The sequence below is a fragment of the Microbispora sp. KK1-11 genome, from assembly GCF_006874435.1.
Taxonomy (GTDB): Bacteria; Actinomycetota; Actinomycetes; order Streptosporangiales; family Streptosporangiaceae; genus Microbispora; species Microbispora catharanthi.
Window position 1 is genome coordinate 57,672 of record NZ_VIRJ01000012.1, and the last position, 174,393, is coordinate 232,064.

The 174,393-nt window shown below is 71.6% G+C and carries 152 protein-coding genes, 2 tRNA genes and 1 pseudogene (1 of these 155 cut by a window edge); 82 read left to right on the forward strand and 73 right to left on the reverse strand.

Annotation, left to right across the window (positions count from 1 at the left end):
• Both araA and FLW16_RS18815 read left to right on the forward strand, forming a co-directional pair.
• Positions 1-864: the 3' portion of an L-arabinose isomerase gene (gene araA, locus FLW16_RS18810; RefSeq protein ID WP_142561407.1), read on the forward strand. It extends 618 nt beyond the left edge of the window; 864 of the gene's 1,482 nt are visible here — the last part of the coding sequence; its start codon lies off the left edge, out of view; its stop codon occupies positions 862-864.
• Positions 864-3,059 carry an immunoglobulin-like domain-containing protein gene (locus FLW16_RS18815; protein ID WP_142561408.1) on the forward strand — a complete coding sequence of 732 codons (2,196 nt, stop codon included), beginning with the start codon at positions 864-866 and terminating at the stop codon, positions 3,057-3,059. The genes araA and FLW16_RS18815 overlap by 1 nt, the downstream gene beginning before the upstream one ends.
• A gap of 63 nt (positions 3,060-3,122) precedes the next feature.
• On the opposite strand, the gene FLW16_RS18820 is transcribed toward FLW16_RS18815, so the two are convergent.
• Both FLW16_RS18820 and FLW16_RS18825 read right to left on the reverse strand, forming a co-directional pair.
• The gene (locus FLW16_RS18820) at positions 3,123-4,286 is read right to left on the reverse strand and encodes an NAD(P)-binding protein (protein ID WP_142561409.1); all 1,164 of its coding nucleotides are present in this window, start codon (positions 4,284-4,286) and stop codon (positions 3,123-3,125) included.
• Positions 4,283-5,197, reverse strand: coding sequence for an RNA polymerase sigma-70 factor (locus FLW16_RS18825; protein ID WP_142561410.1), 915 nt, complete (start codon positions 5,195-5,197; stop codon positions 4,283-4,285). The genes FLW16_RS18820 and FLW16_RS18825 overlap by 4 nt, the downstream gene beginning before the upstream one ends.
• Positions 5,198-5,290: 93 nt before the next feature.
• Between FLW16_RS18825 and FLW16_RS18830 the strand changes: the two genes are divergently transcribed.
• A tRNA-Ala gene (locus FLW16_RS18830) sits at positions 5,291-5,363 on the forward strand.
• 625 nt (positions 5,364-5,988) lie between these two features.
• Here the strand turns inward: FLW16_RS18830 and FLW16_RS18835 are convergent.
• On the reverse strand, positions 5,989-6,297 hold the full coding sequence (locus FLW16_RS18835) for an AzlD domain-containing protein (RefSeq protein ID WP_142561411.1): 309 nt from the start codon (positions 6,295-6,297) through the stop codon (positions 5,989-5,991).
• Positions 6,297-7,007 carry an AzlC family ABC transporter permease gene (locus FLW16_RS18840; RefSeq protein ID WP_142561412.1) on the reverse strand — a complete coding sequence of 237 codons (711 nt, stop codon included), beginning with the start codon at positions 7,005-7,007 and terminating at the stop codon, positions 6,297-6,299. Before FLW16_RS18840 ends, FLW16_RS18835 begins: the two co-directional genes overlap by 1 nt.
• 67 nt (positions 7,008-7,074) lie before the next feature.
• On the opposite strand from FLW16_RS18840, the gene FLW16_RS18845 reads away from it, so the two are divergent.
• On the forward strand, positions 7,075-7,638 hold the full coding sequence (locus tag FLW16_RS18845) for a helix-turn-helix domain-containing protein (protein WP_221891150.1): 564 nt from the start codon (positions 7,075-7,077) through the stop codon (positions 7,636-7,638).
• Here FLW16_RS18845 and FLW16_RS18850 read toward each other — a convergent pair.
• Positions 7,635-8,789, reverse strand: a complete 1,155-nt coding sequence (locus FLW16_RS18850) for a low temperature requirement protein A (RefSeq protein ID WP_142561534.1) — start codon at positions 8,787-8,789, stop codon at positions 7,635-7,637. The genes FLW16_RS18845 and FLW16_RS18850 overlap by 4 nt on opposite strands.
• Positions 8,790-8,878: 89 nt before the next feature.
• On the opposite strand from FLW16_RS18850, the gene FLW16_RS18855 reads away from it, so the two are divergent.
• Both FLW16_RS18855 and FLW16_RS18860 read left to right on the forward strand, forming a co-directional pair.
• Complete coding sequence (locus FLW16_RS18855; protein ID WP_142561414.1) at positions 8,879-9,343, forward strand: dihydroxy-acid dehydratase; 465 nt, start codon at positions 8,879-8,881, stop codon at positions 9,341-9,343.
• A 23-nt stretch (positions 9,344-9,366) separates the two neighbouring features.
• A complete protein-coding gene (locus FLW16_RS18860; RefSeq protein ID WP_142561415.1) occupies positions 9,367-10,020 on the forward strand; it encodes a GntR family transcriptional regulator in 654 nt (217 codons plus the stop codon).
• Here FLW16_RS18860 and FLW16_RS18865 read toward each other — a convergent pair.
• Positions 10,017-10,904 carry a dihydrodipicolinate synthase family protein gene (locus FLW16_RS18865; protein WP_142561416.1) on the reverse strand — a complete coding sequence of 296 codons (888 nt, stop codon included), beginning with the start codon at positions 10,902-10,904 and terminating at the stop codon, positions 10,017-10,019. The two genes, FLW16_RS18860 and FLW16_RS18865, sit on opposite strands and share 4 nt — an antisense overlap.
• A 180-nt stretch (positions 10,905-11,084) precedes the next feature.
• Between FLW16_RS18865 and FLW16_RS18870 the strand changes: the two genes are divergently transcribed.
• Together FLW16_RS18870 and FLW16_RS18875 are read left to right on the forward strand one after the other, a co-directional pair.
• The gene (locus FLW16_RS18870) at positions 11,085-11,750 is read left to right on the forward strand and encodes a class I SAM-dependent methyltransferase (protein ID WP_142561417.1); all 666 of its coding nucleotides are present in this window, start codon (positions 11,085-11,087) and stop codon (positions 11,748-11,750) included.
• Positions 11,751-11,789: 39 nt separating this feature from the next.
• On the forward strand, positions 11,790-13,229 hold the full coding sequence (locus tag FLW16_RS18875) for an ATP-binding SpoIIE family protein phosphatase (RefSeq protein WP_142561418.1): 1,440 nt from the start codon (positions 11,790-11,792) through the stop codon (positions 13,227-13,229).
• Here FLW16_RS18875 and ftrA read toward each other — a convergent pair.
• Positions 13,226-14,194: a transcriptional regulator FtrA gene (gene ftrA, locus FLW16_RS18880; RefSeq protein ID WP_142561419.1), complete on the reverse strand. Its 969-nt coding sequence runs from the start codon at positions 14,192-14,194 to the stop codon at positions 13,226-13,228. The two genes, FLW16_RS18875 and ftrA, sit on opposite strands and share 4 nt — an antisense overlap.
• 72 nt (positions 14,195-14,266) lie before the next feature.
• Here ftrA and FLW16_RS18885 point away from each other — a divergent pair, with 72 nt between their 5' ends.
• From FLW16_RS18885 to FLW16_RS18900, 4 genes are all read left to right on the forward strand, one after another.
• Entirely contained in the window at positions 14,267-14,722 is a 456-nt protein-coding gene (locus FLW16_RS18885; protein ID WP_142561420.1) for a rhodanese-like domain-containing protein, read from the forward strand.
• A gap of 71 nt (positions 14,723-14,793) precedes the next feature.
• Positions 14,794-14,869 (forward strand) — tRNA-Ala (locus FLW16_RS18890).
• The gene (locus tag FLW16_RS18895; protein ID WP_221891151.1) at positions 14,869-15,414 is read left to right on the forward strand and encodes a nucleotidyltransferase domain-containing protein; all 546 of its coding nucleotides are present in this window, start codon (positions 14,869-14,871) and stop codon (positions 15,412-15,414) included. The genes FLW16_RS18890 and FLW16_RS18895 overlap by 1 nt, the downstream gene beginning before the upstream one ends.
• A gap of 43 nt (positions 15,415-15,457) precedes the next feature.
• Entirely contained in the window at positions 15,458-15,667 is a 210-nt protein-coding gene (locus tag FLW16_RS18900; RefSeq protein ID WP_142561421.1) for a DUF6203 family protein, read from the forward strand.
• Positions 15,668-15,697: 30 nt separating this feature from the next.
• Here FLW16_RS18900 and FLW16_RS18905 read toward each other — a convergent pair whose 3' ends face one another.
• Positions 15,698-16,660, reverse strand: coding sequence for a GlxA family transcriptional regulator (locus FLW16_RS18905; protein WP_142561422.1), 963 nt, complete (start codon positions 16,658-16,660; stop codon positions 15,698-15,700).
• A 71-nt stretch (positions 16,661-16,731) separates the two neighbouring features.
• On the opposite strand from FLW16_RS18905, the gene FLW16_RS18910 reads away from it, so the two are divergent.
• Genes FLW16_RS18910 through FLW16_RS43765 form a run of 3 tightly spaced genes read left to right on the forward strand, consistent with a single transcriptional unit; the run spans position 16,732 to position 19,713 of the window.
• On the forward strand, positions 16,732-17,991 hold the full coding sequence (locus FLW16_RS18910; protein ID WP_221891152.1) for an MFS transporter: 1,260 nt from the start codon (positions 16,732-16,734) through the stop codon (positions 17,989-17,991).
• A complete protein-coding gene (locus tag FLW16_RS18915) occupies positions 17,988-18,665 on the forward strand; it encodes a peptidyl-tRNA hydrolase (protein WP_221891153.1) in 678 nt (225 codons plus the stop codon). The genes FLW16_RS18910 and FLW16_RS18915 overlap by 4 nt, the downstream gene beginning before the upstream one ends.
• A 46-nt stretch (positions 18,666-18,711) precedes the next feature.
• On the forward strand, positions 18,712-19,713 hold the full coding sequence (locus FLW16_RS43765; protein WP_185949489.1) for a hypothetical protein: 1,002 nt from the start codon (positions 18,712-18,714) through the stop codon (positions 19,711-19,713).
• Here the strand turns inward: FLW16_RS43765 and FLW16_RS18925 are convergent.
• Positions 19,710-20,606, reverse strand: a complete 897-nt coding sequence (locus FLW16_RS18925) for a CPBP family intramembrane glutamic endopeptidase (RefSeq protein WP_142561425.1) — start codon at positions 20,604-20,606, stop codon at positions 19,710-19,712. The two genes, FLW16_RS43765 and FLW16_RS18925, sit on opposite strands and share 4 nt — an antisense overlap.
• Positions 20,607-20,786: 180 nt before the next feature.
• Here FLW16_RS18925 and FLW16_RS18930 point away from each other — a divergent pair, with 180 nt between their 5' ends.
• Entirely contained in the window at positions 20,787-22,760 is a 1,974-nt protein-coding gene (locus FLW16_RS18930) for a sensor histidine kinase (protein WP_142561426.1), read from the forward strand.
• A gap of 95 nt (positions 22,761-22,855) precedes the next feature.
• Entirely contained in the window at positions 22,856-23,485 is a 630-nt protein-coding gene (locus FLW16_RS18935) for a response regulator transcription factor (RefSeq protein ID WP_142561536.1), read from the forward strand.
• 19 nt (positions 23,486-23,504) lie between these two features.
• On the opposite strand, the gene FLW16_RS18940 is transcribed toward FLW16_RS18935, so the two are convergent.
• Entirely contained in the window at positions 23,505-25,370 is a 1,866-nt protein-coding gene (locus tag FLW16_RS18940; RefSeq protein ID WP_142561427.1) for a CASTOR/POLLUX-related putative ion channel, read from the reverse strand.
• 62 nt (positions 25,371-25,432) lie between these two features.
• Here FLW16_RS18940 and FLW16_RS18945 point away from each other — a divergent pair, with 62 nt between their 5' ends.
• Both FLW16_RS18945 and FLW16_RS18950 read left to right on the forward strand, forming a co-directional pair.
• A complete protein-coding gene (locus FLW16_RS18945) occupies positions 25,433-26,020 on the forward strand; it encodes a nucleoside triphosphate pyrophosphatase (protein ID WP_142561428.1) in 588 nt (195 codons plus the stop codon).
• 10 nt (positions 26,021-26,030) lie between these two features.
• On the forward strand, positions 26,031-26,855 hold the full coding sequence (locus tag FLW16_RS18950) for an EI24 domain-containing protein (protein ID WP_142561429.1): 825 nt from the start codon (positions 26,031-26,033) through the stop codon (positions 26,853-26,855).
• Here the strand turns inward: FLW16_RS18950 and FLW16_RS18955 are convergent.
• Entirely contained in the window at positions 26,828-28,420 is a 1,593-nt protein-coding gene (locus tag FLW16_RS18955; RefSeq protein WP_142561430.1) for an ABC-F family ATP-binding cassette domain-containing protein, read from the reverse strand. The two genes, FLW16_RS18950 and FLW16_RS18955, sit on opposite strands and share 28 nt — an antisense overlap.
• Positions 28,421-28,639: 219 nt before the next feature.
• Between FLW16_RS18955 and FLW16_RS18960 the strand changes: the two genes are divergently transcribed.
• Positions 28,640-29,722 (forward strand): DUF4192 domain-containing protein, encoded by a 1,083-nt coding sequence (locus tag FLW16_RS18960; protein WP_142561431.1) that lies wholly within the window; start codon positions 28,640-28,642, stop codon positions 29,720-29,722.
• 7 nt (positions 29,723-29,729) lie between these two features.
• Here FLW16_RS18960 and FLW16_RS18965 read toward each other — a convergent pair whose 3' ends face one another.
• Positions 29,730-30,080: a hypothetical protein gene (locus FLW16_RS18965; RefSeq protein WP_142561432.1), complete on the reverse strand. Its 351-nt coding sequence runs from the start codon at positions 30,078-30,080 to the stop codon at positions 29,730-29,732.
• A 215-nt stretch (positions 30,081-30,295) separates the two neighbouring features.
• Between FLW16_RS18965 and FLW16_RS18970 the strand changes: the two genes are divergently transcribed.
• Positions 30,296-30,820 (forward strand): DUF1707 and DUF4870 domain-containing protein, encoded by a 525-nt coding sequence (locus FLW16_RS18970; RefSeq protein ID WP_260615381.1) that lies wholly within the window; start codon positions 30,296-30,298, stop codon positions 30,818-30,820.
• A gap of 20 nt (positions 30,821-30,840) precedes the next feature.
• Here the strand turns inward: FLW16_RS18970 and FLW16_RS18975 are convergent, their stop codons facing one another.
• From FLW16_RS18975 to FLW16_RS18995, 5 genes are all read right to left on the reverse strand, one after another.
• On the reverse strand, positions 30,841-32,367 hold the full coding sequence (locus tag FLW16_RS18975) for an ATP-dependent DNA ligase (protein ID WP_142561434.1): 1,527 nt from the start codon (positions 32,365-32,367) through the stop codon (positions 30,841-30,843).
• A 76-nt stretch (positions 32,368-32,443) separates the two neighbouring features.
• Complete coding sequence (locus FLW16_RS18980; protein WP_142561435.1) at positions 32,444-33,973, reverse strand: glycosyltransferase family 39 protein; 1,530 nt, start codon at positions 33,971-33,973, stop codon at positions 32,444-32,446.
• A gap of 188 nt (positions 33,974-34,161) precedes the next feature.
• Positions 34,162-34,536, reverse strand: coding sequence for an FKBP-type peptidyl-prolyl cis-trans isomerase (locus tag FLW16_RS18985; protein ID WP_142561436.1), 375 nt, complete (start codon positions 34,534-34,536; stop codon positions 34,162-34,164).
• 145 nt (positions 34,537-34,681) lie between these two features.
• Positions 34,682-35,407 carry a YrzE family protein gene (locus FLW16_RS44535; RefSeq protein ID WP_221891154.1) on the reverse strand — a complete coding sequence of 242 codons (726 nt, stop codon included), beginning with the start codon at positions 35,405-35,407 and terminating at the stop codon, positions 34,682-34,684.
• An 83-nt stretch (positions 35,408-35,490) separates the two neighbouring features.
• Positions 35,491-36,930 (reverse strand): GuaB1 family IMP dehydrogenase-related protein, encoded by a 1,440-nt coding sequence (locus tag FLW16_RS18995; protein ID WP_142561437.1) that lies wholly within the window; start codon positions 36,928-36,930, stop codon positions 35,491-35,493.
• A 104-nt stretch (positions 36,931-37,034) separates the two neighbouring features.
• Here FLW16_RS18995 and FLW16_RS19000 point away from each other — a divergent pair, with 104 nt between their 5' ends.
• Positions 37,035-37,544: a GyrI-like domain-containing protein gene (locus tag FLW16_RS19000; RefSeq protein ID WP_142561438.1), complete on the forward strand. Its 510-nt coding sequence runs from the start codon at positions 37,035-37,037 to the stop codon at positions 37,542-37,544.
• Here the strand turns inward: FLW16_RS19000 and FLW16_RS19005 are convergent.
• The 6 genes from FLW16_RS19005 to FLW16_RS19030 all read right to left on the reverse strand — a co-directional run bounded on the left by FLW16_RS19005 (position 37,526) and on the right by FLW16_RS19030 (position 41,938).
• Positions 37,526-38,119 (reverse strand): hypothetical protein, encoded by a 594-nt coding sequence (locus FLW16_RS19005; protein WP_142561439.1) that lies wholly within the window; start codon positions 38,117-38,119, stop codon positions 37,526-37,528. The genes FLW16_RS19000 and FLW16_RS19005 overlap by 19 nt on opposite strands.
• Entirely contained in the window at positions 38,116-38,349 is a 234-nt protein-coding gene (locus FLW16_RS19010) for a helix-turn-helix transcriptional regulator (RefSeq protein WP_079316115.1), read from the reverse strand. The genes FLW16_RS19005 and FLW16_RS19010 overlap by 4 nt, the downstream gene beginning before the upstream one ends.
• 30 nt (positions 38,350-38,379) lie before the next feature.
• The gene (locus FLW16_RS19015; RefSeq protein ID WP_142561440.1) at positions 38,380-39,171 is read right to left on the reverse strand and encodes an ABC transporter permease; all 792 of its coding nucleotides are present in this window, start codon (positions 39,169-39,171) and stop codon (positions 38,380-38,382) included.
• Positions 39,168-40,031, reverse strand: a complete 864-nt coding sequence (locus FLW16_RS19020) for an ABC transporter ATP-binding protein (protein ID WP_142561441.1) — start codon at positions 40,029-40,031, stop codon at positions 39,168-39,170. The genes FLW16_RS19015 and FLW16_RS19020 overlap by 4 nt, the downstream gene beginning before the upstream one ends.
• Before the next feature lie 94 nt (positions 40,032-40,125).
• Positions 40,126-40,773, reverse strand: a complete 648-nt coding sequence (locus tag FLW16_RS19025) for a nitroreductase family protein (RefSeq protein WP_142561442.1) — start codon at positions 40,771-40,773, stop codon at positions 40,126-40,128.
• 46 nt (positions 40,774-40,819) lie between these two features.
• Entirely contained in the window at positions 40,820-41,938 is a 1,119-nt protein-coding gene (locus FLW16_RS19030; protein ID WP_142561443.1) for a CaiB/BaiF CoA-transferase family protein, read from the reverse strand.
• A 75-nt stretch (positions 41,939-42,013) separates the two neighbouring features.
• Here FLW16_RS19030 and FLW16_RS19035 point away from each other — a divergent pair, with 75 nt between their 5' ends.
• From FLW16_RS19035 to FLW16_RS19045, 3 genes are all read left to right on the forward strand, one after another.
• Positions 42,014-43,003 carry an NAD(P)-dependent oxidoreductase gene (locus tag FLW16_RS19035; protein ID WP_142561444.1) on the forward strand — a complete coding sequence of 330 codons (990 nt, stop codon included), beginning with the start codon at positions 42,014-42,016 and terminating at the stop codon, positions 43,001-43,003.
• 185 nt (positions 43,004-43,188) lie between these two features.
• Complete coding sequence (locus FLW16_RS19040) at positions 43,189-44,559, forward strand: FAD-binding oxidoreductase (protein WP_142561445.1); 1,371 nt, start codon at positions 43,189-43,191, stop codon at positions 44,557-44,559.
• Between the two features lie 25 nt (positions 44,560-44,584).
• The gene (locus FLW16_RS19045) at positions 44,585-45,841 is read left to right on the forward strand and encodes a class I SAM-dependent methyltransferase (protein ID WP_142561446.1); all 1,257 of its coding nucleotides are present in this window, start codon (positions 44,585-44,587) and stop codon (positions 45,839-45,841) included.
• Between the two features lie 6 nt (positions 45,842-45,847).
• Here FLW16_RS19045 and FLW16_RS19050 read toward each other — a convergent pair whose 3' ends face one another.
• On the reverse strand, positions 45,848-47,374 hold the full coding sequence (locus tag FLW16_RS19050) for a long-chain fatty acid--CoA ligase (RefSeq protein ID WP_142561447.1): 1,527 nt from the start codon (positions 47,372-47,374) through the stop codon (positions 45,848-45,850).
• A 148-nt stretch (positions 47,375-47,522) separates the two neighbouring features.
• Here FLW16_RS19050 and FLW16_RS19055 point away from each other — a divergent pair, with 148 nt between their 5' ends.
• Positions 47,523-48,791: a cytochrome P450 gene (locus FLW16_RS19055; RefSeq protein ID WP_142561448.1), complete on the forward strand. Its 1,269-nt coding sequence runs from the start codon at positions 47,523-47,525 to the stop codon at positions 48,789-48,791.
• Between the two features lie 10 nt (positions 48,792-48,801).
• Here FLW16_RS19055 and FLW16_RS19060 read toward each other — a convergent pair whose 3' ends face one another.
• Complete coding sequence (locus FLW16_RS19060) at positions 48,802-49,221, reverse strand: hypothetical protein (protein WP_221891155.1); 420 nt, start codon at positions 49,219-49,221, stop codon at positions 48,802-48,804.
• A gap of 99 nt (positions 49,222-49,320) precedes the next feature.
• Between FLW16_RS19060 and FLW16_RS19065 the strand changes: the two genes are divergently transcribed.
• From FLW16_RS19065 to FLW16_RS19080, 4 genes are all read left to right on the forward strand, one after another.
• On the forward strand, positions 49,321-50,310 hold the full coding sequence (locus FLW16_RS19065) for a GlxA family transcriptional regulator (RefSeq protein ID WP_142561449.1): 990 nt from the start codon (positions 49,321-49,323) through the stop codon (positions 50,308-50,310).
• Between the two features lie 34 nt (positions 50,311-50,344).
• Positions 50,345-51,358 carry a hypothetical protein gene (locus FLW16_RS43770; RefSeq protein WP_185949490.1) on the forward strand — a complete coding sequence of 338 codons (1,014 nt, stop codon included), beginning with the start codon at positions 50,345-50,347 and terminating at the stop codon, positions 51,356-51,358.
• Between the two features lie 66 nt (positions 51,359-51,424).
• Positions 51,425-52,708, forward strand: coding sequence for a cytochrome P450 (locus FLW16_RS19075; RefSeq protein ID WP_142561450.1), 1,284 nt, complete (start codon positions 51,425-51,427; stop codon positions 52,706-52,708).
• Between the two features lie 76 nt (positions 52,709-52,784).
• The gene (locus FLW16_RS19080) at positions 52,785-53,735 is read left to right on the forward strand and encodes a hypothetical protein (protein ID WP_142561451.1); all 951 of its coding nucleotides are present in this window, start codon (positions 52,785-52,787) and stop codon (positions 53,733-53,735) included.
• Positions 53,736-53,808: 73 nt separating this feature from the next.
• Here the strand turns inward: FLW16_RS19080 and FLW16_RS43775 are convergent, their stop codons facing one another.
• Positions 53,809-55,200: a hypothetical protein gene (locus FLW16_RS43775; RefSeq protein ID WP_185949491.1), complete on the reverse strand. Its 1,392-nt coding sequence runs from the start codon at positions 55,198-55,200 to the stop codon at positions 53,809-53,811.
• A gap of 439 nt (positions 55,201-55,639) precedes the next feature.
• Here FLW16_RS43775 and leuS point away from each other — a divergent pair, with 439 nt between their 5' ends.
• From leuS to FLW16_RS45250, 3 genes are all read left to right on the forward strand, one after another.
• The gene (gene leuS, locus FLW16_RS19090; RefSeq protein WP_142561452.1) at positions 55,640-58,102 is read left to right on the forward strand and encodes a leucine--tRNA ligase; all 2,463 of its coding nucleotides are present in this window, start codon (positions 55,640-55,642) and stop codon (positions 58,100-58,102) included.
• 81 nt (positions 58,103-58,183) lie between these two features.
• On the forward strand, positions 58,184-61,357 hold the full coding sequence (locus FLW16_RS19095) for a S41 family peptidase (protein ID WP_142561453.1): 3,174 nt from the start codon (positions 58,184-58,186) through the stop codon (positions 61,355-61,357).
• Between the two features lie 213 nt (positions 61,358-61,570).
• Positions 61,571-63,226, forward strand: a complete 1,656-nt coding sequence (locus FLW16_RS45250; protein ID WP_260615382.1) for a cellulase family glycosylhydrolase — start codon at positions 61,571-61,573, stop codon at positions 63,224-63,226.
• A 90-nt stretch (positions 63,227-63,316) separates the two neighbouring features.
• On the opposite strand, the gene lexA is transcribed toward FLW16_RS45250, so the two are convergent.
• On the reverse strand, positions 63,317-64,033 hold the full coding sequence (gene lexA / locus FLW16_RS19105; RefSeq protein ID WP_239108415.1) for a transcriptional repressor LexA: 717 nt from the start codon (positions 64,031-64,033) through the stop codon (positions 63,317-63,319).
• Between the two features lie 432 nt (positions 64,034-64,465).
• On the opposite strand from lexA, the gene nrdR reads away from it, so the two are divergent.
• The 3 genes from nrdR (at position 64,466) to FLW16_RS19120 (ending at position 69,065) form a co-directional block, all read left to right on the forward strand.
• A complete protein-coding gene (gene nrdR, locus FLW16_RS19110) occupies positions 64,466-64,930 on the forward strand; it encodes a transcriptional regulator NrdR (protein WP_142561454.1) in 465 nt (154 codons plus the stop codon).
• A 117-nt stretch (positions 64,931-65,047) separates the two neighbouring features.
• A complete protein-coding gene (locus FLW16_RS19115; RefSeq protein ID WP_142561455.1) occupies positions 65,048-67,963 on the forward strand; it encodes a vitamin B12-dependent ribonucleotide reductase in 2,916 nt (971 codons plus the stop codon).
• A 331-nt stretch (positions 67,964-68,294) separates the two neighbouring features.
• On the forward strand, positions 68,295-69,065 hold the full coding sequence (locus FLW16_RS19120; RefSeq protein WP_142561456.1) for an SDR family NAD(P)-dependent oxidoreductase: 771 nt from the start codon (positions 68,295-68,297) through the stop codon (positions 69,063-69,065).
• Between the two features lie 112 nt (positions 69,066-69,177).
• Here FLW16_RS19120 and FLW16_RS19125 read toward each other — a convergent pair whose 3' ends face one another.
• Together FLW16_RS19125 and FLW16_RS19130 are read right to left on the reverse strand one after the other, a co-directional pair.
• Complete coding sequence (locus FLW16_RS19125; RefSeq protein ID WP_142561457.1) at positions 69,178-69,984, reverse strand: alpha/beta fold hydrolase; 807 nt, start codon at positions 69,982-69,984, stop codon at positions 69,178-69,180.
• An 11-nt stretch (positions 69,985-69,995) separates the two neighbouring features.
• Complete coding sequence (locus FLW16_RS19130; protein ID WP_142561458.1) at positions 69,996-71,507, reverse strand: MFS transporter; 1,512 nt, start codon at positions 71,505-71,507, stop codon at positions 69,996-69,998.
• Positions 71,508-71,633: 126 nt separating this feature from the next.
• On the opposite strand from FLW16_RS19130, the gene FLW16_RS19135 reads away from it, so the two are divergent.
• Positions 71,634-72,101, forward strand: a complete 468-nt coding sequence (locus tag FLW16_RS19135; protein ID WP_260615383.1) for a MarR family winged helix-turn-helix transcriptional regulator — start codon at positions 71,634-71,636, stop codon at positions 72,099-72,101.
• Positions 72,102-72,129: 28 nt separating this feature from the next.
• Positions 72,130-72,756 carry an NADPH-dependent F420 reductase gene (locus FLW16_RS19140; protein WP_142561459.1) on the forward strand — a complete coding sequence of 209 codons (627 nt, stop codon included), beginning with the start codon at positions 72,130-72,132 and terminating at the stop codon, positions 72,754-72,756.
• A gap of 228 nt (positions 72,757-72,984) precedes the next feature.
• Here FLW16_RS19140 and FLW16_RS19145 read toward each other — a convergent pair whose 3' ends face one another.
• Positions 72,985-73,419 (reverse strand): YbjN domain-containing protein, encoded by a 435-nt coding sequence (locus FLW16_RS19145; RefSeq protein WP_185949492.1) that lies wholly within the window; start codon positions 73,417-73,419, stop codon positions 72,985-72,987.
• Positions 73,420-73,461: 42 nt separating this feature from the next.
• Here FLW16_RS19145 and FLW16_RS19150 point away from each other — a divergent pair.
• Positions 73,462-73,587 (forward strand): annotated as a pseudogene (locus tag FLW16_RS19150) (sigma factor); the annotation flags it as partial.
• Between the two features lie 68 nt (positions 73,588-73,655).
• Here the strand turns inward: FLW16_RS19150 and FLW16_RS19155 are convergent.
• Entirely contained in the window at positions 73,656-74,222 is a 567-nt protein-coding gene (locus FLW16_RS19155) for a TetR/AcrR family transcriptional regulator (protein WP_142561461.1), read from the reverse strand.
• 74 nt (positions 74,223-74,296) lie between these two features.
• Here FLW16_RS19155 and FLW16_RS19160 point away from each other — a divergent pair, with 74 nt between their 5' ends.
• Positions 74,297-75,016 carry an SDR family oxidoreductase gene (locus FLW16_RS19160; protein WP_142561462.1) on the forward strand — a complete coding sequence of 240 codons (720 nt, stop codon included), beginning with the start codon at positions 74,297-74,299 and terminating at the stop codon, positions 75,014-75,016.
• 117 nt (positions 75,017-75,133) lie between these two features.
• Here FLW16_RS19160 and FLW16_RS19165 read toward each other — a convergent pair whose 3' ends face one another.
• From FLW16_RS19165 to FLW16_RS19185, 6 genes are all read right to left on the reverse strand, one after another.
• A complete protein-coding gene (locus FLW16_RS19165) occupies positions 75,134-75,682 on the reverse strand; it encodes a dihydrofolate reductase family protein (protein WP_142561463.1) in 549 nt (182 codons plus the stop codon).
• Positions 75,683-75,798: 116 nt separating this feature from the next.
• A complete protein-coding gene (locus FLW16_RS19170; protein WP_142561464.1) occupies positions 75,799-76,434 on the reverse strand; it encodes a pyridoxamine 5'-phosphate oxidase family protein in 636 nt (211 codons plus the stop codon).
• A gap of 86 nt (positions 76,435-76,520) precedes the next feature.
• Positions 76,521-76,688, reverse strand: coding sequence for a hypothetical protein (locus tag FLW16_RS43780; protein ID WP_185949497.1), 168 nt, complete (start codon positions 76,686-76,688; stop codon positions 76,521-76,523).
• 308 nt (positions 76,689-76,996) lie between these two features.
• On the reverse strand, positions 76,997-77,446 hold the full coding sequence (locus tag FLW16_RS19175) for a carboxymuconolactone decarboxylase family protein (RefSeq protein WP_142561465.1): 450 nt from the start codon (positions 77,444-77,446) through the stop codon (positions 76,997-76,999).
• Between the two features lie 2 nt (positions 77,447-77,448).
• Positions 77,449-78,435, reverse strand: a complete 987-nt coding sequence (locus tag FLW16_RS19180) for a sigma-70 family RNA polymerase sigma factor (protein ID WP_260615384.1) — start codon at positions 78,433-78,435, stop codon at positions 77,449-77,451.
• Positions 78,436-78,457: 22 nt separating this feature from the next.
• Positions 78,458-79,912 (reverse strand): MFS transporter, encoded by a 1,455-nt coding sequence (locus FLW16_RS19185; protein WP_260615385.1) that lies wholly within the window; start codon positions 79,910-79,912, stop codon positions 78,458-78,460.
• A 106-nt stretch (positions 79,913-80,018) separates the two neighbouring features.
• On the opposite strand from FLW16_RS19185, the gene FLW16_RS19190 reads away from it, so the two are divergent.
• Positions 80,019-80,513, forward strand: a complete 495-nt coding sequence (locus FLW16_RS19190; RefSeq protein ID WP_142561467.1) for a helix-turn-helix domain-containing protein — start codon at positions 80,019-80,021, stop codon at positions 80,511-80,513.
• Between the two features lie 47 nt (positions 80,514-80,560).
• Here the strand turns inward: FLW16_RS19190 and FLW16_RS19195 are convergent, their stop codons facing one another.
• From FLW16_RS19195 to FLW16_RS19210, 4 genes are read right to left on the reverse strand one after another with little or no spacing between them, the layout of a single operon-like run.
• The gene (locus FLW16_RS19195; RefSeq protein WP_142561468.1) at positions 80,561-81,562 is read right to left on the reverse strand and encodes a LacI family DNA-binding transcriptional regulator; all 1,002 of its coding nucleotides are present in this window, start codon (positions 81,560-81,562) and stop codon (positions 80,561-80,563) included.
• A gap of 44 nt (positions 81,563-81,606) precedes the next feature.
• The gene (locus FLW16_RS19200) at positions 81,607-82,488 is read right to left on the reverse strand and encodes a carbohydrate ABC transporter permease (RefSeq protein ID WP_142561469.1); all 882 of its coding nucleotides are present in this window, start codon (positions 82,486-82,488) and stop codon (positions 81,607-81,609) included.
• Positions 82,488-83,384 carry a carbohydrate ABC transporter permease gene (locus FLW16_RS19205; protein ID WP_142561541.1) on the reverse strand — a complete coding sequence of 299 codons (897 nt, stop codon included), beginning with the start codon at positions 83,382-83,384 and terminating at the stop codon, positions 82,488-82,490. Before FLW16_RS19205 ends, FLW16_RS19200 begins: the two co-directional genes overlap by 1 nt.
• Positions 83,385-83,386: 2 nt before the next feature.
• Positions 83,387-84,703 carry an ABC transporter substrate-binding protein gene (locus FLW16_RS19210; protein WP_142561470.1) on the reverse strand — a complete coding sequence of 439 codons (1,317 nt, stop codon included), beginning with the start codon at positions 84,701-84,703 and terminating at the stop codon, positions 83,387-83,389.
• 206 nt (positions 84,704-84,909) lie between these two features.
• Between FLW16_RS19210 and FLW16_RS19215 the strand changes: the two genes are divergently transcribed.
• From FLW16_RS19215 to FLW16_RS19225, 3 genes are all read left to right on the forward strand, one after another.
• Entirely contained in the window at positions 84,910-86,922 is a 2,013-nt protein-coding gene (locus FLW16_RS19215) for a beta-galactosidase (RefSeq protein WP_260615386.1), read from the forward strand.
• A 91-nt stretch (positions 86,923-87,013) separates the two neighbouring features.
• Complete coding sequence (locus FLW16_RS19220; RefSeq protein ID WP_142561471.1) at positions 87,014-88,156, forward strand: arabinogalactan endo-1,4-beta-galactosidase; 1,143 nt, start codon at positions 87,014-87,016, stop codon at positions 88,154-88,156.
• Positions 88,157-88,273: 117 nt separating this feature from the next.
• Positions 88,274-89,365: a glycosyl hydrolase 53 family protein gene (locus FLW16_RS19225; protein WP_142561472.1), complete on the forward strand. Its 1,092-nt coding sequence runs from the start codon at positions 88,274-88,276 to the stop codon at positions 89,363-89,365.
• Here FLW16_RS19225 and FLW16_RS19230 read toward each other — a convergent pair.
• Both FLW16_RS19230 and FLW16_RS43785 read right to left on the reverse strand, forming a co-directional pair.
• A complete protein-coding gene (locus tag FLW16_RS19230; protein ID WP_142561473.1) occupies positions 89,349-89,840 on the reverse strand; it encodes a hypothetical protein in 492 nt (163 codons plus the stop codon). The two genes, FLW16_RS19225 and FLW16_RS19230, sit on opposite strands and share 17 nt — an antisense overlap.
• 343 nt (positions 89,841-90,183) lie before the next feature.
• Positions 90,184-90,420 carry a hypothetical protein gene (locus FLW16_RS43785; protein WP_185949493.1) on the reverse strand — a complete coding sequence of 79 codons (237 nt, stop codon included), beginning with the start codon at positions 90,418-90,420 and terminating at the stop codon, positions 90,184-90,186.
• Between the two features lie 176 nt (positions 90,421-90,596).
• Between FLW16_RS43785 and FLW16_RS19235 the strand changes: the two genes are divergently transcribed.
• The 5 genes from FLW16_RS19235 to FLW16_RS19255 all read left to right on the forward strand — a co-directional run bounded on the left by FLW16_RS19235 (position 90,597) and on the right by FLW16_RS19255 (position 99,018).
• Positions 90,597-92,861, forward strand: a complete 2,265-nt coding sequence (locus tag FLW16_RS19235) for a TIM-barrel domain-containing protein (RefSeq protein ID WP_260615387.1) — start codon at positions 90,597-90,599, stop codon at positions 92,859-92,861.
• 22 nt (positions 92,862-92,883) lie between these two features.
• Complete coding sequence (locus FLW16_RS19240; protein WP_142561475.1) at positions 92,884-94,200, forward strand: sugar ABC transporter substrate-binding protein; 1,317 nt, start codon at positions 92,884-92,886, stop codon at positions 94,198-94,200.
• Between the two features lie 107 nt (positions 94,201-94,307).
• Positions 94,308-95,210, forward strand: coding sequence for a carbohydrate ABC transporter permease (locus FLW16_RS19245; protein ID WP_142561476.1), 903 nt, complete (start codon positions 94,308-94,310; stop codon positions 95,208-95,210).
• The gene (locus FLW16_RS19250; protein WP_260615388.1) at positions 95,207-96,046 is read left to right on the forward strand and encodes a carbohydrate ABC transporter permease; all 840 of its coding nucleotides are present in this window, start codon (positions 95,207-95,209) and stop codon (positions 96,044-96,046) included. The genes FLW16_RS19245 and FLW16_RS19250 overlap by 4 nt, the downstream gene beginning before the upstream one ends.
• A gap of 41 nt (positions 96,047-96,087) precedes the next feature.
• A complete protein-coding gene (locus tag FLW16_RS19255; RefSeq protein WP_142561477.1) occupies positions 96,088-99,018 on the forward strand; it encodes a glycoside hydrolase family 3 protein in 2,931 nt (976 codons plus the stop codon).
• A 67-nt stretch (positions 99,019-99,085) separates the two neighbouring features.
• Here FLW16_RS19255 and FLW16_RS19260 read toward each other — a convergent pair whose 3' ends face one another.
• Positions 99,086-99,412 carry a DUF1330 domain-containing protein gene (locus tag FLW16_RS19260; RefSeq protein WP_142561478.1) on the reverse strand — a complete coding sequence of 109 codons (327 nt, stop codon included), beginning with the start codon at positions 99,410-99,412 and terminating at the stop codon, positions 99,086-99,088.
• A gap of 357 nt (positions 99,413-99,769) precedes the next feature.
• On the opposite strand from FLW16_RS19260, the gene FLW16_RS19265 reads away from it, so the two are divergent.
• The 4 genes from FLW16_RS19265 (at position 99,770) to FLW16_RS19280 (ending at position 104,954) form a co-directional block, all read left to right on the forward strand.
• Positions 99,770-101,284: a serine/threonine-protein kinase gene (locus tag FLW16_RS19265; RefSeq protein ID WP_142561479.1), complete on the forward strand. Its 1,515-nt coding sequence runs from the start codon at positions 99,770-99,772 to the stop codon at positions 101,282-101,284.
• Positions 101,285-101,286: 2 nt separating this feature from the next.
• A complete protein-coding gene (locus FLW16_RS43790) occupies positions 101,287-102,663 on the forward strand; it encodes a serine/threonine-protein kinase (RefSeq protein WP_185949494.1) in 1,377 nt (458 codons plus the stop codon).
• A gap of 588 nt (positions 102,664-103,251) precedes the next feature.
• The gene (locus FLW16_RS19275; RefSeq protein WP_142561481.1) at positions 103,252-104,634 is read left to right on the forward strand and encodes a hypothetical protein; all 1,383 of its coding nucleotides are present in this window, start codon (positions 103,252-103,254) and stop codon (positions 104,632-104,634) included.
• A gap of 65 nt (positions 104,635-104,699) precedes the next feature.
• A complete protein-coding gene (locus FLW16_RS19280; RefSeq protein WP_139576357.1) occupies positions 104,700-104,954 on the forward strand; it encodes a hypothetical protein in 255 nt (84 codons plus the stop codon).
• A gap of 71 nt (positions 104,955-105,025) precedes the next feature.
• Here FLW16_RS19280 and FLW16_RS19285 read toward each other — a convergent pair whose 3' ends face one another.
• Entirely contained in the window at positions 105,026-105,361 is a 336-nt protein-coding gene (locus FLW16_RS19285) for a hypothetical protein (protein ID WP_139576358.1), read from the reverse strand.
• A gap of 393 nt (positions 105,362-105,754) precedes the next feature.
• On the opposite strand from FLW16_RS19285, the gene FLW16_RS19290 reads away from it, so the two are divergent.
• From FLW16_RS19290 to FLW16_RS19310, 5 genes are all read left to right on the forward strand, one after another.
• Positions 105,755-106,966, forward strand: a complete 1,212-nt coding sequence (locus FLW16_RS19290; protein WP_142561482.1) for an ROK family transcriptional regulator — start codon at positions 105,755-105,757, stop codon at positions 106,964-106,966.
• A gap of 148 nt (positions 106,967-107,114) precedes the next feature.
• Positions 107,115-108,029: a hypothetical protein gene (locus FLW16_RS19295; RefSeq protein ID WP_142561483.1), complete on the forward strand. Its 915-nt coding sequence runs from the start codon at positions 107,115-107,117 to the stop codon at positions 108,027-108,029.
• 320 nt (positions 108,030-108,349) lie between these two features.
• Positions 108,350-111,190 (forward strand): glycoside hydrolase family 3 protein, encoded by a 2,841-nt coding sequence (locus tag FLW16_RS19300; protein ID WP_142561484.1) that lies wholly within the window; start codon positions 108,350-108,352, stop codon positions 111,188-111,190.
• Positions 111,181-112,188: a LacI family DNA-binding transcriptional regulator gene (locus tag FLW16_RS19305; RefSeq protein ID WP_142561543.1), complete on the forward strand. Its 1,008-nt coding sequence runs from the start codon at positions 111,181-111,183 to the stop codon at positions 112,186-112,188. The genes FLW16_RS19300 and FLW16_RS19305 overlap by 10 nt, the downstream gene beginning before the upstream one ends.
• A complete protein-coding gene (locus FLW16_RS19310; protein ID WP_142561485.1) occupies positions 112,185-113,468 on the forward strand; it encodes a GH1 family beta-glucosidase in 1,284 nt (427 codons plus the stop codon). The genes FLW16_RS19305 and FLW16_RS19310 overlap by 4 nt, the downstream gene beginning before the upstream one ends.
• Before the next feature lie 12 nt (positions 113,469-113,480).
• Here the strand turns inward: FLW16_RS19310 and FLW16_RS19315 are convergent, their stop codons facing one another.
• Complete coding sequence (locus FLW16_RS19315; RefSeq protein ID WP_142561486.1) at positions 113,481-114,611, reverse strand: low temperature requirement protein A; 1,131 nt, start codon at positions 114,609-114,611, stop codon at positions 113,481-113,483.
• Positions 114,612-114,645: 34 nt separating this feature from the next.
• Positions 114,646-115,671 (reverse strand): isopenicillin N synthase family oxygenase, encoded by a 1,026-nt coding sequence (locus FLW16_RS19320; protein WP_142561487.1) that lies wholly within the window; start codon positions 115,669-115,671, stop codon positions 114,646-114,648.
• Between the two features lie 180 nt (positions 115,672-115,851).
• Between FLW16_RS19320 and FLW16_RS19325 the strand changes: the two genes are divergently transcribed.
• A complete protein-coding gene (locus tag FLW16_RS19325; RefSeq protein WP_260615389.1) occupies positions 115,852-117,246 on the forward strand; it encodes a cell wall metabolism sensor histidine kinase WalK in 1,395 nt (464 codons plus the stop codon).
• Between the two features lie 83 nt (positions 117,247-117,329).
• Positions 117,330-118,268, forward strand: a complete 939-nt coding sequence (locus FLW16_RS19330) for a DMT family transporter (protein ID WP_142561488.1) — start codon at positions 117,330-117,332, stop codon at positions 118,266-118,268.
• Between the two features lie 56 nt (positions 118,269-118,324).
• Here the strand turns inward: FLW16_RS19330 and FLW16_RS19335 are convergent, their stop codons facing one another.
• Both FLW16_RS19335 and FLW16_RS19340 read right to left on the reverse strand, forming a co-directional pair.
• Positions 118,325-119,098 (reverse strand): DoxX family protein, encoded by a 774-nt coding sequence (locus FLW16_RS19335; protein ID WP_142561489.1) that lies wholly within the window; start codon positions 119,096-119,098, stop codon positions 118,325-118,327.
• 75 nt (positions 119,099-119,173) lie between these two features.
• Positions 119,174-120,763, reverse strand: coding sequence for an MFS transporter (locus FLW16_RS19340; protein ID WP_142561490.1), 1,590 nt, complete (start codon positions 120,761-120,763; stop codon positions 119,174-119,176).
• A 220-nt stretch (positions 120,764-120,983) separates the two neighbouring features.
• On the opposite strand from FLW16_RS19340, the gene FLW16_RS19345 reads away from it, so the two are divergent.
• The 3 genes from FLW16_RS19345 (at position 120,984) to FLW16_RS19355 (ending at position 127,148) form a co-directional block, all read left to right on the forward strand.
• The gene (locus FLW16_RS19345) at positions 120,984-122,870 is read left to right on the forward strand and encodes a hypothetical protein (protein WP_260615390.1); all 1,887 of its coding nucleotides are present in this window, start codon (positions 120,984-120,986) and stop codon (positions 122,868-122,870) included.
• Positions 122,871-122,995: 125 nt separating this feature from the next.
• Positions 122,996-125,344 (forward strand): AAA family ATPase, encoded by a 2,349-nt coding sequence (locus FLW16_RS19350; RefSeq protein ID WP_142561491.1) that lies wholly within the window; start codon positions 122,996-122,998, stop codon positions 125,342-125,344.
• Positions 125,345-125,444: 100 nt separating this feature from the next.
• The gene (locus FLW16_RS19355; protein ID WP_142561492.1) at positions 125,445-127,148 is read left to right on the forward strand and encodes an ABC transporter family substrate-binding protein; all 1,704 of its coding nucleotides are present in this window, start codon (positions 125,445-125,447) and stop codon (positions 127,146-127,148) included.
• A gap of 116 nt (positions 127,149-127,264) precedes the next feature.
• Here FLW16_RS19355 and FLW16_RS19360 read toward each other — a convergent pair whose 3' ends face one another.
• Both FLW16_RS19360 and FLW16_RS19365 read right to left on the reverse strand, forming a co-directional pair.
• The gene (locus FLW16_RS19360) at positions 127,265-128,767 is read right to left on the reverse strand and encodes a hypothetical protein (protein ID WP_142561546.1); all 1,503 of its coding nucleotides are present in this window, start codon (positions 128,765-128,767) and stop codon (positions 127,265-127,267) included.
• A 225-nt stretch (positions 128,768-128,992) separates the two neighbouring features.
• The gene (locus tag FLW16_RS19365; protein WP_142561493.1) at positions 128,993-129,184 is read right to left on the reverse strand and encodes a hypothetical protein; all 192 of its coding nucleotides are present in this window, start codon (positions 129,182-129,184) and stop codon (positions 128,993-128,995) included.
• Positions 129,185-129,348: 164 nt separating this feature from the next.
• On the opposite strand from FLW16_RS19365, the gene FLW16_RS19370 reads away from it, so the two are divergent.
• The 4 genes from FLW16_RS19370 (at position 129,349) to FLW16_RS19385 (ending at position 135,166) form a co-directional block, all read left to right on the forward strand.
• Entirely contained in the window at positions 129,349-129,915 is a 567-nt protein-coding gene (locus tag FLW16_RS19370) for an HhH-GPD-type base excision DNA repair protein (RefSeq protein WP_142561494.1), read from the forward strand.
• Positions 129,916-130,092: 177 nt separating this feature from the next.
• Positions 130,093-132,174 carry a SpoIIE family protein phosphatase gene (locus FLW16_RS19375; protein ID WP_142561495.1) on the forward strand — a complete coding sequence of 694 codons (2,082 nt, stop codon included), beginning with the start codon at positions 130,093-130,095 and terminating at the stop codon, positions 132,172-132,174.
• 218 nt (positions 132,175-132,392) lie between these two features.
• The gene (locus tag FLW16_RS19380; RefSeq protein ID WP_142561496.1) at positions 132,393-134,084 is read left to right on the forward strand and encodes an RNA polymerase sigma factor; all 1,692 of its coding nucleotides are present in this window, start codon (positions 132,393-132,395) and stop codon (positions 134,082-134,084) included.
• Between the two features lie 116 nt (positions 134,085-134,200).
• On the forward strand, positions 134,201-135,166 hold the full coding sequence (locus FLW16_RS19385; protein ID WP_142561497.1) for a hypothetical protein: 966 nt from the start codon (positions 134,201-134,203) through the stop codon (positions 135,164-135,166).
• 1 nt (position 135,167) lies between these two features.
• Here the strand turns inward: FLW16_RS19385 and FLW16_RS19390 are convergent, their stop codons facing one another.
• The gene (locus tag FLW16_RS19390; protein WP_142561498.1) at positions 135,168-135,917 is read right to left on the reverse strand and encodes a YaaA family protein; all 750 of its coding nucleotides are present in this window, start codon (positions 135,915-135,917) and stop codon (positions 135,168-135,170) included.
• A 95-nt stretch (positions 135,918-136,012) separates the two neighbouring features.
• On the reverse strand, positions 136,013-138,469 hold the full coding sequence (aceE, locus tag FLW16_RS19395) for a pyruvate dehydrogenase (acetyl-transferring), homodimeric type (protein ID WP_142561499.1): 2,457 nt from the start codon (positions 138,467-138,469) through the stop codon (positions 136,013-136,015).
• A gap of 63 nt (positions 138,470-138,532) precedes the next feature.
• Between aceE and FLW16_RS19400 the strand changes: the two genes are divergently transcribed.
• The gene (locus tag FLW16_RS19400) at positions 138,533-139,174 is read left to right on the forward strand and encodes a GntR family transcriptional regulator (protein WP_260615391.1); all 642 of its coding nucleotides are present in this window, start codon (positions 138,533-138,535) and stop codon (positions 139,172-139,174) included.
• Here the strand turns inward: FLW16_RS19400 and FLW16_RS19405 are convergent.
• Genes FLW16_RS19405 through FLW16_RS45955 form a run of 3 tightly spaced genes read right to left on the reverse strand, consistent with a single transcriptional unit; the run spans position 139,171 to position 142,383 of the window.
• Positions 139,171-140,091: a carbohydrate ABC transporter permease gene (locus FLW16_RS19405; protein ID WP_221891157.1), complete on the reverse strand. Its 921-nt coding sequence runs from the start codon at positions 140,089-140,091 to the stop codon at positions 139,171-139,173. The two genes, FLW16_RS19400 and FLW16_RS19405, sit on opposite strands and share 4 nt — an antisense overlap.
• Positions 140,088-141,020: a carbohydrate ABC transporter permease gene (locus FLW16_RS19410; protein ID WP_221891158.1), complete on the reverse strand. Its 933-nt coding sequence runs from the start codon at positions 141,018-141,020 to the stop codon at positions 140,088-140,090. Before FLW16_RS19410 ends, FLW16_RS19405 begins: the two co-directional genes overlap by 4 nt.
• 1 nt (position 141,021) lies before the next feature.
• Positions 141,022-142,383 (reverse strand): ABC transporter substrate-binding protein, encoded by a 1,362-nt coding sequence (locus FLW16_RS45955; RefSeq protein ID WP_221891159.1) that lies wholly within the window; start codon positions 142,381-142,383, stop codon positions 141,022-141,024.
• A gap of 99 nt (positions 142,384-142,482) precedes the next feature.
• Between FLW16_RS45955 and FLW16_RS19420 the strand changes: the two genes are divergently transcribed.
• Positions 142,483-143,214: an N-acetyltransferase gene (locus tag FLW16_RS19420; RefSeq protein WP_142561500.1), complete on the forward strand. Its 732-nt coding sequence runs from the start codon at positions 142,483-142,485 to the stop codon at positions 143,212-143,214.
• A gap of 170 nt (positions 143,215-143,384) precedes the next feature.
• Here FLW16_RS19420 and FLW16_RS19425 read toward each other — a convergent pair whose 3' ends face one another.
• The gene (locus FLW16_RS19425; RefSeq protein WP_142561501.1) at positions 143,385-143,615 is read right to left on the reverse strand and encodes a hypothetical protein; all 231 of its coding nucleotides are present in this window, start codon (positions 143,613-143,615) and stop codon (positions 143,385-143,387) included.
• 246 nt (positions 143,616-143,861) lie between these two features.
• Between FLW16_RS19425 and FLW16_RS19430 the strand changes: the two genes are divergently transcribed.
• Positions 143,862-145,934: a type IIA DNA topoisomerase subunit B gene (locus tag FLW16_RS19430; protein ID WP_142561502.1), complete on the forward strand. Its 2,073-nt coding sequence runs from the start codon at positions 143,862-143,864 to the stop codon at positions 145,932-145,934.
• A gap of 237 nt (positions 145,935-146,171) precedes the next feature.
• Here FLW16_RS19430 and FLW16_RS19435 read toward each other — a convergent pair whose 3' ends face one another.
• Positions 146,172-146,666, reverse strand: a complete 495-nt coding sequence (locus tag FLW16_RS19435) for a carbonic anhydrase (RefSeq protein WP_142561503.1) — start codon at positions 146,664-146,666, stop codon at positions 146,172-146,174.
• Between the two features lie 125 nt (positions 146,667-146,791).
• Here FLW16_RS19435 and FLW16_RS19440 point away from each other — a divergent pair, with 125 nt between their 5' ends.
• On the forward strand, positions 146,792-147,337 hold the full coding sequence (locus FLW16_RS19440; protein WP_221891160.1) for a GNAT family N-acetyltransferase: 546 nt from the start codon (positions 146,792-146,794) through the stop codon (positions 147,335-147,337).
• On the opposite strand, the gene FLW16_RS19445 is transcribed toward FLW16_RS19440, so the two are convergent.
• From FLW16_RS19445 to FLW16_RS19455, 3 genes are all read right to left on the reverse strand, one after another.
• Entirely contained in the window at positions 147,309-147,632 is a 324-nt protein-coding gene (locus FLW16_RS19445) for a hypothetical protein (protein ID WP_142561504.1), read from the reverse strand. The genes FLW16_RS19440 and FLW16_RS19445 overlap by 29 nt on opposite strands.
• A 15-nt stretch (positions 147,633-147,647) precedes the next feature.
• A complete protein-coding gene (locus FLW16_RS19450) occupies positions 147,648-148,658 on the reverse strand; it encodes an SPFH domain-containing protein (protein ID WP_142561505.1) in 1,011 nt (336 codons plus the stop codon).
• A gap of 179 nt (positions 148,659-148,837) precedes the next feature.
• A complete protein-coding gene (locus tag FLW16_RS19455) occupies positions 148,838-149,338 on the reverse strand; it encodes a carbonic anhydrase (protein WP_142561506.1) in 501 nt (166 codons plus the stop codon).
• Positions 149,339-149,475: 137 nt separating this feature from the next.
• On the opposite strand from FLW16_RS19455, the gene FLW16_RS19460 reads away from it, so the two are divergent.
• Positions 149,476-149,844 (forward strand): VOC family protein, encoded by a 369-nt coding sequence (locus FLW16_RS19460; RefSeq protein ID WP_142561507.1) that lies wholly within the window; start codon positions 149,476-149,478, stop codon positions 149,842-149,844.
• Positions 149,845-149,853: 9 nt separating this feature from the next.
• Here the strand turns inward: FLW16_RS19460 and FLW16_RS19465 are convergent, their stop codons facing one another.
• The 3 genes from FLW16_RS19465 to FLW16_RS19475 are packed head-to-tail and all read right to left on the reverse strand — an operon-like array spanning position 149,854 to position 151,320.
• Positions 149,854-150,141 (reverse strand): DUF3817 domain-containing protein, encoded by a 288-nt coding sequence (locus FLW16_RS19465; protein ID WP_142561508.1) that lies wholly within the window; start codon positions 150,139-150,141, stop codon positions 149,854-149,856.
• Positions 150,142-150,143: 2 nt separating this feature from the next.
• Positions 150,144-150,632 carry a hypothetical protein gene (locus FLW16_RS19470; RefSeq protein ID WP_142561509.1) on the reverse strand — a complete coding sequence of 163 codons (489 nt, stop codon included), beginning with the start codon at positions 150,630-150,632 and terminating at the stop codon, positions 150,144-150,146.
• A 16-nt stretch (positions 150,633-150,648) separates the two neighbouring features.
• Positions 150,649-151,320, reverse strand: a complete 672-nt coding sequence (locus FLW16_RS19475) for a DJ-1/PfpI family protein (protein WP_142561510.1) — start codon at positions 151,318-151,320, stop codon at positions 150,649-150,651.
• Between the two features lie 175 nt (positions 151,321-151,495).
• On the opposite strand from FLW16_RS19475, the gene FLW16_RS19480 reads away from it, so the two are divergent.
• A complete protein-coding gene (locus tag FLW16_RS19480; RefSeq protein WP_221891161.1) occupies positions 151,496-152,464 on the forward strand; it encodes a GlxA family transcriptional regulator in 969 nt (322 codons plus the stop codon).
• 74 nt (positions 152,465-152,538) lie between these two features.
• Here the strand turns inward: FLW16_RS19480 and FLW16_RS19485 are convergent, their stop codons facing one another.
• Both FLW16_RS19485 and FLW16_RS19490 read right to left on the reverse strand, forming a co-directional pair.
• Complete coding sequence (locus tag FLW16_RS19485; protein WP_142561512.1) at positions 152,539-155,064, reverse strand: DNA topoisomerase (ATP-hydrolyzing) subunit A; 2,526 nt, start codon at positions 155,062-155,064, stop codon at positions 152,539-152,541.
• A gap of 210 nt (positions 155,065-155,274) precedes the next feature.
• The gene (locus FLW16_RS19490) at positions 155,275-155,850 is read right to left on the reverse strand and encodes a GNAT family N-acetyltransferase (RefSeq protein ID WP_142561513.1); all 576 of its coding nucleotides are present in this window, start codon (positions 155,848-155,850) and stop codon (positions 155,275-155,277) included.
• A gap of 114 nt (positions 155,851-155,964) precedes the next feature.
• Between FLW16_RS19490 and FLW16_RS19495 the strand changes: the two genes are divergently transcribed.
• On the forward strand, positions 155,965-158,058 hold the full coding sequence (locus FLW16_RS19495; protein ID WP_142561552.1) for a RecQ family ATP-dependent DNA helicase: 2,094 nt from the start codon (positions 155,965-155,967) through the stop codon (positions 158,056-158,058).
• A 197-nt stretch (positions 158,059-158,255) separates the two neighbouring features.
• Positions 158,256-158,849: a hypothetical protein gene (locus tag FLW16_RS19500; protein WP_142561514.1), complete on the forward strand. Its 594-nt coding sequence runs from the start codon at positions 158,256-158,258 to the stop codon at positions 158,847-158,849.
• Between the two features lie 51 nt (positions 158,850-158,900).
• Here FLW16_RS19500 and FLW16_RS19505 read toward each other — a convergent pair whose 3' ends face one another.
• Positions 158,901-159,794 (reverse strand): carbohydrate kinase family protein, encoded by an 894-nt coding sequence (locus FLW16_RS19505; RefSeq protein ID WP_142561515.1) that lies wholly within the window; start codon positions 159,792-159,794, stop codon positions 158,901-158,903.
• A 277-nt stretch (positions 159,795-160,071) separates the two neighbouring features.
• On the opposite strand from FLW16_RS19505, the gene FLW16_RS19510 reads away from it, so the two are divergent.
• The 7 genes from FLW16_RS19510 (at position 160,072) to FLW16_RS19540 (ending at position 168,108) form a co-directional block, all read left to right on the forward strand.
• Positions 160,072-162,738: a bifunctional GNAT family N-acetyltransferase/acetate--CoA ligase family protein gene (locus FLW16_RS19510; protein WP_142561516.1), complete on the forward strand. Its 2,667-nt coding sequence runs from the start codon at positions 160,072-160,074 to the stop codon at positions 162,736-162,738.
• A 101-nt stretch (positions 162,739-162,839) separates the two neighbouring features.
• The gene (locus FLW16_RS19515) at positions 162,840-163,433 is read left to right on the forward strand and encodes a DUF5998 family protein (RefSeq protein WP_142561517.1); all 594 of its coding nucleotides are present in this window, start codon (positions 162,840-162,842) and stop codon (positions 163,431-163,433) included.
• A gap of 30 nt (positions 163,434-163,463) precedes the next feature.
• Positions 163,464-164,636: an alkaline phosphatase family protein gene (locus FLW16_RS19520; RefSeq protein ID WP_312847146.1), complete on the forward strand. Its 1,173-nt coding sequence runs from the start codon at positions 163,464-163,466 to the stop codon at positions 164,634-164,636.
• A 114-nt stretch (positions 164,637-164,750) separates the two neighbouring features.
• A complete protein-coding gene (locus tag FLW16_RS19525) occupies positions 164,751-165,191 on the forward strand; it encodes a MarR family winged helix-turn-helix transcriptional regulator (RefSeq protein WP_142561518.1) in 441 nt (146 codons plus the stop codon).
• A gap of 13 nt (positions 165,192-165,204) precedes the next feature.
• Positions 165,205-166,605, forward strand: a complete 1,401-nt coding sequence (locus FLW16_RS19530) for an MFS transporter (protein WP_221891162.1) — start codon at positions 165,205-165,207, stop codon at positions 166,603-166,605.
• Between the two features lie 37 nt (positions 166,606-166,642).
• Positions 166,643-167,227, forward strand: a complete 585-nt coding sequence (locus FLW16_RS19535) for a hydrolase (RefSeq protein ID WP_142561519.1) — start codon at positions 166,643-166,645, stop codon at positions 167,225-167,227.
• A gap of 65 nt (positions 167,228-167,292) precedes the next feature.
• Entirely contained in the window at positions 167,293-168,108 is an 816-nt protein-coding gene (locus FLW16_RS19540; RefSeq protein WP_142561520.1) for a sulfurtransferase, read from the forward strand.
• A 56-nt stretch (positions 168,109-168,164) separates the two neighbouring features.
• Here FLW16_RS19540 and FLW16_RS19545 read toward each other — a convergent pair whose 3' ends face one another.
• From FLW16_RS19545 to FLW16_RS19570, 6 genes are read right to left on the reverse strand one after another with little or no spacing between them, the layout of a single operon-like run.
• Positions 168,165-170,729 (reverse strand): CHAT domain-containing protein, encoded by a 2,565-nt coding sequence (locus FLW16_RS19545; RefSeq protein ID WP_142561521.1) that lies wholly within the window; start codon positions 170,727-170,729, stop codon positions 168,165-168,167.
• Positions 170,726-171,184 carry a hypothetical protein gene (locus FLW16_RS19550; RefSeq protein WP_142561522.1) on the reverse strand — a complete coding sequence of 153 codons (459 nt, stop codon included), beginning with the start codon at positions 171,182-171,184 and terminating at the stop codon, positions 170,726-170,728. Before FLW16_RS19550 ends, FLW16_RS19545 begins: the two co-directional genes overlap by 4 nt.
• Entirely contained in the window at positions 171,181-171,705 is a 525-nt protein-coding gene (locus tag FLW16_RS19555; RefSeq protein ID WP_142561523.1) for an RNA polymerase sigma factor, read from the reverse strand. Before FLW16_RS19555 ends, FLW16_RS19550 begins: the two co-directional genes overlap by 4 nt.
• A 45-nt stretch (positions 171,706-171,750) precedes the next feature.
• Positions 171,751-172,248: a S8 family serine peptidase gene (locus FLW16_RS45260; protein ID WP_260615393.1), complete on the reverse strand. Its 498-nt coding sequence runs from the start codon at positions 172,246-172,248 to the stop codon at positions 171,751-171,753.
• On the reverse strand, positions 172,209-173,789 hold the full coding sequence (locus tag FLW16_RS19565; RefSeq protein WP_142561525.1) for a recombinase family protein: 1,581 nt from the start codon (positions 173,787-173,789) through the stop codon (positions 172,209-172,211). Before FLW16_RS19565 ends, FLW16_RS45260 begins: the two co-directional genes overlap by 40 nt.
• A 28-nt stretch (positions 173,790-173,817) precedes the next feature.
• Positions 173,818-174,111 carry a hypothetical protein gene (locus FLW16_RS19570; RefSeq protein ID WP_142561526.1) on the reverse strand — a complete coding sequence of 98 codons (294 nt, stop codon included), beginning with the start codon at positions 174,109-174,111 and terminating at the stop codon, positions 173,818-173,820.
• Between the last annotated feature and the right edge of the window lie 282 nt (positions 174,112-174,393).

Sequence of the window (174,393 nt, forward strand, 5' to 3'; positions counted from 1 at the left end):
GTCGAGGCCGTGGACGCCGCCGCGGACGCCGACGTTTCCGCCCTCGTCAAGGAGTACGAGGACCTCTACCGGATGGCTCCCGAGCTGCGCGCGGGCGGGGAGCGGCACGAGTCGCTGCGTTACGCGGCCCGCATCGAGCTGGGCCTGCGGCACTTCCTGGAGGGCGGCGGCTTCAAGGCGTTCACCACGAACTTCGAGGACCTCGGCGGGCTGCGCCAGCTTCCCGGCCTGGCCGTGCAGCGGCTCATGGGCGAGGGCTACGGCTTCGGCGGCGAGGGCGACTGGAAGACCTCGGTGCTGCTGCGCACGCTCAAGGTCATGTCAGCGGGCCTGCCCGGCGGCACCTCGTTCATGGAGGACTACACCTACCACCTCACCCCGGGCGAGGAGCTCATCCTCGGCGCGCACATGCTGGAGGTCTGCCCGACGATCGCGGCCGACACCCCCGCCTGCGAGATCCACCCGCTGAGCATCGGCGGCCGCGAGGACCCGGTGCGGCTCGTGTTCGACGCCGCCCCCGGCCCCGCCGTGGTGGTGGGCCTGTCCGACATGGGCGAGCGGTTCCGGCTGGTGGCCAACGAGATCGACGTGGTCGCCCCGCCCGAGCCGTTGCCCGCCCTGCCGGTCGCCCGCGCCGTGTGGCGGCCCCGGCCCGACATGCGCACCTCCGCCGAGTCGTGGATCACGGCGGGCGCCCCGCACCACACGGTGCTCTCCTCGGCCGTCGGGTCCGAGGAACTGACCGACTTCGCCGACATGCTCGGCGTCGAGTTGCTCGTCATCGACGAGGCGACCACCTCCCGCCAGTTCACCAAGGAACTGCGGTGGAACCAGGCCTACTATCGGCTCGCGCAAGGATTTTGATGGGAAAGAAGTGGGTGGTGGGCGGCCTGGCCGCCCTCACACTCGGAGCCGGGGCACTCGTCCCGTCCGCCGCCTCGGCGGCGGACGAGGGCCTCGCTCTCTGGTACAAGCTCGACGAGACTTCCGGCACCGTGGCCGCCGACTCCTCCGGCAACGGCAGGAACGGCACGCTCAACGGTGACGCGAGCTGGGGCGACGGCCTCCGGCTCGGCGGCACGAACGGGTACGTGAAGGTGCCCGACAACCTCATGCGCGGCATGACCTCGATCACGGTCGCGCTCGACGTCTGGATCGACCCCGCGCAGGCCACGCCGTACTTCGTCTACGGCTTCGGCAACTCGAGCGGGTCGAGCGGCAACGGCTATCTGTTCACCACCGGCAACACCTTCCGCACGTCGATCGCCTCGGGCAACTGGTCGACCGAGCAGAACGCCAACGCCGGCGTCAACCTGCCGCGCGGCGGCTGGCAGCACATCGCGTACACGCTCGGCGGCGGCGTCGGGGTGTTGTACCAGAACGGCGACGAGGTCGCCCGCAACACCGCCGTCACGCTCACCCCGGGCTCGATCGGCGGCGGCACGACCACGGCCAACTACATCGGCCGCTCGCTCTACTCGGGCGACAAATACCTCAAGGGCAGGGTCAAGGACTTCCGCGTCTACGGCCGGGCCCTCGGCGCGTCCGAGGTCGCCCAGCTCGCGGGGCCGGTCAACGCCGAGATCGTCAAGCAGGACGCCGCGGCGCTCGACCTCGGCGACACCGGCGCGGTCCGGTCCGACCTGACGCTGCCGGCCAAGGGCGCGTCCGGATCCACGATCACCTGGGCCTCCAGCGACCCGTCCGTCGTCAGCACGACCGGCGCGGTCACCCGGCCGCCGGCGGGTGCGGCGGACGCCCACGTCACCCTCACCGCCACGCTCACCAAGGGCACGGCGACCGAGACGAAGACGTTCGACGTCACCGTCGAGGCGATCTACACCGACAAGCGGGCCGTCGAGACCGACGCCGGCACGCTCGTCGTGCACAACATCGACGACGTCCGCGGCAACCTCACGCTGCCGACGAAGGGCGGCAACGGCACCACCATCACCTGGCGGTCCAGCAAGCCGGACACGCTCAGTGAGACCGGCGAGGTGAACCGTCCCACGCCGGGCGCCAGGGCCGTGAAGGTGAACCTCAAGGCCACGATCTCGCGCGGCGGCCACCGGGCCGTGCGCATCTTCAAGCCCGAGGTGCCGGCGCTGCCCGCCAAGGAGCCGTACAAGGGCTACCTGTTCGCCTACTTCACCGGCGAGGGCTACTCGAACGGCGAGCAGATCTACAACGCGCTGAGCAAGGGCGACGACCCGCTGCACTGGCAGGAGCTCAACGGCGGCCGGCCGGTCGTCACCTCCGACGTCGGTGAGAAGGGCCTGCGCGACCCGTTCGTCATCCGCTCGCCCGAGGGCGACAGGTTCTACATGATCGCCACGGATCTCAAGATCTACGGCAACGGCGACTGGGACCGCGCGCAGCGCGGCGGCAGCCGCTCGATCATGGTGGCCGAGTCGACCGACCTGGTGCACTGGACGAACCAGCGGCTCGTCCAGGTCTCCCCGCCGGAGGCCGGCAACACCTGGGCGCCGGAGGCGTACTACGACAAGACCCTCGGCGCGTACGTGGTGTTCTGGGCGTCCAAGCTGTACGACAACCCGCAGCACACGGGGGACACGTACAACAAGATGGTGTACGCGACGACCCGAGACTTCTACACCTTCTCCGAGCCGAAGATCTGGAAGGACCCGGGCTACTCGGTCATCGACTCGACCGTGATCGAGCACAACGGCACCTACTACCGCTTCACGAAGGACGAGAGGAACAACACCTCCTCCAGCCCGTGCAGCAAGTACATCATCGAGGAGAAGTCCACCTCGCTGACCGACACGAACTGGGACTTCCTGAAGGAGTGCATCGGCTCCGGCGCGCTGTCGCGCGGTGAGGGTCCGACGATCTTCAAGTCCAACACCGAGGACAAGTGGTACCTGTTCATCGACGAGTACGGCGGCCGCGGCTACGTGCCGTTCGAGTCGACCGACCTCGAGAAGGGCGACTGGACCGTCCCGGCCGACTACCAGCTCCCGAGCCGTCCGCGTCACGGCACGGTGCTGGGCGTCACACAGGCCGAGTACGACCGGCTGCTCGCCACCCTCGGCTGATCCGGTCTCGCTGACCGCTCGCGGGCCCTTCCCTTCCGAGGGAAGGGCCCGTTTTCCTGCGCGTCAGGCCGCCCGCCGGGACAGCGACCGAGAGGCGAGAGCGGCCCGGGCCGCCGCGAGGGCGCTGTTGATCGACACCTCGCCGAGCAGGCCGGGCGCCGCCACCTGGTCGCCGGCCAGCCAGACGCCGTCGCCGCGCTCGACCGCCGGCCGGTCGCGCCACGACGTGCCGGGCAGGTCGAGCGCGCCGCTGCGCCCGGCGGCCACGGCGTCGCGGCGCCAGGTGACGCGTTCGCGCCAGCCCGGGAGGGCGAGGTCGGCGATCCGCTCCAGCCGCCCGAGCGCGACGGCCTTCGGCTCGCCGGGACGCGTCGGCATCTCCAGTTGGACGAGGCTTTCCCCGGCAGGGGCCAGGGACGGGTCGGGCAGCGAGTAACGCTCCAGGAAGCCGCCCTCGTCCAGGTCGCTGACGAGGAACAGGTCCCGCGGATCGGCGCGTACCGCGAGGTCGAGCAGGACCGCCCGGCCGCTCTCCCAGTGCAGCGAGTCGTCGCCCAGCAGGCCGCGGGCGGCGTCGAGGGAGGTGGCGACGATCACCCGTCCCTCCGGCAGCCGGTCCGCCCTCGACCCGGTCTCGACGCGTACGCCGAGGTCGCGCGCCCGCGCGGCCATCCGGTCGATCACCTGTCCCCAGCCGCCGACCACGTAGCGCACCGACGGGTATCGCGGGCCGAACGCCCGCTGGAGCCGCTCCCAGGCGAAGGCCGCCGACAGCCGGCCGGGGTCGGCGTCGTAGGTGACGACTCCCAGCAGCCCGGCGGCGGCCCGTGCGGCCTCGGCGCCGAAGCGGCGGGTGGCCCAGGAGCCGAAGTCCTCGTCCACCGGCGCCTTCAGACCACGCCGGAGGATCATCCGCAGCAGCCCCGCCGGGGGTCGCCCGGTCAGCCTCCCGTCCCGGCGGAACCTCGCCCGGGCCAGGTGCCCCGGGCGCAGCGGAGCGTACGGCCGGACCAGTCCCCGCTCGTCCAGCCACCGCCAGGGCAGGCCGTCGGAGTAGAAGACGTGGGTGCCGTCGTTGGCGACGTACGGCGTGGAGGTGGAGCGGGCGCGCCCGCCGAGGGTGTGGTGCGCCTCGTGCAGGACGACGGCCGCGCCGCCCTCGGCGCAGGCGATGGCGGCGGTCAGCCCGGCGAGCCCGCCGCCCACGATCGTGATGGTTTCTCTCATGCACTCCCGGACGCGTCCCGGGCCCCGATCCGTGACATCTTGTCCGGGTTGACGATGAGATAGACCGTGTCCACCAGACCATCGGTGATCACCAGCGAGATGACCGTGACGGGACGGCCCTCCAGACGGGCGACGATCGCGGGGCCGCCGTTGACCTCGGTGATCTCCATGTCCATCTCCATGCCCGGGGGAGCGCCGATGGAGGCCAGGAAGCGCCGGCGGCCCTCACTGCTCGCGATCGCGACGAGGAAGCGGGCGACCGGCACGGCGCCGGCCAGCTCCCGCAGCGGCGCCCGCGCCTTGCCGCCGCCGTCGCCGACCATGCGGACGTCCGCGGCGAGCAGCGCCGTCAGGCCCTCGATGTCTCCTTCTGCGCAGGCCGCGACGAAGCGCTCGGTGATCGTGCGCCGCTCGCGCCGGTCCACGTCGAAGCGCGGCCTGCGCTCGCGCACGTGGTCGCGGGCGCGCCTGGCGAGTTGGCGTACGGCAGGCTCGCCCCGGCCGAGGATCTCGGCGATCTCGGCATGGGAGAAGCCGAACGCCTCCCGCAGGACGAACACGGCCCGTTCCAGCGGGGACAGCGTCTCCAGCACGACGAGGAGGGCCAGCTCGACGCTGTCGGCGCGTTCCGCGGACTCCCCGGAGTCCGGCGCGGTGACGACCGGCTCGGGCAGCCAGGGCCCGACGTACGCCTCCCGCCTGGCCCGCACCCGGCGCAGCCGGTCGATGGCGAGGTTGGTGGTGACACGCACGAGGTAGGCCTTCGGGTCGGCCACCGACGCGGAGTCCACCTCCGCCCAGCGCAACCACGCCTCCTGGACCACGTCCTCCGCGTCCGCTGCGCTGCCGAGGATGCGGTAGGCCACACCGACGAGCAGGCTCCGGTGCGCGGTGAAGACTTCGATGGTCATGTCATGCCAGACGTATCATGCCCGCCGTGGTGTGACATCGGCTCGTCCGGTTACCGTCCCCGCGCGGACTCCTATACACTGACTGCGTCGCAAGGGGCTATAGCGCAGCTGGTAGCGCACTTCCATGGCATGGAAGGGGTCTGGGGTTCGAGTCCCCATAGCTCCACAACACCTCAAGGGCGGTCGATCGACCGCCCTTTTGTCGTTTCTGGCGACCGGATCAGGCGGAAGCTCCACTTAGACGGGTGATAACTTGCACCTATGCGTAGTGACGCTCCGCCATTGTTGCCGATCTTCCGATCGAGACACCAGGCGGAGTTGCTCGCTCTTCTGTACCTCCAGCCGGAGCGGGAGTTCACTCTGACCGAACTCGCGGCTCGCCTCGATGCTCCGCTGTCGACGATCCAACGCGAAGCGAGCCGCCTGGTGCAGGGGTGCAGGCAGGGCTCCTCCTCGATCGCCGGGTAGGCAGAGCGCATCCGGTTCCCTGGTAGAGCAAATAAAGTCGTCCCCCGTGGTACGGGTGAGGGAACTATCCGAGGGGGCTGGTTGATGCGCTGGTCTCGCGGTGAGGCGGAGGTTCAACGGCTGCTCGCGGAGGGCCGTCTCCAGAGGGTCGGCGGATCCGCCGCCGTCGCAACGAGATCGAGTATCCGCTACGGCCGGGGGACGATGTGAGCGAAGAGGAAGCCGCCGAGGCGATCACCGTCGCTGAAGGACTGATCGAGGCGGTGGGAAAGCTGCTGCCCAACCTGTCTCTTTTCTGATGCCGTAGAGCGCCCTTTCTCGTCTCAGGGCACGCCGAGGAGGCGGAGGACCGCCGTGGTGGCGGCGGCGAGAACGACGATCAGAGGGAACGGCGCTTTCCGCAGCGTGAGGATCCCGGCGACGAGCACCCCGGCGGGCCTGGCCCACCCGGCGAAGCCGTGCCCCTCGGTGAGGGCCGAGGTGGCCACCAGGGCGATGAGCAGCACGGTCGCGGCGACGGACAGCAGGTGGCGCAGGCGGCCGGGCAACCGGAGCCGGTGGCGCAGCGCCGGCCCGGCCAGGCGGAACGCGTAGGTGCCGGCGGCCAGCGCGACGACGGCGAGCAGGGGCATCAGCGGACCTCCCCATCGGGCAGCGGCGCCGGTGCGCGCACGGCGAGGACCAGGCCGGTCAGGGCGAGCAGCACCGGCAGGCCCGCGGGCAGGAACGGCGTGGCCGCCACCGCGACGGCCGCGCCGAACACGGAGGCCCGGCGCAGGGCGGCGTTCGGGACGTTCCGTTCGGCAAGCGAGGGCAGCACGAGGGCGAGCAGCACCGCGGGGAAGGCCGCGTCCAGCCCCAGGGCGGCGGTGTCGCCGATGCCGCGCCCGGCCAGCGCGCCGAGCACGACGGCCGCGTTCCAGCTGACGAACAGACCGAGCCCGCAGGCCCAGAACGCGGCGTGACGCCGGCGGGGATCGCCGTCGCGCAGCACGAAGGCCACCGCCTCGTCCGTCATGAGGTGCGCGCCGGTGAGGCGTGTCCACCACCGGCCGCCGAGGACGTCGCCGATCGCGAAGCCGAACGGCAGCAGGCGCGCGTTCAGCACCAGACCGGCCGCGACGGCGGCGATCGGGGCGCCGCCGGACAGCACCACGCCGACCGCGGCGAACTGCGCTCCTCCGGCGAACACCAGCAGGGACATGACGACCGGCACCCACGGAGGCAGGCCGCCGGACACGGCGATCGCGCCGAACGCGGCGCCCACCATGGCGTCGGCGAGGCATACCAGGGCGATGTCGCGGAGTGTGCCGCGATCGAGTGTTCGCCAGAGCGAATGCATGTCCAGTAGAGTGAACAACAACGATGGAGTTCGTCAAGTCGAACAAACGGAAGTGTGGAGCGAACACGTGGCTGAGAGGCCGTCCTTCGACCTGATCACGCTCATCGCGGCGTCGATCCGCAGGGAGCGCGAGCGTGCCGGCCTGTCGCTGACCGAGCTGGCCAAGCGCGCGGGCATCGCCAAGTCCACGCTCTCCCAGCTGGAGTCGGGCGTCGGCAACCCGAGCGTGGAGACGCTGTGGGCGCTCGGGGTCGCGCTCGGCGTGCCGTTCAGCCGCCTGGTGGACCCGCCCCGGCCGGCCGTACGGGTGATCCGGGCGGGGGAGGGGCCCGCGACGTACTCCGAGCAGGCCAGCTACTCGGCCACCCTGCTGGCCTCGTGCCCGCCGCACGCGCGGCGCGACCTGTACCGGATCTCGGCCCAGCCGGGCCGGCCGCGCACCTCCGACCCGCACATGCCCGGCACCGTCGAGCATCTTCTGATCGGCACCGGGCGCGCGCTGGCCGGGCCCGCGGAGGAGCCGGTCGAGCTCGGGCCGGGCGACTACATCGCCTACCCCGGCGACGCCCCCCACGTCTTCGAGGCTCTCGAGCCCGACACGACCGCGGTGATCGTCATGGAACACGTCTAGCGCGCCCGCGGCTCCCCGCGGCGGGCGACGGCCGTGCGGGCGGCGACGCCCGCCACGGTCGCGGTGGCGCAGGCCGCGAGCGCGAGGGGCGGCACCAGCGGCGTGAGCGCCCCGAGGGCGGCGAGGACGAGCACCCCCGCGAGATGCGACCTCGGGGCGCGCCCCCAGACGGCCCGCTTGAACAGCGCGTGCCCGGTGAGGAAGAGCGCCGGGCCGCCCAGCACGGCGATCGCCGTGCCGGGCGCGGTGTGGCCGCCCGGGTGGTGGATCACGAGTTCGTCGGCCACGGCCGACACGACGACGCCGGCGACCATCGGCAGGTGGAGGAAGGTGTAGGCCGAGCGGGCGAGCCGCCCAGGGTCGTCCGCCGCGGCGATCACCCGGCTGCCCGCCTCGGCGCTGCTGCCGAAGTAGGTCCACCACAGGCCGACGCTCGCGCCGAACGCGGTGAGCAGGGCCGCGCCGGCCGCGAGCGACGGGTGCGCGGCGAAGGTCGCGCCGGTGACCAGGATCGACTCGCCGAACGCGATGATCAGGAAGAGCTGGCAGCGCTCGGCCAGGTGGGCGCCGTCGATCGACCAGTCCGTGGTCGCCGACCTGCCGAGGCCCGGCGTGACGAACCCGACCCAGGGCGCCAGCAGGTCGGCCCCCACCGCCGCCGCCCAGAGCAGTTCCCTGGACAGACCGTGCGCGAGACCGCCCGCGATCCAGAACGCCCCCGACAGCACCGCCCAGGCGAGCACGCGCGCCAGATTGCGCCGCAGCGGGCCCCGCGGCGCGGCGGCCACCGAGCACGCCGTACGGACCACCTGGACGGCCACGTACGCCGCGGCGAACATCAGACCGTGCTCGCCGAAGGCCCGGGGGAGCGCAGCCGACATGACCAGGCTCGCCAGCATGACGGCGACCAGCACGATCCGCACCGAGGGGCGGTCGGGGTCGAACCAGTTCGTGTGCCAGGCGGTGTAGATCCAGGCCCACCAGACGGCGAGCAGCAGCAACAGGGTCTGCGCCGCGCCGCGCCACGACAGATGGCCGAGCAGCAGATGGGAGAGCTGAGTGACCGCGAACACGTACACGAGGTCGAAGAACAGCTCGGTGAACGTGACCCGCTGCTCCCCGCCGCGTGGGCGGAGCGTGCCCGTGTGCATCGTCACGGCGGCCCACGCTAGGGATCTTTCCCCCGAAAGGGAAGAAGATATCTTGATATACCAGGATCGGCTGGCGTACGTTCGAGCGAATGAGGGCGGAAGAGCTGCGCAGCCATCGCTGGTACGGCACCGACAGCCTCAGGTCGTTCAGCCACCGGGCGCGGACCCGGCAGCTCGGTATCGCGGCGGAGGAGCACCTCGGCAAGCCCGTCGTCGGCATCCTCAACACGTGGAGCCAGCTCAACCCCTGTCACATGCATCTGCGTGAGCGGGCCGAGGACGTCCGGCGCGGCGTCTGGCAAACCGGGGGCTACCCCGTGGCGCTGGTGCGGGACGGCGATCCGATCACGCTGGACGTCGAGGCGCGGCGGCTCACGCTGGGGGTTCCGGACGAGGAGCTCGACCGCAGGCGGCGCGCCTGGACGCCGCCGCCCCCGCGCTACACCCGCGGGTACGGCGCGCTGCACGAGGCGCACATCCTCCAGGCCGACGAGGGATGCGACCTCGACTTCATGCGGGGGTCCGGCGGGGCGCCCGAGCCGGACGTCGACTGATCGGGATTGGTATACCGGTACGCATGACCGCTGAGCACGTGCTGAGTCCGGTGGCCAAATCGACCACCCGCACCGACCTGGTCGCCGACGCGATCCGCACCGCGATCCTGTCCGGGCGCCTCGCGCAGGGGGAGACGCTGGTCGAGCGCCGCCTGGCCGAGCGGCTCGGGGTCTCCAAGACGCCCGTCAGGGAGGCGCTCATCGGACTGGCCGCCACCGGGCTGGTCGTGATCGGCGCCAACCGGGGGGTGACGGTGCGCGTGGTGGGCCGCGCCGACCTCCGGAAGGCGTACGAGGTCAGGCTGCTGCTCGAACCGTGGGCGATCGGCCGGACGGCGGCCTCCGGACACGCGGCGGACGGCGCGCGGGCGGCCCTCGCCGAGGCGCGGGCGCTGCTCGCGGGCACCGACACGGCGGCCCTCAGCCTGGCCAACCGGCGTTTCCACCGTGAGCTCTACGCCCGGTGCGGCAACGAACTGGTGGTCGCCCAACTCGACACCTTGCAGGACCTCGCCGCGCTCGGCAGCGTCACCGTGCTGTGGCGGGACCGGCCCACGTGGCCCGAGGAGCACGAGGAGCACGAGGCGGTCCTCGCCGCCGTCGAGGCGGGCGACGCCGCGCTCGCCGAGCGGCTGACCCGCCGCCACATCGAGCGTTCGGTCGCCCGCCTCTCTTAGACGACGGACTTCAGGATGTCCGAAACCCTCTGCCGGTCGGGGCCGGTCGGTCCGGTCATCGGCGGGCGTACGGCCCTGCCGCACACGCCGAGTTGCGCGAGCGCCTCCTTGACCACCGAGACGTTGTGCTCGCCGCCGTTCCTGGCACGCAGATCCTCGACGGGCTTGAGCAGCCGCCACACCTTCGCGGCCCCCGTCCGGTCGCCCGCCCGGAGCAGGGCGTGCAGTTCGAGCGACAGCTCGGGGGCGACGGCCGCCAGTCCGGAGGTGAAGCCCTCCGCGCCGCCCGGCCAGAAGAACGGCGCCCAGGTCTCGGCGAGCCCGCACAGCCAGACCGGCCCCTCCACCGCACCGGCGAGGACGGCCATGGCCACCGGGTCGGGCACCGCGTACTTGATCCCCACGACGTTGGGACACTCGCGCAGCAGGTCACGCAGGGCGCGCTCGGTCACGGCCGGGGAGCGCACGTAGCAGACCACTCCGAGGCCGGGCACCGCCTGGGCGATCTCCCTGTGGTAGGCCGTCCAGCCCGCCTCCGACTGGTAGGGGTGCACCGGCTGGTGGACCATGACGGCCTGGCAGCCCTGCCGGGCGGCGTCCCCGGCCAGCCGTACGGCCCGGCGCACCTCGTGGCCCACGCCCGCGATCACGACGGCGTCCGGCGCGGCCCTCCGGGTGACGGCGACGACCCGGGACAGCTCGTCGTCGTCCAGCGAGTAGAACTCCCCGGTGTTGCCGTTGGGGGTGAGCGCGCGCACCCCGCCCCTCGTCAGCCGCTCGACGACGGCCGCGAGCGCCGGCTCGTCGATCCGGTCACCGTCGTCGAACGGGGTGACCGTGACGGCGACCACACCGCGCAGCGCCTCGCGGACCTCGTCGATCATGTGAACCTCCCGAGTCTGGCATTTGGTATATCAGTATGCCGAACGACTGAAGTTGACAACGATCTTTGACACAATTGATGGCCGAAATGCCTATTTAACGACGCAATGTCTTGACTTGTTCGGGTGTGGTCCCCTATCTAGAAGAAGGCAAAAGACGGCTGATCATTAACGGCGGCGACCATGACAATCGAATCAGGACCGGACAATCCGCGTCAGGAGTACCGCGCCATCCAGGCCGAGGCGTTCAACCGCATCGGCGGCCGGTACGACGAGGCGTTTCCGCACAAGGAAGGCCAGGTGGCCGCCGGAGAGTGGATGATCAAGCAGCTCAAGCCGGGGGCGCGCGTCCTCGACGTCGGCTGCGGCACGGGCGCGCCCACGGCACAGCAGTTCGCCGAGGCGGGCTGCGAGGTGACCGGAATCGACATCTCCCCGGTCATGCTGGATCTGGCGCGGAAGAACGTGCCGACCGGGACGTTCCTCGAACGCGACGTGCTCGAACTCGACGACTCGCTCGGCGTGTTCGACGCCGTGACGGCCTTCTTCAGCCTGCTCATGCTGCCGCGGGCCGAAATCGAGCAGGCGCTCCGCGCGATCCACGCCGTGCTCGCTCCGGGCGGCCTGTTCTCGCTGAGCATGGTGGAAATCGACCTCGACGACGTGCCTTTCCAGTTTCTCGGCGCTCCGGTGCGGGTGACCGGTTATCTGCGCGACGAGTTGCGCGAGGTCATCGAAGCCGCCGGTTTCAGCGTGCTGTCGGAGAATCACCTTTCGTACGCTCCGGCGACCACCCAGGCGCCGCCGGAAATCCAGCTCTTCGTCAACTGCCGGCGTGACCAATTCTGAGCGGCCACACCCGTGTCGGGAGACGGGGAACCGTTCTCTGTGCTGAGTCATGTCAGCGGCGTCGTCCGGGCCATGGGCGAGAGCCCGGGCCCGGAGGAGGCGACGAGGGTCCTCTGCGAAGCGGTGGTGCCGAAGCTGGCCGACGCCGCCGCGGTCTACGTGGACGGCGCCGCCTGGCACCGGGTCGATCCCGACGGGCGGCTGCCGCCGCGCTGGGCAGGCGACGGGATCCGTGAGGCGGCCCTGCTCGACGGGCACCTGCTCGCCGTGCCCCTCAGGGCGTACGGCACGCCCGTCGGCTGCGCGCTGCTGGCGCGCGACGCCCGGCGGCCGCCCTTCGGGGAGGCGCACGTGCTCGCCGCGGGACAGCTCGCCGTGCCCGCCGCGCTCACGATCTACCACGGGCGGCGGGACCGCCAGCAGGACGAGACCCTGGAGACCCTCCAGCGCGGGATGCGGCCGGGCGACCCGCCCGACCTGCCCGGGCTGGAGATCGCCTACCGCTACAAGCCCGCCGCCGAGCGGGTGGGCGGCGACTGGTACGACGTCATCCCGCTGCCGGGCAGCAGGGTGGCCCTGGTCGTCGGCGACGTGATGGGACACGGGCTCGCCGCCGCGGCCGTGATGGGCCAGCTCCGCACGGCCGTGCAGACCCTGGCCTCGCTCGACCTGCCGGCCGAGCAGGTGCTCCACTCGCTCGACGAGATGGCCCAGCGGCTGGCCGCGCAGACGCTCACCACCTGCGTCTACTGCGTGTACGACCCGGTGCTGCGCAGGTGCACGATCGCGAGCGCCGGGCACCTGCCGCCGATCCTGCTGGGGCCGGACGGCAAGGCGGAGGTGCTGTCGCCGCCCCGGTGCCCGCCGATCGGGCTGGGCCGCACGCCGTTCGAGACGATGGAGATCGCGGCGGAGGACGGCAGCATGCTCGTCCTCTACACCGACGGCCTCGTGGAGGAGCGCGGGCAGGACATCGGGCTGAGCGTGGAGTCGCTGCGCCGCAGGCTCGCGAACGGCACCTCGATCGAGGCGCTGAGCGACGACGTGCTGTCCGCCGAGAGGACCGACGACGTCACCGTGCTGGCCATCCGGTTCCGCGGCATCCCCAGCGAGCACGTCGCCCAGTGGCTGCTGGAGCCTCAGCCGACGACGCCGTCGCGCGTACGCGGCCTGGTCCGCCGGACGCTCGGCTCGTGGGGTCTCACGCCCATGATCCCGGTGGCCGAGCTGCTCGCAGGGGAGCTCGTCACCAACGCCGTACAGCACACCCAGCGGCCCATCACCATCAGGCTGCTGCGCACCGACCACCTGCTGTGCGAGGTCAGCGACGACGACCACCGGCTGCCGGTGGTGCGCGAGCCCGGCCCGCTCGACGAGGACGGCAGGGGACTCTACCTGGTCAGCCAGCTCGCCGAGCACTGGGGGACCAGCCGGGTCGCCGGAGGCAAGACCGTCTGGTTCTCGCTGGCGATCCCCTAACGCCGGAACGCCTTGCGGTACGCCGACGGCGACGTACGCATCGAACGGCCGAAATGGTGGCGGAACGTCACCGGGCTCTCGAACCCGACGGCGGCTGCGATCTCCTCTATCGGAGCCGCCGTCGTCTCCAGGAGCGGCAGGCTGGCCGCGATCCGCTGCGCGATCACCCACCGCAGGGGGCTCGTCCCGGTGCGGCGCCCGAAGTGCCGGATGAAGCCGCGCTCCGACATCCCGGCGACCCGGGCCAGCGCGACCACCGTGACCGGCCGGGTGAGATCGGCGAGCACCCAGTCCATCGCCCGGCCCACCGGGTCGTCGTCCTCCACCTCCGCGACCGGCGCCTCGACGAACTGCGCCTGCCCGCCCTCGCGATGCGGCGGCACCACCAGCCTGCGGGCCACCGCGTTGGCCACGCTGGGCCCGTGGTCGCGCCGCACCAGATGGACGAGCAGGTCGAGGCCCGCCGCACTGCCCGCGCTCGTCAGCACGTCGCCCTCGTCCACGTACAGCACTCCGGGATCCACCCGGACCTCGGGAAAGCGCCGCTGAAGCAGCGCGGCGTACCTCCAGTGGGTCGTCGCGGCCCGTCCGTCGAGCAGCCCGGCGGCGGCGAGGGCGAAGGCGCCCGAGCAGATCGACACGATTCTGGCCCCGCCGTCGTGCGCCCGGCGCAGGGCGGCCGTGAGCGCGGGGGAGATCTCCGCTCTCACGTCCGGGACGCCGGGCACGATCACGGTCCGCGCCCCGGCGAAGACGTCCAGCCCGTGCGCCGCCTCGATCGTGAACCCGCCGACCGCCCGCAGCGGACCGGGCTTTTCCGCGCACACGACCAGCTCGTACCACGGGACGTCCAGCTCCGGGCGGGGCAGCCCGAAGACCTCGACGACGCAGCCCAGTTCGAAGGGGCTCATGCCGTCGAAGGCCAGCACCGACACGGTCCGGTTCCGGTCGGAGAGCGCAAGCATGGCGGGATATTAGCGATATCGGGCGTTCATGCCTCTTCTGGCACGGCAGGGCGGCCGGGCACCCTGGTCGGCATGTCCGCCGTAACGCACACGCCCGCCGCCGAGCCGGCCGCCGCCGTCGCCCACTTCTCCGCCCGCCTGGCCTTCGAGACCGACGTGTCCGACGTACGCGCCGACCTGCTCTCGGGGGAGCCGGGGATCGTGGTGGTCGACTCCCGCGGCGCGGAGAGCTGGCGGCAGGGCCACATCGAGGGAGCCGTCCACCTGCCCACGGCGGAGATCGCCGCCAGGGCGGCCGCGCTGATCCCTCGTGACGTGACCGTGGTCACGTACTGCTGGGGGCCGGGCTGCAACGGCGCGACCCGCGCGGCGCTGGAGTTCGCCCGGCTGGGCTACCGGGTCAAGGAGATGATCGGCGGGTTCGAATACTGGGCGCGTGAGGGCTTCCCGGTCGTGGAGCCCTCCGGGGTGCGCACCCGGCCGGCCGACCCGCTCACCGCGCCCGCGGGAGCCGCCTGCGCGTGCTGAAGTCTTCTCGGTTACACCCATGCCGCGGAAGTCCTATACACTGGCGAGGCACCGCCGACGCGGTGTGGCAAGGGGCTATAGCGCAGCTGGTAGCGCACTTCCATGGCATGGAAGGGGTCTGGGGTTCGAATCCCCATAGCTCCACCATGAGTGAATCACCCCAAGAGCCGTCCTCCATCCGGAGGGCGGCTTTCGGCGTCTTGATGGACGCCGAAACGGTTGTCGGCATGTACGAATACCTCGCCGAACGTGGAGTGAGGATCTGGATCGACGGCGGCTGGTGCGTCGACGCCCTTCTCGGCAGGCAGACGAGAGAGCACCCGGACCTCGACGTGGCACTCGACCGCAAGGACGAGGAAGAGTTCGCCGAACACATGAAGGGTCTCGGCTACACGAGGAGACGTGACGGCGACGACACCGCGTGGAACTACGTCCTGACCGACGGCCGGGGCCGCCACGTCGACGTGCACGTATTCGAATACGACGAATCCGGAAAGAACGCATACGGAATCGCGTACCCCTACGGCTCGCTCACCGGACAGGGCAGAATCAACGGCCATGCCGTGGACTGTGTCGCCCCGGAGTGGATGTTCGCGTTCAAGACGGCGTACGCGCCCGAAGAAAGGGACCTCAAGGACGTCCACGCGCTGAGTGAGAAGTTCGGCTTCGAGATACCGCCCACCCATCGGTGATCTGCGCACATGGTCACACTCGTGCCGGGTAGGGGCGGATGTCATGAAGAGGATCCTGCAGCTCGTCGTCACCCGTTGGCTGGCGCGCACGCCGATCGGGATGGTCCTGCTCGGCCTCGGCTGGCTGTTCATGCGCAGGCGGCGGGCCCGCAATCGGCAGCAGCCCGCGAACTCCCCGGCGCTCCGTCAGCCCGGACGCCGGTCGGGCAACCCGTACGCCTGGCGCGGCCCCGCCGCGGGCAACCGCCGCTGACACCGGCCAGCCCGCCGATCAGCCCACCGATCAGCCGAGGACGGCGGGAGTGCGGAACGTCTGCCGGTAGACCAGAGGGGACACCCCGACGGCGGCGTGGAGGTGCTGGCGGAGCGAGACCGCGCTGCCGAACCCGGCCTTCCTGGCGATCGCGTCGACGGGCAGGTCGGTGGTCTCCAGCAGGTGCCGGGCGTGCGCGATCCGCTGCCCGGCGAGCCATCTGGCCGGGCTGAGGCCGGTCTCCTCCCGGAACCTGCGGGTGAACGTCCGCACGCTCATGCGGGCGTGCGCGGCCAGGGCAGCCAGGTTGACCGGCTCCTCTAGGTGTTCGAGCATCCACGCCCGGGTGGGCGCCGTGGTGGTCCCGGCGGGATCGGGCAGCGGCCGCTCGATGTACTGGGCCTGCCCGCCCTCGCGGAACGGCGGGGTGACGCAGCGGCGGGCGGTGCGGTTGGCCACCTCGCTGCCGTGGTCGCGCCGGATGACGTGCAGGCACAGATCGATGCCCGCCGCCACGCCGGCCGAGGTCAGCACGTCGCCGTCGTCGATGAACAGCACGTCGGGATCGAGCCGTACGCGGGGGAACAGCGCGCGGAAGTTCGCGGCGTTGCGCCAGTGCGTGGTCGCCGGACGCCCGTCGAGCAGTCCCGCGGCGGCCAGCACGAAGGCCCCGGTGCAGATCGAGATGAGCCGCGCGCGTCCCGCGACGGCCCACAGCGCCGCGCGCACCTCCTCGCCGAGCGTGCCGTCCTCCAGCGGCGTCCCGCTGTGGATGCCCGGCACGACCACCGTGTCGGCCGTCGCGAGCACGCTCAGGTCGTGGTCGGGGAGGACACTATAGCCCGCCGAGCTCCGCACCGGGCGGCCTCCCGGGGTGCAGGTGACGACCTCGTACAGCGGGCCGGGATCGCGGGCGGCCCAGAACACCTGCCCGGGAATGCCCAGGTCGAGCGTGGAGAAGTCGTCCAGGGCCAGTACGGCGACGCGATGCATGGCCCGATTCTTTCACATGTTGACCTCCCGGCCACTGTCCCCGAAGGCGGGCACAACGGAGGATGCTCGCCATGAAGTCGCTGCATCGTGCGTGGATCGTCGCCGCCGTCGCCTTCGTCGCGATCATCGGGGCGGCCGGGTTCCGCGCCACACCGGGTGTGCTGATCACGCCATTGGAGGACGAGTTCGGCTGGACGAGGGGCACGATCTCGCTCGCGGTCTCGGTGAACCTCATGCTCTACGGGCTGTGCGCGCCGTTCGCGGCGGCGCTCATGGACCGCTTCGGCATGCGCCGTGTCGTCGCCTGCGCCCTGCTGCTTGTGGCGGTCGGCAGCGGCCTGACCGTGTTCATGACCGCGAGCTGGCAGCTCGTCGCGCTGTGGGGCGTCCTGGTCGGGCTCGGCACCGGCTCGATGGCGCTCGTCTTCGCCGCCACGCTGACCGACCGCTGGTTCGTACGGCACCGCGGCCTGGTCACCGGCGTCCTGACGGCCGGCGGCGCGACCGGGCAGCTGATCTTCCTGCCGGTGCTCGCGCACCTGGCCGAGATGCAGGGCTGGCGGTGGGCCTCGGTCACGGTGGCGGGTGCCGCGCTCGCCGTCGTACCCCTCGTGTGGTTCCTGCTCAGGGACACCCCCGAGGAGATCGGCCTGACCGCGCTGGGCGCGACGGAACCGGTCGTGCGCACGCCGGCCAAGGGCGCCGCCGCCCGGGCCGTCCGCGTCCTGCGGGACGCCGCACGCACCCGGCATTTCTGGTATCTCGCCGTCGGCTTCGCCATCTGCGGGGCGAGCACGAACGGCCTGGTCGGCACCCACTTCATCCCGGCCGCCCACGACCACGGCATGCCCGAGACCACGGCCGCCTCGCTGCTCGCCGTGATCGGGGTCTTCGACATCGCCGGCACCGTCTTCTCCGGCTGGCTGAGCGACCGGGTGGACCCGCGGCTCCTGCTCGTCGTCTACTACGGGCTGCGCGGGCTGTCGCTGCTGGTCCTGCCGCAGTTGTTCGCCGCCACGACCGAGCCGAGCATGCTGGTCTTCATCGTCTTCTACGGCCTTGACTGGGTGGCCACCGTGCCGCCGACCGTCGCGCTGTGCCGCAGGATCTTCGGCGCGGACGGCGCGGTGGTGTTCGGCTGGGTCTTCGCCTCCCACCAGGTGGGCGCGGCCGTCGTCGCCACCGTGGCCGGAGTCACCCGCGACCATCTGGGGAACTACGACCTGGCGTGGTACGGCGCGGGCGTGCTGTGCCTGATCGCCGCGCTCATGTCGTCCCGTATCGTCACGCGTGTCCGGGATCGCCGCGAAGCTGCGATCCTTGTCGGGTGACCGAACGCGTTCTTCCCCTGGTCGTACGCATCGAGCGGGCCGCGCCGCCGCAGCGCACCGACGCGCTGGAGGCGGCGGCGACGGCCGTGGTGCGCCTGCTCGACCGTGCCCAGGACCACGCTGGGGATGACGGAGGCGAGTGGCTCGACGAGGTCGCCGAGTGGCAGGACGGCCGGATCAGGAAGGTGGTCAGGCGGGCACGCGGCGCCGAGTGGCGGCGGGCGCTCGCCCTGCCCGGCATCACCGTCACCGTGCGCACGGCCGAGGTGCGGGTGCACCCTCCCGTGCCGCTCGACGACTGGCCGCGTGACCTCGCCCGGCTCCAGGTGTCGGGTACGGATCTCTCCGACGACGCCACCCCGCCGGAGGCGGGCCCCGACGACGTGGTGCTCTGGATGAACCCCGGTCTGGAGATGACGGCGGGCAAGGCGATGGCGCAGGCGGGCCACGGCGCCCAGTTCGCGTGGTGGGGCGCGGGCGAGGCGGACAGGGCGGCCTGGCGCGAGCGCGGCTTCGCCGTACGGGTCAGGACGGCCGGCCCGGGCCGATGGGACGCGCTGGCCGCGAGCGGGCTGCCGGTGGTCAGGGACGCCGGGTTCACGGAGATCGCACCGGGCTCCGCGACGGTCGTGGCCGACGCGCCGTGGCTGCGGGTCGGCGTTCCCGAAGTGTGATGGGGAAGGCGCCCGAAATACCGGGATATGCCGTACGCTCCCGATCGTGTCACCTGGGGACTATGGGACGAAGGCCGTTCCCTCTTATATAGCGGCCGAGGCCGAGACCACTCCGCTACCGAAGATCACGGTCCCTGTGGCGGCGCCACCGGCGAGCTCGTCCAAGGGCCTCGGGGACCTGCCGATGCGGGTGGTCTACCGGGCGATCGCGGTCGCCGCGGGAGTGGTCGTCCTTGGGGCGGGCGCGGCCGTCGTGCTGCTGAACCGGGGCGACCCCGCCACCGCGACCGCCGCGCCGCGGCACTCCGCCGCCGCCGTCTCCTCGGCCGCACCGGCCTCGTCCGCGCCGGGCGCCGCCGCACCGGCCGCGGGCGCGGTGGCCACGCCCGGTCTCAGTCCACTGTCCAGCCCGCTTCCCAGTCCGCTGTCCAGCACCGGGACGAGCGCGACGCCCAGCGCGGCGGTGAGCCCGGACGCGGTCGATCCCGCGCTGGCGGCGGCCCTCAAGGACCCCCGCGTGCCCGCGCTGCCGAAGGACGGCCGCCGGCTCCGCAGCCTGCCCGGCCGGGCGGCCGCCACCCACGGACTGCTCAAGGACCGGCGCTCCGGCGTCTCCCTGCCCCGCTTCACGAAGACATGGGCGCCGGCCAAGCCCGCGCCGTTCGCCTCCCGCCAGCTGCTGCCCGAGGTCAAGGGCGCGCCGTACCGCGGGATGCTGGTCTCCTGCCCCGTGCCGATCCCCGAGCAGAAGACGCTGCGCGACACCGCCTTCCTGGCCGCCCGATGGACGCTCAACCACCACCCGTCGGGCGCGACGATCACCTGGACGGCCTCGCAGCCCATCAAGGCGGGCAAGCGGAAGGGCTGGCTGCTCGGCTACACGGTGCACTACACGCTCAACGGCAGGAAGCGGGTCTCCGCCGCGGCGCTCGCCCTCGTGGACGTGCCGGAGAGGAAGCCCGCCGTCGTGTTCGTCACGATCCCCGACAGCCAGAAGAAGCGCTGGCACGACATCAACAAGGTGATGTCCTCCGTCAAGGCGCTCTAGCAGGAGCGCGGGCGCCGCCACAGGCGGTTGGTCAGGAGCACGGCCACCGCCAGCCCGGCGGTGGTGAGGGCGCCGCCCTCGCCGACCATCCAGGCCGACCTGTCGTGCGCCGACGTCATCGCCTCGGCCACGAAGTACAGCGACGCGTTCATCGTGGCGTGGAGCACCAGGACCGGCCAGATGCTCCGCGTGCGCAGGCGCAGCCACACAAGCGGGAAGGCCAGCGTGACCGTCTGGAGCGTGAACATCAGCAGCGCGTACGGCACCGGCACGCCCTCCTCCACCGCCCCCGGCACGAACAGCATCAGGGGATAGTGGAACGAGGCCCAGGCCAGGCCGAGGATCACCGCCGTCGCGGCCGGGCTCCTGCGCGCGCCGAGCCTCGTGACGAGCACGGAACTCCAGCCGAGCTGCTCGCCGAGCGCCAGGACGACGAACGGCACTACACCGGGAACGAGGCCGAGCACCACGCCGAGCGCCGGATTCAGCCCGGTGGACGCGGCGAGGTTGCCCGGATCGAAGCGGGCGGCGCCGGTCAGCCAGGCCGTGCCGTACGCGAGGCCGGTGCCGAGGACGGGCACGGCCCAGGCGGCGGCGATCGTGCGCCAGGGCACCCGGTGGAAACCCCAGTCCACGGCGCGGACGCCGCCACCGGCCAGGCACGCGGCGAGCGCGGCGAGCGCGGGCATGAACGCCTGGCTGTAGACGGCGATCTGGGTGCCGATCGGGGCGTCGCCGATCCGGTTGAGGTCGGCGCCCTGTGAGACGGCGAGGGCCACGACGGGCAGCACGAGGGCGGCCAGGGTGGCGCCGTATACGGCGAGCCGCGGCCCGCGGACGGTGGCGGGAGCGGCGGCCTCGATGGGGATGGCGGTTGGCGTGTTCGTTCGCATGGGCCGATTCCAGCGCCCCGGCGGTCCCGTCCGCCTGAGGGCCGGGTCCCGTTCCCGTCCCGGCGACGGGGCCCGAGGGGGTCCCGCTCCCGTCCCGGCGTCCGGACCCGCGGGGGTCCCGGGTGGGACGGGACCCTGGTCCCATTCCCGTCGAGGCGAGGAATGTCCAATGATGTCCTGATGCGAAGTGGTGCGTGGCCCCGATGGCTCTGGGCGATCCCCGTCCTGTGCGGGGCGGCCGTCGTCGCCGGCGTCGCGCTCACCACGGCCGTGCCCGTGCCCGACAGCACCTATCTGGTGCTCGACGCGGTCGTCGGCATGACCTACCCCGCGGTCGGCGTGCTGATCCTGTCGCGATGGCCGCGGCACCCCATCGGGTGGCTGTTCTGCCTGAGTGGCGCGGGGCTGGCACTCCAGGCGCTGTCCGGGGGATACGCCGCGTACGCCCAGTCCTACGGGCTGCCGGGCGCCCTGCTCGCCGCGTGGGTGACGAACTGGGTGTTCTTCACCGGTTTCGGGCCGCTCCTGCTGCTGCCGCTGCTGCTTCCCGACGGACGGCTGCCGTCTCCGCGGTGGCGGCCGGTGCTGGTCGCGGCCGTTGCCGCGATGGCGGTGCTCCAGGTCATGCTCATGCTCCGCGATCGCGTCTGGGTCTGGGGACACGAGGTGCCCAGCTCCTTCGGGTTCGTTCCCACGGTTCCCGTCGCGGAGGCCGCCTTCGGCGCGGTGGTGACCGGGCTGGCCCTGTCGGGGGTCGCGGCCCTGGCCACCCGGGTCACGCGCTCGGACAACAGGCGCCGCCTCCTGCCGGTGTTCGCGGCCGTCGTCGCGGTGGGGCTCTCGGTCGTCGCCGACAACCTGCTGCCGCCCGACCCGCCGGTGGGGGTGTGGCTGCAGGCCGCGGCACTGCCGCTGTTCCCCGCGGCCACGGCGGTCTCGATCTTCCGCTACCGGTTGTTCGAGATCGAGGTGCTGATCCGGCGCACCGTCGTGTACGCGCTGGTCACGGTCGTGCTGCTGGGGGCCTACCTGGTCACCGTGGCCACGATCGGCACGCTCCTGCGAACCGGGAACGGGCTGCTCGAACCGCTCGCCGCCACCGCCGTCGTCGCGGTGGCGTTCGCGCCCGCACGCGACGCCGCGCAGCGGGCCGTCGGCCGTCTGCTGTTCGGCAACCGGGGCGACCCGGCCGCCGCGCTGTCCCTGCTCGGCCAGCGCCTGGAGTCGTCGGCCGACCCGACGCGGCTGCTCGACCGCGCGGCGGAGACCGTGGCGCACACGCTGCGGCTGCCCGCGGTCGCCGTGCTCGCCGCCGACGGCACACCGGTCTGCGCCGAGGGCGGTGTCCCCGTCGACGGTGTACGGCTTGCGCTCGTGGTGGGCGGACGCGTGGAGGGGGAGCTGCGCGCGGCCCCCCGTTCGCCGGGTGAAGCCCTGTCGGCGGCAGACCTGGCCGTGCTCGACGACCTCGCCCGCCAGCTCGCGGTCGCCCTTGCCGCCGTGCGTCTCGCCAGGGAGGTGCAGACGTCGCGCGAGCGGCTGGTCATCGCCAGGGAGGAGGAACGGCGCAGACTCCGCCGTGATCTCCACGACGGTCTCGGGCCCGGCCTGGCCACCATCGGCGTGCGACTCGACGTGATAGAGGCCACCGCCGCGGGCATGCCGCCGGCCATGCGGTCGTCGCTGTCGGAGGTCAGGCAGCTCGTCCAGGGCCTCGTCGGCGACGTGCGGAGGATCGTCCACGACCTGCGCCCGCCGGCGCTGGACGAGCTCGGGCTGGCCGGCGCCCTGGAGGACCTCGCTCTGGACACGGAGGAGGCGGTGGAGGCGGGCCCGGTCGTCACGGTCCGGGTGCCGGAGCCGCTGCCCGAGTTGCCCGCCGCCGTCGAGGTGGCGGCCTACCGCATCGCGCAGGAGGCCCTGGCCAACGCCCTGCGTCACGCGCGGGCCCGGACCATCGAGATCGTCGCCAGGATCGAGCGGGACGGACTGGTCCTGCGTGTCCGCGACGACGGCAGGGGACTGCCCGACCCACTCGTCGAGGGCGTGGGATCGGGCAGCATGAGAGAGCGCGCCGCGGAACTCGGCGGCGTGTTGCGCAGGACGTCCGCCTCCGGGGCGGGCACGACGGTGGAGGCGGTGCTGCCGCTGTGATCGACCCCAAGGCCGATTCCCAGACCGACCACACGGCCGGCCCGACGGCCGACCCCACGTCCGGCCGGACGGCCGATTCCGAGGCCGCCGCGCCGGTGCGCGTCCTGCTGGTGGACGACCACCCGCTGCTGCGGCACGGCCTGCGGGCGCTGCTCGAACAGGTCGGCGGCGCCCAGGTGGTGGGCGAGGCGGGAGACGGCGACGAGGCCGTCGCCCTCGCGCTGTCGCTGCGGCCCGACGTGGTCGTGATGGACCTGGTGATGCCGGGCACCTCGGGGATCGAGGCCACCCGCCGGCTGATCGACCGCGATCCCGCTCTCGGCGTGCTCGTGCTGACGATGAGCGAGGACGACGCGTCGGTGTTCGCCGCACTGCGGGCGGGCGCGCGCGGCTACGTCCTCAAAGGCACGGGCGGGGCGGAGTTCATCGCCGCCGTCCGGGCCGTCGCCCGGGGCGAGGCCGTGTACGGCCCCGCGGTGGCCCGGCGCATCCGCAGGTTCCTGGCGCCGGGCCCGGACGTCACGCCGTTCCCCGAGCTGACCGCCAGGGAGCGGGAGATCCTCGACCTGCTCGCGTCCGGCAGGTCGAACGCGGAGATCGCCCGCGCCCTGTTTCTCAGCCAGAAGACCGTGAAGAACCACCTGACGTCCGTCTTCGCCAAGCTCCAGGTGGCCGACCGGGCGCAGGCGGTGGTGCGCGCCCGCCGCGCCGGTCTCGGCGAGTGAGCCGTGGGGACGACCGGGCTCAGTGCTCGGCGAGGACGATCACGGAGTCACCGGCTGTGAACGTCACGGTTCGTGACCGGTCCGGGTTGAGCACGATGCCGTAGTGGGGCGGTTTCCCGGACTGCGTCGCCATGCGGTAACCGATCGCGGTCTCGCCACGCCGCAGGGCCGACTCCACGATCGTGCGGAAGGCGACGGGCCCGCCGGTCGTCACGTAGTTCTCCACGGGCCGGGGATAGACCTCCGAGCCGGCGGAGTCGAAGAGGTAGCCGAAGACCTCGGCGAGGTGCGGGTTCTCGGCGAGCTGCGCGAGCAGCAGGCCGATGACGGTGTCGCTGATCACGATGTCGTCGGCCTCGGTGACCTCGGCGAGCGCCCGGTTGTTCTCGTCGTGCATCTCGCTCACGATCGAGTACTTCTCGCCGAGGGTCGCCTGCATGTCGCGCAGTTGCAGCAGCGTCATCAGCGTCCGGTTGTCGGCGTGGCGGGGATCGTACCGGTCGTCGGAGAGCACGATGACGTGCTGGTAGACGCCGACGCCGAGGGACTCCAGGGCGTACCTGTCGGTGGCGTCGCACTCCTTGACGTTCACCGTCAGGTTGCGCAGGTCCGCCAGGCCGGCGCCGGCGCCGGGGTGGTCCCCGGCGACGTCGAGCACCGATCCGGGAGTCACGTAGCCGTCCAGGTAGCGGATGATCCGCGCGGCCCGGCCGTTCCAGCCGAGCATCAGGGTCCGCTCGGGGGCCGGCTCCGGGGCCGTCGCGGGGACGATGTGCCGTTCGTCCGCGGGAGCCGTTCCGTTCGCCAGGCGGATGAGCGAGTCGTCCTGGGCGAGCACGACGATCTCGTCAGACGTGCCGATCACCGTGTCCGGGGGCGCGTTGAGCACCACACCGCCGGGTGTGCGCAGGCCGAGGACGGTCGCGGTCGCGTACGCGTCGAGAGCCTCGCCGTACGACCTGCCCGCCAAGGAGGGATCGCGGCGCAGGTAGATCTCGCCGCCGTCGAAGTTCAGCAGGTCCATGCAGACGACGGACACGCCGGACTGCCGGGACGACTGCACGATCAGCCGGGCGGCGATGTCGTCGCTGTCGACCAGGTGGACGGCGGGCCCTCCGGCCAGCCGGGCGGCGGCCATGTTGCGCGAGGAGGCGATGGCGGCGACCACCGGAGGATGCTCCCCGGCCCGCTTGCCTAGCGCGAGCAGGGTCTTGATGACGTGCGCGTCCGGGTCGTCCTTCTCCGGGGACAGCACCACGATCGTCCGCGCGCTGCTCAGGCTCAGCAGGTCGAGGTCGGTCGGCTCGGTGGGCCGGCCGGTGCGGCACACCAGGCGCGTCTTGCCCGTGTCGCCCACCCGGGCCCGGATGGCGTCCTCCATGGCCGGCTTGTCCCGGTCGGCCAGGATCGCGATGACCGAGCCGTGCTGGCTGGCGTGCGCCTTCGTGAGTTCGGAGACGATCGTGTAGAGCTGCTCGGACCAGCCGAGGATGACGGTGTGGCCGCTCTCGATGACGCGGGAGCGGCCCTTGCGCAGCTCCTCGATCTTGCCGCGCAGACCGGCGGAGAGCACGCCCACGAGGATGCTGACGATGAAGATGCCGCCGAGGGACGCCCCCAGCATGATCGCGAGGAAGGGCGCGGTGCCGGCGTCTCCGGCGATCTTCCCCGGGCTGAGGGCGTGCATGAGCGACAGCCACAGCACCCCGGGCCAGCCGTCGTGCCGGAGCGCCTCGTCGGGGGTGAGCCACATCGTCAGCGCGCTGACCACCACGATGAGCGCCAGCGACACCAGGGCCAGCCAGCCGATGAGGGCGGCCGTGCCCCTGGCCATGGTGTTGTCGAACCAGTAGCGCGCACGCTCTTTGACCGTGGCTTTTGACACCGGCATCCCCCGCAAGTGATCGGTAAACGTCAGACATAGTAGAAGCGACTAGGCTTCACCGTGTGACGGAACTGGTGCTCGCCTCGGCCTCTCCCGCCCGCCTCGGTGTGCTGCGGGCGGCCGGGCTCGATCCCAAGGTGATCGTCAGTGGCGTGGACGAGGACGCGATCACGGCCGACACCCCCGGGGAGCTGTGCCTGAAACTGGCCGTGGCCAAGGCGGACGCCGTCTCCCGGACGCTCGGCGACGGCATCGTGATCGGCTGCGACTCGGTGCTCGAACTCGACGGCGTCGCGTACGGCAAGCCGGGAACGCCGGAGAACGCGAAGGACCGCTGGCACATGATGCGGGGCAGGACCGGCAGGCTGCTGACCGGGCACTGCGTGGTCGACGTGGCCGCGGGCCGCAGGGTGTCGGAGGTGGCGGCGACCGTGGTGCGGTTCGGCACGCCGTCGGACGAGGAGATCGAGACGTACGTCGCCAGCGGGGAGCCGCTGCGCGTGGCGGGGGCGTTCACGCTCGACGGCCTGGGAGGCTGGTTCGTGGAGGGCATCGAGGGCGACCACGGTAACGTGCTCGGCATCTCGCTGCCCCTGCTTCGCCGCCTTTTCGCCGATCTGGGCGTGCCTGTGACGACCTTGTGGCGCTAGCCTGCCCGCCATGAGTGGCATCGGGCGGCCCGCCGGACGGCGCGGCGTCGGCGGTTTCGCCGAGGGAGTCGGTTTCTGCTTCCGGGGTCTCGGGTGGGTCTCCCGGCATCCCCGCTGGTGGTTGTTCGGGCTGATCCCGGCCCTGATCGCCCTGGTGCTCTACGCGCTGGCGCTGGTCTGGCTGGGCACGCACGCGACCGACGTGGCGGCCTGGGCGACGCCGTTCGCCGACGACTGGGGCTGGCGCGACGGGTTCCGCACGCTGGTCGGCGTGATGATTTTCGTGGCGGGTCTCGCGCTCGCCGTGCTGACGTTCACCGCCGTCACGCTCGTGATCGGCGACCCGTTCTACGAGAAGCTGTCGGAGCGGGTCGAGGAGGACCTGGGCGGGCTCCCCGACGGTGGCGACCTGCCCTTCTGGGCGTCCCTGCTTCGGTCGATCCGCGACAGCCTCGTCACGCTCTGGTGGGTCCTGCTGTTCTCTGTGCCGTTGTTCGTGCTCGGCTTCGTGCCGGTCGTCGGGCAGACCGTGGTGCCCGTGGTGGGGGCGTTCGTCTCCGGGTTCTTCCTCACGGTCGAACTGACCGCCCTGGCGATGGAACGCCGGGGTCTGCGGCGCAAGGAGCGTTTCGCCCTGCTCCGGTCGAACCTGTCCGTCACGCTCGGATTCGGCGTACCGCTCTTCCTCGCGTTCATGGTGCCGCTCGTCAGCGTCGTCGCGATGCCCGGCGCGGTCGCCGGCGCCGCCATGCTCGTCCGCATGCGGCTGGCGCCGGCGACCGCCCCGGAAGGCCGGGCCCCGGGAGGTCAGGCCAGGGACACGAGACCGGCGTAACCGGAGTTCCACATGTCCTCGACCCCGTCCGGCAGCAGCAGGACGCGGTCGGGGCGCAGGGCCTCCACGGCCCTCTCGTCGTGGGTGACCATCACGACGGCGCCCTGGTAGGAGGCGACCGCCGCCAGCACCTCGTCCCGTGACGCCGGGTCGAGGTTGTTGGTGGGCTCGTCGAGCAGCAGCACGTTGGCCTGCGAGCCGACCAGGGTGGCGAGCGCCAGACGGGTCTTCTCGCCGCCGGACAGCACGCCCGCTGGCTTGTCCGCGTCGTCCCCCGCGAACAGGAACGAGCCGAGGATCCGGCGCACCTCGCCGTCGCCCAGGTGCGGCGCGGCGGCGGCGAGGTTCTGGGCGACGGTGCGCGCCGGGTCGAGCGTGTCGTGCTCCTGCGCGAAGTAGCCCAGCCGCAGACCGGGCCCGTGCACCACACGGCCCGAGTCGGGGCGTTCCCGCCCGGCCAGGATCCGCAGCAGCGTGGTCTTGCCCGCCCCGTTGAGACCGAGCACGACGAGCCGGCTGCCCCGGTCCACGGCCAGGTCCACGCCGGTCAGCACCCGCAGGTCGCCGTACGCCTTGGTCAGGCTGATCGCGCCGAGCGGCGTGCGGCCGCAGGGGGCGGGCTCGGGCAGCCGGATGCGGGCGACCTTCTCGGCGCGGCGGACCGGCTCCACTGCGGCCAGCATGCGGTCGGCCCGGCGCGCCATCTCCTTGGCCCGTACGGCCGTCGACTTGCCGGCGCGCATCCTGTCGGCCTGGGCGTGCAGCGCGGCGGCCTTGCGTTCGGCGACCGCCCGCTGCCGGGCGTGCCCGCGCTCGGCGGCGTCGCGGTCGGCCAGATAGGTGCGCCAGCCGGTGTTGTGCACCTCCAGCGCGGCCCGGTCGGCGTCGAGGCGCCAGATCCTGTTCACGGTGTCGTCAAGCAGCGCGGTGTCGTGGCTGATCAGGACCAGTCCGCCGGTGCGGCTCGCGAGGAACGACCGGAGCCAGGCCACAGAGTCGGCGTCCAGGTGGTTGGTGGGCTCGTCGAGCAGCAGCGTGCCCTGCCCGGCGAACAGGATGCGGGCGAGTTCCACCCGGCGGCGCTGCCCGCCGGACAGGGTGCCGACCGGCTGGGTCATGACCCGGTCGGGCAGGCCGAGCCCGGCGGCGATGCGGGCGGCCTCGGCCTGCGCGGCATACCCGCCGCGGGCCTCGAACTCCGCCTCGGCCCGGACGTACCGGCGCATCGCCCGCTCCTGCTCGGCGGGGTCGGCCATGGCCGCCTCGGCGGCGCGCAGCGCGCGCTCGGCCTCGTCGAGGCCGCGGACCGACAGGATGCGGGTGGCGACGGAGAGGGACGGATCGGCCGCCGCGGGATCCTGTGGGAGATAGCCGACCTCGCCGGTGCGGGTGATGGTGCCCGCGGCCGGCTGCAGTTCGCCGGCCAGGGTCTTCAGCAGGGTGGTCTTGCCCGCGCCGTTGCGGCCGACCAGGCCGACGCGGTCGCCGGGGGCGACGTGGGCGGTGACGTCCGACAGCAGGAGACGGGCGCCGACGCGCACGTCGACACCGCGAAGGGTGATCATTTGATGACGCTCCGGAGAAGCTCAAGGACACACGGGTGGCGTGGAAGCGGGTGTCCGAGCTAAGAGATCCGGGGCAGAGACATGGCGCCGAGTGTAGGCAGAGCGCCCGGCCCGGCGCCAACGGTTTTCCGGCCGTCCGGTTGTCCACAGGAGGACGGCTGTCCCCAGAACGCGCTTCGGCCGTCTTGGGGGCGCGGCCGTCCGGCGAGGCTTGCGGCCATGACGATCCCGAAGCTCGTGCTCTCCTCACCGGCGGACATCCTCGCCGCCGTGCCCTACCTCGTCGGGTTCCACCCCGCCGACAGCCTCGTCGTGGCCGGCGTCGCCGGCCCGGAGGTCCGGCTGACGACGCGCTGGGACCTGCCTGCCGCCTCCGAGGACCTCGACCGGCTGGTCGCGCTGCTGCGCCGCGAGGCGGTGACCGCCGTCTTCGTCGTCGGGTACGGTCCCGGCGCCCTGGTGACCCCCGCCGTCGACACGGTGACCCGGCTGCTGCACGCCGGAGGCATCCGGGTGGCCGAGAGCCTCCGGGCCGAAGGCGGGCGCTACTGGTCCTACTCCTGCGGCAGCGCGAGCTGCTGCCCCGCGGAGGGCACGCCGTATGACACCGAGCGCAGCCACGTCGCCGCCGAGGCCGTGGTGCACGGGCTGGTCGCCCTGCCCGACCGGGGCAGTCTGCGGCGCTCGGTCCAGCGGTGCGGCGGAGCGGCGATGCGGCAGGTCACCTCCCGCGTCATGGCCGATCTACGGGCGATGCCCGAGTCGGAGGGACCGGTCGCGGACGAACTGGCCGCGCGGTTCGTCGCCGAGGGGCTGGCGCGGGTGCGCAGGGCCATCGGCCTGTACGACTCGGGAGGCCGGCTGGGCGACGAGGGCGCCGCCCGGCTCGGGCTCGACCTCGCCGTGATCAGGGTGCGCGACGAGGCGTGGGCGCTGATCGACGACCGTGACGCGCACGTCGCGCTGTGGCGCGACCTCACCCGCCGGCTGGAGCCGGGCCACGTCGCGCCCGCGGCCTCACTGCTGGCGGCCGCCGCCTGGCATCGAGGGGAGTGCGCGCTGGCCGGGATGGCGCTGGAGCGGGCGCTCACCGCCGACCCCGGCTATTCGATGGCGCTCCTTCTCCGGCAGGCACTGGCGCACATGATGTCCCCCGCCATGCTCCGCGACCGCATGCCGACGCCGGAGGAACTCGACGACGAGATGGGCCCTCCCCGGGCGATCTGGCTCGCGCCGCTGCGCGCACTGCTGGCCCGGGACCTGCCCGGTCCGGCCTCCGCATCGGCTCTGCGACGACCCTGAGCGGCCGTCAGACCGGGTCGCCGCCCTGAGCCTGACGGCGGCGCTCGTTGTAGGCCCGCATCCGGGCGGGATAACCGGTGAGCTGCACGTCGTACACAGGGAGGGCGAGATCCCTGGCGACCTTGGCGATCACCGCGGGAGACCCGACACGGCGGCGGGTCCACTCCCCGTCGTGGGCCACGGCCACCGCGGTGGTGTCGGTCGCGAACGTCTCGGGTTCGACGTAGAACTCGACTCCACGCCGGGTCTTGGCGAACTCGATGAGGGCCTCGATGTCGGCGTCGGTCGCCTCGCGGTCGAATTTGGCCACGCGGGCACCCCGGCGCCGCCGGAGCCCGTAGCGATCTCGCCATCTCATAGTGCTTGTATACATCGCCGTGGATCACGATGGCGTTAAGGAGACGGTCTCGGGGCGATGTCGGGGATGTCCCTGATGCCGGCGGGCGCATACGCGGAACAAGATGGAGGCAGACTCGAAGAGAGCCGAGCAGTCGACCGACGGAAGGCGATGCTGTGATGCCCGCGGCAGCGACACCATCGTGGCCGGGCCATGCCCCGATGCCACACCCTCAGTTGCGTGTTACCAACCAGGACCGCGAACAGGTGGTCGAGCACGTCAAAGCGGCCTACGCCGAGGGCAGGCTCGACAAGCACGAGATGGACGAGCGGCTGCACCTGGCGATGACCGCCCGCACGCACGCCGATCTCGTGCCCATCATGAACGACCTGTACGGCACCCGCCCGGCGTACGTCCCCCGGCCGCCGTCGTATCGGGCCGCGGTCCCGGACGGGGGAGACCGGGTCGGGGCGGCGGCCTCGCACCTGTTCGGACTGCTGGGGTTGTTCATCATCGGCCCGCTGCTGATGATGGTGACCGCGGGGCGGACGTCCCCCTACATCAGGAAGCACGCGGTGGAGTCGCTCAACTTCCACCTCACCGTGCTGGGGGCGACGGTGCTGCTGCCGTTCACCGTCGTCGGCGTCGTCCTGCTGCCGGTCATCTGGGTCGTCGGACTGGTCCTGTGCGTCGTCGGCGGGGTGTCGGCGCTCGCCGGCACCGAGTTCCGCTACCCACTGACCATCCGCCTGATCAAGTAACTCGCGAAGCGGCTTCCCGGTCAGGGCATGAGCGCGCGGACCGCGGCCACGGTGTCGGCCTCCTCCGGCCGCTTGTCGGGCCGGTAGCGCAGCACCCGGGCGAACCGCAGCGCCATGCCGCCGGGATAACGGCTCGACCGCTGCACGCCGTCGAAGGCGATCTCCACGACCAGCGCGGGCTTGAGCGTGACGACGTAGTCGTCCGTCGGCCCCTCCGCCAGTCGCAGGAACTGCTCGGTCTGCCAGGTCAGCAGTTCGTCGGTGAGGCCCTTGAACGTCTTGCCGAGCATCACGAAACCGCCGGTCTCCGGGTCGTAGGCGCCGAGGTGCAGGTTGGACAGCCAGCCCCGGCGCCGTCCGCTGCCCCACTCGGCCGCCAGCACGACCAGGTCGAGCGTGTGCCGCGGCTTCACCTTGATCCAGCCCGCCCCCCGCCGCCCGGCGGCGTACGGCGTGCGCAGCGACTTCACCACGACGCCCTCGTGGCCCCGGCGTACGGCGTCGCCGAAGAACGCCTCGGCCTCCTCGGCGTCCGCCGTGACGAGCCGAGGGGTGATCAGCTCGGCCGGGACCGCGGCCTCCAGCGCGGCGTGCCGCTCCTCGTCCGGCAGGTCGAGCAGGTCGGCGCCGCCCACGCGCAGGGCGTCGAAGAAGAAGACGGTCAGCGGCACGGTCGCGCGCAGCGACGCGACGTCGGTCCTGCTGGCCACCCGGCCCGAGGTGACCTGGAACGGCTCGGGGCGGCCGTCGGGGCGCAACGCGATGACCTCGCCGTCGAGCACGAGATCCGTTCCAGGCAGGCCGAGCACGGCCTCGGCGAGCTCGGGGACCTGCGCGGTGATGTCGTCGAGGGTGCGGGTGAAGACGGCGACACGGTCGCCCGACCGGTGGGCCTGGACCCGCACGCCGTCGAGCTTCCACTCCACGGCGGCGGGGGTGCCCGCCTTCTCCAGAGCGGCGGTCACGCTGGGCGCGCTCTGCGCGAGCATCGGCGCCACCGCCCGCCCGACCTCCAGGTGGAACGCCTTCAGCTCCGCGACGCCGCCGCGCAGCGCGGCCGCGCCGACGGCGGGCAGCGAGCCACGCAGGGTCAGGGCCCGGCGCACCTCGGCCGCGGGCACGTTCGCGGCCATGGCGACCGCCTCGATCATCACCCCGTTGAGCGCCCCCTGGCGCAGCTCGCCCGTCAGCAGCCGGTGCAGGAACGACTGCTCCTGCCGGGTGAGGGCGCCGAACAGCTCGCCGAGCAGCTCACGGCGCGCGGCCTGCGAACCGGCGCCGGACTGCGACTTGATGCGCTCGAGCAGCGCGTCGACCTGCGTCAGGGTCGCCGTGGCGATCTGACGCGGCTCGGGGAGGTCGGACAGGCTCCGCCAGCCCACCCCGATCTGGCGCTGCGGCAGCTCGCCCGACAGGTAGGCGATGGCGGTCTCGGCCTCGTCCGGTCCGACCCTGCCGAGCAGCTCGGCGAGGTGCCTGATCTTGGCGAGCCGCGCCGAGTCCGCGGCGACGGCCGCGGACGTCCTGGCAAGGTCGATCAGCAACACACCGTAATCCTGCCTCACCGCAGCGGCAGATGCCCAGGCCGGGGGTCGGACACGACCCAGTATCGCGGGAGTGGCACTAGCTGTAGTGGCGCGCGCGCGGCCACAGCTCGCGCCAGGGCTGGACGGGGTCGCGGCAGACCGTGATCGGCACACCCTGCTCCTCGCCCGGCATCCCGCTCAGCCTGCCCGCCGGGACGCAGCGGGCGAAGACGGTGGCGAGGTCGGCGGGCGGGTAGCCGACGGACACGACCACCCGCGTCCCCTCCGGCGGCGGTCCCCACCACCACAGCTCGTTGTGGCCGCTGTAGACCGCGGGCAGCCCGAACTCGCCCGCCCAGCGACGCAGCGCGCCGGCCTCGCCGTAGTTCGCCGCGAGCAGCACCGCGCCGGCGCGCTCGCCGGCGGGCAGGGCGTTCACCACCCGGGCCGTCTGCGCCGCCACGTCGCGCATGCCCACCGACTCACGGGCCACCTCGTTGATGGCGGCGACCGGCGTACCGCCGAGCGACGCCGCCGGGATGACCGGCAGCGCCACGACCACCGCGACCACGGCGTCGATCGCCAGCGCCGCGACCAGCGCTCCTCTCCACCGCCACCCGGCGGCGGTGACGCAGCCGGCCGCGAACAGGTAGAGCAGGAACCCGCCGGTGTAGTCGGGGCGCCCTCCCGAATAGAGGACCAGCGCGCAGGCCACGGGGTAGGCGATGGCGAGGGATCGCACCCGCCGGTTCCGCCACAGCCGCAGCCAGCCGGCCGCGCAGACCACCGCCTGCACGGGCCCGAGCAGCACGATCTGAAGGGGGACGAAGGACGCGCGGTTGTCCGCGCCCTCGTCGATCTTCAGCGCGTCGGCCATCTGGAACTGCGGCCAGTCGTGCGTCGCCTGGTAGAGCAGGTTGGGGGAGGCGATCGCCAGAGCCAGGAGGGCGCCGGCCCACAGCCGCCTGTCGCGCAGCACCTCGCGCGGGCCGGCCACGAGGACGCCCAGCCCGACGCCGCCCAGCAGCACCACGATCAGATCGCGGTTGTACGCCGCGATCCCGCACAGCACTCCCGTCCAGAGCCAGTAACGCCCGTCCCCCCTGAGCAGGACCCGGAGCAGGCACAGCGTGACCGCGCTCCACAGCACGAGGTCGGGAGTGAGGGTCAGCAGCGAGTGACCGGCCAGCAGAGGCAGCACGGAGGTGGCCGTCCCCGCCGCGGCGAGGATCTGGGCCGCGCGGCCGCCACCCAGTTCGCGGGCGGCCAGTGCGACGAGCACGACCAGAGCCCCGGCGCACAGGGCGGGCACGATCCGCAGCGCGACGACCGTGTCCCCGAAGATCGCCGTGGACACCCGGGCGATCATCGGCGTCATCGGCGGAGTGTCGAAGTATCCCAGCCGCGGCCGCTCGCCCAGCATGCGGAAGTACAGCTCGTCGCGGTGGTAGCCGTACCACGGGCTCACCGCGAGCAGCACGGCCACGGTCGCGGCGGCGATCGCGACCGCGGCCCGGGGCTGCCCGGTGAGCGGAGCGCCCGTACGGACGTCCCCGCCGGGGGACGCCGCGTCGGTGTCGTCCTGCGCCGCCGGCGTGCCGCCGGTGACCTCGTCGTCCGTGGTCACGCCGGCCTCGCGGAAGCCGGCGTTCGCAGGGGGCCGTCCATCAGCGGGCGGCCGTGAGGGGAGGGACCCCGATCGAGGGGGTTCATGAGGAAGCGGTTCGGGAGGGCATCGTCCACGCGGCCATCATCCTCGAACCGCTCCGGCCCTCCTACCCCTGAATCCGGAGCGCCGCCGCACCGGTGTCCCGGTCAGCCGACGCCGAGCAGGTCGACGACGAAGATGAGCGTCTCACCGGGCTTGATGAGGGCGCCCGCGCCGCGGTTGCCGTACCCGAGGTGCGGAGGGATCGTCAGACGGCGCCGTCCGCCGACCTTCATGCCGGCCACGCCGCGGTCCCAGCCGGCGATGACCCGGCCGCCGCCGAGCGGGAACTGGAACGGCTGGCCGCGGTTCCAGGAGGCGTCGAACTCCTCACCCGTGGAGAACGCCACCCCGACGTAGTGGACGGTCACGTTCTGCCCGGGCTTGGCCTCCGGCCCGTCGCCCTCGACGAGGTCGACGATCTCCAGGTCCGCGGGCGGCGCGCCCTCGGGATAGTCGATCTCCGGCTTCTCCAGTGCCACGTGGGCCTCCTGTTCTGTCTGTGCCCGAAGCGCTTTCTGCGCCGGGAGTTCCGGCAGGCTGACGACTCTACCGGGGACGGCCGACACGAGAACGCCTTCCCCACGCGGGGTGGGGAAGGCGTCGGAACTCCAGAGCCGGCGAGGGTTACGGGCGACGGCCCCTCGACAGGCCCGCGCGGTCGTCGTCGCGCGCCTCCTCGGCGCGCACCTCATCCGCACGGGCCTCATCCGCACGGGCCTCCTCGGCACGGGCCTCGTCCACACGGGTCTCCACCCGGTCCTCGGTCACCGGGTAGCCGGTGGCCTGGGGAGCGGTGTCGCCCGCCGTGACCGGCGACGTCGTGACCGGCCCGGCCGACGGCGGACGCTGGACCACGACGGTGTCGGCCGGCTGCACGCCGCCCTGCAGCAGCGCCTGGGCCTGGTCGAGCATGGGAGAGGCCACCAGCACGTCGTAGCGCCCGGCGACGATCGAGCTCCTGGAGGAGAAGTCGCGCGTCCCGCCGGTGAAGGCGTGGCTGGTGAAGCCGAAGGCGGCGCCGGCGATGGCGCCCCAGAGGATCGACCACAGCACCAGCCCGAAGAACGAGGTCGTGGCCGAGGTGAACAGCCCGAGGAACAGGCCGACGATGAGTCCGAACACCGCGCCGGTGATCAGGCCGGACAGCGCGGCCCTGCCGTTGGTGAGCCGCCCGGTGACGGTCTCCTCCAGACGCAGGTCGCTGCCGACGATCGCGGTGTTCTCCACCGGGAACCCGGCGTCCGACAGGGTGTCGACGGCGCGCTGCGCCGCCGTGTAGTTGTCGTAACTGACCAGCAGCCGTCTGTCGACCGCTGGTCTGACCGGCCCTCCGGCCGGGGAGTACTGCATGATCGCCTCCGCTGGGTAGTGCGGTCGCTACACGAACGCACTACCCCCGGAGAGCCCGATATTCCTCTACGGAATAGGAGGAGTCACCAGCTTTGGTGCAGTGGCATGCCCTCGCTGTATCCGGAGGCGCTCTGCACGCCGACCACCGCCCGCTCGTGGAACTCCTCCAGGGTGGTGGCGCCCGCGTACGTGCAGGAGGAACGCAGACCGGCCACGATGGCGTCGATCTGGTCCTCCACGCTCGGCCGCGCCGGGTCGAGGTACATGCGCGAGGTCGAGATGCCCTCCTCGAACAGCGCCTTGCGGGCCCGCTCGAACGGCGAGTCCTCGGCCGTGCGCAGCCGTACGGCACGGGCCGAGGCCATGCCGAAGTTCTCCTTGTACTTGCGCCCGTCGGGGGCGGTGCGGGTGTCGCCGGGAGACTCGTACGTGCCGGCGAACCACGAGCCGATCATGACGTTGGAGGCTCCCGCGGCGAGCGCCAGCGCGACGTCGCGGGGGTGGCGCACGCCGCCGTCGGCCCACACGTGCCGGCCCAGGCGACGGGCCTCGGCCGCGCACTCCAGCACCGCCGAGAACTGCGGCCGTCCCACGCCGGTCATCATCCGGGTCGTGCACATGGCGCCCGGGCCCACGCCGACCTTCACGATGTCGGCGCCCGCCTCGACGAGGTCGCGTACGCCCTCCGCGGTGACGACGTTGCCCGCCGCGACCGGCACGGAGGGCTCCAGCGCCCGCACGGCCCGCAGCGCCGAGATCATCTTCTCCTGGTGGCCGTGCGCCGTGTCGACCACGAGCACGTCGACGCCGGCGTCGAGCAGTTCCTTGGACTTGGCGGCCACGTCGCCGTTCACGCCGACCGCCGCCGCGACGCGCAGGCGGCCGCGCGCGTCCACGGCGGGCTGGTAGAGGGTGGAGCGCAGCGCCCCGGTGCGGGTGAGGATGCCGACCAGGCGGCCGTCCTCGTCCACCACGGGCGCCAGCCGGTGGCGGCCCTCGTGCAGGGCCTCGAACGCGGCCTGCGGATCGACGCCGCGCGGCAGCGTCTGCGGTGATTCGGTCATGACCTGGGAGAGCTGGGTGAACATGTCGACGCCGTGGCAGTCGGCCTCGGTCACCACGCCGACCGGGCGGTTGTCCCAGTCGACGACGATGACCGCGCCGTGCGCCCGCTTGGGCAGCAGGGTGAGCGCGTCGCCCACGGTGTCGTGGGGGGTGAGCGTGATGGCCGTGTCGTGGACGAGGTCACGGCTCTTCACCCACTCGATGACGTCGGCCACCACGTCGATCGGGATGTCCTGGGGGATGACGGCGATGCCGCCGCGCCGGGCGACGGTCTCGGCCATGCGGCGGCCCGCGACGGCCGTCATGTTGGCGACGACGACGGGGATCGTGGTGCCGGTTCCGTCGCCCGCGGACAGGTCCACGGCGAGGCGCGACCCGACCGAGGAACGAGACGGAACCATGAAGACATCGCTGTACGTGAGATCGTAGGGCGGCGTCACATCATTGAGGAATCGCACGTTTGTCCAGCCTACGTTGTGAGCGGGTCATATCCGGCATTCCCGGCCGCCGCCGGAGCAGACCCGGACACGGGATACATTGACCTCGCCTGAGAGGAGAGCATGTGATCATCGTTGACCGTCCGGAGACGCTCGTCGTCGGCTATGCCGTACGGACGACCAACGCGGCGGAGGCGGACCCGGCCCGCGCCCAGTTGCCGGGCCTGTGGGGCCGCGCCGGAGCGCCCGGAGCCTTCGCGCACGTGCCCGGCCGGATCGACGAGAACCTGTACGCCGTGCTGACCGACTACGAGAGCGACCACAACGGCGCCTACACGCAGATCGTCGGCGTGGCCGTCCGCACGGCGGCGCGACTGCCCGAGGGCATGGTCGCCGTACGGGTGCCCGGAGTGCCGGCGCTGCTGTTCGAGGCGCGGGGGCCGATGCCCGGGGCGCTTCTCGACACCTGGCAGCAGGTGTGGAAGCACACCGAGTCGGGCGCCACCCCGGCCCGCGCCTTCACCACCGACCTGGAGATCCACCACCCCGGGGGCGTCGACCTCTTCGTGGCCACGCTGCCGTCGTTCGGCGAGCCCTCCGGACCTCCGGCGCAGGTTCAGGCGACGCCGGCCTGATCGTCGCTCTGGTCGTCGTCCTGCTCGTCGTCCCGGTCGTCGTCCCGGTCGTCGTCCGGCGGCGGGTCGGGCAGCCGCCACCCGGCGACCAGCAACGGCAGCAGGAAGTGCGTCCACCACAGGGCGAAGACGCCGAGGAACACGGCCGCGGCGGGGATGTGGGACTCCTCTCCCTCGCTCCAGGTCGCGACCACGACGAACACCGCCAGACCGGCCAGGATGAGCCGCATCACGCTGTTCGCGTACGTGTGGGCCCGGAGCCGTTCGGTGACCTGCCGCTCGTCGAGGTGGCTCTCCGGCAGCGAGGCGAGCCCGCGGGTGGCGCTGTTCAGCGCGGTCACGACCGGGATGTAGATCGCCAGCATGACCACCAGCAGCACGAGGTTCACCCGGACGGCGGTGTCGCTCGGGGCGATCGCCCACGACACCGCGGCGTCCGCCCACAGCAGCAGCACGCTGGCCGCGCCCGCCACGACGAGCAGGCGGCGCCGCCGCCGGGTGCGGTGCAGCGCCACGAGGCGGTCCTGCTCCATCGCCCGGGCCACGTGGAGGTTCCAGCGTTCGCGCAGGTTCACGACGCGCTCCCCAGTTTGGGAAACGGCTTGAGCGAGAAGACGACCTCCACCGGCACCTCGAAGAACTCGGCGATCCGCAGGGCCAGGTGGAGGCTCGGGCTGTACTCGCCGCGCTCCAGGTAGCCCACCGTCTGGTAGTGCACCCCGAGCGCGGCGGCCAGATCCCGGCGCGAGACGCCGCGATCGGCCCTCAGCACCGCGATGCGGTTGAACACCGGCTCCTCGGCCACGTCTCACCTCCGTCGGGCGCATGGGTCCCCTTATCTTCCGCGGACCCGGCGCAGCAGCCAGGGGGCTAGCACCATACCGCCGACCGCCCACGCCCCCAGAACGGCCGCCGCCCGGCCGAGCGGCCAGTCGTGCCCGAGCTCGGCCGCGAGGACGGATTCGGGCAGGAACACCGCGCGCAGCCCGAGGCCCTGCCAGTAGAGCGGGAAGACCTGGGCGATGCCGCGCACCACCCCGGGCAGCGCCTCCAGCGGGAACATCACCCCGGAGACGAGCATCAGGAGCATCGACGGGAGGGCGAGCATGGCCGCGGCCGTCTTCGGGCCGGACACCAGGCTGCCGATCATCGCGCCCAGCGGCACTACGGCCAGCGTGCCCAGCACCAGGACCCAGGCGAGCGTGAACCACCGTGCGGGCGTCGCCGGCGCGGCCACCCCGGCGAGCGGCACGGCCACCAGCAGGACGAGCGCGGAGTTCAGCATGATCGTCAGCAGCGTCGTGACGGCCCGCCCGGTCAGGTAGACGCGGATGCCCCTGGGCAGCGTGCGGGCTCGCACGAGCGTGCCCTCCTCGCGGTCCGCGGCGATCAGCATCGGCAGCCCCATCAGCCCGGTCGAGAAGACGGCGAACGCCAGGAAACCCGGCGTCATGAACGCCGCCATGGACACCGGTGCGCCGGGCACGTCGTTGTCCCCGATGAACAGGACGAGCACCACGTAGGTGCCGACGGTCCCGACGAGGGCGTTCAGCAGCTCCTTGCGGTCGCTCCAGAGGTTGAGCTGCTCGGTCCAGCCCCGCCGCAGCCCCAACGTCGTCGCGTTCATCGCGTCCCTCCCACGGTCGCCGGCTCGCGCGTCTCATCGATGAGATCCAGGTAGCTCTCCTCCAGGGTCGGCCGCCTGATCTCCAGCCCGGGGACCGGTCCGCCGTACCGCCGGTGCAGGTCCCAGGCCACGCCGGAGGGGTCGGCGGTCTCCAGCTCGCCGTCCTCCCAGCGCACCAGCGACGGCGCCTGCACGGCACGGGCCAGCTCGGCCGGGCTGCCGCAGGTGACCACGCGCCCGGCCACGAGCACGGCGATCCGCCCGGACAGCCGCTCGGCCTCGGCCAGGTCGTGCGTGGTGAGCAGCACGGTCAGCCCCTCGTCGCCGGCCAGCCGCTCGATCAGCAGGTGGAACTCCCGCCGCGCCTCGGGGTCGAACCCGGTCGTGGGCTCGTCGAGGAACAGCACCTCGGGACGGCCGACGATGCCGAGCGCGACGTCCAGCCGGCGGCGCTGGCCCCCGGACAGCACCCCCACCCGGTTTCGCGCCGCCTCGGTCAGGCCGAGCGTGGCGAGCAGCTCGTCGACGTCGCGAGGCTTCTCGTAGTGCGCCGCGACGTGCGCGAGCAGGTCGCGCGCCCGCCAGCGGGGGTGGTCGCGCCACGACTGCATGACCACGCCGAGCCGCGCCCGCCAGGCGTCCCCGGCCCGCGCCGGGTTCTCGCCGAGCACCTCGGCCTCGCCCGACCAGCCCGTACGGAACCCTTCCATGATCTCGACCAGGGTGGTCTTGCCGGCGCCGTTGGGCCCCAGCAGCGTGAACACCTCGCCCCTGCGCAGGTCGAGGTCGACGCCTTTCAGGACCTCATTGGGCCCGTACGCCATGCGGAGCCCGCGTACGCGGATGACGACGTCATGCATGCGCCCTCCAATGAAGTAGCTATGCTCTCGAATGTAGTAGGTGTACTACATCTGATTCAAGGTCTGCTTCATCGGAGGGCGTGCAACTTGTCGATCAGGGCGTCCAGAGGGGCTCGGGGATCTCGAAGCCGACCGGCTCGCCCCACTGGTTGCGGAACGCCACCTCGTGGACGGGCCGGCGCGGGGCCACCCCCCAGCGGCCGGTCGGGTAACCGAAGGTGACGGTGCAGGCCACCTGCCAGCCCTTGTCCTCGGGCACGCCGAGGATCCGCATGGTCTCCTCGCCGTGGAGCATCCCCAGCACGGTGGTCAGCGCGCTGCCCACCCCGAAGGCGCGGGCGGCGAGCTGGGCGCTCCAGACCGAGGGGTAGATGGAGCCGCCACTGGGGTCGTTGCGGGTGAAGGCGAACAGCATCAGGGGATAGGACTCGAAGTTGTCGGCCAGATGCTGGGCCGACCGCATCACGTTGAGCGTGCGGGTGTCGCCGGTCGCCTCGGCCCGCTCGCGCATCGGCTTGTAGTGCGTCTCGAACAGGACGCCGAGCGCCTGCCGGTAGAGCGGCCCGAGCTGCTCCTTCACGCCGGGGTCGTCCACCAGCAGGAACCGCCAGCTCTGGGTGTTGCCCGGGCTGGGGGCGCGGACGGCGGCGTCCAGGATGCGTTCCTGCACCTCCATGGGGATTGGATCGGGCTTGACCCGCCGCATGGCGCGGGTCGTGTAGAGGGCCTCGAAAAGGTCCATGAGCGGGGGACTCCTCGATCGTCGCGGGGGAAAGGGGGAGTGGGGGTCAGGCCAGCACGCCGGCGGCGCGCAGGGCCTTCGCCTCGTCGCCGGGCAGACCCCAGGCGCTCAGGTCGCGCAGCCGGGTGGCCGGGGACAGGTCGCCGCGCGGCACGCCGGCCAGCCGGGGCGCGGGCGCGGCCTGCGGCAGCCCGCCGATCTCCACGAACGTGCCACGCGCCTGGTTGTGCGGATGCCGGACGGCCTCGCGCGGGTCGAGCACGGGGGAGACGCAGGCGTCGGAGCCCTCGAAGACCGCCTCCCACTCGGCGCGGGTGCGCGACAGGAACGCCTCGGTCAGCCGCTCCCTGATGACCGGCCAGTTCGCCCGGTCGTCGCGGTCGGGCATGTCGTCGATGCCCATCCGGGCGAGCATCTCCGCCCAGAACTGCGGCTCGAGCGCGCCCACGGCGAGATGGCCGCCGTCGGCCGTCTCGTACGTGTCGTACATGGGGGCGCCGGTGTCGAGGAGGTTGGTGCCGCGCGGGCCCCAGTGGCCGGAGTGCACCCCGCCGTAGAACATCGAGAACAGCAGCGCCGCGCCGTCCACCATCGCGGCGTCCACCACCCGGCCGCGTCCGGTGCGCTCGCGCTCCAGCAGGGCCAGCAGCACGCCGTACGCCAGCATGAGCCCGCCGCCGGCGAAGTCGCCGAGGATGTTGATCGGCGGGGTGGGCTTGCCGCCCTCGCGGCCCAGCATCGACAGCACCCCGGCGATCGCGATGTAGTCGATGTCGTGCCCGGCCGCGGAGGCGAGCGGGCCGTCCTGGCCCCAGCCGGTCATGCGGCCGTAGACCAGCCGTTCGTTCACCGCGTGGAGGTCGGCGGGCCCGATGCCGAGCCGTTCCGCGACCCCGGGCCGGAACACCTCGATCACCACGTCGGCCCGCTCGGCGAGCCGCTTGAAGGCGGCGACGCCCTCGGGCGACTTCAGGTCGAGGCCGATCGTGCGCTTGCCGCGGTCCATCACGTCGCGGCGCGGGGTGTCGCTCACGGCCTTCACCCGGTCGACTCGCAGCACCTCGGCGCCGTGGTCGGCGAGCATCATCCCGGCGAACGGCCCGGGCGCGAGACCGGCCAGCTCCAGCACCCGGATCCCCGCCAGCGGCCCCCGCGACTCCTCCATCCGAACCCTCCTCACAGCGGCGTCAGTTCACGCGACAAGTAGAACATGTTTCTGTAGGCGTGCGAGACTGCGCCCGTGACGTGGAATGTTCTCGCGCTGCCGCCGCTTCCTGAGGACGCGGTGCGCGGCCTGTTCGCCGACCTCGACGGCCGCGTCGAGGTGCGCGTCCCCGCCCGCCGCGACCGCGCGGGGCTGCTGGACGCGCTGCCCGAGGCCGAGATCGTCGTCGGCGACTGGAGCGGGGCCCTGGCCCTCGACGCGGAGGCCGTACGGCTGGCGCCGCGTCTGGCGTTCGTGCAGCAGCCGTCGGTCGGCGTGGACGGGCACGACCCCGAGGCGCTGGCCCGCGCCGGGGTGCCCCTCGCCAACACCGCGGGGGTGAACGCCGCCGCGGTGGCCGAATGGTGCCTGGCCGCCGCGCTCGCGCTGCTGCGCCACCTCGCGGACGGCGACAGGGACATGCGGGCGGGGGAGTGGCCGCAGTTCGCCTACCAGCGCCGTGAGCTCGCCGGATGCCGCGTGGGAGTGATCGGCTTCGGGCCGATCGGCGCGGCATGCGCCCGCCTGTTCGGCGCGCTCGGCTGCCGGGTCTCCTACTGGTCGCGCACGCCGAAGCCCGAGTCGTACGGCGCGGCCTATCTGGATCTCGACACGCTGGTGGCGGGAAGCGACGTGCTCGTCCTGGCCGTGCCGCTCGCGCCGGAGACCCGCGGGCTGATCGGCGCGGAGAGGATCGCCCGCATGCCCAGGGGGTCGGTGCTGGTCAACGCGGCACGGGGCGGGGTGGTCGACCAGGCGGCGCTGCTGGCCGCACTGGAGTCCGGCCATCTCGCCGGCGCGGCGCTGGATGTGTACGACAGCGAGCCCCCGCCGCCCGACGACCCGCTGCGCTCCTGCCCCGCGGTCCTGCTGTCGCCGCACGCGGCCGGGGTCACGCCCGAGGCGACGACCCGGCTGATCCGATGCGTGCTGGACAACCTCACCGCCGCGATGGAGGGCCGCCCCGTTGTCAACGTGGTCAACGGCGCCGATCCGCTCGTCCGCCGGCGTCCGCCCAGGTCATGACGGTTTCCCCAGTTACGGCAGGGGCGGCGGAGGCGATGAAAAAGGGCAGGATACGATCTACGCCGACGGTGCGCCGCGGGAATGCCAGATAGTTTTCGCGGGCGTAACGTGTCTACTCTGGTCTGCGTTCCCCTCCGGGGATAGCGTGCCAAGAGGCGATCTCTACGATCCATGGGGGTGGTGTCATGCCAGAGCGCACGGCCAGTATGACCGCCCATCAGCAGGCCGTCGAGCAGATCAGGGACTCCTACGCGGCCATTCCCGAGGACGCGGCTCCTCGGCTGGCGAAGGCGACGACGAACCTGTTCCGCTTCCGCGCGCCGGCCAAGACGGCCACGCTGTCCGCCCGCGATCTGGACCAGGTCATCCACGTGGACCCGGTGACCATGACGGCCGAGGTCCAGGGTATGACGACGTACGAGAACCTGGTGGACGCCACGCTGCCGTACGGGCTCATGCCGTACGTCGTGCCGCAGCTCAAGACGATCACACTGGGCGGCGCGGTCACGGGCCTCGGCATCGAGTCGACGAGCTTCAAGGACGGACTGCCGCACGAGTCGGTCGAGGAACTGGAGATCCTCACCGGCGACGGGCGGATCCTGGTGGCCCGGGCCGACAACGAGCACGCGGACCTGTTCCACGCGTTCCCCAACTCCTACGGCACGCTCGGCTACGCCCTGCGGATCCGGATCAAGCTGGCCCGGGTGAAGCCGTACGTCAAGCTGACGCACATCCGCTTCAGCGACGCCGACAAGTGCATGCTCGCCATGCAGGAGATCTGCGAGAGCCGCGAGCACGACGGCGAGCAGGTGGACTTCGTCGACGGCACGTTCTTCGGTCCCGGCGAGCTGTACATCACGGTCGGCTCGTTCTCCGACCGGGCGCCCTACACGTCCGACTACACCGGCATGCGGATCTACTACCAGTCGATCCGCAGCCGCGTCCGCGACTGGCTGACGGTGCGCGACTACCTGTGGCGCTGGGACACCGACTGGTTCTGGTGCTCGCGCGCCTTCGGGGTGCAGCAGCCGCTGGTCCGCTCGCTCCTCCCACGCCGCTACCTGCGGTCGGACGTCTATCGCAAGCTCGTCGGCCTCGACCAGAGGTACGGCGTGACCGCCCGGATCGACCGCTGGCGGAACAACCCGGTGCACGAGTCGGTCATCCAGGACGTCGAGGTGCCGATCGAGCGCGGCGCGGAGTTCCTGGAGGTCTTCCACGACAAGGTCGGCATGACCCCGGTGTGGATGTGCCCGCTCAAGGCGACCGGCCAGTGGGCGCTCTACCCGCTGGAGCCCGGCCGCCTGTACGTGAACTTCGGTTTCTGGGGCATGGTTCCGCTGCCGCGCGGCCAGTACGACGGGTACTACAACCGGCTGATCGAGCGGGCGGTGCATTCGCTCGACGGCCACAAGTCGCTGTACTCCACCTCTTTCTATGAGCGTGAGGAGTTCTGGCGGCTCTACAACGGAGACGCCTACTGGCCGGTCAAACGTTCCTACGACCCGGGCGGCCGGCTGCTGGACCTCTATGACAAGTGCGTCAGGGGCCGGTAGGCGTCGTTACGTCGGGAGAGATGCAATGACTCTTGCGAAGATCTTCGAGAAGATCGTCGGTCCTGACGCGGGCGTCGAGTTCGTCGCCTACGACGGCAGCAAGGCCGGATCCTCGGGGGCGGACCTCCGCATCGAGGTGAAGTCGCCGGTGGCGGTGGCCTACCTCGCGCAGGCGCCGGGAGAGCTCGGCCTCGCCCGCGCGTACATATCCGGGCATATCGACGTGCACGGGGACATGTACACCCTGCTCGACCGGATGTGGTCGCTGACCCTCAACGACCTGCCGCTCAGCGAGAAGGTCGCCGCGATCCGCTCGCTCGGGATCAAGCCGCTGCTGATGCGCGTGCCGCCGCCCCCACAGGAGGCGCGGCAGAGCACGCTGGCGAAGCTGGGCAGCCGGCACGCCAAGCAGCGCGACGCCGAGGTGATCCACCACCACTACGACGTCTCCAACCGCTTCTACGAGTGGGTGCTCGGCCCCTCCATGGCGTACACCTGCGCGGTCTTCCCGCGGCAGGACGCGACGCTGGAGGAGGCGCAGTACACGAAGTTCGACCTGGTCGCCAAGAAGCTCGACCTCAAGCCGGGCATGCGGCTGCTCGACGTCGGCTGCGGCTGGGGCGGCATGGTCATGCACGCGGCCAAGGAGTACGGCGTGAAGGGCCTCGGCGTCACGCTGTCGCGCCAGCAGGCCGAGTGGGCGCAGAAGGCCATCGCGGAGGCCGGGCTGTCGGAGCTCGCCGAGGTCCGTTACATGGACTACCGCGACGTCGCGGAGACCGGTTTCGACCGGGTCAGCTCGATCGGCCTCACCGAGCACATCGGCAAGGACAACCTGCCGTCGTACTTCTCCTTCCTGTACGGCAAGCTCAAGCCGGGCGGGCGCCTGCTCAACCACTGCATCACCCGCCCGACCAGCACCGAGAAGACCCTCAACAAGGGCGGCTTCATCAACCGCTACGTCTTCCCGGACGGCGAGCTGGAGTCGGTGGGCTACCTGATCCGCCAGATGGAGGACACCGGTTTCGAGGTCCGCCACGAGGAGAACCTGCGTGAGCACTACGCGCTGACGCTGCGCGAGTGGTGCAAGAACCTCGACGCCAACTGGGACGACGCGGTCGAGGAGGTCGGCCAGGGCACCGCCAGGGTCTGGCGGCTCTACATGGCCGGCTGCGTCGTCGGGTTCGAGCGCAACAAGGTGCAGCTGCACCAGGTGCTCGGCGTCCGGCTCGACGAGGGACAGTCGCACGTTCCGCTGCGCCCGTCCCTCGACTGGCCGTAAACGGCTCTAGCGCAGCTCGCGCTTGAGGATCTTGCCGGTGGCGGTCATCGGCAGGGACTCGCGGAACTCCACGATCCGCGGGTACTTGTAGGCCGCCATGGTCTCCCGGCACCACGCCACCAGTTCCTCCTCGGTGGTCGTGGCGCCGGGCTTGCGGATGACGTACGCCTTGACCTCCTCGCCGTGGGAGTCGTGGGGCACCCCGACGACCGCGGCGAGCGAGACCGCGGGGTGGGTCATGAGGACCTCCTCGATCTCCCGGGGGTACACGTTGAAGCCGCCCCGGATGATCATGTCCTTGGCCCGGTCGACGATGAAGTAGTAGCCGTCCTCGTCGCGCCGGGCCACGTCGCCGGTGCGGAACCAGCCGTCCTTCATGACCTGCGCCGTCGCCTCGGGCCGGTTGTAGTAGCCCTTCATGATGTTGTGGCCGCGGACGGCGATCTCGCCGATGTCGCCGGCCGTGCTCCAGTCGGCGTCGACCAGCTTCATCTCCACGCCCCAGATCGGCGTGCCGATCGAGCCGGCCTTCGCGGGCCTGCCCGGCTGGTTGAACGAGGCCACGGGGGAGGTCTCCGACAGGCCGTATCCCTCCAGGATGTCCACGCCGAACGTCGCGCTGAAGTCCTTGAGCACCTCGACCGGCAGCGCCGAGCCGCCGGAGACCGCCGTGACCAGCGAGGACGGCACCTCGGCCGTCCCGGCGTGCACGGCGGTGAGCATGGCCCAGTACATCGTCGGCACCCCCGCGAACAGCGTGACCTTCTCGCGCTTCATCAGCGTGAGGGCCTCGGCCGGTTCGAAGCGCGGCAGCAGCACGAGCGCGCCGCTGCGCCGGAACCCGGCGTTCATCAGCACCGTCTGGCCGAAGGAGTGGAACAGCGGCAGCGCGACGAGATAGGTGTTCTCCGCCTGCCGGGGGAACATCTCGTCGCTGACGATGGCGTTCATGACCATGTTCTGGTGGGTGAGCTCGGCGCCCTTCGGCTGGCCGGTGGTGCCGCTGGTGTAGAGGATCACCGCCGTGTCGTCGGCGGAGGTCTGCACGGTCTCGAACTCGCCGGACATCCCGTCGAGGGCCGCCCAGAGCGTCTCGCCGAGCTCGGACTCGGTGGCGAACGGCGTGGCCGGCAGCACGAAGAAGTGCTCGGCGCCCTCGGCGTCGGCGAAACCGGCCCGGCCCCGCTCGCCCAACGGCAGCTCCGGCGAGCCCTCGAAGCAGAAGAAGGCCTTGGCGTCGGAGTCGTCCAGATGGTAGGCGATCTCCCTGGCCTGCAGCAGCACGTTCAGCGGGACGACGGTCGCGCCCGCCTTGAGGATCCCGTAGTAGACGAACGGGAAGTACGGCAGGTTGGGGCAGGCCAGCGCCACCTTGTCGCCCCTGCCGATGCCGCGCGAGACCAGCAGGTTGGCGACCTGGTTGGCGACGGTGTTCACGAGCGAGTACGGCAGGCGCATGTCGCCGAAGACGACCGCGGTGGCGTCGGGCTTCTCCCGTGCGCTGTCTTCCAGCACGACGGCCAGGTTGAGCATCTGCCGCTCCCTCTTCTGTCGGACCCTCGGTCCATACCAACCGGTAGGTACCTCAGCGTAACGGCTCGGGGAGTGGATTTTGAGGGTCCGGTTACAAGGGCGTTCCCGACCCTTGACGATGCTGTGCCCTCGCACAAGAGTGGGCGGCATGGACACGGCAGTCGACCTGTCCCACATGCCGTTCTGGGGGCTGCCCCAGGCCGAGCGGCACGAGGCGTTCCGCCGCCTGCGCGCGCTCGACCGGCCCGTCTTCTTCCGCGAGAACAAGATCCCCTTCATCGGTCACGGCCCCGGCTACTACGCGCTCGTACGGCACGCCGACGTGACCGAGGCGAGCCGCGACCCGGCCGTCTTCAGCAGCGAGCCGACGGCCAACAGCATCCCCGACATGCCGCGCTGGCTGGCCGTCTACTTCGGCTCAATGATCAACATGGACGATCCCCGGCACGCCCGGCTGCGGCGGATCGTCTCGCGGGCGTTCACCCCGCGCATCCTGGCCAAGATGGAGGAGGACCTGGGCCGGGCCGCCCGGGAGATCGTCGGCGGGGCCGTGCGGGAGGGGCCGGGCGACTTCGTCACCCAGATCGCGGCCCGACTACCCGTACGGGTGATCTGCGACATGATGGGCATCCCGGCCGAACACCACGACCGGGTGCTGCGCCGTACGAACACGATCCTGGCCAACGCCGACTCCGAATATTCGGGCGTCGCCGTCGACCCGTCCCGGCCGGACGCATCCTTCGGCCGCTGGACCACGGCCCGCGGCCTGGCCGCGCTGCTGCGGGCCGGGCACGACCTGAACGCGCTGGCCCGTCGCCTGGCAGGGGAGCGCCGCCGGCGGCCCACCGACGACCTGACCAGCACGCTCGTGAACGGCGAGGAACGCCTGACCGCCCAGGAACTCGGCTCGTTCTTCATCCTGCTGGTCGTCGCGGGCAGCGAGACGACCCGCAACGCCATCGCCCACGGGCTCAAACTGCTCACCGACCACCCCGATCAGCGCGCGCTGCTGCTTGAGGACTTCGACCGGCGCGTCGCCGGCGCCGTGGAGGAGATCGTCCGCTACTCCAGCCCCGTCATCCAGTTCCGGCGCACCGTGACACGGGACCACGCGATGAACGGCCACGACTACCGCGCGGGTGACAAGGTCCTGCTGTTCTACAACTCGGCGAACCGGGACGAGGCGGTCTTCCGCGATCCCGATGTCTTCGACATCACCCGCAGTCCCAACCCCCACGTCGGCTTCGGCGGCCACGGCCCCCACTACTGCCTTGGCGCCCACCTCGCCCGCCGCGAGATCACCGTGATGTTCCGGGAACTGTTCGACCGCATGCCCGCCGTCCGCTCCGTGGGCGAGCCGTCCTACCTGCTGTCCAACTTCGTCAACGGCGTCAAGCACATGAGCTACCGCTTCTGAAGCACTGACGTCAGTGGGCGTACTCGTCGCGGCGCCGCAGCATGGCCGCCAGCATCAGCGGGAACATCGCGACGTGGGCCGCGACCATCAGGCCCATGCCGTCGATCAGGCCCAGCCACAGGAGCGGGAACAACGGCACGACCGGGGCGAACATCGCGCCGCACATCTCCAGGATCGGGGCCCACGCGTGGCCGCGCACGCGCATCCAGACGGCCATGCCGGCCGACATGTCGAACGCCATCAGCAGATAGGCGAGCTCGGGATCGCGGGCGTACGCGGGCTCGATCCCCACCGCGGACCACAGCAGGCCGAGCGCGAACATCCCCGCGAACATCGCGACCACCATCTCGAGGTAGTGCATGGCGAAACGGCCCCATCGCCGCGTGGCGGGGCGGTGACCGGTGGGCCTTCCAGGCGTGGTGTGAGTCATGGCCCAACTGTCCGGGCGGCCCCCGGACGCGCCAAGGAGGGAGACGGGGACGGGTCCGAAATCTTGGGCTCTCCGTCCGTCCGGCCTAGAGTCGTGGTCATGACCCAACGGCGCATGGTCGTGGTCGGGTATCACGCGGCGGAGCTCGTGGACATCGCGTGCGTGACGTCGACCCTGATCATGGCGAACGCTCATGGCGCGTCCCCGTGCTACGACGTGTGCCTGGCCACCCCGTCGGGCCTGCCCGTCACCTGCGGCAGCGGGTTGACGCTCCAGGGGCAGCAGGCGCTCGAACGCGTCACGGGGCCGCTGGACACGCTTGTCGTCTCCGGGGGAATCGGGCACGAGGAGGCGGCGGCCAACCGGGTCATCGTCGGCCACATCCGGCGGCTGGCGCGGGAGAGCCGCCGCGTCGCGTCGGTGTGCACGGGCGCGGCGGTGCTGGCCGCCGCCGGCCTGCTCGACGGGCGGCGCGCCACCACGCACTGGCAGTTCGCGCACACGCTCGCCGCCCGCCACCCGGAGATCTCCGTCGACGCCCGCCCGATCTTCATCCGCGACGGCAACGTCACCACCGCCGCCGGTGTCACCAGCGCGCTGGACGTCACGCTCGCGTTCATCGAGGAGGACCACGGCCCCGCCCTCGCCAGACAGGTGGCCCGCAACCTGGTGACGTACCTGCAACGACCCGGCAACCAGGCGCAGATGAGCATGTTCACCGAGGGCCCGCCGCCCGGCGACGGCCTGGTCAAGCGCGTCGTCGACCATGTCACCGGGCATCCGGACGCCGACCTGTCCACCGCCGCCCTGGCGGCCGGCGCGGGCGTGAGCGAGCGCCACCTGACCCGGCTGTTCCTCAAGCACACGGGACAGACCCCGGGCCGGTTCGTGCGCCGGGCCCGCACAGAGGCCGCAGCCCACCTGCTCGCCTCCACGTCGCTGCCGATGGCCGCCATCGCGGCCCGCTGCGGCTTCGGGACGGCCGAGGCCCTCCGCCAGGCGTTCGTCGACCTGTACGGCATCCCGCCCTCGCGCTACCGCCTGACCCAGGCGACCGCGTTGCCGTCCTCCTTCGGCGACGACAGGTGACGATTCTGTCGGGGCCGCCTGCGATGGTGGCGGCGTGGTCTACTTCGTCTACCGCAGCGTCTACGAGGGGCCGTCCGGCCGGCTCGTCCGGCACTTCCCCGATGCCACGGTGCTCGACTGGTTCCGCAGGGTGTGGGATGACGCCGCGTCGCAGGACGCGTACACGTGGGTGGAGCGCGAACTCGGCGCGGACGTCTACGGTCTGCACACCATCTTCGAGACCGGTCTGCCGGCCCCCCGCACCCATGCCGAGTTGCGCCGGATGCTCAAGGAGCACCTGTACGTCGAACGGACGCTGCGGGTCGACCGGCACAGCGTGCGAGTGCTCACCGATGACGACGAGGTCGAGCTGGCGTACTTCTTCGTGGACGACCACGTGGTGGCATCCGAGCCGGATCGGTGGGCCTATCTCCTGAACGCGGATTGGGAACTGCCCCTGAGCGCGCATCCCGCCCGGGAAGGGTTCACGCCTCCGGTCCCGGTCGACGTCCTCACTCCCGCGCCGCCCGGCGGGGAGGGCGTGACGTACGCCGTGCTGATCACATTTCACGCCACCTGCAACAGCGTGGGAGGTTCATGGCCGGGTGCGTTCCCGGGCGTACGGCTGCCTGGGCTCGCGGCGGCCCTGCGCGAGGCGGACCCTGGTGCCCTGTCCTACGAGTTGTGTGCCCTGCGTGCCCTGGTCGCCCCCGGCGACGAGGAGATCGCGCCCGCACTGGAGCGCTGCAACCGCTGGGGGCCTCTGGAGGAGTGGGTGCCCGAGATCAGTGCTCCACACCCCCGGGCGCACGAGCACGCGCTGCCTCTGCTGGAGGACCGCGTCCCGGTGGACGGACGCGACCCGGGTCGCACGCTCATCCGGTGCGGCGGCCACCTGGCCCAGATGGCGATCCACATGGACGGACATTTCGGGCACCGGCAGTGGTTCCTCTTCGACGACGTCTGGGCCGCCGCGCACCCCGACCTGGCCGCCTCACTGACGCGGTTCGGTGCGCACTGGGATCCGCGCTGCCGGCGCGAGCACGCCCGCTTGACCCACTGTGGCTGAACCGGCCGATGTGGCAGACTGGAAACCGAATGTGATTCTAGTCACTCGGAAGGGCCGGCCCCCACCATGACGACACAGCCGACGGAGCCCGCGGAGCGCGCGCCCATCACCTCGGCGGCGGACATCGACCTGAACGACTGGGACTTCTGGGGTCGCCCGGACGAGGAGCGGGAGCACGCGTTCCGGCTGCTGCGCGACCTGGACAAGCCGGCCTTCTTCCCGGAACCCGAGTTCAGTCTGGGCGGCGTCACCGGGCCGGGCTACCACGCGCTCGTCAGGCACGCCGACATCCTCGAGGCGAGCCGCAATCCCGAGGTCTTCTGCTCGGGCGACGGCGGGGCCACCAACATCCCGGACCTGCCGGCGGAGTTCGCCGAATACTTCGGCTCGATGATCAACATGGACGACCCGCGGCACGCGCGCCTGCGGCGGATCGTCTCGCGCGCCTTCACCCCGAGGATGATCAAGCAGTTCGAGTCCGACGTGGACGCCGCGGCCTCGCGCATCGTGGACGAGCTGCTGGAGACCGGCCCCGGCTGCGACTTCGTCACCGAGGTGGCCGCGAGGCTGCCCTTGAAGATCATCTGCGACATGATGGGCATCCCGGAAAAGGACTACCAGTTCGTCTTCGACCGCTCGAACATCGTCCTCGGCGCCACCGACCCCGAGTACGTGAGCGAGCGTGAGGACATCGCCCACGCGCTGCTCACCGCGGGGATGGAGCTGCAGCAGCTCGTCCAGGACCTGGCCGCGCTGCGGATGGAGACGCCCACGGACGACCTCACCTCGTCCCTGGTCAACGCCAACATCGACGGGGAGCGGCTGACGGCCCAGGAGCTCGGTTCGTTCTTCATCCTGCTCGTCGTGGCCGGCAACGAGACCACCCGCAACGCCATCTCGCACGGCATGCGCCTGCTCACGGTCAACCCGGAGCAGCGGGCGCTGTGGCTGGAGGACTTCGAGGGCCGGGCGCCGCGCGCGATCGAGGAGATCGTCCGGCTGGCCGCGCCGGTCAACTACATGCGCCGCAAGGTCACCCGCGACCACGAGATGAACGGCAACCTCTACCGCGAGGGCGAGAAGGTCCTGCTGTACTACTGGGCGGCCAACCGCGACGAGCGGGTGTTCGACGACCCGCTGCGCTTCGACATCCGGCGCGACCTCAACCCGCACGTCGGCTTCGGCGGCCCGGGTCCCCACTTCTGCCTCGGCGCCCACCTGGCCCGCCGCGAGATCACCGCGATGTTCCGCGAGCTGCTGCGGCGGGTCCCCCAGATCGAGGCGGGTGAGCCGGAGCGTCTGCTGTCCAGCTTCATCAACGGCATCAAGCACATGACCTGCGAGTTCTGAACCGGTCAGATCATCGGCAACGAGGCTTGAGGTAGGCGGGGTCGACCCAGCCGTTCCTTCCGTCCGTCGTGGACACGTGGCGGTAGCGGCCGGTGGCGTCGCCCCCGCCCGCGTCGGTCACGACGAGACCATGCGGGAGCCGCACGAGCGGCTCCCTGTAGCGGTCGCGCAGCCACAAGTCCCGCGCGGCCACCTCGAACCGGCCGCTGCCGACGCCGACGCCGACGCCGACGCCGACGCCGACGGCGGCGGCCCGCGGCACCCGCAGGCCGGCGGGGTGCCGATGTCCTCTCTCGCCATCGGGCGCCAGGGCTCCCGCGGTCTCCACGGTGTCGCCCGATGCGGACTCGGCCTCGCCGCCCATCGGCTGCGCGCCGCCGGGGCGCCGCTGACGCTCGCACTGGCGGCGGTGCTCTGCCTGCCCGCCGCGGCAAACGCCGCCGCGGGTGCCAGGAGCGACGCGCAGGCTGTCGCCCGTACGGCGACGGCGGCGCGAACGAAGCTGTTCGTCCGCTACGCCGCCGGCAGCACCTGCACGGTCTATCTCAACTACCCCAAGCCCGGGGTCGTCGCGAACACGACCTCCACCATCCCCGCCGGGCGCCACCTCATCTGGCGGTACAACGTCGACGGCGACTGGGCTCTCGTCTCGGATCCCGGACGCGCACACGACGCCTTCCCCTGGTGGGGCTTCACCCGGCGCGACTGCATCGGCCGATCGGTTCCCCAGCAGGACTATCCGGCGGGCCAACCGGTGCCGGACAGGATCCAGGAGGGCCGGGGCAACGTCTCGCCCTCAGGATGGCGCCCCGTCGGCTTCACCCTGCCCCCGGCACGAATCGTCGAGCAGCGCAGGCTTGTGACTCGGAACGCCACCCTGCGCGACGAGGCCAACTTCGTCATCGGCAACGTCCTGCCGGGGTGGCACGTCCACGTCAGCGACAAGCGCCGGTCGCAGGGGCACTGGGTCTACGTGTTCGTGCCCAACGCCCAGCGGTGGGGATACATGGAAGCGACGGCCCTGTAGGGGCTTCGAACGGATCCGCCGCGCCGGTGCGCAGGCCCGCCCGCGCACCGGCGTCGAATCCCCGGTTCCATGGTCAGGCGAGGGGCTTGATCGACCGGAAGACCGTGTTGATGTCGGGGAGCAGGTCGTCCTTGAGCTGGGGCACGGCCATGTAGACGATCGTGGGAAGGTCGGCGCCGGTGTTCACGGCCGCGACCACGACCGTGGTGGTCGCGCCGTCGGCGGTCACCTTGTAGGCGGCCGCCAGCCCGGTGAGGTTGTTGCGCGCCAGGCGCTGCTGGGCGACCTTGGCGACCTTGTTGTCCTTGGGGAACTGGGTCTGCCGTGCCCGGTACATCACCGCGTTGACCACCGGGCCCAGATTGTCGGGTGTGGTGTACTTCGCGGCCAGCGACTGCGACAGGGGGCCCGACATCACCACGGCGAACTCGCGCTTGCCCTTGGTCGTCATGCCGGCCGGCACGTACTGCCTGCTGGTGAAGCCGTACGTCGCCTTGGTCTGAGCCGGGTCGGCGTCCGCCTGCCAGGGGCCGCCGAGCTTGGGCAGCGTGATGCGGCCCGCGGTGTCGGTGAGCACGCCGTTCACGGGGGAGGCCGTGCCCTTGTAGACGGGCAGCCGCGACGAAATCTGTGCCTGCGGCTTGGTCGTAACGCCGGTCTTGACGGGGGAGGGCTTCGCGGACGTCGCCGCCTCGGCCGCGTCGCCGGAGCTGAGCGGCCCGGCGGCGAACGCCCACACGAGCACCCCGACGAGCGCGGCGACGACCGAGGCCACCAGCGCGTACAGCCAGACCGGCCGGCCGGGCTCGTCCTCCTCGTACTCGTCGATGGCCTGGTAGTTCTCCCCGAACACCGTGTTCCACAGCTCCTGCTGCCGGTGCGCGGGAGGCGTCTTGGGCCCGCTGATCTGTCCCGCCGTCACGAACGGCCGGTACGGGTCCTCCGGCTGGGGAGGGGGCGGCGGCGCGGTGGAGGCGGGCGGGGCGGACTCGGCGTACGAGCGGACCGAAGGGGTGAAGGGCGCGGCGGGCCGCGGGTGGTCCGGGCCGCCCGGGAACGGGCCCCCGTGCGGGCCGGCCTGCCCCTGCCCCTGCCCCTGGCCCTGCCCTTGGCTCTGGCCTTGCCCTTGGCTCTGCCCCTGGTGTCGGCTCTGGTCCTGACCAGGGCCCGCGGGTCCCGGCATGCCGTACGCCGGTGCGGGGCCGCCGAAGCCCTGTGCGCCGTTGGAGCCGTCTGAGCCGTTGAAGCGTTCTGGGGCGTCGAAGGCGGAGAAGGGCCGGCTCGGAGCCGTGCCGGGAAGCGGACCTGCCATGGTCGCGGCCGCGTCCGCGGACTGCTGCGGCGCCCCCTCGACGAAGGACCGGACGGTCGGGGTGAAGGACGAGGGCGGAGGCATCTCGGGCCAGGCCGGCGGGATCTCCGGCCACGCCGGCTCCCGCTGGTGTTCGCTGCGGTCCGTGGGCACGGTACCTCCCGAGATCATGCCCGAATTAGGGGTGCCTGGCATGATCTCATGCGCGCCGGGGGCTGCCGCAGCGAAACCGCGGAATGCCTCGCGGAACTGCTCACCTGTGGGGTCGGTGGGCGGGTCCTGCATCGGCAAATCCGCGGGCGGGAATGAGTTGGCCACGGCAGCACAGTAGGGGAATGGACATAAGAGCCCACAACGGATCTGTCACCATCGGATATCACGCTTTGACACGCGAGGTCAGCCCGCAAGATCGATCCGCGTCCCGGTTGCGGTCTGCGCTACGCTTGACACGCGTGCCGCCACCCTGCTGAGCGGGCAGCCGTCTCGGAGCGTGAGAGCGCGGAGACCGTGTGCCTCGGACCGCGACGCGGGGACCCTGCCCCCGGCGGGCGCCTTCATCTGTGTGATTCCAGCCGCCAGGCGAGGAGTGGAAGTGGACGAGCCGGTGTACGACCCGCAGGCGCTGCAGGCCAAGTGGCTGCCGCGGTGGGAGGAGCTGAACCCCTTCGCGGCGGTCGAGGACCTCGCGGACACCAGGCCGCGCAAGTACATGCTCGACATGTTCCCCTACCCCTCCGGCGACCTCCACATGGGGCACGGCGAGGTCTTCGCGATCGGCGACGTCGTCGCGCGCTACTGGTTCCAGAAGGGCTACAACGTCCTGCACCCGATCGGGTGGGACTCCTTCGGCCTGCCTGCGGAGAACGCGGCCATCAAGCGCAACGCCCACCCCGCCGAGTGGACGTACAAGAACATCGAGACCCAGGCGAACTCGTTCAAGCGGTACGCCATCTCCTTCGACTGGTCGCGGCGCCTGCACACCAGCGACGCGGAGTACTTCCACTGGAACCAGTGGCTGTTCACCCGCTTCTACGAGCGGGGCCTGGCCTACCGCAAGGGCGGCCTGGTCAACTGGTGCCCGCAGGACCAGACCGTGCTCGCCAACGAGCAGGTCGTGGCGGGCAAGTGCGAGCGCTGCGGCGCCGACGTCGTCCGCCGCGAGCTGACGCAGTGGTACTTCAAGATCACTGACTACGCCGACCGGCTGCTCGACGACATGGAGCAGCTGGAGGGCGGCTGGCCGGATCGCGTGCTGACCATGCAGCGCAACTGGATCGGCCGCTCCACTGGAGCCGACGTCCAGTTCCGCATCGAGGGCCGGGACGAGCCCGTCACCGTCTACACCACGCGCCCCGACACGCTGTACGGCGCGACGTTCTTCGTCGTGGCCGCCGACGCCCCGCTGGCGGAGGAGATCGTCGCCCCCGACCAGCGTGAGGCGCTGGCCGCCTACCGCGCCGAGGTCGCCAAGCTCTCCGACATCGAGCGGCTGTCCACGGAGAAGGAGAAGACCGGCGTCTTCCTGGGCACATACGCGATCAACCCGGTCAACGGGGAGCGCATCCCGGTCTGGGCGGCCGACTACGTGCTGTCCGACTACGGCCACGGCGCGATCATGGCGGTGCCCGCGCACGACCAGCGTGACCTCGACTTCGCGCGGAAGTTCGGCCTGCCGGTGCAGGTCGTCGTGCACACCGGCCTGGCCGACCCCGGCGAGACCGGCGTCGCCACCCCGGGCGAGGGCACCCTGGTCAACTCGGGCCCGCTGGACGGGCTGACGAAGGCCGAGGCGATCCAGAAGATCATCGAGGTCCTGGAGGAGCGCGGCACCGGCAAGGCCGCGGTGAACTACCGGCTGCGCGACTGGCTGCTGTCGCGGCAGCGGTTCTGGGGCACGCCGATCCCGATCATCCACTGCCTGGACTGCGGCGAGGTTCCGGTCCCCGACGACCAGCTCCCGGTCACGCTGCCCGACCTGCGCGGCGCCGACCTCCAGCCGAAGGGCGTCTCGCCGCTGGCGAGCGCCGCCGACTGGGTCAACGTCTCCTGCCCCAAGTGCGGCGGACCCGCCCAGCGGGACACCGACACGATGGACACGTTCGTCGACTCGTCGTGGTACTTCCTGCGTTACTGCGACCCGCACTTCGAGGACGGGCCGTTCGACGTCGAGAAGGTCCGTAAGTGGGGGCCGATCGACCAGTACGTCGGCGGCGTGGAGCACGCGGTGCTCCACCTGCTCTACTCCCGGTTCTTCACCAAGGTCCTGCACGACATGGGCATGGTCGGCTTCACCGAGCCGTTCCTGCGCCTGCTCAACCAGGGCCAGGTGATCAACCAGGGCAAGGCGATGTCGAAGACGCTGGGCAACGGCGTGGACCTCGGCCAGCAGATCGACGCGTACGGCGTGGACGCCGTGCGGCTGACCATGGTCTTCGCCGGGCCGCCGGAGGACGACATCGACTGGGCCGACGTCTCGCCGGCCGCGTCGCAGAAGTTCCTCGCCCGCGCGTTCCGCGTGATGGCCGAGGCCGGCGCCGCGTCCGCCCCGGGGAAGGACTTCTCCGGCGGCGACGTCGAGCTGCGCAAGGTCACCCACCGGACCATCGACGAGGTGACCAAGCTCGTCGAGAGCTACCGGTTCAACGTCGCGGTGGCCCGCATGATGGAGCTGACCACGGCCGCCCGCCGGGCGATCGACACCGGGCCGGGCGCGGCCGACCCGGCCGTCCGCGAGGCCGCGGAGACCCTGGCGATCATGCTGTCGCTGGTCGCGCCGTACGTCGCGGAGGAGGGCTGGGAGCGGCTCGGGCACGCGCCGTCGGTCGCCCAGGCCGGCTGGCCCGAGGCGGACCCGGCGCTCCTGGTCCAGGAGTCGGTCACGGCCGTGGTCCAGGTGGCGGGCAAGGTCCGCGACCGGCTGGAGGTCTCCCCGGACATCTCCGAGGCGGACCTGCAGGCCCTGGCCCTGGCGTCGGACAAGGTCCGGCCCTACCTGGACGGCGAGCCGCGCAAGGTGATCGTGCGGGCGCCGAAGCTCGTCAACATCGTCCCGTAGCGGGTGACCCCGGCTCCGCCGTACCGTGCACGAACCTGTCCGGTACGGCGGAGCCGCCGCCATCCGGCATAGGGTGCGGGTGTGGCGAATGGTGCATACCTGAGATTCCCCCACCTGAACGGTGACCTCCTCGCCTTCGTGGCGGATGACGACGTCTGGCTGGCGCCCACGAGCGGCGGCAGGGCGTGGCGGTTCACGGCCGACCGGGTGCCGGTCTCCCACCCCCGGTTCTCCCCCGACGGCACGCGCATCGCGTGGACGAGCACCCGCGAGGGCGATCCCGAGGTGTTCGCCGCCGATCTGGACGGCGCGGAGGGCGAGCGGCTCACGCACTGGGGCAACGGCATGACGGGCGTGCGCGGCTGGACCGAGGACGGGAACGTGCTTGCCGTCACCGCCGCGGGCCAGGGCTCACGATCCCGGCAGTGGGCCTACGCGGTTCCGCTGGACGGCGGCCCGGCGACGGCTCTGCCGTACGGCAGGGTCAGCGAGGCCGCGGTCAGCGACTCCAGGGTGGCATGCGTCTCGGCGATATGGCGCGAGCCGTCGCAGTGGAAGCGATACCGGGGCGGCACCGCGGCCAAGATCTGGGTGGACGCCACGGGCGACGGCGAGTTCACCCGCCTGTTCGCCGACAACCCCGCGCAGCACTGGTCGGTCATGTGGGTGGGGGAGCGCCTGGCCTTCCTCGCCGACACCGACGGCGACGGCAACCTCTACTCCTGCCTGCCCGACGGCTCTGACCTGCGGCAGCACACAACGCACCGCGGCTTCTACGCGCGGCATGCCGCATCGGACGGCTCCCGCGTCGTCTACAGCCTCGCCGGCGACCTGTGGCTGCTGGAGAGCCTGGACGCCGAGCCGTACAAGCTGGACATCACCCTGAGCGGGCCGCGCCCGGCCAGGGCCAAGCACCCGGCGCCGACCGACGTCGGCGACTTCGCGCCGGACCGCATCGGACGGGCCAGCGTGGTCGAGATCCGCGGCACCGCCCACTGGCTGCCCCACCGCGACGGCCCCGCCGGCGCGCTGCGCGCCGAGCCCGGCGTCCGGGTGCGGCTGCCGCGGCCTCTCGACGACGCCGGCCGGGCGGTCTGGGTGTCGGACGCCTCCGGCGAGGACGGGTTGGAGATCGGCACGCCCGGCGGCGAGATCCGCACGCTGGCCGCCGGGCGGCTCGGCCGGGTGCTCGACCTGGCCGCCGCGCCGGACGGCAGACACGTCGCGGTCGCCACCCACGACGGGCGGTTGCTGGTGGTCGACCTCGACTCCGGGGACGTCCGCGAGATGGACCGCACCACCCACGGCGACGTGCAGCACCTGACGTTCTCGCCGGACTCGGCCTGGCTCGCGTGGGCGCATGCCTATCAGCCCTGGCGCTGGCACCTCAAGCTGGCCCGCGTCGACGGCAGCACCGCGATCGAGGTCACCCCGCCGCGCTTCAACGACTACAGCCCGTCCTTCACCATGGACGGCAAATACCTGGCCTTCCTTTCGGATCGCACGTTCAACCCGGTCTACGACAGTCACGTCTTCGACCTGTCCTTCCCGACCAGTTGCCGGCCCTACCTGGTGCCGCTCAAGGCCACGACACCCTCGCCGTTCGATCCCTCACTGGCGGGCCGCGGCTTCGGCGGGGAGGACGACACCGGCCCGGATGCCAAGAACGAGGCCAAGAACGACGGCAAGAACGACGGCAGGTCCGACCCGCCGCGTGCGACCGAGGTGGATGCCGACGGGCTGGCGGCGCGGATCGTGCCCGTGCCGGTGCCCGCGGGCACCTACTCCAACCTGCGTGCCGCCAAGGGCTGCCTGCTGTGGCTGCGCCATCCGCTCACCGGTGAGATCGGCGACGGCACCGAGCCCGGCGAGCCGGTCCTCGAACGCTACGACCTGGTCAAGCGCAAGGTCGGCGAGCTGGGCAGGGACTTCGGGGCCTTCGAGGTCAGCGGTGACGGCACGCGCCTGGTGACCGGCGGCGGCAACGGCCTGCAGACCCGCGCCACCGGAGAGGACGACGAGGTCGTCACCATCGACCTGGACCGTGTGGCCGTGACCGTCGACCCGGTCGCCGAGTGGCGGCATGCCTACAACGAGGCCGGGCGGCTCATGCGCGACCACTTCTGGCGGGCGGACATGAACGGCGTGGACTGGCCGGCCACGCTCGACCGCTACGCCCTCCTCGTGGAGCGGATCGGCGCCTACTCCGAGCTGATCGACCTGCTCTGGGAGGTGCAGGGCGAGCTGGCCACCTCCCACGCGTACGCGCGGCCGCGCGGTGTCGGCCGCGATCCCCGGCGCCGCCAGGGCCTGCTCGGCGCCGACCTCGCCCGGGACGAGAACGGGGTGTGGCGGATCAGCCGCATCCTGCCCGGGGAGTCCTCCGACCACGAGGCCCGCTCGCCGCTGCTCGCGCCCGGCGTCGCCGTCCGGGAGGGCGACGCGATCGTCGCCGTGAGCGGGCGCCCGGTCGATCCGGTCCGCGGGCCGCTGGCACTGCTGTCCGGTGCGGCGGGGCGGCCGGTGGAGCTGACCGTCCAGCCCGGTTCCGGCGGCGAGACCCGCCGGGTCGTCGTCACGCCCGTCGCGGACGAGACGCGGCTGCGCTACCACGACTGGGTGGTGGGACGGCGGGCGTTCGTGCGGGAGGCGTCGGGCTCGAGGCTCGGCTACCTGCACGTGCCGGACATGATGTCCACCGGGTGGGCGCAGTTCCACCGGGACCTGAGTGCCGAGATGGGCTTCGACGGGCTCATCGTGGACATCCGCGACAACGGCGGCGGGCACGTCTCCGAGCTGGTGCTGGAGAAGCTGCAGCGGCGGGTGACCGGGTGGTCGCTGGCCCGGGGGTATGAGCCGGCCCGATACCCGGAGGACTCGCCTCGCGGGCCGATCGTGGCGGTCACCGACGAGTTCGCGGGGTCGGACGGGGACATCGTCAGTGCCGGGATCAAGAACCGCGGCATCGGACCGCTCGTGGGCACGCGGACCTGGGGTGGCGTGATCGGCATCGACTCGCGCTACTCGCTCGTGGACGGGACCGTCGTCACGCAGCCGCGCTACTCGTTCTGGCTCGAAGGCGAGGGGTGGGGCGTCGAGAACCACGGCGTCGACCCGGACGTCGAGGTCGTCGTGACGCCGCAGGACCTGGTCGCCGGGCGGGATCCGCAGCTGGCACGGGCGGTGGAGCTGGCCCTGGCGGCGCTCCAGGAGAGGCGACCGGCCACCCCGCCGGAGTTGCCGCCGCTGCCGTGATCCTGGATCGAGGCTCGTCGACATCGTGCCGTGACGGGACGTTGACGATCGACTGGCCTTCCGGACAAAATTACGCCCGAGCCACAAACTAGTCATATCGATGTAGGCGTGCGGTCAGGGCATGCCGCGACCACCACCGCTCCGGCGGTGGTCTGGGGTGCGCGCCTGACCGTATGGCTCGCCGTCGGCGTGCGCCCCCGTGGGAGGCACGTCTTGTACAGACGAATTCTCGGCGGGCTGGCGACAGCCGCCGCGATGGCGGCGACCGTTCTCGTCGTCACCGGGTCGCCGGCCAACGCCGCCGGCACGGGCACCGGCTACCTGCACACCAGCGGGAACAAGATCGTCGACAGCACCGGCGCCACGGTCCGGCTGACCGGCATCAACTGGTTCGGCATGGAGACCGACAACAAGACCTTCCACGGGTTGTGGGCGAACAACCCGTGGAAGAGCCAGCTCGACCTCATGGCGAGCCTGGGCTACAACACCATCCGGGTGCCGTTCTCCGACGACGCCCTGAAGCCGGGCGCGCAGGCGACGAGCGTCAACACCTACTCCAACCCCGACCTGATCGGCCTGTCCCCGCTGCAGATCCTCGACAGGGTCGTGGACTACGCGGGCCAGAAGGGCATGCGGATCATCCTCGACCGCCACCGGCCGACCAGCGCGGGCCAGACGGCGTTGTGGTACACCTCGGGCGTCCCCGAGTCCACCTGGATCAGCGACTGGAAGTCGCTGGCCCAGCACTACGCCGGCAACACCACCGTCATCGGGGCCGACCTGCACAACGAGCCGCACGCCGACGGCACCGACCCGAACGCGACCGGCTCCTGCTGGGGCTGCGGCGACGAGTCGCGCGACTGGCGCCTGGCGGCCGAGCGCGCGGGCAACGCCATTCTGTCCGTCCAGCCCAACTGGCTGATCTTCGTGGAGGGCGTGAGCTGCCCGAGCGGCGGCCTGTCCAACACCTGGGACAACGACCCCAGCAACGACGAGGACTGCGGCTGGTGGGGCGGCAACCTCACCAAGGCGGGGCAGTACCCGGTGCGGCTCAACGTGGCCAACCGGCTCGTCTACTCGCCGCACGAGTACGCCACGTCGGTCTACCACCAGGCGTGGTTCGACGACCCGTCGTACCCGGCGAACATGCCGGCCATCTGGGACAAGTACTTCGGCTATCTGTACAAGCAGAACATCGCGCCGATCATGGTGGGCGAGTTCGGCACGACGCTCGCCAGCAACATCGACAAGATCTGGCTCCAGGAGCTCATGAAGTACATGGGCAGCGGGGTGAACGGCATGTCGTTCACCTACTGGTCGTGGAACCCCAACTCGGGTGACACGGGCGGCATCCTGAAGGACGACTGGGCGACGGTCGACCAGGCCAAGCAGAGCATCATCTCGCCCTACCTGATCCCGCCGACCGGCGGCAACCCGACGCCGCCGGTGTCGCCCTCGGCCTCGCCGAGGGTGTCCCCGTCGGTCTCGCCGTCGGCGTCTCCCTCCGCGTCTCCATCCGCGTCTCCCTCCGTGTCGCCGTCCGCGTCTCCTTCGTCGCCGGGCGGGAAGACCTGCACCGCCACGTACAAGGTCGCCAACCAGTACCCCGGCGGCTTCCAGGGTGAGGTCACGGTCAAGGCGGGTTCCTCGGCCATCTCGGGCTGGACCGTGAAGTGGGCCTTCCCGAACGGCCAGAGCATCAGCCAGCTCTGGAGCGGCGCGCTCAGCGCGAGCGGCGCCAACGTCACGGTGACGAACCTGTCCTACAACGGCGCGCTCGGGGCCGGGGTCTCGACCACCTTCGGCTTCAACGGCAGCTGGTCGGGCACCAACGGCGTTCCCTCGCCGGTGAGCTGCACCGCCTCCTGACGGCGGACCGAACACGGCACAGCACAAGCCCGGCGCTCTCGTGAGCGCCGGGCTTGTCCCTGTGCGGCGTCCGGAACCGGTGAGCCGCTGCTACAGCTTGCGCAGGACGGCCGTCACCTTGCCGAGCACGGTGGCCTCGTCACCGGGGATCGGCTCGTAGTTGGGGTTGTGCGGCACCAGCCACACGTGCCCGTCCTTGCGCTTGAACGTCTTCACGGTGGCCTCGCCGTCGATCATGGCGGCCACGATGTCGCCGTTGTCGGCGACCGGCTGCTGCCGCACCACGACCCAGTCGCCGTCGGCGATGGCGGCCTCGATCATCGAGTCGCCCGAGACCTGGAGCAGGAACAGCGTGCCCTCGCCCACGAGCTGCTTGGGCAGCGCGAACACGTCCTCGATGCTCTGCTCGGCGAGGATGGGACCACCGGCCGCGATGCGGCCGACCAGCGGCACGTAGGCCGCGGTGGGCCGGTTGAATCCGGACTCCTCCTCGGAGGTGGCGTCCGGGTCCACCCACAGCACCGGCTCGCCCGGCAGCCGGACCTCCAGGGCCCGGGGGCGATGGGGATCACGCCGGAGGTAACCCTTACGCTGGAGCGCCGTGAGCTGGTGCGACACGCTGGAGGTGCTGGTCAGCTGGACCGCTTCCCCGATCTCCCGCATGGACGGCGGATAGCCGCGCTGCTGGACCGAGTCGCGGATCACCTCGAGGATCTTCCGCTGCCTGGGGGTGAGGCCAAGCGAGTCGCGCCTGCGAACCGCGAGGTCGCTGACGCCATCCGCTTGCTCACTTCGGTCACTCACGATGCCACCTCTCAATCCGTGTTCCTCATGTCGCACAGAGCGACCGTACCGCGATTCAAGATCACCGTCAAACAATTGTTCGATATCCAGCGAAATCGCCGATCTCGCCGTCCACATCATCGTACGGGAGTTCGATCGATCCCGTGTTCGATTTACCCGATCTTCTCTGGTCGCAGTACGCCCAGGTCAGAAGCCGTACGGAAATCGGCGGGGAAAGGCGCGTAAAGGGCGTATTCCACGGCGGGCGGGGCAGTTGATGCGGCCGTGACTGGAGGTGCGACACGCGCGCCGAACAGGCACTTCCCCGCCCAACGCCGGTTCGACTTGCGTTCAAGGTCGGGCGCTCCTACGGTTGGACCACAACATCTAGTAGTCACAGCGGTGTAAGTTCACCACACCTTGTGTTCGGGGATGTGCGTTCAGGGAGGCGATGAAGTGCACTGTCCGTTCTGTCGCCATCCGGACACCCGGGTTGTGGACAGCCGTGCGGCCGAGGACGGGGCGGCGATCCGCCGTCGGCGCACCTGCCCCGAGTGCGGGCGCAGGTTCACCACGCAGGAGACCGTACTGCTGATGGTGAGCAAGCGCAGCGGGGTCACCGAGCCGTTCTCCCGGGAGAAGGTCATCGCCGGTGTGCGGCGGGCCTGCCAGGGACGCCCGGTCGGTGAGGACTCCCTCGCCCAGCTCGGGCAGCGGGTCGAGGAGAGCATCCGGGGCACCGGCGCGGCCGAGATCGCCTCTCACGAGGTGGGCCTGGCCATCCTCGGTCCGCTCCGCGACCTCGACGAGGTGGCCTACCTGCGCTTCGCGTCGGTCTACCGCAGCTTCGAGACGCTGGCGGACTTCGAGGCGGAGATCGAGCGGCTCCGCGCGGCCCACGGCCCGGGGGGCGAGGAGTAGGTGCCTTCCCGGGGGACCGGGACGAGGCGGCGGCGCGCGACGGCGCGGCGCGACGATGAGGTTGTAACGAGCGTGGTCCGAAAGAGGGGCTCCACCGGGCCCTGGGAGGGGGAAGTCATGACGGAGACCGTGAGCGGCACCGTATCGGGCGCAGGGGGCCGGCCGGGCAAGCGCCCGCGCAAGGGTTTGAAGATGAAGCGCGTCTTCACCACCCCGGGCGTCCACCCGTACGACGAGGTCCGCTGGGAGCGGCGCGACGTCGTGATGACGAACTGGCGGGACGGCTCGGTCAACTTCGAGCAGCACGGCGTGGAGTTCCCGGACTTCTGGTCGGTCAACGCGGCCAACATCGTCACCACCAAGTACTTCCGCGGGGCGGTGGGCACCCCGCAGCGCGAGTCGAGCCTCAAGCAGCTCGTCGACCGGGTCGTGGGCGTCTACACCAGGACCGGCGTCGAGAACGGCTACTTCGCCTCCGAAGAGGACGCGGAGATCTTCGACCACGAGCTCAAGCACGCGCTGATCCACCAGATCTTCAGCTTCAACTCCCCGGTGTGGTTCAACGTCGGCACCCGCTCGCCGCAGCAGGTGAGCGCCTGCTTCATCCTGGCCGTGGACGACACGATGGAGTCGATCCTCGACTGGTACAAGGAAGAGGGCGTGATCTTCAAGGGCGGCTCGGGCTCGGGGGTCAACCTCTCCCGCATCCGCTCGTCCAAGGAGCTGCTGTCCAGCGGTGGCACGGCCAGCGGCCCGGTCTCCTTCATGCGCGGCGCCGACGCCTCCGCCGGCACCATCAAGTCGGGCGGCGCCACCCGCAGGGCGGCCAAGATGGTCGTCCTCGACGTGGACCACCCCGACATCGAGGAGTTCATCGAGACCAAGGCGCGCGAGGAGGACAAGATCCGCGCGCTGCGCGACGCCGGGTTCGACATGGACCTCGGCGGCAAGGACATCGTGTCCGTCCAGTACCAGAACGCCAACAACTCGGTGCGGGTCTCCGACGAGTTCATGCGCGCCGTCGAGGCCGGCGGGAATTTCGGCCTGCGGGCCCGGCTGACCGGCGAGGTCATCGAGGAGGTCGAGGCGCGGTCGCTGTTCCGCAAGATGGCCCAGGCCGCCTGGGAGTGCGCCGACCCCGGCCTGCAGTACGACGACACGATCAACGACTGGCACACCTGCCCCGAGACCGGGCGCATCACGGCCAGCAACCCCTGCTCGGAGTACGTCCACCTGGACAACTCCTCGTGCAACCTCGCGTCGATCAACCTGCTGAAGTTCCTGCGTGACGACGACTCCTTCGACGTCGCGACCTTCGTGAAGATGACCGAGCTGATCATCACCGCGATGGACATCTCGATCACCTTCGCCGACTTCCCGACGCAGAAGATCGCCGAGACCACCCGGGCGTACCGCCAGCTCGGCATCGGCTACGCCAACCTGGGCGCGCTGCTGATGGCGACCGGCCACGCGTACGACTCCGACGGCGGCCGGGCCATCGCGGCCGGGATCACCTCGCTGATGACCGCCGTGTCCTACCGCCGCTCGGCCGAGATCGCCGGGATCGTCGGCCCGTACGACGGCTACCAGCGCAACGCCGAGCCGCACAAGCGGGTCATGCGCAAGCACGCCGCGGCCAACGACGACCTGCGCACCCTCGACGACATGGACAAGGCCCTGCACGCCGAGGCCACCCGGCAGTGGCAGGAGTGCCTCAGGCTCGGCGAGAAGAACGGCTACCGCAACGCCCAGGCGTCGCTGCTCGCCCCGACCGGCACCATCGGCCTGATGATGGACTGCGACACCACCGGCATCGAGCCCGACCTGGCGCTGGTGAAGTTCAAGAAGCTCGTCGGCGGCGGCTCGATGCAGATCGTCAACCAGACGATCCCGCGGGCGCTGCGCCGGCTCGGCTACCTCGAGGAGCAGGTCGAGGCCATCGTCGAGTACATCGCCGAGCACGGCCACGTCGTGGACGCCCCCGGCCTGCGGCCGGAGCACTACGAGGTGTTCGACTGCGCGATGGGCGAGCGGGCCATCGCCCCGATGGGCCACGTCCGGATGATGGCGGCCGTCCAGCCGTTCCTGTCGGGCGCCATCTCCAAGACCGTGAACCTGCCCGAGTCGGCCACGGTGGACGACATCGAGCAGGTCTACCTGGAGGGCTGGAAGCTCGGCCTCAAGGCCCTGGCCGTCTACCGCGACAACTGCAAGGTCGGCCAGCCGCTGTCGGTCGCGAAGAAGACGTCCGAGGAGGTCCCCGCCGAGACTTCCGCCGAGAAGGAGCCGATCGTCCAGGTCGTGGAGGTCGCGCGGCCGACCAGGCGGCGGATGCCGAACCAGCGGCCGAGCACCACCACCCGCTTCACGGTGGGCGGCGCCAAGGGCTACATGACCGCCTCGTCCTACCCCGACGACGGCTTGGGCGAGGTCTTCCTCAAGATGTCCAAGCAGGGCAGCACGCTCGCGGGCGTGATGGACGCCTTCTCCGTGGCGATCTCGATCGGCCTCCAGTACGGCGTGCCGCTGGACACGTACGTGCAGAAGTTCGTCAACATGCGCTTCGAGCCTGCGGGCATGACCGACGACCCCGACGTCCGGATGGCGCAGTCCGTGATGGACTACATCTTCCGGCGGCTGGCGCTCGACTACCTGCCGTACGAGGACCGGGCGGCTCTGGGCATCTTCTCCGCCTCCGAGCGGGCCGCGCAGCAGCGCGGCGAGGACCCGGCCGCGCTCCAGGACGTGGACACCGCCGCCCTGGCGCAGTCCGCGCCCATTGAGAGCGGGCAGGCCGCGCCTGTCGAGAAGGCGCAGTCCGCGCCCGCCGAGGCGAAGCCCGCCGAGGGTCCGTCCGCCGGGCAGGTCGTGCCGGTGGCGGTGCCGGAGCCGCGCCGGGTCGGCGCCTCGCTGGAGAGCCACCAGGGCCGTACGGCGGACGCGCCGCTGTGCATGACCTGCGGCACCAAGATGCGCCCGGCCGGCAGCTGCTACGTCTGTGAGGGCTGCGGCAGCACCAGCGGCTGCAGCTGACCAACCACCCCGTGAGCGAAGGGGGCCGGCGAGAGCGCCGGCCCCCTTCGCCTTTCTCGACCGCGTGACTTCTCCGCCTGAGCACGGGGGAAAATCACCGGCGACGAAACGATCCGTTTCGACGGCATTTAAATTGGCGCAGCGGCTTTAACGGTTGCCCCAAACAATGTACGAATCTTTCCGGCGAGAAAGGGAATTACTTCCCGAGGGTCGGCCGAAGAAGACCATGGCATGCATATCCGGAGTCTCCTGGCTCTGCACAAACTGTGAGGATGCCTGAGACGGCGCGAAGCCGTGGAACGCGCCACCGACCTGCTCCGGAAGGTAGATCATGGACATTCGCGGCAAGACGGTCCTCGTCGCCGGCGGCACCTCCGGGCTTGGTTCGGGAGTCGCACGACATTTCTCCGCGCGGGGCGCGAACGTCGTCATCGTCGGCCGGCGCGGCGCGCTCGCCGCCCAGATCGCCGACGATCTCGGCGAGAACGCTCTCGGGATCGGCGCCGACATCGGCGACGCCGAGGCGGTCGCCGCCGTCGTGGCCGCCACCCTGGACAGGTTCGGAACGATCGACATCAACGTCAACACCGCCGGCATCCTCGCGCCCGTCATCCTCGTCACCGACTCCGGACGGCCCAGCGATACGACCGTGCTGACCCGGCTCGTGAGCACCAATCTCATCGGCACGTTCAACGTCATGAGCCACGCGGCGGCCGTGATGCTTGGCAACGCCCCCGACGAGGACGGTGAGCGGGGCGTCATCATCAACACCTCCTCCGTCGCCGCCCGCGAGGGAACCACCGGATTGGTCGGATACGCCGCGACGAAGGCCGCCATCGAGGGCATGACCCTGCCGGCCGCCCGCGAGTTCGCCGGGCGGGGAATACGCGTCAACACCATCGTCCCCGGGGGCTTCGACACCCCCATGGTGAACGACTATGCCGACGAGGACATGAAGGCGGAGGGGATCAAACAGTTCCTCAATCCTCGCCGGCTCGGGACCCCGGACGAATTCGCGGCGTTCGCCGCTCACATCGTTGAGAACAGATATTTCAACGCCGCCAATTCCAGGCTCGACGCGGGTTATCGCATGCCACCGTGAGAACGTCGTACTCTTCGCCGCGTCCGCACGGGTATCTCCGACACCTTGTGCGTTCACGGATAGGGCGTGCTTTCCGATAGGGGCCGGCGAGCGCCGGCCCCTGCGCCTTCTCTCAGACCGCTGCGGTCACGCGGTCCAGGTGGCCGGTGATGACGGCGGTGAACGCGGCGGGGTCCTCGAACGGCAGGCCGTGGCCGCCGGGGACGGTCACGAGCTCGGCGTGGGGGATGAGCCGGGCGAGCTCGCGCTGGTGGTGCGGCGGCACGATCCGGTCGTCGGCACTGGAGACGATCAGCGTCGGCGCGGACACGTGTGGCAGCAGCTCGGTGATGTCGACGGAGATGTCGGCCAGAGCCTGTCTGGCGAACCCCTCCTCCGTCCCGTCGAGAGAGGCCGTGAACGTGGCGGCGGCCTGCTCGAAGTCCTCCGGCGAGCGGGCACGCAGCGTGGCGTCGCCCATCGCGGTCACCTGGAGCAGCCGGGCGAGCAGTTCCCTGTCGGTGCGCACCAGGCGGATCCACAGGTCCATCTGGAAGGCCATCCACGGGTCGGTCCTGGCCCATCCGGCGTGCGCGGTCAGCGACAGCACCGTGTCCGGCCGGGTGCCGGCCGCCGCGAGCGCCACGACGGCGCCGAGCGAGTGGCCGACCAGGTGGAACCGCTCCAGACCGGCGTGCCCGGCCGCGCCGAGCACCTGGGCGACCAGGTCCTCCACGTGGATCGGGCCGCCTCCGTCGACGGTGGCGCCCGAGCCCGACAGATCGGGGGCGACCACGGTGAAGCGATCGGCGACGGCCTCGATGAGCGGGGCCCAGTTGGTCTCGCCGGTGGCGCCGGTGCCGTGGACGAGCACGAGGCCGGGCCCGGTTCCGGTGACGAGATAGCTGACGGTGCCGGAGCCGACGGTGACGACAGGCATGATCGTTCCTTTCACGTGGTGATCCGCGCGGGTTCGCGGACGGACATCAGGAGACCGACGGCGAGTGCGCCGGCCAGGGACAGGAGGGTCAGCAGCCACAGGGCGGTGTGCAGGGCGTCCGCGTAGCCGGCGCTCGCCAGGCGGGCGAACTCCAGCGGCCCGGCCCCCGCCGGCACGGCGCCCGCGATGTCCCCCTGCAGCAGGCGGGAGGTCGCCCGGGCCGCTCGCGCCTCGCCGTACCGGCCGGTCAGGCTCGCCCGGGTCAGCGCCGACAGGACGGCGCCGAGCACGGCGATGGCGACGACCTCGCCGGTGATGCGGGCGGTGTTGAACAGCCCCGCCGCCATGCCGGCCCGCGCGGGCTCGACGGAGGAGACCGCCGCCCCGTCGACCACGGCCAGCGACACGCCGAAACCCGCCCCGATCAGCAGCAACGGCACGGCGAGCCGCGCCGGGCCCGAACCGGCGGGCACCGCCGCCAGCAGACCGGTCCCGGCCGCGACCAGCAGCAGCGTGGACACCAGCAGGACGCGCTGCGACAGGCGGCGAGCCAGGGCGCCGGTGACGGGCGGCATCACCAGCGTCGGCCCGGTCAGCAGCATCAACGTCAGACCCGCCTGCCGGGCCGAGTACCCGGAGGTGGCCATGAGGTACGGCGGCAGCACGATCGTCAGCGCGACGAAGCCGAAGGCGAGCAGGAACGGCATGGACGCGATCGCCGCGAACCGGGGCCGGGCCAGCAGCGACAGATCCACCAGCGGCGCGGGATGACGCCGTTCGGCCAGGGCGAAGGCCGCCGACAGGACGGCGCAGGCGGCGAAGGCGGCCGGCACCGCCGGGTGCGTCCATCCGAGAGCCGGCCCCTCGATCACGCCGAAGGTGAAGGCGGTGAGCGCGAGGGTGAAGGAGGCCGCGCCGCCCCAGTCCATGGGGCCGTCCAGGGCGGCGCGCGACTCGTCCAGCAACGCGCTCAGCGGCAGCACCGGCAGCAGCGCGATCCCGGCCGACGCGAACAGGCCGCGCCAGCCGACGGCGCCGACCAGCGTTCCGGCGATCACCGGGCCGAAGGCGAGACCCAGGCCGAGCGTGGTGCCGAACCAGGCGAACGCCCTGGTCCTGCCCGGGCCGGGCGGGTAGGCGTGCGCGAGCAGCGCGGTGCCGCCGGTGGTGGCCGCGGCGGCGCCCGCTCCCGCGAGCGCCCTCGCCGCGATCAGTACGCCGATGTCCGGGGCGGCGGCGGCCAGGAGCATCGACGCCGTGAACACGCCGGCGCCGAGGGCGAACATCCTGCGCCGCCCGAACCGGTCGGCCAGCGCCCCGGTGCTCGCCATGAACGCGGCGAAGGTGAGGAAGAAGGCGTTGACCACCCACTGGGTGGCGTCCAGCCCCGCGCGCAGATCCGCGCCGATGTCGCCGAGCGCCTCGGCGGTGCCCGTGGCGGTCACCGGGACGAGCAGCACCGCGGCGCAGACCACGGCGAGGGACGGCGCCCGCCCTCGTGGTCCAGGACAATCCGCAGGCATCGAAACCATCCAATTCTGATAACCATAAGAACTCTGATGGACATCAGAGGATGGATGAATAGCCGGAGCCCTGTCAAACCGGTGGTAGGGTCCGCATGTCAGAGCCCTGACGGCGCGGGGAGCGTGATGATGGGAGCCGAGGAGGCGAGGATCGCCGAGGCGGTGGCGTGGCGGCCCGGCAACGCCATCAAGCGTGCGGAACAGGCGCTGATCGCGGAGAAGAGCCGCGTGCTGCGGCCGTTCGGGCTGACCGTCCCGCAGTACGCGGCGATGTACGCGCTGTCGCTCGCGCCCGGCATCTCGGGGGCGAAGCTGGCGCGGTTCTGCTCGGTCACCCCGCAGAGCATGACGACCGTGCTCAAGACGCTGGAGTCGCGCGGGCTGGTGGAGCGGCGTCCCTCCAGTGATCACGCCCAGGTGCTCGTCACCCGGCTCACCCGGGCCGGGCAGTCGCTGCTGCGCAAGGCCGACGCGGCGGCCGTGGCCGTGGAGCGCAGGCTGGTGGAGGAGTTCACGCCCGACGAGGCCGACCGGCTACGTGACCTCCTCGAACGGGCCGTCGTCGTCCTTCAGGACACGCCGGCGGGGGAATGACACCGGCGGCGGCCGTGTTGCCCCAGCCATGGTCATCGGATTCATCGGCAGCGGGAAGATCGGCGGCACCCTCGCGAAGCTGGCGGTCGACGCCGGGCACTCGGTGGTGCTGAGCAACTCCCGCGGGCCGCACACGCTCTCCGAACTCGTGGCCGGGCTCGGCCCGAACGCACGCGCAGCCACCGCGGCCGAGGCCGCGGCGGCGGGGGACATCGTGGTCGTGACGATTCCCTTCGGCAGATACCGGGAGGTGCCGGTAGAGCCGCTGGACGGCAAGATCGTCATCGACACGAACAACTACTACTTCGAGCGGGACGGTCACTTCCCCGAGCTCGACGCGGGGGAGACCACCGACACCGAGTTGCTCGCCGCGCATCTGCCGGGGTCGCGGGTCGTGAAGGCGTTCAACTCCATCAATTACGTCCACCTCGCCGAGCAGGGTCTGCCCTCCGGCGCGGAGAACCGGCGGGCGCTGCCCATCGCGGGCGACGACGCCGACGCCAAGAAGGCGGTCGCCGAGCTGACCGACTCGTTCGGCTTCGACGTGGTCGACGCGGGCCCGCTCGCGGAGGGACGGCGCTTCCAGCGGGACAAGCCCGCCTACGGTCCCCGACTCACCGCCGCCGAACTGCGCGACGCCCTCGCGCGAGGCTGACGGATCAGGCCGGGGTGATTGTCTGGCGGGTGCCGGTCTCGGCGGAGCGGCGGAGTCGCGTCGAGCAGGCCGTGCGGGCGCAGGTCGTGCGCGAAGTCCGGCACCCGCCCCTCGCCGTCCGCGCCTGGTCGAGCAGGTCCCGTGTCTCGGCCGGCCCCGGCCCCTGGCGCGGATTCGAGACCTTCGGCGCGGCGGACGCAGGGGCTGCCGGGGACGCCGCCGGCCTGATCAGTCGGTCTCGAAGGCGATCCGGTCGGTGAGCCAGCGGTAGAACTTGATCGAGAACCTGACCCAGTGGGCCACCATCGTGGTCAGGTGCTCCCTGGTCACGCCGGCACCGATGTAGACCTGGGAGTCGCCGACGACCCGGATGGTGCCGTTGTCCTGGGTGAACGCGTAGACCTTCGGCCACATCGTGTCCGCGTTCCACTCGTTGAGCGCCGTGAGCAGCATCGGCTTGTCGTCCACCGAGTACTGCCTGTCGTAGAAGGACCGTACGGTGAACAGGTCTCCTTCCTTGCCGAACAGGAAGTAGATCGTGAGGTGGGCGGTGGAGATCGCCAGGTCGCCCTCTGTGTCTATCGTGTGCTCGATGTCCAGTTCGTCCAGGATCTCCTCGAGGAGGTCCCGGTCCGGCTGGACGACCGCTGGGGAAGGCGTCACCGCTCCATCCTGCCGCATCGAGTCGTCAATGAAGTGGCGGATGTGACAGAGGATCCGGAGGAGGAGTCCAGTGGCCACCGCGCCCGGCTTTTCGGGCTCGCCCACCGGCTGCTCGGCTCCGCCGCCGAGGCCGAGGACGCCGTGCAGGACTCCTGCCTGCGGTGGAACGCCGCCGACCGGGCCGTGACCCTGGCGCCTGGGCGTGGTCGTCGGAGTCGCCGTCCTGTAGAGGCGCGTCAGCCCGGGAAGTCCCCGGGGGGTCCCGGGCTTGCGGCGATCCTGGCCACGAGCGCCGTGATGTCCTCCGCCAGGGCGGCGTCGAGCGGGGCGTGCCGGTTGAGCAGCCGATACCACATGACCCCGAAGATCAGGTCGACCAGGAGGTCCAGGTGGGTGCCGGGGGGCGGCGGCATCCGCTCCAGCACCGCCCGCAGGGTGTCCCGCCGTGGGCCGATCAGCCGCTCCCGCAGGCGCTCGCCCAGGGCGGGGTCGCTCTGAGCCTCGGCCATGAGGCCGGCCACGACCCTGCCGACCACGCCGTCCGCCAGCGCGAAGGTCTCGCTCAGGAACGTCTGGAGGTCGGCCTGCGACGGCGCCCTGGAGCTCCCGACAAGGTCGGTCATCGCCTCAAGCAGCAGGTCGGCCTTGGTGTCCCACCAGCGGTAGAGCGTCTGCCTGCCGGTGCCCGCCTCCTCGGCGATGCCCTTCAGCGTCACGTTGGGATACCCGTCGCGCTCGCACAGCCGCAGCGCGGCCTCGAGTATCGCCCGGCGTGCCTGCTCGCTGCGTGGCCTCCCCACCATGCCGCCACTTTACAGGACACCGTGTCTCGGTTTACGATTTCGAGGCATCATGTCTCGTATTGAGAGGGATTCCGATGAGTGAACGCGTGGTGATCGTCGGGGGCACGAGCGGCATCGGCCTGGCCACCGCCGTACGGCTGGCCGCGTCGGGCCGCGAGGTCGTCGTCACCGGCCGTACGCCCGAACGGCTGGAGCGGGCGGTCAAGGAGATCGGGGAGCGGGGCTCGGGCGCGGTGACCGACGCCCGCGATCCGGAGGCGATGCGCGGCCTGTTCGCCGGGCTGGGCCCGGTGGACCACGTCGTGGTCAACGTGTCGGGCCGGAAGGGAGGCGGACCGTTCCGTTCGCTCTCGCCGGACGAGCTGCGCAGCGCCCTGGACGACAAGCTGATCGCGCACGTGGTCACCGCCCAGGCCGCGCTTGCGGCGCTGCGGCGGGACGGGTCGCTGACCTTCGTCTCGGCGGCCAGCGCGGCCAGCGCGATGGCCGGGGTGGCCGGGCTCGCGGCGGTGAACGGCGCGATCGAGTCGATGATCCCCGGCCTGGCGGTGGAGCTCGCCCCGCTCCGGGTCAACGCGGTGTCGCCCGGCGTCATCGACACGGAGTGGTGGGACGGGCTGGGGGACGACCGGCAGGGCGCGCTCGACGCGTTCGCCGCCGCGACCACGGTCGGCCGGGTCGGCACCCCCGCCGACGTGGCGAACGCGATCGCCTACCTGATCGAGACGGGCTACGCGACGGGCACCGTGCTGACCGTGGACGGCGGCGTCCGCCTCAAGCCGAGCGCGGCCTGAGGAGGATCCTCGTCACCGGGGCGAGCGAGGGCCGGTTCGGGCCACCGCGCACCTTTGCCGCCTGGTCACACCCGGCGAGCGTTCAGGGACAGCGCATCGGCGGTTGACGTGCCGCGCCTACTTCCGCACGCGGAAGCGGAGCATCGTGACCGCGCCCAACTGGGTGTTGCTGAAAGGTTCCAGGTCGATCCTGTCCAGGCTTGGGGGCGAGAAGCGGACGCCGTCGCCGAGGAGCACAGGTAGGACATACACCAGGATCTCGTCGACGAGCCCGCGCCGCAGGCACTGGGCGGCCACGTCGGCACCGAGGATCTCCAGGTTCTTGCCGTCCGCGGCGCCGCGCGCCGTGGCGACGGCTTCCTCGAGTCCACAGGTGAGGAATGTGACGGCAGGGTCCGGCTCGTCGGGAGGCCTGTGGGTGAGGACGAACTGTGTTCCCCCGTCGTAGGCGGTGTCCTGGGCGGGCATGCGCTTGGCGACCTCGTACGTGCCCCGGCCGACGAGCATGGCGCCCGTGGCCGCCATCACCTCCGGGATCGCGTCCGGAGTCAGGTAATCGGCGATCCAGTCCATCGAGTGGCCAGGACCGGCGATGAAGCCGTCCAGCGACATCGCCCTGTTCACGACCACTTTGCCGGTGCCGGTGCCGGTGCCCACATCACTCATGCGTTCTCTCCGCAGGCCTCGGAAGCCCGAAGCCGAGTCATGGTTCGTCCCCGGTCCTGGGCCGAGTGACCGATCCGTTGATCGTTTGTGGTCACCGTACCAGCTGAGTGACACCGTCAGTAGGGTGTGGTGCGGGCGAGGATGTGCGGCGGGACGGGATGGGCGGCGGCCTGCGGGTCGGTCACGGGGGCCTGCCACGACCGGGTGAGCGGCAGGATCCCGGCCCACACGTCGTGCGGGTCGTCGGCGTCGTCCGGGTGGCCCTCGCGCACCTTGACCGACGCCTCGGCGAGCGGGAGCGCGAGGATCGTCGTGGCGGCCAGTTCCTTGCGGTTCGGCTGCCGGGCGTAGTCCCACTGGCCGGGGGTGACGTGCTCGGTCAGGCACCGCAGGGCCGGCGGCTTCTCGTCGTCCTCCAGCACGCGCGGCACGCCGTAGATCATCGCGCTGCGGTAGTTCACGCCGTGCTCGAAGACCGACCGGGCCAGCACGAGGCCGTCGACGTGGGTGATCGTCACGCAGACCGTCGTGCCGCGGGTGAGGCTGCGGCTGGCCACCGAGCCGTGCACGTACAGATGGTCGTCGTCGAAGCCGTACACCGTCGGCACCACCATGGGGTCGCCGTCCACGACCACGCCGAGGTGACAGACGAACCCGGCCCGGAGCACCTCGAACAGCGCCTCCCGGCCGGTGCGGCCCTGCTCCCGCAGCCGGCGGTGCCGGGTTCGCTCGGTTACGGACAGATCACTCATGAGGTGACATTCAACCAGTAAAGCCGTCGGCCCGCCCGGCGGGACGCCGGACGGGCCGTCTCGTGGATCGCCGCGGAAGAACCGGCTCAGGCGGCGGACGTCGGTCCTGACGTCCTCGGGAACCGGATGACGTTCCCGCCCGTGTAGGCCCTGAGATCGACGATCTTCCGGTCTCTCCTGTCCCGCCCGGGCCTGCGGCGCAGGGCGGTCCTGATGTCCCTGACCTTGGCGAGCGACGGCACCACCGTGACCATGTTCATTTCCCCCCGACCGTGATGGTTCCGTGACCTTTCCGGTATAGATACCGGAGACTTGGTAAAAGAGGCGTAAAGCCTCCCGTGTCACACAAGCCTCTGGGAGCACGAGGGCCTCTGCACGAGGGCCTCTGAAAGCGCAGCTCAGTACGGAAGCGGCCGGCCGGAGGGGGTGCGCAGGTCGAGATCGGCGACGGGACGACGGACGCGGCGGGGCCTGCGGATCGTGCTACGTCTCATGGCCCTTCCTCCTTCCATGACGTTAGGCAGACTATTCGCCCCGCGTGCCGCCGTCCTCCCGTTTTCACTCAGAGGGAACCGGGCACCTTGCGGCTCACGACGCAGATCCTGTTCCAGGCGTTGATCTGCGCGATGGCGACGACCAGCGCGGCCAGCTGCTCCTCGGAGTAGTGCTTGGCCGCATCCGCCCAGATCTCGTCCGGCACGGGGTCGGGCCGGTCGGCGAGCCGGGTCGCGGCCTCGGTCAGCGCGAGCGCGGCCCGCTCGGCGTCCGTGTAGCAGGGCGCCTCCCGCCAGGCGGCAACCGACCAGAGGCGCTCGTCGCTCTCCCCGGCCTTCTTGGCATCCCGGTGGTGCATGTCCAGGCAGAAGGCGCAGCCGTTGATCTGGCTGGCCCGGATCTTGGCGAGTTCCAGGGTGGCGTGGGGCACGTCGCACTCGTACAGGAAACGCTCCACCCCCAACATGGCCCGGTACGCCTCGGGAGCCAGCTCGCCGACGTTGATCCTCTGGGTCATCGTCATCTCCTCGTCTCGTCGGCCCGCGTCACGCGGGCGAGTTTCTCGGGGTTCAGGACCATGTCGACGGCGGTGACCCGGCCCTCCGCGACGGTGAGGCCGAGCACGGCGACCAGCCGGTCGCCGTGGTAGCGCAGCAGGCCCGGCCAGCCGTTCACCACGGCGGGGACCAGCTCGAACCGGCCGAACCTCTGGATGCCGAACAGCAGCCTGGCCACCTTGGCCGCGCCGAAGACGGGCCGCCTGCCGGCGCGCACCCGGCCGCCGCCGTCGCTGCGGAACACGACGTCCGGGTCGAGCAGCGCGATCAGCGCGTCCATGTCGTCGCCGAGGCAGGCCCGGGCGAAGGCGTGCACCACCCGCCGGTGCTCGGAGGGGTCCACGTCGAACCGCGGCGCGCGCGACGCGACGTGTGCCCGCGCCCGGGCGGCGAGCTGCCGGCAGGCCGCAGGGCTGCGCCCGACCGCCTCGCCCACCTCGGCGAACGTCAGGCCGAACACGTCGTGCAGCACGAACGCCGTCCGCTCGGCCGGGCTGAGCGACTCCAGCACGACGAGCATGGCCATGCTCAGCGACTCGTCCAGGGTCACCCGTTCCGCGGGGTCCGGCGCCGCCTCGGTCAGAACGGGACCGGTGAGGGCGGGTCCGGTGAGAACGGGTCCGGTGAGAACGGGACCGGTGAGAACGGGCCCGGTGAGTATGGGCTCGGGCAGCCACTGCCCCACGTACTCCTCCCTGCGGTGCCGCGCCGAGCGCAGCACGTCGAGAGCGAGCCGGGAGACCGTGACCACCAGCCAGCCGGTCACGTCCCTGATCTCCTCGCCGCCGTCGGCTGCCGCGGCGGACCGCAGCCGCAGCCAGGCGTCCTGCACGACGTCCTCGGCCTCGTCGAGGCTGCCGAGCAGGCCGTACGCGACCCCGATCAGCCGGGGCCGCAACGCCTGGAACTCGGTGTCCAGGACGGCCGTGCCGTCGTCATGGTCGTTCACACACTGAGGACGAGACACCCCCTCAGTGTGTGACATCCCTCTGCAGCGGCTGCGCTCGCGGGATGTCCTGAGCAGGTGCCGAGGCCACGCGGGGGACGCGGAGGCCGAACGCGACCACGACCGCGCCGAGCACCGCCGCCGCCACCGGGACGATCAGCGCGGTCCGCAGCGCGTCCGGCCCCGGCCCGGCCGCGACGCTGACGGCGGTGACGGCCGACAGCCCGAGCGCCGTGCCGAACTGTATCGCCGTGTAGAGCAGGCCGCCCGCCAGGCCGTGCTCGTCCTCGTCGACGCCCTCCGTCGCGGCCATGGTCAGCGGCCCGTACGCCAGCGAGAAGGACAGGCCGAGCAGGAGCAGCGCCGGGAGCATGGCGGCGTAGGTCCAGTCCATCCCCACGGGCAGGAAGAGCGCGTACGCGACCGCCGCGAGGACGATGCCGAAGAACAGCACCCGGGTGTTGCCGAAGCGGCTCACCAGGCGCGGCGTCAGCGTCGGCGCGAGCACCGTGTCGATCCCGATCACCAGCATGGCCAGGCCGGTCTGCATCGTGTTCCAGCCACGCCACTCCTGCAGATACAGGGTGATCAGGAACTGGAACCCCGCGAACGCGAACAGGAACAGCAGCGCCGCCGCGTTCACCCGCACCAGCGGGGCGGTGCGCAGGATGCCCAGCCGCACCAGGGGCGACGACGACCGGCGCTCGATCGCGGCGAACAGCCCCAGCAGCGCCAGCCCCGCGGCGATCGTGCCGGCGGTCAGGCCGGGGCCGTCGCCGGGGTGCTCCAACCGGACCATCCCATAGATGAGGAGCACCATGGCCCCCGTGACGGTGAACGCCCCCGCCAGGTCGAAGCCGCCGGAGGGGCGCTCGCCTCCCGTGTCGCGGACGAGGACCAGGGCCGTCGCCAGGATCAGCACCGACAGGATGACCGGAGCGAAGAACACCCACCGCCAGCCGAACGCGGTGAGCACGCCGCCGGCGACCAGGCCGAGCGAGAACCCGCCCGCCGCCGTGCCCGCGTACACGCCGAGCGCCTTGGTGCGCATCGGTCCCTCCGGGAAGTTGGACGTGACCAGCGCCAGCCCGGCGGGTGCCATGAACGCGGCCGCGACCCCCGTGACGAATCGTGCGGCCAGCAGCATCCAGCCCTGAGTGGCGAGCCCGCCGAGCCCGGAGAAGACCAGGAAGACGGCCAGCCACAGCAGGAACATCCGCCGGTGGCCCAGCAGGTCGGCGGCTCGCCCGCCGAGCAGCATGAACCCGCCGTAGCCGAGCACGTAGGCGCTGACCACGCCGCTGAGCATCCCGGTGGACAGGCCCAGGTCGGCCCGGATCGACGGCAGCGCCACGTTCAGCATCGCCACGTCGATCCCCTCCAGGAAGATCGCGCCGCACAACACCAGCAGCACGCCCCACGCGCGTCCCGTCATGCGGGCGTGCCGCCGGGTGGTGATTCCGCCCAGGGAATTGGACATCGGAGTCCGGCTCCATCTCGTCGGGGAACCGGTCCCGGAGCGGTTCCCCGAGTGCCCGCCGGTTCCCTCTTGTAACCGACTGAATCGTCAGGCACCATCGGTGACCATGGAAGAAGGCACTCCTCAGTCCCTCGGTTACTGCGCGGATACCGGCGTCGACGACGACGTCCTCCAATGGGACCAGCGCGCGGACTGCGAGGTGCGGCAGATCCTCGACCGCATCGCCGACAAGTGGTCGCTCCTGGTGATCGCGCTGCTCGACAAGCGGAGCCTGCGCTTCACCGAGCTGCGCCGCGCGATCGACGGGGTCAGCCAGCGGATGCTGACCCGCACGCTGCGGCATCTCGAACGCGACGGGCTGGTGAGCCGGACCGTGCACCCGACCGTCCCGCCGCGCGTGGACTACGCGCTGACGTCGATGGGCGCGACCCTGCACGCCACCATCCGCGCCCTGGTCGTCTGGACCGAGGAGCACCAGAACGCCATCGCCGCGGCCCGCGCCGCGTACGACCGGCGCGTGGCCGCCGAGCAGGAGGCCGCCGAGCGCGAAGAGGCCGAACGCCGGGCCGTCGCCCGCGCGGCCCTGCCGATCAGGGGCTGACCGCCGGCGAAGGCGCCCACACGAGGGCGGCCGCCGGGGACGCGACGCTAGGCCGACTCCCGCACGATGAGGCGGGTGGGCAGGATCACCGGGTCAACCGGGCCGCCTCCGTCGACGAGCGTGAGCAGCAGCCGTACGGTCTCCTCCGCGACGTCGGCGAGCGGCTGGCGGATCGTGGTGAGCGGCGGGTGCGTGGTGGCGGCGACCGACGAGTCGTCGAAGCCGCCCACGGCCACGTCGTCGGGCACCCGGCGTCCGGCCGCGCGCAGCGTGGACAGCGCGCCGGCCGCCATGAGGTCGGAGGCGACGAAGACCGCGTCGAGGTCGGGCGTGCGTTCGAGCAGCCGCGCCATCGCGCTCTCGCCGCTGAGCTGGGTCCAGTCGCCGTGCTCGATCAGCCGCTTGGAGGCCTTCCTGCCGAGCACGTCGGCGAAGCCCTCCAGGCGCTGGATGCCGCCCGGCGTGTCCATCGGCCCGGTGATCGTGGCGATCTTCCTGCGTCCCTGCTCGACCAGGTAGCGGGTCATCTGCCGGGCGCCCTCGCGGTCGTCGGCCGCCGCGTAGGGGATCACGTTCTCCTTGCCGATGACGGCGCCGCAGGCGACGGCCGGGATGCGCAGCGACTCCAGCTCGTCCACCAGCGGGTCGCCCGCGTGCGTGGACATCAGCAGCACGCCGTCGGCGTGGCCGCCGCGCACGTAGTGCACCACCCTGTTCCGATCGCCGTCGTCCCCGGCCAGCATGATGACCAGGGAGACGTCCCGCTCGCCGAGCCGCCGGATCGCCGTGCGGATCGTGGTGCTGTAGTTCGGGTCCTCGAAGACCTTCTCGTGCGGCTCCGACAGCACCATCACCACCGACCCGGTCCGCTGGGTGACCAGGCTGCGGGCGTTGCGGTTGACGATGTAGCCGGTCTCGGCGATGGCGCGGCGGACGGCGGCGTGGGCGGCGGGGCTCACGTACCGGTCGTCGTTGAGCACCCGGGACACGGTGCCCCGGGAGACGCCCGCCGCCGCGGCCACGTCGTGAATGGTCGGACGCTTCGCCATGGTCGTATTGTCCCCCCGCAGATCAGCGTGTTCCCCCGCGCCCATCAGCTTTTCACGGCCCCGCCGGACAGGTCCGTACGCCAGTAGCGCTGCATCGTGAGGAACAGCGCGATCAGCGGGATGAGCGACAGCATGGTCCCCGTGATGATCAGGTTGTACAGCGACGGCTGGTTGGCGCCCGCGGCGAGCAGCGTGTAGAGGCCGACCGTCAGCGGGAATCTGTGGTCGTCGCCCAGCATGATGAACGGCAGCAGGAAGTTGTTCCAGATCGCGACGAACTGGAACAGGAAGATCGTCACCATGCCCGGCGTCAGCAGCGGCAGCGCCACCTGGCGGAACAGCCGCCACTCGCCCGCGCCGTCCAGCCGGCCCGCCTCCAGCAGCGAGCCGGGGATCGCCGCCTGCGCGTAGATCCTGGCCAGATAGATGCTGTACGGATGCAGGATCTGGGGCAGCAGCACCGACCAGTACGTGTCGGCCAGTCCGGCCTTGGAGAACAGCAGATACTGCGGGATCGCCAGCACGACCGACGGCACCAGGATGCCGCCGATGAGCAGGTTGAAGATCAGGCCGCGGCCGGGGAAGGAGTACTTGGCCAGCGTGTACCCCGAGATCGTGGACACCGCGGTCGACAGCACCGCGCCGCCCCCGGCGTACAGGACGGTGTTGAGCAGCCAGAGCCAGAAGACGCCGTCGCGGTAGGCGAACAGATCGGCCAGGTTGGACAGCAGGCCGGTGCCGGGTGCGAAGGTCGAGGTGGAGAACAGCTCGGCCTTGGACTTGGTGGCCGCGACCACCACCCAGCTCACCGGGAACAGCGTGTAGATCGCGCCCAGCACGAGCACGCCGGTCGGCACGATGCCCAGCGGGCGGCGCGGCGACGGGCGGGCGTGCCCGCGGGTCCTCGGCAGTGCGGTGGCGGTCATCAGCTCTCCCCGAACGCGCGGTTCTTCACGACCCGCAGGAAGCCGAACGACAGCACCAGGGAGATCCCGGCGATCACCATGGACGTCGCGGCGGCCGAGTACAGGTCGCCGGTGACGAACGCGTCGCGGTACACCTTCATCAAGGGGCTCCAGGTCGAGCTGATCGTGTTCGTCAGCGGCCGCAGGGTGGTCGGTTCCGTGAACACCTGGACGGTCGCGATGACGGAGAACACGGTGGTCAGGATGATCGACGGCACCAGGATCGGGATCTTGATGCGCAGCGCGATGCCCATCTCGCTCGCGCCGTCGATCCTGGCCGCCTCGTAGTACTCCCGCGGCACGGCCCGCAGGTTCGTGTAGAGCACCAGCATGTTGAAGCCGGTGCCGCCCCAGACCGCCACGTTCGCCATCGAGAACGTCACCAGGTCGGCGCTCAGGAACGGGTGCTCGCCGAACGGGCTGAGGCTGGGCAGGTAGAGGAAGCCCCACATCAGCGTCGCCGCCACGCCCGGCACGGCGTACGGCAGGAAGATCGAGATCCGGGTGAGGCGGGCGAGCCGCACGTGCGCCGCGTCGAGCATCAGCGCGAACACGAGGGCGAGCCCCAGCATCAGCACGAGCACGAGGGCCCCGTACGCGAGGACGCGCAGCCAGCCGGCCCACAGCTCGCCGTCGCCGACGGCGGCGGCGTAGTTGGCGAGCCCGGCGAAGACCTCCGTGCGGGCCCCCTTGCCGAGGCCCAGGCCGGAGACCTTGGTGCGCCGCAGGCTCAGATAGATCGTGTAGCCGATGGGCAGGGCCATGAAGAGCGTGAACAGCGCCATCGCCGGGGCGAGGAACAGGTAGGGCACGGCGCCCGCGCGGCCGGCGCGGGCGCCCTTCTTCGGAGATCGCATCGTCACTGGGCGAGGGTGAAGCCGGACTTCTGCATGTCGGCGACGGTGGCGTCCTGCATGCTCTGCACGGCGGCGGCGAAGTCGGACCTGGCGGCGACGGCCTTGTCGAAGGCGTCCTTGTACGCGTTGTACGTCACGCCCACGTTGGGGCCGAAGGTGAAGCCGCGGGCGGTGGCGCCGATGTCGGCCGCCTGCTTCCAGAAGTCGGGCTGGTTGGAGAAGTAGTCGGGAGCCTCGGTCATCAGCGCGGCGCCCTTGGTGGAGGCCGGGTAGACCGCGCCCTCCTTGATCAGCAGCCCGAGCGCCTGCGGGTCGGTGTTCAGCCAGGTGGCGAACGTCGCGGCGGCCGCCTTGTTGGGCGACTTGGCGGCGACGGCGGTGGAGGAGCCGCCCCAGAAGCCGCTGTGGTTCTCACCCGCGTTCCACTGCGGCAGCGGCGCGATGGCCCACTTGCCCGCGGCCTTCGGCGCGTTGCTCGACAGCACGCCCGGGCCCCACACGGCCGACGGCCAGGTGAGCAGCTTGCCGTCGTTGAGCGCCTTGTTCCACTCCGGGGTGAAGTAGGGCATGCCGTCGATGACGCCCTCTTTCACCAGGCCGCCCCAGTAGGAGGCGACCTTCTTGGTGGCCTCGTCGTTCACCGCGACCTTCCACGCGTCGCCGCTGATCGACCACCACTGCGCGCCCGCCTGCTGGGCGAGCCCGGCGAACCAGCCCGGGTCCTTGCTGGAGAACGTGCCGAGGAAGACCTTGGGGTCCTTCTTGTGCACGGCGCGGGCGGCCTCGGCGTACTCGTCCCAGGTCTTCGGCACCTCGATGCCGTACTTCTCGAACAGGTCCTTGCGGTAGTAGAGCATCATCGGCCCGCTGTCCTGGGGGACCGCGTAGACGGCGTCGGTGCCGAGGGTCACCAGCCCCCAGATGCCCTCGCCGAACTCGGCCTTCGCCTGCGCGGTCTCCGCCTTCAGATCGGCCACCGCGTCGGCGGCGACGAAGGAGGGCAGCATCTGATACTCGGCCTGGACCAGGTCGGGCGGGTTGCCCGCCTTGGCGGCGGTGAGGAACTTGGCCGCCGCGTCGTCGCCCCCCGCCTGCTTGCTGACCGTGACCTGGATGTCGGGGTGGGCCTGGTTCCACACCGCGACGATCTTGTCCATGTTCGGGACCCAGGTCCAGTAGGTCAGCTTCACCGGGCCGGCCGGCGCCGCGCTCTGGCTCGCGGTCTGGGCGGACGGCTCGTCCGAGCCGCCCGAGCAGGCCGTCGAGAGCGCCGCGGTGAGGATCGCGGCCGCCGCCACTGCTAACCGGTTCACGCGCATATGTTCCTCCAGGCAGGTGGGGGAGGGGGTAAGAGGCTGGGCTGTCTGGGAGCGTTCACAGACTGAAAGGTCCATTCCGTGCTGTCAATGGTCGTTACGCGGTTGTTAACGACCCCTGCTGATCAGCGCTAACCGATCCGACCTTCTCGGCGGGGCGGTTGTGCGCTACTGTGCACGTTCACAGAAGGAGAATCGAGGGGGGAGACGTGCCCGGATATCCCGTCCTGCCCGAGGGCCTCGCCTACGGCGGGGACTACAACCCCGAGCAGTGGCCGGAGGAGGTGTGGCGGGAGGACGTCCGCCTGATGCGCGAGGCCGGGGTGAACCTGGTCACCGTCGGCGTCTTCAACTGGGGGCTGATCGAGCCGCAGGAGGGCGAGTACGACTTCTCCCGGCTCGACCGGATCCTCGACCTGCTCCACTCGGCCGGGGTGTACGCCGACCTCGCCACCCCCACCTCCTCGCCGCCCACGTGGTTTCGCCGCCGCTACCCGGACAGCCGCCTCGTGGACAGGGAGGGCCACGTGCTCGGCGGCGGCTCCCGGCACAGCTTCTGCCCGAGCTCGCCCGACTACGCCGCGGCGTCCGAGCGGATTGTCGCCGCCCTCGCCGCGCGGTACGCCGGCCACCCCGCCCTGGCGATGTGGCACGTGCACAACGAGTACGGCTGGGCCAACGCCCACTGCTACTGCCCGACCTCGGCCGAGGCGTTCCGCGCCTGGCTTCGGGACACGTACGGGGACGTGGGCGCGCTCAACGCGGCCTGGGGCACCACCTTCTGGGGGCTGACCTACGGCGCGTTCGAGGAGGTCGAGCCTCCCGTCGCCGCGCCGGTGGGCCTGCTCACCGGGCTCCAGCTCGACTTCATGCGGTTCTCGGTCGACGCGCACATCGCCTGCTTCCGCAGGGAGCGCGAGACGATCCGGCGGTTCAGCGACCTGCCCGTCACCACCAACTTCATGATCCCGAACTGCAAGCCCATGGACTACTGGCGCTGGGCGGCCGAGGTCGACGTGGTGGCCAACGACCACTACCTCGACTCGGCCCGGGCCGATCCGCACATCGAGCTCGCCATGGCCGCCGACCTGACCCGGTCGGTTGCCGGGGGACGCCCCTGGATGCTGATGGAACACTCGACGGGCGCGGTCAACTGGCAGCCGCGCAACCTCGCCAAACGGCCGGGGGAGATGCGCCGCAACACCCTCGCCCACGTGGCGCGCGGCTCGGACTCGGCGATGTTCTTCCAGTGGCGCGCCTCCCGATACGGCGCGGAGAAGTTCCACTCGGCGATGGTGCCGCACGCCGGCGCCGACTCCCGGATCTGGCACGACGTGGTCGCGCTCGGCGCGGACCTCGGCAGGCTCGCCGGGGTCAGGGGCGCGCGGGTGACGGCCGAGGTCGCCGTGGTGTGGGACTGGGAGTCCTACTGGGCGCTCGAATTCGAGTGGCGGCCCTCGGCCGACCTGCGCTTCAGGGAACGGATCGAGGCCTACTACGAAGCGCTGTGGCGCGAGCACGTCACCGTCGACTTCGTGCACCCGTCGGCCGACCTGTCGCTGTACCGGCTGGTCGTCGCGCCCAGCTCCTACCTGCTCGGCGAGGCGCCGGCGAAGAACCTGCACCGCTACGTGGAGGCGGGCGGGCACCTGCTCGTGTCGTACTTTTCCGGCATCGTGGACGAGAACGACACCATCCATCCGGGGCCGTACCCCGGGGCGCTGCGAGAGGTGCTTGGCGTGGCCGTCGAGGAGTTCCACCCGCTTCGCGAGCACGAGACGGTCGCGTTGCGGCCGCAGAAGTCAACCGGGCCCGAGTCATCCGAGCGTGACGCGACCGGCCGGATCTGGTCCGAGCGGGTGCGGCTCGCGGGGGCGCGGGCCGTGCACGAGTTCGCCGACGGGCCCGACGCGGGGCATCCCGCCGTCACCCGGCACGACCTGGGCGCGGGCAGCGCATGGTACGTGTCCACCGCCCTGGACGCCGAGTCCGGCCTGCGCGATCTCGTCGCGGGGGTTCTCGACCACGCGGGCGTGTCCCGGCCGCGCGGCCTGCCCGACACGCTGGAACTCGTAAGGAGGGGCGACCACCTGTTCCTCATCAACCACGCGGACGCGCCGGTGACGGTGGACGGGGTGACGGGCACCGGCGTGCTCGACGGCGCCGCGTACGGCGGTTCGGCCACGGTGCCCGCCGGGGGCGTCGTGGTCGTCCGCACATGAGCGCCCCGGCGTCGTGCCGCACCTGACCGGCGGCGCGGTGCCGGGGACCCGGGGGATTTCCGCTGACGTCCTCTCCTGACCGGAGGATCCGATGGTTCGACACCTGGCGGCCCTGCTGTGCGCGGCCACCGCACTCCTCGTTTCGCTCACCACACCATCAATCGCCGCGGTTCCGGACGCCGGCGGCCGGAGGCCGGGCGGCGGGCCCCCGCTCGTGATCAGGGGCGCCGACGTGTCGAGCCTCGCCAAGTCCGAGGCGCTCGGCGGGGCGTACCGCTACGCGAACGGGCGGCGGGGCGACGCGCTGGCGATCCTGCGGCACGACGGGCTGAACTACATCCGGCTCAAGGTGTTCGTGAACCCCGCCGACGGCTACAACAGCAGGAGCCAGGTGCTGGCGGTCGCGAAGCGGGCCAAGGCGCTCGGCATGGGCCTGCTCGTGGACTTCCACTACTCCGACTCCTGGGCCGACCCCGGCAAGCAGAACAAGCCCGCCGCATGGGAGTCGCTGTCGTTCGACGAGCTGAGGCAGGCGCTCTACGACCACACGTACGACGTGCTGAGCGCGCTGAAGGCGCAGGGCACGACGGCCGACATGGTGCAGGTGGGCAACGAGCTCAACGGCGGCCTGCTGTGGCCCGACGGCCGCTGGGACAACTGGCCGCAACTCGCCGCCCTGCTCAACGCGGGATATGACGCGGTCAAGGCGGTCTCCGGCGACACCAAGGTCGTGCTGCACCTCGCGAACGGCGGCGACAACGGCCTCTACCGGTGGTGGTTCGACAACGCCGCGGCCAACGGCATCCGCTACGACGTGATCGGGCTGTCGTACTACCCGTACTGGCACGGCACGCTCGCCGCGTTCCAGGCCAACCTGAACGACGTCGCCGCCCGGTACGGCAAGCCGGTCGTGGTGGCCGAGACGGCCTACCCGTTCACCACGGGCGACGACGACGGCTGGGAGAACACCGTCACCTCCGCCGAGCCGTACCCCGGCTATCCGGCCACTCCCGCGGGCCAGGCGGCGTTCGCCCGCGACCTGATGAACATCGTCAGGGCGGTGCCCGGCGGGCGCGGGCTGGGGGCCTTCTGGTGGGAGGCCACCTGGACCGGGGTGAAGGGCAACGGCTGGGATCCCGCCGACCCGGCGTCGGGCAACGCCTGGGAGAACCAGGCACTGTTCGGCTTCGACGACCGGGCGCTGCCCGCGCTGCGGGAGTTCGCCCGCCGGTAGGCGGACGTGGTCTCCCTCCCCGCGACGACACCTGACCACGTCGCGGGGAGGGCTCGGGGGGCCGGGGGATTCGGGGTTCGGGGGCGTCCATCAGATCCTCTCCTGAGCGGAGGAACCATGAGAAAGATCCTCGCGGCGCTGGTCCTGTGCGCCGCGGCGGCTCTCACCGCCGGGCAACCGGCCCACGCCGCCACCACACTGACCATGCTCGGAGCCGACGTCTCCTCCGTGCAGCGGTCCCTCGACCTGGGCGCGAAGTACTACGACGCGAGCGGCGCGCAGAGGGATCCGCTGGACATCCTCAAGGGCATCGGCGTCAACTACGTCCGCCTGCGGATCTGGAACAACCCCGTCAGCGGCTACAACAACAAGGCGAAGGTGCTGCAGTACGCCAAGACGGTCAAGGCCAAGGGGCTGAAGCTGCTCGTCGACTTCCACTACTCGGACACCTGGGCGGACCCCGGCAAGCAGTACAAGCCCGCCGCCTGGGCGAGCCACGGGATCGGCCAGCTGCAGACCGACGTCTACAACTACACCTACGACGTGTGCTCCAGCCTCAAGGCGCAGGGCACCACCCCCGACAGCGTGCAGATCGGCAACGAGATCAACGTCGGCATGCTGTGGAACGACGGCAAGGTCGTCAACAACGACTTCACGAACCTGAGCCTGCTGCTCAAGGCCGGCTACAACGCGACCAAGGCGTGCAACTCCGGCACGCAGGTGATCATCCACACCGCGGACGCGGACAGCGACGCGCACGCCCGCTGGTTCTACGACGGCATCAGGGCCAAGGGCGTGTCCTGGGACATCACCGGCCTGTCGTACTACTGCATGTGGCACGGCACGCTGTCCAACCTGTCCAGCGTGATCTCGGACATGCGGTCCCGGTACGGCAAGCCGGTCGTCATCGCCGAGACGGCCTATCCGTTCACACCGAACAACGCCGACTGGGAGGGCAACGCGGTCACGTCGGGCTGCTCGGGGTACGGCCTCACCTGGCAGGGGCAGGGCGCCGAGTTCGCGGCGGTGCAGAGCACCGCCCGCAACGCGGGCGCCGTCGGCGTCTTCTACTGGGAGCCGACGTGGTACGCGGTGTCCGGCAACGGCTGGGACCCGGCGAACATCAACGGCACCGGCGACCAGTGGGACAACATGGCGGTGTTCGACTGGACCGGCCACCTCAACCCGAACGTCAAGTGGACCCCCTGACGAACTGACACCGAGCCGGGCCGTCTCGCGTGACTTCTCCGGGGCGGCCCGCTTGGGTGACGAACCAGTCGGTGAACAGCTCGTCGACCGAGGTGACGGTGACGGCCTTGCGAACCCAGGTCTTCAGCTGGTTCAGGTCGTTGCACCGGCTGATGCGCTCACGCGTGTCGTCGGAGACCTCCAGGCCGCGCACATCCAGCACGTTGAAGATCGCGTCAATCTCACCTTCCGCACGGCCCTCCTCAAGGCCCTCGACCCGCCCCTTGTCCATCCAATGCGAGAAGTACTTCTTCCCGAGGTAGTCGAAGTCTTGAATGGTGGTCACCATCTCCTCCAGACGCTTGACTGTCACAGCGGGTAGCGAGCTGATCACGTAGCTCAAATATACTCGGGCCCGATCCTGATCCAATGTCGCCAGCCCCGCCAGCATCGCCTCCAGCACCGGCTCGTCGTCGGCCTCGTCGGGGTGCGCCACGGCCGAGAGCACCGCGAGCTCGGCCGAGCTGCACCTCCACGATGACGGCCATCAGTGCCGCACCGGTCTCGTCCCGGAGCACCACGACCGAATCGGCGCGGAACTCGATGGGCGCCTGGGTGCAGGCGACCGTCTCCACACGGGCGGCGGCGTGCGGCGGGATGTCGGCCCCCGGCACGCATCGCAGCAGCTCCAATGCGGTCTCCGGCCGGTTGCGGAGGAGTTCGAGCGGCATCTCGTCATCGAAACCAGGCATGGCCGGAACGTTACTGATTGTCGTCAGTCAATTACTCTACGTTCGCGAAAGTGACGGTGATTGGCGGCCATTAAGGGGCGGAGCGGCTCAGGACTCGGGGATGGCTTCCCATTCGCGGCAGGGGTTGAGTGCGTGGTGCTGATAGATCACGCCGACGGCGGGGTGGGGCCAGCCGAGGATGACGGTCTCGCCCTCCGTGGGCGGGACCGGCTCGCCGAGGTCGGCGGCGGTGACGGGCTGGCCGCCCGGGCCGCAGACACACTCCGGGCTGCCCTCGTGGTCGATCACGTCGTCGAGCGGCATCACGTGCACGAACCTGTCCATGTCACCTACCTAGACGGGGGATTGCGGTCACATTACCTCAATGAGGCATAAACCGGAATAACTTGGACAAATCCGGAGCGACCTCGACCCATTGACCTTTGTTGGGATGGACGGCAAACTAACTCCACAATCGCCGGATGAGCCGATGGAGTGCCGCAATGCCGTACCGTCCCCCATTGATCGCGCGCGAGTTCTTCGTGGCGGATCCTCCAGAGCTTCCGGTGCGCGAGCCGGGCGAGGAGGGCCTGTCCGCGCTGACCAGCGCGGAGGTGGTGGCCTCCGACGGGCAGGGCGTGACGCTCAAGGGCTCCACCTCGGCGGAGGAGACGCTCGTCGTGCAGATCACGGTCGCGGGCGAGGGGGTGATCCGGGTGCGCCTGTCGGAGGACCCCGACGCGCGCACCCGATCCTCCCGAGCGATCTCGATGGTCACCCCCGGCGAGTACGGCGAGGCCGTCGTGGAGGCGAGCCACAGCCGCGTGATCGTCGACGCCGGGTCGCTGCGGGCCGAGGTGCGGCTGAACCCCTGGAACCTGCGCTTCACCGACCGGGCCGGCCGGACGCTGGTGGAGCAGGACCCGGGCCACCCCGACATCAGCGGCCGGCTGCGCACGCTGCCGTTCGGCCGCTCCGCGGTGGACGGCGCCCCCGTCGCCTACCACGACACGTTCGTGGCCCCGGCGGACGAGGCGTTCGGCGGCTTCGGCGAGTCGTTCACGCCGCTGGACAAGCGCGGCCAGCGCCCGCTCATGTGGAACTTCGACGCGTTCGGGGCCGAGTCGCAGCGCGCGTACAAGAACGTGCCCTTCTACCTGTCCAGCAGGGGGTACGGCATCTGCGTCGACAGCGGCACGCCGGTGGAGTTCGACATGTGCCAGTCCACGCACAGCGCCGTGCAGATCATCGTGCCCGACGACCTCATCGACTACTACGTGATCGCGGGACCGACCCCCGCCGAGGTCCTGGACCGGTTCGACGGGCTGACCTCCCGGCCGGAGCTGCCGCCGAAGTGGGCGTTCGGCACCTGGATCTCCTCGGGCTTCTTCCGGGACAGCCAGGAGCGCGTGCTGGAGCGCGCCAGGAAGATCAGGGAGCGGGGCATCCCCTGCGACGTGCTCCACCTCGACTGCTACTGGCAGGCGGACGGGCACTGGTCCGACCTGCAGTGGGACCCCGAGACGTTCCCCGACCCGGCGGGCATGCTCGCCACGCTCAAGGAGCAGGGCTTCAAGGTCTGCCTCTGGATGAACTCCTACATCTCGCACCTCAGCCCGGCCTTCGCCGAGGCGGCGGAGAAGGGCTACTTCCTCAGGCGGCCCGACGGCGAGACGTACGTCGCGGACACCTGGCACGGCTCCTACCCGGCCTGCGGCATCGTGGACTTCACCAACCCCGAGGCCGTCGAGTGGTTCAAGGGACTGCTGCGCGACCGCCTGCGCGAGGGCGTGGCGGCGTTCAAGACCGACTTCGCCGAGGGCGTCCCCGCCGACGCCGTGGCCTTCAACGGCATGACCGGCACCGAGCTGCACAACGTCTACACGCTGCTGTTCAACGACATCGTCGCGGACGTGACCCGCGAGGTGAACGGGCACGGCCTGGTCTGGGCCCGCTCGTCCTACCTCGGCGGCCAGCGCCACTCGGCCCAGTGGAGCGGCGACGTCGACACCACCTACTCCGCGATGGGCAGCACGATCAGGGGCGGGCTGTCGCACGGCCTGTCCGGCATCCCCTTCTGGAGCCACGACGCGGGCGGGTTCACCGGCACGCCCAGCCCGGACCTCTACATCCGCTGGTCGCAGTTCGCCGCGCTGTCCCCGCTCGTACGGTTCCACGGCACGACCACCCGGGAGCCCTGGGAGTTCCCGCCGCACGCCGAGCAGGCCGCCATCGAGGCCCTGCGGCTGCGCTACCGGCTCATGCCGTACATCTATTCGGCGGCCGTCACCGCGGCCGAGACGGGCGCGCCGGTGCTGCGCGCCCTGTGCGTCGACTACCCGGACGACCCGGTGGCCTGGCAGGCGGACCTGGAGTACCTTCTCGGCACCGACCTGCTCGTCGCCCCGATGACCTCCGCCGACGGCACCCGGAAGGTCTACCTGCCCTCGGGGGTGTGGGTGGACTACTGGACGGGTGAGGCCGTCGACGGCGGGCGTTATGTCACGGTGTCGCCGCCGCTCGACCAGATCCCCCTGTTCGTACGGCACGGCTCGCTGATCCCGGTCACCGAGCCGGGCGACACGGTGGCCGACGACCCCCGGGTCTCGCTGCTCGCCTTCGGCCTGCCGGAACGCGAGAGCCGTACGACGATCAGGGACCTGGACGGGGACACGACGGTCACGGCGGTGCGGGACGGCGACAGGCTGGTCGTCACCGCCGAGGGCCCCAAGCAGATCGACGGCGTCGAGTTCGTCGGCCCCGGCGTCCCGGTCGTCATCAACTAGAGACACCCCCTGGAGAAAGACCATGTTCAGAGTAGGCAGGAGCGCGGCGGTGGCGGCACTGGCCGCGGCCGCACTGGTGCTCAGCGCGTGCGGTGGATCCTCTGACGATTCCAATAGCGGCAGCGGCGGCTCCGCGGAGGGCAAGACCCTCACCCTCTGGCACTACGAGACCGGCAACAGCGCCATGGGCACCGCCTGGGCCCAGGCGATGAAGGAGTTCGAGGCGAGCCACCCCGGCGTCAAGGTGAAGTTCGAGGAGAAGGGCTTCGAGCAGATCCAGAAGACGGCGTCGATGGTCCTCAACTCCGACGAGGCGCCCGACATCATGGAGTACAACAAGGGCAACGCGACCGCCGGTCAGCTGTCCAAGCAGGGCCTGCTCACCGACCTGACGGAGCAGGCGACCAAGCGCGGCTGGGACAAGCTGCTCAGCCCGTCGCTGCAGACCACCGCGAAGTACGACGAGCGGGGCATCATGGGCTCGGGCAAGTGGTTCGGCGTGCCGAACTACGGCGAGTACGTGATGGTCTACTACAACAAGGACATGTTCGATAAGGCGGGCGTCAAGGTGCCCACCACGTTCGACGAGTTCACCGCCGCGCTCGACGCGTTCGCGAAGAAGGGCACGACCCCGATCGCGATGGCGGGCGCAGAGTACCCCGCCCAGCAGTTGTTCTACCTGCTCGCGCTGAACAAGGCCAACCGCGCCTGGATCGACTCCTTCGAGCTCTACAAGGGCAAGGTCGACTTCCACGGCCCCGAGTTCACCTACGCGGCCCAGACCTTCTCCGACTGGGTGAAGAAGGGCTACATCAGCAAGGACTCGGCCGGCATGAAGGCCGAGGACATGGGTGTCGCGTTCATCGGCGGCAAGTTCCCGATCATGGTGTCGGGCAGCTGGTGGTTCGGCCGGATGGCGGAGGAGATCAAGGACTTCAAGTGGGGCTCGTTCCTGTGGCCCGGCCAGTTCGCCCCGGGCTCCAGCGGCAACCTGTGGGTCGTGCCCGAGAAGTCCAAGAACAAGGACCTCGCCTACGACTTCATCGACATCACGATGAAGAAGGAGATCCAGAACCTGCTCGGCAACTCGGGCGGCGTCCCGGTGGCGGCCGACCCGTCGGCGATCACCGACGCGCAGAACAAGGAGCTCATCGAGAACTTCAACAAGCTCTCGACGCAGGACGGCCTGGCCTTCTACCCTGACTGGCCGGCTCCCGGCTACTACGACGTGCTCGTCGCCGGCATCCAGGAACTGATCAACGGCAGCAAGAAGCCCGAGGAGGTCCTGGACGAGATCGCCCAGCCGTACAACGACAACCTGGCCGACATCGGTAACTAGACCGAGGGCGGGTCTTCCGGCATAGGGGACCCGCCTTTCCCTCCGACTCCGGCGGCGGGGCTGCCTGACCGGTCCCCGCCGCCGGGCCCCTTCTGAAAGGTCTGCACATGGCACCACCCGGCGCGGGCGCGGCCCGCCCGCGCGGGAGGGGCGGCTACTGGCTCTACCTGGTTCCGAGCCTGGTGCTGTTCCTCGCGATCATCGTCGTCCCGTTCCTGATGAACGTGGCGACGAGCTTCACCCGCTGGTCCGGCGTCGGCACCCCCACCTGGATCGGGCTCGACAACTACACGAAGCTGTTCAAGGACGAGCGCTTCTGGGCGTCCTTCGAGCACAACGTCGCGCTGATCATCGCGATGGCCGTGGTGCCCACGATCATCGGCCTGGTGCTGGCCGCCGCGCTGTTCGACTACATCGCCAAGCGGTTCGGCGGGCGTACGGCCTCGGCCCTGCGTGCGGCCTTCTACCTGCCGCAGGTGCTGCCCGTCGCGGTGGCCGGCGTGGTGTGGGGCTGGATGCTCCACCCGTCGTACGGCGCGGTGAACCAGATCTTCGGGATCAAGATCAACTGGCTGGGTGACCCGGACATCGCGCTGGCGACGGTCATGGCGATCATGGTGTGGTTCCAGCTCGGCTACCCGGTCGTCATCTTCATGGCCGGGCTCCAGCGGGTCGACCCCTCCCTGTACGAGGCGGCCGAGATCGACGGCGCCTCGTGGTGGCGCAGGTTCTGGCACATCACGATTCCGCAGATCCGGCCGGAGATCTTCGTGGTGCTGCTGACCTGTACGATCGCGGCGCTCAAGGTGTTCGGGCCGATCTTCGTGCTCACCAGGGGAGGACCCGGCTCCGCGACCATGGTGCCGTCGTACTTCTCCTATCTGAACTTCTTCCAGAAGGTCAACGTCGGATACGGCTCGGCGATCGCGACCGTGCTCGCCCTGATCATCGTCGTGGTGACCTTCCTCTTCCTGCGGGTGCAGGAGCGTGACCAGGAGAGTGGCTCGTGAACGCCGATCGCACCTTCCGCCAGCCGGGACGGTGGGCCGTGCTCGCGGCGCTGGTCGTGCTCGCGGTCGTGATGCTCTTCCCCTTCGTCATCGTCACGCTCAACGCGTTCAAGTCCCCGGCCGAATACTCCGCGGGCGGCCCCCTGAGCCTGCCCCACGGGTTCTACCTCGACGGGATCGTCGCCTTCTGGGATCGCGTCGACTTCGGCCTGAAGCTCTGGAACAGCCTCCTGATCAGCGGCGTCGTCGCGGTCGCCGCGGTGGTGCTGTCGGTGCTCAACGCGTACGCGCTGGGCATCGGCAAGGTCCGAGGCCGGCTGTGGATCCTCGTGCTGTTCCTGGTCGCCAACACGCTGCCGCAGGAGGCGCTCGTCTACCCGCTCTACTACCTGTCGAAGGAGGTGGGGCTGTACGACTCGAAGCTCGCCGTCATCCTGATCTTCACGGTGATCCAGGCGGCCTTCGGGACCTACCTGCTCTCTTCGGTGCTCGGGCAGTTCCCCCGGGGGATCCTGGAGGCGGCCGAGATCGACGGCGCGAGCAGGTTGCGGATGCTGTGGGGCATCGTCGTGCCCATCAGCCGCCCGACGCTCTCGGTGCTGCTCATCTTCTTCTTCATCTGGACGTGGAACGAGTTCTTCCTGCCGATGGTGTTCCTCATCTCCAACGACAACCAGACCGTGCCGGTCGCCCTGGGCGTCCTGCAGGGCGAGAAGATGATGGACGCCACCATGTCCAGCGCGTCCGCGCTGCTCGGCATCATCCCCGCCGTGGCCTTCTTCCTGATCTTCCAGCGCACGCTGACCCGTGGCATCACGGTCGGCGCCATCAAGTAACGCCCCCCAAGTAACGCGTCACTACCTGACCTGGAGGCGCAATGTCCCATCGCCGTTCGGCGATGCTGTCCGCGTCGGCCGCCCTGGCTCTGGCACTGAGCCTGGGCGCCGGCCCCGCGAGGGCGGCCGGCGACTATCCGTTCCGGAACCCGTCGCTGCCGCTCGCCCAGCGCATCGACGACCTGCTCGGCCGGCTCACGCCGGACGAGAAGGTCGCGATGTTGCACCAGTACGCCCCCGCGATCGACCGTCTCGGCATCAAGATGTTCAAGACGGGCACCGAGGCGCTGCACGGCGTCGCCTGGTCGACCGACTACACCGACAACGGCGCCGTGGTCACCGCCAAGGGCACCGTCTTCCCCCAGGCGGTCGGCCTGGCCAGCACCTGGGACACCGCCCTGATCAAGCGGGTCGGCTCGGCCGTCGGCGACGAGGCCCGCGGCCACCACGCGGAGAACCCCACCGTGTGGGGGCTCAACCTCTGGGCGCCCGTGGTCAACCTGCTGCGCGACCCGCGCTGGGGGCGCAACGAGGAGGGCTACTCGGAGGACCCGACGCTGACCGGCGCCATCTCCACGGCGTACGGCTCGGGCCTGGAAGGCGACGACCCCGACCACCTGAAGACGGCGCCCACGCTGAAGCACTACCTGGCCAACAACAACGAGGTCACCCGCGACACCTCGTCGTCGGAGCTGCCGCCGCGGGTGAAGCACGAGTACGACGAGGCGGCCTTCAAGCCGGCCATCGAGGCCGACGCGGCGACCGGCGTGATGGCGTCGTACAACCTCGTCAACGGCCGGCCGAACACGGTCAACCCCGACCTGGACGACGTGGTCCGCTCGTGGACCGGCCGGACACTGTTCAACGTCACCGACGCCGGCGCGCCGAACAACCTGGTCAACTCGGAGAAGTACTACGCCACCCAGGCCGAGGCCGACGCCGCGCTGATCAAGGCGGGGCTCGACAGCTTCACCGTGGACGACACCAACGGCGCTCCGACGGTCGCGGCCGTCAAGGAGGCGCTGTCGAAGGGGCTGCTCACGCAGGCGGACGTGGACGACGCGGTCCGGCACCAGCTCAGCATCCGCTTCCGGCTCGGCGAGTTCGACCCCGACGGCGGGCCGTACGCGAAGATCACCAAGGACGTGGTCAACAGCCCGGCGAACCAGAAGCTGGCCCGCGAGACCGCGGCCAAGGCGATGGTGCTGCTCAAGAACTCCGGCGGCGCGCTGCCGCTGAAGCCCGGCAAGAAGGTCGCCGTGGTCGGCCCGCTGGCCAACGTGCTCTACACCGACTGGTATTCGGGCAGCCTGCCCTACAAGGTGACCCCGCTCGACGGGATCAAGGAGCGGGCGGCGTCGGTGGCCTCCTCGGAGGGCGTCGACCGCATCGCGCTGAAGGACGTCGCCACCGGGAAGTACATCAGCGCTCCCGCGTCCGGCGGCGACCTCAAGGAGAGCGACACCTCGGTCGGCGACACCTCGACGTTCGACGCGTTCGACTGGGGTCAGGGCGTGCTGACGCTGCGCAGCGTGGCCAACGGCAAGTACGTCAGCCGGGCCAACTGGTCCACCCTGGCCAACACCGCCGACCAGCCGTCCGGCTGGTTCGTGCAGGAGCAGTTCACGCTGGAGCCGCAGTCCGACGGCACCTCCCTGCTGCGGTACGCCGGCTACGAGACGGCCTACGACTGGTTCGGGCCGAACAAGTACGTCAAGGCGGCGGCCGACGGCACGCTCAGCCTGACCACGGCCGACCAGGCCACGCACTACGCCAAGGAGGTCGTCTCCCGCGGCGTGGACGACGCCGTCGCCAAGGCCAAGGCCGCCGACGTGGCGGTCGTCGTGGTCGGCAGCATGCCGTTCATCAACGGCCGCGAGGACCACGACCGCACCGACATGAACCTCGCCGATGGCCAGGAGGCGCTGGTCAAGGCCGTGAAGGCGGCCAACCCGAACACGGTGGTGGTGCTGGAGAACAGCTACCCGACCACGGTCGACTGGGAGCAGGACAACGTCCCCGCCATCCTGTGGACCACCCACGCGGGCGCCGAGACCGGGCACGCCCTCGCCGACGTCCTGTACGGCGACGTCAACCCGGCCGGGCGGCTCACCCAGACGTGGTACCGGTCGGCCGCCGAGCTGCCGGGCATCCTCGACTACGACATCGTCAAGAAGGACCGGACGTACCTGTATTACCAGGGCAAGCCGCTCTACCCGTTCGGGTACGGCCTGTCGTACACGTCGTTCTCCTACCAGGGCCTGAAGGCGGTGCAGAAGGGCGACGCGTACGAGGTCTCGGTCAAGGTGACCAACACCGGCTCCCGGGCCGGCGACGAGGTCGTGCAGCTCTACACCCACCAGCAGCGCTCGCGGGTGAAGCAGCCGGTCAAGCAGCTTCGCGCGTTCGAGCGGGTGACGCTGGCGCCGGGGCAGACCAGGACGGTCGCCTTCAGCGTCAAGAGGAGCGACCTGGCGCTGTGGGACGTCACACGGAACAAGTGGACCGTCGAGAACGCGACCCACGACGTGCTCGTGGGGTCGTCCTCGGCGAACATCCGCCAGCGGGCGACGATCAACGTCAAGGGTGAGAACATCCCGCACCGCGACCTGTCGAAGACCACCCGGGCGGTCGACTTCGACGACTACTCGGGCATCCACCTGGTCGACGAGACCAAGGTGCGCGGCGACGCGGTGGCGGGCGCGAACGGCGGCTGGATCGCGTTCAAGGACGTCCAGCTCCGCAAGCCGCGCACGGTGACGGCCGGGGTGGCCTCAACGGGCGGCGGGACCGTCGAGGTGCGTCTCGGCTCGCCGACCGGCGCGAAGGTGGCCACGATCCCGGTCGCCGCGACCGGCGGGATCTACAACTGGGCCACCGCGACCGCTCCCGTGTCCGGTGCGAACGGCGTGAAGGATGTCTACCTGGTCTTCACCGGCGACGTCCGGATCAAGGACCTCGCCCTGAGCTGAGGCTCCCGCCGATAACAACGGACGCCCCGCGCGCGTACGTGCGCGGGGCGTCCGCACGCGTGGGGGGTCAGCGGGGCTCCAGCACGTCCGTCGCCTTGTGGTCCTCGTCCACTCCTTCGACGAGCACGGTGTCACCCAAGGAGTTGCGCGTGCGCAGCGGCAGGATCTCCTGGTAGGCGGGCGACCGGTACCAGGCCCTCGCCGTGTCGAGGTCGGGGAACTGGATGACGACCAGGGTGTGCGTCCAGGTGCCCTCCAGCACCTCGGGATCGCCGCCGTGGATGATGAAACGGCCGCCGAACGGCTCCAGCGTGGCGTCGATGCGCCGCAGGTATTCCGTGATGTCCGCTCCCACGGTGACGTCGCGGAGCTGGGCGATGGCGTAGGCGGGCATGGTCTCTCCAGGGTCGGATGTGGTGCGCCGGTGTCGGCGCGTCCTCCTCGTGACTCGAGCATGCCGCGGACGGGTCGCGGAGACGATGACGCGTGAGGTAATCATCTGCCGGCGGCGGGTTCACCACACGACGTTCGTACTGGGGCGGTGGATCCACGCCTTCTGACGGACGTCGCAGAGGCGGGGCCGCCGCTTGCAGAAGTTGCCCTGGGAGTCGCCGGCGCCGCTCACGCTGATGGTGGCCTGCTGCAGACTCGTTGATCGGCGTCGTACCCGGCAACCGGTTCTTTGCCGGGCGGTGAGGCTGGTTCCGTGCGCGGCGGGCGTATCGATCACGCTTTCGCTATTCTCCCCGATATGGCCGAATCGCTGAGGGGGACGCTGGCCTCGCGATACCACCTGCTGCGCCCGCTGGGCTCCGGCGGCATGGGCACGGTGTGGCTGGCCAGAGACTCCGTGCTCGACCGCGAGGTGGCGATCAAGGAGCTCCGCCTCCCGGACGGCCTCGGCGAGCGCGAGCGGGCCGAACTGATCGCCAGGGTCATGCGCGAGGCGGAGGTCACCGCGCGCGTCCGGCATCCCGGGATCGTCGCCCTGCACGACGTGCTCCTCCAGGACGGCAGGCCGTGGATCGTCATGGAACTGCTGCACGGCCACGATCTCGCCCGGCAGATCGCCGCGTACGGGCCGCTGCCGTACCGGCAGGTGGCGGACCTCGGTGCTCGCCTGCTCGACGCGCTGTCGGCCACGCACGCCGGGGGCGTGCAGCACCGGGACGTGAAGCCGGGCAACGTCTTCCTCTCCGCGGACGGCCGGGTGCTCCTCACCGACTTCGGCATCGCCCGCCCCGCCGACCAGGCGTCGATCACCGAGGCCGGCCTGCTGGTCGGCTCACCGGGCTTCATCGCCCCGGAACGGCTCGCGGGCGATCCCGGCGGCCCGGCCGCCGACCTGTGGTCGCTCGCCGCCACCCTCTACACGGCCGTCGAGGGCGTCGCCCCCTACCAGGGCTCGCGTTCGGAGGTGATCCGGGCGACCCTCACCCAGGCTCCCCGTCCGCCGGTGCTCGCGGGACCGCTCGGCCCGGTGCTGACGTGGATGATGGCGCGCGATCCGGCCGCCCGCCCCGACGCGGCGACCACGCTCAGGCTGCTGCGGCAGGTGGCCGACGGCGGCACTCCGGACCTCGATCCCCGGCACGGGCTGCGGATCGAGTCGCCGAAGCGGCGCCACCGGTGGTGGTACGCGGCCGGGGCCGCCGCCGTGGTGGGCGCCGCGGTCGCCGTGGCGGCGGTCGTGTTCTCCGGCAGGGCGGGCGATCCGCCCCACGATCCCGTGCACCGGGTCTCGCCCACCTTCGACAGCGCCGTGGACCTGTGCCGGGCGCTGCCGGCCGAGGAGGTGCGGCGGATCGTGGGCGCCTCAGCGGAGGTCCGGCCGGGGAAGACGAACTGCCAGTGGACCGTGAAGGGCAGCGGCGTCGAGCTGAGCGCCGAGACCGACTCCGACACCCCCGAGCCGTGGGGGCTCGACACCGCCTCGGCGACCACGCTGATGGAAGGGCTGCGCAGGCAGTACGGCTCGGGGCCGAGCGACGCGAGCTGGCTCTGGTACGAGATCGGCCTCGACCAGAGGACCCAGGCCATCCAGACGGCCGGACGGGAGACGCCGGATGTGGCCGACGAGGCGTTCGCCGTCGACCTCACCACGCCGGAGGGCAGGGCACAGGCCGCCGATGTGTACTTCAGGCTCGGCGACCTCGTCGTCTGCCTCCGGTACGCCGACCTCGACGTGAGCTCCCCGGCCGTCCTGCGGGACCGGGCGATCGCGGCGGCGGCGTCGGCGGCCGAGGGCCTGAGGGGGCTGGCATAGCCGTGGACCTGCTCGCCGGACGGTACCGCCTCGCCGAACCGCTCGGCGAGGGCGGCGGCGGCACGGTCTGGCGCGCCCACGACGAACTGCTGCGCCGGGAGGTGGCGATCAAGCAGCTGCGCGTCCCGCCGGACCTGGACGACCGGCAGCGCGCCGACTTCCTCGGCAGAGCCGTCGATGAGGCCCGGGCGGCCGGACGGCTCACCCACCCGTCCATCGTGACGGTCCACGACGTCGTCGGGCACGCCGGGCAGCCGTGGATCGTCATGGACCTGGTGCCGGGCCGCTCCCTCGACAAGATCATCCGAGAGGACGGGCCGCTCGCCTCCGAGCGCGTGGCCGAGATCGGGCTGGCCGTCCTCGACGCGCTGGAGGCGGCCCACGCCCGGGGCATCCTGCACCGCGACGTCAAACCGGCCAACGTCCTCATCGGGCCGGACGGCCGCGCCCTGCTCACCGACTTCGGGATCGCCGCGCCGCTGGGCGGCGCCGGGCACTCCTGGCAGAGCTCGGCGGGCTCGCCCAACTACATGGCCCCGGAACGGTTCCGCGACGAGCCGGACGGCCCGCCTTCCGACCTGTGGTCCCTCGGGGCCACGCTCTACACCGCCGTCGAGGGGGAGCCGCCCTTCCACCGGAGCATGGCCGCCGCGCTCGTCGCCGCCGTCCTGCTCCACGAGCCCCGGCCGATGACCAGGGCCTCGCGGGTGCTCGCGTGGATCGTGCTCGCCCTGCTCGACAAGGATCCGGCGCGGCGTCCGCCGCCGGACGTCGTGCGGCAGGCGCTGCGGGCCGCCGCCGCGCCGCCCGCCCCCGCCCCGGCGGACCGGCCCGCCGGGAGGTGGCGCTTCGTCGCCGTGGCGGCCCTGGTGGTCGTGGTCGGCCTCGCGGCGGGCCTGGGCGCCTGGCTTCTCGTGTCCGGGAAACAGGGCGGCTCGGGGCGGTTCGCCGCCGTCCCCGACGCCTGCCGCAGCCTGACCAAGGCGCAGATCCACGACCTCCTCGGTGCCACGCCGCGTGGGGAACCCGCCGCCGAGGGGCGATGCGAGTGGAAGGAGCACACCACCGGCCACGACGGGACGATCACGGTGGCCTACCGGTTGCCGGCCGAGGGGGAGGCGGCGGCCTCCCGCGACCTCGCGGCGGAGCGGGCCGCGCGGGGCGCCGCCTCGCGCGACCGGGCCGGGATCGCCGACGAGGCCTTCACCTGTGACTCCTCCGACCCCGCCGCCGGGACCACCGGGGCCACGGTCTGGTTCCGCCTCAGCAATCTCATCGTCGAGGTCGCCTACCGGCGCGCCGGTGACCCCTCGGTCACCCCGGCCGACCGGCGCACGGCCGAGCGCGCCGCCGAACTCGTCGGCATCGGGCTCGGGTGACCTCCCGCTCTGCATCTGTAGGAGACCCCCATGACCAGCGGTGACGACGCCCCCGTCGAGCCCGGGGAGACGCCTCCCCCGGACGACCGCCCCCGGCAGGGCATGCCGCCGTACCCGCCGCAGGGCCATCCCCATCCCGGAGTTCCGCCCTACCCGCCCCCGTACGGCCCGCCGCCCGGTCCACAGCCCGGGTCACAGCCACAGCCGCAGCCGGGCGCCTATCCCGCCGGTCCTCAGCCGCAGCCGGGTGCGTATCCCGCTCCCCAGCCGGGTCCGTACGCCGGTCCACAACCAGGTCCGTACTCCGGTCCACAGCCCGGGTCACAGCCACAGCCGCAGCCGGGCGCCTATCCCGCACCGGGCGCCTACCCCGGTTCCCCGCCCGGTCCCCAGCCGCAGCCCGGGGGGTATCCCGGCGCGCCGGGTGGCCAGGGCTGGCCGCAGCCGGGACCGCAGGCCGGGCCGCCGCAGTCGCCTCAAACGAATCCCTATCCCTATCCATCCCAGGGAGGACAGGGCGGCCCGCCGTCTGGACCGCAGGGGCAGGGGTGGCAGGCGGCGACGCCGCCTCCGCCCGAACTGTGGCAGATGCCGACCCAGCCCTCCACCCCGGCGCGGCGAGGGTGGGTGCTGCCGGTGGTGGCGGTCGTCGCTGTGCTGGTGGTGGCCGGGGGGACGTTCGCGTTCATGACGGTACGCCAGACGGGAACGCCCAGTAAGGCGAGTCCGACGGCGACGGCGGCGACGGCGGCCGAGAAGTCGGCGTCGGCCGCGCCGGTGGCGGCGACCGCCGACGTGTGCTCGATGCTCGACCCTGACGAGGCCGAGCGACTCGTGCCGGGAGCCACGATCGACTCCTCGACGAACGACAACCGTGGCGACACCCTCGTCAGCTACGTCCGGTACACGTGCGGCTGGGTCAACCGGAACATCTCGTACAAGGACGTCACCCGCAGTCGTGAGATCACGGTGAACGTGTCGAAGTACGAGGCGATCGGAACGACCACGGCGGAGAAGGCGGCGCGGATCCAGTTCGACGGCGAGTTCAAGCAGTACAAGTACCAGTCGACCCATTCGGACGAGGAGCACTACTACTCGCCGGTCCAGGAGTACCAGGGCGTCGGAGACCAGGCGGCCGCGCAGTACCAATGGACGCGGGAGGGGGACAAGTACTGGTACTCCTTCGGTCAGGGAGTCGGCCGGGTGGGAGACGTGGTCTTCCAGGTGAAGTTCGAGGCGAGCCAGAAGAAGAAGGAAGCCGATTTCCTGTCGACGGAGAGCACGCAGTCGATCACCGAGGAGAACGCCCTGCGGGAGGTGAAGGGCCTGCTCGGGCAGCTCGCGAAGTCCGTGACCGCCTGGCGGGCCGGACAGCCGCTGCCGTACCACGCGCGTCCCAAGCCGAGCCCGTCGCCGTCGCCCTCGCCCACCCGGATCCCCCTGCCCCGGGCCTGCGTGAGCCTCAAGACGCTGGCCGCCACCCTGGTGCCGGACACCGAGGGCGCGGCGGTGCGGAGCAAGGAGGGCCACTCGAACGTCACCCAGTGCCAGTGGTGGAACGACAAGCTGCCGCTCGGCGGAGGCAAGGTCCGGTGGCGCAACCTGCGCATCGCCGTCCACACCTTCTGGGACGCGGAATCCGCCCGTTACTACCTCATCGACCAGCGCTCGAAGACCAAGTTCACGGCGAGCAGCGAGATCGGCGGCATCCGGTGGGGCAAGGTCGAGAAGCTGACCGGCTTCGGGCAGGAGGCGTTCGGCCAGGCGATCCGGCAGCGCACCGACACGGCCCAGGGCAACCGGTACGAGATCTACGCGCTGGACGGCAAGAACGTCATATGGGTGCTGTTTTCCGGCAGCGACCGCCCGGAGAACACGCCGATCAACGCGTCCGACTCCGTGCTCATGGACCCGAAGGAGGCGGCCACCGGGGCCAAGTCCGTGGCCAAGGCCCTGCTCGGCGCCCTGTGAGCCGGTGTTCGTGCAGGTTTACGCGGGTATTTCCCTCCTCGACCGCGAGTCGACGGGGGGAAACCATGGCTACCTGTGAGGTCTGCGGCAACGATTACGACATGGCCTTCGAGGTGCACACCCAGGGGGCGGTGCACGTCTTCGACAGCTTCGAGTGCGCCATCAGCCGGATGGCGCCCGTGTGCGAGCACTGCGGGTGCCGCATCGTGGGCCACGGCTCCGAGTTCGACGGCCGCTGGTTCTGCTGCGCGCACTGCGCCCGGGAATCCGGTGCGACCAGGATTGTCGACAGAGAGGTCACGGGCGCCGTCGCCCGCTAGAGCGGGTCACCTTGAGGTCGTGAGGGCCTCCGAGCGGGATCCACACCCGCGGGAGGCCCTCATGCCGCACGTCAGGACTCGAACGCGACCAGCCGGATGATGAGAAATCCCTCGCCCTCGCGCTTCGGCGGCAGCGTGGTGCCCGGCACGGCCTCGAACACCTCGGGGTGCTCGTCCCTGGTCACCACGCCGAACAGGTCGTCCGGCAGGGTCATGCCCAGCGCCATGGCACGCCTCGCGGCGGCGTAGAAACTGCCGCCCGCCTCCAGGTCGGCGGCGACCATCTCGGCCGCCGGCCGGTCGGGCACCCGGATGCGGGCCACCCGGGCCCGCTGCGGCCGGGCCGAGCGGGCGCGGAGATAGTCCTCGATCTCCCACACGAGCAACTCGCCGAGGTAATGCGACATGTCCCTCTTCACGGTGCTCAGACTCGCCTGGGGCGGTTGATTCCCGTTTGCACTCCGTTTGCCCCGCAGCTCGCTTCCGGTGATCGGCTTGCGGCGTAGTGGACTTTCCGCGCCGTCCGAGGGTCCGCCGGCGCCCGCTCATCCCGCCCGGGGGGCTTGCCCCTGGATTCGCATGACGCTGCACGGTAGTCTTTTAGTTAGTTCCTTAGCCAAACAAATGTCGGAGGAGCGAGTGCCACCAGGTTACCCGGGAGGCGCTGGGACCGGTGGCCGGTGCCGAGCCGGGCGCGGCGCTGCCCGAGCGTCCGTGCGTGCCACGATTCCGGCCGCCGTTGTCGTGTCAAATTGCTCGCAATTGCGGCATGATGAGCCCGAGCGGGAACGGGGCGGACATTGATCACATCGCACAACGGGCCACAGCCGGCCGACTTCACCGACGTACGGGCGACCAACCTCGCCGTCGTGCTGCGGTTCGTCCGGGAGAACGCGCCCTGCTCACGTGCCGACATCGCCGCCTCGACGGGCCTCAACAAGGCCACCGTGTCCAGCCTGGTCGCCGACCTCATCGACCGGCGCCTGCTGCGCGAGACCGGCCTGACCGAGCACCGGGTCGGCCGGCCCGCCACCATGCTCGTCCTGGACGGCTCGCCGTACGCCGCGATCGGCATCGAGGTCAACGTCGACTACATCACAGCGGTCGCCGTGGACCTCAAGGGCGAGGAGCTCCTGAACTGGCGGCGGACCTTCCCCGGCGGGACCTCGAGCGCGGGCCAGGCGGTCGTCGCCATGGCGGCGCTCGCCCGGCGGGTCGTCAGCCGGATGACCAAGGAGGCCCGGCAGGTGCTCGGCCTGACCGTGGCCGTGCCCGGTCTGGTCGACGTCAACGGGATCGTGCGGGTCGCCCCCAACCTGGGCTGGCGCGACGCGGACCTGGCGGGCGACCTCACCAAGGCGCTGCGCGACCCCGGCTTCCCCGTGCTCGTGGACAACGACGCCAACCTCGCCGCCCTGGCCGAGCACCGGTTCGGGCCCCACCGCAACGCCGCCAACCTCGTCTACGTGACCGGCGAGGTCGGCGTGGGGGCGGGCATCGTCATGGACGGACGGCTCAGGCGGGGCGGGCAGGGCTACAGCGGCGAGATCGGCCACATCGAGCTCGATCCCGCCGGGCCCACCTGCCGGTGCGGCCGGCGCGGCTGCCTGGAGGCCGTCGCAGGGGTCGGCGCGATCCTCGCCCACACGGCGCCCGACGCCTCGCCGTCCGAGCTCGAACTCGAGATCGACGAGGTCGTGCGGCGCGCCCGCAACGGCGAGCGGGACATCCTCACGCTCCTGGAGGACGTGGGACGCCACCTCGGCAGGGGAATGGCCGCCGTGGCCAACATGCTCAACCCGGAGGTCGTGATCCTCGGGGGCTACTACGTACCGCTGGCGCCCTGGCTCGTCGCGTGCGCGGAGGAGGAGATGTACGGCAGGGTGCTCGCCCCCGGCGGGGGAGGCTGCCGGCTGGAGGTGTCGACGCTCGGGTACGGCGCGGCCGCGCTCGGGGCCGCCGCGCGGGTGCTCGACTCGGTCGACTCCGGCCGCCTGCCCGCGCAGCGCTGACCGTCCCGCCGCCGGCGCCCGGAACCGCCGGGCCGACCCATGCGCCCGGCGCACCGTTCCCTGCGGCAGGCGTACCGATATCGAGCGGCTGCGAACCCGGCCGGGGTGCGAGGCGTCGAACAATGCACTGTCGACGAATTGGAAAACGATGAACACTCGCCTGCTGTCCGCCGCCGCGCTCTCCGCCGTGCTCACGGCCGCACTGGCCGCCCCCGCGGCCGCCGCCGCTCCGGCCGGGGCCTCCGCCGCGCCGAAGCCCCTCACCGGGGTCGCCGTCTACCTGTCGTACGGCAAGGGTTACCCGGTCAGCCGTTACGAGCCCGGCAAGGGCTTCACGAAGCTGGGCGCCATGCCGATGACGGGCCAGTTCTCCGCGTCCCCTGACGGCAGGAAGCTCGCCTGGATCACCGGCAAGGGGTACGTCCAGGTCGGGGACGGCCGCACGGTCACGACCGCGGCCAAGGGCGCCGGAGCCGGAGCGCCGTGCCTCACCCCGGTCTGGTCGCCCGACTCCAGGCAGGTCGCGTACGTGGTGCGGGCCGACTCCGACGCCGGGTCCGTCACGGTGGTCGGCGCCGACGGCAAGGGCCGCAAGAAGGCGGGCACGACCCTCGGGGTCTGCCACCTGGCCTGGTCGGCCGACGGCCGCTACCTCGCGGGGTACGCCGGGACGACCGAGGGCGTGTACCGCCTCGACGTGAGGACCGGCAAGACGGTCAAGGTCAAGGGCGTCGGCCTCGCCAACCACGTGCAGAGCCTGTCTCCCGACGGATCGAAGGTCGTCGTGGCGCCGCTGTCGAGGAACGCGCCCGGCGGCGACGGCTCCTGGCCGGGGGGCTTCCGCCCGGCCGTGGTCGACGTCGCCACCGGCAAGAAGGCCGCCATCCCGGTGAAGGGCTCGCTCGTGGGCGCCTTCTACCTGCGGGACGGCCGCCTGGTCGTCCGGGTCGCCGGGCGCACCGCCAACACCCTGGTCGTGCTCGACAAGAACGGCAGGCAGGTGCAGCGCCTGACCGAGCCCGCCGCGGCCAGGCGGCAGGCGCTGCTGCAGATCGTCGGCTGACCGGAGAATCCCGGCATCGGCCGGAAGGGCGGGCGCGGACCGGCCGGGACTCCCGGCCCCGCGCCCGCCCTTTGCGTACGGCCGGAGTGGACCTCGACGGGACATCGAGGTGAAACCGGCGAGGGTCTTGACCTGAGCCGAGGATGAGGGCAATCTTCCGGATAAGCCCGGATTTACACGCCAGAAACTTGCGGTAACCCTTTCGAAGCGCTTCGACAACGGCGCTTCTCCAACCGAACTTGCGGATCCTCGCGACGCCCTCATGGGCGTGTTTTTCGGCAGGTCATCGAAGCGCTTCGACGCGAAGGGTGAGTCTCCAGATGAACGAACCGGCGAGACACGACCAGGACCCGGCATTCCGGAACCCCGCGCTGTCTCCCGCCGAACGGGTGGACGACCTGCTCGGCAGGCTCACGCTCGACGAGAAGATCGGCCTGCTGCACCAGTACCAGGCGCCGGTGGAACGGCTCGGCCTGCGGGTCTTCCGCACCGGCACCGAGGCGCTGCACGGCCTGGCCTGGCACGGCCCCGCCACCGTGTTCCCCCAGGCCGTCGGCCTGGCCAGCACCTGGAACCCGGACCTGGTCCGCCAGGTGGGGGAGGCGACAGGCGACGAGGTCATGGCCTTCCACCACAAGGACCCGCAGAGCGTGGGCCGCAACGTCTGGGCGCCGGTGGTCAACCCGCTGCGCGACCCGCGCTGGGGCCGCAACGAGGAGGGCTACTCCGAGGACCCCTGGCTGACCGGGGTGATGGGCACGGCCTACGCCCGCGGCCTGCGCGGCGGCCACGCCGTGCTGAAGACGGCGCCCACGCTGAAGCACTTCCTCGGCTACAACAACGAGACCGACCGGTGCGTGACCTCCAGCGGCCTGCCGCCGCGGGTGCTGCACGAATACGAGCTCAAGGCGTTCCGGCCGGCCGTCGAGTCGGGGGCCGCGGTGGCCGTCATGCCGTCGTACAACCTCGTCAACGGCCGGCCGGCCCACCTGTCGCCGCTGATCGGCAGCCACCTGCGCACGTGGGCGCCCGACGACATCCTCGTGGTCAGCGACGCGTACGCGCCGGGGAACCTCGCCGGGCTGCAGGGCTACCACAAGGACCTGCCCGAGGCGTACGCGCACGCGATCAAGGCCGGACTGGACAGCTTCACCCAGGACGACGCGGACACCGCCGCCACCCTGGGCCACGTCAGGACCGCGCTCGACCGCGGCCTGCTGACCGAGGCCGACATCGACGCCGCCGCCCGGCACGCGCTGTCGATCCGGGTGCGGCTCGGCGAGTTCGACCCCGCCACGCCGTACGACGACATCACCCACGACGTCGTCAACAGCCCCGAGCACCGGCGGCTCGCGCGGGAGGCGGCCCGCCAGTCGATCACCCTGCTGAAGAACGACGGCCTGCTTCCGCTGGCCGCCCCGCGTACGGTCGCGGTGATCGGCCCGCTGGCCGACGCGTTGTTCGAGGACTGGTACAGCGGCACGCTGCCCTACCAGGTCACGGCTCTGGCGGGGCTCGCCGAGCGGTGCGAGACCGTCTACTGCGAGGGTGCCGACCGGGTGGCGCTGCGCACCGAGGGCGGGTACGTCGGCGCGTCCGCCGACCCCGCCGGCGGCCCGCTGTACGTGGGGAGCGAACGCTCCTGCTTCGACGTGTTCGACTGGGGCGGCGGCGCGTTCGCGTTCCGGTCCTGCGCCAACGGGCGGCACGTGTCGGCGGGCGAGGACGGCGTGCTGGCCAACGACCAGCCGGGACCGAACGGCTGGGAGGTGCGCCAGACCTTCCGGATCGAGGAGCGGCCGAGGGGCGTGGTGCTGCGCAACATCTCCTCCGGCCGCTACGTCACCGTGGCCGACGGCGTCGTGCGCACGACCGACGACCCCGACGCCGCGTCCGTGCTGTCCGTGGAGCCGGTCGAGAGCGGCGCGGCCCGCGCCGCGGAGGCCGCGGCCCGCGCGGACGTCGCGATCGTCGTGCTCGGCGACCACCCGCTGGTGAACGGCCGCGAGACCGAGGACCGCGCGACGCTTGCGCTGCCCGAGCGGCAGGAGGCCCTGCTGAAGGCCGTCCACGCGGCCAATCCGGCCACCGTGCTCGTGGTCTCCAGCGGATATCCGTTCGCGGTGACCTGGGCGCAGGAGCACCTGCCCGCGATCGTCTGGTCGGCCCACGGCGGCCAGGAGTACGGCCACGCACTCGCCGGCGTGCTGCTCGGCGACGACGACCCGGGCGGCCGCCTCACCCAGACGTGGTACCGCTCGGCCGCCGAGCTGCCCGACCTGCTCGACTACGACATCATCGCCTCCGACGCCACCTACCTCTACTACCGCGGCCGGCCGCTCTACCCGTTCGGGCACGGCCTGAGCTACACCCGTTTCGCCTACTCCGATCTGGAGCTGTCGTCGGCCGACCTCGCCGAGGACGACACGCTGACCCTCCGGGTGACCGTGACGAACGCGGGCGAGCGCGAGGGGGAGGAGGTCGTGCAGTTCTACACCCACCAGCGGCGCTCCCGGGTGAAGCAGCCGCTGCGTCAGCTGCGCGGTTTCGTCAAGGTGCGGCTCGCGCCGGGCGAGAGCCGTACGGTGTCGGTGGACGTGCCGGTCGCCGACCTGGCCTTCTGGGACGTGACGCGCGGCAGGTTCGTGGTCGAGGAGGCCGCGCACAAGGCGCAGGTGGGCGCCTCGGCGGGGGACATCCGGCTGTGCGCGCCGTTCCGGGTGCGGGGCGAGCGCATCCCGCCGCGCGATCTGACCTCGGGGCCACTGGACGCGGCCGATCACGACGAGTACGACGGTGTGGTGCTGTGCGACGCCGCTCTCGACTCCGGAGACGCGGTCCGCTCCACGGGACCGGGGGCGTGGATCGCCTTCCGCGACTGCGATTTCGGCGGAGGGGACGTCGGAGGGGACCTCGCCGACGGGAGCCTGTCGGCGTGCGTCCTGGCGGTGTCGAGCGACGAGGGAGGGGTGGTCACGCTGCGGCTCGACGATCCCCTGACCGGCGACGTCGCCGGCGCGGTCAGCGTCCCGCCGACGGCGGCCAGGCACGATTTCGCCGAGGTGAGCACTCCTCTGGCGGGAGCCGCCGGAGTGCGCGATCTTTATGTGGTGTACGAGAGCGAGGGGGTCACGGTGAGCGCGTTGGGGTTCTGCCCGTGAGGACCGTGACGATCGCCGACGTCGCCAAGCACGCGGGGGTCGCCGTCTCCACGGTCTCGTACGTGCTGAGCGGCAAGCGGGCGATATCGGCGACCACGCGGCAGCGGGTCCTGGACAGCGTGCGGGTCCTCGGTTATCACCCCAACGCCGGCGCCCGCGCCCTGGCGAGCAAGCGCGCGAAGGTCATCGCGCTGGTGCTGCCGCTGCGGGCCGGCATGAACCTGCCGGTCCTCATGCAGTTCGCGACCTCGGTCGTCACCACGGCCCGCCAGTACGACCACGACGTGCTGCTCATGACGGCCGACGAGGGGGCGGACGGGCTGCACCGGGTGGCGGCCAGCGCGCTGGTCGACGGGCTGTTGCTGATGGACGTGGAGATCCACGACCCGCGGGTGCCGCTGCTGCGCAAGCTCGCCGAGCCGAGCGTGCTGATCGGTTTCCCGGCCGACCCCGAAGGGCTGACCTGCGTCGACCTCGACTTCGCCCGCGCCGGGGCGCTGTGCGCCGACCACCTGGCCGATCTCGGGCATCGCGAGATCGCGCTGCTGGGCGCGCCGCGCGTGGTCTACGAGCGCGGCACGGGGTTCGCCGAGCGGACGATGGCGGGTTACGTCGAGGCGGCCCGGCGGCACGGGCTCGAGGCCGACGCGCGGCCCTGCGAGGAGTCCTTCGACGAGGTCCACGCCGCCGTGAAGCTGCTGCTCGACGAGCGGCCGGGGCTGTCCGGGCTCGTCGTGCACAACGAGGCGGCCGCCGGCCACGTGCTGGGGGCGTTGCGGATCCTCGGCAGGCGGGTGCCCGAGGACGTCTCGGTGGTGGCGATCTGCCCGGACGACATCGCCGAGCGGGCCAGCCCCGCGCTGACCTCCGTGCTCATTCCCGCCGAGGACGTCGGCAGGCAGGCGGTCCGGCTGCTCATGGCCAAGCTGGAGGGCCAGGCCGTCCCCGAGTCGACGCTCCTCGAACCTCGGCTGACGATTCGCGAAAGTTCACGATGATCTCATTTCCCGACGGCTTCCTGTGGGGGGCCGCGACCGCGTCGTACCAGATCGAGGGAGCGGTCCACGCCGACGGCCGCGTCCCGTCGATCTGGGACACCTTCTCCCACACCCCCGGCGTGATCGCCGACGGCCACACCGGCGACGTGGCCTGCGACCACTACCACCGCTATCTCGAGGACGTCGAGATCATGGCGTGGCTGGGGCTGAAGGCCTACCGGTTCTCGGTGGCCTGGCCGCGCCTCGCCGACCTGAGCTTCTACGACCGGCTCGTCGACGCCCTGCTCGCCAGGGGCATCACGCCCGTCGCGACGCTCTACCACTGGGACCTCCCGCAGACGCTGCAGGACACGGGCGGCTGGACCAACCGTGAGACGGCCTTCCGGTTCGCCGACTACGCCGCCGCCGTGCACCGGCGCCTGGGCGACCGCGTCGGCGTCTGGACGACGCTCAACGAGCCCTGGGTGTCGGCGTTCGTCGGGCACGGATCGGGCCGGCACGCGCCCGGGGTGACCGACCCGGCCGCCGCGTTCACCGCCGCCCACCACCTGATGCTCGCGCACGGCCTGGCCGTGCAGGCGCTGCGTGCGGGGGGCGCGGAGTCCGTCTCGCTGACGCTGAACCTGACGACGGTCCTCGGCGACCCCGAGCCGGCCCGCCTGATCGACGGGCTGGCGAACCGGCTCTTCCTCGACCCCGTGCTGCGCGGCGAGTACCCCGCCGACGTCCTCGCCCGCCTGGAGCGTTTCACCAAGGTCAACCTGGACGACCTGCCGACGATCGCGCAGCCGATCGACGTGCTCGGCGTCAACTACTACACGGTCAACCGGGTCGTCGCCGACCCCTCGTCCGAGGGCCACCCGGAGTATCCCGGCAGCGAGGGCATCGCCTGGGAGGACCCGCACGGCGAGGTCACCGAGATGGACTGGGAGATCAACCCGGCCGGTCTTGAGGACCTGCTCGTGCGGCTGGCGCGCGACTACCCCGGCACGCCCTTGATGATCACGGAGAACGGGGCCGCCGTTCCCGACGGGGTGTCCGACCCCGGCCGGATCTCCTATCTCGACGCCCACTTCCGCGCCGCCCGGTCGGCCATGGACCGGGGCGCCGACCTGCGCGGCTACTTCGTGTGGTCGCTGATGGACAACTTCGAGTGGGCCAGGGGCTACCACAAGCGGTTCGGGCTCGTCCGCGTCGACTACGACACGCTGGAACGGACGCCGCGCGACAGCGCCCGCTGGTATCGCGAGGTGATCGCCCGGAACGGCCTGGCGGACTGAGGCGGCCCGCCCCTACGGGACGGTTTCCGCGCAGATCATCGTGATCAGCAGGACGACCAGCGCCCCGAGGTGGGCGGCCGACGACCACAGGCCGATCGGAACGGTCGCCGCGGCCAGCAGCGCCGCGGCGACCCGCACGGCGCTCCGTCCCGGCCCGAGCACCCGGCGGAACCACAGGTCGCCGAGCAGGAACAGCGCGGTTCCCCCTGCGAGCGCGACGGCGGGGCCGAGGCCGAGATGGTCGTGGCCGACGGCCTTCTTGATCCCGGCCGCCGTCGCGACGACCCCGAGCAGGATCGGGATGTGGGCGTAGAAGTAGGCGCCCAGGATGAGCCGCGTCCGCCGGACGACGTCGGCCCGCATCAGCGCGTGCTCGGGCCCGCTCTCGCCGCGTCCGAAGTACACCCACCACAGCGACGCGGTGAGGGCGAGGCCCAGCAGGGCCGCGACGATCAGCGCCGCCCCGGGGTGGCCGTCGGTCGCCCCGATGCCGATCGCCACGATCGACTCGCCCAGCACGATGATCACCAGCAGGCCGTGCCGCTCGACGATGTGCGCCGGGTGCAGGGGGAAGCCCTTCTGCCCGATGAAGATCGGGCTCATCCAGATGAGCACGAGGGCCGCCGTCCACAGCACGTAGTTCCACGGCGGGCCTGCGAAGGCGGCGGCGAAGACGAGCGCGGTCGCGGCCAGGTTGAACGGCACGACCCGCGCGATCGCGGCCGTCGCCTGCAGGTAGAGCCCGCCGTGGACGAGCACGATGACGAGGTAGCCGACGGCGAACGCCACGCCGCTGCCCGAGAACGTGCGCGGGATGGCCAGGGCCATGATCAGGAATCCGGCCATGCCGCAGAGGATCAGCACCCGCCGGGCCGCGCGCTCCGGCGGCACGGTGTTGGTGAGCCAGGCGTAGCCGGAGTACATCCACCAGAGCAGACCGAAGATCAGGATGGCCTGCACGGTGCCCTGGCCGGCGAACCCCTCTCCGTCCTGCCGGGTGAAATCGCCGACCAGCAGCGACGTGAGCTGCGTGATCGTGAAGACGAAGACGAGGTCGAAGAAGAGCTCGATCGTGGAGACGCGCAGCTCGGCGTCCGGAGCGGTCGGTTCGACGCGCTCGGCGAACCAGCGGGGGAGAAGCATGGCGGATATTGTGCCGGTTGCGCTGCTTTCTTGATTACACGTTTTCACGTGCTCCGGAGATCGGCGGCAGCACCCGGTCGCCGAGCCCCGGGAACACCTTCGCGACCTTCGCGGTCAGATAGTCGCCGTACGTGCCGGTGAAGGCCCGCAGGTCCAGGCCGTCCCAGCGGGCGCGGCCCCCCTCGCGGGCGGGCAGGGAGGGCAGCGGCGGCACCTCGCAGTCCCAGCCCGGGTCGAAGAAGAAGGGGAAGGACAGCCTGCTGCGGCCCGTGGCGTTGCGCACGCGGTGCGGGGTCGACCGATACAGGCCGCCCGTCAGCTTGTCGAGCATGTCGCCGATGTTGCAGACCAGCGTGCCGGGGATGGGCGGCGCCTCGATCCAGCCGCGGGCGGTGTGCACCTGGAGACCGGGATTGTCGTCCTGGAGCAGCAGGGTCAGCAGGCCGTAGTCGGTGTGCTCGCCGACCCCCCACTCGTCCGGCTCGGCGTGCGGTGGGGCCGGATAGTGGAAGATCCGGAACAGGATCGTCGGCGTGGCCGTGTAGCCGGCGGCGAAGTAGTCCTCGTCGAGTCCCAGGCTCAGCGCCACGCCCCGCATGACCGCCTGTCCCACGTGGGTGAGGGCGTCCATGTACGTCAGCACGGCCGGGCGCAGTTCGGGCACCTCCTCGGGGAAGAGGTTGCGCCCGTGCAGCGGCCGGGGATCGTCGTGGCCGAGCTCGGCGCCGAAATAGACGCCCTCCTTGAGGTCGGGCCGGCCGGAGGTGAGCTCGCCGCCCACGGGGAAATACCCGCGCCAGGCCCGCCCGCCCCGGTCCATGGAGATGCGCGACTTGTGCTCCTCGGGCAACCGGAAGAAGCGCGCCGCGGCGTCCCTCAGCTCCGCGATCAAAGACTCGGGCACCCCGTGGCCGCTGATGTAGAAGAAACCGCTGTCCAGACAGGCGGCCTCGATCTGGCGCGCGACCTCGGCGCGCACGTGGCCTGCTCCGTGGCCTGCTCCGGGGCCGGTGAGGGCGGCCACGTCGATTACCGGCAGTGGTCCGGCGGCGACGTTCATACCCCATATCCCACCATCCGGGAGGGCCGTCCGGAAGGCTCCTTTACCTGCTTGCCGGTCGTGTTGCGCGTGTCGGCATTTCACCCCAACAGGACCATCTCGGCCAGTTTGTCTCGTTACCGGTTAATAACGCCCTGAAGAGTAGATTTCTTACGCACGGTCAGTAGGACCACGTCGTGAGTGGGCGATCACGTGGGTTTCGGGGATCGTTGGTCGGTCAGGAGTCGCATCGCGCTGTTCACCGGCACGGTGGTCGCCCTGCTGTGCACCGCGTTCTCGGTCGTCCTGGTGTGGTCCCTGCACGTGGTGGCCCGGGAGAACCTTCTGCGGGAGGTGACGTCGGCCGGTGGCCGGGTCGCCTACCTCGTGGACCACGGACAGGCGGGGAGCGTGCTGCCCCCCGACGGGCGAGACCGGCCCGTCCAGGTGGTGGACCCGCAGGGCAGGGTGCGCTCGGCGACACCGGCCATGGCCGGAAAGCCGGCCATGGCGACCTTCCGTCCCCAGGCGCCGCTCCGCAAGGCCACGCGGGAGGTCTGTGGCGGCGTCTTGGACAGGGACCGGTGTCACATCGTGGTCGCGCAGCAGGTCTACAACGAGGGCGGAGAATGGACCGTCTACAGCGCCGCGCCGATCCAGGCGATCGATGCGCCGGCGGCCCTGGTGGCCGGTCTGGCCGTGGGATCGGCGCTCGTCACGGCCGCCGTCGCGTACGGCGCCCGGCGCAGCGTGAAGCGGGCGCTGTTGCCGGTGCGAGCCATCAGGGCCGAGCTCGACGAGATCAACGCCTCGGACCTCGGGCGGCGGGTGCCGGTCCCCGAGGCCAAGGGGGAGATCCACGACCTCGCGCAGAGCGTCAACTACACGCTGGACCGGCTGGAGGAGATACTCGAACAGCAACGGCGCTTCACCTCCGACGCGTCCCACGAGCTGCGCAGCCCCATCACCGCGATCCGCACGCAGGTGGAGGACGCGCTGCTCGCCCCGCAGGAGTCCGACCTGCGGGAGATCGGGCCCGCCGTGCTGAAGAGCCTCGAACGGCTCCAGGCGATCGCCTCCGACCTGCTGACGCTCGCCCGTCTCGACGTGGGTGCGCCCTGCGAGCGCGAGCCGCTGGACCTCGGCCGGCTCGTGGCCGCGGAACTGGACGCCCGCCGTCCGGTCAGGAAGGTCGTCTCGCAACTGGCTCCCGGTGTGGTCGTCCGGGGGGACCGCATCCGGCTGGGCCGCCTGGTCACCAACCTGCTCGACAACGCCGAGAGGCACGCCGCCACCACCGTACGGCTGGAGGTGCGGCGCGAGGACCCGCCCGACGGCGACCCCCGGTTCCGTTCCGGTCTGGCCGTGCTCGAAGTGCTCGACGACGGCGCGGGGATCGCGCGTGACCAGCGGGAGCTCGTCTTCCAGCGATTCACCCGGCTCGACACGGCCCGCAGCAGGAACATCGGGGGCCCGGGCCTGGGCCTGCCCATCGCCCGGCAGATCGCCGAGAGTCACGGCGGCACCCTGACGATCATCGACAGCCCGTTCGGCGCGCGCTTCCTTCTGCGCCTGCCGCTCTCCCGGGAACCCTGACCTCCGCGGTCGGAAAACCGCTCCCGCTAAGGCGCCACACCGCACTACGCTCCTTACCGGCACAAAGCGGAGGGAATACGCGTATGCGACGGTGGCTCCCGTCTTTCATCCTGTTGGCGCTCATCTGGGGAAACAGCTTCTTCTTCATCAAGGTGGCGCTCGGGAGTCTCCATCCGCTCCAGATCTCCTTCGGCCGGATGGCCGTCGGCGCGCTGACCCTGCTCGTCGCCGTGCTCGCGACCGGCCGGCGGCTGCCCCGCGACCCCCGCCTGTGGGGCCACTTCGCGGTCGCCTCGATCGTGCTGACCACGGTGCCGTTCACCCTCTTCGGGTACGGCGAGCAGCACGTCTCCTCGGTCCTCGCGGCGATCTGGAACGCCACGACGCCGCTGTGCACGCTGCTGTTCGCGCTGCTGCTGCGCAGCGAGAAGGTGACGGCCACCAGGGTGACCGGGCTCGGCCTCGGCTTCGCCGGGGTCATGGTGGTGCTGGGCGTGTGGCAGCCGATCTCCGGCGGCGAGGCCGTCGGCAGCCTGGCCTGCTTCGGCGCTGCCGCCTGCTACGGCGTCGGCGGGGCGTACATGGGCAGGTTCATCACCCCGCGCGGGGAGGAGCCCATCGTGCTGGCGGCCGCGCAACTGGTCGCCGGTACGGCCGAACTCGCCGTGATCACGCCGCTCGCCGGGGTGAGCCTGGTCGAGTTCGACGCCCCGCTCACGGTCTGGGGCAGCATCGTCGCGCTCGGCGCGTTCGGCACCGGCATCGCCTACCTGCTGCTGTACGGGATTCAGCGGCAGGTCGGGGTGACGACCGGCTCGGCCGTGACCTACCTGATCCCGGTGTTCGCCGCCGCCTCCGGCGTGGTCTTCCTCGGCGAGCACCTGACCTGGAACCAGCCCACCGGAGCGCTGGTGGTGCTGCTGGGCATCGCCGTGATCCAGGGGATGATCCCCCGGCGCCGCGCCGGGCGCACCGCTCCGACGGCGCCCGCCGTCCCCGCCGAGACCGACGCCGCGGCCTGACCCTGGCCCGCACGGCCTGGCCCGCATAACCTGGCCCGCACGGCACGGTTCCCGGCTCAGCGGGCCGGCGGCGCCTCGGCCCGGCTCTCCGCGGTCGTGTCGTCCTCCCGCCGCGTACGCCGCTGCCGGGGCGTGGCCTTGCGTACCGTCGTCGTGGCCGGAGCCTCCTCGCCGGGCCGCTCCGCGGCCGTCCCCGCGGCGGTGGGGCCCGCGCTCGCGCCACCCGCCGGGGGCGGCTCCGGCGATCCGGGCGAGCCGGTGGAGGGGGCGGACGCGGGCTGCCGCTCGCCGGAAACGGGCCCGGGCGTGGCGGGCCGGGCCGGGGATTCGCCCGCGCCCGGTTCGCCGGGCCGCGGCGGGCGCAGCGCCGCGATGACCGCGTCGGCCTCCGCGTCGGCGGCGAACTCCCCGGCCGCCTCGGCCTCGCGCCGTTTGATGACCACCATGTGGTCGGCCGAGATCCGGCCCGCGCCGGTGACGGCCAGGAGCACGGAGGCGGCCCCGAGTGCCACGATCAGTTCGATGTCGCCTCCGGTGAGCGGCAGGCCGCTGTCCCCGGCCGTGACCACGAACACCGCGAGGGCCTCGGCGAACAGCAGCAGCCCGACGACCGGCACGGCGAGGCCCGCGATCAGCAGCGCGCCGCCCACCAGCTCGGTCAGCATCGTGACCGGCGCCCACACGCGGGGCAGCGGGGCCTGGAGCGCGGTGAACTGGTCGGCGGTGGCGTTGAGGCCGGCTTCGAGCTTCTGCCAGCCGTTGGCGAAGAAGATCCCGCCGACGCCCATGCGGGCGGCCAGCGAGGCTAAGTCGTGCAGGGTTCTCTTCACGGCTTCTCACTCTGGGTGGGGGGTGACTTGCCCGGACACTTCCCCGCCTGGGCCGCCGTCATGCGCCCGGCCGGCTCAGGTCCGTACGCCGCCGGACTCCTCGGCGTCGGCGCTCGCGGGGGTGGGAACGTGGCGGGGGAGCAGCAGGGCAACGGCCAGCGCGGTGAGCGCGAGCAGCGCCACGCTGACGACGATGGTGGAATGCAGGGCGGTGACGAAGGCCGCGCGGGCGGCGTCCAGCAGCGCGGCTCCGGTCGCGCCGGTCTCGTCGGCCACGTGCGCGGCCGCGGCCAGCGACTCACGCGCCTGCGCCATGAGCCCGGCCGGGATCCCCGGGACGGTCGCGAGGGAGGGGGCGTACACGATCGTGGTGATCGTCCCGAGGACGGCGATGCCGAGGCCCGCCCCGAGCTCGTAGGCCGTCTCCTCGATCGCGGCGGCGCCGCCGGCCCGCGACTCCGGCACGGTGGCCATGATCGTGTCCGACGCCGCAAGCAGGGCGACCTCGACGCCGAAACCGATCCCCACGAAGCAGACCGCCAGCATCACCGGATGCTGCTCGGTGCCCCAGGCCAGCACCGGGGTGAGGGACAGCGCGGTCAGGGCGAGGCCGCCGCCGACCGTCGCGCGCAGCCCGACGCGCCCCAGCACGTGCGCGGCGGCCAGGCCGCCCGCGATGGCCGCGACCATGAGCGGCAGCATCCGCACGGCGGCCTCCAGGGGAGACAGCCCCAGCACGAGCTGGAGATACTGCGCCAGCATCAGCTCAAGCCCGACCAGCGCGAAGATGGCCAGCAACACGCAGCCGACGCCGGTCGCGAAGCCGCGCTGGGCGAACAGCCCGACGTCGAGCAGGGGGAACGGCAACCGCCGCTGCCGTCGCACGAACCAGACGAGCAGCGCGACGCCGGCCAGGAGCACGGCCAGCGAGAGCCCGCGGCCCAGGCTGTGCCCCGACCCCGCCTCCTTCAGCCCGAACGCGACGGCCAGGATGCCCAGGGTGGACAGCGCCGCGCTCAGCGCGTCCCACGGATGGTCGGCGCGCCGCGGCGACGCCGGCAGGATCCGTACGGCGAGGGGCAACGCGACCAGCAGCAGCGGCACGTTGATGAGGAAGACCGCGCCCCACCACAGGTGTTCGACGAGGACCCCGCCGATCAGCGGCCCGACGGCCGCTCCCGCGGCGGCGACGGCGCTCCACAAGCCGAGCGCGATCGCCCGCTCGCGCCGGTCGGTGAACACCTGCCGGATGATCGAGAGCGTCGCCGGCATGATCATCGCGCCGCCGACGCCGAGGAAGGCCCGCGAGACGATGAGCGCGAGCGGGGTCGCGGCGAACGCGGCCGACAGCGAGGCCAGGCCGAACACCACGTAGCCGCCCAGCACGAAGGGCCGCCTGCCATACCTGTCGCCCAGCGTGCCGAACGTCACCAGCAGCGGCGCGACGACCAGCGAGTAGCTGTCGATGATCCACAGGAGCTGCACGGACGACGGCTCCAGGGCCGCGGTGAGCGCCGGGACGGCGATGTGCAGCACGGTCGCGTCGACCGCGATCAGGAGCAGGCTGAAACACAGGAGCACGAGCACCGACCACCGGCTCGCGCGGTGCTCCCGCAGGGCACCTGCGGCGCGGACGGTGGCGGACTCGACCGAAACCATGATCATAGACCGCAGTGCTCCTGCCCCAAGATCCCGGCGCGCTGGAACATGCGTGGCAGCTTAGGCCATAGGAAGCGGATCTCTCAGCCCTTCCGGTGATGTCGGGAACAAATCGCCGGATCCGTATCACCGCAGGTGATCAAGTGGAGCGATCCGCCTCTCTAGAGAGCCATAGGTATATATCCCGCGTCTACGCAAGCGGCCGAACGCAACGGATCATGCGGTCGTGGGGAGCGATATCGACGGATGTGATACGTCCCCGGTGCCGCCCCCGCTCGACCGCGCCGACCCCCGCGCCTGGTGCGCCGTCGCGGTGGCCCGGCTGTCGCACGACCAGCCGGAGGCGGCGCTGGAAGCGGCGCGCCAGGCGATCGGCTGCGATCCGCAGGACGAATGGGGGCATCGCCTGGCCGGCGCGGCCCTGGAGCGTCTCGGCCGCGACACCGAGGCGGTCGCGGCGGCGCGGGAGGCCGTACGGCTCGCGCCCGGCTCCTGGGCGGCGCGGCTGCGGCTCGCGAGCGCGCTGCGGCGGATCCCCGGACGGTGGCGGGAGGCGTGGGCGGAGGCCCGGCGCGCCGTCCGGTTCGCCCCCGACGAGCCCGACCCGCACGTGCTCTGCGGCGACCTCGCGCTGCTGCGCGGCGACCACGACGGGGCGGCCCGGGCGTACGGCGCGGCACTGCGCAGGCGCCGGGACCACCCGGCGGCGTGGGTGAACCTCGGCCTCACGCTGCTGCGCTGGCAGCGGCCGCGCGACCACCACGACCCCGCATGGGAGGCCGACCCGCGCGACACCGGCAGGGCGCGGCGCGCCCTGGAGGCCTGGTCGCGGCAGGTGCGCGTGATCCTCGCCGTCGCCACGGCCGGGATCTGCGCGGTCGTCGTGCTGCCCGGCCTTGACCTCCTCCCCGGCACGCACCGGCAGCTCTCCGGCATGCACGGAGAGGCGCGGATCGGCGGCGCGCTGGCGCTCGCGGCCGTCCTCGTGGTCTGCGTCCGGCAGGCCGCGCGCGTGGGCGCCTGGGCCTACGTTCCCGGCATGCTCCGGCGCGACCTGCGGCTCGGCATGTCGGTCGCGCTCGGGCTGCTCACTCCGGCGGCGTACGTGGCGGGGCTGGCCACGCTGCCGGAGCCGAGGCCGGGGTCGCTGCAGGAGGTGGGCGAGGTCTGGGCGGGGGCGACCGGGTTTGTGCTCCTGAACCCCGCCGCGGCGCTCGCCGTCAGGCTCCTGGCCGAGACGTGGAGGGGACGCCCGGTCGCCGCGCTGAGGCGGTTCGCCGCCGCGCTGCCCGTGCCTCCCGGCCAGGGCGCCGCCGATCGGGACAGGACCGCGGCGGCCGACCGGGCGGCGGCGCGCGACATCGCCGTCGCGTATTGGATCGTCGCGGCCCGCGCGTGGCAGGCGGCCGCGGCGCTCATGCTGGTGCCCTTCGCGACCGGCGCGCCCCTCGCCGCCGTCGCGTGCCTGGCGGTCCCCGCGGGGCTGCTGCGGGTGCGGACGACGGGCGCGCCGCGGCCGCACGACCGGTGGCTCGCCGCGGCGCTCGCCGCTCCGGCCGTCGCCGCCCTCTGCGCCGCGGGCGCGGGTGCGGCGCGGGCCCTCGCGGGACCGGACCCCGCCGTCGTGGGCCTGTGGCGCTGTGCCTGGGGCGCGCTGGCGCTCGGGGCGGCGGCGTTCGCGGTGCGCGCCACACGGGCCTGGTGGCGCGGCGGGCCGGGCCCGTGGCGCGCCTCGCTCGTGCCGTCCGAGTCGTGCGGCACGTGGATCCCCGGCGACCTGACCCCCTCGGCCGGTCTCAGCGAGGAGGTGCGGCACGCCGCGGCCTACTCCAGGAACGTGGTCCTCGCCTGCACCGGGGCGGACGGCCCGCGCGCGCTCGCGGTGAGCGCCGTGACCTCGGTGACCCCGGCGGGCGAGTTCCGCCTCATCGCCGGCGACGAGGCGTGGGACGCGGTGCGGCGCGACCCGCGCGTGGTGCTCTTCGTGGGAGATCCGCGATTCTGGGCAGAGGTACGGGGCGTCGCCGTGCCGGACGGCGACGTGCTACGGGTCACGCCGCGGCGGGTTCTGATGCGCGAGTACCCCGGACGCCACCAGGCCCGCACCCGGTAGCCCGCGTACCGCGCAACTCGGACGGGCGGCCCGTTCCGGCGATGTGCGTCGTCCACCGCGCCGCATGGGTCCACCCATTCCGTTCGCACGTGCGGTATAACCGGGGTCGAAGCGGGGAGGCGTCGATGCGGGACTCCGACAGGGCACGGGCGGCGAGCCTCTTAAGCCGGACTGCGGCACGTGATCTGTTCGAACAGGTGCGTTTCCGCTATTTCCAACTTCCGCCATTCGCGCGACGCGCGCTGTTCGTGGTGCTGCTCGTCGCCACCATGGGAGTGGCCGCGGCGCTCAACTGGTCGCTGGCGCCCACGTTCATCTACACGTTCCTGGCGTTGTGCTTCCTCGCGCTGGCGCTCAGCTATCCGCGCGCCGCCGCGACCGTGCTCGTGCTCGCCGGGTGGGGTCTGCTGCTGCCGCTGTTCATGGGCGTGTTCGGCGGGCAGTCGATCGTGCCCGGCCTGCTGATGCTGCTGGGCGCGCTGACCGGCGGCGCGGCCCACCTGATCCGGTGGGTCCCGCCGTGGCTGACGACGCTGATGTCCCTCGCGCCCGCCGGGGTCGTCGCGCTGTCGCTGTCGCCGCTGTCGCCGACCGCCGCCCTGTGGGGCGCGTACGGCGTCGCCGCCGCGGTGCTCCTCTACCGCCTGGTGCTGGCCCGCAAGGTGCGCGCGCAGGCGGAGCGGGAGGCGGCGGGCGCGGAGACCCAGGTGCAGGTGCGCGCCAGGGCGGGAGGCCACCAGCCCGCCGCGGCCGAGACCGGCGCTCCGCCGCCCATCACGGTCGAGCAGGCGCTCGCGGAGCTCGAGTCCATGATCGGCCTCGAACCGGTCAAGGAACAGGTGCGCGCCATCGCCGCGTCCATCGAGGCGGCCCGGCTGCGCAGGGAGGCGGGTTACGCCAACGAGCGGCCGATGCGCCACTTCGTGTTCGTCGGCCCTCCCGGAACAGGCAAGACCAGTGTCGCCAGGTCGCTTGCCAAGATCTTCTACGCGTTCGGGCTGCTGGAGACGCCGTTCGTGGTCGAGGCGCAGCGGGCCGACCTCGTGGGGGAGTACCTGGGGGCCACGGCCATCAAGACCAACGAGCTGATCGACCGCGCGCTCGGCGGCGTCCTGTTCGTGGACGAGGCGTACAGCCTCATCAACTCGGGCGACGGCCAGCCCGACCGGTTCGGCGCGGAGGCCGTGCAGACGCTGCTCAAGCGGGCCGAGGACGACCGTGACCGGCTCATCGTCATCCTGGCCGGCTACGAGCGGGAGACGAACGACTTCCTCGCGTCCAATCCGGGACTGTCGAGCCGCTTCGCCACCCGGGTGCGCTTCCCCAGCTACAGCCCCCAGGAACTGCTGGAGATCACCGAGGCGCTGCAGCAGCGCCGGGGAGACCGGCTCGCCTCCGAGGCCCGTCCCGTGCTGCGCCGGCTGTTCGAGGACGTGGAGCGCCGCGGGCTCGTCGACGACCTCGGCAACGCCCGCTTCGCCCGCAGCCTCGCCGAGGCCGCGGCGCAGGCCCGCGACGTCCGCGTGGTGAGCGCGGGCGGGGCGCCGCGCGGCGAGGACCTGGTCACCATCACCGCCGACGACGTGACCAAGGCGTTCAACGAGATCACCGCGCGATACCGCGGCTACCAGGTCACCCCGACCCTGGACGAGGCGCTCGCGGACCTCGACAGGATGGCCGGCCTCGACCCGGTCAAGCGGCAGGTCCACGCGATCACCGCCCAGCTCAAGGTGGCCAGGATGCGCCAGGAGCAGGGCCTGCCGGTCCAGTCGCAGATGCGGCACTTCGTGTTCGTCGGCCCTCCGGGCACCGGCAAGACGACCGTCGCGCGGATCCTCGGCCGGATCTTCTCCGCGCTGGGCCTGCTGGCCAGGCCCGACGTGGTCGAGGCGTCGCGGGCCGACCTGGTCGGCCAGCACCTCGGCGCCACCGCGATCAAGACGAACGAGCTGGTCGACCGGGCGCTCGGCGGGGTGCTGTTCATCGACGAGGCCTACAGCCTGGTCAACACCGGCTACTCGGGGGGCGACGCCTTCGGGGCCGAGGCGGTGCAGACCCTGCTGAAGCGCGCCGAGGACGACCGCGACCGCCTGGTCATCATCCTGGCCGGCTACGAGCGCGAGATGGACGCGTTCCTGGCGACCAACCCCGGCCTGGCCTCCCGGTTCAACCAGCGCGTGTCGTTCCCCTCCTACAGGCCGTCGGAGCTGACCGAGATCGCGCAGCTGCTGGCCGCCGGGAGCGGCGACAGGTTCGACGCCTCCGCCGCCCGCGACCTCGCCGACGTCTTCGACTGGGTCTGCCGCGAGAGGCTGATCGACGGGCTGGGCAACGGCCGCTTCGCGCGGTCGCTGTACGAGCGGGCCGCGCTGCGGCGCGACGTCCGGCTCGCCGAGCAGGGATCGGCGAACGCCGCCGAACTGACGACGATCATCAGCGAGGACGTCCGCAGCGCGGTAGACGAGTTGTCCTGATGTCGTAGGAAACCCCCCGGACGCGTGTCCCGATGGCCGCAGGCCGTCACTTCCTGCTACTAATCGACTGCGTATGGTAGCTGGAGGATCGGAGAAGCACGTGAGAGCACGATGGCCGGTTGCCCTGGCCACACTGGCCGCTCTGTGGGCCGCCGGTGCCTGCGGCGTGCAGCGGGGGCCGGGTGAACCGGACAGCGGGCTCGCCCCCTCCCCGGTCAAGGCGTACGACATCAACCCGCTGGCCCGCGACAAGGTCAAGGACGGCGGCACGCTCCGGTGGGGGCTCACCGACTTCCCGGCGCAGTGGAACCGCAACCACGTCGACGGCGACAGCACCGCCGTCAAGGCGGTGACGGACGCGCTGATGCCCCGCACGTTCCGGTCCGACGAGCGGGGGCGGCTGACCCTCGACACCGACTACGTGACCAACGCCAGGATCACCGCGACCTCCCCCCGGCAGGTCATCACCTACTCCATCAACCCCAAGGCGAAGTGGTCGGACGGCAGGCCGATCACCTGGACGGACTTCGCCGCGCAGTGGAAGGCCATGAGCGGCCGCGACCGGGACTACCGGGTCGACTCGACCATCGCGTACGAGAACATCCAGAGCGTGGCCAGAGGGGCGAGCGACCGCGAGGTGGTGGTCACCCTCGCCCAGCCCTTCAACGAGTGGCAGTCCCTGTTCACGCCGCTGTATCCCAGCGCCACCGACGCGACCGCGGCGGCGTTCAACGCCGACTGGATCAACCGCATCCCGGTGACGGCGGGGCCGTTCCGCGTGGAGCGCCTCGACGTCAAGGGCAGGACGGTCACGCTCACTCGCGACCCCGCCTGGTGGGGCAACCGGGCCAAGCTGGACACCATCGTGTTCCGGACCGTGCGTCCCGACCAGATGGTCCACGCGTTCACCAGGGGAGACGTGGACGTCTTCGAGGTCGGTCCGTCCCCCGACGACTACGCGAGGGTCAGGGAGGCCTGGGACGCCGTGATCCGGCAGGCCGCGGGCACCCAGTATCGGCAGCTCACTCTCAACGGGGAGAGCCCGGTCCTGGCCGACGCGCGGGTGCGCGAGGCCGTCGCGGCGGCGCTCGACCGCCGCGGTCTCATGCAGGTGGACCTCAAGGGCCTCGGCTGGCCGACCGTGACGCTGGACAACCACTTCCTCATGAACAGCCAGTACGGCTACCACGCCAACGCCGGGGGGATCGGCGCGTACGACCCGAAGCGGGCCGGGCGGCTGCTCGACCAGGCGGGCTGGAAGCTGTCGGGCAAGACCCGCGTGAAGAACGGCAAACCGCTCACGCTGCGCTTCGTCGTCCCCGACGGCATCGTCATGAGCGGCGTCGAGGCCGACGTCGCCCGGCAGATGCTCGAACGCGTGGGCATCCGGGTCGACGTGCGCAAGGTGTCCTTCGACGACTTCTTCGGCAAGCACCTCATCCCCGGCGACTTCGACATCACCGCCTTCGCCTACCCGAGCACGCCGTTCCCGGTGTCGAGCGCCTTCGACATCTACGCGGACGGCGAGAGCGGCGGCCGGGGCGACGAGATCGAGTGGTACTCCAACCTCGGGCGCAGCGGGAGCAAGCAGATCGACGAGGCCATGTACCGCGCCGGCAGCACGCTCGACCTCGACAAGGTGCCCGGCCTGCTGAACGAGGCCGACCGGCTGGTGTGGAAGAAGGTCAACGTGCTGCCGCTCTACCAGTGCCCGCAGGGCGTGGCCGTGCGGTCCGCGCTGACCAACATCGGGGCCAACGGGTTCTTCGACCTCAGGTATGAGGACATCGGCTACGCCTCCTGAACGGCCGCAGGCGAGCCGCCGCCGGTGCGCCGGTCCGGGCCGGCGCCGCGGGCCCGCCCGCGGCCCTGACGGTCACGTGAGCGACTCCACCGTCACCCCCGCCGGAGGTCCCGGCGTCAGGTGGGAGGTTCGTCCGGGATGTCGGCGATGTCGTCCAGCGCGGCGGCCAGCTCGTCCGGATGGTCGCCGATCCGCTCGGCGATCTCGATGAGGACGTGCAGCACGTCATGCCGGTCGTGCCCCAGGTCGATCAGGCGCTGGGCGGCCTCCCACAGCTGCGGCGGGTCGCCGACCCACAGCCGGCCCGCGATCTCCTCGTGCCAGGCGAGGTGCTCCTCCAGGTCCGTACGGCCGAGCTCGTCGGCGTGGTCGATCTCCAGCAGGATGCGCCGGTCGGCCTCGTCCGCAGGGTTCAGCAGGTCGAGGTTGGTCGAGCCGCGCATGCCCTGCAGCAGGGGGAACGCGAACGCGCGGCGGGCCAGCGCGGACAGGTCGCCGTCGGGCAGCAGCCGTTCCACGAGCGAGCGGTCAAGACCGAAGGTGGTCGGGTCCCGGTAGGCCTCGGTGAAGCGGGCCGTCGCCTCCCAGACCGCGTCGAGCGTCGCCCGCACGCCCTCGTCGGGCAGCCCGATCCGGGGGCCGGCGAAGCGCACCCACGCCGACAGCACGTGAGGCATCGCGTCCTGCTCCGCCGGGGTGAGCAGGACCTTGCGCGGCAGCCAGTCGAGCAGGAACGTCTCACACTTGGTCGGGCTCACCCGCATCGCACGGCCGAAGTCCTGGTCGCAGCCGTAGTCGATGATGTGGTCGGCGCACCGGGAGGCGGCCGAGGGGTCCGACAGGTTCTCCGCCGCGTCCGAGGCGAGGAACTCGGCCGCCAGCATCGCCCGGCGGTCGCGGCTATAGGGGGCCTCGGCGTGCGCGGGGGCGGGCCGCATCCGCCCGGGCGGCAGCGCCTTGACGCGTGCCCGCGCGAACGCGTGGTAGGCGCTGTAGCTGTCGCTCACCAGCTTCGGGCCCGTGCGGCCGTGCGCGGCGGCCCGGGCCGCCTTCATCGCGAATTCGAGCAGCGCCCGCGCCTGCTGCGGCTCCAGCTCCTCGAACCGCAGCAGCGCGTTGCCCGCGGCCTCCAGCCTGGCCTGCTCCAGCAGCTTGTCGACCTGTGACGACACCCAGGCGTCACGGGCCATGCCGCCCATGTTGTAGTCGACGACCACGACCAGCGCGTGCCTGTCCTCGCCGTTGTAGGCGAACGTGCACACCACGGTGTCCTGGTCGCCGTACACGTCCCGCGAGACGTAGCAGCCGGTCGGCTTGACGGCGCCGACGCGGTCGGCCCAGCGGGGCCGGGCGACGTCCGACTCCATCAGCGCGAGCGCCGCGCCCTCCGCCTTCGCCGCCTGGCGGGCGGTGCCGAGGTAGGCGACGGAGATGAGCAGGGTGAGCGCGGCCGGCGTGCCGGCCTTGGCCGCGTAGTCCACCAGGCCCTCGCCGAGGATCTGCTCGACGTCGCCGCCGCGCAGCCGCCTGCCCCACCACGCGCCCAGCATGTCGGAGACCATGAGCTCGGCGTCGAGCGGGCTGCGCACGGCGAGCAGCTCCCTGGCCGCCAGCAGCATCTCCGCGAACACGTCGTCCGGCGGCCGGGTCTCCCGGGGGTCACGTCGGCGCCGGCGACTCACGAGATCTCGCTCCGCTCGCTCACGGTGACCACCTTCTCGCATTCCCGCCGCGAAGGGCATCAGGAACACGGCCCGGTGACTTCCCCGTTATCTGCCGCTCCAGCCTTCCCCGCCGTACGGGTGCGGGCAGGGGCGGCCGCCGCGCGACCGCCGTACGGCGCCTCACCTCCGGGAAGGCGGCGCCGAGTTCACCATACCCAGGAGGCGCTCCCGGGCTACCCGCTCGACGATCTCCGGGGTGACGTCGAGCCCCAGATGCTCGCCGCAGGCCCAGGCGTCGGCGACGCAGCGGGCGACTGCGGACAGAGGGACGGTCAGGAATTCCGCGGCCAGCCGGTGGGTCACGAGTTCCACCGGTTCACGAAGCTTCGGCTCCGGTGATGGGCCGCCACTGATTCGTGTTGCGAGTACGGGCATGGACTGCATTCCTCGCTGAATGGGGACCTGCCGCCCCTTATTTCACCTCTTTCCCCGGCGGTGTCAACCCTTCGCGGGCCGCCGCGTGGGAAGCTGAACCCATGCGCATCCGGCTCGCCCAGGATTCCGAGGCCGACGAGCTGCTCGGCCGCAGCCCCCTCGCACTGCTCATCGGCATGCTGCTCGACCAACAGGTGCCGCTCGAGCGGGCATTCGCGGGGCCCCGCACGATCGCGGACCGGCTCGGCCGCGACCTGGACGCGCGTGAGATCGCCTCCTATGATCCTGAGCAGTTCGCGGCCCTGCTCGCGGCGGCGCCCGCCGTCCACCGCTATCCGAAGGCGATGGCGGCCCGCGTCCAGGCGCTCGCGACCTATCTTGTCGAGCACTACGATGGCTCGGCCGAGAAGGTATGGGAGGATGTCCGCGACGGCGCCGAGCTGCTGCGCCGGCTGCTGGCCCTCCCCGGATTCGGCCGGCAGAAGGCCCAGATCTTCCTGGCTCTGCTGGGCAAGCAGTGCGCTGTGCGCCCGGACGGCTGGCGTGAGGCGGCCGGGCCGTACGGCGAGGAGGGGGTGCACCGGTCGGTGGCCGACGTCGTGGACGCCGAGAGCCTGCAACTGGTCCGCGCGACCAAGCAGGAAGCGAAGCGGGCGGCCAAGAAGTAGGCCGGATCCTCCTGCGCGAGACGCCGGTCTTTTGACAGGATGCGTTGACCGCATGGCGGGCGGGGCTTCCGTCCGCGCATGCCGATCGCCCATGATGTAGGGCAGATCTGCGCTACCAATCACAGTTATGGAGATGTGCCTCGTGGGAGACGCTGGCACGCGACGGAGGTGCCGACCATGAGCGCCGAAACCTCCGTGCCCCGGCCCCGGGAGCCCGGTTTGGACATATCAGACTCCGACCTCTTCAGAGGCCTGATGTCGGAGGCACCGTTTGCCTTCGCGTTTTTTAACCCGGATGGGCGTTTCGTCCGGGTCAACTCCACCTTTACCGAGCTGACCGGCCATCCTGTCGAGTTGCATCTTGACCGCCAACCGGCCGAGCTGCTGCCGGCCGACCTGACCACCCTGATCGAGGCGGCGCTGCGCCGGATCGCCGACGAGGGGCTGCCGGTCACCGACCAGCGGATCAGGACCCGCGCCGGGAACGGCGACAGCCGCCACTGGACGGTGTCCTTCTTCCCGATGCGCGACGACGACGGCGTCGTCGGGACCGCGCTGTTCGGGGTGGACGTGACCGAGCGGCAGCTGAACGAGGAGGTGCTGGAGCGCAGCGAGGAACGCTACCGCTCGCTGGTGGAGTCGCAGCAGCAGCTCGTGTGGATCAGCTCGCCCAGCGGCTCGGTGGCCGAGGACGCGCCCCAGTGGCGGGCCATCACCGGCCAGGGCCTGGAGGAGTACCTCGCGCACGGCTGGCTGGACGCGGTGCATCCCGACGACCGTCCCGGCACCGAGGAGGCGTGGCGTGAGGCGCTGCGCGGCCGGACGATGTTCGAGTGGAGCTACCGGGTGCGCACCCGGGCCAGCGGCTACCGGCACTTCGAGGTCCGGGCCGTGCCCATCATCAGGCACGGCCGCGTGGTGGAGTGGGTCGGGGCGAACACCGACGTCACGCCGCAGCGCGAGGCCGAGGAGATGCGCGGCCGCCTCACCGACCAGCTCGGCGCCGCCGCGCTGCGCACCGCCCGCCTCCAGGGCGCGACCGCCCAGCTCGCCGAGGCGCTCACCGTCGAGCAGGTGGTGCAGGTCATCATCGACGTCGGCCGTACGGCCCTCGCCGCCGACCACTCGTCCGTGGCCCTGCTCGACCTCGACCGTGCGACGCTGAAGCTGATCAGCAGCGGCGGCACCCCGGACACCCGGGGCGAGGAGATCGACCTCGCGCAGCCCAATGTGATGACGATGGCGGTGAACAGCCGCCGCCCGGTCTTCGCCGAGTCGCCCGACAGCCTGCGCGCCCAGCTCGTGGACGCCGGCGCCGACGAGGCGCAGATCTCCGGCTTCCTCGCGGAGACGGACGAGCGGGCCTGGGTGGGCCTGCCGCTGCTGGCGGCCGGGCGGGCGCTCGGCGCGCTGCGGTTCTCGTTCACCCGGACCCAGAAGATCTCGCAGGAGGACGGCGTCTTCCTGGAGGCGCTGGCCGGACAGTGCGCCCTCGCGGTCGAGCGGGCCACGCTGTTCGAGCGCGAGCACAAGACGGCCGAGACGCTGCAGCGCAGCCTGCTGCCCGAACGCCTGCCGGTGGTGCGGGGCCTGACCCTCGCCTACCGCTTCCGCTCCGGCTCGCGTCACGTGCAGGTGGGCGGCGACTGGTACGACGCGTTCGTCCTGCAGGACGGCCGGGTGGCGGCCGTGGTGGGCGACGTCATGGGCAAGGGCGTCAAGGCGGCCGCCGGCATGGGCCGGATCCGCAACGCCATGCGCGCGCTGGCGCTGACCAACCCGCCCCCGGCCGCGGTGCTGACGGGGCTCGACCGCGTCTTCGAGGCGACCGAGGAGGAGGAGCAGGTCACGACCCTGGCGTACATGGTCGTCGAGCCCGGGACCGGGGAGGGCACGCTGGCCCTGGCCGGTCACCCGCCGCCGCTGCTGGTCTCGCCGCAGGGCGTCGGCCTGCTGCACGAGACCGAGCCGGGCACTCCGCTCGGCTGGGCCACGAGCCGCAAGCAGTTCCGGTTCTGCGTGCCGCCGGGTCACACCGCCGTTCTGTACTCGGACGGTCTGGTGGAGAACCGCAAGCGCGGGCTGGACGCCGGGCTCAGGGAGCTTTCGTCCGTCGTGGCCGAAGCGCCCCCGGAGGTCCTGAGCAGCCCGAATATGCTGCTCGATTTCCTGGTGGACCACATGCTGTCCGGGTATGAACAGGATGATGACGTAACGGTACTCGCGGTCCACGTTCCACCGGCCACGAAGAGTGACTGAATGAAACAGTCATAACGGTTGCTTTCGGGTATCAGTGACCTCCTTCCGTACGCACTAGTGTCTCGGTCGGCCTAGGGTGGAGGAGCAACCGGCGGGACGCGGCCGTATCACGTACCGTGGCGTGCCACAATGGCATGTCGCGGTCTGCGCGACCTCACCACCGGAAAAGAAGAAGCACCTGGGTCCATTCTCGCCATGCGTTCGTTCGAGAGGTGTTCGTGTCGCCTGCAAGTTCGACTCGCTCGAAGCCGTCGGAGCTGAACGAGCCAGTGATTCAGCAGCTCCTCGAGCGTGGGCGCTCGCAGGGTTTCCTCGAGTCCGAGGATGTCCGCAAGGCCTTCGAGGAAGCGGACATCCCGATGTCGCAAGCCGCTGGATTCCTGCGCAGCCTCAGCAAGGAGGGTGTGACCGTCGTGGTGACGGCCGCCGACTCCGCGGCTCCCAAGCGTTCTCGAGGTCAAGCCAAGCGCCGCACCACCGCGCCCGTCAAGAAGACCACCAAATCCGCGGCGGCCAAGGAGTCGCAGCCGGAGACCGTGACCGCCGTGGTGACCGACTCCGCGCCGGCCGCCAAGCCGGCGCCGAAGAAGCCCGCCCCGGCCAAGCCCGGGCCGCCCGCCGCCAAGCCGGCCGCCGCCAAGGCTCCGGCCAAGCCCGCTCCGCCGAAGAAGGCCGCACCCGCCAAGCCGGAGGCCCCTGCCACGGGTCCCGAGGTCAAGGCGGCCAAGGCCGACACCAAGCCGAAGTCCGCCGACATCGCCGAGGACGACGAGGACATCGACCTCGAAGGTGACGTCGACATCGAGGACTTCGACATCGAGGTCGAGGACGTCGAGATCGACGCCGAGGTGGAGACCGACGACTCCGACACCGAGACCGAGGGAGAGGCCGAGGGCGACGAGCCCAAGGCCGAGGCGCTCGCCCAGTCCGAGGACGAGGTGCTGATCCTCACCGACGACGATGACGACGCGCCCGTCGCCCAGGTGGCGGCGGCCGGCGCCACCGCCGACCCGGTGAAGGACTACCTCAAGCAGATCGGCAAGGTGCCGCTCCTCAACGCCGAGCAGGAGGTCGAGCTCGCCAAGCGGATCGAGGCCGGCCTGTTCGCCGAGGAGCAGCTCGCCCAGGAGGCCGACGGCCTGCCCGTCGACGTCCGCGCCGAGCTGGAGTGGATCGCCGAGGACGGCCACCGCGCCAAGAACCACCTGCTGGAGGCCAACCTCCGCCTCGTGGTCTCGCTGGCCAAGCGGTACACCGGCCGCGGCATGCTGTTCCTGGACCTGATCCAGGAGGGCAACCTGGGCCTGATCCGTGCGGTCGAGAAGTTCGACTACACCAAGGGCTACAAGTTCTCCACGTACGCCACCTGGTGGATCCGGCAGGCGATCACCCGGGCCATGGCCGACCAGGCGCGGACCATCCGCATCCCGGTCCACATGGTCGAGGTGATCAACAAGCTGGCCCGCGTCCAGCGGCAGATGCTGCAGGACCTCGGCCGCGAGCCCACGCCGGAGGAGCTCGCCCGCGAGCTCGACATGACCCCTGAGAAGGTCATCGAGGTGCAGAAGTACGGCCGCGAGCCGATCTCCCTGCACACTCCGCTGGGTGAGGAGGGCGACAGCGAGTTCGGCGACCTCATCGAGGACTCCGAGGCCATCGTCCCTGCCGACGCCGTCAGCTTCACGCTGCTGCAGGAGCAGCTGCACTCCGTTCTCGACACGCTGTCGGAGCGGGAGGCGGGCGTGGTGTCGATGCGGTTCGGCCTCACCGACGGGCAGCCGAAGACCCTCGACGAGATCGGGAAGGTCTACGGCGTGACCCGCGAGCGGATCCGCCAGATCGAGTCCAAGACCATGTCGAAGCTGCGCCACCCCTCCCGTTCGCAGGTGCTGCGCGACTACCTGGACTGACGTACGAGTCGATCGTCCCCCCGGCCACGCACCACGGCCGAGGGGACGACGCGTTTACAGCGACGTAACCTCGTGGTAGCGCCACGGGCACGTCGACGCTCCTAGGCTCGCGCCTCATGGGAGTGATCGAAGTGGATCGGGCGCGTGCTCGGGGGCCACGAGTGATCCCGGACCGCCCGTGGGCGGACACCATGCTCGACGGGGCGGTCGAGGCCGTCTCCAGGGGCGACCTCAGACCGGCGGCGGCCGTCCTCGCGGACAGCAGGGGCGACCCGGAGACGCGGTCGGTGCGGGTGGAGGCGCTGTCGCGGGCCGTCATGGGGGCGAGCCGGTCGATCGAGGCGCTGCTCGCCCACGACCAGGGCAATCCCGACCTCTGGCTGTGGCTCGGCCGGGCCCGCCTGGAGGAGGCCTGGGAGCTGCGGCCCGACGTGCGGGCCAGGGCGGTGCAGGCGGACCGGCTGCACGCCTACCGGTCGGCCATGGAACGGGCCAGGCAGCCGCTGCTGACGGCGGCGGGGCTCGCGCAGAGCGATCCGGTGCCGTGGGAGTGCCTGATGTGGCTGGCCATCGGGCTGGACCGGCCGCGCGCCGACAAGGACGCCGTCTGGTACGAATGCTCCCGCCGGTGGCCCACGCTGTATTCGGGGGCGCTGGCCCGCCTGATCACCCTGTCGCCCGGCTGGGGCGGCACCGCCCAGGAGATGCTCGGCTTCGCCCGCTCGGCCGCCGCGCACGCCCCGGAGGGCAGCCCGCTCCCGGCCCTCGTGCCGCTGGCCCACTTCGAGATCGTCGCCGCCGGGCGCACCCCCATGTCCCGCGGCGGCTGGTTCTCCTTCGATGCGCAGCGCGACATCGTCTCGGCCGCCGCCCACTGGGCGGAGCGGCGCATCGGCGGGGCGCACCCGCGCTCGGTCGAGGCGCACAACGTCTTCGGCGCCGCCTTCTACCTGTCCGACCTCCGGCGTCCGGCGCGCGGGCACCTCGCCAGGACGGGCGGCCGCTTCAGCCGGCTGCCCTGGTCGCACCTCGGCGATCCGGCCCAGCAGTACCGCCGGGCCTGCGCCCGGCTGAATCTCTGACCTACTCGTCCACGATCACGTCGAGGGTCCGCGGCTTTCCCCGCCCGGCCGGCGCCGCCAGTTCGACCCGATGTCCCAGGCCGGTCAGCAGGTCGGCCAGATCCCCGGCCGTCCGGGGCCGGTCGGGGGTCTCGACGAGCGCGCGGGCCACCACGCCACGGGTGGCCTTCGCCATGTGGCTGACGACGGTCCGCTTCCCGGCGGCCTCCCGCAGCACCCGTACGGCCACGCCGCGTTCACCGGGCTGCCAGGCGGCGGCGTACGTCGCGGACCGCATGTCCACCACGAGCCCCTTCGTCGCGTCCAGCACCGGGCTGATCGACGGCCGCCAGAACGCGGCCAGGCCGCCCATCGGCGGCAGCCGTACGCCCATGGACAGCCGGTAGGGCGGCACGCGGTCGGACGGGCGCAGCAGGCCCCACAGCGCCGAGAACACGACGATCCTCCGGTCGGCCCGCCGCCGGGCCTCGGGGGAGAGGGTGGCGAGGCCCAGGTTGTCGTACAGCACGCCCGTGTAGAGGGCGGCGACGGGCAGCGTGCGCGCCGTGGGGAGCGCCAGGTTGCGCTCGATCTCGCCGGTCTGCCCCTCCGACAGGCCGAGCACGTCGCGCGCCTCGGCCGTGTGGCAGAGCGAGACGAGGGCGTCGAGGACCTTCTCGCGCGGTGAGGCGAGTTCGGGGAAGCTGAGCCGGCGGACGGCGGAGGTGCCCCGCTCGGCCTTCCCCTCCGAGGGCGGAAGCAGGATGAGCACGGTTCCGCAGCCTACTGTGCCCCCACCGGAGAGGCCCCGACCGGAGAGGCCCCGACCGGAGAGTTTCCCCCGATCGGGGCGCCGCTGCCCGTCGCTCACCTCCGGCCGGTCTCCACCGCCTTGAGCACGGCCTCCGCGATCGAGCGCGGATCCACGCCGAAGTGCCTGCGGACCGCCTCGCGGGTGCCCGACAGCCCGAACCCGTCGGTGCCGAGAGAGGTCCACGGCCGGTCGATCCACGGGCTGATCTGGTCCGGCACCGCGCGCATCCAGTCGCTGACCGCGATCACCGGTCCCGCGGTCCCGGCCAGGGCCTGCCGGATGTACGGCACGCCCGTGGTGGTCATGGCGTCGCGGCGCAGCTCGCTCCAGGAGGTGACCGACCACACGTCGACGCCCAGGCCGTACTCCTCCCTGAGCAGTCGCTGCGCCTCCAGCGCCCAGTGGATCGCGGTGCCGCTGGCCAGCAGGTGGGCCTGGCCGCCACCGGCGGCGTACCGGTAGATCCCCCGGAGGATGCCCTCCTCGGCGCCCTCGGGCATCGGGGGCTGGGGCAGCGGCTCGTTGTAGACGGTCAGGTAGTAGAACACGTCCTCGCCGCCGGGGCCGTACATGCGCCGGAGCCCCTCACGCACGATCGTCCCCACCTCGTAGGCGAAGGCGGGATCGTAGGCCAGGCACGCCGGGTTGGCCGAGGCGAGGAGCTGCGAGTGACCGTCCGCGTGCTGCAGGCCCTCTCCTGTCATCGTGGTCCGGCCGGCGGTGGCGCCGATGAGGAACCCGCGGCCGAGCTGGTCGGCCAGCGCCCACATCTGGTCGCCCGTGCGCTGCCAGCCGAACATCGAGTAGAAGATGTAGAAGGGGATCATGGGTTCGCCGTGGGTGGCGTAGCTGGAGGCCGCGGCCGTGAACGACGCCATCGACCCGGCCTCGGTGATGCCTTCCAGCAGGATCTGCCCGTCGGCCGCCTCCTTGTACGCCAGCAGCAGGTCCCTGTCGACGGACTCGTAGCGCTGGCCAAGCGGCGAGTAGATCTTGGCAGTGGGGAACAGCGACTCCATGCCGAACGTCCTGGCCTCGTCGGGCACGATCGGCACCCAGCGGCGTCCCGTCTCCGGCTCCTTCATCAGGTCCTTCACCAGGCGGACGAAGGCCATGGTCGTGGCCACGGGCTGCTTCGAGCCCTTCTCCAGGGCCCGGAACGGCGCCTCGCCCGGGGCCGGCAGCGGGGAGTGGGAGACCGTACGGCGGGGGACGGGCCCGCCCAGGTCGCGGCGCCGCTCGGCGGCGTACCGCGCCTCCGGCGAGTCCGGCCCGGGATGCAGGTATGGCGGCAGGTCGCCGTCGAGCGCCTCGTCCGGCACCGGCAGGCCGAGCCGGTCGCGCAGCCCGCGGAACTCGTCCTGGGTGAGCTTCTTCATCTGGTGGTTGGCGTTGCGCGCCTCGATTCCCGCACCGAGGGTCCAGCCCTTCACCGTCTGCACGAGGATCACGGTGGGCGCGCCGCGGTTGTCCAGGGCCCTGCGGTAGGCCGCGTACACCTTCCGCGGCTCGTGGCCCGCCCGGGACCCGCCGACGATGCGCCGCAGGTCGTCGTCCGAGCAGGGCACGTCCAGCCCCTGGAACAGCCGCTCCCTGATGTAGGCGCCCGTCGAGGCGGCGAACGTCTGGAACTGCCCGTCCGGCACCTCGCCCAGCCGGGCCACCAGTTCGTCCGAGCCGAGCAGCCCGTCCCACTCCCGGCCCCACAGCGCCTTGACGACGTGCCAGCCCGCGCCTCTGAAGACGCTTTCGAGCTCCTGGACGATTCGGGTGTTGCCCCGCACCGGCCCGTCGAGCCGCTGCAGGTTGCAGTTGATCACGAAGGTGAGGTTGTCGAGCCCCTCGCGGGCGGCCAGGGTGAGGGCGGCCGTGGACTCCGGCTCGTCCATCTCGCCGTCGCCGAGGAAGGCCCATACGTGGCTGTCCGAGGTGTCCTTGATGCCGCGATTGTGCAGGTAGCGGTTGAATCTGGCCTGGTAGACCGCGTTGAGCGGGCCGAGGCCCATGGAGACGGTGGGGAACTGCCAGAAGTCCGGCATGGACCGCGGATGCGGGTACGACGGCAGCCCGCCCTCGGGCTCGCGCCTGAACAAATCGAGCTGGGCTTCGCTCAGCCTGCCCTCAAGGAACGCCCGGGCGTAGATGCCCGGGGAGGCGTGGCCCTGGAAGTAGACCTGGTCGCGGCCGGCGTGGAAGAAGTGGTTGAAGCCCACCTCGTACAGCCAGGCGGCCGAGGCGTAGGTCGCCAGGTGGCCGCCGAGCCCCAGCCGGCTCCCCCTGGTGATCATCGCCGCGGCGTTCCACCGGTCGTACGCGGCGATGCGTTCCTCCAGCTCCAGGTCACCCGGGTAGCGGGGCTCCTCGGAGGTCGGGACGGTGTTGATGTAGCGGGTGGCCGTGGCCAGCCGCTTCAGCAGGTAGTCGACCCGTTCGGGGCCGGCTGCACGGCGGACCGCCTCGAGGGATTCGAGCCACTCGGCGGTCTCCTGCGGATCCAGGTCTTCGTCCATGGATTCATTAAACACCCTATGATCGATCATAGGATGTTGTTGTACGGCCCTATCATCGGTCTCGTGGAACCCGTCGTGCGGTCGCCGCTGCGCGACCAGATCCGGCAAACCGTGCTCGACGGCCTGACCAACGGCCGATGGAAGCCCGGCGACCGTCTCGTCGAGCGGCGGATGGCAGCCGAGCTGGGCGTCAGCCAGGCCCCGGTGCGTGAGGCGCTGCGCGAGCTGGAGGCGCTCAGGCTCATCGAGTCCGCGCCCAACAAGGGCGCGCGGGTCCGCAGGCTCACCCGGAGCGACCTCCGCGAGGTGTACCAGGTGCGGGCGGGCCTGGAGGAGACGGCCGTCCGGCTGGGCAGGCCCCGCGTGGAGGCGTTGCGCACGCACCTCGGCCGTCTGCACGAGGCGGCGGCGGCCGGTGCCCTGCACGATCAGGTGCGGCACGGCGTCGCCTTCCACCGGGAGATCGTGAAAGCCTCGGGCAACGACGTGCTGCTGTCGGTGTGGGAGTCGCTCGGCATCGAGGTGTGGACCCACCTGTCGATCCGCCTGTTCCGGATGCACCCGCACGAGAACGCCGCCGACCACGAACCTCTCGTGGAGGCGTTCGAGCGGGACGACCCCGAGGTGGGCGTCCTGCTCCGCGAGCACGTGCTCCGCTACGCCCCGACAGAGCCGGACACGGTCGAGCCCGGGAGCAGGACCTAGCCCTTCTGGCCGGTCGTGGCGATGCCCTGGACGAAGTAGCGCTGGCCGGCGAAGAAGACGACGACGAGCGGAAGCGTGGTGATCACGCTCGCGGCCAGGACGATCTCCCACTTGGGATCGCCGCCCTGGTAGAACTGGTCGACCACGGCCTTGAGCCCGCGCGGCAGCGTGAACAGCGCGGGATCCTGGAGGTAGATCAGCGGCTTCATCAGGTCGAACCAGCTCGCCTTGAGCTCGAAGATGAACGCGATGATCAGAGCCGGGCGGCCGAGGGGCAGCGCGATCCGCCAGAACAGGTCGAGGTAGGACGCGCCGTCCACCCTGGCCGCCTCGAAGACGTAGCGCGGGATGCCGAGGAAGAACTGGCGCAGCAGGAAGATGTAGAACGCCGACCCGAACAGGTTGCCCGCCCACAGCGGCACCTGCGTGCCGGTCAGGCCGACGGAGTTCCAGATCAGGTACGTCGGCACGAGCGTGACGGCCGCAGGGAGCATCATCGTGGCGAGCACGCTGCCGAACAGCACGCCGCGCCCCGGGAAGCGGAAGTAGGCGAACCCGAAGGCGACGAACGCGCTCGACACGGTCACGGTGAGGGCCGCCATGACCCCCACGACGACCGTGTTGAACAGCCAGGCCAGCATCGGCGCGGCGTCCCACACGTTCGCGTAGTTCTCCGGGGCGAACGGGTGCGGCCAGGGGAGGAACGGGTCGGCGAACGTCCGGTCGCGCGGCTTGAGCGAGGCCACGACCAGCCACACGAACGGGTAGAGGAACACCGCCGCCGCAGCCGAGAGCATGACGAGGAAGAACGCCCTGCGGGTGCCCGCCGTGCCCGGGCGGTCGTCGCGCGCCGCCTCTCGCATCCGCTCCGCCATGCCGGCGCGTTCCGGCAGCCTGCGGCCCGCCGTCGCGGTCATCGCGTCCCTCCCGGAGGCTCGGCCTCGTAGTAGACGAACCGGTTGCCGACCTTGACCTGCACGATCGTGATGACCCCGATGATCGCGAACAGCAGCCAGGCGAGCGCCGACGCGTAGCCCATGTGCAGGAACTGGAAGCCCTGCTGGAACATGTAGACGACGTAGAACAGGGCCGAGTCCCCGTAGGAGTGCTGCGCGGTCTGGTTGCCGAAGAACATCGTGTAGACCTGGTCGAACATCTGCAGCGCCGCGATCGTGTTGATGATCACCACGAAGAACAGCGCGGAGCTGATCATCGGCAGGGTGACCGAGCGGAACCGCTGCCAGGGGCCGGCGCCGTCGATCATCGCGGCCTCGTACAGGTCGCGCGGCACGTTGCGCAGCGCCGCGAACAGGATGATCGTGGTCGAGCCGAGGTTCCACAGCGACATGAGCACGATGCCGGGCTTGACCCACGCGGGGTCGGTCGTCCACTGCGGCCCGTCCACGCCGAACAGCCCGAGGAACTGGTTGACCAGCCCCGCCTGACCGTTGAGCAGGAACAGGAACAGCACGCCCACCGCGACGTACGGCGTCATGGACGGCAGGTAGAACACCGTGCGGAAGAACCCGGCGGCCCGGCCTGTGACGCGGTTGAGCATGAGCGCGAGCAGCAGTGAGATCACCAGGGCCAGTGGAACGTGCAGGACCGTGTAGAAGGCCGTGTTGCCGATCGCCCTGGCGACCTTCGGGTCCTCCAGCATCGCGGCGTAGTTGCCGAGGCCGGCGAACTTCGGCGTGGAGATCAGGTCGTAGTCGGTCAGCGAGAGCACGAGGCTCGCGACCATGGGCCCGGCCTGGAAGACCACCAGGCCGATCAGCCACGGCAGCAGGAACACGTAGGCCCAGCGGGCCTCGTGGCGGGCCAGTCCGGAAAGCGGGCGAGCCACGTCAGCCCGCCGCGGCCTGGAGGGCCTTGGCGGCCTCCTGCTGGGCCTGGGAGAGCGCGGCCTTCGCGTCCTGGCGTCCCTGCATCACCCGGGTCGCCGCGTCGATCCAGGCGGTGCGGAACTCCGCCGCGGCGGCCGACTGCGGGACGACGAAGCCCTTGTCCTGCACGCTCAGGATCGTCTTGGTCGCGTCGTCGTACGGCTTGTGCCCGCTCGGCTTGACGATCTGGGAGAAGATCGCCTGGTCGGCCTTGGCGTTGGCCGTGAACGTGCCGGGGTAGGGCTTGCCCTCCTGGGCCCGCTTGGCCGCCCGCGCCTTGGCCGCCGCGATCCAGGTGCCGGCCGAGGTCATCGTCTTGATCCACTGGCAGGCGACGTCCGGATGCTTGGCCCCCTTGGGGACGACCCAGGCGTTGCCGCCGACCATGGTGACCGGGTTGCCCTGCCTGTCCTTGAACGGCAGCACGGTGATCTTCGCGTCGGGGGAGGTGCTCGCCAGGGAGGTGACCAGGAACTGCTCGGTGAGCATCATCCCGATCTGGTCCTCGGCGATCGGGTTCTTCTCCCCGAAGTAGTCGAAGGTGTCGGTGAACGCCTTGAGCTTGGTCCAGCCGCCCTGGTCGTCGAGCAGCCCGTTGGCGTAGTCGAGCGCCTCCGCGACCTTCGGGTCGTCGAGGCGGGAGGTCTTCCCGTCCTCCGACAGCAGGTCGGCGCCGTTGGCCTTGGCCCACAGGGGGAGGAACTCCGGCAGCTTGGGATAGAAGCCGAAGCGCTCGATCCTGCCGCCAGAGACCTTGTTCATCTTCTTGGCCAGGGCGGCCAGGGCGCCCCAGTCGGAGGTGTCGATGCTCGCCGGGTCCACCCCGGCGTCCTTGGCGGCCTTGTCGTTCACCAGCAGGATGATCGAGGTGTAGAACTCCGGCACGCCGTACCACTTGCCGTTCAGTTTCACCTGCTCCTGGGCGGCGGGGTAGAAGTCGGACATCGGGATGCCCTCTTCGGCCACGCAGTCGTCCAACGGCTGGATCGCGCCCCTGGCGGCGTACGTGCCGATCAGCTGGCGGTCGAGGTAGACGACGTCCGGCGGGTTGCCGCTCGCCACCGCCGACAGGAACGCCTGCTCGTCGAACTGGCCCTGGTTGACGGTGAGCCTCACTCCGGGATGGGCCTTCTTGAAGGCGTCCACCCGGGTCGTGGCGATCTCGTCGGGGAAGCCGAAGCCCATGGTGGTCAGGGCGGAACCGCCGCCCGCCGACGCGCCGCGTGCGGCTCCCACGCCGCCGCACGCGGACAGTGGCAACACCGCTGCCAGGGCTCCTGCGAGCACGACCATGCCGGTACGGTTCCTGCGCGAGGGGGACACCGCCGCTCCTTTGAGGGGGTCCGAGGAATCGAGAGCACCCCCACTGCCCCGAACGCAAGATCTAAACCCGAGCAGTGCAGCTCAACTAGGCTGCGGCGGGTGAATGAGGGAATCGCACAGTTCGACCTTCTGGTCGATGCGGCATGGCCGGCGCCCGGACGGGCCGAGGACGGCGGCTGGGTCTACCGGCACGCGGGCGGCGTGACGAAACGGGCCAACTCGGTGCTGGCGCTGGGAGAGCGCGCGGATCTGCCGGAGGCGGTCGACCGGGCCGAGCGCTTCTACGAGGGCATCGGGCAGCCCTGCGTGTTCTCGGTCGGCATGGGCGCAACGCCCGGGCTCGACGGCGAACTCGGCCGCCGGGGCTACCGGCTCGTGGATCCCACTTTGGTGATGACCAGGCCGCTCACCGGCGACGAGCCTGCCGCCGATGCGGCGGTGGAGGACAGGCCGTCGGAACGGTGGCTGCGCACCTGGTGGAGCGTGGACGGCGGGCGCCACCGCGAGACCGGAGAGGTTCCGGCGCGGACGTGGGGGGAGCGCATCCTCGGCGGGGTGCCCGCGGGGTACGTCCTCCTCGACGAGGGCGCGGTGGGGCGGGGCGTGCCGCAGGGGCGATGGCTCGGGGTCTACTGCATGGCGGTCGAGCCGCACGCCAGGCGGCGCGGGCTGGGCGCGGCCGTGCTGCGCACCCTGCTCGCCTGGGGGCGGCAGTGTGGCGCCGACGGCGCGTACCTGGTGGTGACGGAGGCCAACACCGGCGCCCGTGCGCTCTACGAGCGCGAGGGATTCGCCGTCGCCGGCCGCTACCACTACCGGGTGCGGTCCTGACCCGCCGGCGCCGTCCGCCGCGGTCCCCGGGGGAAGCGGGGAACGGCGGTCGCGCCGGGCGGGCGGCCCGGATCGACGGATTGTGTCGATCGCTTGTGTCGATGGCTTATATGGCGACGGCGCGCGGAGCCGACATCATCGTCTGACGCTCCGGCACGCCGTCTATAGGGTCAGCGCTCGCCGTCAGGGGCGGTCGCGGGGGATTCACTGAGTCGGGCCGACTCGTCCTGGATCTCAGCACCTTTGTCGCGCAGCACAGTCACGTGCTGACGCCCGTGGTGGGCGCAGAACAGCAACTCCCCACCCACGGGCAGGGTCGCGCGGATGTAGGCCTGAGCACCGCACCGGTCGCACCGGTCCAGGGCCGTCAGCGGCTTGATGGGGGCGAGAGCTCCAGTCACGTATCGCCTTTCGGGTCGCCCCACGCTGTGGGGACGTTGGCGTCAGTCACTTGGGACAACATCTAACCGGATACGGGCCTTCCCAATCATGCTCCGACTACGCCCAGAGCAGAATGATCGGGAAAGTGACGGGGATCACAGCGAAAGTGCCGGTCATTGTGCTGCGCCTGGCAAGCTTGTGCGCGTACAAACATTGAGTGGCGTTAAGCTGCGTACGCGTGTTCGATTGATAAGTGGGAGTTGGGTGTGACTGCGGTTCGCGCGGAGACGGGGTACACCGCCCGTCATCTCTCTGTGCTGGAAGGCCTGGAGGCCGTCCGCAAGCGCCCGGGGATGTACATCGGCTCCACGGACACGCGCGGCCTCATGCACTGCCTGTGGGAGATCGTGGACAACGCGGTCGACGAGGCACTCGGAGGCCACTGCACGCGGATCGAGGTCGAGCTGCACGCGGACGGCTCGATCGAGGTGCGTGACAACGGGCGCGGCATTCCCGTCGACGTCGAGCCCAAGAGCGGCCTGGCCGGCGTCGAGCTCGTCTACACGAAGCTCCACGCGGGCGGCAAGTTCGGCGGCGGTTCCTACGGCGCCTCGGGCGGTCTGCACGGCGTCGGCGCCTCGGTGGTCAACGCGCTGTCCTCCCGCGTCGACGTCGAGGTCGACCGCGACGGCAAGGTCCACCAGATCAGCTTCCGCCGGGGCGTGCCCGGCGTGTTCGACGGCGACGGCCCGACCGCCAAGTTCCGCAAGAAGTCCGGCCTGCGCGACGGCGGCCCGGCCCCGCGCAACACCACCGGCACCCGCGTGCGCTTCTGGGCCGACCGGCAGATCTTCCTGCCCGAGGCCGAGGTCTCGCTCGACGAGATCCACGTGCGGCTGCGCCAGACGGCCTTCCTGGTGCCGGGGCTCACGCTCGTGGTGCGCGACGTCCGCGGCGAGGAGCCGGTCGAGGAGACGTTCCGCTTCGACGGCGGCATCAGCGAGTTCACCGAGTTCCTGTCCCGGGACGAGGCCGTGTGCGACGTGCTGCGGCTGCAGGGCGAGGGCCACTTCCACGAGACGGTCCCCGTGCTCGACGAGCAGGGCCACATGACGCCGACGGAGATCGAGCGGGAGCTCACCGTCGACGTCGCGATCCGCTGGGGGAAGGGCTACGAGACGACCGTACGCTCCTTCGTGAACGTGATCGCCACGCCGAAGGGCGGCACCCACGTCGCGGGGTTCGAGCGGGCGCTGGTCCGCACGGTCAACGAGCAGCTCAGGGAGACCCGGCTGCTGAAGAACGGCGACGAGCCGGTGACCAAGGAGGACATCCTCGAAGGGCTGACCGCGGTCGTCACCGTGCGGGTGCCCGAGCCGCAGTTCGAGGGCCAGACCAAGGAGGTGCTCGGCACCTCCGCGGCCAGCCGCATCGTCGCCCACGTGGTCGCCCGTGAGCTCAAGGCGCTGTTCGCCAACCCCAAGCGGGGGCAGAAGCAGCAGCTGCGCGCGGTGCTGGAGAAGGTCGTCGCCGCGGCCAAGGCCCGCATCGCCGCCCGCGAGCACCGTGACAACCAGCGGCGCAAGTCCGCGCTGGAGAACTCGGCGCTGCCCGCCAAGCTGGTCGACTGCCGCAGCGACGACGTCGACCGCAGCGAGCTGTTCATCGTCGAGGGCGACTCCGCGCTGGGCACGGCCAAGCTCGCCCGCGACTCGGAGTTCCAGGCGCTGCTGCCGATCCGGGGCAAGATCCTGAACGTGCAGAAGGCGTCGGTCGCCGACATGCTCAAGAACGCCGAGTGCGCCGCGATCATCCAGGTGGTCGGCGCCGGGTCGGGCCGCTCGTTCGACATCGAGTCGGCCCGCTACGGCAAGATCATCTTGATGGCCGACGCGGACGTGGACGGCGCGCACATCCGCTGCCTGCTGCTCACGCTCTTCCATCGCTACATGAAGCCGATGGTCGAGGCCGGGCGGGTGTTCGCCGCGGTGCCGCCGCTGCACCGCATCGAGGTCACCAACCCCGGGCGTGGCCAGGACAAGTACATCTACACCTACAGCGACGCCGAGCTGCACAAGGTCATGCGCGACCTGGAGCGGCGCGGCAAGCGCTGGAAGGACCCCGTGCAGCGTTACAAGGGTCTCGGTGAGATGGACGCCGACCAGCTCGCCGAGACGACCATGGACCCCCGCCACCGCGTCCTGCGCCGCGTGCGGATCGAGGACGTGGAGGATGCCGAGCACATCTTCAACCTCCTCATGGGCAGCGACGTGGGCCCGCGCCGCGAGTTCATCATCGGCAGCGCCGCCGAGGTGGACCGCGACCACATCGACGCCTGACCGGTGCCCGCCGGGCGCCGGACACCGTCGCGAGCTCGGCATCGCCGGCCGTTGGCGTAGTCGATCTCCGGGTAGTAGGCCACCGTCTGGCAGAAGTAGCTCCCGGACGGGATGGCGATCATCCCCCAGGCGCCGGTGCCCGGCCCTGTGCGGCCGCGCGTGCATCCCTACCCGAGCCGGCTCAGGCCGATCCGGCGGGCGGTGTCCACGATCGGCCGGTTTCCGCCGGGGACAGTGTCAGGGCTTGACCTCGCGCAGGCGCCCGGTCTCGACCTCGTAGACGAATCCCCGCACCGAGTCCTTGTGGGGGATGAACGGGTCGGCCGTGATTCTGTTGATCGACTGGATGACGTCCGCGTCGAGGTCGGAGAACGCCTCGGCGGCCCAGTCGGGCTTGATCCCGACCTCGGCCTCGATGCCCCGGCGGAAGTCGTCGTCGGTGAAGGTCAGCATGCCGCAGTCCGTGTGGTGGATGAGGATGATCTCCCGCGTACCGAGCAGGCGCTGGCTGATGGCGAGGCTGCGCCGCTCGTCCGCGGTCACCACGCCGCCGGCGTTGCGGATGACGTGAGCGTCGCCCTCGGCCAGCCCGAGCAGGCCGTACACGTTCAGCCGGGCGTCCATGCAGGCGAGGACGGCCACCCCGCGCGCCGGGGGCAGCGGCAGGTGTCCCTTGCCGAAGTCCGCGGCGTACCGCTCGGCGTTGACGAGGAGTTCGTCGGTGACGCTCATGAGATGTCCCTTCTGGTCGCGCGAGTCGCTGGCCCCACCTTTGCCGTTTATTCCTACCAAGTCAATAGGTATAGTGACCGTTCGTGACCCGGAGGTGTCCGACGGTCACCTGTGATCATGGACCCATGACATCACTCGATCACGACCAGAAGAGCCACGCGACCGTGCGGCCGCTCACCGTCGAGGACGTCGCCTGGATGCGGGAGTTGTTCACCGAGCGGTGGGGAGGAGTCGTATCGGTCAGCCGGGGCGTCGCCCACGACACGACGGCCCTGCCCGGATTCGTCGCGCTGCTCGACGGAGAACGCGCGGGCGTCGCCACCTACAGGATCGACGGCGGGGAGTGCGAACTCGTCACGCTCGACTCCGTACGCGAAGGCGCCGGAGTGGGCACCGCCCTCGTCGACGCGGTGGCCGGAGCGGCGCGCGCCGCAGGCGCGGTTCGGCTGTGGCTGGTGACGACGAACGACAACCTGCGGGCGCTGCGCTTCTACCAGCGGTACGGCTTCGACCTCGTCGCCGTGCACCGGGACGCCGTCGCCCGGTCGCGTGAGCTCAAGCCGTCGATCCCCGAGACCGGCCTCGACGGCATCCCGCTCCGCCACGAAATCGAACTGGAACTGCCCTCGAACCCGGGCGGGGTCAGCCGGACTCGATCTCCAGGGTGCTGACCCGGTTGCGGGCCTCCAGCATGCCCTCCCGGTAGCGTTCGTCCCAGTCAGGGTCGTCGTCGCGGATGGCCCTGACCGTCTGCCTGGTCAGCTCCATCGGCCCGTTGGGGCCGGGAGCGACCTTGCGTACGACGATCAGGGTCCACCCGTTCTCCATGACCGTGTCGGTCTCCCAGTGGGGTGAGCCGGCCGCCTCTCGCCGGGACGCCGGCTTCCCGCCGCGTGCGAGCGTCACGAGCAGATACACGAGCACGGCGATGACGATGAGCGTCACCGGAAGGGCGAGCAGGCGCATCGGGGTCCCGGCTCCCTACTTGGTGGGCAGAGCGACGCCTCCAGTATTGCCTGGCGCGTACACCGTGATGCCCTGGGGCAGGGCCTTCAGCTTCTCGATCTCCGCGCACGTGGGGCACTTGTTGTAGCCGTCCTGCCGGGCCTTGTTGGCGTCCGCCTCCGCGCGCGCCTGGGCGACCTTCGCCTGCGCCTCGGTGACCTTCGCGAACGCGGCCTGCGCCTGGTTGACCGCCTCCTGGACCTCGCTGGGCAGGGTCACCCGTGAGAGGTTGAAGTGGATGCCGGTGAGATAGTCGGCGCCGAGGGTCGACTTGAGGTCCTCGGCCAGGCTCGTGTTCACCGCGTCCTGGATCTTGGCGATGTTCGCGTTGTTGCCCTGCTGTGGCACGCCCCCGGTCTGCTGGCCGCCGCTGTTGTTCTGCACGAGCGCGCAGGAGGAGACCAGCTGCGCGCATCGGAAGTTGTTGATCTGGGTGCGCAGGTCGTTGTCGATCACCGGCCGGATGATCTGGTCGAGGAAGGCGGACCAGCCCTCGTCGCCCTCCCAGGGGTAGTAGGTCCCGCCGTTGGTGCTGCGGAACTTGCGCGTGCCGAACTTGTCGTCGAACGACTTCAGCGTCTGGTGGTCGAGGTTGAGGGCGAAGTAGAGCGTGCCTTCGATGCCCATGTTGACGCCGTCGCCGCTCGGCACGTTGACGACGTCGACGCCGGACCTCTCGCCGTGTCCGGAGTCGGAGGTGATCGTGTAGAACCGCTGCTGGGCGGGGTAGCGGTGCATCTGGGACCACCACCCGATCCAGGTCACGCCGGAGCCGGGGTCGATGACCTGGCGGACCTTGTTGTCGTCGAGCGGGCCGCCGTCGCGGACGACCGCCACCTCGCCGCCGCTGGTGCGCTCGAACCCGCTGAACGCGCCGAGCAGGGTCGGCGCCCCGACGATGATGAGCGCGAGGATCACCAGGATGGCGATGCGGCGGTAGGACCGGCGTGACGTGCCGCCGGAGGCGGAGGGAGTGCGGCTGGGCATACGGGCTCCTTGGGGGGCGCCTCGGGACCGGTTGCGGTACCGGGGAAAAGCTCACGTGTCGTCGGCCAGGACAACGTAGCAGCCAGGTGCCCCGGTTCCAGGACGGCCCGTAACGCCGGAGAAGGCGCCCCGCCCGGCCCCGTACGGCAGACCGGGCGGCCTGCCGTACGGGGGTGGCGTCAGACCTCGACGGGCTGGAGCCGTCCCGTGTGCACGTCGTACAGCGCGCCGCCCACGACGAGGTCGTCGGGCAGGTAGGGGCTGGACTTGATGCGGGTGATGTCGTGCCGCAGCGCGGCATGCTGGTCGGGGACGGTCTGGAACTCGAGGCTGCGGGTGTCGACGCCGAAGTCGGCGGCGATGAGGTTGTGTACGTCCTCGTCGGTCGACTTGGACATCCGGCAGTCGGTGTGCGGCATCACCAGCACGCGGTCGACGCCGAGCAGGTAGACGGCGAGGACGAGGGTCCGCAGGACGTCGTCGGTCACCCGCGCGCCCGCGTTGCGCAGGATCTTCGCGTCGCCCGCGGTCAGGCCGAGCAGCCCGAGCGGGTCGATGCGGGAGTCCATGCACGTCACCACCGCGAGCCCACGCGCCGCGCGGCCGCTGAGGCCGGAGTGGGTGAACGTGCTCGCGTACTTCTCGTTGGCGTCCAGCAGATCGTCGAAAGCTCCGGTCATGTCACAGATGTTGCCCGATGCCCTCCAACCGGTCATCGCGGGGGGCGGACTTTTGTGCACTCCTGGCGGGTGGCCATCGCGTGCGACACCGGTATAAGGTCTTTGCTGGTGTTCGTATCTGAGGGAGAGAGGTCCCCATGAGCGGTGTCGCACGCATGCACTCGGTCGTGCTCGACTGTCCGGAGCCGAAGGCCCTGGCGGACTTCTACGCCGGGCTGCTCGGCTGGAAGGTCGCCTATGAGGAGAAGGACTGGGTCACGCTCGCCGGCGACGGCCAGGCTCGTCTCGCCTTCCAGCGGGTCCCCGAATACGTGCCCCCGGCCTGGCCGTCCGCCGAGCACCCGCAGCAGCTCCACCTCGACCTGACCGTGGACGACATGGCCGAGGCGCAGAGCCGGGTGCTCGCCCTGGGAGCCGTCAGGCACGAGCACCAGCCCGGCGAGGCAGGCGGCTATACGGTCTTCCTCGACCCGGCCGGGCACCCGTTCTGCCTGGTCACCGAGTGAGCTGACGCCTCAGCTCGAAGATCCGGCGGCGGCCTTCTCCGGCGGTGTACGCGTGAGGCGCCGCAGGACGAGAAGGCCGCCGATTCCCGGCAGCCAGGCCAGCACCTTGCCGGTCGGGTCGCACCCCGCGTCGCGTGCGGCGGCCACGACGACGACCAGGTAGGCGCAGCCGTGCAGGGGGCCGACGAGCGAGGAGACGGGCGGCAGGTGCACGGTGGCCAGATTGGCCAGGAGGACGGCCAGGGACCCCAGCTCGACGGCGGCGGCGACGCGCAGGGCGGAATGAGGGCGTGACATGGTCAGACTCCCGTGGTCGAGCCGGGGCGGACGATCATCAGCACCGTGACGGCCGCCCACAGCAGGTTGAAGACGCCGGTCGGCATGGCGAGCCTCGCCACCCCGCCGGCCGCGTCGGCGGGTGTGGAGTCCCCGGTGGTGAGCCGGGCGATGACGGCGTCCTGACGCGGCAGGACCGCCAGGGCGAGGATCGCGGCCGCCGCGGCGGTGAGCAGGATGGACGCGATGACCCACGCGTCGCGCAGCACGCCGAGGCCGCTCGCCGTGGCGAAGCCGAAAACCGGTACGGCCAGGCCCGCGACGGCGTAGACCCGGCAGATGCGATGCAGGACGCGGAGCGTGGCCACGCCGCCGGTTGGTGTGCCCTGCTCCGCCGCGCCCTGATCTGACAGGCGGCGTGCGGCGGCGGGAAACATGCTCGCCGCCACGGCGACCGGGCCGACCGCGAGGATCGCGGCGAGGACGTGAACGGCCAGGAAGAACTTGGTCATCGTGCGCGGTCCCCGATCAGCGGGCGGCGGGCGCGGACGGACGGCGCTCGCGCCAGACGACGCCGCGCCGTTCATGGGCGAACAGCCGCTCCACGTCACGTGCGACGTGCGGCCCGAACTCGCGCTCCACCAGGTAGAGGCCGAGGTCGAGGCCCGAGGTGACCCCGGCGCCGCTCACCAGGTCGCCGTCGTCGACGACCCGCGCGTCGACCGCGACCGCCCCGAAGGCGCTCAGCGTGTCCAGCCCCATGTGGTGACCGGTCACGTGACGACCGGGGATCAGCCCCGCCATCGCGAGGATCAGCGAACCTCCGCAGACGGTGGCGACGGTCACGCCCTCCCGGCCGAGCGCCTCACCCATGAGCCGGGGCAGGCCGGTCGCGAGAGCGCGCCTGAGTCGCTCGGTGACCGTCCCCCGGCGCTCCTCCTCGGTGAGGCCCTCCTCCTCGCGCACGTCCCCGGCCGCTCCCGGAAGGACGACCAGGTCGGCGCGGGCGGGGTCCAGCCGCGCCGTGGCCCGCAGCGACACCCCCGGAACGCCGCCGGCCACCTCCCGGGGCCCCTCCGCCGTGACGAACGTCGCGGTGAGCGGGGTCCGCGTGAACATCGCGGCCGCCGTCAGGACCTCGTACGGCGCGAGAACGTCCAGGGGATCGAACCCGTCGAACAGCACGAACTGGGCCGGCATCGGCATCTCTCCTTGTCGTCGGCGGTGCGGTCACCAACCGTAGGAGTGCGGCCGGGACCGATCCCAGAGGCGAGAACGACAAAGACCAACGGATTCTCGCCAATAGCTTTCACCTGAGGCTTCGTGCATCGGTCCGTAGGACGCCGCTGGCGGGATTCCGTCTATCGTGGCGATCGTGCACACCGTGGCGATCCTGGCGCTGGACCATGTCGTGCCGTTCGACCTGGCGACGCCCATCGAGGTGTTCGGGCGCACCCGCCTGCCGGACGGCCGGCGCCCCTACCGGGTGCGGGTGTGCGGGCCCGCCCCCGAGGTGGAGACCGAGGCGTTCGCCCTGCGCGTGCCGTACGGCGTGGACGCCCTGGCCGAGGCCGACACGGTCGTCGTGCCCGGCTGCTCGGAGCGGGCGGGGCCGCCCCCGCCCGAGGCGCTGGAGGCGCTGCGCGACGCGGCCGCGCGGGGCACCCGCCTCGCCTCGATCTGCGTGGGCGCGTTCACGCTCGCGGCGGCCGGGCTGCTGGACGGCCTGCGGGCGACCACGCACTGGGCGGCGGCGCCCGCGCTGGCCCGGCGGTTCCCGCTGGTGGACGTGCGGCCGGACGTGCTCTACGTCGACAACGGGCAGGTGCTCACCTCCGCGGGCGCGGCCGCCGGGCTCGACCTGTGCCTGCACATGATCCGGCGCGACCACGGCTCGGCCGTCGCGGCCGACGCCGCCCGCCTGTCGGTGATGCCGCTGGAGCGGGAGGGGGGTCAGGCCCAGTTCATCGTCCACGAGTACCCGCCGGTGCCCAGCGGTTCGCTGCTGGAGCCGGTGCTGGCGTGGATCGAGGACAACCTCGGCCACGACGTCACCCTGCGGGAGATGGCGGCCCGCGGCGGGATGAGCGAGCGGACGTTCAGCAGGCGCTTCCGTCAGCAGACCGGCACCACGCCGCTGCAGTGGCTGCTGCGCGCCCGGGTCCGGCGGGCGCAGTATCTGCTGGAGAACACCGACCACGGCATCGAGCGCATCGCCGTACAGGCCGGTTTCGGGTCGCCGACCGCGTTCAGGGAGCGGTTCAAGCGGGTCGTGGGGACCACGCCGCAGGCGTACCGCTCCTCGTTCCACTCCTCGTCTCACGGGGGCCCCGCCGCCACCTGAACGCCACGGACAGGCGCGGAGGGCGGCGCGCGGAGCTACAACGAGACCGGCTCCGCGCCGCCGCGTCCCCCGTGTCACATGGGCTCTTCGCCGCCGGTGTCGCCCGTGGTGGCCATGCCGCCCTCCGTCGCGGTGGCCTCCTCGTCGCCGTCCGCGCCGAGCGCGCCGCCGATCGCGGCGATGGCGTGCACGAGGCGCACACCCGAGCCGTCGCGACGGCCGAGCTCGTCGGGCAGCGGCACCGGCTTGCCGGTCGAGGAGACCGCCTTGACCGGCGCCGGGCCGGCGTAGGCGAGCAGCAGGACGTCCTCGCCCTTCAGGAAGCGCTGGGCGCGCACGCCACCGGTCGCCCGGCCCTTCGGCGGGAAGTCGGCGTAGTCGGAGATCTTGCCCGCGCCCATCTGGGTGCCGGGCAGGGCGGTGGAGGAACCGGCGATCGTCACCACACGCGCCTCCCGCGTGGGATCGACCACGCCGAAGAAGACCACCTTCGCGTCGCCGTCGAGGCGCACGCCGGCCATGCCGCCCGCCGGACGTCCCTGGGGCCGTACGACCGAGGCGGGGAAACGCAGGAGTTGCGCGTCGCTGGTGATGAACACGAGGTCGTGGTCGGCGGAGGTCAGCTCGACGGCGCCGACCACCACGTCGCCGTCCCGCAGGCCGATCACCTCGAACTCGTCGCGGTTGACGGGATATTCGGGCACCACCCGCTTGACCACGCCCTGGCTGGTGCCGAGCGCGAGGCCCGGGCCGTCCGGGTCGAGCGAGCCCAGGCCGACGACCTTCTCGTCCGGTTCGAGCGAGACGTACTCCGACACCGGGTGCCCGCCCGCCAGGGAGGGCGGGTTGGCCGAGGGCGGCAGCGCGGGCAGGTCGAGCACCGAGACCCGGATCAACCGGCCCGTGGAAGTCACCACGCCCACCTCGCCGCGCACGGTCGAGCGGACCACCGAGACCAGCACGTCGTGCGCCACACGGTCGCCCTCGCCCGAGATCGGCGACGCGTCGGTCGTACGGGCGAGCAGGCCGGTGGACGACAGCATCACCAGGCAGGGATCGTCGGCCACCTCCAGCGGCACGACGGCGGCCCTGGCGGCCTCCGACGACTCGAGCAGGACCGTGCGGCGCGGCGTGCCGTAGGTCTTGGCCACCTCGGCGAGCTCGGACGACACGACCTTGCGCAGCCGGTCCTCCGAGCCGAGGATCTCGTTCAGCTCGGCGATGTCGGCCTGGAGCTGCTCCTTCTCCCGGTCGAGCTCCAGCTTGTCGTAGCGGGTCAGGCGGCGCAGCGGGGTGTCGAGGATGTAGTTCGCCTGGATCTCGCTCAGCTCGAAGGTCTCCATGAGCCGCGCGCGGGCCTGCGCCGTGTCGTCCGAGTTCCGGATGACCTGGATGACCTGGTCGATGTTGAGCAGCGCGACGATGAGGCCGTCGACGAGGTGGAGCCGCTCCTCGCGCTTGCGCAGGCGGAAGCGCGAGCGCCTGCGCACGACGTCGAGCCGGTGGTCCACGTAGACCGACAGCAGTTCGCGCAGGCCGAGCGTGCGCGGCTGGCCGTCGACGAGGGCGACGTTGTTGATGCCGAAGGTCTCCTCCATCGGCGTCAGCCGGTAGAGCTCCTCCAGCACGGCCTCCGGGTTGAAGCCGTTCTTGACCTCGATGACCAGGCGCAGGCCCTTGTGCCGGTCGGTCAGGTCCTTGAGGTCGGCGATGCCGGTGAGCTTCTTCGCGTTCACCAGCTCTTTGATCTTGGTGACCACCCGCTCGGGGCCCACGTTGAACGGCAGCTCGGTGACGACGATGCCCTTGCGGCGCGGCGTGGCCTGCTCGATCGTCGCCTTGGCCCGCATCTTGAAGGTGCCGCGGCCGGTCTCGTACGCGTCCCTGACGCCGTTCAGGCCGATGATCGTGCCACCGGTCGGCAGGTCGGGGCCGGGGACGAAGCGCATGAGCTCGTCGAGCGTCGCGTTCGGCTTCCTGATCAGGTAGCGCGCCGCCGCGACGACCTCGCCGAGGTTGTGCGGGGCCATGTTGGTGGCCATGCCGACCGCGATGCCGGAGGCGCCGTTGACCAGCAGGTTGGGGAACGCCGACGGCACGACCGACGGCTCGGTCTCCTGGCCGTCGTAGTTGGGCTTGAAGTCGACGGTGTCCTCGTCGATCGACTGCACCATGAGCATGGCGGCCGGGGCGAGGCGGGCCTCGGTGTACCGCATCGCGGCGGGCAGGTCGTCGGGAGAGCCGAAGTTGCCGTGCCCGTCCACCAGCGGCAGGCGCATCGAGAACGGCTGCGCGAGCCGTACGAGCGCGTCGTAGATGGCCGAGTCGCCGTGCGGGTGGAGCTTGCCCATCACCTCGCCGACGACGCGGGAGGACTTGACGTGCCCGCGGTCGGGCCGCAGGCCCATCTCGCTCATGGAGTAGAGGATGCGGCGCTGGACGGGCTTGAGTCCGTCGCGCGCGTCGGGCAGCGCGCGCTGGTAGATCACCGAGTAGGCGTACTCAAGGAAGCTCGTCCGCATCTCCGCGGAGACGTCGATGTCGACGATCCGCTCCTCGAAGTCCTCGTCCGGCGGGGGTGTCGTCGTGCGTCGGGCCATGTCGTGGTTTCCTGCGTGTCGAGGAGCCGGACCCCGGTCGTCGGGACCGGGGAGGGCGAACGTTGTGGTGGACGTCGGTGGTGGACATCAGTGGTGGACATCGAACATTCTGCCGAGAGTTCACCCTGTTCGCGACTCACCACCATACTGCCGGGCCCGCGCCCGCCGTCCCGGCTTCCCCGGCGGGACAGCCCTTGCGGGCCGAAACGGTCAGTCGCGGGGGCCGGCGCCGGGCCAGGGGCCGGGCGCCTCGCCCTCGTCCTCGTCGCCCGGCACGTTCAGCTTCTCGTCGTAGATCCGGAAGCCCCGGGCCTTGTAGTTGGCGAGCGCGGCCGGTCCGTCGAGGGAGCAGGTGTGCACCCAGACCCGCCGGGTGGCCTCCCGTCCCGGCCAGCGCTCGGCGAGGTCCCAGGCGCGGGCCGTAGCCTCGCCCAGCAGCCACCCGCCGAGGCCCTGCCCGATCGCGTACGGCAGCAGCCCGAAGTTGACGATCTCGACCGTGCCGCCGTCCTGGGCCACCAGCTCGGCGTACCCGGCCGGGGTGCCGCGCACCCAGGCCACCCAGGTCTCGACGCCCGGCCGGTCGAGCCAGTCCTTCCACTGCTTCCAGGTCCACGGCAGCCGGTTGGTCCACTGCCAGTCGCCGCCCACGGCCGTGTAGAGGAAGCGGCTGAACTCCGGGCTGGGGACCTCCGCGCGGACGATCTGCGCGGGGAGCGCGGGCGGCCGTCCCGGCCGCAGGTCGGCGGGGCTGGTCTGTTCGAGATACCAGGTGGTCACGTCCATAGCGGGATTCATCCAACCACGACGCCCGTCCGGGTCGGTCCGGCCGCTTCGCGGTCGCGGCGGAAACGGTCGGCCGGACCTGGTACCAATGGGCGGGTGAGCGAAGAAGAGGTGATGCTGCGGGAAGAGGCCGAGGCCCGGCTGCGGGCGCTCGCCGGCGATCAGGCGCGGCTGCGCGACGACCAGTGGGCCGCCATCAAGGCCCTGGTCATGGACCGCAGGCGGGCGCTGGTCGTGCAGCGCACCGGCTGGGGGAAGTCGGCCGTTTACTTCATCGCGACCGCGCTGCTGCGCGAGCTGGGCGAGGGGCCCACGGTCATCGTCTCCCCGCTCCTGGCGCTGATGCGCAACCAGATCGCCGCGGCCGAGCGGGCGGGCATCCACGCCGAGACGATCAACTCGGCCAACCCCGAGGAGTGGGAGAAGGTCTACGGCCAGGTCGCCGAGGGCGCGGTCGACGTGCTGCTGGTCAGTCCCGAGCGGCTGAACAACCCCGACTTCCGCGACAACGTGCTGCCCGAGCTGGCCGGCAGCGCGGGTCTCCTGGTGATCGACGAGGCCCACTGCATCTCCGACTGGGGCCACGACTTCCGGCCCGACTACCGCAGGCTCCGCACCCTGCTGGCCGAGCTGCCGCCGGGCATCCCCGTGCTGGCCACGACGGCCACGGCGAACGCCCGGGTCACCCGCGACGTCGCCGAGCAGCTCGCCGTCACGCAGGAGTGGGACGAACTGCCCGGCGGCGAGGTGTTCGTCCTGCGCGGCCCGCTGGAGCGCGAGAGCCTCCATCTGAGCGTCGTACGGCTGGGCGGCGCGGACCAGCGGCTCGCCTGGCTGGCCAGGACGCTGCACGAGCTGCCGGGCTCCGGCATCGTCTACACGCTGACCGTGGCCGCGGCCCAGGAGATCGCCGCGTACCTGCGCGAGCAGGGCCACACCGTCGCCGCGTACACCGGGCAGACCGAGCCGGCCGACCGGCTGGCGGCCGAGGAGGACCTGCTCGGCAACCGGGTCAAGGCGCTGGTGGCGACCTCGGCGCTGGGGATGGGCTTCGACAAGCCCGACCTGGGCTTCGTCGTCCACGTGGGCGCGCCCGCCTCGCCCGTGGCGTACTACCAGCAGGTGGGCCGGGCCGGGCGCGGCGTGGAGCGGGCCGAGGTCATCCTGCTGCCCGGCCCCGAGGACCGGGAGATCTGGGCCTACTTCGCCTCGCTCGCCTTCCCGCCGGAGGGCGTGGTCAGGGCGACGCTGGAGGCGCTGTCCGAAGGGGGAGTGCTGTCCACCGCCGCGCTGGAGACGAGGGTCGACCTCAGCCGGAGCCGGCTGGAGATGATGCTCAAGGTGCTCGACGTGGACGGCGCCGTACGCCGGGTCAAGGGCGGCTGGGAGGCCACCGGCGAGCCGTGGAGCTACGACGCCGAGCGTTACGCCCGGGTGGCCGCCGAGCGCCGGGCGGAGCAGGAGGCCATGCTCGGGTACATCGCGACCACCGAGTGCCGGGAGCAGTACCTGCGCCGTCACCTCGACGACGATTCGGCGACGCCGTGCGGCAGGTGTGACAACTGCACCGGCGCCCACCGTTCCGCCGAGGTGCCGGACGAGGCCGTCAGGGCCGCCCAGCAGCGGCTCGCGCGTCCCGGCGTCGAGATCGAGCCGCGCCGTCAGTGGCCGACCGGCCTGCCGGACCTGAAGGGGCGGATCAAGCCCGAGTTGTGCGCCGAGCCGGGCCGCGCGCTCGGCCGCCTGACCGACATCGGCTGGGGCACCCGGCTGCGCGACCTGTTCGCGGCGGAGGACGGGCCGGTGCCCGACGACGTGTTCGCGGCCGTGGTCGAGGTGCTGAAGTCGTGGGAGTGGCAGCGGCGGCCGGTCGCGGTGGTCGCGGTGCCGTCGGGCACGCGGCCGGCGCTGGTCGGGTCGCTCGCCGAGCGGCTCGCCCAGGTCGGCCGGCTGGAGCATCTCGGGACGCTCGGTTATCGCGACGGGCCGCCCGCCGCCAGGCACAACAGCGCCCAGCGGGTGACGGCCATCCGAGGAACGCTCGCGATGCCGCGTGACGTCGCCACCAGGATCGCGGCGGCAGGCGGGCCGGTGCTGCTGGTGGACGACCGCGTGGACAGCGGGTGGACGATGGCGCTGGCCGCCGCCCAGGTCCGTCACGCCGGGGCGCCCGCCGTGCTGCCCTTGGCCCTGGCCGTCACCAACTGACCACCTCCCGGGCCCAGCCCCGGGGCGAACCGGTACGGCCCCTGGCACACGGCGCCCCTGGCACACAGCGCCCCTGACACACAGCGCCCCTGATACACGGGGGGCGGCGAGCCGAGGCCGGGCTCCGGGACGGGTCAGGGTGCGGTCAGGGTGCTCACCCCATCCCGGGGCCGCGCCTGATCGCCAAACTGGTCGCCATGAGACCACTTGTTGCGGCTCCGCTCCTGGTCGGCGCGTACGGCGTCGCCCGGATCACCGACGGATTCGACGGCAGCCGGGGGCCCGGCCTGGCCTGGACCGTGGGGCACCTGTTCTTCCTGGCCGCGTTGGTCCTCTTCGTGCGGATTTTCGGACGGCTCCGGACGATGGCCGCCGGCGGCGTGACGGCCACGGCGGGGTACGCCGCCGGTCTCGCCGGGGCGCTGGCGCTGGCCGCGCAGTTCACGATCGACATCGTGGTCGGCTTCCTGTCCGCCGACCACGACGCGATGGGGCCCCGATTCGAGGCCGTCAAGGCGATCCCCGGAGTCGAGCCGTTCGTGTACACCGTCGTGCCGTTGCTGTTCTACGTCGGCATGGTCGCGCTGGTGGCCCGGCTCGCCGCGGGACGGCGGGTGCCGTGGTGGAGCCCGGCGCTGGTGCTCGTACAGGCCGTGCTTCCGCTCGCGAGCAAGGACCTGATCCCGCTGGCAGCGGCGCTGCTCCTGCTGGCCTTCGTGCCGCTGCTGCGCCTGCGGCCCGCGCAGCCGGTCGTGCTCGCGCGAAGCTCGCTCTCAACCGGGCCGTTCTGACCGGGCCGTTCTGACCGCGCTGTTCTGACCAGGCCGTTCTGGATCCCGGGGTCAGAGACGGGGGCGGGCGCCGAGGTTGGAGATGCACTTGGCGGCGAGGGCGTTGCCCGCCGCCAGCGCCTCGGCGGCCGGCTTGCCGTCCAGCCAGACGGGCAGGAAACCGGCGGCGAAGGCGTCACCGGCGCCGGTGCCGTCCACCACCCGGTCGACGACCTCGGCGGGCGCCCGGACCGGGTCGGGACGGTTGTTGGAGTACCAGAGCGAGCCCTCGGCGGTGAGCTTGATCACGACCTGCGGGAACCAGGCGGTCAGCACCTTGGCCGCCGCGGCGGCGTCGTCCCTGCCGGTGAGCACCTTGGCCTGGTCGGCGTTGGCGAACAGCAGCTTCGCGCCGTCGGTCCACTCGAGGAACGGCTCGGCGCCGGTCCGCTCCAGCGGGGCGGAGGAGGCGCAGTCCACGGAGATCGACATGCCGGCGCGCCGGGCCATGTCGAGCGCGGCGAGGCCGGCGTCGCGCGACCCCTCGTTGATCAGCGTGTAACCCGACATGTGCAGGTGGCCGCCGGCGGCGAACAGGTCGCGCGGCAGGTCCTCGGGGGACAGCGCCGCGTTGGCGCCGGGGTCGGACAGCATGGTCCGCTCACCCTTGTGGGTGACGAGCACGACGCAGGTGCCGGTCGGCCGCTCGGGGTCCATGACGAGGCGGGCGTCCACGCCGTACCCCATGAGCTCCATGTCGCGGTTGCGGCCGGTGATGTCGGCGCCGCGGCGGCCGATGAAGGCGACCTCCGAGCCCTCCACGGCGAGCCACGAGGCGATGTTGGCGCCGGAGCCGCCACCGTGCATGGTCACGACGGCCGGGGTGTCGCTCGCCCTAGCAAGAGGGAACTTCGCGCGGGCGACCGCGTCCGTCATGAGATCGCCCACCACGACGACCCGCGTCATGATGTCACCACCTTGCCAACTGCTTGTGGAGGTGAGCCATGCCCTAGGAGGGGCGGCGTCCTCTCCGTGCTGTGAGGCTGACGTCCAGAAACCTAACAGCTTCCAGGGGCGTCGTGGGGTGGAGAGCGGACAGACGGGCACAGTCGATGCACAAGCGTTGCCCAACTTGCCACGTCAGGGCTGGTAGATCCCCTATAAGCGGATCCAGAAAGCGGGCCCTCCAGTCGTAAGGAATCTCTCAATACGGGCCAAGCCGGACACCGCTAGCCTCGATTGCGTGCACCCTCAGTACCCCGCCCACTGGGAGGCGGACGTCGTGCTGTCCGACGGCGGCACCGCCCACGTCCGCCCGATCAGGCCGGACGACGCCGACATGCTGCGCTCGTTCTACTCGCGCCTGTCCGCGGAGTCCATCTACTTCCGGTACTTCGGGCCACGGCCGCGGCTGACCGACAAGGACGTGGTCTGGTTCACCAACGTCGACTACGACAACCGGGTCGCCCTCATCGCCACGATCGGCACGGAGATGGTCGCGGTCGTACGGTACGACCGGGTGCAGCCGCGCGACCACGCCGAGGTGGCCTTCCTGGTCGAGGACGCCCACCAGGGCAGGGGCGTGGCCGGGGTGCTGATGGAGCACCTGCGGGCCGCCGCGCGCGAGCGCGGGATCAAGACCTTCATCGCGGACGTGCTGCCGGGCAACCACCGGATGATGGGCCTGTTCCGCCAGGCCGGCTACACGGCGCAGAGCCAGTTCGAGGACGGCGTCGTGCGCATGACGCTCGACCTGTCCAGCACCGAGACCGCGCTCGAGGTCCGGCTCGCCCGCGAGCACCGCGCCGAGGCGCGCTCGATCGCCCGCCTGCTGACGCCGGAGTCGGTCGCGGTCATCGGCGCGAGCCGCGAACCGGGCGGCATCGGCCAGACGGTCCTGCGCAACCTGCTCGCCGCCGACTTCACCGGCCCCGTCTACCCCGTCCACCGGCACGTACGTGCCGTGGCGGGCGTGCGGGCCTACCGCAGCGTGTCGGCGATCGACGGCGAGGTGGACCTCGCCGTGCTGGCGGTCCCCGCCGAGGGCGTGCTCGATCTGGTCGAGGAGTGCGCGGAGAAGGGCGTGAAGGGCCTGGTCGTGGTCTCCTCCGGGTTCGGCGAGACCGGGCAGGAGGGCCGGGCCCGCCAGGAGGAGCTGGTCCGCATCGCCCGGGCGTACGGCATGCGGGTGGTGGGGCCCAACTGCCTGGGCATCGCCAACACCGATCCCGCCGTACGGCTCAACGCGACGCTCGCGGCGACCCTGCCGGGGCGGGGGAGGGTCGGGTTCTTCAGCCAGTCGGGCGCGCTCGGCACCGCGCTGTTGCAGCGGGTGGCGCAGCGCGGCATGGGCATCTCGACGTTCGTCTCGGCCGGCAACCGGGCCGACGTGTCCGGCAACGACCTCCTCCAATACTGGGAGGAGGACCCGGCGACCGACGTGATCCTGCTCTACCTGGAGTCCATCGGGAACCCGCGCAAGTTCACCCGGCTGGCCCGGCGGATCTCGCGGTCCAAGCCCATCGTGGTGGTCAAGTCGCGGGGCGTCCCCGGCGGGCACCGCGCGCCCGTGCTCGGGCTGCCCGACACCGCGCTGAGCTCGCTGTTCGCGCAGGCCGGGGTCATCCGGGTGGACGACCTGGTCCAGCTCTTCGACGTCGCCCAACTCCTGGCGCACCAGCCGCTGCCGGCCGGGCCGCGGGTGGGCGTGGTCGGCAACTCCGACGCGCTCACGCTGCTCGCGGAGGAGGCGTGCGCCGGCGCCGGCCTGCAGCCGAGCCCCCCGGTGAACCTCGGCGCCCCTGCCGGCGCGGCCGAGTTCGCCGCGGCCCTGCGGAGCGTCCTGCCCGAGGTGGACGCCGCCGTCGCGATCTACATGCCGCCGATCCCCGGCGACTGCCGTGAGGTGGCCGAGGCGCTGCTGGAGGTCGCGCGGGAGTCGGGCAAGCCGGTGCTGGCCACGTTCCAGGGCGAGCTGGGCATGCCGACCGAGTTGCGCGTGGTGGGCGGCCCCGGCGACGACTCCCCCCAGCGCGGGTCGATCCCGTCGTACCCCGCCCCCGAGGAGGCGGTCCGCGCGCTGGCCCACGTCGTGCGGTACGCCCACTGGCGCAGGCAGCCGCCGGGCACGGTCCCGTCCGTCGAGGGGATCGACACCGCCGCGGCGCGCGAGATCGTCGCCGCCGCACTGTTCGGTGAGGGGGCGGCCGGTGAGGGGGCGGCCCTTGAGGTGACGGACGGCGCTGAGCGGGAGATCGACGCGACCGCGCTGCTGGCCTGCTACGGCATCGAGGTGTGGCCGGCGCACGTCGCCGCCGACGCCGAGGAGGCCGTCGCCGCGGCCGAGCGGATCGGCTGGCCCGTGGTGGTCAAGTCGGCCGACCCGGAGGACGCCCGCCGCGCCGGCACCGTCCGCATCGGCCTCACCGAGCCCGCCGGGGTCCGGCAGGCGTACGCCGACCTCGCCGCGCTCCTCGGGCCCGGCACGCCGCTCGCGGTGCAGCGCATGGCCCCGCAGCCGTCGGTGCCCACCGTCGTCGGCGTGACCCAGGACCGCTACTTCGGCGGGGTCGTCACGTTCGGCCTCGGCGAGGTCACCGCCCGGCTGCTCGGCGACCAGGCCTACCGCCTCGCGCCGCTCACCGCCGAGGACGCGGCGGGGCTGGTGCGGTCGGTCCGCGCCGCGCCGCTGCTGTTCGGCGAGTACGGCTACCAGGCGGTGGCCGTGGAGGCGCTGGAGGAACTGCTGGTGCGGGTGGGGCTGCTGGCCGACGCCCTGCCCGAGGTCGCCAGGATGGACCTCGACCAGGTCCTGGTGGGCGCGTCGGGAGTGGCCGTGCTGGGCGCGCGGGCCGTCCTGCGGCACGTCACCGCGCTGCGTCCCGACGTCGGGCCCCGCCGCCTGAGCTGATCGGTGCCGTCCGAGCCGATCGGGCCGGCGTCACGCCGTGGGCGGAAAACCCGTCCCGTCGGGGTGTGAAACAGGTGTCCCTTACAGGGCAGGATGGACCCATGAGGGAAACCCGAGTCTCCGCCGCGGGCTTGCGCGAGGCCATAGATCGCAGCGGCTACTACCCGGATCTGGTGGCCGACGCCGTCGACTCCGCGCTCGGCAACGAGCAGGTCACGGCGTACGTCGTGCATCACGAGGCCACGTTCGACCCGGCGATGGAGGTGCGCAGGCACGTCACGGTCCTGGTCCTTTCGCCCACCCGGCTGCTGGTCTGCCACACCGACGAGCACCCGCCCGCCGAGGGCATGCCCGCCTCGCACGCCTCCACCACCACCGAGGCGGTGAGGCTCAGCCGCATCCAGTCGGTCGCCGTGACCAGGGTCGTGCCCGACCCCGCGTCGTACGTGCCGGGCGTGCCCCCGACGGAGGTCACGCTGACGATCGGGTGGGGGGCGATCTCCCACGTCGATCTCGAACCGGCGACCTGCGGCGACGAGAACTGCGAGGCCGACCACGGCTACACCGGCGCGATCACGGCCGACGACCTGTCCCTGCGGGTCAGCGAGGCGGCCGACGGTCCCGAGGCCGTCACCCACGTGCTGGCGTTCGCGAAGGCGCTGTCGGAGGCCACCGCCAAGGCGGCGACGGCCTGACGGTCCCCCCTCGAGCCGCCGGGAGGTGACGTGATCGACCCCCAGCCCTCGGGGGCTCTGCCCGGGGAGCCGCCCGTGGCGTCGCCGGCCGTGCCCGTGCCGTACGTGCCCGCGTACGGCACGGCCTCGCTGGCCGACCTGCCGGGCTCACTGCTCGCCTCTCTCGGGCTGCCGGCCGACAACACGCTGGCGCTGGAACCGGCTCCGCGGGTCTGCCTGTTCCTCGTGGACGGCCTCGGGGCCGAACTCCTGGCCGCACACCCCGGCGCCGCGCCGTTCCTGTCGGCGCATCTGCGGGGGACGCTCACGGCCGGCTTCCCCTCCTCGACCCCGACCAGCCTGGCCACCCTGGGCACCGGCGCCCCGCCCGGGGAGCACGGCATGGTCGGCATCCAGATGGCCGTCCCGGGGGAGGGACGGCTGTTCAACTGCCTTCGCTGGACCGCCCCCGGTCTGTCGATCGACCCGGACGTGTGGCAGCCCGCGCCGACCGTCTACGAGCGCATGGCGGCGGCGGGGATCGAGCCCGTCTACGTGGCGCCCGCCTCGTTCGACGGCACAGGACTGACCCGCGCCGTCTACCGGGGCATGCGCTACCGGGCGGCCGAGAGCCCCGGCGAGCGCGTCGAGTCCGTGCGGCAGGCGCTGCGCGAGACCACGTTCGTCACCGTCTACTACGGCGAGGTCGACCGCGTGGGGCACTTCAGCGGCTGGGGCGGCGGCGAGTGGCTCGAACAGCTCGCGATCGCCGACCGCATGGCCGAGCGCATCGCCGGGGCGCTGCCGCCGGGTGCGGCCCTGTACGTCACGGCCGACCACGGCATGATCAATGCTGTCGACAAGGTGGACGTGGACCGCCGCCCCGACCTGCGGGAGGGCGTGCTCATGCTGGGCGGCGAGGCCCGCGCCCGCCACGTCTACACCTCTCCCGGCGCGGCTTCCGCGGTGCTGGAGACCTGGCGGGAGGTCCTGCGCGGGCGGGCCTGGGTGGTCACCCGCGAGGAGGCCGTCTCCGCGGGCTGGTTCGGCCGTCGCGTCCGCCGCGAGTGGCTCGGCCGCGTCGGCGACGTGGTGGCCGTGCCGTACGGCGAGTGCGTGATCGTCGCCTCGGCCGGGGAGCCGGTGGAGTCGTCCATGATCGGCTACCACGGCTCGCTGACCCCCGCAGAGCAGAACGTCCCGCTTGCGGAGATCCGTCGCTGACGCTCGTCAGGATCCATTGGATATGCGCCGCTGATCCGCATGTCCGCTGACCGACAGTTTGGACTGCTCAGTTTCAGGTGTACAGTCTGGACTGTCTTTTTCTGGGGGTGTGCCATGAGCGATGCCGTCTCGGAGGCGGCGGCGCAGGCGGCCGGCGACGCCTGGGTGGCGGTCAGCCGGCTCGTCCGCAGGCTGAGAGAGCTGGACACGGAGGGAGACCTCAGCTCCGGCCAGGTCTCCGTGCTGGTGCGGCTGGCCAAGCACGGCCCGGCGTCGGCCAGTGAGCTGGCCGCGGCCGAGCGGGTCAGGCCACAGTCCATGGCGGCGATCGTCCAGGCACTGGAACGGACCGGGCTGGTGGAACGCCACCGCGACCCCGAGGACGGCCGGCGTCAGCTCGTCACGCTGACCGAGCTGGGGCGCGAGCGCCGCCTCGACGACCGGAGGGCGCGCGAGGCGTGGCTGGCACGGGCGCTGCAGGAACACTGCACCGAAGCGCAGCTGCGCACGATCACCGAGGCGATGGCGCTGCTGGACGCCGTGGCCCAGTCATGATCAGGGCCCGGGCATGACGCGGGTTCCGGCCGCCTCCCGGTCCGGGCGCCGATCGGACGCCGGCGGCTTCGACCGCCGGCTGATCGCCCCGATGATCCTGGGCTCGATCCTGAACCCGATCAACTCCTCGATGCTGGCGGTGGCGCTCGTCCCGATCGGCCGCTGGTTCCACGCCTCGCCCGCGCACACCGCGTGGCTGGTGACGGGGCTGTACCTGGCCACCGCGGTCGGGCAGCCGGTCATCGGACGGTTGGTGGACACCTTCGGCCCGCGGCCGCTGTACCTGAGCGGCACGGCGCTGGTCGGCGTCGCGGGACTGCTGGGCGTGCTGGCGCCCAGCCTGGGCGTCCTGATCGTGTCCCGGGTCCTGCTCGGGATCGGCACCTCCGCCGCTTACCCGGCGTCGATGTTCCTGCTGCGGGCGGAGGCCGACCGCACCGGCATGCGAAGTCCCAGCGGAATCCTGGCGGCGCTGTCGATCTCCAACCAGGTGATCGCGGTCGTCGGGCCGACCCTGGGCGGTCTGCTCATCGGAGCGGGCGGCTGGCATCTCATCTTCGCCGTCAACGTGCCGCTCTCGGCCGCCTGCCTCGTCCTCGGCGCGCGGCGACTGCCCCGCCGCGCCACGACCTCCTCCGCGGCCCCCCGGCCCGGCGGAGGGCTGGACGTGATGGGCATGGCGCTGTTCGCCGGCACGCTCACGGCGTTCATGACGTTCCTGATGAACCCGGCGTGGGGGCTCTGGTGGCTGCTGGTGATCGTCGCGATCGCCGGGGCCTGCTTCGCCGTACGGGAACTGCGGGTGGCGCAGCCCTTCCTCGACCTGCGGGTGCTCGGCGGCAACCTGCCGTTGCTGGCCACGTACGGCAGGCAGTGGCTGGCCTACACGACCTCCTACGCCTTCATGTACGGGTTCCCCCAGTGGCTGCAGGACAGCCGGTCGCTCGCCCCCTCGGCCGCCGGGCTGCTGCTCCTGCCCATGTCGGCCATGGCCATCGCCGTGACCGCCCTCACCGGCCGCCGCGCCGAGGTGCGCGGCAAGCTCGCCGGGGGCGCGGCGGCGCAGATCGCCGGCTGCGCCGCGCTGCTGGCGGCCGGCTCCGGCAGCCCGATGTGGCTGCTGGCGCTGATCGGCGCGTTCGTCGGCGTCGCGCAGGGCCTCAACGGGCTGGCCAACCAGAACGCGTTGTACGCGCAGGCCGACCCGGCCCGCATGGGCTCCTCCTCCGGGCTGCTGCGCACGTTCGGATATCTCGGCGCGCTGGGCGCCTCGGCCGCCGACGCGGCGTTCTACCGGAACGGCGCCACCACGCCCGGGCTGCACCACCTGAGCCTGCTCCTGCTGGGCGTCTCGGTGCTGCTGCTGGCCGGCGTCCTCGCCGACCGGTCGCTCCGCCGCGTCGGCCGCACCTGACCATCCTCTGTTCGCAAGCCGGAAAAGGGAGATCCCCATGCCAGTGACCACGCTCGACCCCAGGACCGCGCTCGTCGTCGTCGACCTGCAGAAGGGCGTGCTCGCCGCCCCGGGCAGCCCGCACTCCGCCGCGGACGTGCTCGCCCGGACGGTCCGGCTGGCCGAGGCCTTCCGCGCGCGCGACCTGCCGGTCGTCCTCGTCCGCGTCACCGCCGCGGCCGACGGCTCCGACGCCGTCCCCGGACGCACCGACCTGTCACGCCCCGGGCGCGCCTGGCCCGACGGCTGGGACGAGATCGCCGACGACCTGGCCGGACATCCGGGAGACGTCGTCGTCACCAAGCGCAACTGGTCGGCCTTCTACGGCACCGACCTCGACCTGCACCTGCGCCGCCGGCGCGTCACCCAGGTCGTGCTGACCGGGGTGGCCACGAGCATCGGCGTCGAGTCCACCGCCCGCGCCGCCCACGAGCACGGCTACCACGTCACCCTGGCGACCGACGCCATGACCGACCTCGACCCCGAGGCCCACCGCCACAGCGTCGAGAAGATCTTCCCGCGCCTCGGCGAGACCGGCACCACCGCCGACATCCTCGACCTGCTCGCCGCGACCGCGTCCTGAGGCGCGACGGCTTGGCAGAATGGCTGCGGCACCGTACGGCACCGAGCCGAAGGCGAGGGGATGGCATGAGCCCGCTGATCACTCCTGAGGAGCTCGCCGCGATCGGCGACGTCGCGATCCTCGACGTCCGCTGGCGGCTGGGCGGCGGACCGTCCGACGCCGAGGCGTACCGCGAGGGCCACATCCCGGGCGCGGTCTTCTGCGACCTCAACGCCGATCTCGCCGCCCCCGCCGGGCCCGCAGGACGGCATCCGCTGCCCGGGCCGGAGGCGTTCCAGGAGGCGATGCGCCGCCTCGGGGTGTCCGAGGGCCGGCCGGTGGTCGTCTACGACGAGGCCGACTCGACGTCGGCGGCCAGGGCCTGGTGGGTGCTGCGCTACTACGGCCACGGCGACGTGCGCGTGCTCGACGGCGGGCTGCGGGCCTGGACCCGGGCCGGACTCCCGGTGACCAAGGACGAGAGTCCTGTCTCTCCGGGCGACTTCACCGCGCGGCCGGGCGGGATGGCGGTGCTCGACGCCGATCAGGCCGCCGCGCTGGCGTCCGACGGCGTGCTGCTCGACGCCAGGGCGGCCGAGCGTTACCGGGGTGAGGTGGAGCCGATCGACCCGGTCGCCGGGCACATCCCGGGCGCGGTCAGCGCCCCGACCACCGGGAACGTCGAGCCCGGCGGGCGATTCCACAACAGGGAGTTCCTCCGCGAGCGCTTCAACAGCCTGGGGGCGGTCGAGGGCGTGCCCGTCGGCGCGTACTGCGGGTCGGGGGTCACGGCCGCCCACGAGGTGCTCGCACTGGAGATCGCCGGGCTGCCGGCCGCCCTGTACGTCGGCTCGTGGTCCAACTGGGTCGCCGACCCCGGCAGGCCGGTCGCGACCGGCTGAAAGATCACCGGGATGCGGAGCGCGTCAGGCGTCGCCGTCGGTGCGGGCGCGGCGCGTCAGCCCGGGACGAGGGGCTCGTCGCCGGCGCCGAAGCAGACGAAGCCCGGCACGGCCGTCTTCTCGGACGCCCGGGCCAGCGCCTCGGCGGGGGAGCGGCCCTCGGCCAGCAGCGTGTGGAAGAGCGTCATGAGCGTCAGCGCCTCGTCGTCGCGCACCGGCACCACACCGGCCACCACGCACGCGGCGTCCCCGTTGCGGGCGGCGCTGTCGAGGAAGGCCCCGGCGAGGCCCAGCGCCGCGCCGTCCACCGGTGCGTGGGCCATCCCGGCGTCGCAGGCCGACAGCACGACGAGAGGGGGGATCCGCCGCGCGGTCAGCAGGTCGTAGGCCATGAGCGGCCCGTCGTCGAGCGTGATCTGCGACAGCATGGGCCCGCGCGGACTGAACATCCCATGGGCCGCGACGTGGAGCACGTCGGCCCGCTCCAGCGCCCGGAGCGCCTCCGTCCTGGTGGCGGCGACGCGCCGCGCCCGCGCGTGCGCGGCGGCGACCATGTCGGCCTCGGCCGCGGCGTGGTCGAGCCCCGGTCCCGCGAGCGACAGCACCAGAGGGACGCCGGCAGGGCCCGGGCGCGGGGCAGGCCACGCGGCGGCGTCGGCCGCCACCGACACCGGCCGGCCGCGCAGCGAGGGAAGCAGCGGCCAGGGCAGCGTGCACAACGCTCCGGTGGGCACGACCGTCACCGGCCCGCCGGGCGGGCTCCCCACTGACGTGAGGGTGCCGGGACCGGACAGGAGAGCGCGGTCGAGCGCGGACAGCTCGCGGGCCGTCCCCTCGTCCACCGCCCCTGGAGAGGCGTCCGCGTCACGCCGCAGGGTGTCGAGCAGAGCGCGGCGGCGCAGGCCGTACCGGATCCGCACGGTCGCCTCCACCGCCGCCTGGTAGGAGCCGAGGGGCCGCAGCGCGCATCCCCGCGAGCCTGCCGTGACGGCGAACAGGTCGTCGCCGCGCCGCACGAGCTCCACGAGGAGCCCGGGTCCGGCGGACGGGACACCGTGGAGCACCGACATGGGAGCCTCGGCGCCGCGCACGACCGCCCGCCATCGCTCGGCCCATTCGAGCACCGTCCGCGCGTCGCCCGTCCGCCGGGCCCGGTCGAGGGCGATCTCCAGGCCGAACGCGGCGAGATCCTCGGCCGGCCGCGCCGCGTGCACCCGCAGTTCCGCGTCCCGCGCCACGTCGCTGTCGCTCGGGCCGGCGTCGCCGCCCGGGGCGTGCACGGCCTCGACGCCCCGTGCCGTGGCCGCCAGCGCCCGATCGAGGTCCCCGTCCAGCCGGTGCCGCATCGCCACCGCGTGCCAGCGTACGAGCGGGCGGGTGGCGGTGGCGGCGACGCGATCGAGCTGCGGACGGGCGGTCGCGATCGCGCCCAGCCGTACGGCCGCCGCCGCGGCGGTGAGCCGCAGCGCCGCCGAGGCCCCGGGCCAGCCGCACGCCGCGAGGTCGTCGGCGCAGGCGACGAGGTCGGTGACCAGGCCCTCGGTCCCCGCCGCGTTCTGCCCGCCGCCGGCCTGGGCCTCCGCCGCCGCGTCCGGTGCGTGCGCGGCCGTCGGGGCGGGGGTCTCCGCGAGGCGGGCGCGCAGGACGACCTCCCTGGCCAGGGGCAGCCAGGCCGTCCTGCCCTGCGCGTCAAGCTCCGCGAGCGCCGTGCGCGCCGTCGTCTCGGCCAGCGAAGCGTCCCCGGCGAGGAGCGCGGCCTGGGCCAGCAGCAGCCGCGCGCCGGGGAGCGCCGCCTGCGCCCCGGCCGCCACCAGTTCGGGGACGGCCTGTTCGAGCAGCGTGCGCGCCTCACCGGGCAGCCGCGCGGCCACCAGCGCCTCGGCGAAGTCCGTGCGCATCACGGCGAGTCGTTCGGGGAAGCCGAACAGCGTGGTCTCGGCCGCGCGGTATCGCGCGAAGGCGGCGGCGATGTCGCCGCGCCGGGCGGCCACGAACGGCAGGTTGCCCTCCGCCAGCATCGCGACGTGGTCCAGGCCGGCCGACCTCGCGACCCGGGCGCACTCGGCCAGGTCGGCCTCGGCCTCGCCGTACCGCTCAAGGTAGGTGTGGGCGAGGCCGCGGTTCAGCAGCCCGCCCGCGCGGAAGCGGGGATCGTCGTCCAGCAGGCCGATCGCCCGGTCGCAGTGCCGTACGGCCTCCTCGTGCCGTCCCAGCAGGATCAGGGCGACCGACCGCTGCACGCCGAGCCTCGCGAGGTCCGCTCCCGCGAGATCCCGCTCGGCGAGGTCGGCGAGGCGCAGCCCGCCCTCGGGGTCGCCGAGCTGGGCCCTGACCGTGACGAGCGACATCCTGGCCTGCGCCACCCGGCGCGGGAACCCCCGCCCCGCCGCGATCGCCTCCTCCAGCCGCTCTCCGGCGAGTTCGAGGTCGCCCAGCTCGCGAGCCGCCAGCGCCGCCGCGCGCAGCGCCACCGACGCCGCCTCGCCGCACGCGCCCGCGGCCAGGTCCAGTACGGCTCTCGCCTCCGCGAGGGCCAGCCGAGGGTCGGTCGCGGAGAGCCGTACGGCGGCCTCGGCCCTGTCGAGCGGCTCCACGTCCAGCGGGTCCCCGGAAGAAGTCATGGGTGCACGTGGATCCAGCGGGTGAAGACGGGCGGGTGGCCGGGCCGGTGGCAGACGACGCTGACCCACCCGGGCGGCAGGCCGGCCACCGCGAAGTGGCCGCTGCCGGAGGGCTCGCGGACCTTGGCGATGTGCGGGGTCCTCACCTCGATCCTGGCGTCCGGCCCGGGGACGGGGGACACCTGACCGGCCACCTCCATGCGCCCGCCGGTGACGGCCGTCTCGACGTCGATGACCAGGCCGTTCGCGCTGAAGCGGCGGACGCCGGCCTGCGCCGTCCCTGCCTCGGGAGAGGAGCGGGCTCCCGGCGGCACGGGGAGGTCGACCGGCCCGGCGGGCACGCCTCCGGGCACCCGCAGGCCGAAAACCGCTCGGGCGGCGGCCGACACGCCTTCCGGCACCGGATCGGCGCCCGCTCCCATGCGCAGGGCCGCCAGCAGGTATTCCTCCCTCAACGGGTGTCCTCCTCCACGAGGGTGCGCAGGCGGGCCATGCAGCGGGCCCGGGTGGGGCCGATGCTGCCCACCGGCAGATTGAGACGGACCGCTATCTGGGCGTACCGCGCCTCGGGGTGGAGCACGTAGAGGCGGATGAGCGACCGGCACGGCTCACCGAGCAGGTCGAGCCTGCGCCACACCTGCCTGCCGAATTCGGCGTCCACCACCGCGGCCGTCGGGTCGGGCAGCGCCGTGTCCGGCACGTCCAGGTCGGAGACCACCTCCCCGCGCGCCCTGCGGCTGAGCCGGGCCGCCTCGTGGCGGGTCGTGGTGACGAGCCACGCGCCGATCCGTTCGGGGTCGCGGATCGCGCCCGCGTTCTCCACGAGCCGGAGCCATGCGCCCTGCACGGCGTCGGCCGCGTCGGCGGCGCTCAGCCCGAACGCCCGGGCGACCGCCCACATCCTGCCGTCGAATCGGGCGACCAGGTCCTCCCAGGCGGCCTGGTCGATGATGGCGATGGAGTTGTCTGTCGGCATCTGTCACTCTGCGCGATCGGGGAGAAGCTCATGGTGACAGGAACCCTATCGATCGCCGCTCGTCACGACCACCCCGAGATTCGCGACCCGCCGGCCGCCGTCGAGCAGGCGCCGTACGGCCCGGCCCGGCGGAACCTCCCGGCACAGGCGGGCGAGCGCGCCGGTGACGACGGCGGCGGCGAACGAGGTGCCGCTCCAGGCGGCGTAACCGTGGAAGTCGCCGTAGTCGAGGAAGCTGCTGACCAGGCCGACGCCCGGGGCCCAGACGTCCACCCAGGGGCCGTACGCGGAGAAACCCGCCCTGGCGTCGCCGTCGAGCGCGCCGACCGCGACCACACCGGGCAGGGCCGCGGGCCAGAAGGGACGCGACGACGCGGTGTTGCCCGCGCACGCGACGACGGCGGGGAAGCCCGTGAGCGCTTCGGCCAGCCCGAGGGGTGGCGCGTCGTCGAAGGTGTGCCCGCCGAACGTTGTGTTCTCTAAAACACAAACACTGTGACCTGCTATTTCACGTACTTCTCCAGGGGGGACTCCGGCTCCCACACCATGCGGACCACCAGCCGGGCGGCCTTTCGCGGTCCCACGCGGTAGGCCCGGACGGGGCGGATGAGCCGGGACAGCATCTCCCGGCGCACGGACGCCGGGAGCGTGTCCCACTCCTCCAGGAGGCCGCGGGCGACCGGTTCGATGTCCTCGCCAGCCGCCCGTTCCTCTTCCTGAGCGCGGGCCAGCGCAGCCTCCAAGCTCGCCCGGGCCTCCAGCAGCTCGTCACGCAGCTCGTCATAGACGCTGTCGGGCATGGCGTCGTCGAGCAGGCGTTGGCGGGCCAGCTTCTTGAGGCTTGCGTCGACTTTCACCAGTTCCCGGGTGATGCGCTCGTGGTCAGCCCGGGCAACGGCGCGCGCGGCGTCTTGGGCGGTCCCGGCGTCAGCCCGCGTGTTCAGGTCCTTCACGAACTCGGCCAGCCGCTTCAGTACTGCCCGCTCGGCGTTGGCGCGCAGGACCCATGTGCCGGTGCAGTCCTGGGCCTTGGAGGTCATGCAGCGGTAGCCGTAGCCGCGCTGGCCTTGGCCGTTGGAGACGTGGAGGGTTGATCCGCAGTGGCCGCATTGGATCAGGCCGGCCAGGGGGTAGATGGCCTGGCGGGCACGCGGCCCGAGGTCCCGCCTCATGCGCTCGCGGCGCCGCCGGTACTCCTCCCACAGCTGTGGGGAGATCAGCGGGGGCTGGGCCCCGGGTACGAAGGTGACGTGCTTGCACCGGTTGATGTGCGGGCACTGGCAGTGCGCTCCCCGCTGGCGCAGCAGGCCGGCGGCGAATCCCGAGTCGAGCAGGATGAACAGTGAGTTGATCGACCAGGGGTTGCCGAAGGTCGTCAGGTAGCCGCGGGCGTTCAGCCACCGCACGAGTTGCTGGCTGCCTTCTCCGCGGACGTACCGCTCGTACAGGGAGGCGACCACAGGGCCGGTCTCCGGGTCCACCTCGTAGCGCTCGCCGAGGGGGTCGGCCATGTCCCGGCGGTAGCGGTTGGGCTCCTCCGGGTCAGGCACCCGGCCGAGGCGCTTGTAACCGAAGCGCCGTCCGCCGGTCGGGGGCAGCTGCCGGCTCACCCGGTTGGCCAGGGCGGCCTTCCAGTTCTCGCCGATGATGTCCGACTGCATCTCGGCCATCGCGAAGGCATTGGTCCGGGAGTATTTCCCGATCGCCGTCTCGACATCGAACGGCTCGGTGGCCGACTGCACCCGGCCGCCGACCAGTTCCACCCGGCGGACGTTGGCGAGGCTTTCCACGGTGTTGCGGCCCCACCGGTCGAATCGGTAGACCCATATCTCCCGGGCTTCGCCGGCCTCGATTCGGCCGATGCCGCGCATGACCTTCCGTTTGAAATTGCGGCCGGTCTCGTCTAAGTCGATGATCCAATCGACAATGCGCCGGTTCATCCTCAGCGCCTGGTCGGTGACGGCCGCCTTCTGGATTTCCGGGCTGATCATCGCCTCACGCTTCATCGATACCCGGATGTAGCCGATGACCGGGATCGGCTCGTCGGGGATCGGCTGGAGCTGGGATTGTGCCAGGGCGCCCATGTCTGGCTCCTTGCGGGAGGTGAAGGGGTCAGGGCTGGGAGAACCAGCGCGCCACCTCGGTGCCGTGCTGGCTCATCATTTGCGCGATCAGGTCGGTGCCGACGTCTCGGATCAGCTCCACGTGGACGACGCCGCGCTCGATTTCCAGATGCGTGAGATCGGTCCCGGGGAGATTGCGGACCATGTGGACTTGGCAGTCCACGCAGGGTTTTCGACCGGGTTGGTTGTGCATGACGAGCGTGTCGAGGATCCGCTGGCTGAGCGGCGTGACGATGGCAGGGAACTCTTCAGCAGTCTCGTCCTCGTCGACGAGTGCGATCACCTTCCCGGGATGGACGCGGATCGCCAGGGGGCTGCCCCCCAGAGATCTCCGTGAGACTCGTACATATCGGACCGTTCCAGATCTCGAATTTGCTGTGATCATCTGCATCATTCGCGTCACTTGTGTGCGGACCCCTATCTGCGGGGGGGGGGGGGGGGGGGGGGTGACGGGGTCGCTGACGGTGAGGGGGAGGGGGTTGTGGTGGAGTCGAGGCCGAGGAAGGAGATGGCGTAGGCGAGCTGGCCGCTCATGGGCAGTTGGTGGCCGACGCCGGAGATGCTG

Excerpts from the sequence above, each read along its gene's own strand:
- FLW16_RS19125 (WP_142561457.1), bottom strand. The coding sequence starts at position 69,984 with ATGCCTGTCGTCACCGTCGGCTCCGGCACCGTCAGCTATCTCGTCACC.
- FLW16_RS19130 (WP_142561458.1), bottom strand. The coding sequence starts at position 71,507 with ATGCCTGCGGATTGTCCTGGACCACGAGGGCGGGCGCCGTCCCTCGCC.
- FLW16_RS19210 (WP_142561470.1), bottom strand. The coding sequence starts at position 84,703 with ATGCGCGTGAACCGGTTAGCAGTGGCGGCGGCCGCGATCCTCACCGCG.
- FLW16_RS19470 (WP_142561509.1), bottom strand. The coding sequence starts at position 150,632 with ATGACCAAGTTCTTCCTGGCCGTTCACGTCCTCGCCGCGATCCTCGCG.
- FLW16_RS19310 (WP_142561485.1), top strand. The coding sequence starts at position 112,185 with ATGATCTCATTTCCCGACGGCTTCCTGTGGGGGGCCGCGACCGCGTCG.
- FLW16_RS18900 (WP_142561421.1), top strand. The coding sequence starts at position 15,458 with ATGAAGAGGATCCTGCAGCTCGTCGTCACCCGTTGGCTGGCGCGCACG.
- FLW16_RS19495 (WP_142561552.1), top strand. The coding sequence starts at position 155,965 with ATGCTGCGGGAAGAGGCCGAGGCCCGGCTGCGGGCGCTCGCCGGCGAT.
- FLW16_RS19140 (WP_142561459.1), top strand. The coding sequence starts at position 72,130 with ATGGTCATCGGATTCATCGGCAGCGGGAAGATCGGCGGCACCCTCGCG.
- FLW16_RS18850 (WP_142561534.1), bottom strand. The coding sequence starts at position 8,789 with ATGCACACGGGCACGCTCCGCCCACGCGGCGGGGAGCAGCGGGTCACG.
- FLW16_RS19515 (WP_142561517.1), top strand. The coding sequence starts at position 162,840 with ATGAGGGAAACCCGAGTCTCCGCCGCGGGCTTGCGCGAGGCCATAGAT.
- FLW16_RS19295 (WP_142561483.1), top strand. The coding sequence starts at position 107,115 with ATGAACACTCGCCTGCTGTCCGCCGCCGCGCTCTCCGCCGTGCTCACG.
- FLW16_RS18925 (WP_142561425.1), bottom strand. The coding sequence starts at position 20,606 with ATGCGAACGAACACGCCAACCGCCATCCCCATCGAGGCCGCCGCTCCC.
- FLW16_RS19465 (WP_142561508.1), bottom strand. The coding sequence starts at position 150,141 with ATGTCACGCCCTCATTCCGCCCTGCGCGTCGCCGCCGCCGTCGAGCTG.
- FLW16_RS19530 (WP_221891162.1), top strand. The coding sequence starts at position 165,205 with ATGACGCGGGTTCCGGCCGCCTCCCGGTCCGGGCGCCGATCGGACGCC.
- FLW16_RS44535 (WP_221891154.1), bottom strand. The coding sequence starts at position 35,407 with ATGCAGTACTCCCCGGCCGGAGGGCCGGTCAGACCAGCGGTCGACAGA.
- FLW16_RS19445 (WP_142561504.1), bottom strand. The coding sequence starts at position 147,632 with ATGCGCCTGCTCGCCCTTCCGGTGACGCTCATCGTCATCGCCGTGCTC.
- FLW16_RS19285 (WP_139576358.1), bottom strand. The coding sequence starts at position 105,361 with ATGTCGCATTACCTCGGCGAGTTGCTCGTGTGGGAGATCGAGGACTAT.
- FLW16_RS19330 (WP_142561488.1), top strand. The coding sequence starts at position 117,330 with ATGCGACGGTGGCTCCCGTCTTTCATCCTGTTGGCGCTCATCTGGGGA.
- FLW16_RS19120 (WP_142561456.1), top strand. The coding sequence starts at position 68,295 with ATGGACATTCGCGGCAAGACGGTCCTCGTCGCCGGCGGCACCTCCGGG.
- FLW16_RS19545 (WP_142561521.1), bottom strand. The coding sequence starts at position 170,729 with ATGACTTCTTCCGGGGACCCGCTGGACGTGGAGCCGCTCGACAGGGCC.
- FLW16_RS18840 (WP_142561412.1), bottom strand. The coding sequence starts at position 7,007 with ATGCATTCGCTCTGGCGAACACTCGATCGCGGCACACTCCGCGACATC.
- FLW16_RS19185 (WP_260615385.1), bottom strand. The coding sequence starts at position 79,912 with ATGTCCAATTCCCTGGGCGGAATCACCACCCGGCGGCACGCCCGCATG.
- FLW16_RS19440 (WP_221891160.1), top strand. The coding sequence starts at position 146,792 with ATGACATCACTCGATCACGACCAGAAGAGCCACGCGACCGTGCGGCCG.
- FLW16_RS19240 (WP_142561475.1), top strand. The coding sequence starts at position 92,884 with ATGTTCAGAGTAGGCAGGAGCGCGGCGGTGGCGGCACTGGCCGCGGCC.
- FLW16_RS19485 (WP_142561512.1), bottom strand. The coding sequence starts at position 155,064 with ATGGCCCGACGCACGACGACACCCCCGCCGGACGAGGACTTCGAGGAG.
- FLW16_RS18965 (WP_142561432.1), bottom strand. The coding sequence starts at position 30,080 with ATGAGATGGCGAGATCGCTACGGGCTCCGGCGGCGCCGGGGTGCCCGC.
- FLW16_RS19340 (WP_142561490.1), bottom strand. The coding sequence starts at position 120,763 with ATGATCATGGTTTCGGTCGAGTCCGCCACCGTCCGCGCCGCAGGTGCC.
- FLW16_RS19075 (WP_142561450.1), top strand. The coding sequence starts at position 51,425 with ATGACGACACAGCCGACGGAGCCCGCGGAGCGCGCGCCCATCACCTCG.
- FLW16_RS19015 (WP_142561440.1), bottom strand. The coding sequence starts at position 39,171 with ATGAACGCGACGACGTTGGGGCTGCGGCGGGGCTGGACCGAGCAGCTC.
- FLW16_RS19300 (WP_142561484.1), top strand. The coding sequence starts at position 108,350 with ATGAACGAACCGGCGAGACACGACCAGGACCCGGCATTCCGGAACCCC.
- ftrA (WP_142561419.1), bottom strand. The coding sequence starts at position 14,194 with ATGCTTGCGCTCTCCGACCGGAACCGGACCGTGTCGGTGCTGGCCTTC.
- FLW16_RS19315 (WP_142561486.1), bottom strand. The coding sequence starts at position 114,611 with ATGCTTCTCCCCCGCTGGTTCGCCGAGCGCGTCGAACCGACCGCTCCG.
- FLW16_RS18955 (WP_142561430.1), bottom strand. The coding sequence starts at position 28,420 with ATGATCACCCTTCGCGGTGTCGACGTGCGCGTCGGCGCCCGTCTCCTG.
- FLW16_RS18860 (WP_142561415.1), top strand. The coding sequence starts at position 9,367 with ATGACCGCTGAGCACGTGCTGAGTCCGGTGGCCAAATCGACCACCCGC.
- FLW16_RS18950 (WP_142561429.1), top strand. The coding sequence starts at position 26,031 with ATGAGTGGCATCGGGCGGCCCGCCGGACGGCGCGGCGTCGGCGGTTTC.
- FLW16_RS19060 (WP_221891155.1), bottom strand. The coding sequence starts at position 49,221 with ATGACTCACACCACGCCTGGAAGGCCCACCGGTCACCGCCCCGCCACG.
- FLW16_RS19360 (WP_142561546.1), bottom strand. The coding sequence starts at position 128,767 with ATGCTGCTGGCGGCCAGGGAGCTGCTCGCCGTGCGCAGCCCGCTCGAC.
- FLW16_RS19030 (WP_142561443.1), bottom strand. The coding sequence starts at position 41,938 with ATGGAGGAGTCGCGGGGGCCGCTGGCGGGGATCCGGGTGCTGGAGCTG.
- FLW16_RS19385 (WP_142561497.1), top strand. The coding sequence starts at position 134,201 with ATGGGAGTGATCGAAGTGGATCGGGCGCGTGCTCGGGGGCCACGAGTG.
- FLW16_RS19455 (WP_142561506.1), bottom strand. The coding sequence starts at position 149,338 with ATGACCGGAGCTTTCGACGATCTGCTGGACGCCAACGAGAAGTACGCG.
- FLW16_RS19320 (WP_142561487.1), bottom strand. The coding sequence starts at position 115,671 with ATGAACGTCGCCGCCGGACCACTGCCGGTAATCGACGTGGCCGCCCTC.
- FLW16_RS18930 (WP_142561426.1), top strand. The coding sequence starts at position 20,787 with ATGCGAAGTGGTGCGTGGCCCCGATGGCTCTGGGCGATCCCCGTCCTG.
- FLW16_RS19065 (WP_142561449.1), top strand. The coding sequence starts at position 49,321 with ATGACCCAACGGCGCATGGTCGTGGTCGGGTATCACGCGGCGGAGCTC.
- FLW16_RS19220 (WP_142561471.1), top strand. The coding sequence starts at position 87,014 with ATGGTTCGACACCTGGCGGCCCTGCTGTGCGCGGCCACCGCACTCCTC.
- FLW16_RS18865 (WP_142561416.1), bottom strand. The coding sequence starts at position 10,904 with ATGATCGACGAGGTCCGCGAGGCGCTGCGCGGTGTGGTCGCCGTCACG.
- FLW16_RS19540 (WP_142561520.1), top strand. The coding sequence starts at position 167,293 with ATGAGCCCGCTGATCACTCCTGAGGAGCTCGCCGCGATCGGCGACGTC.
- FLW16_RS19450 (WP_142561505.1), bottom strand. The coding sequence starts at position 148,658 with ATGCCCAGCCGCACTCCCTCCGCCTCCGGCGGCACGTCACGCCGGTCC.
- FLW16_RS19275 (WP_142561481.1), top strand. The coding sequence starts at position 103,252 with ATGCCGACCCAGCCCTCCACCCCGGCGCGGCGAGGGTGGGTGCTGCCG.
- FLW16_RS19135 (WP_260615383.1), top strand. The coding sequence starts at position 71,634 with ATGATGGGAGCCGAGGAGGCGAGGATCGCCGAGGCGGTGGCGTGGCGG.
- FLW16_RS43780 (WP_185949497.1), bottom strand. The coding sequence starts at position 76,688 with ATGGTCACGGTGGTGCCGTCGCTCGCCAAGGTCAGGGACATCAGGACC.
- FLW16_RS19205 (WP_142561541.1), bottom strand. The coding sequence starts at position 83,384 with ATGCGATCTCCGAAGAAGGGCGCCCGCGCCGGCCGCGCGGGCGCCGTG.
- FLW16_RS19490 (WP_142561513.1), bottom strand. The coding sequence starts at position 155,850 with ATGGACGTGACCACCTGGTATCTCGAACAGACCAGCCCCGCCGACCTG.
- FLW16_RS19555 (WP_142561523.1), bottom strand. The coding sequence starts at position 171,705 with ATGCCGACAGACAACTCCATCGCCATCATCGACCAGGCCGCCTGGGAG.
- FLW16_RS18855 (WP_142561414.1), top strand. The coding sequence starts at position 8,879 with ATGAGGGCGGAAGAGCTGCGCAGCCATCGCTGGTACGGCACCGACAGC.
- FLW16_RS18835 (WP_142561411.1), bottom strand. The coding sequence starts at position 6,297 with ATGCCCCTGCTCGCCGTCGTCGCGCTGGCCGCCGGCACCTACGCGTTC.
- FLW16_RS18895 (WP_221891151.1), top strand. The coding sequence starts at position 14,869 with ATGAGTGAATCACCCCAAGAGCCGTCCTCCATCCGGAGGGCGGCTTTC.
- FLW16_RS19405 (WP_221891157.1), bottom strand. The coding sequence starts at position 140,091 with ATGACCGCGACGGCGGGCCGCAGGCTGCCGGAACGCGCCGGCATGGCG.
- FLW16_RS19280 (WP_139576357.1), top strand. The coding sequence starts at position 104,700 with ATGGCTACCTGTGAGGTCTGCGGCAACGATTACGACATGGCCTTCGAG.
- FLW16_RS18820 (WP_142561409.1), bottom strand. The coding sequence starts at position 4,286 with ATGAGAGAAACCATCACGATCGTGGGCGGCGGGCTCGCCGGGCTGACC.
- FLW16_RS19195 (WP_142561468.1), bottom strand. The coding sequence starts at position 81,562 with ATGGCGAAGCGTCCGACCATTCACGACGTGGCCGCGGCGGCGGGCGTC.
- FLW16_RS19045 (WP_142561446.1), top strand. The coding sequence starts at position 44,585 with ATGACTCTTGCGAAGATCTTCGAGAAGATCGTCGGTCCTGACGCGGGC.
- FLW16_RS19025 (WP_142561442.1), bottom strand. The coding sequence starts at position 40,773 with ATGGACCTTTTCGAGGCCCTCTACACGACCCGCGCCATGCGGCGGGTC.
- FLW16_RS19155 (WP_142561461.1), bottom strand. The coding sequence starts at position 74,222 with ATGGTGGGGAGGCCACGCAGCGAGCAGGCACGCCGGGCGATACTCGAG.
- FLW16_RS19190 (WP_142561467.1), top strand. The coding sequence starts at position 80,019 with ATGGAAGAAGGCACTCCTCAGTCCCTCGGTTACTGCGCGGATACCGGC.
- FLW16_RS19170 (WP_142561464.1), bottom strand. The coding sequence starts at position 76,434 with ATGAGTGATCTGTCCGTAACCGAGCGAACCCGGCACCGCCGGCTGCGG.
- FLW16_RS18825 (WP_142561410.1), bottom strand. The coding sequence starts at position 5,197 with ATGACCATCGAAGTCTTCACCGCGCACCGGAGCCTGCTCGTCGGTGTG.
- FLW16_RS19475 (WP_142561510.1), bottom strand. The coding sequence starts at position 151,320 with ATGCCGGCCCAGTTCGTGCTGTTCGACGGGTTCGATCCCCTGGACGTT.
- FLW16_RS19245 (WP_142561476.1), top strand. The coding sequence starts at position 94,308 with ATGGCACCACCCGGCGCGGGCGCGGCCCGCCCGCGCGGGAGGGGCGGC.
- FLW16_RS19375 (WP_142561495.1), top strand. The coding sequence starts at position 130,093 with ATGAGCGCCGAAACCTCCGTGCCCCGGCCCCGGGAGCCCGGTTTGGAC.
- FLW16_RS19040 (WP_142561445.1), top strand. The coding sequence starts at position 43,189 with ATGCCAGAGCGCACGGCCAGTATGACCGCCCATCAGCAGGCCGTCGAG.
- FLW16_RS19370 (WP_142561494.1), top strand. The coding sequence starts at position 129,349 with ATGCGCATCCGGCTCGCCCAGGATTCCGAGGCCGACGAGCTGCTCGGC.
- FLW16_RS19435 (WP_142561503.1), bottom strand. The coding sequence starts at position 146,666 with ATGAGCGTCACCGACGAACTCCTCGTCAACGCCGAGCGGTACGCCGCG.
- FLW16_RS19055 (WP_142561448.1), top strand. The coding sequence starts at position 47,523 with ATGGACACGGCAGTCGACCTGTCCCACATGCCGTTCTGGGGGCTGCCC.
- FLW16_RS18910 (WP_221891152.1), top strand. The coding sequence starts at position 16,732 with ATGAAGTCGCTGCATCGTGCGTGGATCGTCGCCGCCGTCGCCTTCGTC.
- FLW16_RS19175 (WP_142561465.1), bottom strand. The coding sequence starts at position 77,446 with ATGACCCAGAGGATCAACGTCGGCGAGCTGGCTCCCGAGGCGTACCGG.
- FLW16_RS19225 (WP_142561472.1), top strand. The coding sequence starts at position 88,274 with ATGAGAAAGATCCTCGCGGCGCTGGTCCTGTGCGCCGCGGCGGCTCTC.
- FLW16_RS18870 (WP_142561417.1), top strand. The coding sequence starts at position 11,085 with ATGACAATCGAATCAGGACCGGACAATCCGCGTCAGGAGTACCGCGCC.
- FLW16_RS19505 (WP_142561515.1), bottom strand. The coding sequence starts at position 159,794 with ATGACGCGGGTCGTCGTGGTGGGCGATCTCATGACGGACGCGGTCGCC.
- FLW16_RS19050 (WP_142561447.1), bottom strand. The coding sequence starts at position 47,374 with ATGCTCAACCTGGCCGTCGTGCTGGAAGACAGCGCACGGGAGAAGCCC.
- FLW16_RS19460 (WP_142561507.1), top strand. The coding sequence starts at position 149,476 with ATGAGCGGTGTCGCACGCATGCACTCGGTCGTGCTCGACTGTCCGGAG.
- FLW16_RS19200 (WP_142561469.1), bottom strand. The coding sequence starts at position 82,488 with ATGACCGCCACCGCACTGCCGAGGACCCGCGGGCACGCCCGCCCGTCG.
- FLW16_RS19260 (WP_142561478.1), bottom strand. The coding sequence starts at position 99,412 with ATGCCCGCCTACGCCATCGCCCAGCTCCGCGACGTCACCGTGGGAGCG.
- FLW16_RS19255 (WP_142561477.1), top strand. The coding sequence starts at position 96,088 with ATGTCCCATCGCCGTTCGGCGATGCTGTCCGCGTCGGCCGCCCTGGCT.
- FLW16_RS18815 (WP_142561408.1), top strand. The coding sequence starts at position 864 with ATGGGAAAGAAGTGGGTGGTGGGCGGCCTGGCCGCCCTCACACTCGGA.
- FLW16_RS19350 (WP_142561491.1), top strand. The coding sequence starts at position 122,996 with ATGCGGGACTCCGACAGGGCACGGGCGGCGAGCCTCTTAAGCCGGACT.
- FLW16_RS19535 (WP_142561519.1), top strand. The coding sequence starts at position 166,643 with ATGCCAGTGACCACGCTCGACCCCAGGACCGCGCTCGTCGTCGTCGAC.
- FLW16_RS19115 (WP_142561455.1), top strand. The coding sequence starts at position 65,048 with ATGACGGAGACCGTGAGCGGCACCGTATCGGGCGCAGGGGGCCGGCCG.
- FLW16_RS18905 (WP_142561422.1), bottom strand. The coding sequence starts at position 16,660 with ATGCATCGCGTCGCCGTACTGGCCCTGGACGACTTCTCCACGCTCGAC.
- FLW16_RS19020 (WP_142561441.1), bottom strand. The coding sequence starts at position 40,031 with ATGCATGACGTCGTCATCCGCGTACGCGGGCTCCGCATGGCGTACGGG.
- FLW16_RS19265 (WP_142561479.1), top strand. The coding sequence starts at position 99,770 with ATGGCCGAATCGCTGAGGGGGACGCTGGCCTCGCGATACCACCTGCTG.
- FLW16_RS19565 (WP_142561525.1), bottom strand. The coding sequence starts at position 173,789 with ATGGGCGCCCTGGCACAATCCCAGCTCCAGCCGATCCCCGACGAGCCG.
- FLW16_RS18960 (WP_142561431.1), top strand. The coding sequence starts at position 28,640 with ATGACGATCCCGAAGCTCGTGCTCTCCTCACCGGCGGACATCCTCGCC.
- FLW16_RS43785 (WP_185949493.1), bottom strand. The coding sequence starts at position 90,420 with ATGGACAGGTTCGTGCACGTGATGCCGCTCGACGACGTGATCGACCAC.
- FLW16_RS19165 (WP_142561463.1), bottom strand. The coding sequence starts at position 75,682 with ATGAGTGATGTGGGCACCGGCACCGGCACCGGCAAAGTGGTCGTGAAC.
- FLW16_RS19525 (WP_142561518.1), top strand. The coding sequence starts at position 164,751 with ATGAGCGATGCCGTCTCGGAGGCGGCGGCGCAGGCGGCCGGCGACGCC.
- FLW16_RS19500 (WP_142561514.1), top strand. The coding sequence starts at position 158,256 with ATGAGACCACTTGTTGCGGCTCCGCTCCTGGTCGGCGCGTACGGCGTC.
- FLW16_RS18885 (WP_142561420.1), top strand. The coding sequence starts at position 14,267 with ATGTCCGCCGTAACGCACACGCCCGCCGCCGAGCCGGCCGCCGCCGTC.
- FLW16_RS19160 (WP_142561462.1), top strand. The coding sequence starts at position 74,297 with ATGAGTGAACGCGTGGTGATCGTCGGGGGCACGAGCGGCATCGGCCTG.
- aceE (WP_142561499.1), bottom strand. The coding sequence starts at position 138,469 with ATGGACGAAGACCTGGATCCGCAGGAGACCGCCGAGTGGCTCGAATCC.